This is a genomic window from Curtobacterium sp. MCLR17_039 (genome assembly GCF_003234745.1).
Taxonomy (GTDB): domain Bacteria; phylum Actinomycetota; class Actinomycetes; order Actinomycetales; family Microbacteriaceae; genus Curtobacterium; species Curtobacterium flaccumfaciens.
Map to the genome: position 1 here is coordinate 1 of NZ_QKTF01000003.1, position 223164 is coordinate 223164.

Genomic DNA, 223164 nt, shown 5'->3' on the forward strand with positions numbered 1-223164 from the left:
GCTCCGAGACGGTCCTCGCCTGGTCGGTCGCCGCGATCGCCGCCCTGCTGCTCACCGCCGCCGTCCTGTTCCTCTCCGCCGGCGGGCGCTGGTTCGTCGTCGAGACCCCCTCGATGGGCGAAGCCGCCCCGGTCGGCACCCTCGTGCTCGACCTGCCGGTGGACGTCGCCACGCTCAGCGTCGGCGACATCGTCTCGTTCGAGACCTCCGCCAACCCGGACGTCGTCTACACGCACCGCATCGTCTCGATCGACGCGGACGGCGGGATCCACACCCGCGGTGACGTCAACGGCGCGACGGACCCGTGGACGCTCACCCAGGCCGACGTGATCGGCACCCCCGCGCTCCTCGTCCCGCGCATCGGCTGGCTGCTCCGCGCCGCCCCGATCCTGCTCATCGGCACGCTGATCATCCTGACCCTGACCAGCGCGTTCACCGACCGGGTGACCCGCACATGCCTGCGGATCGCGGGCAGCGCCCTGACCGTCTCGTACGCGGCGTTCGTGTTCAAGCCGTTCGTCAACGTGACGACGATCACGAACACCTCGAGCCCGACCGGCGTCGAGGCCACCGTGATCTCGTCGGGGATCTTCCCGGTCCGCGTCGACGCCCACGGCGGCAACAGCGTCCACCTGGTCGACGGCGAGATGGGCCGGGTCGTCATCCACGAGCTGACGAAGAACGGGCACTACCAGCTCATGTCGAACATCGACCTCGACCCCCTGGGTTGGGTCGCCCTGGTCGCCGTGTGCCTCGTGCCGCTCGTGGCGTGCCTGGCGGTCGGCCGCGTCGAGGCGGTGCGTCCCTCGTGATCCTCCGCCGCCTGCGCGACGGTCGCGTCGTCGCCGTCCTCCTCGTGGTCGCCCTGGCCGTCGTCGTCCTGCTGAACCAGTTCGCCCCGACCCGCTCGGCGTACACCGCCCGCGTGACCAACAGCGCGAACACGGCCGCGACCGCCCCGTACTTCACCTGCACGGGCGCCGTCGGTGCGGACACCGCGAACGCGCTGTTCGCCTACCGCCTGACCGAGGCGTCGGGTTCGCGGACGGCCACCGACTGGTCGGGTCGTGCTGCGAACGGCACCTACCAGGGCGCCATGACCGCGACCACGCCGAGCCCGAACGCCTGCCCGCGTGACAGCGGGAGCGCCTACGCGCTCAACGGGTCCACGAGCTACGTCTCCACCCCGCGCTCGTCCGCCAACCCGACGACCTTCAGCGAGGAGGTCTGGTTCCGCACGACGGTCGCCGGCGGCATGCTCATCGGCTTCGGCAGCAGCCAGACCGGAGCGTCGAGCCAGCACGACCGGAAGCTCTACCTGACCACGACCGGCCAGCTCGCGTTCGGCACCTACAACGGCGCCACCCAGGTCATCACGTCGCCGACGGCTGTCAACGACGGTGCCTGGCACCACACCGTCGCCACGATGTCGCCCACCAACGGCATGCGCCTGTACGTCGACGGCACGCTCGTCGCGTCGAACACGGCCTTCAAGAGCCCCGAGAACTTCACCGGGTACTTCCGCGTCGGCTACGACGTCGTCAGCGGGTGGCCGGGTTCCACGAACAACCCGTACTTCACCGGCTCGATGCGGTACGCCGCCGTCTACGGCACGGAACTGACGGCCAGTCAGGTCGCCGCGCACGCGGCCGCCGGTTCCTGACGCACTGACTGCCGGCCTGGAGGCACGTGGCCGTGCCCGCCACGGGCCTCCAGTCCGTCCCTGGTCACGTCGACGACGTGGGCCGGGTTGGCGGGCCGGGCCCACCAACCCGCGGATTCGGGCCGACGAATCCCGCTGATCAGGCCTTTTCGTGCCCCGGGCCGTGCCAGGATCGTCAGGTCCTGAGACGTCGGAGTCTCCATCCGACCGTCTCGAAAGGCGCCACCCCATGTCCTTCTGGGCCCTGTTCCTCATCGCGCTCGGCGTCTCCGCGGACGCCTTCGCCGTCGCCCTCGGCAAGGGCCTGCACATGAAGCGCTTCGACGTGCGGCACGCGATCGTGATCGCGCTGACGTTCGGGGTGTTCCAGGCGGTGATGCCGTTGCTCGGCTGGCTGCTCGGGTCGGCGTTCGCGCAGTACATCGCGGCCTTCGACCACTGGGTCGCGTTCGGGCTGCTCGCGCTGATCGGCGGGAAGATGCTGTGGGAGGCCTTCTCGAAGCACGAGGACACCGAGCAGGACACCGATCGGCTGCCGATCCGCGAGCTCCTCGTGCTGGCGGTGGCGACCAGCATCGACGCCCTGGCGGTCGGCGTCACCCTGGCGTTCCTGCCCGTCTCGATCGGCGGCGCGGTGCTGCTCATCGGGATCACGACCGCGGTGCTGTCGTTCGTCGGGGTCCTGGTCGGTCGCCGTGTCGGTGCCCGCTTCGGCAAGCCGGCGGAGATCGCGGGTGGTGTCGTCCTGATCCTGATCGGTCTGAACATCGTGCTGGAGCACACCGGCGTCATCGGCTGAGGCCGCGGTCAGAGCCGACACCGGACGAACGGGAGGCCCGTGGCGAGCTGCCACGGGCCTCCGGTCTGGTGCTGGTGGGTGTCAGTACCCGCTCGTGGAGCCGGTCGCGACGACGGCGAACAGGAAGATGATCCAGATGATGCCGAACACGAGCGACAGGGCGCTGATGATGATGCCGGCGAGAGCCAGGCCGCGGCCGCGCTCCCCGGTCTTCTTGATCTGCGAGAGCGCGATGATGGACACCACGAGGCCGGCGATGTTCACCACGAAGGCCAGGACGAACCCGACGATCGCCATGACGTTGAAGCGGTCGGACGACGGCTGCATCGGAGCGCCGTAGGGCTGCCCGCCGGCTGCGTAGGGGTTCGGGTTCTGCTGGTTGTACTGGGGCGTGCCGTCACTCATGGCGCCGCGTCCTCTCTGGTCAGGGGGATGTCTACACAGGAAACGTACAGGACCATCGGGCCGCGGTGTGCGGTGGGATCATCGGGGCATGGGATGGCTGCGCCGACACCTGCTGCACGGCGGCCGGTACGACGAGCGGAACCGACGCGACCAGCTCCGGCGGTACGTGGTCCGCGGCGACCGGCTCGTCGCCTTCCTCACCGAGCACGGCGATCCCCACGTCGCGCGGGTGCAGGAGCGTGTGGACCATGCGCGTGGGCTGCTCGAGCACGGCTGGGACCGTGACGACCTGCTGACGGTCGCCGCGCCGGTGCGGGCACCGTGGCCGAACGGCAAGGGGCGTGATGCGGGGGCACCTGCTCCGGAGTACGCCGACCGGGCGGACGGGTTGATCGAGGACCTGAACGCCGTGGCGCTCGAGCTGCGGGCCGTCGTCGAGGTCTGATGCGGCACTGACCGGCAGTGCAGCACCCCTCAGATGTCGAGCACCCCGTCCACCGCGTCCGACCGGTCGGCGATGTGCCCGCTGTCGATGTCCTCGTCCAGGTGCACGCCGACGTACGGCCAGTCCTGCACGTGCCCGGCATCGTCGAACACCCGGTAGCGCCGACGGAGCCGCAGGTACGGCACGGCGCTGTGCTCGAACGACACCACGACTTCGGTCGCGGGCCACTCCCCCTCGACGGTGACCTCGACGGCCCGGTAGGCACTCGCCGACCGGTGGAGCGCGGGGTGGTCGCGGGTCCACCGGATGTCGGGCTGGTCGAGTGCCTCGAACACGCCCACGAGGTCCGCGACCGCGCGCTCCCGTGCGGCAGCGTCCAGGTCGTGCAGCGGCCAGCGCGCGCCCTCGACGTCGGTCAGGTCGAACCGCTCCGTCCACGGTGCGAGGGCCGTTTCCTGTCGGTCCTGTTCGTCCTCCCACGACGTCTCGTCCTCGTCGATCGCGGGGCGGGACGGCAGGTCCCCCGTGGTCACGGTGGCGGGTAGGCCGCCGGTCACGTCGAGGTCGACCTCGCGGGAGACGTAGACGACGTTCCGGAACACGGACGCGTCGGGCTCCAGTCGCGGACCGGTCGGTGCGTACCGGATGGTGAGGACCGAGCCGGTGCGGCGGACGTCCTCGACCAGGTGGTCGACGGCGATCGTCGTCCGGCCGCCGTCGGTCCGCACGAGCACGAGTTCGGTCGGCGGCGTCGGCAGGGGTGGCGCGGGAACGGCCGGTGCTCCCGACCGACGAGGGAAGTCGTCCTCGTCGTCGTCGGCGTCGGATCCGGCACTCCAGGAGTAGCGGGGGCCGTCATCGTCCGCGTCGTCGTCGTCCAGCAGCTCGGGGTCGTCGTCCTCCGGCTCCTCGCCGGCCGCCAGCGTCGCGGCCCACTCCTCCGGCGACGGCCAGAACGGCTCCGACGGCGCCCACGGCAGGGTCTCCGGGTCGACGCCGTCGAGCGGGTCGTCCGATTCCCCGTCATCGTCCTCCGAATCCTCGAGGCCCTCGTGCTCGGAGTCCTCGTCCTCTCCCATCCACATCGACGCGTCACGCGGGTCGCCGATCCACAGCCCCTCGACGTCCGCCCCGAGCACGCGTCGATCACCGAGGTCGACCGTGCACGTCACCCCGGTCGGCGTGACGTGCACGGCGGTCCGGGACATCTCGTCGAGGTCGTCGCCCACTTCCTCGAGCGATCCGTAGACGACCCAGGCGCCCCCGTCGGTCGCGAGGACCCCGACCTCGTCGACCGCACCGTCCGGCAACGGGGCGTCCGGCCACGTCACCCACCGCACGTCGTCGCCCGTGACGACCGCCGCGACCGGTCGCGTGGCGTCCGGCACGATCGTCGCGTCACCGACGCCGACGGCGTCGATCGGCTCGAGGAAGCTGCTCATGCAGCGACCGTACCGCGGCCCTGTGGCCGGCCCGTGAACAGCCGGGAGGCCCGTGGCGGGCCCGCACCGTGCCTCCCGTCCGCTCGTTCCCGGTCCACCTGCCGGACCCGCCGCAGCCGTCGGGCGCATGATGGGCGGATGGCACGCATCCTCGTCACCGGATCCACCGACGGCCTCGGGCGGGGAACCGCCGACTCGCTGCTCCGCAGCGGACACGACGTCGTCGTCCACGCGCGCAACCCAGCCCGCGCCGAGGCGGTCGCCGACCTGGTGGAGCGCGGCGCCGAACTCGTCGTCGCCGACCTGGCGGACCGCGACGCCGTGATCGCCACCGCCCGGGAACTCGACGCCGGCACCCCGCTCGACGCCGTCGTGCACAACGCCGGGGTGATCTCCGGCCGTTCCCTGGTGCCCGTCAACGTCGTGGCGCCCTACCTGTTCACCGCGTTGCTCCGCTCGCCGGGGCGGCACGTGTACCTGAGCAGCGGGATGCACCGGGGCGGCCGTCCGCGCCTGGACACCGTCGACTGGACCGGCGCTTCGGAGACGAACTCGTACTCCGACACGAAGCTGTTCGTGACGGCGCTCGCCGCCGAGGTGCCGCTCCGACGCCCGGGCGTGCTGAGCAACGCCGTCGACCCGGGCTGGGTGGCGACCAAGATGGGCGGGGCCGGCGCTCCGGACGACTTCGAGCTCGGACACCGGACGCAGGAGACGCTCGCGACCGACCCGGACCAAACCGTGACGGGTGGTTACTGGTTCCACGGGGAGCGGCAGGAGCCGCACCCGGCGGTCGCCGACCGGCGGTTCCGCACCGAACTGCTCGACGCGCTGGCGACGGCCACCGGCGTCATGCTCTGAGTCGCTGACGGACCGGCACGACCGGTCGGGTGCTCCTGCGAAGGCGTTCGTGGCGACCGGACCAGGATGGGCTCGACGCGACGAACGGAGGACCCGGTGACCCTCGGCCTGCACAACGGATCGAGTGGGTGGCAGCGCGTGCGACGGCACGGCCTGCTCCTCGCGAACGTCGCCGTCTTCGTCGTGTGCTTCGTCGGCATGGTGTTCGCCGGGTGGCGGGTGTCCGCGGCGGACGCACTCCAGCACGGCGAGGCGGCCGTGTCGCTCTGGGGCTTCCTGACGAGCGGCGACTTCGCCGAGGCCACCTTCGAGAACTGGGAGAGCGAGTTCCTGCAGATGGGCGCGTACATCGTGTTCACGGTGTTCCTGTTCCAGAAGGGGTCGAGCGAGTCCGAGCCCCTGGATGAACAGAGCCCGCAGGACGAGGACCCCCGGGAGCACGCCGACGACCCGAAGGCCCCGTGGCCGGTGCGCCGGGGCGGGATCGTGCTCGTGCTGTACGAGAACTCCCTGCTGATCCTGTTCGCGGTGCTGTTCCTCGGCAGTGTCGTGGGGCACCTGATCGGTGGTGCGGCGGCCTACAACGAGGAGCAGCTCGAACACGGCGGCGATGTCGTCACGGCGTGGGGCTACCTGGGCACGAGCCAGTTCTGGTTCGAGTCGATGCAGAACTGGCAGTCGGAGTTCCTGGTCATCTCGGTGATGGTGATCGCCACCGTGTCCCTGCGGCAACGAGGGTCGAGCCAGTCGAAGCCCGTGGCCGCACCGACCGAGCAGACCGGGGCCTGACCGGACCCGGCTGGCGACGATCGCGGGGTTTCCCCACCGACGACGGGGGGCAGCACCGGTGTGCGGGCGGACCCCCGCGGCGAGGCTGGTGTCGGGCAATAAGCTCGTCACCGACACGAAGAGGTCCGCATGTACACCGCCGTCGCCACCCCGGGCGCACCCACCACCGTCCCCCGGTTCCGACCGTTCCGAGCCGTCGCCGACGGCAGCACTTGGCGGGCCTTCGCGTTCCACGCCGCGCACCTGCCGATCGCGATCGCCGCGCTGGCCTGGTTCGTCGTGGTGCTGGCCGTCGGCATCCCGGTGTCGCTGACCTGGGTCGGCCTGGTCGTCGCCGCGTTCCTGCTCGGTGGGTCGCACTGGTTCGCCGCGGTCACCCGCCGGATGTCCGCCGCGCTGCTCGGGCAGGTCGTCGTCGCCCCGGCACCGCCCCGTGCAGGTTCGACGCCGCTCGGCACCGCGTTCGCCCGGCTGTCGGACGGCCCCACCTGGCGGGCGTTCGCGTACCTGCTCGCGGGGTTCGTGCTGACCACCACCACGTTCGCCGTCTCGACCGCTGTGCTCGTGAGCGGTCTCGGCGCGATGACCCACGCGGCGTGGGGGCACTTCCTGCCGGCGCAGCGGGGCGCGGACGGCGAGCTCCACAGCGGTGCGCAGTTCCTCGGCGTGTACGTCGACACCCCGCCGCTGCAGGTCGCGTTCGCGGTGCTCGGCCTGCTCATCGTGCTGTTCCTCTGGCCCGCGGTGAACCACGGGCTCGCGGCACTGCAGCGTGTGGTCATCCGCGCCCTGCTCGGTGCCACCGCCCGCGACCTGCGGCTCCGCCAGGTCACGGCCTCGCGCGACGCCGCCGTGCTCGACGCCGACACCACCCTGCGCCGCATCGAGCGGGAGCTGCACGACGGTACCCAGGCCCGGCTCGTCGGCCTGGCGATGACCCTCGGCGACGCCCGCGACCGCCTGCAGACCGGCGCCGACCCGGACGCGGTCACCGCGCTGGTCGACCGGGCACACGCGTCGACGAAAGAGGCGCTGGTCGAGCTCCGCGCCCTGGCCCGCGGCATCCGCCCGCCCGTCCTCGACGAGGGGCTCGAGGCCGCGCTGACCTCGGCGTGCTCCCGGACCCCGTTCCCCGTCGCGCTGTCGGTGGACCTGCCCGTCCGGCCGTCCCGCGTCGTCGAGGGGATCGCGTACTTCGGGGTGCTCGAGCTGCTGACGAACGTGTCGAAGCACGCCGGGGCCTCGGCCACCGCCGTCCGGGTCGGCATGCTCGGCACCGACCTGCTCGTCGAGGTGGAGGACGACGGCCACGGCGGGGCACACGTCGCGCTCGGCACCCCCGACGGTCACGGCACCGGCCTGGCCGGGGTGCTCGAACGGCTGTGCGCCGTGGACGGGGACCTGCAGGTGGACAGCCCCGCCGGCGGCCCGACCCGCATCCGGATGCGCATGCCGAGCGGAGCCGAACGGTGAGGATCGTCGTCGCCGACGACAACACGATCGTGCGCGAGGGGCTGACGTCCCTGCTGCGCGGTCGCGGGCACGAGGTCGTGCCGGTGTCGGACGGCGACGCCGCGGTGGCCGCCGTCGCGCACGGCGCGGTCGACGTCGTGGTGATGGACATCCGGATGCCGCCGACCCACACCGACGAGGGCGTCCGCGCGGCCGTGCGGGTGAAGGACGTCCGGCCCGACGTCGGGGTGCTCCTGTTCTCGCAGTACGCCGAGGCGCAGTGGGCGCGGGCGCTGCTCGACGTCGCCACCGTCGGCGTCGGGTACCTGCTGAAGGACCAGGTCGCCGAGGTCGGCACCTTCATCGACTCACTGCACCAGGTCGCCGCGGGCAACGTCGTGCTCGACCCCGAGGTGGCTGCCGCACTGGTCCAGGCGCCGCGTGCCACGAGCGGTCCGCTCGACTCGCTGACCGCCCGCGAGACCGACGTGCTGCGCCTGATGGCCGAGGGCCGGTCCAACGCCGCGATCGCGGACACGCTGTTCCTGTCCGGCGGGACCGTCGAGAAGCACGTCACCGCGGTCTTCACCAAGCTCGGGCTCGAGGCGACGCCGAACGAGAACCGGCGGGTACTCGCGGTCCTGCGGTTCCTGGCGGACTGAGCGGGGCCCTGGACGGGCGACCGACCGGACGGGAGGCCCGTGGCGGGCCCGCCACGGGCCTCCCGTCCGGTCCGCACCACGCTGGTGCGGTAGGTTCCTGCCGAACGCAGTCCGTAGGTGAGAGGGGGCGCCCGATGGCGCAGGGGCACCGCTCTCCGCCCACGATGAGCGACGTCGCCGCCGTGGCGGGTGTCTCGAAGAAGACCGTCTCGAACGTGCTGTCCGGCTACGAACACGTCTCCGTCCGCACCCGCGACCGTGTGATGGCCGCCGTCGACGAGCTCGGCTACGAGCTCAACGTCTCGGCCCGGAACTTCCGCGCCGGACGCTCCAAGGTGCTCGGCCTCGCGGTGCCGGAACTGCGGCAGGCGTACTTCGCCGAACTCGCCGACGCCGTCATCCGCGCTGCCGGAGCCGTGGGCTACACGGTGCTCATCGAGCAGACCGCGAGCGGCGTGCGCGAGGCGGACGCGATCACCCGGATGCGCGAGCACTCCATCGACGGCATCATCTACAGCCCCCTGACCGTCCGGCCGAGCGACGCCGCCGCGCTCGAGGTGAAGTTCCCCCTGGTCGTGCTCGGTGAGCCGATCCCGGACGCCCCCGTGCCGTTCATCGCCATGTCGAACGCCGACGCGCTGCGGGACGCGACCGCGCACCTGCTCGACGCCGGTCGGCGGTCGATCGCGTTCATCGGCTCCGACCCGTCGGGCCCCGTGCGCACGGCGCAGGAGCGACTGCGGGGCTACCGCGAGGCGCTCGACGACCACGGCGTGCCGTTCGCACCCGAGCGCGTGGTGCCGACCGCGCTGTGGCACCGGGCCGAGGGGGCGGCGGCTGCACGGCAACTCCTCGACGCCGGCGTGCCGGTCGACGGGATCGTCTGCTGCAACGACGCGCTGGCGCTCGGGGCGATGAGTGCCCTGCAGCTCGCGGGCCGGACCGTGCCGGACGACGTCGCGGTCGTCGGGTTCGACGACATCGAGGAGTCGGCGTACTCGACCCCGGCGCTGACCACCGTGTCGGCCGACCTGGACCGCGTCGCGGCGACGGCGGTCGGGGTGCTCGTCGCCCAGCTCGAGGAGGGCGCCCCGGCGACACCGGGGGTGCTGCGCTCGCCGCACGCACTCGTCGTCCGGGCGTCGTCCGGACCGTTGCGCTCGGTCTCTGCCTGACCCGGTGACCGCGGGTGCTCCCCGACCCCTTGACCGGGCGGTCGAGCACCGGCTACTGTCCACATTTACACCGGTGTAAATCCGGCATGGACGAGGTCCGCACACCGACGTGCCGGACGGATGGCAGGTTTTCGATGAAGAAGCACATCGCGGTCGTCGCGCTCGCAGCAGCGGCGTCGCTCTCCCTCGCCGGGTGCGCCGGCTCCCCCGGGTCGTCGGGTGACGGCGGCCACGTCGACCTGACGTTCTGGCACGGCTACACCGAGGCCGACGGCAAGGTCCTGGACGGCATCGTCAAGGACTTCAACGCCTCGCAGGACAAGGTCACCATCACGACCCAGACGAAGACCTGGGCCGTGATCGACGACACGATGCTCCCCGCCCTGTCCGCGAAGAAGGGCCCGGACCTCGTCGCGATGACCTCCGACCGGCTGCCGGTCTACGCGCAGAAGAAGGCGCTGGTCGACCTCAGCGACTTCTACGCCGACGACGCCAACAACACCGGGGACCTGAAGGAACAGGCCGTCGCGATGGAGCGGGTCGACGGCAAGGAGTACGGGGTGCCGAGCGGGTTCGTCCCGCTCTCCGTGATCTACAACAAGAGGCTGTTCGCAGCGGCCGGCATCGACTCCTTCCCGACCACCTGGGACGAGTGGGTCGCCGACGCGAAGAAGCTCACGAAGGACGAGAACGGCGACGGCACCCCCGAGCAGTACGGGCTCGTGCTGCCGGACCACCAGACCGTCGGCAACGGCATCTGGCCGAGCCTGTTCGCCGGCAACGGCGGATCGATCACGAACGAGGCGGGCACGAAGTCCACCATCGACTCCGCCGCGAACGCCGAGACGCTCGAGTACTGGGCGAAGGCGGTGCGCGACGACAAGATCTCGCCGACCGGTGTCGACGGCATCGCCGCGGACAAGCTCTTCACGGCCGGAAAGACCGCCATGGAGATCGGCGGCCCCTGGATGGCCGGCGTCGCCGAGGCCTCGGACATCGACTACGGCATCGCCGCGATCCCGGCGGGCCCCGAAGCGCAGGTGGCCTCGGCCATCGGCATCTCGCTCGGTGTCACGGCCCAGACCGACGACGCGAAGCAGGCCGCGGCCGAGCGGTTCCTGCGCTACTTCAACGAGCAGTCCGTCGCGACGAAGTGGGCCCTCGGGTCCGGCTGGCCGCCGCTCCGCACCGACGTCACCGCCGCGGACGTCGACGAGAACCCGACCGTCGCGACGCTCACCGGGCTGCCGGGCACCACGATCCCGCTCCTGCCCGGCGTGGTCGACAGCGCTGACGTGCTCACCGCCGTGGACACCGCGACCCAGAAGGCGATGGCGGGCGGGGACCCCGAATCGCTCCTCGCCACCGCCGACGCCGACGTGCAGTCGGCCCTGAAGTAGCAGCACCGGCCCTCGGAGGACCCTCGTGACCACGCAGCAACTCGGCCGACGCCGTCGGTACCGACCACCGGGCCAGCTCGGCGGACGATCGCCCCTGAACGGCACGTTCCGCCGCCGCGCCACCATCGTCGGGTTCCTCGCACCCGCGATCGTCATCCTCGGGGCGTTCGTGCTCTGGCCCATGCTCTCGGCGCTCCGGCTGTCGTTCACCGACGCCAGCGGGTTCGGCGACCCGTCGTTCATCGGGTTCGCGAACTACGTCCGGGTCTTCACCGACCCCGACGTCCTGCGGTCCATCGGCAACACCGCGCTCTACTCGGTGCTCTTCACCCCCGTCGCGATCGTCGTCGCCCTGGTGCTCGCCCTCGTGCTGAACCACCCGGCCCTGCCGTTCCGCGGGTTCTTCCGGTCGGCGTTGTTCCTGCCGTTCATCGTGTCCCTGGCCGTCGCCGCGTTCGCGTGCTCGTACCTGCTCGACCCGCAGATCGGTTTGCTGAACCACTGGCTGCAGCTCGTCGGCATCCGGCTCGGCAACGTGCTGCAGGACCCGACGCTCGCGATGCCCACCGTGGTGCTCGTGGCCGTGTGGAAGAACTTCGGCTTCTACATGGTGATCTTCCTGGCCGGGCTGCAGGAGATCCCCACGAGCCTGTACGAGGCAGCGCAGCTCGACGGAGCGAACGGCCGCCAGCGGTTCGCGAACGTCACCTTCCCGATGCTGAGCAACACGATGGCGTTCGTCGTGATCGTCGCCCTCATCGCCGCACTGCAGGCGTTCGACCAGATCTACGTCCTGACCGGCGGTGGTCCGTACCGGTCGACCGAGACGATCGTCATGCAGATCTACCAGTCCGGCTTCAAGGACCTCGACCTCGGGTTCGCGAGCGCCCTGGCGTACGTGCTCCTCATCGCGACCCTGCTGCTCAGCCTCGTGCAGTTCCTGTTCTTCGGGAAGCGCGGAGAGGACACCGCATCATGACCGCGCTCCCCCGTCCCGCGACCGTCGTCCGACGCAGCACCGTGGCCCGTCGACAGCCGTCGATGCGCTGGCTCGGCTTCGCAGCCGTGGCCGTCGTGACCCTGGCGGTGCTGCTCCCCGTGCTCGTGATCGTGTTCACCGCGTTCAAACCGGCGAGCGAGGTCAACGCCTACCCGCCGACGCTGTTCCCGCACACCTGGACGCTCGACAACTTCCGGGCGATCTTCACGCAGCTGCCGTTCGGGCGGCTCATCCTGAACAGCTTCGCGTTCGCCGGCGGTGTGACGGTGTTCGCGCTGGCGTTCGACGCGCTCGCCGCCTACGCCCTGGCACGGCTCGACTTCCGGGGCAGCAAGGTGCTGCTCATCGTGATCGTCGCCAGCCTGATGATCCCGTTCCAGGCGACGCTCATCCCGATCTACCAACTGGTGTCCGACCTCGGGTGGGTGAACACGTTCGCGGGGCTCATCGCTCCTCGGGCGGCGGACGCCTTCGGGATCTTCTTCCTGCGGCAGTTCTTCGTGTCGTTGCCCCGCGACCTGGACAACGCGGCGCGGATCGACGGGGCCTCGGAGTGGCGGATCTTCCGGAGCGTCGTCCTGCCGAACGCCGTCCCCGCCCTGCTCACCCTCGGCATCTTCACCTTCGTCAACAACTGGAACGACCTGCTCTGGCCGCTGGTGTTCACCACCGACCAGGACATGGGGACCATCACGTCCGGCCTCACCCTGCTGACCGGACCCGGCGGGATCATCCCGCAGGGCGTGATGATGGCCGGCGCCCTGATCGCCGTGCTGCCCCTCGCCGTCATGTTCCTGCTCGTGCAACGCCGCTTCATCGAGAGCGTCGCCAGCACCGGGCTCAAGTGACGACGACACCGCACGAGCCCGGAGCGGCCGTGCCCACCACGAAACGAGACACCATGCACTGGTCCGACGACGGCAGGCTGCACTTCGCCCTGGGCATCGAGGACACCTTCGTCCCGCAGGCCCGACCGGGTGAACGGCCCATCGACGAGTACGAGCTCACCGACCACTACCGGCAGTACGCCGCCGACCTCGGGCTGGCGGTCGACGTCGGCGCCGAACTCCTGCGATGGGGCGTCCCCTGGTACCGCGTCGCCCCCGAGCCCGGCGTCTGGGACTGGTCGTGGGTCGACGGCGTCATGGCGCGGTTCCGCGAGACCGGCCTGCGGCCCGTGGTCGACCTGCTGCACTACGGCACACCGCTCTGGCTCGACGGGCAGTTCGCCCACCCCGACTACCCGGCGCACGTCACCGAGTACGCCGCCCGGTTCGCGGCGCGGTACGGCGACGTCGCCACCGACTACACGCCCGTCAACGAGCCCGTCATCCACGCCTTGTTCTCGGGTGAGTACGGGTACTGGCCCCCGTACCTGACCGGCGCCGAGGGGTCGGCCCGGATCGCGTCCGCCCTGGCCAAGGGGTTCGTCTCGACGCAGCACGCGATCACCCGCGAGCTCGGCGACGCCGCCACCTTCGTGCACGTGGACGCCGGCATCCGGTACGTGGGCGACGTCGACGCCCCGGAACACCGGGACACGGTCGCCCGCCTGCGCGCCCAGACGTTCCTGGTCGAGGACCTGGTCACCGGGGGCGTCGACGACGCGCACCCCCTGGTCGGTCGGCTCCGGTCGGGGGGCGTCACCGACGCCGACCTCGACTGGTTCCGGCAGCACGCGGTCCGGCCCGACGTGATGGGCGTCAACTACTACCCGCTGCACTCCACCGAGGTGTTCGAGGCGGGGGTGCACCACGGCGGCGGGTTCGCCGACCCGCGGCCCTACGAGGACACCGGCGTCGAGGGGCTCCGCGACGTGCTCACCACCTACGCCGAGCGCTACGGTGCCCCGGTCATGCTCACGGAGACGTGCGTCACCGGTTCGGTCGAGGAGCGCATCGGCTGGCTGGACGCGTCGGTCGCAGCCGTGCGGGAGCTCCGCGACGAGGGGGTGCCGGTCGTCGGCTACACCTGGTGGCCGCTGTTCGACATGTACGAGTGGACCTGGCGGCACACGGACGCCCCTCGCCAGGAGCACCTGCTCACGATGGGCCTCTTCGACCTCGTCGAGGACGGCGCCGGCGGCCTCGACCGTCGTCGCAACCCGGTCGCCGACGCGTTCGCTGCGCAGACGCGACAGGAACGGGTTGTGGCAGCGGCCCTGTCCGCGACCCCGTGACGGTCTGGAGGCGCGGGTCGGGTCGGTCCCGCGCCTCCGGTCCGCCTCTGGGCACCACCACTGCACCACCAACCGAACGGAGCACCATGTCCCTCCGCCTCGGCGCCGCTCCGGCGTCTCGTCGACGCCGAACGCTCGCGCTCGTCGTCATCGCTGCCGCCGCCGCGGCAGCCCTCGTCGCCGGCGTCGCCGGCCCCCTCCCCGCTCAGGCGGTCACGACCGGCAACGGAGCCCTCGTGTACTCGCCGGCAGCGGGTTCCTCGTTCAACCCCGAGGGCGGCCGCGCTGCCGGCACCACCTACGCGAAGAACATCGTCCTGAAGAACAGCGGATCGGCCAACGGCCAGCAGTTCGTCACCTTCGACCAGCTCGTGCTCGAGAACGGCGTGCAGGTCTACCCGATCTACCGGAGCACGGACAACGGCACCTCGTGGAGCCGCGTCGCCACGGTCAAGCCGAGCACGCAGTTCCCGACGCTCTCCCGCACCGCGCAGCCGTCGCTGTACGAGACCCCGGTCCAGCTCGGCACGATGCCGGCCGGCACGCTGCTGCTGAGCGGCATGATCATGCCCACCGACCGTTCGAGCAGCCGACTGGTCATGTACAAGAGCCTCGACCACGGGCTGACCTGGTCCTTCGTGAGCACCGTCGACACCGGCGGTCCGGCCACCTACGACCCGAGTCCGACCTCGACGACCTCGACGGTGTGGGAGCCGTCCGTCGCCGTCGATGCGAACGGCGGGCTGGTCACCTACTTCTCGGACGAGCGGCAGAAGGCGAACAACGTCCTGCAGGCCGTCAGCTACCGGCGCTCGACGGACGGCGGTCTGACCTGGGGCGGCCTGGTCAACGTGTCCGCACCGACCAACAAGAGCGACCGTCCGGGCATGATCACGGTGACGCGGATCCCGAACGGCAACTACGTGGCGACGTTCGAGGTCGTCAACCGACCGAGCCAGACGAACAACACGGCGCCGGTGTACTTCAAGACCTCACCGGACGGCCTGAACTGGAGCCCCGAGACGAGCATCGGCACCAAGATCGCGCTGCCGGACGGCCGTGGCGTCGGGTCGTCGCCCGAGGTGCGCTGGGTGCCGACCGCGGGCAACGCCAACGGCATGATCGTCGTCTCGTCCAAGTGGTCCCTCGACAGCGCGGGCAACATCGACGGTGGCCAGAACTTCGTCGTGAACCGCAACCAGGGCACGGGTTCGTGGGAGCAGCTCCCGTACGCGGTGACGTACGACGCGCGGGACGCCGAGGGTGGGACGTTCAGCGGCTTCGCCCAGGGCTTCGACTCGAGCGCGGACGGCAAGACGCTGTACCAGGCGACGAACGTCGAGAACCTCACCACCACGTACAACGACGTGCGGGTCGGGTCGATCCCGATCAACGCGCAGCGGTACGAGGCCGAGTCCGCGGTCCGGAACGACACGAGCACCGTCACCCAGGCCGACGCCGTCGGTGGCGCGAAGGTCGGGAACATCAACAACGCGACGAGTTCCGTGCAGTTCACGGTGCAGGCCGCGACCGCGGGGACGTACACGGTGAACGTCCGGTACGACAACGGCACGGGTGCGACGAGCACGCACGCACTCGCGGTCAACGGGACCTCGGCCGGTTCGGTCAGCTACGCGCCGACCGTCAACTGGGGCCGGTTCGGATGGGCGCAGAAGACGGTCACCCTGAAGGCCGGCGCGAACACGCTCACCTTCACCAAGGGGACCGGGTTCGCGGAGCTGGACCAGATCCAGGTGTTCCAGCCCTGACGCCGCACCTGCGGCCCTGGTCGTGACCGGGATGCGGCCTGGAGGCCCGTGGCGGACCCGCCACGGGCCTCCCGTCCGTCCCGGTGTCGCGTCTCAGGCCGCGACCGGCTCCGCAGGCCGGTCACGGAGCGCCGGGCAGTGCTCGGCGGTGGGGTGCTCGGTGATCGCGATGACCTGGTCGAGCCGCCCCCGGACCGCCTCGAGCTCGGCCAGCTGCGCGGTGATCCGGTCCCGCTCCGCGATGAGCAGCGCGAACGACTCCGGCGTCGACTCCCCACGGTCGACGCAGGGCAGCAGCTGCACGATCGTGCGGCTCGCGAGCCCGGCGGCGAACAGCTGCTGCACGAGCTGGACCCGCTCGACCGCTGCGTCCGTGTAGATCCGCTGCCCGCTCGCGGTGCGCGACGCGGTGAGCAGTCCCTGCTCCTCGTAGTACCGCAGCGAGCGGACGCTGACGCCGGTCTCGGCCGCGAGGTCGCCGATGCGCATGTGTGCTCCGATCCGGGCTTGCCCCTGACATGGATGTGAGGTCTTAGCGTAGCCGAGCCGCTGCGGGAGACACCCGCGCGGCAGGAGGAGACACCATGGACATCGCTGGATCGGTCGCACTCGTCACCGGCTCGAACCGCGGCATCGGACGCCGCTTCGCCCTGGAGCTGCTGGAGCGCGGGGCGTCGAAGGTCTACGCGACCGCACGCCGCCCTGAACTCGTCGACGTCGAGGGCGTCGTCGCGCTGCCCCTCGACATCACCGACCGAGCCTCGGTCGACGCGGTGGCCGCAGCCGCGGGCGACGTGACACTGCTCGTGAACAACGCCGGCATCTCGACGCAGGGCTCCCTGGTGACCGACGACCTGACCGTCGTCCGGAAGGCCATGGACACGCACTTCTGGGGCAGCCTGTCGATGATCCGCGCCTTCGCGCCGGTGATCGAGCGGAACGGCGGCGGCGCGATCGTCAACGTGCTGTCGGCACTGTCCTGGTTCGCGGCGCCCGGCGCCGGTGGCTACGCCGCGGCGAAGGCGGCCGAGTGGAACATGACGAACGCGGTCCGCCTCGAGCTCGCCGATCGGGGCATCAGCGTGCAGGGACTCCACCTCGGTGCGGCCGACACCGACATGATGGGCGACTACGACGGCCCGAAGACGGACCCGACGGACGTGGCCCGTGCGGCACTCGACGGTGTGGAGCGCGGCGCGGCCGAGGTGCTGGTCGACGACTGGAGCCGGATGGTGAAGGCGTCGCTCGCCGATGCACCGGAGCGCTTCTACGCGCAGATGGCCTGAGCGCCGCGGCGACGCGACGGACAACTCGGGGTCGCGGCGGGAGGACCGCCGCGACCCCGTCCGTCAGTGGTCTGCCGGTCCTGGTCAGACCGCGTCGGCGCGCAGGAACTCCGCCACCGGGGTCGACCCCGTGTTGAACCGGAAGGTGTTGCCGGCCGTGCCGGGGTTCTCGACCACGTCGGCGACCACGTGCGCCACGTCACCGCGCGGCACCTCGGTCGACGAGCCGTCCCAGTCGACGGAGCCGGTCGGCTCGTCATCGGTCAGGGTGCTCGGGGCGACGATCGTCCACTGCAGCCCCGAATCGCGGAGCACCGCGTCGGCGATCATCTTCGACTGCGCGTACGCGAAGAAGTCCTGGTCCTGCGGGATCCCGTGGTCGAGCTGCGAGCCGGACCACGACACCATCACGTAGCGGTCGACGCCGGCCTGCTCCGCCCCCTGGATCGACAGCACCGCAGCGTCGCGGTCGATGGCCCAGGTCCGGTCGACGGAACCGCCACCGGCACCGGCCGACCACACCACGGCGTCGTGCCCGCGGATCAGTTCGGCGAAGTCGTTCAGGGACTGCTGCTGGATGTCCGCGACGTGCGGTTCGCCGCCGTGCGCCCGGATCTCGTCGGACTGGTCGGCGTTCCGGATGACGGAGGTGACCGTGTGTCCGCGCTCGGACAGGATGCGGGTGGCGAGGAGGGCGACCTTGCCGTGGCCGCCGAGGACGATGACGTTGCTCATGCGCCGGACGCTACTCGGGGAGGCTCCGTGCACGGGGAACGCCGGACGTCCGCCCGGCGATCGCTCGCGATGCTCGGAACACCCGAGGTCACCGTGCGTACCGTCGGGGGCAACACGACAGGAGTCACGATGAGCAAGCAGCACGAGCAGCACACCCTGGTCCGCACCCTGGTCCTCGGCATCATGAGCGGCGGCCGGAGCGCCACCCCGCTCGCCGTCCTCGCACTGAACCACGACCGGTCCTCGCTGAAGGGTTCGTGGCAGCAGTGGAAGGTCTTCAGCACCCCGGTCGGCCGTGGGCTGCTCGTCGCCTCCGCCGTCGGTGAGCTCATCGGCGACAAGCTGCCGAAGACCCCGAACCGCATCGCCCCCTCGGCGTTGCTCGGACGTGTCGCGTCCGGTGCCCTCGCCGGAGCCGCACTCGGCACCACGGGCAAGCGCGACCTGCGCATCGAGGGCGCGATCCTCGGTGGCGTCGGTGCCCTCGTCGGCAGCTTCGTCGGCTGGGGTGTGCGCAAGGCCCTCGGGGGCGCGGGCCTGCCCGACCCCGTCGTCGCGCTCGCCGAGGACGCCGCGACCATCGCCGGCTCCGTGAAGGTCATCACCGCCGACTGAGCGTGCAGCTCGGCGCGCTGCGCTTGCTCGCCGCGCGCGCTGCGCTCGCCGCGGGCGCGCTTCGTGAGCAGGAACGGTCGGGTCGCACCGCCGCACCCGACCGTTCCTGCTCACGATCCGCACGCCTCGGCCTACGGTGGCCCTCATGCACATCGTCGTCATCGGAGCCACCGGCCACATCGGCTCGTTCCTCGTCCCCCGTCTCGTCCGCTCGGGGCACCGCGTCGTCGCCGTCACGCGCGGCACGAGCACCCCGTACGCCGACGCCCCGGAGTGGCAGCAGGTCGAGCGGATCACCGCCGACCGCGAGCAGGAGGACCGTGACGGCACCTTCGGCAGCCGCATCGCCGCGCTCGGTGCCGACGCCGTCGTCGACCTCGTCTGCTTCACCGAGTCCTCGGCCGCAGCGCTGGTCGACGCGCTCCGCGGCACCGGCACGCACCTGGTGCACTGCGGTTCGATCTGGCGCGCCGGTGTCTCGCACGTGCTGCCGATCACCGAGCAGAACGCCACCCCGCCGTTCGGCGACTACGGCGTCCAGAAGGACGCCATCGCCCGGATGCTCAAGGAAAAAACCGCATCAGGCGGTTTGGTCACGACGTCGCTGCACCCCGGTCACATCAGCGGTCCGGGCTGGACGCCGATCGGTCCGCTCGGCAACCTCGACACCTCGGTGCTGACGAAGCTGTCCGCCGGCGAACCGCTCGAGGTCCCCGGTCTCGGCGCCGAGACGATGGCCCACGTGCACGCCGACGACGTCGCGCAGGCGTTCCAGCTCGCGGTCGAGCACCGCGATGCGGCGGCGGGCGAGGACTTCTTCGTGACGGCTCCGACGGCGCTCACCGCGCGCGGGTACGCCCACCTGGCAGCGTCGTGGTTCGGCCAGGAGGCCCGGCTCGACTCCGTCACCTGGGACCGGTTCCGCGAGACCACGGCTCCGGAACACGCTGGCGCCAGCTGGGAGCACCTGTCCCGCAGCCAGGTCTTCAGCACCGAGAAGGCGAGTCGTCTGCTCGGCTACGCTCCGGCGTTCACCGCCGAGGAGACCGTGCTGGACGCCGTGCGCTGGCTCGTCGACCACGGTGAGCTCGAGGTCACGAACCCCCTGGTCCGCTGAGCCCCGGGGTCAGGCCCGCTCCGGCTCGACCACGAGACCACGGTCCCGGTGCGCGACCCAGACCGTCGCGGCGAACCCCGCCAGCACCGCGGCGCCGATCGTGACCGCCGTCCAGCCCCCGGCGTTCCACAGCACCGACGCCAGGGCCGAACCGATCGCGCCGCCGATGAAGTTCGAGGTGACGAACGCCGTGTTGAGCCGGCTCCGCGCGGCCGGGTCGACCGAGAAGAGCCGAGTCTGGTTGAGCACGTTCGCGGCCTGCACGGCGACGTCGAGCAGCAGCACGGCGAGCAGCACCACGACGATCGAGTGCGCACCGATCCCGGCGACGACCAGGGAGACGAGCAGGAGCACGATCGCTCCGCCGGTGACGGGTACCGACAACCCCCGGTCGTGCAGTCGCCCGACCCGCTGCGCCGCCACGGCACCCGCGAGCCCCACCAAGCCGACCAACCCGATGCTGCTGGTGGAGAAGTCGTAGGGGTCGCTGCTCAGCAGGAACGTCAGGGCGGTCCAGAACATCGTGAACACGGCGAACACCGACGAGCTGATCACCAGCGTGACCTGGACGGTCCGGTGGGTCCGGACGGCACGGAACACCGACAGGATGAGCTGCGGGTACGCCACCTTGCCGCGGGCGTCGAGCTCCGGGATGGCCCGCCGCAGCAACACGGCGAGGACGACCGCGACGACGGCGGCGAGGACGTAGATCGCGCGCCACCCGAACGCGTCCGCGACCAGGCCGCTGATCGTCCGAGACACGAGGATGCCGGTGAGCACCCCGGACGCGATCGTGCCGACGACGCGTCCGCGCTGCGCGGGGTCGGCGAGGTCCCCGGCCAGCGGGATGAGGAGCTGCCCCGCGACCGTCGTCAGCCCGACCAGCGCCAGGGCGACCAGGAGCGTCGCGAAGGTCGGTGCGATCGCGGCGAGCAGCAGCGCGACGGCGGAGGCGACGAGCACCCAGGGGATGAGGCGTCGGCGGTCGAGGACGTCCCCGAGCGGCACCACGAGCAGGATGCCGAGGGCGTAGCCGACCTGGGTCAGCGTGACGAGCAGCCCGGCGAGCGACGCCGAGGTGCCGAGCGACGATGCGATGTCGTCGAGCAGCGGCTGCGACCAGTACAGGTTGCCGACCGCTGCTCCCCCCGCGACGGCGAAGAGCAGGGTCCGGCCCGTCGACATCGAGTGGTCCGTGCTCATGCTGCGGGTGCTCCCTCGTTCACGGCGGCCAGGGCGTTCAACGTGCGCGGGTAGCCGATGAGCGGGACGAGCACGGTCAGGACGTCCAGCATCTGCTGGCGGGTGTTCCCGACGTTCAGGTTGCCGGCCACGTGCCCCTGCACCTGCGCGTCGGCCCCGCCGAGCGCCGCGAGCAGCGCGAAGGTCAGGAGTTCACGGGTGGGCAGCGACAGGCCGTCCCGGCCGACGGTGTCCCCGAAGCAGTTGCCGGACAGGAACCGCTGGAAGTGCACGGCGTCCGCGGGGGCGTTCTCGTACATCGCGTCGACGCGGTCCGCGCCGACGACGGAGCCCTGCACCGCTCGGCCGCGCTCGAGCCGGTCCGCCGGGGTGGTCGTCGACCGCCCGGGCAACGGCAGAGCGACCCCGCGGGCGACGAGCACGGCGTTGGTGATCGACAGGAAGTCACCGACGCGTGCGGAGCCGACGTATGCCACCGCCTGGTACACGATCTCCTTCGCTTCGGTGGGCGAGAGCGGGCCGTCGAGGGCAGCCTCCAGCAGGTCGCGGAACGCCGTCGGTGCCCCGGCCGCGATCGTCGCACCGAGCTGGACGACCACACGGTCGTGCTCGCTGAGTGAGGCGTTCCGCAGGGTCTCGTCCACGAAGTCGGCGTGGTACCGGGCGAACTCGGGGTCGGTGTCGGCGAAGGTCATGTCCTCGACGCTAGGGCCGACCGCGGGGCCGTGACAGGTGCTGTCCTCCCCCCTCAGCCGTCACCGCCGACGGAACAGCTCCCCCAGGTGCCACGGCCCGGGCGCGAGCCGCACGGCTGCCTCGGCTCGAACCCGTTCCTCGAGCTCGCGGTCACGGGTGAGCTCGTGGATCTCCTGCTCGGCGCGCAGCCCGAACCGCAGTCGGCTGACGAACCCGGTCGACGGAGCCGTGATGACGGTCTCGACGGACTCGGTCTCGTTCACGAGTCCTCCGCCGCCGCAGTGGAAGTGGCCGACGCCGTCGCCGACGCCGACGCCGCACTCGTCGCACCGGTCGCACCGGTCGCGCTCGTCGCCGCGAGGTTCGCCAGCAGCTGCAGCCGTTCCTCGGACGCCGACCCGGGCTCGGTGCCGTACACGACCATGGTCAGCCCCGAGTCCGTGACGAGCTCCATCGTCTCGTAGCTCATGTCGAGATCGCCCACGTCCGGGTGGTGCACGCGCTTGACACCGCTCCGGTGCCGCATCACGTCGTGTGCGGCCCAGCGCCGCCGGAACTCGTCACTGCGGGTGGAGAGTTCCCCGATCAGGTCGGTGAGTCCCTTGTCGTACGGCGAGCGGGCGGCCTCGGCGCGCAGGGCGGCGACCACGTCGCCGGCGATCGCGTCCCAGTCGCGCCAGAACTGCTGGCCGCGCGGGTCGAGGAACGCGAAGCGCGCGGTGTTCGGGGTGCCGGCGGGCGAGAGGAACAGCGGCGAGTACACCGCGCGGGCGAGTGCGTTCCCGGCGAGGAAGTCGAACCGGCCGTTGCGGACCCAGGCGGGGGCGCTGATCGAGTCGAGCACCCGCTGCACGTTCGGTCGGACCTTCGACGTCGGGATCGTCCGGCGCGAGGCACCCGAAGCGTTCTGCAGACGGGCCAGGTCGAACAGGTGCGCGTGCTCGGCATCGTCGAGACGCAGTGCACGGGACAGCGACTCGAGGACGCTCTCGGAGACCCCGGTCAGGTTCCCGCGCTCGAGGCGGACGTAGTAGTCGACGCTCATCCCCGCGACCATCGCGAGCTCTTCGCGCCGCAGTCCCTTGACGCGGCGTACCCCACCGAAGTCGGGCAGACCGACCTGCTGCGGTGTGACCCGCTCGCGGCGTGTGCGGAGGAAGTCGCGCACTTCGCTTCTGGTGTCCATGCGTCCACGGTACGGCCGGCCGGGTGCCGCAAGCAGGGGTTGCTGGTACCCGTCAGCAGGGGGTCGGCGGTCGTAGCGTCGTCGGTATGGAGACAGTCACCCTGAACAACGGACTCGAGATCCCCGCCATCGGTTTCGGCGTGTTCCAGAGCGCTCCGGAGGAGACCGTGGACGCTGTCCGCACGGCCCTGGAGACCGGGTACCGCCACATCGACACCGCCGCCGCGTACGGCAACGAGCGCGAGGTCGGCGAGGGCATCCGCGCCTCGGGCGTCGACCGCGACGACATCGTGGTCGAGACCAAGATCTGGGTCTCGGACTACGGCTTCGACGAGACCCTGCACGCCTTCGACAAGGCGACCGGCAAGCTCGGCTTCGACACGATCGACGTGCTGATCCTGCACCAGCCCGCGCCGGACCGCTTCGAGCAGACCGTGCAGGCGTACCGGGCTCTCGAGCGCCTGTACGCCGACGGCCGGGTCCGCGCGATCGGTGTGAGCAACTTCATGCCGCACCACCTGCGCTCCCTGCTCGACCAGTCCGACGTCATCCCGGCGCTCAACCAGGTCGAGCTGCACCCGTACTTCACCCAGCCGGACGTCCAGCGGGCCGACGCCGAGCACGGCATCCTCGACCAGGCGTGGTCCCCCATCGGCGGCATCACGTTCTACCCGGGCTGGGGCGACGAGCGGGTCAGCGTGATGGACGACCCGACGATCGGGTCGATCGCCGAGGCGCACGGCAGGACGCCGGCGCAGGTGATGCTCCGCTGGCACGTGCAGCAGGGGCGGAACGCGATCCCGAAGTCGACGAACCCCGGTCGCATCGCCGAGAACTTCGACGTCTTCGACTTCGCGCTGACGGACGACGAGCTCGCGCGGCTCGACGCCCTGGACACCGGCCGTCGCAACGGCCCGGACCCGGACGGGACGGACACGAGCCGGTTCGACCGGGTGATCCCGGAGATCTGACGTGACCACGAGCGGACGGGAGGCGCGGTGCCCGCCCGCGCCGTCCTCCCTCGCAGGCTCGGTCGGCGCGGCCCGCATGACGCTGGCGCGTCACCGCTGAGCGGGCCGCGCCCGTCAGTGGGGTGGTCGCCACCACCGCCTCAAGCGAGCTGGCGCGCCCGCTCCGCGATGCCCTCGGTCGCCGCCCACGAGGCCAGCACCCGCAGGGCGTCGGCCGTGGGGCTGCCCGGGGTCGCCGGGTAGATGGTGAGCGCGAGTCCCGGGTCCTCGGCGAGTTCGAGCGTCTGGAAGTGGAGTTCGAGCGGCCCCACGACGCTGTGCCGGAACGACTTCACGCCGGCGTAGTGGCGTCGGACGTCGTGCGCTGCCCAGAGGCCGCGGAAGTCGTCGCTCCGCATCGACAGCTCGCCGATCAGTGCGGCGAGGTCCTTGTCGTTCGGGGTCCGGCCCGCTTCGCGGCGCAGGATCGCGACGTTCGTGTGCGCGGCCCGCTGCCAGTCCTGGTAGAAGTTCCGCGCCTGCGGGTCGAGGAAGATGAAGCGCGAGAAGTTCATCGGCCGCGCCGGTGCCGCGACCAGGTCCGAGTGCATCGCGAAGCCGAGCGCGTTCGCGGCGACGATGTCCTGCCGGTTGTTGATGATCATCGCCGGGGCGTCCGTGACCACGTCGAGCAGGTACTGCAGCTCGGGTCGGACGGCAGCGACGGGCACGACACGACCGGCGCGACGCGGGGTCTCGTTCTGGTGCTGCGACAGGTCGCGCAGGTGCTCCTGCTCGGCGGGGTCGAGCTGCAGGGCCCGGCCGATGGCGTCGAGCACGCTGTCCGAGACCCCCTGCAGGTTGCCGCGCTCGAGCCGCGTGTAGTAGTCGATGCTGACGCCGGCCAGGCGTGCGACCTCTTCGCGACGCAGCCCGGTGACGCGACGACGCGTGCCGAAGGTCTCGACGCCGGCCTGCTCGGGGGTGATGCGGGCGCGACGGCTGGAGAGGAAGTCGCGCGCTTCGTCGCGGTGGTTCATGCCGTCACGGTACTTCGCCCCGTCCGGCGCGAGCGAGGGGCTGCGGGAACCCCTTTCACGTGCGCGTGAACGGGACGGAGACGATCCGGTCGTCCCCGCTCGACGGCGTCCCGCGGCCGTCGGTGTTGTTCGTGACGAACCAGAGGGTGTCCGACGGGCCCTCGAGCACCGTGCGGATGCGCCCGAAGTCACCCGCGAAGTACTCGGTCGCGGTGCCGGGGTCATCGGCCGGGACCGCCCGGAGCACCTCGCCCCGCAGGTTCGCGACGAACACCGTGTCGTCGACGACGGCGAGGCCGCTGGGGGACGCCTCGTCGGTGGACCACTGCTGCACGGGGTCGACGAAGCCCTGGTCCTCGCCACCGGTGCCCTCGACCTCGGGCCAGCCGTAGTTCGACCCGGGCTCGATCACGTTGAGCTCGTCGTGGGTGTTCTCACCGAACTCCGACGCGAACATCGTGCCGTCCGACGACCACCCCATGCCCTGCACGTTGCGGTGCCCGAGGCTCCACACCGGCGACCCGTCGATCGGGTTGTCGGCGGGGACGTCGCCGTCCGGGGTGAGCCGCAGGATCTTGCCCGCGAGCGAGTCCTCGTCCTGCGCGTCCGTGCTCGCACCGGCGTCCCCGACGCTGGCGTAGAGCATGTCGTCGGGCCCGAACGCGATCCGGCCGCCGTCGTGGAACGTGTTCTTCGGCAGGCCGTCGATGATCGTCGTCGCGTCCCCGAGCCCCCACGACCTGGTGTCACCGGTCAGCTCGTACCGCTGGATCCGGTTGCCGTCGTCAGCCGTGGAGTACACGAACAGGTCGTCGTCGTGCAGCGCGAGCCCGAGCAGTCCGCCCTCGCCGCCGTGGCTGACACCGTCGACGGTGCCGACCTGGCGGGTGGTGCCGTCGGACCGCAGCTCGAGCACCCGGGCCGAGTCACGCTCGCTGACCAGCGCGTCGCCGTCGTCACCCGTCAGGACCACCGACCAGGGGGCCTCCAGGCCGGTGACCACGTCGGTGGTGTCACCGTCGAGCGCCACCTGACCGGCCGACAGGTCGGCGGGCGCGGTCGCGCGCGTCGACGGCGAACCGCCCCGGTCGGACCCGTCCTGCTCGGTTCCGTCACCGCTCGTGCAGGCGGTGAGGGCCAGTGCGGCGACGGCGGCGAGGCCGGCCAGCGACCAGAGGCGGCGGTTGCGGGGCGTTCGGGCGGGTGTGTCCACGATGATCCTCCCGGGGTCGTGGGTCGATCACACACGCTGCGTTCGGGAAACCCCTGAGGGGGTCTGTCGGCACCTCCCGACGGTGCGCACGGCGGCCTACCGTCGTCGGCATGCAGATCGAACCGAAGCAGCCGACCGTCAAGAACCCGCCCGAGCAGTTCACCGGCGACGTGTACCTCGACGCCATCGCCTCGCCGAAGGAGCCCGGTCAGACGATGACCGTCGCCAAGGTCCGGTTCCTGCCCGGCGCCCGCACCGCGTGGCACTCGCACGCCAAGGGCCAGACCCTGCACGTCACCGAGGGCGTCGCGCGGATGGGCACCCGGGACGGCCGCGTCATCGAGGTGCAGGCTGGACAGACCGTCTACACGCCCGCCGGCGAGGAACACTGGCACGGCGCGACCCCCACCGACTACATGGAACACCTCGCGATGCTCGAGACCGCCGACGACCCGGCGACGACCACCACCTGGCTCGAGCACGTGAGCGACGAGGAGTACACCGCATGACCACCATCGCCATCGTCGGGGCCGGCAAGGGCCTCGGCCTCGCCGTCGCCGAGCGCTTCGCCCGTGAGGGCTTCGCCGTCGCCCTGATCTCCCGCAACCAGGACCGGCTGGACGGCCTCGCCGCGGAACTGCGTGAGCGCGGCCACACCGCCGCCGGGTTCGCCGCGAACGTCCGTGACGGGGACTCCCTGCGCACCGCACTCGAGCGCGCGACCGAGCAGCTCGGCCCCATCGAGGTGCTGCAGTACAGCCCGCTGCCCGCCAAGGAGTACATGCGCCCGGTGCTCGAGACCACGGCGGACGACCTGGTCGGCCCGATCGAGTTCTCGGTCTACGGCTCGGTCAACGCCGTCCGCCAGGTGCTGCCCGGCATGCGCGCGATCGGCCACGGCACGATCCTGTTCGTGAACGGCGGCAGCGCGGTCCGACCGGGCGCCCGCGTCACCGGGACGTCCGTCGCCTTCGCGGCCGAGAGCGCCTACGCGCAGCTGCTGCACGACGCCGTCCGCGACGAGGACGTCCACGTCGGCCAGCTCATCATCCCGTTCGGCATCGACGACGGGAGCCCGAGCACTCCGGGGAGTCCATCGCCGACCGCCTGTGGGCGATCCACACGGAGCGCGGCGACTTCCGCACCTACGCGGAGGCGCTGCCCGAGCTCGCGTGAGCGCGGCGCTCGCCGCTTCGTGAGCAGGAATGGTCGGGTCCGGCACAGCGACCCGGCCGTTCCTGCTCACCATGTGACGGACTGGAGGCCCGTGGCGACGCCGCCACGGGCCTCCCGTGGCGTCAGTGCGCCCGTCGCACCGCCACCCGCCGCCGACCCCGCGAGGTCAGCCAGGCCCCGGCCGTCACCACGAGGGGCAGGCCGACCGCGAGCAGGGCCAGCACCGGCCAGTCCGGCACGAAGGGCATGTGGTTCACCCCGACCGGACTCTCGGTGAACCGCAGGGTCAGGGCGCGGATCGGCAGCAGTCCGAGGAGCGTCCCGATCACCGAGCCGACCGTGGCCAGGATCGCCGCCTGCCACGTCGACACCCCGCGGCGCAGGCGTGGTGCGGCACCGATGGCGTCGAGCACCTCGTCGTCCCGCCGGCCGTCGGACCGTGCGAGTCCGATCGCGACCGCTGTCGCACCGATGGTGACGGCCGCCGCCAGTGCGAGCACGATCGCCCGGATGATCGCCTCGTTGTCGACCGGACCGGCTTCGTAGGTGAACGACGGGCCGCTCCACCGTGCACGGTCGTCGCCGCCGAAGCTCTGCCACGCCGAGCTCAGCTCGTCCCACTGGGCCGGCTGGATGTCGTGGGGCAGCGTCGTGACGAGCATGCCGTCGACCACCGGGACGCCGTACCGTTCGGCGCTCGCCTCCGTCATGAAGACGCCGACCTGGATCCGCGGGCTCTGCACGTCGAGCACGGCGGGGATCGAGACGCTCGCCGCCGGTCGGCTCCGCTCGGTGATGGGCTCGCTCTCCCACGTCCGGTCGTGGAAGGTGTCGACGCGGACCGCGCCGTCGTGGGCGTACTCCGGCCAGAGCGACACCGCGCGACCGCCTTCGAGCGCGCTCCGGACGGCGGCGGACGGCCGGTGCCCGGTGAGCACGGCGTAGTCGTCGACGGTCCCGGCCCAGATGTGCGGACTCGACGCGCTCGCCGTGTCCAGGTAGTACGAGCAGCTCGTCGTGTCGTTCGCCGGGCAGTCGTACGCGCTCCAGCGGTGCGGGATCGTGACGGTCGAGGGGGTGTCGCCCGGCTGCCCCTGGGCGACACCGAGCACCCGGATGCGGTCCTGGTCGAAGACCCCGGACACCACCTTCGCGGCGTGGGCCGTCAGCTCCGCGTCGTGACGACCGGTACTGCCGCCGTCCTTCGTCTCGGTCTGCACCTCGGCCGTCGCCACCCCGACCGCCGTGGAGTACTCGTAGCCGCGGACGTACTGGGCCTGGCTCGACGCACTCCACGTGATCACGACCGACGCCACGAACACGACGCTCATCACGCTCGCCAGCACCGGCACCGTGCGGACCGGGTTGCGGCGGGCGTCGCGGGCGGCGAGCCGTGCGGACAGCCCCGCGCGGGAAGTGAGCCGGGTGACCAGGGCGAGCAGCCACGGCGAGCAGATGGCGATGCCGAGCTGCATCAGGCACGGCCCGATCGCGACCCCGGCACCGACGACGTAGGCCCACCGGTCGTGCTGCACCGGGCGGTCGTTGAGCATGAGCACCCCGACACCGCACGCCAGCGTCATCACGGCGCCGAGGACCACGAGCAGCGGTCCCCAGATGCGCCGACGACGGCGGGCCGGACGGCTGACGGGCACCGGACGGAGCGAGCCCCGCAGCGCCGCGAGCACGTTGATCCGGGTGGCGGACCGTGCGGCGACGAGCGCGGAGACGAGTCCGGCGAGCACCCCGGCGGCGGCGATCGACAGCAGCAGGAGCGGCGGCACATGCAACCCGGGGAACGACACCACGTTGCCGTTGTCGACCAGCCGGAACGCGAGCACGCCGATCCCGGTGCCGGCGGCGACCCCGAGGACCGCGCCGACGAGCCCGAGCACCAGGCCCGACCCGGCGACGATCGTGCGGACGAACCGCTTGTCGCCGCCGACGCTCGTGACGATGGCGTACGAGCGGGTGTCCGCCCGGGTGCCGACCAGGAAAGCTGCCCCGGCGAGCAGGGCGACCTCGAACATCGCGAAGACGCCGAGCAACCCCATCGCCCCGAGGTACCAGCCGAGTGTCGAGCTCAGCTGCCCACCGGAGAGCCGGGCGTCGGGCGGGTCGAGCACGACCGGACGCGACTGCACGATGATGCCGTGCGCGTTGAGCTGCCGGATCTCCGACCACGTCGGGGCGTCCGACGGCAGGTACACGGTGACGTCGTCGAGCCCGACGTCGTCGGTGGTGTCGGTCGTCGAGAGCGTCGTGCCCCAGGGCAGGAACACCCCCTGCGTCCCCGGGTCCGTCCCCAGGTCGGTCATGGTCCCGGTGATCGTGAAGCGCTTGGTGACCGGGTCGGTCAGGTCCACCGTGTCGCCGATCCGCGCCCCGAGACGGTCGAGCGTCGCCGGCGTGACCATGAGCTCGCTGCGCGTGGTCGGCCTGGAGCCGTCGAGCACGTGCCAGTGGCCCTCGAGCGACGGGTCCCAGACGCTGCCCTCCACAGCGGTCAGTCCGACGGGGCCGTGCGCACCCTGCACCACGACGGGCGTGCCGCCGACCGGGATCGCCAGCGCGCCGTCGGGCACGTGCGCCAGGACGTTCGCGAACGGTGAGTCCTCGTCCGACTTGGTGACGGGGCTGTTCCGCTTCGAGTCGGTGAACTGCCACTGCACCGGGTCCTGCACCATGCCGGGCAGGTCCGGGCCGGACACCCGCATCTGCGCCGATGCCTGGCCGAGGTCGTGCTCGAGCTGCTCGGTCACCGTGGGCTGCGTGGACTGCACCACGACGGCGACAGCGGCGAACCCGGCGGTGGGGATCCCGATGAGCGCGATGATCAGTGCCGCACGGCCCGCTTTCGCGAACGCCAGACGACGCCCCAGACGGAGCGCCGGTCGGAGGGCGAACGGCGTCCGGCCGGTCCCGGCACGCCGACCCCGGCTCACGAGGCGGTCCGGTCCGTCAGCGCCGCCTCGACGCCCGAGTACACGGTCTCGTCGACCACCCGACCGTCGCGCAGGAACACGATGCGGTCCGCCCAGGCCGCGTGCCGGGCGTCGTGCGTCACGAGGAGGGCGCCGGCTCCGGCGTCGACGTGGCGACGGAGCATGCGGAGCACGACCTCGCCGGTCTGCGAGTCGAGGGCTCCGGTCGGCTCGTCGGCGAGCACGAGTCGACGCTCCCCGACCACGCCGCGGGCGATCGCGACGCGCTGCTGCTGGCCACCGGAGAGGTCGTCCGGGTAGGCGTCGGCGCGGTGCGACAGCTCGACGTTGTCCAGCGCGAGTTCTGCGGCGCGGCGGGCCTGCGAGGCCTTCCACCCGTCGAGCTCGAGCGGCAGTGCCACGTTCTCGACCGCGGTCAACGAGGGGATCAGGTTGAAGTCCTGGAACACGAACCCGATGAGTCGGCGGCGCAGCGCTGCGAGCTCCTTGGCGGGACGGTCGGACACGAAGGCACCGTCGATCAGCACCTCACCGCTCGTCGGCGGCAGCAGGGTGCCGGCGCAGGCGAGCAGCGTCGACTTGCCCGACCCCGAGGTGCCCATCACGGCCACCATCTCGCCGCGCTCGACCCGCAGGTCGATGCCGGCCAGGGCCGTGACGGCCTTCGCGCCGGAGCCGTAGTGCACGCTCACGGCGTCGAGCTGCAGGAGCGGTGCGGCGGTCACCGTGCGCTCCGCGCAGCGGAAGCGGAAGCGGAAGCGGAAGCGGAAGTGGAAGCGGCAGCGGCAGCACCGGCAGCCCCGGGGACATCGGGCGTCGCGGGGTGCTCGTCCGGCCGGTACCGCGCGACACTCGACTCCACGTGGTCGAGCCAGCGCACCTCGGCCTCGGCCTGGAACACCATCGACTCGAGCACGAGCGACCACGCCAGGTCCGTCGACGGGTCGGTCGTCCGCTTCAGCCGCGTCAGGTCCTGCAGGTTCCGGATCGCGGCACCGCGCTGCACCTGCACCAGCCGGGCGACGTCGACCCCGGGCACGGTCACGGCGAGGGCGAACTTGATCGCCAGCTCGTCGCGGCCGCGCTTGGCCGGCACGGGCTCGCTGAACCAGCGCGCCACCTCGGCGCGACCCGCGTCCGTCGCCGTGTAGACGACGTGTCCGTCGTCGTCGGCGTCACCGCGGGCCACGAGGCCGTCGCGTTCCAGGCGGTCCAGGGTCGTGTAGACCTGGCCGATGTTCAGCGGCCAGCTCCCACCGGTCCGGTGCTCGAACTCCCCCCGGAGCTGGTAGCCGTAACCGGGTCCCCCCACCAGCAGCGCGAGTACGCCCATCCGAACGCTCATGACACTTCCCCCGTCTCGGGCCACCGTGGCCATACTGAGTATGCACATACGCGGTATGCCTGCGCAAGCACGGATCTGGACAGGGCAGAAATACGGACGGGAGGCGCGGTGCCAGCTGGCACCGCGCCTCCCGTCCGACCGGTGGTCGCGTTCGCGACCCGCGGTCGCTTCCCGGGGTCAGTGACCCAGCTTCGCCAGCTCCTCGAACTCGTCGTCGGTCAGCTCGACGGTGGCACCCGCGAGGTTGTCCTCAAGGTGCGCGACGCTCGACGTGCCGGGGATCGGCAGCATCACCGGGGAGCGCTTGAGCAGCCAGGCGAGCGCGAGCTGCGCCGGGGTGGCGCCCTTGCGCTCGGCGATCTCGGTGAGCGGCGAGTCCTCGCCGGTCAGGCCACCCGTGGCCAGGGGGAACCACGGGATGAAGCCGATGCCCTGCTCCTCGGACCAGTCGAGCAGCTCCTCGGCGTCACGCTTCTGCAGGTTGTAGAGGTTCTGCACGGAGACGATCGTGGCGATCTCCTGCGCGGCCTTGACCTCGTCGACGGAGACCTCGGACAGGCCGATGTGGCGGATCTTGCCCTCGTCCTGCAGCTTCTTCAGCTCGCCCACCTGGTCCTCGAGCGGGACCTTCGGGTCGATGCGGTGCAGCTGGAACAGGTCGATGCGCTCGAGGCCCAGGCGGCGGAGGCTCATCTCCGCCTCTTGCCGCAGGTACTCCGGGCGGCCGACGGGCGGCCAGACGTTCGGGCCGGTGCGGGTGAGGCCGGCCTTCGTGGCGATGACGACGTCGTCGCCGTAGGGGTGCAGGGCCTCCTTGAGGAGCTCCTCGGCGACGTAGGGGCCGTACGAGTCGGCGGTGTCGAAGAAGTTCACGCCGAGCTCGACGGCGCGCTTGAGGACGCGGATCGCCTCGTCGTGGTCCTTCGGCGGTCCCCAGACGCCGGGGCCGGTGAGCTGCATGGTGCCGTAGCCGAGCCGGTTGACCTCGAGGTCGCCGCCGATGCGGAAGGTGCCGGAGGACGCGGCCGGACGGTTCGTGGTGTCAGTGCCTGTGGTCATGTCCCAGGTCTACGCCCGGTGCGTTGCCGGTCCCTGAGTCGGTGTCCCCCGACCGCTCCCCGGGTTCGCAGGGACTACGGACGGGCGGGCCGCGGGTACGGGGTCTCGCCGCGTTCGAGTCCGCCGACGAGCTTCGTGAGCCGGTTCGTCCGCACCGTGGCGTTCGGGGCCGTCGTGATCCGGTGCAGGACGGCGTACCGGTTCGTGGCGTCGAGCTCGGCGAACAGTGCGGCGGCTGCGGGGGCGGCGTCGAGCGCGGCCTGCAGGTCCTCGGGCACCGTGGCCGTGGCGGATCCGGCGTAGGCGCGGTCCCACCGGCCGTCACCCTTCGCGCGCTCGATCTCGGCGTGCCCTCGCTCCCGCATCCGTCCCTCGGCGATGAGTGCCGCGACCAGGCCGAGGTTCCGCTGCGACCACAGCGAGGCCTTCCGGCGCGGGGTGAACCGCTGACGGTAGGTGGTGTCGTCGCGCCCGCGCCGCTGCCCGTCGATCCACCCGGAGCAGAGCGCCTCGTCGAGGGCCGTGTCGTAGGTCAGCGTCGTCGGTTCCGTGACGCCCTTCTTGGCGAGGACGAGCCACACCCCGTCGGGTTCGTGCTCGTGGTCGTCGAGCCAGGCGCGCCACGCGGCGACGTCCGGCAGCACCAGGTCGACGATGTCCATGCGGTCATCGTAGGACCGGCCGGCCGTGGGCCGTGGGCCCGGTCGAGTTTCGCGCTGAGCGACAGTTCACGGGGTGCGGGACGCGTGCAGTGTCGCTGGGGCCGAAACCCGGACCGCGCGCACCGTGCCCGGGCCGACGTCAGACCCAGTGCGGCTGCGCGAGCACGCCCGCGGGGTCGGCCTGCTCGGCGATGCGGTGCAGACGTGCGGTGTTGTCCCCGAAGTACGCGGACGGGTCGGTGATCGATGCATCGCAGTAGTTCGCGTACGCGGCGTCGCCCCACGCCGGTCGCATCGCCTTCCGGAACCCCCGCACGTACGCATCGAACGACGCGGGATCCGCCCCGTCCGCGAACACCGCCGTGTACTGCACGGTCATCAGCGCCGACCGCCAGGGGAAGGCCGAGTCCCCCGCGCCGACGTCCGCCACGGCGCCGCCGAGCGCATCGAGCGCCACCCCACCCTCGAGGTTGCCCGTCACGTCACCCGCCGCGGCCGCCTGCCGGACGAGCACGTCGATCTGGGCGTCGCTGAGCTTCGTCGAGCCGATCGACGACGTCGCCGCCTCGGACACCCGCTGCGGCTTCCCCGCCAACGCGGACATCGCCGCGCCGTAGGTGAGCACCCGCCCGGTGTGGGCGAGCGGCTTCGCCCCGGTGGCAGCGATGAAACCGTCGACGGAGGTGTCGGCGCCGGTCTTCGATCCGGTCCACACGCCGGTCACCGTGACGGTCGGTGCGGTGTGCCGACTGCCGTTCAGCAGCTTCAGCGTGGACCACAGCTCCCGGTCGGCGGTCGGCGCCCAGTCCTGCCAGGCACGCACCACGGCAGCGGCGGCCGACCACGCGAACGTGATCGTGAAGAGCAGGACGGGAGGCGCGGCGTGCGTCCGGAACGTCAGTGCGGTCACGACGCCGACGGTTCCACCGCCCCCACCGCGGCAGGCCCAGAACAGGTCGGGTTCGCGGGACGTCGACACCCGGTGCACGACCCCGTCCGGGGTGACGAGGGTTGCCCCGGTGAGCTGGTCGCAGGTCAGACCGAAGGACCGGACGAGGACGCCGACTCCACCACCCAGGGTCAGTCCGCCGATGCCGACCGTCGGGCACGAACCGGCGCCGATCGCCCGTCCGGCCTTCGCGAGCTCGGCGTACACGTCGCCGAGCCGGGCACCCGGGCCGATCGTGACGGTCCCGTCGTCGTGCAGGTCGATGCCGTCCAGGTCCTGCGTGCTGATGACCAGCGATCGCGGCACACCGGTGCCGGACGCTCCGCCGGCCGACCACCCCGTGTAGGAGTGCCCGCCGGCCCGGAGCGCCACCGGCGTCGAGGTGGTCCGGGCGAAGGCGAGGCCGGCCTGCACGTCCGCTGTGTCCGCCGCCCGGAGGATCCCCCGCGGGTCGGCGTCGTCGAAGCGCGGGTTCTCGAGCACACGGGCGTCGTCCCACCCCGCCGCGCCGGACCGGAGCACGGTTCCGGTCACCGCGGCGGCCAGAGCGTCCCATGAATCCGGGCCGTGGTCCGGGGAGTCGCTCGGTGCAGGGTCCGGGGTCTGCGAGCGCGTCGGGGCGGCGCTCGGTGACCGGCTGGGTTCGGGCCCCGGCCTGCTGCAGGCGGCGAGGATGCCGGCGACACCGAGACCGACCCCGCCGGCGATGAGCACGCGGCGCGAGGTGGCGGTCGTCCGGTGGGAGCCTGCTGGTTCGGTCACCGGACCTGTCTACGCCGCGCCACTGCTGATCCGGGTCGCACTCGCCCAGTCGTGCACCCAGTCGGGCACGGTCAGGTCGCGGTCCGCGCCACCCGCGGCCTCGAGCAGGTCCGCGGTCGGCACCGTCCCGCCGGAACGCCGCAGGAACCGGGCCTGCACCACGGCGCGGGCCATCACGGCACCCTGTCGCACGAACGTCTGCTCCAGGTACACGGCACGGTCGTCGACCCCGAGCACGTGGGTGCGGAGCTCGAACCGCTGCCCGAGCGTCAGCGACCGCTTGTACGTGATCGTCTGCGCCGAGACGACGGGGTACCAGTCGTGCTCGGCCAGCGCGGCCCAGTACCCGGAGCGGAGCATCAGGTCGAGCCGACCGAGGTCGAGCATCGACAGGTACTTGCCGTTGTTGACGTGCCGCAGGGGGTCGAGGTCGGTCGGGACCACCCGGAACGGCGTCCGCACCTCGTCCCAGAGCGACGCCCGGCGGCGCCCGCCGACCCGAGCGCGCAGACGTGTGCGCAGCTGCAGCAGGAGCAGTCGGAAGTACAGGTTCACGGGACGATCACACCAGTGCGCGGAGCAATCGTGCGAGCACCTTGGAGGAACCTCACGAAGCGCGGGCAGCTCGGGTCACCGCGATCCGCTGCTTCGCACAACCGCCGGAGCGGCCGGGTGGGTCAGCCGGAGAACATCCCGCTGGAGGCGCTGCCACCCGGGTGCGCGGTCCTCGACACCCCTTCGGCCGTCGATCGAGCGGCGTCGGCCTCGACCATGGCACGTGACCCGGCGGTGGGGTCGGAGAAGTCCTCGAGGTCCTCGAGCGCTCGCCGCCGACGGCGGTTCTGCACCTCGAGCACGACGAGCAGGGCGCCGAGCACGACGACCACGGCGATGACGATCCAGATGACGACCACGACACTCCCCCGAGCCCGGGGCGTCTGCCCCGTCCCTCGCAGCGTAGTGGTGCGGAGGCGGGTACAGCCAGTGCCTCCCGCCGTCAGGGGGACCGGGAGTAGACCTGCAGCATGCAGACACGCAAGCTCGCAGACCTCGAGGTCGGCCCGATCGGCCTCGGAACCATGGGCATGAGCGCCTTCTACACGGGCGCCGGCACCGACGACGACGAGTCGATCCGCACCATCCACCGCGCGATCGACCTCGGCGTCACCCTGTTCGACACCGCCGAGGCGTACGGCCCCTACACGAACGAGGAACTCCTGCGCCGTGCGCTCGAGGGCCGTCGCGACGACGTCGTCATCGCGACCAAGTTCGGCCTGTACCACCACGAGGCCGGTGAGGAGACGCCGACGCAGCAGCGCGGGATCTCCAGCAAGCCCGAGTCCGTGCGCGAGGCCCTCGAGGGTTCACTCCGTCGCCTGGGCACGGACCACATCGACCTCTACTACCAGCACCGCGTCGACCCGGCCGTCCCGATCGAGGACGTCATCGGGCAGCTCGCCGGCTTCGTGCAGGAGGGCAAGATCCGGCACATCGGACTGTCCGAGGCCGGTGCCGAGACCATCCGCAAGGCCCACGCCGTCCACCCGATCACCGCGCTGCAGAGCGAGTACTCGCTGTGGACGCGGGATCCCGAGGGCGACGTGCTCGACACCCTGCGCGAGCTCGGCATCGGCCTGGTGCCGTACTCGCCGCTCGGCCGCGGGTTCCTGACGGGTGCCATCACGAAGCCGTCCGACCTGGACTCCGACGACTTCCGCCTGGCGAACCCGCGCTTCCAGGAAGAGGCGTTCGAGCAGAACATGCGCATCGTCGACGCGGTCAAGGAGATCGCCACCGAGGCCGGCGCCACCCCGGCGCAGGTGTCGCTCGCCTGGCTGCTGGCCCAGGGCGACGACATCGTCCCGATCCCCGGCACGAAGCGGGTCTCCCGCCTCGAGGAGAACGTCGGCGCAGCCGACCTGACCCTCACGGCGGACCAGCTGTCGCGCCTGTCGGCGCTGCCGGTCCCGACCGGTGACCGCTACCCCGACATGTCGACCATCGGTCGGTAGACGCGACCGGATGACGGCCTGGAGGCCCGTGGCGGATCCGTCACGGGCCTCCAGTCCGTCGTCAGTCGCGTTTGCGGACGCGAGACGCCGGCGTCAGCGCGAGACGCCTCCGAATCCGGCGGCGTTTCGCTGACTCGGCGGCGTCCTCCGAGGACGCCGGCGTCTCAGACCTCGGCGGCGAAGGACGCGGCCCGGACCTGCAGGTCCTCGATGCGCCGGAGGCGCGCTGCCTCGACGTCGTAGCCCTCGTAGGCGGGCGGCGGCAGCTTCCGGACGTTCCGCGAGCACTGGAAGTCCTGGCACACCAGGGTGCCGACGGTGTTGCCGTTCCGTCCGGCCGGCCCGGACCGTTTCGCGCTGTAGAACGCGACGTCGTTCGGCAGCTTGACGTCCTGGCACCACGAGCACTGGGCACGGGAGCGGGGCGACGCCTCGGCCTGCCGGAACAGGATGCCGACCAGGTCGCCGTCCAGGCTCGGCACGACGGCGTACGCACGCCGCCCGATCTTCGGGTCGCGCCAGCCGAGGTAGTCGAGCGCGTCCCAGTCGAGCGTCTCGAACTCGGCGGGCAGCGTGAGGTCGGACACCTCCTTGCGCGAGGCGTTGACGAAGGACGTGCGGAGGGTCTTCTCCACGATGGGGAGCATGGGTGATCGCTTTCGTGCGGGCCCGGGGCGTGCGGACGCACACCGCACCGGGCGGAGGAGGTCAGGGTTCGACGAGGGCGGCCGCACCCGAGGGCACGACCGAGGGCCTCACGCCCTGATGCCGGCGATACGGGCGCCGACCACCTCCTGGAAGCTCACCCGACCAGCCTACGACCGGGTGTCAAGCCCGGCCCGGTCCGTCCGCGGCCGGTTCGGCGTCGCCGTGACCAGGACGACCGAGCCCTCGTACGTCGGGCAGATCCGCAACGACCCGTGCCGCCGGTCCCACTCCCCCGACTCCAGCGCGGTCCGGAGCGCTGCCACCGACCGCCGGACGGTGAACTCGTCGACCAGGCCCCATGTCGGGTCCGCCTGGCGCACGCCGGGGTCGAGCAGTCGCTCGGGGCGGGCGTAGTACGCCTCGGCGAACCCGTCGACGCACGTGAACGGGATCGGCAACGGGGTGCTCGTCACGGTGTCGTCGCCCAGTGCGTCGGCGATCCGCGGCAGTGCCGGATGGCGACGGGCGTCGGCCGACAGCACCTCGGGCGCGTAGTCGGCGAGCCAGGAGCGCTCGATGCGGTCGGGGTCGAACGTCAGGACCACGACGGGGCCCCGGGTCACCCGACGCACCTCGGCGAGCCCGCGTTCGAGGTCATGCCACTCGTGCATCGAGAAGGTCGTCATCGCGGCGTCGAAGGTGTCGTCGGCGAAGGGCAGGTCTCCGGCGGGCTCCACGGCGGTCACGTCGCGATCGGTCGGCGCGTAGGACCCGGCGGCACCGGCACCGGCACCGACGTCGAGCACGGTCCGGGCGTCGCCGAGGGCCTTCGCGACCGCACGGGCGAACGCGGGTTCGGGCCGGCGGTGCTGCCGGCGGTCCGCATCCCCTGCTGAGCCGTCCGTGGTCCTCGTCACGTCCCCACCCTACGAACCCGCGGGCGCCGGGTCAGTCGACCGACTCGGACTCGGACTCCGACTCGCGCAGGGCCGCGTACTGCTCAGCCCGCTCCGTCGCGGCCCAGCTGCCGAGCAGCGCGAGCGACCGCTCGGACTCGCTGCCCGGTTCGGCCGAGTACGAGAACAGCGTCAGGCCGGGGTCGGCGACCAGGTCGAGCGCCTCGTAGGACAGCCGCAGCTCCCCCACGATCGGGTGGTCGATGCGCTTCTTGCCGGTGCGCTGCATCCGGACGTCGTGGGCGGCCCACCAGCCGCGGAACTCCTCGCTCCGGGTGGAGAGCTCACCGACGAGCGTGATGAGCCCCGGCTCGCAGGGGTTCGACACCGCGGCGGTCCGGAGCACGGCCACGGCGTCCTTCGCGGTCTGCGCCCAGTCCGGGAAGAAGTCGCGGGCGGCCGGGTCGAGGAACGTGAAGCGTGCGGTGTTCACCGGGCGTCCGGGGCCGGCGAAGAGCGGTGCGTAGAGCGCGCGGCCGAGCTCGTTCGTCGCGACGACGTCCCCGCGCTCGTTCCGCACCCAGGCCGGTGCGCCGGTGATGGCGTCGAGCAGCCGCTGCACGCCGGGGCGCACGCGGGTCGGGACGTTCCGGTGCATGACCTTCGCGCCGGAGTTCGCCAGGCGCGTGAGGTCCCACAGGTGCGCGCGCTCGTCCTCGTCGAGTTGCAGGGCGCTCGCCAGGCCCTCGAGCACGCTGTCCGAGACGCCCTTGAGCGAACCGCGCTCGAGTCGCGTGTAGTAGTCGACGCTGACGCCGGCGAGCATGGCGACCTCGTGCCGACGCAGCCCGGGCACGCGTCGGACCCCGCCGCCGAACGACGGCATGCCGACCTGCTCGGGGGTGAGCCGCGCCCGCCTGGAGGACAGGAAGTCGCGGATCTCGTTGCGCACGTCGATACCCATGCGACGAGCGTACGTGCCCGGGCCGTGCGTCCGGCAGGCGGGAGGGCCGCGGCGCGGCCGCCGGCCGTCGCTGACTGGTCACGACACGTCGCGTGCCGCCCGCCGGGTGGTCGCGACCTGTCGGCTGGTGGCGCCGCAGGCGACGGCCTGTGACCGCTCGTCGGCGTCCCGCGGGGTGTTGCGACCGCCCGGAGCGGACGGGAGGCGCGGGGCGGCCCCGCCACGCGCCTCCCGTACGCCGTCTGGTCGCGTTCCGTTGCGTGACCGGCCGTGCCCGACCGGTCGCGACACGTCGCGTGCCGCCCGCCGGGTGGTCGCGACCTGTCGGCTGGTGGCGCCGCAGGCGACGGCCTGTGACCGCTCGCCGGCGTCCCGCGGGGTGTTGCGACCGCCTGCGCCACGGGCCTCCCGACCGCTGTGGGGCCGCGGTCAGGACGCGGCGTCGGCCCCGATCCGCACCCGCGCGACACGGTGACCGTCCATGGCGGTGACCTCGAGGCGGTGCCCGCCGGCCAGGACCACGTCACCGACCTCGGGCACGCGGTCCAGCTGCACCTGCACGAGCCCACCCACGGTCTCGTAGTCGCCGTCCGGAAGGACGGGACCGCCGTCCGCGGCCAGGTCCTCGAGCACCGTGGCCCCGTCGACCCCGTCGTGCGCCAGCATCGACTCGTCGTACTCGGTGGAGTCCCACTCGTCGCGGATGCGGCCGACGAGGTCCTCGAGCAGCGCCTCGAGCGTGACCATGCCGGCGCTGCCGCCGTACTCGTCGACCACCAGGGCGATCTGGTGGCCGTCGGTGCGCATGTCCGCGATCGCACTCGACAGCGACTTCGTCTCGGGCAGGGCGAGCACCGGCCGGACGAGCGTGGCGACCGGGGCCGAGGGGTTGACCGGACGCAGCAGGTCACGGAGGTGCACGAAGCCCTGGACCTCGTCACGCCCGCCGGAGGTCACGAGGTACCGGGTGTGCCCGGCAGCGATGGCCTGGTCGGTGGCCTCGGCGACGGAGAGGCCGGCGTCCAGTGTCGACACGTCGTACCAGGGGCGCATCGACTCGCGCAGGATGCGGTCACCGGCGTCCAGGGCGCTGCGGGCGATCCGGCGTCCCTGCTCGTCGACGCCGGTGTGCTCGTCGACCAGGCCGCGGAGCTCCTCGGTGCTCATCGACTCGCTGCGGGCGTCCGGGTCGCCACCGAGCAGTCGCACGACGGTGTCGGTGGACTTCGAGAGCAGCCAGATCACCGGCCGCATCAGCACCGCGAAGCGCTCCAGGGTCGGGGCGACGGCCATCGAGAAGCCCTCGGCACGCTGCAGGGCCAGACGCTTCGGCACGAGCTCGCCGAACACGAGCGACAGGTACGCGATCACGAGGGTCATCAGCACGAGCGCGACGGCTTCGGCCGTGCCCTGCTCGAGGCCGAGTCCCTGGAACAGCGGCGCGACGTCGGGTGCGATCGAGGACGCACCGTACGCGGCGGAGAAGAACCCGGCGACGGTCACGCCGATCTGCACGGCGGACAGGAACCGGTTCGGGTCACGGCCGAGCTCGGCGACCCGCATCCCCCGGGGGCCGCGGCGTTCGAGCTGCTGCAGCTGGGATTCGCGGAGGGAGACGAGCGCGATCTCGGCGGCCGCGAAGACCCCGCCGACGAGCACGAAGAGGATGACGAGCCCGAAGGCGATCCAGGTGTCGGCGCCCATCAGTGGGCAGCCGCCTCGGATCGACGACGGGCGGGCGGTCTGTGGGGATCGTCCATGTCTGTGAGTCTGCACAGGCCGACTGGGACATCACCGTGCTGCCGCTCGACAGCGGCTGTGGATCCCGCGTCGTGACGGGAGCGGTCGCTACAGGGTGAGCGAGCGACCGATGCGGGCTTCGAGCCACGCCTCCGGGTCGATCGGGGTGACGCCGTCCATCAGGACCTCGAGGTGCAGGTGCGCACCGGTCGAGACGCCGGAGGACCCGACGAGCCCGATGAACTGCCCGGCAGCGACGGTGTCGCCGACCTTGAGCGGCGAAGAGCCGGGGATCATGTGGCCGTAGAGCGTGGAGACCTGTCGGCCGTCGACCACGTGGTCGATGATGACCGCGTTGCCGTACGAGAAGTAGGTGCCCGAGACCCGGACCTTGCCCGCGGCGACGGCGCCGATCGGCGTGCCCATGCCCGGGGTGAAGTCGAGGCCCTGGTGCAGCGACGAGCACGCGCCGCACGGTGCCGAGCGGTACCCGAAGCCGGAGCTCATCTGCACGGGGCCGGGGAACGGCGAGCGGACCGCGCCGCCGAACGACACGGCGCCTCCGGCGATCGCCGCGGTGTCGGCGGAACCAGCCGTCGTCGTGGTGACGGTCGAGCCACCGCCGACGGTGAACCCGTCACGGTCGAACCCGGCGGACGTGACCGCCTGGGTCACGGCGTAGTCCTGGGTGCGCACGATGGGCGCGATGGTCGAGGTGGCCATCGAGGTGCCGGCGCTCGCGTGTGCGGGCATCGCCGAGGCGGCGAACATCGCGATGGCTGCGGCGGCGCTGGTGAGGGTGATGCGTCCGGCACGGGCCGACCGGGAGGCCCGGGGCGCGCTGGCGACGCGGGTCACCCTGGGCGCGGGGCGGCGGACGACGCGCTGGATGCGGTCGTCGACGTGCTCGGTGGTGGCGCGTGCGGCGGCGGAGCGGCGGCCGGCCGGCTCGGTGGCCGAGGACTTGGTCGCGAGCACGACGGACTTCGCCGGCTTGGCGACCTTCGCGGCCTTCGGTGCCTTGGCCGGCTTCGCGACCTTGGCCGGCTTGGCGACCTTCGCGGCCTTGGCCGGCTTCTCGGGCTTGGCGGCCTTCGCGGCCGGGGCCGTCTTGCTGCGACGCTGTGGTCCGCGGGCTGCTGCGCGCTCGGCCTCGAGGGCGGCGCGTCGGGACAGGTGCACCACCGGGGTCTCCGGGTGCTGGTCTGGTTCGGGTGCAGTCGTCATGGCCGCCCACCATTCTGCACGACTCTGTCGCTTTGTACAGGCCCTTCCGTGATCTTTTCGTTACCGAGCGCGCTGGGAGGCGCCTGACCACCACGGGCGGAAGCGTCCCCCGGGCCCTCCGCATCGGTACGGTCGGGGGAAAGCGACGGAAGGACCCGCACCATGGCCCGATCGCCGCGTGAGCGGTACGGAACGGTCGACCTGGCGTCGGCCGACGTCGTGCTGGCCGGTACCCAGGAACTCCTGCCCGTGCTCCGGGCCGCGGCCGTGCGCGCCGGGATCGACGCCGCGCGGATGCGGGTCATCGGGGTCGACGACCTGCCGGACCCCGACGAGACCTGGGACGCGGCGCTGGCCGTCATCGCCATCCGCCGCCCCGGTGACGACCCCGCGTTCCACCGGGCGCAGGCGGCGGCCGAACTCATCGCGCCGATGCTCGCGCCGCACGCCGTCCGCATCGTCGTCACGGTGTCCGGGGTGACCCGGCTCGCGCCGAAGCTCGAGCGCACCCTGACGTCCGAGGTCCTGCACCAGATCGATGCCGCGTCGGCGTCGTCCGGGTTCCGTCGGCCCTTCCGGCCCCTGCGCATGCGGCTCGGTCTCGCCGGGCTCCGTGCCGCCGGCGTCCGGGTGTTCCGCGTCTCGATCGGCGACTGAGCGGACGCGGAGCAGGTCACCGGGTCGGCGCGCCCCGCAGTTCGAGGGCGATCTGCTCGGCGTCCAGGTTCTGCAGCATCGACTCGAGCACCTCGGCGTCGAACGTGCCGTCGTCGCGGGCGTCGAGGATCGCCGAGCGCTGCGCCTGGAGGACCGCGAGACGCCGCGCCTTCTCACGCCCCATCCAGGCGCGGAGCTCGGCTGGGTCCGCCGCCTCGAGTTCTTCGCGCGAGCCCGGGGGCTGTTCACCGGTGCGCGGTACCTCTTCGGCCGCGCTGCGCATGAGCTCGAGCAGACGCTGTCGTTCCTCGGTGTCCTTTGCGGCAGTGTCCGGCGCGGAGGCGGCGATGCGTCGGAGCAGGGGACCGATCGTGCCGCCCTGGACCACCAGGGACAGCAGTGCGACCGCGAAGGCGACGAACACCAGGAGAGAACGCTGCGGGGTGCCCTCCGGCAGGGTCTGCGCAGCTGCGACGGTCACGGCCCCACGCATCCCCGCCCAGACCACGGCGGTGCCCTCGCGCCAGCCCAGCGGTGCCTTCGTGTAGTACGCGATGTCCGCCAAGGTGCGGCGGACGCGAGTCGTGAACCGGTCGAGCTCTCGTTCCGAGGGGGCGCGGTTGCCCGGTCGGTGCTCGCGGATCACCTCGCTCATCGCGTCGCGGTCACCGGCGTGCATCTCGGCGAAGCGCCCCTGCATCCGCTTGCCGCGCTTGGCGCTCGCCGACAGGGCGAGCAGCAGCGGGACGACGTACGCGGCCCGCACGAGCACGGTGAGCACGAGGGCACCCACGGCGATGAGGAGTGCCGGTCCGACACCCGTGTGCTCGTCCTGCACGTCGCCGAGGATGGTCGCGAGTTCGAGTCCCATCGTCAGGAACACCGCGCCCTCGAGCACGAGTTCGATGGTCTGCCAGTTCTGAGCGTCCGACAGCCGGTGCCCCGGAGGGAGCTTGCGCGGCCCGACGATCCCGGTGAACAGGCCCGCGACGACGGCGGCAACGAGTCCGGACCCGCCGAGGTGCTCGGTGGGGACCGCCGCGACGAACGGCACCGCGAAGGACAGCGCTGTGTTCACCGCGGCACCCGGCACGCGCGCGCGGACGAAGACGTTCAGCCAGCCGACGAACCACCCGATGACGACAGCGATGGCCACGGCGCCCGCGAAGTCGCCGAGAGCGCCCCAGAACGAGAACGACGCGGCGGCGGCGACGATGGCGGTGCGCAGGAGCACGAGCGCGGTGGCGTCGTTGAGCAGCGATTCACCGTCGAGGATCGAGATCGCCCGGCGTGACACCGAGGTCTGCTTGACGATCGAGGTGGCGACGGCGTCGGTCGGGCTGACGATCGCGCCGAGGGCGATGCCCCACCAGAAACCGAGGCCCGGGATCACCCAGGCGAAGAACAGCCCGAGCACCAGGCTCGACGCGACGACGAGCAGGACCGACAGGCCGCTGATCGCGCCGAACTCGCGCCGGAAGTTCATCGACGGCATCGACACCGCCGACGAGTACAACAGGGGCGGCAGGACCCCGGCGAGGATCCACTCCGGTTCGATCTCCGTGTGGGGGATGAACGGCAGCAGACTCGCGACGATCCCGACGACGACGAGCACGAGCGGTGCCGCGATCCCGATGCGGGGGCCGAGCACGGCGGCGCCCGCGATGGCGATCAGGGCGATGACACCCACGACGAGGAGTTCGGTCACGGGTCCAGGGTGGCACCACCGGGCGGATCAGGCTCCGTCGGGTCCGGAGCCATGCACGGCGCTCGCCTGCACCGACGGGTGTGGAGGAGCGGCGTGCGCGACCACCGAGACGCTGCCGACGGCGAGCACGAGCGCCAGCGCTCCGGCGGTGCAGGCCGTCCCGATCCGCCGCAACCGCGGCCGGCTGCCACGCTGACGCGGTGCGAACCGCTTCGTGCTCCGTCGGGGTTCGGGGCCGACGAGCCAGGGACCGGAGCCGTCGGGGTCGTACGAGAACGGGCCGGAGCCGTCCGGCGCGTACCGGTAGGGGCCGCTGCCGTCCGAGGCGTAGGCGGACCGCAGGTCCTCCGCGCTCCAGCCGAAGTCGTCCGGGGTCTGCCGTGTGGTGGTCATGCGCGCTCTCCCTCGCTCTGGTGCTGCGGAAGACCAGTCCACGCACCGTTCCTATGTGTCGACAGTGCGCCTCCAGGGTGTCGGCCGAGCATCCGCCGCGCGGAAGCGGGGGCCATGTATCTTGATGTCGAGACATCCTGCGCCACGAGTACCGTGGACGTACCGACGGTCGAACAAGGGAGTACCCGCCAGCATGGCCAAGATCATCTACACCCTCACGGACGAGGCGCCGTTCCTCGCCACCCACTCCTTCCTCCCGGTCATCCAGGCCTTCGCCGGCACCGCGGGTGTCGACGTCGAGACCCGCGACATCTCGCTCGCCGGCCGGATCATCGCCCAGTTCCCGGAGCGGCTCACCGACGAGCAGCGCCTGGACGACGCCCTCGCCGAGCTCGGCGACCTGGCGAAGACCCCCGAGGCGAACATCATCAAGCTGCCGAACATCTCGGCATCGATCCCCCAGCTCAAGGTCGCGATCAAGGAACTGCAGGCGCAGGGCTACGATCTGCCCGACTACCCGGACGAGGCCACGACCGACGAGCAGCGCGACGTCCGCGCCCGCTACGGCCGTGTGCAGGGCAGCGCCGTCAACCCGGTGCTGCGCGAGGGCAACTCCGACCGCCGCGCACCCCTGTCGGTCAAGAACTACGCCCGCAAGCACCCGCACCGCATGGGCGCCTGGTCGCGTGACTCGAAGACGAACGTCAGCACCATGGGCGTCGACGACTTCCGCTCGAACGAGAAGTCCTGGATCGCCCCCGCCGACGACGTCCTGACGATCACCTTCGTGGCCGAGGACGGCAGCGAGCAGGTCCTCAAGCAGTCGATCCCCGTCCTGCAGGGCGAGGTCGTCGACGGCACCGTGCTGCACGTGGCCGCACTCGAGGCGTTCCTGCGCGAGCAGATCGCGCGCGCCGCGGCCGAGGACGTCCTGTTCTCCGTGCACCTCAAGGCCACGATGATGAAGATCTCCGACCCGATCATCTTCGGGCACGTCATCAAGGCGTTCTTCCCGTCGGTGTTCGAGCGCTACGGCGCCGACCTCGCTGCCGCGGGCCTGACCCCGAACGACGGCCTCGGCTCGATCCTCGCCGGCCTCGCTGCGCTGCCGAACGGCGCCGAGATCGAGCGTGCCTTCAAGCAGGGCATCGCCGACGGCCCCGAGCTCGCCATGGTCGACTCGGACAAGGGCATCACGAACCTGCACGTGCCGAGCGACGTCATCGTCGACGCGTCGATGCCCGCGATGATCCGCACCTCGGGGCACATGTGGGGCCCGGACGGCGACGAGCACGACACCCTCGCCGTCATCCCCGACTCGAGCTACGCCGGCATCTACCAGGCCGTGCTCGACGACTGCCGCGCCCACGGCGCCTTCGACCCGTCGACGATGGGTTCCGTGCCCAACGTCGGCCTGATGGCGCAGAAGGCCGAGGAGTACGGCTCGCACGACAAGACCTTCGAGCTCCCCGGCGCCGGTGTGGTCCGCGTCACGACCGCCTCGGGCGACGTCGTCATCGAGCACGACGTCGAGCCCGGTGACATCTGGCGCGCCTGCCAGACCAAGGACGTCGCCATCCGCGACTGGGTGAAGCTCGCCGTCACCCGCGCCCGTGCCTCCGCCACGCCCGCCGTGTTCTGGCTCGACGAGACCCGCGCGCACGACGCGCACCTCATCGGGCTCGTCCGCGAGTACCTCGGCGAGCACGACACCGACGGCCTGCAGATCGAGATCCTCGCGCCCGAGGACGCCATGCGCTTCTCGCTCGAGCGCATCCGCCGCGGCGAGGACACCATCTCGGTCACCGGCAACGTCCTGCGCGACTACCTGACGGACCTGTTCCCGATCATGGAGCTCGGCACCTCGGCGAAGATGCTCTCCGTCGTCCCGCTGCTGGGCGGTGGCGGCCTGTTCGAGACCGGTGCCGGTGGTTCCGCGCCGAAGCACGTGCAGCAGCTCGTGCAGCAGAACTACCTGCGCTGGGACAGCCTGGGCGAGTTCCTCGCGCTGGCGGTCAGCCTCGAGCACCTCGCCGGTGTGACGGGCAACGAGCGGGCGAAGATCCTGGGCGAGACCCTCGACCGTGCCACCGGGACGTTCCTCGAGCAGGACAAGTCCCCCGGTCGGAAGCTCGGCTCGATCGACAACCGCGGCAGCCACTTCTACCTGGCGAAGTACTGGGCCGAAGAGCTCGCGGCGCAGACCCAGGACACCGAGCTCGCGGCGTCGTTCGCGGACCTCGCGGCGAAGCTCGGTGAGCAGGAGCACACGATCGTCGACGAGCTCGTCTCGGTGCAGGGCCACCCGGCCGACATCGGCGGCTACTACCGCCCCGACGACGCCAAGACGAGCGCGGTCATGCGTCCGTCCGCCACGTTGAACGCGGCGCTGGCAGCGCTCTAGCAGCGACCGGCCCACGGACAGGAGGCCCGGTGCCAGCTGGCACCGGGCCTCCCGTCCGTCCGTGGTCGCGACCACGGCCGCGCTTCGTGAGCAGCAAGGGTCGCGTCCGCACCGCGAACCCGACCATTCCTGCTCACGAAGTGACAGGGGACGCGCGGGGCGTCAGTCGCGGGACGGCACGGGCGGGCCGGCGGCCAGCAGCCCGGTGAAGACCAGGGCGACGGCCACGACCCCGATGCCGGCGGCCACGGCGGGCCGACGCACCACGAAGAACAGCAGACGGTCCCAGAACCCCGAGTGGGCGTCCGGCGAGCGGCGCCAGGAGCCCTCGAGCATGCCGCGGCGGGCGACCGCGACCTCGAACGGCACCGTGGCGTACGGCACGACGGCACTGGCCCAGCCGAGCACGAGCGCCCCGAACGACCACCGCTGGTTCACCGCCACGACCGTCGTGACCACCAGGTACGCCAGGAACACGAAGCCGTGCACCCCACCGCCGATGCGGACACCCCAGTCGCCGGCGTCCAAGCCGTACTTGAGCACCATCCCGAGGATGAGCAGGGTCCAGGTCACGAGTTCGGCGACCGCGGCGGCGCGGAACAGGGAGCGCGGAGTCATGGCCTCCATGGTGGCGGACCCGGTTGACAGACAGCAGGGCGCCCCGGGCCGATCGACCCGGGGCGCCCTCTGCTTGTCGGGTCAGCGCCGCACGACCACCGTCTGGCCCAGGCGGTTCACGCCGGCGCCCGCGTCCCACGTGCCGGTGTTCGCGGTCTGGATCGCGAAGGCCGGGTTCGACGCCACGGAGCGCTCGGGCGCCGGCAGCGCGAGGGCGACGTCCCAGCGGCCCTTCGGCAGGTGTGCGAGCGATGCCCGGACGGTCACGGTCCGTCCCGGCTGCCACGACGACGCGTCGGCACGCACCGGCACGGTGACCCGGCGGTGCCCGTCGGTCAGGACGAGCTGCACCGGGCGGCTGTTGTACGGCGCCGCCCAGCCGTCGTTCCGCACCGACACCGCGACCGACGGCGTGCGACCGGTGGTGACGGTGCTCGAGGTCATCGTGAAGCGGTAGCCGAGCTTCTTCGCGGCGTCGGTCATGCCGTCTGCGCCCCAGGTCGCCAGGACGTCCTTGTTGTAGTCGAGGTTGAGGTAGCTGTAGTGGTACTTCGCCATCTCGGCCGAGGCGGACGGGTACTCGGACCGCGGCGCGTTCACGGCGCAGGTCTCGCCACCCACGGGGACGTACCGCGACTCGGCGGCCAGGTAGTCCTGGTCGAGTGAGAGCGGGTCGCTCAGGAACGTGCCGAAGTCGTCCGGCGAGGCGAGGAAGCAGTCGTTGTGGTGCCCGATCCGCGACGCTGCCGACCCGTCGTGGGCCTGCGCCGGGGTGAGTGCCCCGGCCGTGCCGGACGGTGTGCGGAGTGCGTCCTGCTTCATCTGCATCGTGCGGACCTGGACCGAGCGGCTGGACGGCAGGGCCGCGAGTTCGGCCTGCAGGACCTGCCGTCGGGCGTCCTTGTCGGCCTCGGTCAGCACGCCCGGGTTCGCCGGGTCGCTGGCGAAGTGGTCGGTGTAGTAGCCCTCGCCCCAGAGCCCGATGAACCCCTGCTGCAGGGTCGGGATGACGTCGGCGTTCCGACGGAGCGTCGGGGTGAGCTGCTGGATGTGCGCGAGCACGGTCGGCAGGTCGGCGTCGCCGTAGGGCGCCGAGTACGGGTACGCGCCGCCCTGCACGTACGCGAACCGGGTGATCACGCCCACCCCGGCCGCACGTGCGGTGTCGTAGTCGCGCTGCACGAGCCGCAGCCAGGCCGGGCTGAGTTGCCGCTGCTGGACGAACGCCTCCATGTAGAACACCCGGACGACCTGGGTGACCCCCTCGGCGCGGTAGCCGCGGAGCGTCGCGGCGTCGAGCGGCGTGTACCCGGTGCCGTCGGCGCGGTAGTGCGTCTCGGTGGTGTGGTCGAACCCGCGCGAGGGGTTCGGGATGACCGCGTCGCTCGCCGAGTAGGTCACGGTCGAGGTGGTCGCGGTCCGTGTCGGGTGGTGGCCGATGGGCGACGACGCCCACGCGGTGGTCGGTACGGCGAGTGTGAGTGCCGCCGCGAGTGCGACGGTGGTGATGGTGCGGTGCTGCATCGGACGAGCCCCTGTCCTCGGCGCGGACGGTGATCGGCGCCCCCTGGCGCTGCCGTCCTGCGCGAATGTGATCTGAAGGTAGGGCAAACGATCAGAAAACGCCAGTGGATGCGCGAACCGAGCACGGGTAGCGTTGCCTGCATGTCGCCGTCGACCGAGAACCGTCCCCTGAACATCGTCGTCTGGAACGAGAACGTGCACGAGACCCGCGGTGACGCGACGGTCATCGGGCACTACCCCGACGGCATGCACACCGTGATCGCCGAGGCGCTCCGGCAGCTGCAGCCCGGGGCCGACGTCTCCACCGCCACCCTGCAGGAACCCGACCACGGCATCACCGCCGAACGGCTGGCCACCACGGACGTGCTGTTCTGGTGGGGGCACGCCGCCCACGACGAGGTGAGCGACGCCGTCGTCGACCTGGTCGTCGACGCCGTGCACGCCGGCATGGGCCTGGTGGTGCTGCACTCCGGCCACTACTCCAAGCCGTTCAAGCGCCTGATGGGCACGACCTGCTCGCTGAAGTGGCGGAACGACGGCGAGCGCGAACTCGTCTGGACCGTCGCGCCCGAGCACCCGATCGCCGCCGGGGTCCCGCACCCGATCGTCATCGACCGGCAGGAGATGTACGGCGAGTACTTCGACATCCCGCGCCCCGACGAAGAGGTGTTCCTGTCGACCTTCGCGGGCGGCGAGGTCTTCCGCTCCGGCGTCGCGTACCGCCGGGGGCTCGGCAAGGTCTTCTACTTCTCGCCGGGCGACCAGGAGTACCCCGTGTACCACCACCCGGACATCCAGCGCGTGCTGTCGAACGCCGCCGGGTGGGCCGCCCCGGTGTCCGAGCGCCGCGAACTGACCGCCGACCCCCACCCGCGGGACTGGTTCCTGTCGGACGATGGGGGTAGACAGGTCGGGTGACCAACCATCTCGACGGTGCGCACAGGCGCACCGCGGTGATCGAGGCGCTCGCCATCTTGGGATCAGGACCCGAGGAGCGCTTCGACCGCATCACCCGCATGGCCCACGAGGCGTTCGACGTCCCGTTGACCTTCCTCAACCTCGTCCACCACGACCTCGTCACCACGCAGTCGACCTTCGGCTGGCACCAGGGATCGAGTGTCCCCGCCAGCGAGCAGTTCTGCGCGTCGACCGTGCTCACCCGCGAACCGATGGTGATCCCGGACGCGTCGCTCGACGCCCGGTTCGCGCACACGGCGGCGGTGGCGGAGCACGGCATCCGGTTCTACGCGGGCGCACCGTTGACCATGGTCGACGGCACCCGCGTGGGCACGCTGTGCCTGATGGACGCGGTGCCGCGCACGTTCTCGCCGGACGACGTCGCCCTGCTGGGTGACCTGGCCCGGTGGGCGGAGCGCGAGCTCGGCGTCGCCATCGACCGCGGACGGGTCCGTCGGGTGCTCGACGGCCTGGTGCCGGACCCGGTCGCGGTGCCGGGGTGGGACCTCGACGTCCTGGTGGCCCAGCACGACGACGGCGGGGGTGACGTCGCCGACTGGCGCATCGCACCGGACGGTGCCCTGCACGTCACCGTCGGCCGGGTGAGCGCCGCCGGCCCGGCGTCGGGCCTGCTCGCCGCGGCGGTCCGCGGTGCCGTGGCGGCACGGACCGGTTCGGCCATGTCGGACGCGATCGTCGGCCTGGAGGCGCAGGTCACCGCCGACCTGTCGGCTGCGGCCGCCGTCGGCTCGCTCTTCCACCTGCGGCTCGACCCGACGTCGGGTCACGTCGACTTCGGCGACGCCGGCCACGGCCTGGCGGTGCTCGTCCCCGCCGACGGTCCGGCCCGCGTCCTGCACCCGCTCGACCTGCCGCTCGGGCTGCAGCCGGAGTCGATCCCGCGGTCGCCCGGGGCGCTCGACCTGGAACCCGGAGACCGGCTGGCGATCTGCACCCAGGGCGTCCTGACGCTGGACGGGCTCCGGCACCTGGACGACCTCGCCGCACTGGTGCGCTCGGCTCCGGACGGCGCCACGGCGGTCGAACGGGTGCGCACGGCGATTTCCACGGACGCCGCGGTCGACGTCACGCTGGTGGTGCTCACACGGCACTGAGCGGGATCCGCCGCCCAGGCGTGGCGTGCTGCCCGGGGTGGGTCAGGAGCGGAAGCGGTCCGGCCGCGGCCGCGGGGTTCCGGTCAGCGCGACCACGAGCAGCGTCGCGAGCAGGGCGAACCCGGCGAGCTCGATGCCCAGGCCGGCGAGCTGCCAGTACGCGCTGCCGACGTGCTGCGGCTGCGTGATCGACTCCGGCCACCACGACTCGATGAGCGGGAACGAACCCGGGAACGGATCGAGGCCGAACACGACGAGGCCACCGAGCAGCAGGACGACCCCGAGGCCGGCCATCGCCCCACGGGACCGGCGGAGCATGTGCACCACGAGGGCCGCACCCATGCCGGCGAGCCCGACGACGGCGAGCAGGAACGCGAGCACCACGATGGTCTGCGGCGCGAGCGCGACCCAGTCCAGCACCGCGATCGGCAGCAGCAGCCACCGTCCCGTCCGTGCCCAGCGCGCAGGGTTCCGCCATCCGTCCATGGCGACCGACCGTAGGGCACCCGGCCGAACGCCTGCCGAATGCGGCCAGTGGACCCCGGCGGCAGTGTGCGCTGACTACGATCGGACCCCATGGCGCAGGACCGACCGACCCGGCAACAGCGGTCGCTCGCGACCCGCACGGCGATCATCGAGGGCGCGGCCGCGGAGTTCGACGAACGCGGGTACGTCGGTGCCTCGATGGACGGCATCGCCGAACGCATCGGGATGACCAAGGGTGCGCTGTACTTCCACTTCACGTCGAAGGCCGACATGGCCGGGGCCGTCGTCGCCGAGCAGCACGCGATCTCCCGTCGGTACGGCGAGGCCGCGGTGGCCCGGGGCACCACCCCGCTCGAGTCGATCATGTGGCTGTGCCAGGGGCTCGCGGTCCAGATGACGTCCGAGGTCGTCGTGAGCGCCGGGGTGCGGCTGTCGACCGACGTGGCCGCGAGCGACGTCGCGCGGCAGGACCCGTACACCGACTGGACCACGGTGGTCGCCGGGTTCGCACGGCAGGCCGTCGAGGTGGGCGAGCTCGACCAGCGGTGGGACCCGGACCTGGTCGGCCGGGTCGTCGTCCGCGCCTACACCGGCGTGCAGACCGTCTCGGACGTGATGACCCGCCGGGCCGACCTGTTCGCGGGCCTGCGGGAACTCTGGACGGTCCTGCTGGACGCGTTCGTCACCGAACGGCTGCGTCCGGAGATCCCGCGGCTCGTCGCGCTCATCGCTCCGGAGTGACGCGGGTCCCCCCAGGGAAACACCCACGTCACCTCGCCTCTGAGACTAGCGAGAAGGGTGTCGCGCCACCGGCCCCAGTTCGCGGGCGTGTGTCCGGCGGCCCACTAGCCTGACGCCGTGCCCACACCCGCTGCCGAGGTCGACGTCGACGTCCCGCTCGTCCGGGCCCTGCTGCGCGACCAGCACCCCGACCTGGCCGGGCTCCAGCTCCAGGTCGTCGCGAACGGCTGGGACAACGTGGTGCTGCGCCTGGGCGACGACCTGGCCGTCCGGGTCCCCCGTCGGGAGCTGGCCGCACGCCTCGTCGAGCACGAACAGCGCTGGTTGCCCGACATCGCCGCCCGGGTCGGATCGGTCGTCCCGGTGCCGGCCCCGGTGCGGACCGGCCGCCCCGCCCTCGGGTACCCGTGGTCGTGGAGCATCGTGCCGTGGCTGCCCGGCACGGCGATCGGTGAACGGGCGGCCGGGGTCCCCGTCGCCGAGGCGCTCGCCGCGTTCGTCGGACTCCTGCACGTCCCCGCCCCGGACGACGCCCCGGCGAACCCGTTCCGTGCCGTGCCGCTCGCGTCGCGGAGCGAGGCCGTGCTGGCGCGACTCGACGACCACGGCGTGCACCGGGCCGGAGAACTGGTCACGCTGTGGCGGACCGCAGCCGCCGTGCCCGCGCACGCCGGGCCTCCCGTCTGGGTGCACGGCGACCTGCACCCCTTCAACCTGCTCGTCGACTCGTCGGACGGCGTCGACCGTCTGTCGGCCGTGATCGACTTCGGGGACGTCACCGCGGGCGACCCGGCCGTCGACCTGGCCACCGCCTGGCTGACGCTCGACCGGCCGGGGCGGCGCGCGTTCCGCGTGCGCGTCGCGGCCCCGGAAGCCACCTGGCTGCGGGCACGCGGGTGGGTGGTCGCGCTCGCGTCCGCGCTGGCGACCGCCGACGAACGCGCCTTCCGGAGCGTCGCGCGACGGAGCATCGACGCGGTGCTGGACGACTGAGTCCCCGCGGGGCTATCGTGACCGCACCATCCGTGCACAGCCGATCGGAGGGGCCGCCATGACCCTCGAGCTCCGCGTCCAGCACGACGTCGCCACCGACGCCTCCCCCGCCCCCGTCCGACCCGAGCGACGCGGTCTCCGCGGCCTGCTCGACCGTCTTTCCGACCGCCGCGCCGCGGCCCGCGCGCGACGGGTCGACGACCGGGTGCGCGAACTCGGGGAACTCGTCCACCTGCTCTCCGACGCCCGCGCCGTCGTCGAGCGCGGGTGGGTCCAGCACGCCTGGTTCGCCTACCTCGACGAGCACGGCCGCGAGCGCAAGGCCTCCAGTGCCGCCGCGATGGACGTGCAGGGCCGGCCGCTCGTCGGTGCCTGCCTGGTCGGCGCGGTCGTGTCCGCCGCCGGCGGGCCGCACGCGGTCCACGCGCCCCGGGTGCAGCACGCGCTCGACGTCGTGTGGCACGCCCTCGCGCGCGACGAGGGCGAGCCCGTGCTGTGGTGCCCCGCGCCGGACATCCGGATGGGGCGCGTGCGTGACCTGACGAGCTGGAACGACGCCCCGGCACGCACCGGCGCCGAGGTCGCCGGGCTGCTGCTGACGGCCGAACGGGTCGCCGTGCAGGAGTCGACGCGCCTGCAGGAGCTCCGGGTGGCACGATCGGGGGCATGAGCGACGTCGAAGCGGTCCCCGAGGTGCACCCCGCGAGCACCAGCACCCTGGCCGCGAGCGGCAACGCCCTGCTGTCGGACGAAGGGTCCACGCGGAACCCCGACGGCGCGACGGCCGCGGTCGCCGACGCCGCTGCCGCCGACGCCGCGGTGAAGCGGACGCTGCACCGGTACCTGCAGAAGCACCGCGCGGCCCTGCTGGCCAAGCTCGACGGGCTCGCGGAGCGGCAGGCTCGCTGGCCGGTGACGCCGACGGGTACGAACGTCCTCGGGCTGGTGAAGCACGTCGCCGGGGTGCAGGCCGGCTACTTCGGCGAGGTGTTCGGGCGGCCGCTGCCGGACCAGCCCGCCTGGCTCGAGTCGGAGGACGGCGAGGACATGTACGCCTCGCTCGACGAGACCATGGCCGACGTCGTGGCCTTCCACCACCGGAGTGCCGCCCACGCCGACGCCACGATCGAGGCGCTCGACCTCACCGCCTCCGGGACCGTGCCGTGGTGGCCGGAGGGGCACCGGGATGTCACCCTGCACCGGATCCTGGTGCACATGGCGTACGAGACCGCCCGGCACGCGGGTCACGCCGACATCGTGCGCGAGATGCTCGACGGCCTGGCCGGTGACGGCGACGGCAACCTGGCCGACAAGTCCCCGGAGGAATGGGTCCGGTGGCGTGAGCAGCTCGTCGACATCGCGGAGCGAGCCGGGTTGCGTGACCTCGACGCATAGCCGAGCAGGCAGACCGATCGTTACCGTTCTCCCAGGCTCGCCCTGGTAAACCGCCGCTGACCAGGGGTTGTCCTCCTCGCAACCGCAAGGGAAACCGTCGTACAGGCGGGGTTGCGTTGTACAACCGGTCCGGCTGTTGCATAGCTTTGGCCGAGCTCGTGCCCCGATCTGTGGGCAGTTCAGCCGACCGGAAGGGGAGCGCCCACCCGTGTTCCAGTACGTCGTGGAGCGATGGAGCCAGATCTGGTTCGCATCGTGGCAGCACTTCTCACTGGTCGTCCAGTGCGTCGTCCTCGCCACGGTCATCGCCGTGGTGCTCGCCACACTCGTCTACCGCAGCCCGCGCCTGACCGCGTTCGCGAACGGGGTGTCGGCCATCGGCCTGACCCTGCCGTCGTTCGCCGTCATCGGCCTGCTCATCGTCCCGCTCGGGTTCGGCGTCCTGCCGTCGGTCGTGACGGTCGTCTTCTTCGCCGCGCTGCCGATCCTGCGCAACGCGGTCGTCGGTCTCGCCGAGATCCCGCCTGCAGTCGTCGAGTCGGCGCGCGGCATCGGCATGAGCCGGTTCCGCACCCTGCTGCAGGTCGAACTGCCGATGGCCTGGCCGATCATCCTGAGCGGCGTGCGCGTGGCCGCGCAGATGGTGATGGGCATCGCCGCCATCGCCGCGTACGCGCTCGGCCCCGGGCTCGGCGGCTTCATCTTCTCCGGGCTGTCCCGCCTCGGCGGCGCCAACGCCCTGTTCTCCGTCGTGGTCGGGGTGGTCGGCGTCGTCCTGCTCGCCCTGGTCCTCGACCTGCTCCTCATCGGCCTCGGCCGCCTGACCATCTCGAGAGGTATCCGTGTCCAGCACTGACTCCGCCACCACCACCGCGCCCGACGGGGACGTCACCGGGCGCAGCATCCTGCTCGACGAGGTCACCAAGCGGTACCCCGGGCAGTCGAAGCCCGCCGTCGACGGCATCACGCTCGAGATCCCGGCCGGCAAGATCGTCATGCTCGTCGGCCCGTCCGGCTGCGGCAAGACGACGACCCTCAAGATGATCAACCGCCTGATCGAGCCCACGCAGGGCCGGATCGTCGTCGGCGACGACGACGTCACGGGCATCGACGGTGACGAGCTCCGCCGCCGCATGGGCTACGTGATCCAGGCCGGCGGTCTCTTCCCGCACATGACGGTCGCGGCGAACATCGCGATCGTGCCGAAGATGCTCGGCTGGTCGAAGGAGAAGATCGCGGCGCGCGTCGACGAGCTGCTCGACCTGGTCTCGCTCGACCCCGACACCTACCGCGACCGGTTCCCCCGCGAACTCTCCGGTGGGCAGCAGCAGCGCGTCGGCGTGGCCCGTGCGCTCGCGGCGGACCCGCCCGTCCTGCTCATGGACGAGCCGTTCGGTGCGGTCGACCCGATCACCCGCCAGCGCCTGCAGGACGAGCTCCTGCGGATCCAGGAGGAACTGCACAAGACGATCGTCATCGTCACGCACGACTTCGACGAGGCCGTGAAGCTCGGCGACTGGATCGTCATTTTCACCGAGGGTGCGCACATCGTGCAGTACGACACCCCGGAGCGGATCCTGGCCGAGCCGGCGAACGAGTTCGTCGAGAACTTCATCGGTTCCGGTGCGGGCCTGAAGCAGCTCACGCTGAACCGCGTGCGCGACGTCGAGGTCGAGTCGGCCGTGACGTGCTCCCCCGGCGAAGAGGTCAAGGCCGTGCTGCAGCGGATGAACGAGGCCGGCGGGCACCAGCACGCCGTCGTCGTCGACCACCGCCAGCGTCCGATCGGGTGGCCGTCGCGCCGCCAGCTCGAGCGTCTCGACCGCATCCCCGACGGCGTCGAGCCCGGCCTGCCCGTCGTGGGCGAGGCCGCGACCCTCAACGACGCGCTCGACACCATGCTCGTCTCGAGCGCCGGAGCCGCACTCGTCACCGGTCGTCGTGACGCGTTCCGCGGCGTGATCACCGTCGAGACCGTGATGGAGGCGATCACCCGCTCCCGCGCGACCGCCGCCGGAGACCAGGCCTACACGCCGGTCGGCACCAACACGAACCCGATCGAGACCATGCCGTCGTCACCGGTGTCGGCGATGCCCACCGGAGAAGACCTGTGAGCGCAGTCGCCGTCGCCGGCCCCGCCACCGGTGCACGCACCTCGTGGAAGGGCCTGCTGTTCCAGCCGATCGCGATCCTGGTCGTCCTGGCCGGCTTCGCGGTGTGGCTCGCGACGGCGGACCTGACCCCGACGGAGCGCACGACGCTCAACCCGGCGGACATCCTGGCCCTGACCGGCCAGCACCTCGTGCTGACCCTGCAGTCGACGGTCCTGGTGCTCGTGATCGGCATCCCGCTGGGCGTCGTGCTCACCCGCGGGCCGCTGCGCCGGGCGAGCCCGTACGTGCTCGCCGTCGCGAACTTCGGGCAGGCGGCCCCGGCCGTCGGCCTCATCGTGCTGCTCGCCGCCTGGCTCGGCCTGAACAGCTCGTCCGCCGTCATCGCACTCGTGCTCTACGCGATCCTGCCGGTGCTCCGGAACACCATGATCGGCGTGCAGAGCGTCGACGACCGCCTGGTCGAGGCCGGTCGCGGCATGGGCATGAGCGCCTTCAGCGTGCTGATGCGCGTCGAACTGCCGCTCGCGGTGCCCGTGATGCTCTCGGGCATCCGGACCGCCCTCGTGCTGCTCGTCGGCACGGCGAGCCTGGCCACCTTCGTCGGTGCGGGCGGACTCGGTCTGCTCATCACGACGGGCGTGACGCTGTTCCTGCCGAAGGTGCTCGTCGCCGGGGCCCTGCTCGTCGCCCTGCTCGCCCTCTCCATCGACTGGCTCGGCCGCGTGGTCGAGACGGTCGCACGACCGAAGGGACTCCGATGACCCGCCGCACACGCAGCACCCGCCGCACCCGCACCCGGGTCGGAGCCGCCGCGTTCGTCGCCGGTGCCACCGCCCTCGTCCTGACCGGGTGCGGCCTGCAGCCCGCGACGTCGTTCGTGCCCGAGGCCGGCGCCGGCTCCATCCAGCGCATCGACGACCTGCCGGCCGGCGCCCACATCACCGTGACGTCGAAGAACTTCACCGAGCAGCTCGTGCTCGGCAAGATCGCCGTGCTCGCCGCCAAGGCCGCCGGGTTCGACGTCACCGACGAGACGAACGTGCCCGGCAGCGTCGCGGTCCGTGAGCTGATGACCTCGCACGCCGCCGACTTCACGTACGAGTACACCGGTACCGCCTGGCTGACCTTCATGGGTCACACGAAGGGGATCCCGGACAAGACCGAGCAGTGGACGGCGGTGAAGAAGGAGGACGCCGGCAACGGACTGACCTGGCTCGAGCCGGCGCCGATGAACAACACGTACGCGTTCGCCGTCCGCAACGAGGCCGTCAAGGAGCTCGGGGACGTCAAGACGCTCTCCGACATCACCAAGCTGCCGGTCGACCAGCGCACGTTCTGCGTGGAGTCGGAGTTCAACTCCCGTGCCGACGGCTTCAAGCCGATGCTCAAGAAGTACGGCTTGGAGCTCGGCGGTTCGGGGTCGAACGGGGTGCCGAGCAGCAACGTGAGCATCCTCGACACCGGCACGGTCTACACGGCCACCGACCGCGGCAAGTGCAACTTCGGTGAGGTCTTCACCACCGACGGCCGCATCAAGTCGCTCGGGCTCACGGTGCTCGAGGACGACAAGGGCTTCTTCCCGGCGTACAACGTCGCGCCCGTCATCGACTCGAAGACGCTCAAGGAGTACCCGCAGCTCGAGGGGATCTACGACCAGATCTCGCCGAAGCTCACGGACGCGGTGCTGCAGGAACTCAACCGTCAGGTCGACGTCGAGGGGCGTGAGCCGGCCGACGTCGCCTTCGACTGGATGGTCAAGGAGGGCTTCATCACGAAGCCCTGACCGTTCTCGACGTTCCCACCGACGGACGGGAGGCGCGGTGCCAGCCGGCACCGTCCCTCCAGGCACGGCCGTCACCCCGCTGGCGCGGTGTGCCGGTACCGGCTGGTGGGGCCCACCTCCAGGCACGGCCGTCACCCCGCTGGCGCGGTGTGCCGGTACCGGCTGGTGGGGCCCACCTCCAGGCACGGCCGTCACCCCGCTGGCGCGGTGCGCCGGTACCGGCTGGTGGGGCCCACCTCCCGTCCGTTCGTGGTCGCGTCTCAGGCCGCGGCGATGCGCGCAGCCGTGTCGCGGATCGACGCGACCACCGCCGCCCGCACCTGCTCCGGGTCGGAACCCTCGTGCCGAGCGGCACTGCGCAGCCCCGTCATGCACATGCCGAGGAGCATCTCGGCCGCCTGCGGGGTCGCGGCTTCCGGGCCCCAGGCCGGGTCGCGTTCGAGGATCGTGCGCACGGCGCCGGTCATCGCCTCGGCAACGGTGGTCATCCGCGCGACCTGCCGACGCATCAGCTGCGGGAACCGCACGATCACGGCCTTGCGCTCGAGCCGCTCGTGCTCGTCGCCGAACGACGACCCGAACACCAGGAACGCCAGGTCCACGACTGCCTGCGCCGCCGGCTCCCCCGAGACGGTCGCCAGGTGCGCCTCGAGGGTGGCGGGTTCGAGGTCGAGCTCGGTGTGCCCGAGGACCGCGTCCTCCTTGCTCTCGAAGTAGTTGAAGAACGTCCGCGGGGAGACGTCGGCCCGCGCGGCGATCTGCTCGATCGTGGTGCCGTCGACGCCCTGCTCGAGGGCCAGGGACCGAGCCGCCTCGGCGATGCGGTTGCGGGTCTCGATGCGCTTGCGGTCACGGAGACCGAGTTCTGACGGCGTCGCGGAGTCGGGCATGAGCCCGACTGTAACCGGAACGTCACATGATCTACAGCAAACGCAAACTTGCACTCGTGCACCGGACACTACGGTGAACCCATGACCACTCCCGTGCTCGAGGCCCGTGACCTCGCCAGGACCTACGGCCGCGGCGCGACGCGGTTCGACGCGCTCAAGGGGGTGTCGCTGGCGGTGCACCAGGGCGAGAGCCTGGCGATCGTCGGCAAGTCCGGCTCCGGCAAGTCGACGCTGATGCACCTGCTCGCACTGCTCGACAAGCCGTCGGCCGGACAGGTGCTGCTCGACGGCACCGACGCGGCGACGCTCGGTGCGCGGCAGGTCAACCGAACCCGGAACAGCACCTTCGGGTTCGTGTTCCAGCAGTTCTTCCTCACGCCGAAGACCTCGGTGCTCGACAACGTCGTGCTCCCGCTCAAGATCGCCGGTGTCTCCGGAGCCGAGCGGAAGCGCCGGGGCATGGCGGCGCTCGATGCGCTCGGGCTGGCCGACAAGGCGAAGAACGACGCCAACGACCTGTCCGGCGGCCAGAAGCAGCGCGTGGTCATCGCCCGGGCGCTGGTCGGCGAGCCGAGCGTGATCTTCGCCGACGAGCCGACCGGCAACCTCGACACGAACACCGGACAGGTGGTCGAGGACATGCTGTTCGGGCTGCAGCGCGAGCGGGGGATCACGCTCGTCGTGGTCACGCACGACGAAGAGCTCGCCGCGCGCTGCGACCGCAGCGTGAACGTCCGCGACGGCCTGATCGTCGGCGGACCCGATGACGTGGTCGACGCGTCTGCCACGCACGGAAGGCACTCCGCATGAACTTCCTCGACCTCCTGCGCACCGCGGTCTCGAACACCTTCCGCTCGAAGCTGCGCACGACCCTGACCGTCATCGCGATCTTCATCGGCGCCTTCACGATCACCCTGACCTCGGCCATCGGCACGGGCGTCAGCAACTACATCGACAGCCAGGTCTCCTCGATCGGTGACACCGGTTCGCTGACCATCACGAAGGCGGTCGACAGCACCTCGACCGGCAGCGGCCCGGCGAAGTACGACCCGGACGAGTCCGGCCAGAGCGTCGACCGCGGCCCGGCGTCGTTCTCGTACCTGTCGCAGTCCGACGTCGACGCGATCAAGAAGACGGACGGCATCAAGAGCCTCCGCCCCGCGGTCGCCCTCGCACCGAAGTACGCCGAGTACGGGGACAAGGGCAAGTACGTCGTGTCGCTCACGGCCAACGCCGGCGAGCTCGACGCCGACCTGGCGAGCGGCAAGCAGCTCGACGACGAGACCGACGCCAACCAGGTGATGCTGCCGACCGACTACCTGAAGAACATGGGCCTCGGCAGCGCCTCGGCCGCCGTCGGCAAGGAGCTCACGATCGCCGTCGACGACTACCAGGGCAAGCCGCACACGCTCACCGCCACAGTCGTCGGGGTGCAGAACGAGTCGCTGTTCGGCAGCGGTGCGGGGGCGAACGCCGCGTTGACCGACGCCATGCAGGCCGCGCAGGAGATCGGCAAGCCCGACTCGATCGCGACGTCCTACGCCAGCGCCACCGCGACGCTCGACGCCGACGCCTCCGTCACCACGGTCAAGAAGTCCCTGGCCGACGACGGGTTCCTCGGTCAGACCATCCAGGACCAGCTCGGCCAGTTCCAGACCGTCATCAGCGGCATCGTCGGGGTCCTGAACGCCTTCGCCGTGATCGCGCTCGTCGCCGCCGGCTTCGGCATCATCAACACCCTGCTCATGAGCGTGCAGGAGCGCACCCGCGAGATCGGCCTGATGAAGGCGATGGGCATGGGCGGCGGCAAGGTCTACACGCTGTTCTCGCTCGAGGCGGTGTTCATCGGGTTCCTCGGCAGTGCCATCGGCGCCGGGGTCGCGATCCTGCTCGGCACCGGGATCTCGAACGTCCTGGCCGGCACGCTCCTCAAGGACCTGCCGGGGCTGCAGATCATGCAGTTCGCGCCGGGCTCCGTCGCCACGATCATCCTCGTCGTGATGTTCATCGCGTTCCTGGCGGGCACCCTGCCGGCACGACGAGCGGCACGGCAGAACCCGATCGAGGCGCTCCGGTACGAGTGACAGGCAGGAGTGCCTAGTGTCTGGACGGTGACGACGTTCGGACGCGACCTCGGTGACGGCTACACGCTGACGCTGCGCGACCTGACGACGGTCGACCCGGTGCTCGCACTCGTGCACGCCAACACCGATCGTCTGCGGGCCGCCGAGCCCTGGGCCTGGGACCCCCAGACCCGCGAGGCCATCGCCCTGCACACCGAGCGGCTGCTCGGTCAGTTCGCGATGGACCGCGCGCTGCCCTGCGTCATCCGCGCGGACGACCGCATCGTCGGGGTGGCCGCGCTGACGTTCGATCCGTACCTGGGCCAGGCATCGCTCGGCTACTGGGTGGACGCCGGACAGGAGGGCCGTGGTGTCGTCCGGCGGGCCGCCACCGTGCTCATCGGGGTCGCCCGGGCGCGCGGGTCCGCACGGATGGAGATCCGGACGGCGGTCGACAACGCGCGGAGCCGGGGGCTCGCCGAGCGGCTCGGCTTCGCGCACGAGGGCACCCTGCGCGGCGCGCTGCCCCTCGGCCCCGAGCGTGTCGACGTCGCGGTGTACGGCCTGCTGCTCTGACGCCCGTCGCCGTCGTGCAGGCCGACCGACACCGGTCGCCGGTATCGTCGGAGCATGGCCTTGTTCGGACGACGCAACCCCGACGTGCGCGATCGACCCATCAGCCAGGTCGAACTGAAGCGGGCGGTCGACGAGGGCTTCCTCATCGCGAAGGCCGCCGTCACCATCGCGGTGGCCAACCGCATCATCACGAACGCCCTGCGTGACCAGGGGTACTTCGACCACGCGCTCATCGCCGAGGCCACGCGCGAGGAACTCCACCGCATGGCCGAGGAACAGCGGGGCGACGCCGCACGCATGCGGGAGATCCGCTCCACCTCGAGCAAGCAGAAGGGCCGTTCCCGCCACCAGCACGACTACCGGCGGGGCGACGACCTGAAGCTCCGGATGCGCGAGGCCACGTACGAGCAGCTCGCCACCATGCTCGACAAGCGGCGCGACGACCAGCACTTCGTCGACGGCATCGTGCTCGCCGCGCGGGCGCGCGCCTGGGACGACATCGGCACCACCGTCGTCGGGCGCCTCGGCTGGGCCCAGCGCCCCGCGGACGACTACGAGATCGGCCGTGACGACCGACTGCAGCAGATGCTCGACGAGGACTTCGCCGAGTTGCTCGCCGAGCACCCCGTCGGATCGACCCCGGTCGACGCCGACGAGCCCGACGACGCCGACGGTGACCAGGACGAGTCGGACCCGGCCGATCCCGACACCTCGCGCACCTGACCGACACCACACGCAGTCACGAGTCCCTAGGCTCGGTGCATGGTTGATGCGGTGGTCGTCGGAGCGGGACCGAACGGGCTCGCGGCAGCGGTGACGCTCGCACGCGCCGGACTGTCGGTCGAGGTCGTCGAACGGAACGACACGATCGGCGGCGGCGCCCGCACGGCCGAGCTCACCCTGCCCGGCTTCCTGCACGACGTCTGCTCCGCCGTGCACCCGATGGCCCTGCAGTCGGAGTTCTTCCGGCTGTTCCGGATGGAGGAGCGCATCGAACTCCGCCTGCCCGAGGTGCAGTACGGCCACCCGCTCGACGGCGGCCGCGCCGGCATCGCCTACCAGGACCTCGACCGCACCGCCGCCGAGCTCGGGGTGGACGGGCCGGCCTTCAAGCAGCTGATGGCCCCGCTGGCGGAGAACGCCGACCAGGTCGCCGACTTCGCGACCGACGCGCTGCTGCACGTGCCGCGGCACCCCCTGACCGTCCTGCGCTTCGGCCTGCGGGCGCTCGAGCAGGGCACCGCCGCGTGGAACCTGCGCTTCCGCGGTGAGGCCGCCCCGGCGATGGTGTCCGGCGTCGCCGCGCACTCGATCCAGCACCTGCCGTCCCTGTCCACCGCGGCGGCGGCACTGTCGCTCGGCTCGTACGCGCACGCCCGCGGCTGGCCGGTGCCGATCGGCGGCAGCCAGGCGATCGTCGACGCGCTCGCCGCCGACCTCGTCGCGCACGGCGGCCGCATCGTCACCGGGCAGGAGGTCCGGTCGCTCGGTGACCTCACCCCGGCGAAGGCGGTGCTGTTCGACACGAGCGTGCCGGGCATGCTCCGGATCGCGGGCAAGCAGATCCCGACCCCGAAGCGCGGTGCGCTGCGTCGCTTCCGGTTCGGCAACGCGGCGGCGAAGGTCGACTTCGCGCTGTCCGACCCGGTGCCGTGGACCAACGAGTCGCTGCGGAAGGCCGGGACCGTCCACATCGGCGGGACCCGCCAGGAGATCGCGGCGGCGGAACGGGCGGTGGCGCACGGGCAGCACGCCGAGCGCCCCTACGTGCTCGGGGCGGAGCCGACCGTGGTGGACCCGACCCGGGCCCCGGCCGGCAAGCACGTCTTCTGGGCCTACGCGCACGTCCCCGCGGGGTCGGACGTCGACCCGACCGAGGCCGTCACCCGCCAGATCGAGCGGTTCGCGCCGGGGTTCCGCGACACGATCCTGTCGTCGAGCTCCCGCACCGCCGTGCAGATGGGCGAGTACAACCCGAACTACGTCGGTGGCGACATCGCCGCCGGTGCCGCGAGCTTCTGGCAGCTCGTCAAGCGCCCCGTCCTGTCCAGCGACCCGTGGCGGATGGGCGGCGGCATGTACCTGTGCTCCGAGTCCTCCGCGCCCGGCCCCGGCGTGCACGGGATGGCCGGGTGGCACGCGGCGAAGAGCGCACTCCGGCACACCTTCGGCCTGCCGGAGGACGTCGACCTCACCCCGGAAGGCTGATCACCATGGCGAAGAACGTCCGCATCCTGCACTGCCGTCCCGAAGCCGTCTTCGACGTGCTCGGCGACGGGTGGCTCTACACGACCTGGGTGGTCGGGGCCTCGCGCATGCGCAAGGAGGAGTCCGGCTGGCCGCAGGTCGGTACCCACCTGCACCACTCGTTCGGCGCGTGGCCGATCGTCATCAACGACGTCACGACGTCGCTGGTGTGGGAGCCGCCGCACCGCATGGTCATCCAGCCGAAGGGCTGGCCCATCGGCGAAGCCCGCGTCGAACTGACGGTCGAACCGCACCGGCACGGCAGCAAGGTCACGATCACCGAGAACGCGGTGGCCGGGCCGGGTTCGTACGTGCCCGACTTCCTCATGCAGCCGCTCATCTGGATCCGCAACCGCGAGACGCTCCGCCGCCTCGAGTGGGTGGCCGTCGGGCGCGCGGCCAACGCCTGAGACGTCCCACGAGACGGACGGGAGGCCCGTGGCGGTGCCGCCACGTCCCTCCCGTCACGGCCGTCGTGCCGCTGGCGCGTCACGCCGGAACCGGAGGGTGGGGCCCACCTCCCGTCCGCCCTGTGGGTGCGTCGACTACTCGGCGCGCGAGAACTCGCTGGCCCGCGCCACCTGGTCGTCGGTCAGGGCGACGCCCGTGTACCGCTCGAACTGGCGCGCCGCCTGCAGGGCGATGACCTCGGCGCCGGTGATGACGTGCTTGCCGGCGTCCCGGCCTGCCCGCACGAGCGGGGTCTCCGACGGGAACGCGACCACGTCGAAGACGGTGTGCGCTGCCTCGATCCGTTCCGGCGCGAAGGCGAGTGCGTCCTGCTGGTCGCCGCGCATGCCGAGCGGGGTGACGTTGACGACCAGGTCGGTCTCCCCCGCCTCGTGCTCGTCGGCCACCCAGTCGTACCCGTACTGCGATGCGAGGGCCGGGCCGGTCTGCTCGTTGCGGGCGACGACCGTCAACCGGTCGAAGCCGGCACCGCGGAACGCCGCCGTGACGGCCTTGGCCATGCCGCCCGAGCCGCGGAGCAGCACGCGCGAAGCCGGGTCGACCTCGTGGGACCCGAGCAGGGCGGCGATCGCCTCGTAGTCGGTGTTCGACGCGGTGAGCACGCCGTCGTCGTTCACGACCGTGTTGACCGACTGGATCGCGGCGGCGGAGTCCTCGATGTGGTCGACCAGCGGGATGATCGCCTCCTTGAAGGGCATCGACACGGAGCAACCGCGGATCCCGAGCGCACGGATGCCGGCGACGGCGCCGGGCAGGTCGGTCGTGGTGAACGCCTTGTACAGGAAGTTGAGGCCGAGCTCGTCGTACAGGTAGTTGTGGAACCGGGTGCCGATGTTGCTCGGTCGCGCGGCCAGCGACATGCAGACCTGCATGTCCTTGTTCAGGATGGGCATGCCCCCAGTCTCGCACCCTCTCCGTTTCGCGTCCTCGCAGGGATGGAGCGGTCCACGCAGACCGGGTGCCGCGCGCCGGGGTAGCGTCGGTGCCGATGACTGAGATCCCGGAGACCATGCGCGCTGTCCGCTTCGACGAGTGGGGTGACCGATCGGTCCTGCACGTCGCCGAGGTGCCCGTTCCCGAGGTGACGCCCGGGCGGGTGCTCGTCCGCGTCCGCGCCGCGGGCATCAACCCCGGTGAGTCCGCCATCCGCCAGGGCGCGTTCGGCGGCGACCTGCCGTCCGGGCAGGGCACCGACTTCGCCGGCATCGTGGTGGCCGTCGGGGCCGAGGTCGACGGCGTCGACGAGGGCGAAGAGGTCATCGGCTGGTCGTGGGATCGCGCGAGCCAGGCCGAGTACGTCTCGGTGCCGGCCGTCCAGGTCGTCCAGAAGCCACGCCTGCTCGACTGGACCGTGGCGGGTGGCCTCGACGTCATCGCGACCACCGCGGCCGCAGCCGTCCGCGCGGTCGATCCGCGTCCGGGCGAGACCGTCGTGGTGTCCGGCGCCGCGGGCGGGGTCGGCGGCTTCGTCACCCAGCTGCTCGCGAACGAGGGCATCGACGTCATCGCCGTCGCGTCCGAGGCGAACCACGAGTGGCTCCGTTCCAAGCGTGCACGGCCGGTCGCGTACGGCGACGGGCTGCAGGAGCGCATCACCGAACTCGCGACGAACGGCGTCGACGCCGTGATCGACACCCACGGTGCCGAGTACGTCCGGCTCGGCATCGCCCTCGGGGTGCCGGTCGACCGCATCGAGACGATCATCGCGTTCGACGAGGCCGCCGAGGTCGGGGCGAAGGCCTCGGGCAGCGCGGACACCGCCGACCCGGAGATCCTCGGGGCGCTCGCCCTCGAGGTCGCGAACGGCGCGATCGAGGTGCCCGTCGCCGCGACCTACCCACTCGACCGCGTGCAGGACGCCTTCGAGGAGCTCGAGCAGGGCCACACCCGCGGCAAGATCGTCCTCATCCCCTGATCCCAGCGCCGCTCAGGGCCGGTCCGGGGGTTTCCCCCACCACGCTCGGGGTGCGTCCCGGATGCGCGCGACCGGCGGCGTTGCGTAGCGTCGTCGGTATGAGCACACTCTCCCGTCCCCGCAACGGTCGTCTGCTGGCCGGCGTCTGCGCCGGTCTCGCCGACCGCTTCAACCTGTCGCGCACCCTGGTCCGGGTGGTCTGGGTCATCCTGAGCTTCTTCCCCGGGCCGCTGTGGATCGCGTACGTCGTGCTGTGGTTCGTGATGCCGCCCGAGGGTGGTCGGCGGCGCTGAGCGGTCGGGGTCGCGGCGCTGAGCACCGGTCCGTCCGGACGGGTTAGTGTGGCGGCGTGCCGGTCTCCGTCTTCGATCTGTTCAGCGTCGGTGTCGGCCCCTCGAGCTCGCACACCGTCGGCCCGATGCGGGCCGGTGCCGAGTTCGCCACCCTCGTCCGTGGCCTGCCCGTCACGTCCGTGGTGGTCGACCTGTACGGGTCCCTCGCGTCGACCGGCCAGGGTCACGGCACCCCCGGTGCCGTGGTCGCCGGGCTCATGGGGTCACACCCGGAGACCGTCGACCCCGATGCCATGGTCCTCGCGCTCGACGCCGTGGAACGCAACGGTGTCCTGCGGCTCGACGGCGGTGCGAGCGTGCCGTTCCGCCTCGCCGACATCGTCCTGCACCCCCTGACGATGCTCCCCCGGCACCCGAACGCCATGCGGCTGCGTGCCCGTGACGCCAACGGGACCGATCTGGCCGACGAGACCTACTACTCGATCGGTGGCGGGTTCATCGCGCGGGACGAGGCAGCCGAGCCCGCGGCGGACGCGTCGGCTGCCGTCGCCGGTGCCGCGATCCCGGTCGACGACGCCGTGCCCCACCCGTTCTCGAGCGGCGCCGAGCTGCTCGCCGCGTGTGCCGGTTCAGGCCTGCCGATCAGCGGCGTCGCCCTGGCGAACGAGGCCGTCACCCGGACGGACGCCGAGATCCGGTCCGGACTGCTGGGCATCCACGGCGTCATGGAGTCGTGCGTCGACCGTTCCGTCCGCAGAGGTGGGTGCCTGCCCGGTGGGCTCGACGTCCGCCGTCGCGCGGCCACCTGGCACGAGCAGCTCACCCGCGAAGACCCCGACCACGACCCGCTCTTCGCGATGGAGTGGGTGAACCTCGTCGCCATGGCGGTCAACGAGGAGAACGCCACCGGAGGCCGCGTCGTCACCGCCCCGACGAACGGCGCAGCCGGCATCATCCCCGCGGTCCTGTACTACGCGCTCACCTACGTGCCCACGGTCGCCGACGCCCCCGCCGCCGAACGGGACGACGCCGTCGTGCGGTTCCTGCTCACCGCCGGGGCGATCGGGTCGATCTACAAGGAACGGGCGTCGATCTCCGGCGCCGAGGTCGGCTGCCAGGGCGAGGTCGGATCCGCGGCGTCGATGGCGGCTGCGGGGCTCGCCGAGGTCCTCGGGGGCACGCCGGAGCAGGTCGAGAACGCCGCCGAGATCGCGATGGAGCACAACCTCGGGCTGACCTGCGACCCGATCGGCGGTCTGGTGCAGATCCCGTGCATCGAGCGGAACGCGATCGCGGCGAACAAGGCGATCAACGCCGCCCGGATGGCCCTGCGCGGCGACGGGGTGCACCACGTGTCGCTCGACCAGGTCGTCGAGACGATGCGGCAGACCGGGGCGGACATGTCGTCGAAGTACAAGGAGACCGCGATGGGCGGGCTCGCGGTGAACGTCCCGCTCTGCTGAGCGTCGCGGTCGCGCTGCTCGTTCGCTTCGTCTGCTCCGCTCGCGCGTCAGGCGTGCAGGAGCGTCAGCAGTCGCGCCGTCTCGGTGGCGATGGCGTCCCGGCCCGCCGACACGTACTTGCGCGGGTCGACGACGTCCGGCCGCTCGTCGAGCACGGTGCGGAGCGCACGGGTGAAGAGGCCGTTCAGGTGCGTCGAGATGTTGATCTTCGTCATCCCCGCGTGCACGGCGCCGCGGAGTTCGTCGTCGGACAGGCCCGAGGACCCGTGCAGCACGAGCGGCACCGGCACCGCGGCACGGAGGCGCTCGACCAGGTCGCGGTCCACCGAGGCCTCGCGGGTCTGCATCGCGTGCGAGGTCCCCACCGCGACCGCCAGGGCATCGACCCCGGTGTCCGCCACGAACGCGGCGGCGTCGGTCGGATCGGTGCGGACGCCGGGCGCGTGCACGCCGTCCTTGCCGCCGACCTCGCCGAGCTCGGCCTCGATCGCGACACCCGCGGCGTGACACCGCGCGGCGAGCTCGCGGGTCGCTGCCACGTTGGCGGCGAAGTCCAGGTGCGAACCGTCGTACATGACCGAGTCGACGCCCAGGTCGACGCCGGCCGCCACCAGCTCGGGGTCCTCGATGTGGTCGAGGTGCACGAGGACCTCGACGTCGGCGGCACGTGCGACCGCCTGCGTCGCGGTCGTGATCGGTGCGAGGCCGCCGTGGTACCGGACGCAGTTCTCGCTGATCTGCAGGATCACCGGCAGCCCGGCCAGCTCGGCGCCGGAGACGATCGCCTCGGCGTGCTCGAGCAGCACCACGTTGAACGCACCGACCCCGCGGCGTGCCGTGCGGGCGGTGTCGAGCAGGCCGGTGAGGGCGAGGTCGGTGATCATGCGGGGGTCCTCGTTCGGTCGTGGGCGGGAGCGGGCGGGGTGGACAGGAAGCGGTGGACGTCTGCCGGGTCGACCGCGCCGGCCACCGGCTGGAGGACGGCCGCGGCCCCGTGTGCGGCGGCGGACCGCAGGGCTCGGAGCAGGGTGGCGTCGTCGAGGGCCCGGACGCTGCCGTCGGACGAGGGGAGACCGGCACCGACGAGCACCTCGACGAGGACACCGACGAGGCCGGCGGTGGCTGCGTCACCGGCGCCGGTCGGGTTGCCCGAGACTCCGGGGACCGCCGGCACCTCGAGCACGTGCTCGGCGGTGTGGGCGGCGATGCCGTCGGATCCGCGGGACACGACGACGACTGTCGCGCCGAGTCCGAGGAGCCGGAGTGCCCCGGAGCGCTCGTCGTCGGTGCCCGTGGCCTCGAGCAGTTCCTCGCGGTTGGGCTTGCAGACCGTCGCCCCGGCCGAGGCGGCCGCCAGCAGCGCGGTGCCCGAGCAGTCGACCACCGAGAGCACACCGCGGTGGCGAGCGGCGGTGACCCAGCGGGCGACGACCGCGGGATCGGAGTCGCGGGGCAGCGAGCCCGACACGACCAGGGCGGCTGCGGGCGGGGCACCGGCGGCACCGACGGCGCCGCCGGCACCGCCGGCACCGCCAGTACGGCCGACATCGCCGTCGAGCAGTGTCTCGACCGCTGCGGTGACCGTGTCCCACTCGTCGGGGCTGAGCACGGGTCCGGGCTCGCCGAACATCGTCGGGTGGGCGAGGTCGTCCACCACCGTCACGGTCGTGCGGGTCTCGCCACGGACGGCGACGTCGGTGTGGATGAGCCCGAGGCCGTCGAGGGCGTGGGCGATCCAGCGTCCGCCGTCGCCGCCGAGGGGCAGCACGGCATGGGTCGGCACGCCGGTGGCGGCGAGGACCCGCCCGACGTTGAGGCCCTTGCCGCCGGGGCGCCGCTGGACCTCGAGCACGCGCTGGGTCTCGCCGATGCGCTGTTCGGCGACCCGGTAGGTCACGTCGACGGCCGGGTTCGGGGTGACGACGAGGATCATGCGACCACCGCCGTCGGCAGGGCTCGGACGCTGCCGTGGTCCGGGTCGAGCACGACCAGGTCGGCGGGGGCGCCCACGCTGAGCGGTGCCGGGGCCCCGAGCAGGCGTGCCGCACGCCCCGCGGACGCCGCGACGACCTCGGGCAGGGCGGTCCCGGCGTCGAGCAGGCGGCGGACGGCGTCGGCGACCGTGATCGTGCTGCCCGCCAGCGACGAACCGTCGGCGAGCACGGCGAGCCCGTCGCGGACGGTCACCGCCGATCCGGCCACCGAGTACGTGCCGTCGGGGCAGCCGGTCGCAGCCATGGCGTCGGAGACCAGGACCATCCGGCCCGGAGCACTGCGCTGCACGAGGGTGACCGTCACGGGATCGAGGTGGTGGCCGTCGACGATGCACTCGAGCAGCACGCGGTCGTCGGAGAGCGCGACCCCGACCGGCCCGGGCGCACGGTGGTGCAGCGGGGGCATCCCGTTGAACAGGTGGGTGACGAGCGAGGCTCCGGCGTCGACCGCGCGGCGGGTCTGCTCGGCGGTGGCGTCGGTGTGGCCGATGGCGACGACGACCCCGGCTTCGACGAAACGGGCGACGGCCTCGAGTGCACCCGGGAGCTCCGGCGCGAGCGTGACGATCCGCAGGGCGCCACCCGCGGCGTCGCAGTAGGCGTCGACCTCGGCGGGGTCCGGAGCGTGCAGCAGGTCCACGCGGTGCGCCCCGCGACGGGCGGGCGCGAGCCACGGCCCCTCCAGGTGCAGCCCGGCGAGCGTGCCGTCCGCGACGAGTGGCCGGAGCCGGGTGAGGGCCGCCACGGTGTCCGCGCGCTCGCCCGTGGCGATGGACCCGACCAGGGTGGTCGTGCCCCGTGACCGGTGGTGCCCGGCGGCGACACGGGCATCCTCGGCGGAGCACCTGGCGAAGTCGTGCCCGAGCGCCCCGTGGGCGTGCAGGTCGACGAACCCGGGCACGACCACACCGTCGACGGTGACGGCGGTGTCCGTGCGCATCGGGGACCCGGTGCCGGTCGCCAGAACGGTGTCGTCGTCACCGATGACGAGCCAGCCGTCGTGCAGGTCTGCCTGGGCCGTGACGATGCGATGGGCCCGGACGAGGGTGGTCACAGCAGGACCCCGGTCTCGGTCTCGAGCAGCGCGCGTGCGAGGAGCCCCGCTCCGATGGCGCCGGCTGCGTCGCCGTGCCGGGCGGGGACGATGACGGGGACACGGACGCCCTGCAGACGCTCCGAGACGGCGTCGCGCAGCGGGTCGAGCAGGAGCGGGCCCGACTCCGCGAGTCCCCCGCCGACGATGATGGTGTGGACCCCGGCGACCGCGGTGGTCCAGGCGAGTGCGTCGGCCAGGACCGCGACGCAGTCGTCCCAGACCGCACGGGCAGCGGGGTCGCCCTGGCGGACCAGGAGCATGGCGGCGTGAGCGGTCGGCACGCCGGAACGACGTGCGACTCCCCCGGCGGACGCGATCTCCTCGACGCGGTGGCCCACGTGCGGACCGGCCTGGATCCGGACCTGTCCGATCTCCCCCGCCCAGCCACCGCCGGACACGACGGCGCCGTCGACCACCAGGGCGCTCGCGAGGCCGGTGCCGACCGGCACGAACGAGACCGACCCCCGCGAGAGCGCCGGATCGCCGGCCCGGACCTCGGCCAGGGCGCCGGCGCGGACGTCGTGGCCGAAGGCGATCGGTACGTCGATCCCCTGCCGCAGGAGCTCGGCGCGGACGAGGTCACGCACCGGGACGTCGCGCCACCCGAGGTTGACGGACAGGTCCACGGTGCCGCGGGTCTCGTCGACGACGCCGGGGGTCACCACCCCGACGGCTCCGAGCTGCGCCCGTCGCGTGGCCTGTGCGGCCAGTCCGGCGACGACGGAGGCGAGGCGCTCGGCGCCCGGGTCGTCGCGCGGCGTCGGTACCCGGGTCTCGTCGAGGACGAGTCCGTCGGCGGTCGTCAGCCGGGTCTTGATGCCCGTGCCGCCGACGTCGACCCCGAGCACCGCGCCTGCGCCGCCCATCAGGTGAGGATGACCGACCGGGTGAGCGACCGGGGGTTGTCCGGGTCGAGCCCGCGTCCCTCGGCCAGGGCGACGGCGAACCGGTGCACGACGACGAGTCCGGCGATCGGGTCGAGGTCGTGGTGGACGAAGCGGGCGCCGGTGGCGGCGACCTCGTCGGCCAGTCCGTCGGGCGCAGTACCGAGCGACCAGACGAGCCGTCCGGGCTGGGCGATCGCGATGGGACCGTGCCGGTAGTCCATCGCCGGGTAGGACTCGGCCCAGAACTGTGCGGCCTCACGCGTCTTGAGCGCGGCTTCGAACGTCAGGCCGACGGCGGACCCACGACCGACGAACGAGACCTGCTCGGCGTCGAGCAGGTCGTCGATGGGCACCGTCAGTGCGGTCTCGGCCTGGTCTGCGAGCGCGTCGACGTCGTCACCGATGGAGGCCCGCAGCAGTGCGAGCGTCGTGGTGGCGAAGCGGGTCTGGACGACCGAGCGCTCGTCGGCGAACGGCAGGGCGATCACCTGGTCGGCGACGGCCGCGGCGGGGCTGTCGGCGACGGCCGTGATCAGGACGGTCCGCTGCGACGGCAGGGCCTGCAGCAGGTCGACGATCTCGGTCGTCGTGCCCGAGCGGCTGATCATGAGCACGCGGTCGTACTCGCGGGACGCGGGGTACTCGGACCCGGCGAAGGCATCGGTCACGCCGAGGCCCGCCTGCTCACGGGCGACGGCGTAGCTCATGGCGATGAACCAGCTCGTGCCGCAGCCGATCACGGCCACGCGTTCGCCCGGCTGGGGGAGCGCATCGGCGAAGGTCGGCAGGAGCGCGGCGGCTGCCCGCCAGGTCTCCGGCTGCGAGGCCAGTTCAGCGCTCACGAAGGTGTCGGTCATGGGGGCCTTCCGGGTCCGGATCGATCCGGGTGATCGATGATCAGGAAGCGTAGCGAGCGATCGTGCGCAAGGGAAGGGCAAAACGTCATTTCCGATCACCGGGCGACGGTGGTGACGCCGTAGGATGACCGTCATGACCCCCCAACAGCGGCTGAACGCCCTGCTCGAACTGGTGAGTGAACGCGGCAACGTGTCGATCGCCGAGATCGGGGAGCTGCTCGGGATCTCCGCCGCGACGGCTCGCCGTGACCTCGCGACCCTCGCCGACCAGCGGCTCGTCACGCGCACGCACGGGGGAGCGGCAGCACTCGGGGCCGGGTACGAGCTCCCGCTGCAGTACAAGATCGCCCGGCAGGCCGAGGCCAAGACGGCGATCGCCCGCGCGGCCGCCCGGTTGGTGCAGCCGGGGGAGACCGTCGGGCTCAACGGCGGGACGACCACGACCGAGGTCGCGCGTGAACTCGGCAAGAGCGAGCGGTTCATCCGCGCCGACGGCGAGTTCGGCATCACGATCGTGACGAACGCCCTGAATGTCGGGTACGAGCTGTCCGTCCGCGCCAACGTGAAGATCGTGGTCACCGGTGGTGTGGCGCGGCGGCAGTCCTACGAGCTCGTCGGGCCGCTCGTCAGGGACACCCTCGACGAGTTCGCCCTCGACCTCGTGGTGCTCGGTGTCGACGGGCTCACCGGCCAGTACGGCGCGACGACCATGCACGAGGGCGAGGCCGAGGTCAGCCGCCACTTCGCCTCGGTCGGGCGACGGGTCGTCGTGGTCGCCGACTCGACCAAGATCGAGCGGTCGACCTTCGCCCGGATCTGCCCGCTCGACCGCATCGACGTCCTGGTCACCGACCAGCCGGTGCCGGCCTCGTTCGCCGCCGACCTGGCCAGCGCAGGCGTGGAGCTCGTCGTCGCTGACTGAGCGCCCCCTGCGACCACCCCGGAACGGTCCGGACGTTTCGATCGTGTAAAACCCTCCCCGGCACGGATGCGTGAGCGATCTGTGAGCGCCTATTGTGCATTCATGATCGATTCGGCATCATGGGCGTCACATTCACGCAAGGGAGCGATGAGCATGGGCGCTGACAACGCAGGACTCCGCGTCGCGGTGATCGGGATGGGCCAGCGGTCCGCCATCGCGCGGCACGTGACCGAGGCAACGGCCGACGACCCGTCGCTGCAGGCCCGGGTCGTGGCCGTCGCGGACGTCACCGCGGCCGGCCGGGCCCGCGGGCACGACGAGTACCCGGACGCCCTGGTGGTCGAACACCACCGTGACCTCACCGGTCACGTCGACGCGGCCATCGTCACCACGCCGGACTGGACCCACGCCGAGATCGCGATCGACCTGCTCCGCGCGGGCATCGCCGTCTACCTCGAGAAGCCGCTGGCCATCACGGTCGAGGACGCCGACGCCGTCCTGAACACCGCGGCGGAGACCGGGACGCCGCTGTACGTCGGGCACAACTTCCGGCACGCCGCCGTCGTCCGCCTGATGCGCGAGATCGTCGACCGCGGCGAGATCGGTCAGGTCAAGGCCGTCTGGTGCCGGCACTTCGTCGGCAACGGGGGCGACTACTACTTCAAGGACTGGCACGCCGACCGCAGCAAGGTGAACTCCCTGCTCCTGCAGAAGGCGAGCCACGACCTCGACGTCATCCACGCGCTCGGCGGGGGTGACACCGCCCGGGTCGTCGGGATGGGCTCGCTGTCGGTCTACGGCGACGTCACCGACCGGCGCGACCGCAGCGGCGAGCTCATGGGGGACTGGTTCTCCCACGACAACTGGCCGCCGCTCGCCCAGACCGGGCTGAACCCCGTCGTCGACGTCGAGGACGTCTCGATGGTGATGATGACGCTCGACAACGGGGTGCAGGCCAGCTACGAGCAGTGCCACTTCACCCCGGACTACTGGCGGAACTACACCGTCATCGGCACCGAAGGACGCCTCGAGAACATCGGTGACACCGGTGGTGGCGTCGTGAAGGTCTGGACGCACCGCCGGGGTTGGGACACCGCGGGGGACCGCGAGTACCCGATCGACGGCGTCGAGGACGGTCACGCCGATGCCGACCTGCTCACCATGACCGAGTTCCTGCGGTCCGTCGCGTTCGGCGAACCGTCGGAGCTCTCCCCGATCGCGGCCCGTGCCGCGGTCGCCGCCGGCGCGCTGGCCACGCGCTCGCTCCGCAACGGGTCCGTCCCCATCGACGTCCCCCCACTGCCGGCCGACACCATCGCGCACTTCACCCGCTCCGCCCCCTCCACCCCGCATCCCGCCCAGACCGTCGGTTCCTGACGGCCGTGCGAAAGGACACCCCGATGACCGCACACATGCCCACCCGAGGAACCGGCGTGCGCCGCGTCCTCCTCGGCGCCGTCGCCGCACTCGGCGCGGCCGCACTCCTGGCCGGCTGCTCCTCGTCGTCCGGAGCGTCCGGCTCCGGTGGCGACTACGAAGCCGCGCCGAAGGACACCAAGGCGTCCCTGACCTACGCCGTCTGGGACGAGAACCAGGTCAAGGCCATCAAGGCCAACCTGAAGGGCTTCAACGAGGAGTACCCGGACATCAAGGTGAGCGTCGACGTCACGCCGTTCGCCAACTACTGGACGAAGCTGCAGACCCAGGGCTCGAGCAACACCCTGCCCGACCTGTTCTGGATGAACGGCCCGAACTTCCAGCTGTACGCGGCCAACGGCAAGCTCGCGCCGATCACCGGCGAGGTCGAGTCGGGTGACATCGACGCGTCGAAGTACTCGAGCGCACTCAACGACCTGTACACGTACGACGACACCCAGTACGGCGTACCGAAGGACTTCGACACCATCGGCGTCTGGGTGAACAAGTCGCTGTTCGAGCAGGCCGGCATGGACCTGCCGTCCAAGGACTGGACCTGGGACGACTTCCAGCGGACCGGCGCCGAGCTGTCCGAGAAGCTGCAGGCGAAGGGCGCCTACGGCGCAGCCGGTGGCATGGACGGCCAGACGACGTACTACAACACCATCCTGCAGGCCGGGGGATCGGTCGTGAACGCGGACGGCACCGAGTCCGAGTACGCCACGAAGGCCTCCGAGGACGGCCTGCAGTTCTGGACCGACCTGATCGACTCGGGGGCATCGCCCTCGATCAAGCAGCTCACCGACACCACGGCCGACCAGTGGTTCACCTCGGGCAAGCTCGCGATGTACCAGGGCGGCAGTTGGTTCCGCTCCGCGCTGACCGGCACCGAGCTCGAGAAGGACGTCGTCGCCTACCCGCTGCCCAAGGGCAAGGAGCAGGCGACCGTCATCCACGGGGTCTCGAACGTCGTGTCCGAGGCGAGCAAGGACAAGGCAGCCGCCCAGGCGCTGCAGGTCTACCTCGCGGGCAAGACGGCCCAGCAGCAGCAGGGCGACATGGGTGCGGTCATCCCGGCGTACGAGGGCACGCAGAGTGCCTTCACGAAGACGATGCCCGACGCCGACCTGCAGGTGTTCCTCGACGCGGTGGACTACGCGAAGCCGCTGCCGGTGTCGAAGAACACGGCCGCCTGGAACACCCTCGAGACCACCCTGCTGCCGAGCGCCTTCGACGGGTCGAAGCCCGTCGACCAGGTGGCAGAGGACCTCGCACAGAAGATGGACGCCGCCCTCGCCAAGGAAAAGTAGGACCCGCGCGTGACGATCAACACCGAGCGGCCCCCGGCCGCAGCCACCCCCGCCCGGACGACACGTTCGTCCGGGCGGGGTGCCCCCGCGCCGCGCGCCGACGGCGGCCGAGCGCCACGACGGACCGACGGCTGGTGGCCGTGGCTCTTCGTGCTCCCGTTGCTCGTCGGCGTCGGCACCTTCTACATCTGGCCGATCATCCAGACGTTCTGGTACTCGTTCACCAGCTGGGGCGTCTTCGGGGGCGCCACGTTCACCGGCGTCGCCAACTACGTCCGACTCGTCGGTGACCCGCAGCTCTACCAGTCACTGCTCAACACGGTGATCTACACCGTGATCGTCCTCGCCGGGATCCCGATCGCGGTGTGGCTCGCCAGTCTGCTGAACACCCCGGGGCTGCGGTTCGCCCAGTTCTACCGGGTGCTCTTCTTCCTGCCGTACGTGGCCATGCCAGCGGCGATCGCCCTGGTCTGGCGCATCATGTACAACGGCGACTTCGGCATCGTGAACTGGTTCCTCGGGAACTTCGGCATCGACGGCCCGTACTGGATCTCGACCCCCGGCTTCGCGCTGATCGCGGTGAGCCTGGTCGGCCTCTGGTCGTCCCTCGGGTTCTCGATGATCATCCTCGGCGCCGGGCTCAAGGACATCCCGCCGGAACTCTACGAGGCCGCGGAACTCGACGGCGCGAGCCGGTGGCGGCAGTTCCGCTCGGTCACCGTGCCGTTGCTCAGCCCGAGCATCTTCTTCGTGGTGATCGTCACGACGATCTCGAGCTTCCAGCTGTTCGACCTGCTGTACGCGATCCTCGGCAGCACCAACCCGGTGATCCCGAAGACGATGTCGCTCGTCTTCTACTTCTACAGTGCCGGGTTCATCGACAACGACAAGGGCTTCGCGGCCGCGATCGCGATGGTGATCTTCCTGCTCATCGGCATCGTCACGCTCGTGCAGTTCCGCGTCCAACGGAAGTGGGTGCAGGGATGACCGCCACCGTCACACCGCCTCGGACCGCGCGTCGGCCCGGCCGACGCGGCGGCAGCCACTGGTGGATCCACGTCGTGCTCGGCATCGGCGGGTTCGCGATGGCGTTCCCGTTCCTGTGGCAGATCATCATGTCGCTCTCCACGAACGCGCAGGTGCAGTCCGTCACGCCGGTCTTCTGGCCGGGGGAGCTGCAGTGGCAGAACTACGCGCAGGTCTTTGAACGCCTGCCGTTCCTCAGCCAGCTCGGCACGTCGGTGTACGTCACGATCATCCGCACGCTCGCGCAGATCGTCCTGTGCACGCTCGCCGGGTACGCCTTCGCCCGGATGCGGTTCCGCGGTCGGGCAGCCCTGCTCGCGATCGTGCTGTCGATCCTGCTCGTGCCCTCGCAGGTCTACCTGATCTCGCAGTACCAGATCGTGCAGGGGCTCGGCTGGCTCGACACCCTGATGGGGATCGTCGCACCCGGGCTGTTCAGCGCCTTCGGCACGTTCCTGATGCGGACCGCGTTCCTGAACATGCCGCCCGAGCTCGAGGAGGCAGCGCGGATGGACGGTGCGAACCCGTTCCAGACGTTCTGGCGGATCATGCTGCCCCTGGCCCGACCCTCGATCAGCGTGCTCGCGATCACGACCGTGCTGTGGTCGTGGAACGAGCTGCTCTGGCCGCTCGTGGTCTCCACCCGCGCCGAGGACATGCCGCTCGCCGCCGGCCTCGCGACGCTGTCGAGCGACCGCACGATCGACTACCCGGTGCTGATGGCCGCCAGCCTGATGGCGATGGCGCCGGTGCTCATCATGTTCGTCGTGCTGCAGCGTCGGGTGATGGACGGGCTCGCGTCGTCCGGTCTGAAGTGACCACCGTGACCCCCGGCCGGGAGGCCCGTCCCGCGTCCGTCGCGGTCTTCGCCGCCGCCGTGGGGTCACCGGACGACTCCGCGACGGTGGCGGCCGCACTGGCCGCCACCGTCGCCGACGTCGGGTCCGCGGAGCGGGACGCGAGGCTGGTGGCGGCGCTCCGCGCCGCGGTGCCGGAAACCGCCGATGCCCTCGCGGAGCGTGGGCTCCCGCGCGCGCTCGCCGAGGCATCCGTCGCCGACGTCGACCGCAAGCTCGCACGCTACGGGCTGCACGGCACCGGGGTCGAGTGGCTCGTCGCCGTGGTGACCGGGCGTGTGGTGGCCGTGGGGCGCCTCCAGTTCGAACTCGGCGACCACCTGGCGGACGGCACGCCGGCCTGGGGTGTGCACATACCGGAGACCGGGCCGCTCGACCCGGTGGCCTGCGACCGCTCGTTCGCCCGCGCACCCGAGGTCCTGCGCGGCTTCGCGCCGCAGCTCGCTGCGGACCGTTGGCAGTGCCGCTCCTGGATGCTCGATCCGGGCCTGCCGGCCGCGCTCGGCCCCGATGCCAACCTCGTGCGCTTCGCCCGGCGCTTCCGTCTCGTCCCGCCGGGGGAGCACGATGCGACCGAGGGGGACGCCAGCGTCGCGAAGTTCGTCTTCGGGGTGCCGCTGGCCACCGCACGGTCCGCGGCGCCGTCCGGTCGGTTGCGCGCGGCGGTGCTCGACCGGTGGGCGAGCGGTGGGCACTGGACCGAGCGGACCGGCACGGCACCGGTCGCGTGACCGTCCGCAGCTGCGGCCGCGTACCGTGCACGGCATGACGAAGCCCGACCACGACCACCTCGACGACGGCGTCGACATGACGTTCGAGGAACGCCGACAGGACACGTTCCGTCGCATGTCCGGATCCGATGAGCACGACGCCGACCCGCGGGTCGAGGTCTCCCGTGCCGAGGACGGCGACGTCCGCATCGACGTCGCCGACACCGCGGCGGTCCGACCCGGCGAGTGACACCCGTTCCGGCCCTGGTCCGCCGGGGTCGGTGGGGCACGGCATGATCGTGTCGTGCACCTCGTCCTCCGCCGCGTCGACGGCGGCGTCCTCGCGACGCCCCTGACCGACGCGGGGACCGCCGGAGGTGAGCCGATCCACCTGGACGAGCCGGGCCTCCCGGCCTTCGTCGCGGCCCACGACGCACCGGGCGTGCGCTGGGTGTGGGACGACGCCGCCCGCTGGTACCCGGCCGTGCTCGCCGCTGGCGGGCGAGTCGGACGCTGCGTCGACCTGCGCCTCGGTCGTCGTGTCCTGCGGGCTGCGCTCGCGGCACGGGGATCCGCGCTCGCCGCTCGGCCGGCCGACGCCCTGGACGCCCCGGTCGCGGAACCCCGCGTGGTCCGGCCGACGCAGGCCCAGCTCTTCGACGACGCCCTGTTCACCGCCGCTGCGCCCGACGACGAGGTCGACCCCGTGGCGGAGTTCCGGGCACAGCTCGCCGCGGTGGCGGGGTCGAGCGCCCCGGGTGCGCTCCGCCTGCTGCTCACCGCGGAGTCGGCCGGTGCGCTCGTGGCGGCCGAGATGCTGCACGCCGGGCTGCCGTGGCGTGCCGACGTGCACGAGCGGCTGCTCGAGGACGCCCTCGGGCCGCGCGTGCCCTACGGCGTTCGACCGCGACGCCTCGAGGAGATCGCCGCCGTCGTGCGCGAGCGCCTCGACGACCCCGGGCTCAACCCGGACTCGCCCGCCGACGTCCTGAAGTCGCTGCGCCGGGCCGGCCTGATGGTCACGAGCACGCGGAAGTGGGAGCTGCAGGAGATCGAGCACCCCGTCATCGAGCCGCTGCTCGAGTACAAGCGCCTGGCGCGACTGCTCACCGCCAACGGCTGGACCTGGCTCGACGACTGGATCCGCGACGGACGGTTCCACCCGAAGTACGTCGTCGGTGGTGTCGTCACCGGGCGCTGGGCGGCCGACGGCGGGGGAGCGATGCAGTTGCCGAAGGGCATCCGCGGCGCGGTCATCGCCGACCCCGGGTGGAAGCTCGTCGTGGCGGACGCCGCGCAGCTGGAGCCCCGGGTGCTCGCCGCGATGTCCGGCGACCGGGCGATGGCCGCGGCCGGCGACGGGCGCGACCTGTACGACGGCGTGGTGGCGTCGGGGGCGGTCGAGACCCGGCAGCAGGCCAAGGTGGCGATGCTCGGTGCGATGTACGGGGCGACCCAGGGCGAGGGCGGTCGGCTCGTGCCACGCCTGGTCCGGGCGTTCCCGCAGGCGCTCGACATGGTGGAGCGGGCCGCGCGTGCGGGGGAGCGCGGCGAGCCGGTGACGACGCTGCTCGGTCGGACGTCACCGGTGCCCGACGACTCGTGGTTCGAGGCCCGGAACCAGGCGTACACGGTCGAGGGGACCCCGGCGATGCAGCGTGCCGTCGAGTCCCGCGCCCGGAGCTGGGGACGGTTCACCCGGAACTTCGTGGTGCAGGGGACCGCGGCCGAGTGGGCACTCGCATGGATGGGTTCCCTGCGGTCGCGGTTGCTCGCGCGGTTCCCCGGAGCCGTGACGGACGGGCCGCACCTGGTGTTCTTCGTGCACGACGAGATCGTGGTGCACGCCCCGGCGGAGCACGCGGAGTGGGTGGCGCAGCAGATCCGGGAGGCCGCCGTCGATGCCGGACGGCTGTTGTTCCAGGACTTCCCGGTGACGTTCCCGCTGTCGGTCGGGGTGGTGGGGGCGTACTCGGAGGCGAAGGACTGAGGCCGCCGGGACGGCTCCCGGCGGCTTCGGGCAGTGTGGACGGATGCACACCGAACACGGGGACGCCGCCGACCGCACCGTCGGCGAAGTCGACCTGACCCGTTGGCGCTCCCGTGCCGGCCGCAGCGTCGCCGGTGCGTGGACCGCGCTCGGCAAGCGCTTCGGCGCCATGCCCGTCCTGCTGCTGACCCTCGCCATCGGCCTGGGCGTCGCCGTCCTCGCCACGTGGATCGCCTCCGAGGTCTACGACGCCGTCCGTGAAGCCGACGACGTCGCGGTGCTCGACCGACCCGTCCTCGACTGGGCGCTCACACTCCGATCACCCACGGCGGACACGCTCGTCACCTGGTGGACCGACATCGCCGGCACGATCGGGATGCCGATCGTCGCGCTCGGGTTCCTGGTCGGCTTCACGATCCAGCGCCGTGCGTTGACGCCACTGGTGCTCCTGGTCGCCGCGAGCGGTGGTTCGCTGCTCATGACGATCGCGGGCAAGGACCTGATCGGTCGCGCCCGTCCGCCGCTGTCCGACGCGGTGCCGCCGTACGAGACGTCGCCGTCGTTCCCGTCGGGGCACACGCTCAACTCCACGGTGATCGTGGGCACCATCGTGTACCTGCTGCTCCTGCGGCAGTCGCGCGTCGTCACCCGGGTGTGGACGATCGTCGTGGGCACCCTGTTCGTGCTGTCGGTCGGGGCGTCGCGGGTGTTCCTCGGGCACCACTGGCTGACCGACGTCCTGGCGGCGTGGGCGCTCGGACTCGCCTGGCTCGCCCTCGTGATCACGGCGCACCGGTTGTACCTGACGGCGCTCCACCACGGTGCCGAGCCCGCGCCGGACGTCGACCGAATCACTTCGTGAGCAGAAGACGTCGGGTCGCTCGCCCGCACCCGACATCTTCTGCTCACGAAGTCGCCAGGGCCCGCGCCGGCGCCCCGAACGGCAGAGCGCCGTCAGCCGCGACCGGTAGGTTGCCGGGCATGGAAGAACGGGTCTTCGGCGGCAGGTACCGCGTCACGGGCACGCTCGGACACGGTGGCATGGCGTCCGTGTACCGGGCGGTCGACGAGCAACTCGGCCGCGAGGTCGCGGTCAAGGTGTTCCGCATCGGCCCCGTCGACCGCGGTGAGCGCGCCCGCGCCGAGGCGGAGATCCAGACCCTCGCGACGCTGCGGGCCCCCGAGCTCGTCACGCTCTACGACGCTGCACTCGACGACGTCGACGGCGACTCGTACCTCGTCATGGAACTCGTGCCGGGCAGTGACCTGGCGACCCGTCTGCGCGAGGGCCCGCTCGACCCCGCGACCGCCGCCCGCCTGGGTGCGCAGGTCGCCGACGGCCTGGCCGCCGTGCACGCGCAGGGGATCGTCCACCGTGACGTGAAGCCCGCGAACGTCCTGCTCGAGAGCGACGGCCGGCACGTCAAGCTCGCCGACTTCGGGATCGCCCTGCTCCGCGACGCCTCACGGGTGACGGGGACGGGGACCGTGATGGGGACGGCCGCGTACCTGGCCCCGGAGCAGGTCCTGGCGAAGGAGATCACCGGCAAGGCCGACGTCTACTCGCTCGGGCTCGTGCTGCTCGAGTGCATGACCGGTCGTCAGCCGTTCCCGGGCAGTGCGGTCGAGTCGGCCACCGCCCGGCTCACCCGTTCGCCCGAGATCGACCGGCAGCTGCCCACGGCCTGGCGCACCCTGCTGCACGTGATGACCGCGCAGGACCCGGCGGAGCGACCGACGGCAGCCGAGGCCGCCGAGCGCCTGCGTGCGCTGGGCCGCGACGAGCCGACGAACGCGACGCAGCTGCTGCCCGGCGCGCCCGGTGCGGTGACGGCCGCGGCTGCCGGCGCTGCAGGTGCCGCGGTCGGTGCCGGTGCCGCCGCGGCGGCGAACGCCGACGACCGGACGCAGGCGATGCCGGCGAGCGAACTGCCGAACGGCGGCGCGCGTCCGGGCGACGACGCCACCCGCGTCCTCGACACCCAGCGCCCGAACCTCGCCGACGACGTCTCGACGACGGTCCTCGGCGCCCAGGCGGCCGACCGCGGCGCATCGGGCCCGAGCGGGCCGACCCCGCCACCGGTCACGCCCCGCCCGGTCCGGGGCGACCAGCCGGAGGACCAGCCGGAGAAGAAGAAGCGCGGACCACTCATCGCCGCGATCATCGTGATCGTCCTGGTGCTCATCGGGATCGGGGTCGCGGTGTTCGCCCTCAACGGCGACGACGACGGCACCCCGGCCCCGACGGACACGACGTCGACCGCGCCGACCGAGCAGCAGCCGTCCGAGGACCCGGGCGAGGAACAGCAGCCGAGCGAACCGGCCGAGCAACAGCCCTCACAGGAGCAGCAGCCGTCGCAGCCCGCCGAGGAACCCAGCGAGCAGCCGAGCGAACCGACCCAGCCGGAACAGCCCACGCAGGACCCGCCCGTCGGCCCGGAACCGAGCACCCCGGCCTCGAACCCCGTGCAGGAGCCGCAGGACGGCACGGGCGCCGCCGACACCGGCGCGGTCGACACCACGTCGGACACCGCTCCCGGCAAGTCCGGCAGCGCCCCGGGGCACAACAAGGGCTGACGACCAACACCGACGACCGGCACTGACACGCCGGGGTTTTCGTCCAGTCCCTGGAGCAAATAGGCTCGCCCCGTGCGAGAACTGCAACGGAGCGGTGGTCCGACGACGGCCGTGGCCGCTCGGAACGGTGTCGGCTTCGGTTCCGCGGAGGGCTGGCTCGTCGAACGACCATCGGGTGGGTCGGTGGCCGAGGCGATCGTCCCCGGCTTCACCGGACGAACCATCGCCGCCGGCGACGAGCTCTCCTGGGTCTGGTTCCCCGAGCGGACCCTGCCCGACGGGTCGTCGGAACCGACGGAAGCAGACCTGCCGCACTTCTGGGACGCCACGGCCTTCGCCGTCGACGTCGTCTTCACCGACGGCTCGCGGCTGCGTGACCACGCCGGGGTCCGCGACCAGTACGGCGACGCGGTCACCCCGGACGCGCAGGACGCGGCCCGCAAGCAGTGGGTGGACCAGTGGAACCGTCGCGCGGTCGACCTCACGCCGTTCGCGGGGCTGGTCGTCGACCGCCTGGAGGCCCGGCTCGGCTCCGACGCACCGGCTGCGGCCGCCGACGGTGAGCGTCCCGCACTGCGCGGCTGGCTCGACGCCGTCCGGATCGGTCCCGCGCGTCCGACCCCGACGACCCCGCTCGGCCACGTCCGGACGACCCGGGGTACCCAGGCATCCTCCCGGTTCTCCCGCGGCAACAACGCCCCGCTGGTCGGTGTCCCGCACGGCGGGGTGTTCGGCCTGCCGATGACGGACGCCTCGAGCAACCGCTGGCCGTACGCGTACCAGGAGCACGACCGGCTCGACGGCCAGGGGCGGCTCCGCCCGGCGATCCAGGCCTTCGCGACGAGCCACATCCCGTCGCCGTGGATGGGCGACCGCGGGGTGTTCCAGGTGATGCCCTCGCCACTCGACACCCCCGACGTCGACCGGTCCGCCCGCGCGCTCGGGTTCGACCACGAGGACGAGCAGGACTGGCCGCACCGCTACCGGGTCGCCCTCGAGCACGATGTGACGGCCGAGCTGACCGCGGGGGAGTTCGCCCTCGGGTTCCGGTTCACCGGCACCCGCAGCGTCGTGCTCGACCACCACGGCCGGGTGTCCGACGTCTCCGTGACGATCACCGACGGCACCGCCGTGGTCGAGGCCGTCCTCGACGACCGCCCCGGCACCCCGCCGCACCACGTGCACCTGCGGGTCGCCGGGGTCACCGCCGACCACACGACGATCGGCGAGCACGAGCTGCGCGGCTGGCTGTCCGTGGGGGAGCCCGGCGGCACCGGCGGCCCGGTCGACGTCCTGCTCGGCATCTCGACCGTCTCGATCGAGGACGCCCGCGCAAACCTCGACGACGCCGGCTCGTTCGACGCCATGTGCTCCCGTGCCGAGGCGCTGTGGACCGAGAAGCTCGCGACGCTGTCCTTCGACGGCGCGAGCCCCGACCAGCTGACGAGCCTGTACTCCGGCCTGTACCGGCTGTTCCTCTACCCGAACCGTGCCGGGGAGACCGCCCTGACCGGCACCCCGCGGCACCGCTCCCCGTACGGCGACGTGCTGGCGGACCCGATCCGCGACGAGCCCGGGCCGGAGATCGTCGAGGGCCCCTTCACCACCACGAACGGCTTCTGGGACACCTACCGCACGGCCTGGCCGCTCCTCGGACTCCTGACGCCCGAGACCGCGGGCGACCTCGCGCAGGGCTTCGTCGAGCACCACCACGACGGCGGGTGGACGCCCCGCTGGAGTGCCCCCGGTGCCGAGGACTGCATGACCGGCACCACGAGCGACACCGTCTTCGCCGACCTGGCCGTGAAGGGCGTGCGTGGCTTCGACCTCGCCGAGGCGTACCGGAGCGCGGTGCGGAACGCGACCGTCCCGCCGCGTGACGAGCGCGTCGGACGCAAGGGGAGCCTCCCGGGCGCCTTCCGCGGCCACGTCGACACGGCGACCCACGAGGGGATGTCGTGGACCCTGGACGCGGCCATCAACGACTGGGGTCTGGCCGTCATGGCGGGCCTGCTCGCGTCACGGGCGCGGACGCCCGCCGACCTGTCCCGCTACGAGGCCGAGGCCGAGTGGTTCGCCCGCCGGTCGCTGCAGTACCGGCACGTCTTCGACTCCGAGCGCGGGTTCTTCATCGGCCGCGACCCGGACGGCTCGTGGCGGGTCGGCACCGAGTTCGACCCGCGCGACTGGGGCGACGACTACACCGAGACGAACGCGTGGGGCACCGCGTTCACGGCGCCGCACGACGGTGCCGGCGTCGTCGACCTGCACGGCGGGCCCGAGCGCTTCGACGCCGCTCTCGACGCGTTCTTCGCGACCCCCGAGACCGGGGCCCTGGCGCGCTCCGGCTCGTACGGCTTCCCGATCCACGAGATGACCGAGGCCCGCGACGTCCGGATGGGCATGCTCGGGCTGTCGAACCAGCCCGCGCACCACATCCCCTTCTTCCCGATGTTCACCGGGCGGCACGACGACGCGCACCGCATCGTCCGCGAATCGCTCGAGCGCTTGTTCGTCGGGTCCGACCTCGGCCAGGGCTACCCCGGCGACGAGGACAACGGTGAGATGAGCGCCTGGTACGTCTTCGCGACCATCGGGCTGTACCCGCTGGCGCCGTCGACCGGCACCTACGTGCTCGTGCCGCCGTCGGTCCGCAGGACGGTGCTGCGGCAGCCTGGGCCCACGCCGCCGGTTCCTGCCCGACGCGCCAGCGGCGGGCAGGCCGTGCCGGTGGGGAGAGGCGCGGGAACGGTCATCGAGATCGCCGCCGGCTCCGCAGGCGCGTACCTGGCGTCGGTGACGGTCGACGGCTCGCCCTGGACCTCGGTCACCATCCCGCACAGCGTGGTCGTGGCCGCGTCGCGGATCGAGTTCACACTGTCCGACGAACCGCAGGGATGGGCGTCGGACACCCGCCCCGTCTCGGCCTCCGACGTGCACGGCTACCGGGACGCCCCGGTGGACGTCCTGCCCGTCGGGGTCTCGGCGCTCACCGACGACACCGGCCGCACCGTCACGGCGCTCGCGGCGGGGGAGTCCGTGTCCTTCGACGTGGCGTGCGCCGCCGCCTCGCTGTACACCGTGACGGTGGCATCGCCGGGGTCCTACTCGTGGCAGGTCGGCCTCGACGACGCCGTCTCCGCGGTCGACGGCGCGGAGTTCACGTGGGCCGGCCAGACCCGGGTGTTCCGGATCCTCGGTGGGGGTTCGTCGTTCACGTTCACCGCCGGCACCGACCTGGCGCTGACGCAGCTCGAACTCATCGCGGCCGACGGACAGCGTTGACCCGGCGTTCACCGAGCGGGAGCATGCTCGCCCCATGTCGATGAGCGCACCGTTCGATCCCGAACAGCAGGGCCGGTCCATCCCCGTGGACGGCAGTGACGAGTCCGAGCTCGAGATGGAGGAGGACCGCGGCGCCGACGTCGGCGACGACTCCGTCGACCCGAGCGTCTCGCCCGTCAGTCACCACGACGAGGACGAGGCCGGCGGCGGCCCGGTGTTCCGGCGTCCGCACGCCGGTGAGCGGCTCCACCCGGACGACCTCTGACCGTTCCGGGGTTCCTCCGGGGTTTCTTGGGCGATTGCCAAGCGGCTCGGGCATGCTCGTGCGCATGTCGATCGCGAACTCGTGGGACCCGTCCGGTGGCCGTGCAATCCCGGAGGACCAGGTCCGTCAGGACGGGCTCGAACTCGACGAGGACCCGGCGATGCTGGGGATCTCGTTCGACGTCGTGGGTGGCGCTTCGGCCGATCCCGCCGGGGTGTCCCCGGTCGACGTGAACGTGCCGACGCCGAGGTCTGCTGGCGCCGACTCCGACGACTAGCGCGCCCCCGGCTGTAGCGGCCGCGCGGTCCCATCCGACCGGTAGTATTCCGGAATGGTACCGACGGCGTACGTGGACGAATCCGAGCCCGGAGACGAACGTGACCCCGGCGCGTACATCCTCGGGGCGGTCACAGTTGCCGACAGCGATGCTGAGCGGTTCCGGGACTCGCTCTGCGCCATCAAGCCACGATCGGCGCGGAAGCTGCACTGGTCCGAGAGCGACGCCCGGCACCGCACCGGGATCGTCGGGATGCTGTGCGACCATCCGTTCGCAGCCATCGGGGTCGTGAGCGTGACCGACCCATCCGTCCGGAGCGAGCGTCGTCGCCGGCTCGCTCTTGAGCACTTGATCTTGGAACTCCGCGCGGGCGGTGTCGATCGAGTCGTCCTCGAATCTCGCGGGCCCTCGGACCGGAACGATCGTGCGCACCTCGACGCCTTGCGATCACGCAAGTTGGTGCACGGGTTGGCGTTCGAGCACCTGCCGGGTGGCCGCGAGCCACTTCTCTGGGCGGCGGACGCGGTGTGCGGCGTGGTCGCGCTGGCTCGGCGAGGGGAAACGGCCTACCTCGAGCAGCTGGGCCATGTGCTGAGCGTCCACGAACACCGTCGGTGAACGCGCGAATCCCCGGGCCCCGCTATACCGCAGGAGCTCCCGGGGATCACTTCCGCACCCACCTCGATGGGGCGACTGGTCTCAGTGTGACATATCAGGCAGGATGGCGGAAGGGTCGAGGACCCGGTACTTGAACCCGACGTGCGAGCCGGTGAAGCCGAGGCGCTCGTAGAACCGGTGCGCATCCGTCCGTGCAGCGTCGGACGTGAGCTGCACGAGCGGGGTCCCGAGGGCCGGCGCAGCGACGTCGGTCACCCAGCGCATCAGGGCACTCCCGATGCCGCCGGAGCGTAGAGCACTGCTGACCCGCACCGCCTCGACGAGCAATCGGGTGGCACCACGACGAGCCATGCCGGGGATCCGGGTGAGTTGCAGCGTCCCGACGAGCTGCCCGTCGGGGTCCTCGGCGACGAGCAGCGCGTTCGCCGGGTCGTCCACGATCGACCGGAGTGCCTCGGCGTACTGCGGGCGGTCCGCCGGTGCGGCGACGTCTCCACGCGCGGCGCTGATCGGGTCGTCGGACAACAGCGTCATGAGTGCGTCGAGGTCCGCTTCCGTGGCGTTCCGCAGCGTCACCTCGCCGGAGCGTGTGGTCAGGCGGACGGGCAGGGCGAGGTCGTGGAGCACGACCCCACCCTGCCCGACCCGACCGGGGCGTTCCCGCTCAGGGAACGGTGTGTCCGGCCGCGGTGAAGATCCGGTACCACTCCTCGCGCGACAGCTCGACGTCCGAGCCGGCGGCCGAGTCCCGCACACGCTGCGGGTTCGTCGTGCCGAGGACGACCTGGAAGTGCGCGGGGTGGCGGGTGATCCACGCGACCGCGATGCCGGTCGGGGTGACACCGTGCGCCGCTGCGACCTCCTCGAGCACGTCGTTCAGCTCGGCGTACTGCTCACGGTCGCCCAGGAAGACGCCGTCGAAGAAGCCCTTCTGGAACGGCGACCAGGCCTGGAGCGTGACGTCGTTGATGCGCGAGTAGTTGAGGATGTCGTTGTCGCGATCGACCGACTGCTCGAGGCCACCCATGTTCGCTGTCAGACCCTGCGAGATCACGTTGGCGTGCGTGATGCTGAGCTGCACCTGGTTGAACGCGAGCGGCTGGCGGACGTGCTTCTTGAGCAGGTCGACCTGGCCGGGGGTGTGGTTCGAGACGCCGAAGTGGTGCACCTTGCCGGCGGCGTGCAGCTCGTCGAAGGCCTTCGCGACCTCTTCCGGCTCGACCAGGGCGTCGGGGCGGTGCAGCAGCAGGACGTCGACGTACTCGGTCTGCAGCGCCTCGAGCGACTCGTGCACGGACTCGAGGATGTGCTCGTACGAGAAGTCGAAGTAGGCGCCCTTCGGCGTCGGTCGGATGCCGACCTTGGTCTGCAGCACGATCTCGGCGCGTTCCGCGGGCGACAGCGTGACCGCCGCGCCGAACCGCTGCTCGCAGCCGTGCCATTCGCCGTACACCGCGGCGTGGTCGAACATGTTCACGCCCGCGTCGCGCGAGGCGCTGTAGAGCGAACGGATGTCCTCGTCGCTCATGTCGTTGATCCGCATCAGTCCGACGACGACGTCGGAAGCGGTGAGGTCTGTCTGTGGCAACTCCAGTGTCTTCACGCCCTCGATCCTGCCAGCCGGTCCCCGGTGCAGGCAGGCCCTGCCAGTACCTCAGGCGCGTTCGGGCAGCAGGGCGGCGAGCACCCCGGAGCCGTCGACCCACGTCCCTTCCAGCGTCTCGCCCTCGGGCAGGGCGGTGCCGACGACCCGAGCGATGACGATCGTGCCGTGGTCGGTCGCGATCGACGTCAGGGCGTCCGCAGTGGTCGCTCGCACCGAGGCGATCGTGGGGGAGTCGGATGCGGAGCCACTCCCGCGGGCCCAGGCGTCTTTCGGCCGCTGTCCGGCACCGTTGGCCAACTCGAGCGAGGCTTCGTGCCCACCGGTGACGATCGCCCGGCGCAGGACGTCGGCATGGACCGGATCGCCCACGGCGTCGTACACCCACCGTCGCCCGAGCACGGAGTGGTCCATCTCGGTGACCAGGAACGCGTCGGCGCCGGGCAGTGGTGCATCCCGGTAGGTCAGTGGCGCCTGCAGGACCCGGCCGTCGTCGGTGCGGACGAGGAGCACCTCGATGCCGACCTGGCCAGCGGGGTCGTCGAACCGGAACTGCCCGACGACCTGGAGCGGCGATCCCGCGACGACGCCGCTCCAGGCCTGGTCAGGGAGCCAGGCGGCGAGCGCCTGGGCCTTGGAGGGGCGGAGTGTTGCCTGCTCGATGACTGCCATGTCCTGACCGTACTGCCGCGCAGCACCCTGCCGTCGGCGCACCTCGAGGTCAGTGGACGGAGAACCCGCCGTCCACCGCGATGGACTGCCCGGTGACGTAGGCCGACCCGGGTCCGGCGAGGAACACCGCTGCCGCGGCGAAGTCCGACGCCAGCCCGTTGCGGCCGACCAGCGTCCGTGCGGCGAGGGCCGCCACCGTCGCCGGGTCGGAACCGAGCCGCTCGTTGAGCGGGGTGCGCACGAAACCGGGGAGGAGGACGTTGGAGGTGACCCCCTGCGCGGACCAGGCCTCTGCCTGGGACCGGGCCAGTGCCTCCAGGCCGGCCTTGGAGACCCCGTACGCGCCGCTGGCGGCGAAGGGGCGGTGGGCCTGCTGCGAACTGATCGACACGATCCGTCCGTACCCACGGGCCGCCATCCCGGGTGCGAGCCGCTGCCCGAGCACGAACGGCGCGTCGAGGTTGACGGCCATCGTGGCGTCCCAGGTGGCCTCGTCGAGTTCGGGCATCGGTGGCCGCAGGTTGATCCCGGCGGAGTTCACCAGGACGTCCACGTCGCCAGCAGAGTCCGCGAGTGCGTGGGCTCCGGCGCGGGAGGACAGGTCCGCGACGATGCCGTCGGCCGAGCGGCCCGCCTGGCGGATGCCGGCGACGGTGGCATCGATGGTCGCGGGCGTCCGGGCGGCGACGAGGACGTGGGCACCCGCGTCGGCGAGTGCGGTGGCGATCGCTCGGCCGATGCCGGAGCTGCCTCCCGTCACGAGTGCGGTGCGGCCGTCGAGGCCGAAGAGCTGCTGCAGCGACATCCGGTCAGGCTACCGAGGCCCGTACGCTGGGCCGGTGCGTGACGACCTGCTGCCGATGCTCGCCTGCCCCGTGTGCGCCGAGCCGCTCGGCCGCGTCGACGGCGGCCAGGTCGGCTGCCCGAACGGGCACCGGTTCGACGAGGCGAAGCAGGGCCACCTGACCCTCCTGCCCGCGAAGCGCCGCGCACTCACCGCGGACACCCCGGAGATGGTGGACGCGCGGCTGCGGTTCCTGGGGCGTGGGCACTACGCGCCCGTCGAGCGGGCGCTCGCCGCGATCGTCGCGGACGCCACCGCGCCCGGCATCGTGCTCGACGTCGGTTCCGGTCCGGGGACCTACCTGGCGCACGCGCTGGACGCTGCGAACGTTCCGGACGGGAGGCCCGTGGCCGCGCCGGACGCGTCTGCTCCGGCCGGCAGTCGGCCGGGTCCACGTCTCGGGGTCGCGTTGGACCTGTCGGCCGTCGCGATCCGGCGTGCGGCACGCGCCCACGAGCGCGCGGGGGCCGTCGTCGGGGACGTGACCGAGCGCCTCCCGGTCGTCGACGGTGCTGCCGCCGTCCTGCTCGACGTCTTCGCACCCCGCAACCAGACCGAGTACGCCCGCGTCCTGCGCGCCGACGGCGTGCTCGCGGTGGTGACCCCGCGGACCGGCCACCTGGCGGAGCTCGCCGAGGCGACGATCAGCGTGGACCCGGAGAAGGAACGCCGGCTGCACGACTCCCTGACGCCGTCGTTCGCGCTGCGGTCCTCCGATAACCTGACGTGGACCATGGAGCTGTCGGCGGAGGACGTCCACGACGTCGTGCACATGGGGCCGAGTCACCACCACGTCGCGGCGGACACCGTGTTCGAGCCGGCGACGGTGACGGCCGCGGTCACCGTGTCGACGTGGACGCCGACGCGCTGACCGCGACCGTGAGGACCGACTAGTCGCCAGACGGGGCGACGTCGAGCTGCCAGACCACGCCGAAGCGGTCGCGCAGCTGCCCGGCCAACGGTGCCCAGGCCGAGGGCTCCAGGGGCTGCCGGATCTCGGCGCCGTCGGACAGTGCGGCCCAGTACCGCTGGATCTCGGCGGTGTCGTCGCCGTGCACGAACACGTAGAAGGCGTTCGATCCCTGGTCGTAGGGCTGCCCGGGCCAGACGTCGAAGGCCATGACGCGGAAGCCGGCGGTCGTGGAGACCTGACCGAACACGATCCGGTCCGCCCAGGCCGGGTCGTCCAGGGCGCCCATCTGGCCGTAGGTGGCGGCGGTGACCTCGCCGCCGAAGACCGATGCGTAGAAGTCGAGCGCCGCGCGGGCGTCGCCGTCGAAGTTGAGGTGGGTTGTCGTCTCGATGCTCATGGGACGAGGATGTCGGGCAATGCGGTCAGATCGTGTCCGCTTCTCGGACGAAGATGGACGCCATGGCCGGACCCTCCGCACGGATGCTCGCGCTGCTCTCCCTGCTCCAGGTGCACCGCGACTGGCCGGGGGACGAGCTCGCCGGGCGGCTCGACGTCAGTCCCCGCACCGTCCGCCGCGACGTCGATCGGCTCCGCGGGCTCGGGTACCGGGTCGAGGCGCTCCGCGGACCGGCCGGCGGCTACCGGCTCGAGGCCGGATCCGACCTGCCCCCGCTGCTCTTCGACGACGACCAGGCGGTGGCGATCGCCCTGGCGCTCGCTGTGGCGCCGGCCTCGGGGGCGGACGTCGCCGAGTCGGCGGCCCGCGCCCTGGCGACCGTTCGGCAGGTGATGCCCGCGCGGCTGCGGTCCCGGGTCGACGCGATGCAGGCCGTGACCGCGGCGAGCCGGACCACCACCGACCCGGAGGTCCTGGTGGCGGTGAGCGAGGCCGTCCACCTGCAGGAGGTGTTCCGCTTCGGGTACGGCGACGACGAGACTCCGCACCGGGTGGAACCGCACGCCGTCGTCGCCCGGAACGGTCGTTGGTACCTGCTCGACCGGGATGTCGACCGCGACGACTGGCGCACGCACCGCATCGACCGGATCACGCCCCGGATGCGCACCCGCGTCCCCTTCACGCCGCGACCGATCCCCGGTGGCGATGCGGCCGCGTTCGTGTCCGCGCGGTTCAAGGGGTCCGCGGTCGACGACGTGTGGCCGTGCACCGGTTCGGTGACCACGACGGCGGGCGATGCGCGGCGGATCGCGCCGTACCTGCCCGAGGACGCCGTGGTCGAGCAGCTCGAGGACGACCGGGTCAGCGTCACCCTCGGATCGTGGTCGTGGGACGGCCTCGCCGGAGTCGTCGCCGGGCTGGCCGTGCCGATCCGGGTCGAGGGGCCGGACGCGCTGCGCCGAGCCGTTCGTGACCTGTCGACTCGACTCGCGACCGCGGCCGACTGAGCCACCTCGGTCACGCGCGTTAGGAGCGTGCATGCGTCCGCCAGGGCGGCGTCAGGGATCCGTTAGGAGCGCACTGGAGGCGCGGCGCAGGACCCAGCATCGGTCTCGGCACCACACATGGTGCCGTCCGCGTCACCCGGCGCGGACACCGCAGATCTTCTGGAGTCCCTCGTGTTCGACGTGTTCGTCGTCGCCGGTGTCCTCGCCGTGTTCGGCGTGGTGGCACTGATCGCCAAGGGGGTGGAACGGCTGTGATCGGCATCACCATCGCGGCCGCCGTCCTCGGCATCGCCGCAGTCGTGTACCTCGTCTGGGCGCTCGTGCGTCCGGAGCGCTTCTAGTGGGCGCCGCGGACGTCTGGGCGGGCATCGCCCAGGTCGCCACCCTCGTCCTGCTGCTCGTCGTCGCGTACCGCCCGCTCGGTGACTGGATGGCGAAGGTCTTCACGCCCGTCCGCCACAACCGGGTCGAGCGCGGGGTCTACCGGCTGATCGGGGTCGACCCGGACGCCGAGCAGTCCTGGCCCGTGTACCTGCGCGGCGTGCTGCTGTTCAGCGTCGCCGGGCTCCTGCTCGTCTACCTGCTGCAGCGCATCCAGGTCGTCCTGCCCGGCGACCTCGGACTGCCCGCCGTCGGACCCTCGCTCGCGTTCAACACCGCGGCGTCGTTCGTGTCGAACACGAACTGGCAGTCGTACTCGCCCGAGGTCACCCTCGGCTACTCGGTGCAGATGGCCGGCCTGGCGGTGCAGAACTTCCTGTCCGCGGCCGTCGGTCTCTCGGTCGCCGTGGCCCTGGTGCGCGGGTTCGCCCGTCGCAAGTCCGGCACCCTCGGCAACGTGTGGGTGGACATCGTGCGCGGCCTCGGCCGTCTGCTGCTGCCCGGCGCGTTCGTCTTCGCGATCATCCTCGTCGCCGGCGGGGTCGTCCAGTCGTGGGGGAGCGGTACCGACGTCACCACGCTCATCGGTGGCACGCAGCACATCCCCGACGGGTTCGTCGCCTCGCAGGAGGCGATCAAGGAACTCGGCACGAACGGTGGCGGCTACTTCAACGCCAACTCGGCGCACCCGTTCGAGAACCCGCAGGCGTGGACGAACCTCGTCGAGATCTTCCTGATGCTCGTCATCCCGTTCTCGCTCCCGCGCACGTTCGGGCGAATGGTCGGCGACGACCGTCAGGGCTACGCGATCCTCGCCGTGATGGGCGCGATCTTCCTCGTGTCGCTGTCGGTCATGTCGATCGCCGAGCTCGGCGGCGGCGGTGTCGCCACACACGCTGCCGGGGCCGCGATGGAGGGCAAGGAGAGCCGCTTCGGCATCCTCGGTTCGACGCTCTTCTCGACCGCGACCACCTCGACGTCCACCGGTGCGGTCAACGCGATGCACGACAGCTACACCCCGATCGGCGGGATGATGGCGCTCGTCAACATGATGCTCGGCGAGGTCACCCCCGGGGGTGTCGGATCCGGCCTGTACGGAATGCTCGTGCTCGCCGTCATCACGGTGTTCATCGGCGGCCTGCTCGTCGGTCGCACCCCGGAGTACCTCGGCAAGAAGATCCGCGCCAAGGAGATGACCTTCGCGGCGCTGTACATCCTCGTCACGCCGACGCTCGTGCTCCTGGCCACCGGACTCTCGCTCGTGATCCCCGGCGTCCGCGAACAGGTGCTCGGGACGTCGATCTTCAACCCCGGCAACCACGGGCTGACCGAGCTGCTCTACGCCTTCACCTCGGGTGCGAACAACAACGGCTCGGCCTTCGGCGGGCTCACCGCGAACACCACGTGGATGAACTCCTCGCTCGGCGTCGTGATGCTGCTCGGCCGCTTCGTGCCGATGGTGTTCGTCCTGGCGCTCGCCGGGTCCCTCGCCGCGCAGGACCGGGTGCCGGAGACCGCCGGCACGCTGCCCACCCACCGCCCGCTGTTCATCGGGCTGCTCGGCGGCATCGCCGTCATCGTCACCGCACTCACCTACTTCCCGGTGCTCGCACTGGGTCCGCTCGCAGAAGGACTGTCATGACCACCCCCGTGACCACGGAGTCGGAACCGCGCACCGCCGTGGAACCGGCCACCCGCTCGTCCGCATTCGGACCCAGCCAACTGGTGGCGGGCCTCCCGGGCGCCCTGCGGAAACTCGATCCGCGACTCATGTGGCGGAACCCCGTCATGTTCATCGTCGAGGTCGGCGCAGCGCTGACGACGGCGGCCGCCGTCGTCGAGCCGTCCGCGTTCACGATCGCCATCGCCGTCTGGCTCTGGCTCACCGTCGTCTTCGCCAACCTGGCGGAGTCGGTGGCCGAGGGCCGCGGCAAGGCGCAGGCCGACACCCTGCGGAAGACCCGTTCGACCACGAGCGCCCGCCGGGTGCTCGGGTACGCGACGACCGACGCGGCCGCGACCGGCAACGAAACCGAGGAGGTCGCGTCCGTCGACCTGGCCAAGGGCGACGTGGTCGTGGTCGTCGCCGGTGAGGTCATCCCGGGCGACGGCGACGTCATCGACGGCATCGCGTCGGTCGACGAGTCGGCCGTCACGGGTGAGTCCGCACCGGTCATCCGCGAGTCCGGCGGTGACCGCAGTGCCGTCACCGGCGGCACCCGGGTGCTGTCGGACCGGATCGTGGTGCGCATCACCTCGACGCCGGGTGAGACCTTCATCGACCGGATGATCCGCCTGGTCGAGGGTGCGGCACGGCAGAAGACGCCGAACGAGATCGCGCTGAACATCCTGCTCGCCTCGTTGTCGATCGTCTTCGTGATCGTCTGCCTGACGATGCAGCCCATCGCGGGGCTCGTCGGTGCGACGGTCAGCGTGCCGGTGCTCATCGCCCTGCTCGTCTGCCTCATCCCGACCACCATCGGAGCCCTGCTCTCCGCGATCGGCATCGCCGGCATGGACCGGCTCGTGCAGCACAACGTGCTGGCGATGTCGGGCCGCGCGGTCGAGGCCGCCGGTGACATCACGACGCTGCTGCTCGACAAGACCGGCACGATCACCTACGGCAACCGTCGGGCATCCCGCGTGGTGCCGGTGCCGGGTGTGAGCGAGGCCTCGCTGATGGAAGCGGCAGCCCTGTCGAGTGCTGCGGACTCGACCCCTGAGGGGCGCTCGATCGTCGACCTGGCGCGCGAGGACGGCGCCGCCGTCGGTCTGCCCGACGGGGCCGTCGAGGTGCCGTTCACGGCGCAGACGCGCATGTCGGGTCTCGACCTGCCCGACGGCTCGCAGATCCGGAAGGGTGCCGCTGCGGCAGTGCTCGCCTGGGCGGACACTACCGAAGCCGGTGTCGTGTCGGCCATCGATGCGACCGTCGCGGAGATCTCCGACCAGGGCGGCACCCCGCTCGTCGTCGGTCGCCGCTCGTCAACGGGCGCGGTCACGTTGCTCGGTGTCGTGCACCTCAAGGACGTCGTCAAGGACGGCATGGCGTCGCGGTTCGCCGAGCTCCGGTCGATGGGCATCCGCACGGTGATGATCACCGGCGACAACCCGCGCACCGCGGCCGCCATCGCCCACGAGGCCGGCGTCGACGACTTCCTCGCCGAGGCCACCCCGGAGGACAAGCTCGCGTACATCAAGCGCGAGCAGGAGGGCGGCAACCTCGTCGCCATGACCGGTGACGGCACCAACGACGCCCCGGCCCTGGCGCAGGCGGACGTCGGCGTCGCGATGAACACCGGCACGACGGCGGCGAAGGAGGCGGGCAACATGGTCGACCTCGACTCCGACCCGACCAAGCTCATCGACGTCGTCCGTATCGGCAAGCAGCTGCTCATCACCCGCGGTGCCCTGACCACCTTCTCCATCGCCAACGACGTCGCGAAGTACTTCGCGATCATCCCGGCGATGTTCCAGGCCGCGTTCCCGGGGCTCGCGGCGCTCAACATCATGGGGCTGCACAGCCCGTCGTCCGCGATCCTGTCGGCTGTCATCTTCAACGCGCTGGTCATCGTGGCGCTCATCCCGCTGTCCCTGCGTGGCGTCAAGTACCGCGCGGCCGCAGCGTCGTCGATCCTCGGCCGCAACCTGCTCGTCTACGGGCTCGGCGGCGTGGTCGTCCCCTTCATCGGCATCAAACTGATCGACCTCGTGGTCGGTCTCATCCCGGGGTTCTAGTCATGGCATCTGCACGTTCCACCTTCCGTTCCGCCGGTGTGGCCATCCGCCTCACCCTCGTCGCCACCGTCGTCCTGGGCGTCGGGTACCCGCTCGCCGTCTGGGGCGTCGGCCAGGCGGCGTTCCACGACCAGGCCAACGGCTCGATGGTCACGGACTCGTCCGGCAAGGTCGTCGGTTCCTCGTTGATCGGGCAGTCGTTCACGGGCAAGCAGGCCGACCGCTGGTTCCAGTCGCGGCCGTCCGCCGCCGGGGACGGCTACGACGCCGGAGCGTCGTCCGGCTCGAACCTCGGGCCGAACAACGCCGACCTGCTCAAGGCCGTCGAGGAGCGTCGTGCGGCGCTGGCGAAGGCCGACGGGGTCTCCGCCGCGCAGGTGCCTGCCGACGCCGTGACCGCTTCCGGTTCGGGGCTCGACCCGGACATCAGCCCCGCCTACGCGTCGCAGCAGGTGGCCCGTGTGGCCTCGGCGCGCGGCCTGTCCGCGGACAGCGTGCGGCAGCTGGTGGCGTCGCACACCGAGTCGCGGCAGCTCGGGTTCCTCGGCGAGCCCGTGGTGAACGTGCTCGCGCTGAACCTGGCGCTGGCGAAGGCGTCCTGAGCGTGGGTGTCCCCTCCGCAAGACACCGGTGCTCGCGCGTCGAACACCCGCAATCCGCGGCGCGACAGGTGAACACCGGTGTTTTGCGGAGACCGACCCCCGCACGCGAGAGGATGAGCACGTGAAGCGCGGGAAGCTGCGGGTCCTGCTCGGTGCGGCGCCCGGTGTCGGCAAGACCTACACGATGCTCGAAGAGGGGCGTCGGTTGCTCGACGAGGGTCGCGACGTGGTCGTCGCCGTCGTCGAGACGCACGAGCGCGCCGCCACCGCAGCACTGGTGAACGGGCTCGAGGTCGTGCCCCGCCGCACCGTCTCGCACCGGGGCGTCGACCTCGACGACCTCGACCTCGACGCCGTCATCGCCCGGGCACCCGAGGTCGCGCTGGTCGACGAACTCGCGCACACGAACGCCCCGGGGAGCCCGAACGAGAAGCGCTGGCAGGACGTCGAAGCGCTGCGGGACGCCGGCATCGACGTCATCTCGACCGTCAACGTGCAGCACATGCAGTCCCTCGGCGACGTGGTCCGCGAGATCACCGGAACCGTGCAGCGCGAGACCGTCCCCGACGCCGTGGTGCGTGCGGCCGACCAGATCGAGGTCGTCGACCTGGCCCCGGCAGCGCTGCGCGAACGGCTCTCCGACGGGCTCGTCTACCCGGCGGCCCGGATCGACGCCGCGCTGTCGAACTACTTCCGCCTCGGCAACCTCACCGCACTGCGCGAGATCGCCCTGCTCTGGCTCGCCGACGAGGTCGACGACGCGCTCAAGGCCTACCGCGCCGAGCACGGCATCGAGCACCGGTGGGAGACCCGGGAGCGCGTGCTCGTCGCCCTGACCGGTGGCCCCGAGGGCGAGACCCTGCTGCGCCGCGGCGCCCGCATCGCCGCCCGCAGTGCCGGTGGAGAACTCGCCGCCGTGCACGTGACGACGAACGACGGCCTGCGCGTCCGGCACCCCGGCGCGCTCGGCAAGCAGCGGACCCTGCTCGAGCAGCTCGGTGGCACGTACCACCAGGTCGTCGGCGACGACGTGCCGAGCACGCTGGTGCGGTTCGCGCGGTCGATCGACGCCACCCAGATCGTGATCGGGGTCAGCCGCCGCAGCCGGCTCGCGGCCGCCATGACCGGTCCGGGGATCGGCAACACCGTGATCCGCGAGTCCGGCGACATCGACGTGCACGTCGTCACGCACGAGCGCGCCGGCGGCGGGATCACCCTGCCCAAGCTCGGCGGCAGCCTGTCCCGCGGCCGGGTGGTCGCCGCGTTCGTGCTGTCGGTCCTGGTCGGGCCGCTGCTCACCTGGGTGCTGTCGATCGGCAGCGACCCGGACGCCATCACGGTGGACGTGCTGGCGTACCAGCTGCTCGTCCTGGTCGTGGCGCTCGTGGGCGGGATGTGGCCGGCGGTCTTCACGGCCGTGCTGTCCGGGCTGAGCCTCGACTACTTCTTCGTGCAACCCCTCTACATGGTCACCGTCCAGCAGCCGTGGCACCTGTTCGCCCTGGTCATGTACGTGATCAGTGCGGTGCTGGTCAGCTTCGTGGTCGACCGGTCCGCCCGGCGGTCGCGTGCTGCCCGTCGGGCGTCGGCTGAGTCCGGGCTCCTGATGGGCATCGCCGGCAGCGTGCTCCGCGGCGACGACGCCCTGCAGGCACTGCTCGACCGCACACGAGAGGCGTTCGGCTTCGCCGGCGTCCGGATCCGTCAGGGTGACGAGGTGCCGGCGACCTCCGGCGAGTTCGGTGCGACGCCGGACGCGTCGACGACGCTGGCGTCCGGTGCCGTGCTCGAGTTCGCCGGTGCGCCCGACGACCCGACCCAGCGCCGGCTGCTGCGGGTCGTCGAGCAGCAGCTCGACGCCGCCGTCGAGCACCGCGAGCTGACACGCACCGCCGTCGGCGCCGAGCGAATCGCCGCCGCCGACCGGGTCCGGAGCGCGCTGCTCGCGGCCGTCGGCCACGACGTGCGCCGCCCCATCGCCGCGGCCTCCGCCGCCGTGCAGACGCTGCGTGCGCCCGACATCGACCTGTCACGGGCCGACCGGGAGGCGCTGCTCGCGACCGCCGACGAGAGCCTCGGTCAGCTGGCGGTGCTGTTGGCAGACCTGTTGGACGTCAGTCGGGTCCAGGCCGGTGTCCTCGCGGTCACCCCGGCGGCGATCGCGCTCGAGACGGTGGTCGCCCCCGCCCTGGACGAGCTGGAGCTCGGCCCGGACGACGTCGACCTCGACCTGCCCGCGGATCTGCCGCCGGTGCTCGCCGACCCGGTCCTGCTGCAGCGCGTCGTCGTGAACCTGCTCGCCAACGCGGCGCGGTACGCCCCGGACGGCACCCACGTCCGGGTCGCCGCGAGCGCGTTCGCCGGCGGGGTGGAACTCCGCGTGGCCGACCACGGCCCCGGCATCCCCGAGGACCGCCGCGACGAGGTGTTCCAGCCGTTCCAGCGACTCGGTGACACCGACAACGAGACCGGCCTCGGGCTCGGCCTGGCCCTGGCGCGCGGGTTCACCGAGGGCATGGGCGGCACGATCGAGGTCGACGACACCCCGGGCGGTGGGCTCACCGTCGTGGTGCGGCTGCCGATCGCCGGGCACGTGGGAGTGGAGATCCGATGAAGGTCCTGATCGCTGACGACGACGCGCAGCTCGTGCGCGCGCTCTCGGTGACGCTCTCGGCGCGCGGGTACGACGTCGTCACGGCTCGGGACGGGCGCGAGGCGATCGACGCCGTCATCACCGAGCGCCCCGACCTGGTGCTGCTCGACCTCGGCATGCCCCGGCTCGACGGCATCGGGGTGCTCGAGGGGGTCCGGGCCTGGTCGCAGGTGCCGGTCCTCGTGCTCTCCGGGCGCACCGACTCATCCGACAAGGTCGACGCGCTCGACGCCGGTGCCGACGACTACGTGACGAAGCCGTTCCAGATGGACGAGCTCCTCGCCCGGCTGCGGGCACTCGGACGGCGGCGGGTGGTGGCGTCGGAGGAGACCCCGACGATCGCGATCGGACCGCTGCTCGTGGACCTCGTCGCGAAGCAGGTCACCCCGGCCGAGGGTCCGGCGATCCGCCTGACGCCCACCGAGTGGCGCCTGCTCGAGGTCCTGGTCACGAACCCTGACCGCCTGATGACCCGCGAGATGCTGTTGACCGAGGTCTGGGGGCCGACGCACGGCAACGACTCCGGGTACCTGCGGCTGTACATGGCGCAGCTGCGGCGGAAGCTCGAGCCCGATCCCGCGCACCCGCGCTACCTGGTGACGGAGTCCGGCATGGGGTACCGCTTCGCCCCCGGAGCGTAGGAGACCGCCACTGTCGGGGAACTGGCGGGAAGCTGTCGTGTCGGTGGCGGGTCCCTGTCGTGGTGTGCCGTTCCGCGGTTCCCTACTGTTCAGGACATGAACGAGATGCGGATCGGTGAACTCCGACGACTGCGGGGCTGGACCCAGGAACGACTGGCCGAGACGAGCGGCATCGCCGTGCGGACGGTGCAACGGATGGAGAGCGGCAACGACGCGAGCCTCGAGTCGCTGTCCGCGGTGGCCACGGCCCTCGAGGTCCCCGTGCGCGACCTGTTCGCCACCGAGGAGCCGGCGTCGCTCGACCCCGGGGTGCGCGGTCTCGACGAGCGCGCCGAGCGCGAGCAGGCGCAGCGCGACGCTGCTTCGCGCGGCTGGCAGTACCTGTACTCCGGTGTCGGCATCGTCGTGACGCTCGGCACCCTGGCGCTCATCGGTTCGCGCATCTGGCCGGGTGCCGCGATCTTCGTCATCCCCCTCTACTGGGCGGGTGGGCGGCTGCTCTCCCAGTTCCTGCTGGCGACCGTCGTCGAGCCCGCGCTCGACCGTCGGTACCCGTTGTCGCGGTCTCGTCGGGACGCCTCGTCGCGATCCCGTCGGTTCACGCCCGGGAGCTGAACGCCGCGAGTTCGGCCCGGGTCCGGGCGCCGTGCTTCCGGAGCAGGTTCGCCACGTGGTACTTCACGGTGTTGACGCTGATGCCGAGTCCCTCGGCGATCTCCCGGTTGCCGACACCGGTCGCCACGAGCCGCAGGACGTCGCGCTCCCGCGGGGTCAGGTCGCCGTTGTCGACCGCGTCCACCTCGGTCGGCCGCGGGTCGAGCGGCAGTGAGATGTCGAGCACGGACCCCCAGCCGGGCGTGCTCGCGACCTGCACCCGTCCGTCGAGCGTGGCGACCCGCTCCGCGATCGGCCGCATGGCGTCGTCGTGCACGTCGAGCGTCCCGGAGCCGTCGTCGCGGAGCTGCATGAGCAGGTTCCGGCCGTCGCAGTCCCACTGGATGCGCACCCGCTTCGCCGCACCGTCGTCGACCAGGGCGAGCACCGCGGTCCGGACGATCGCCCGGGCCGCGTGGGCGACGTCACCCGGGAGCGCACGGCCGGTGGCCGGCGGCTCGACGAACTGCACGTCGAGGTCCCCGAAGCGCACGAGCGGCCGCAGGTCGGCGCGCAACCGCGAGAACGCGCCGGTGACGGGTTCGAGCAGGGTGCTCCGCTGCTGATCGGTCACGGTGCGCAGGTCGACGAGGGCGGCCGAGGCGATCTCGACGGCCTCGGCCCGGGCGGCCGCGTCGGTGACCCGCGACGACCGGAGCGCGGCGAGGACGGACTCGAGGGTCAGCGCGTGCCGGTCTGCCTGCTCGGCGACCGTGCGGGCGTGCTCGGCGGCCGCGAGCCGGATGGCGGAGCCGCCCCGGGCCTCCAGGGTGTCGACCGATGCGTCCATGGACGCGACGGTACCCGTCCCACCCGAGCGGATGGGCCCACCCGATGGGATGGGGTCCCTGCCGGGGCGGGTAGCGGCGTGCCGAGGCGCGCGGCGGAAGGATCGAGGGCATGGCAGCAACCACCGTCTCCGCAGCGCTCGACCTGGTCGTCCGCGAGGTCGGCGACCTGTCGGCCCGCCTCGACGACGCCCCGGCCCAGCGCGCACTCGACCTGATCGAGGGCGCCGACCGGGTGTTCGTCCACGGCGCCGGTCGCTCCGGACTCGCCCTCCGCATGACCGCGATGCGCCTCATGCACCTCGGCCTCGACGCGCACGTCGTCGGCGAGGTCACCACCCCGGCCATCCGTCCGGGTGACCTGCTCCTCGTCGCGAGCGGCTCCGGCACGACCACCGGCATCGTGCAGGCCGCACGCACCGCGCACGAGGTCGGCGCGTCCGTCGTGGCGCTCTCGACCACCGACGACTCCCCGCTCTCCGAGCTGGCGGACGTCACGATCGTGCTGCCCGCCGCGACGAAGACCGACCGCTCCGGCACCGCCTCGGCCCAGTACGCCGGTGGCCTCTTCGAACAGGCCGTCGCCCTGGTGGGCGACGCCGTGTTCCACGCCCTGTGGGCCCGAGGCGGGCAGTCCGCCGACGACCTCTGGCCCCGTCACGCCAACCTCGAATGAAAGGCACACCCATGCAGCTCCAGTTCGCCATGGACACCCTGACCACCGAAGCCGCCCTCGAGCTCGCCGCCGCGGCCGCGCCGCACGTCGACGTCCTCGAGCTCGGCACGCCCCTGATCAAGAGCGCCGGCCTGTCCGCCGTCACCGCGATCAAGGAAGCACACCCCGACAAGATCGTGTTCGCCGACCTCAAGACCATGGACGCCGGTGAGCTCGAGGCCGACATCGCCTTCTCGGCCGGTGCCGACCTGGTCACCGTCCTCGGTGTCGCCGGCGACTCGACGATCGTCGGTGCCGTCAAGGCCGCGAAGAAGCACGGCAAGGGCATCGTCGTCGACCTGATCGGCGTCTCCGACAAGGCCGCCCGTGCCCGCGAGGTCGTCGCGCTCGGCGCCGAGTTCGTCGAGGTCCACGCCGGGCTCGACGAGCAGGCCGAAGAGGGCTTCACGTTCTCGACGCTGCTCGACGCCGGCAAGGAGTCGGGCGTCCCGTTCTCGATCGCGGGTGGCGTGAACGCGTCCTCGGTCGCCTCGGTGCAGGAGGCCGGTGCCCGCATCGCCGTCGCCGGCAGCGCGATCTACAGCGCCTCGGACGTCGGCGCAGCAGCCGCCGAGATCCGCGCCGCCATCAAGTAGCGCGTCCCGGTCGCCCTTCCCGGGCGACATCGTGAGCAGGAATGGTCGGGTGTGCACGTCGCACCCGACCATTCCTGCTCACGAAGCGAACGCCGCCGTCCGGATGCGCCGTACGGTGGCCACATGAACCGAGCGCTGCGCTGGACCACCTGGATCGTCGCCGTCGTCGTGCTGATCGCGGTGGTGTTCCTCGTCTGGGCGCACATCGTCATGCAGGGCACCCGCAGCGCCGCCCTGCAGGTCTGGCGCGACGACCGGATCGCGGTCCGGGACGCCGGTGACTCGGTGGTGATGACCCCGACCGGCCAGGCCGACGGGGTCGGGATCGTCTTCATCCCCGGCGCGAAGGTCGACCCGTACGCCTACATGGCCACGTTCCGGCAGGTGGTCGCCAACGGCACGACGGTGGTCATCACGAAGCCGACGCTGAACCTCGCGTTCTTCGACACCCGGCCGCTCGCGACGTTCGAGGCCCACGCACCCTCCGTCACCCGCTGGGCGGTCGGCGGGCACTCCCTCGGCGGGGTCCGCGCGTGCCAGCTCGCCCAGGACGCCGACGGCCTGCTGCTGCTCGGCAGCTACTGCGCGAACGACATCAGCCGCTCCTACATCGACGTGCTGAGCGTCTCCGGTTCGCGTGACGGTCTGTCGACCCCGGCCAAGGTCGACGCCGCGCGGGACAAGCTGCCGTCGACCGCCACCATGACCGAGATCCAGGGCTCGAACCACGCCGACTTCGGCGCCTACGGCGACCAGCCGGGCGACCGCACGGCGACCATCAGCCGTGCTGATGCCCGCCAGCAGATCTCGGACGCGATCGAGGCCTGGGTGCGCGACCTGCGCTGATCACCCGGGCGGACCGGCGGACGCACCACGGGCCTCCAGACGGTCTGCCTGGAGGCCCGTGGGACGTGCCGTCAGTGGATCACGCCCGCCTCGTGGTCGCGTCCGGAACGGCGCCCGGTGAACCGGGCGACGAAGTACAGGACCACGCCGACGGCGAGCAGGATCGCGGCGTAGAGCCAGACCTGTCCGCTCTGCTGCGTCAGCAGCAGGATGCACGACAGCACCCCGAGCACCGGCACGAACGTCCAGACCCGGAAGTGGTCGTGCTCGACGTGGTCGCGGCGGAGCACCAGGACGGCGACGTTCGTGCTGATGAACACGAAGAGCAGCAGGAGCACGACGGTCTCGGCCAGCACGCCCACGTCGCCCACCAGGGTCAGGAGCATCGCGACGATCGTGGTGGCGACGATGGCGGTCCACGGGGTCTTGCGGTTCGGCAGGACCTTCGCGAGCAGGGCGGGCAGGAGCCGCTGCTCGGCCATGCCGTAGGTCACGCGGCTCGACATGATCATCGTGAGCAGCGCGCCGTTCGCGACGGCGACCAGGGCGATGAGGCTGAAGACCCAGTCGGGGATCGGGACGCCGGTGGCGGAGACGACCGCGAGCAGCGGGCCGCTGGACTCGGACAGCTCCGAAGCGGGCAGGGCGATCGCGCTGGCGAGGGCGACGAGGACGTAGACGACGCCGGCCGTGGCGAGGGCGCCGAACAGGGCCTTCGGGTAGACGCGGCGGGGGTCGCGGACCTCCTCCGCGATGTTGGCGGACGTCTCGAAGCCGACGAACGAGTAGTAGGCGACGATCGCGGCGCTCAGGGTCGCCAGGGCCGGGTTGGCCTCGGACGGGAACGCGCCGATCCGGGAGACGTCACCGCCGCCACCGCCGAGCATCACGGCCACGACGACGATCACGATGACGAGGCCGGAGACCTCGATGATCGTCATCACGACGTTGCTCTTGAGCGAATCGGAGATGCCGCGGGCGTTCAGGCAGGCGATCAGGGCGAGGAAGACGATCGCGGTGGGCACGGGCGGCAGGTCGACGAACGTGCCGAGGTAGTCGCCGGCGAAGGCGAGCGACAGGCCGGCGGCGCTCGTGACGCCGGCGGCGAGCATGCTGAACCCGACCAGGAACGAGACGATGGGCGCCTTGTAGGCGCGTTCGGCGAAGACCGCGGCACCGCCGGCCTTCGGGTACTTCGTCACGAGTTCGGCGTAGGAGCCCGCCGTGAGCAGTGCCAGCAGGAGCGCGAGCACCAGCGGTGCCCAGAGTGCACCGCCGACGTCCTTCGCCAGCGTCCCCATCAGGGCGTAGATGCCGGCGCCGAGCACGTCGCCGAGGATGAAGAGGAACAGCAGCGGGCCGGTGATCGCCTGGCGGAGCTTCGACTGCGTGCCGTCGTGGGGTGCGGCCGTGGTGTCGCTGGTCATGGTGGTGCCTTTCGTCCGGGTCAGCGTGCCGGGGTGTGTATCAGAGGCCTCACAGGTGCGCCGTGGCGGGGGTCCTCCCTGCACAGCGGAGCGGCCGGTGAACTCTCTCCACAGGGTGCGGCGCGTCGGAACGTCCGGACTGGAGCGGTCCTAGACTCGTCGGGAGCCACACGTCCACCACCAGTCCCCGGAGGACCGCAGATGACGACGCAGGACCACCGCACGCCCGCTCGACTCAGTGACCAGCGGGCGCTCCTGTTCGACCTCGACGGCGTGCTCACCCCGACGGCCGACGTCCACATGCGGGCCTGGAGTCGACTGTTCACGCCGTACCTCGAAGCACACGGGGTCGCGCCGTACACCGAGCAGGACTACTTCACCTCCATCGACGGCAAGCCCCGCTACGACGGCGTGCGCTCGCTGCTCGAGTCGCGCGGCATCGACCTGCCGCAGGGCACTCCCGACGACGCGCCCGACACCGACACGGTGTGCGGGCTCGGCAACCGGAAGAACGCGGAGTTCACCGCCGAGCTCGACGAGCACGGCGTCGAGCCCTACCCGGGTTCGCTGCGGTTCCTGACCGCCGCGATCGCCGCCGGACTTTCCGTCGCGGTCGTCTCGAGCTCGGCGAACGCCACCTCGGTGCTCCGGACGGCGGGCATCCTCGACCGGTTCCCGGTGGTCGTCGACGGGCTCGTCGCGCGCCAGGACGGCCTGACCGGCAAGCCCGCGCCCGACACCTACCTCGACGCGGCGACCCGGTTCGGGCTCACCGCCGCCGAGTGCGTCGTGGTCGAGGACGCCACCAGCGGGGTCGAAGCCGGCCGCAACGGTTCGTTCGGTCTCGTCGTCGGTGTCGACCGCGGCGCCGGGGCGGACGCCCTGCGCGAGCACGGTGCGGACGTCGTGGTGTCCGACCTCGCCGAACTCATCGACGAGCTGCCCGCACCGGCCACCAGCACGACGTAGGCCACCCGGCCGGACACTCCCTGCCTGCCGGCCGCACCGACGTACCCATCTCCCTCCCTTCCCACGGAGCAGCATGAACCCCATCACCTCGGACCCCCTCGACCGCGTCCGCTACCCGATCGACGAGTGGGCCCTCGTCGAGACCGAGTACACCCCCGACGAGCAGGGCGTCGCCGAGACGAACTTCGCCGTCGGCAACGGGTACCTCGGCCTGCGCGGCAACCTCGACGAAGGCCGTGGCGGCGTGCAGTACGGCACGTACATCAACGGGTTCCACGAGACCTGGCCGATCCGGCACGCGGAAGACGCCTTCGGCTTCGCGAAGACCGGGCAGACGATCATCAACGCGCCGGACGCCAAGGTCATCCGCCTCTACGTCGACGACGAGCCGCTCGTGCTGGCCGAGGCCGACATCCTCCGGCACACGCGTCGGCTGGAGTTCCGTGGCGGCTACCTGTTCCGCGAGACCGAGTGGTCGACGCCGTCCGGCAAGCGGGTGCTCATCCGGGCACGTCGACTCGTGTCGTTCACCGACCGGCACCTCGCCGTCATCGACTACGAGGTCACCGTGCTCGACGCGGACGCCTCGATCCTGCTGTCCAGCCAGATCCTCAACCGCCAGGACGTGCAGGACGAGTACCACGCCGGCATGCGTGCCGCGGCGAACGCCTTCGACCCGCGCAAGGCCGAGTCGTTCACCGAGCGGGTGCTCGTGCCGAAGCTCAAGCGCAGCACCGGCGGCCGTTCGGTCCTGGGGTACCAGGCGTCCAGCTCCGGCATGACGATCTGCGTCGGCGTCGAGCACCACATCGAGACCGAGAACAGCTGGGACGAGTCGTCGTCGATCGAGGACGACCTGGCGAAGCACGTCTACCGGGTGCAGGCCCGCGCGGGGCAGCCCATCCGGCTCGTGAAGCACGTGGTCTACCACACCTCCCGCGGGGTGCCCGTGCGCGAGCTGGCCGACCGGTGCGACCGCACGCTCGACCGCGCGCACGCCGAGAACGTCGACGAGACCTTCGCGAAGCAGCGCGACTGGCTCGACGACTACTGGGCCCGCAGCGACGTCGAGATCGCCGGTCAGCCCGCGATCCAGCAGGCCGTCCGCTGGAACCTCTTCCAGCTGGCGCAGGCCACCGCCCGCACCGACGGCCACGGCATCGCCGCGAAGGGCGTCACCGGCTCCGGCTACGGCGGCCACTACTTCTGGGACATGGAGATCTACGTCCTGCCGTTCCTGTCGTACACGGCGCCGATCGTCGCCCGGAACGCCCTGCGCTTCCGCTACAACATGCTCGACGCGGCACGGGCTCGGGCCCGCGAGCTGAACCAGCGCGGTGCCCTGTTCCCGTGGCGGACGATCAACGGGGAAGAGTCCAGCGCGTACTACGCCGCCGGCACCGCGCAGTACCACATCGATGCCGACATCTCGCATGCGCTCATGCAGTACGTCCGGGCCTCGGGCGACCGCGAGTTCCTGAAGCGCGGCGCCATCGACGTGCTCGTCGAGACCGCCCGGCTCTGGGCCGACCTCGGGTTCTGGCGGTCCAACGGCGACAAGAAGTTCCACATCGACGGCGTCACCGGGCCGGACGAGTACACGACCGTCGTCGACGACAACCTCTACACGAACGTCATGGCGCGGGCGAACCTGTGGTTCGCCGTCAACGCCTGCCGCGAGCTCGCCGCCGACGACGCCGAAGAGTACGACCGCATGGTGCGCCGGACCGGTCTGCAGCCGGACGAGCTCGTCGAGTGGGAGCACGCCGCCGAGTCGATGGAGATCCCGTTCGACCCGCACCGCGGCATCCACCCGCAGGACGCCCAGTTCCTCGACAAGGAACTCTGGGACCTCGAGAACACCCCGGAGTCCAAGCGCCCGCTGCTGCTCCACTACCACCCGCTGGTGATCTACCGGTTCCAGGTGCTCAAGCAGGCCGACGTCGTGCTCGCGCTGTTCCTGCAGGGGCACGAGTTCACGGCGGCCGAGAAGCGTCGCGACTTCGACTACTACGACGCGCTCACCACCGGTGACTCGACGCTGTCCGCGGTCGTCCAGTCGATCATGGCGGCCGAGGTCGGGTACCACGACCTCGCCGACCAGTACTTCCAGACCGCGCTCTACGTCGACCTGGCGGACCTGCACGGCAACACCTCGGACGGCGTGCACATCGCGTCGACCGGTGGCATCTGGGGTGCGCTCGTCAACGGCTTCGGTGGCATGCGTGACCACGGCGGTCGGATAACCTTCAACCCGCGGTTGCCGAAGCACTGGGACCGTCTGTCCTACCGTCTGACGGTGCGCGGGTCGCGGGTCCGGGTGGACCTGGAGCAGGAAGCCATGACCCTCACGGTCGAGACCGGTTCGGGCTTCACGGTGTGGGTGCACAACCAGCAGTGGGACATCGAGGCGGGGGAGCCCACCGTGGTGCCGCTGCCGCACCACGGGCCGCGCATGTCCGGGCACGCCCCGACCACCAGCGACATCCAGGGCACGCTGCGGGCGGACGGTTCGGTCATCACCGCGTCGATCCCGACGATCTCCCTGGAGCGCGACTTCGACCTCGACGACTCGACCGGCTGACGCCGGTCCCTGCGCCGCAGTCGCACGTCGCCCCGGTTCCGCCTCGCGGTGCCGGGGCGACCTGCGTCCCCGGGGTGTTCGCGGCGCCTCCGAACGCGTCCAGTCGGCCCGGGGCACCGTGGTCTGCCGTGCCCCTCGGGTCGATGGCGTCTCCCCGGGCACGGTTCGTGCAACGAGAGGAGACATCATGGGCAACCGGTTCGAGGGCAAGGTCGCGATCGTCACGGGCGCGGGGTCCGGCATCGGTGAGGCGACGGTGCGGGCGTTCATCGACGAGGGCGCGTCGGTCGTGCTGACCGACAGCGTCGAGGAGAAGGTCCGCGCGGTGGGTGACTCCCTGCCGACGCACCGGGTCGTCGCCCTGCACGCCGACGTGGCGAGCCCGGAGGACTGGGAGACCGTCGTCTCGGCGGCGATCGACCGCTTCGACCGGCTCGACGTCCTGGTGAACAACGCCGGGACCTTCAGCTCGGGCGACATCACCGACATCAGCACGGACGAGTGGCGCCGGGTCATCGAGACCGATCTGTCCGGTGTGTTCTACGGCACCCGGGCGGCCCTGCCGTTCCTGCGCGAGACGAAGGGGTCGATCGTCAACACGTCGTCGGTCTCCGGTGAGGACGCCGATTGGCGGATGAGCCCCTACAACGCGGCGAAGGGCGGCGTGACGAACTTCACCAAGGCCGCTGCACTCGACAACGGGCAGTTCGGCGTGCGCGTGAACGCCGTCGCTCCGGGACTCATCTGGACCGACCTGACCCAGGAGCAGGCGGAGGACGAGGCCCTGCAGTCGAAGTTCACCGAGCGCATCGCCCTCGGCCGCGGGGGCCGCTCTGCCGAGGTCGCGGAGGCGATCCTGTTCCTGGCCAGCGACGCGGCCTCGTTCATCACGGGCGCGGTCCTACCCGTGGACGGCGGCACCATGGCGAGCAACGGGCAGCCGCCGCAGGCCTGAGCCACCCGGCGTCGGCGCCGGTCGTGATCGCCGTCCAGTGGCGTCGATTCGAGGACGACGTACAACGGGCCGAGCCGCCAGCTCCGGCCGTGGTCCCACTGCTGGAACGGTTCGTAGCCGAGTTCGCCGAGCAGCCAGCCCCAGGACCCGGCGGCGGTGTCGAGGTCGGCGGTGCGGAGCTCGACGTGGTGCAGGGTGCCGAGCGTCACAGGAGCTTCCGCAGCGTGTTCGTGTTGCGGGTCGTCGTCGTGCGCTTGAAGCGTGCGGCGCCGGCCCGCTTGGCGAACACGGTGTCGGTGCTCGAACCCTTCGGGCAGGACCAGTAGACGACCCCGTTCCCGCGGGCGACCCGCTCGACCGACTCGTCGAGTTCGAGGTCGCCGACCAAGGCGTCGAGCGCACCGTCGTCGGACCCGAACACGACGTAGTCGTGCCGTTCGCCGGAACGCGCGAAGGGGAAGCCGTCGACCACGGCCGCGAGGGCGTCGTGCCGGACGAGCACGATCCAGGCGTCGTACCCGAACCGGTCGCGAAGCCCCTGCTCGATCGACGTCTTGAGCTGCTCGGCGGGCACGTCGGCGGAGAACACGACGTTGCCCGAGGCGAGCACGGTGCGGACGTCGTCGAACCCGAGCCCTCGGAAGAGCTCCGCGAGCTCGGCGCTCCGGATCGTGATGCCGTTCACGTTGACGCCGCGCAGCAGCGCCACCCACCTGTCCATGTCCGGACGGTAGCGGTCCGGGCCGCTCACGTCCACGTCCGGGCCACGCCCCAGCCGGCACCCTGCGGCACGATGTCGACCACCAGGGCCTCGCCGTCGTCGTCGCTGGTCGCCTGGAACCGCCAGCCCACGGTGCGTTCGGGCGCGTGGGTGATCGCGGTGGGCAGTTCAGCGCGCGTCACGGTCAGCCGGGTGGGGGTGTCGCTCACCCGCCAGCGCCGTCCGGCCCACACCAGCCGGGTCGGCGTGCCCTCGGCCCACCACACCGTGGCGGCCGTGTCGGTGATCATCATCGGCCCTCCTCGTTCGAACGTGTGTTCGAATGGTAGGTGTCGACCTCCGACGTCGCAACCACCGGCGGCCGACCCCGGCGGGTCGTGGGCGAACCCCTCGAACGACGCAGCAGTCGTCGTGTAGACGGGACCCATGACGAACGACGCACAGGGCCCCGACGCGCAGCACCAGGTTCCCGAGGGGGTGTCCGAGGCCACGGTCGAGGCGCTCGGCAGCCTGTCCGCCGCGGTCGAGGTCATCGAGCACGCCCGCGGTCTGCTCTACGGGTTCCACCGACTGACCGGCACCGCTGACCTGAACCTCGGTGAGGCGGTCGAGCAGCTGCGCAAGGCCGGGCACACCGAACTCGCCGAACGCATCGACACCGAACTCGTGGGCCGCAACGTCATCGCGGGCCGCTGGACGTTCCAGATCGTCGAGGACTACGACGACGGCTACTACGCCCTCGCCAAGGAGCTCGAGCGCACGGCGCGCGACGAGCTCGTGCAGGGCCGTCGCCACCTGTTCGAGGCGGGCATGAAGGAAGACCGTCGCACCCAGGACCAGCGCCACCACGAGGCCACGCCGAGCGACCTGCCGGACTGACCACGGGCCTCCAGGCCGACGCCGGCCTGCGGAAGACGCCGGCATCTTGCGGAGACGCCCCAGAAACGTCGAGACGCCGCCGGAATCGGCGGCGTCTCGATGACACGACGGCGTCTTGTGACAGGCTCCGCCCGACCAAAGCCTCAGCCGACGCCGAGCAGCGCCTCCAGCGGCCCCCGCGCGAAGTACAGCAGGAAGCCCGCGGCGACGACGTAGAGCAGCCACGAGACCTCACGGCCACGGCCGGACAGCAGCTTGATGAGCACCCAGCTGATGAAGCCGGCGCCGATGCCGTTCGCGATCGAGTAGGTCAGCGGCATGACGACGATCGTCAGGAACGCCGGCAGGGCCGAGCCGAAGTCCGACCACGAGATGTCCGCGACCTGCGCGACCATGAGCGCACCGACGACGACGAGCCCGGCGGCGGCGACCTCGAGCGGGACGACCTGGGTGAGCGGCGTGAGGAACATCGACGCCAGGAACAGCAGGCCGGTGACGACCGAGGCCATGCCCGTGCGGGCGCCCTCGCCGATGCCGGAGGCCGAGTCGATGAAGACGGTGTTCGACGACACCGACGCGCCACCACCGGCGATCGCGCCGACGCCCTCGACGACGAGCGCCGACTTCAGGCGGGGGAACGTGCCGTCGGGCTTCGCGACACCGGCGGCCTTGGCCAGACCGGTCATGGTGCCCATGGCGTCGAAGAAGTTCGTGAAGACGAGGGTGAAGACGAGCATCGACGCGGCGAGCGGGCCGATGCGGGTGAAGGCACCGAAGACGTCGGCGTGGCCGACGAGCGACAGGTCCGGCACGGCGAACAGCGCGCTCGGCAGGCCGGGGGCGTTGAGGTTCCAGCCGGTCTTCGAGTCGACCGACGTCGGCACCTGGAAGATCGCCTGCAGGATGATCGCGATGATCGTGGTCGCGACGATGCCGATGAGCAGCGCACCCTTGACCCGGCGGGCCATGAGCGTGCCGATGATGATCAGGCCGATCAGGAACACGATGGTCGGCAGGGCGCCGACGGAGCCGTCCTCACCGAGCTGCAGCGGCGGCGACGCGAGCCCGGAGGACCGCACGAAGCCGGAGTCGACGAGCCCGATGAACGCGATGAACAGGCCGATGCCGACCGTGATCGCGGCCTTCAGCTGTGCCGGGACGGCGGTGAAGATCATCGTCCGGATGCCGGTCAACGCGAGGATCACGATGATCACACCGTTGATGACGACCAGCCCCATCGCCTCGGCCCAGGTGACCTGGTGCACGACGCTGACGGCGAGGAACGAGTTGATCCCGAGCCCCGCGGCGATGCCGAACGGCAGGTTCGCGATGATGCCCATCGCGATGGTCATGACGCCGGCGACGAGGCCGGTCGCCGCGGCCACCTGAGCGTTCTCGAGCCAACCGCCGCTGACGTCCTTGGCGGCCTGGTCGGCGCTGAACCCGCCGAGGATGAGGGGGTTCAGGATGACGATGTACGCCATCGTCACGAACGAGACGAGGCCACCGCGGACCTCGCGGGGGATCGACGATCCGCGTTGCGTGATGGAGAAGAATCGATCGAGGCCGGTCGCGAAGCGGTTCCGGGGCGTGGTGTCGGTCTGCGGGGCGCTCACCACGAGAGTTTAAAGGACGCTGGGTTTCGGGCGTGTCACACCGGTCTCACAGGTTGTGACAGCCGGGAGGCCCGTTCCACGCGGATCGCGCACCTCGCGCTGGGCGTCTGCCCGCGTTCTCCGGCCACGGCTGGTGTTGGATGAGCGGGTGACGTCACCCATGGACCGCGCCCGTGTCGAGGCCGCCGTCCGCGAGCTGCTGCTCGCCATCGGCGAGGATCCCGACCGCCCGGAACTCACCCGCACCCCCGCCCGTGTCGCCGACTCGTACGCCGAGTTCTTCTCCGGGATCGGCACCGACGCGGTCGCCATCGCCCGGGACGGCACCGTGCACGCCGAGGACGGTGAGCGCGGTCGACTCGTCATCGTCCGCGACGTCAAGTTCCGCTCCGTCTGCGAGCACCACCTGCTGCCGTTCCTCGGGGTCGCGCACCTGGCGTACGCGCCGGGCGACCGCCTCATCGGGCTCGGCACGCTGGCACGGGTGCTCGACGCGGTGGCCTCCCGTCCGCAGCTGCAGGAGCGGCTCGGCGAACAGGTCGCCGCGACCATCGCCGAGGGGCTCGGCGCCGAGGGCGTCCTGGTGGTCCTCGACGCGCAGCACCAGTGCGTCACGACGCGTGGGGAGCGCCAGACCGGTTCGACGACCGTGACGGTGGCGGCGACCGGTTCGCTGGCCGACACCGCGGGACGGGCCGAGGCGATCGCGCTCATCGGCGCGGGGCGTGCGACGGACGCCGGGCACGACGCGAGTGCCGGGGCGGACGCATGACGGGCCTCCCCGACGGCGCGGCCGGACCCGGCTGGGTCGTGCCGGACCTGCGCCACCCGGTCCGGACGTTCGGCCGCCGCACCATCGACTTCGACCACCGCATCGCCGTGATGGCGATCGTGAACCGCACCCCCGACTCGTTCCACGACCGCGGCGCCACCTTCGAGCTCGACCGGGCCGTCGCCGCCTCGGTGCGCGCCGCCGAGCAGGGCGCCGACTGGGTCGACATCGGTGGCGTGAAGTTCGCCCCGGGCCCGGAGCTGCCCGCCTCCGACGAGATCGACCGCGTCGTGCCCGTCGTCGAGCAGCTCGCCCAGCAGTCCGACGTCGTCATCAGCGTCGACACCTTCCGTCCCGAGGTCGCCGCGGCGGCGATCGCGGCCGGGGCGACCGTCGTCAACGACACCACCGGCCTGTCCGACCCGCGGATGGCCGCCGTGGTCGCCGACTCCGACGCCACCGTCGTCATCACGCACTCGCTCGCCGAACCCCGACGGCCCCTGCCGGCGCCGCCGCAGTACGGCGACATCGCGGGCGAGGTCGTCGCGTTCCTGCGCGAACGGGTCGACCGGGCGCTCGCCGCGGGCATCCCCGAGTCGCGGATCATCGTCGACCCGGGCCACGACCTGCACAAGAACACCGTGCACACCCTCGAGCTCACCCGTCGACTGCCCGAGGTCGTCGCGCTCGGCTACCCGGTCCTCGCCGCGGTGTCGAACAAGGACTTCGTGGGGGAGTCGCTCGGGCGCCCCCGCGGTGAACGGCTCTCCGGATCGCTCGCCGTGGCGACCGTGAGCGCGATGCTCGGCGCCCGGATCGTCCGCATGCACGACGTCGCCGAGAGCGTCGACGCGATGCGCATGGTCGAGGCCACGCTCGGATGGCGCACCCCCGTGGAATCGAGGCACAACACGTGAACGTCCTGCCCCCGTCGATCGCGGACCTGTCCGACGACGACCTGCTCGAGCTCTACACCGCCGACGCCGGGGATCCCTGGCTCCGCGTGAACTTCGTCGCGACGCTGGACGGTTCGGCCTCGGCCGCCGGGGTGTCCGGGTCGCTCGGCGGTGACGACGACCTGCGCGTCTTCGACCTGCTCCGGCGGGTGGCCGACGTCGTGCTCGTCGCCGCCGGCACGGTCCGCGACGAGGGCTACGGGCCGATGGTCCTGCACGACGCCGACGTCGCCTGGCGGCGGGCCCACGGCATGCCGGACCACCCCGTGTTCGCGATCGTCACCGGGTCGCTGTCGCTCGACCCGACGTCGCGGGTGTTCACCGAGGCGCCGGTGCGCCCGATCGTCCTGACGTCGGCGACGGCGGCTGCGTCGTCGAAGGCCCGGGCGCTCGCCGAGGTCGCGGACGTCGTGCCGTGCAGCGCGGACGACGACCCGGACTCGGTGGACGCCGGACGGATCCGTGGGCTGTTGGCGGGCCGTGGCCTCGGGACGATCCACTGCGAGGGCGGGCCGTCGTTCCTCGGAGCACTCATCGCCGCGGACGCCGTCGACGAGCTGACCCTGACGATCGACCCGTCGCTCGAGGGCGGGGCGGGGCCGCGCATCGCCCGAGGGTCGTCGCCGGAGCTCCGTCGGATGCGACCGGCGCACGTGTTGCTCGGCGCCGGCGGCGTGCTGCTCACGCGGTACGTCCGGGCGCGCTGACCCCGCCCGCGCTGGCGCCGCGGGTGCGCTGGCACCGCGGGTGCGCTGGCGCCGCTCGCGCGCGGACCGCGTGACCGCCGGACCGCGGGACGGTCGGGCCCGTGGGCTAGGGTCGGGCGCGTGATCGACATCGTGGCGTCCGGGGTCCTCTTCGACATGGACGGGACCCTCGTCGACTCGACCGCGGTGGTCGAAGCGACCTGGACCCGGTTCGGGAACGCGAACGGCATCGACCCCGACGAGATCCTCGCGTTCTCGCACGGGCGGCAGGCGATCGACACCCTGCGGCGCTTTCTGCCCGACCTGCCCCTGGCCGAGCAGCAGCGGATCGCGGCGGAACTCGTCGCCGAGGAGACCGCGAGCACCGAGGGCATCCTCGAGATCCCCGGCGCCGTCGCCTTCGTGCAGCGACTCGTCGAACTCGGTGTCCCGGTGGCCCTCGTGACGAGCGCCCCACGTGACCTCGCCGCGGGCCGGATGGTGGCCGCCGGGTTCGCCGTGCCCGAGGCCTTCGTGCCCTCGGAGGACGTCGAGCACGGCAAGCCCCACCCCGACGGCTACCTGCGCGGAGCTGCCCTGCTCGGCGTCGACCCGACCGACTGCGTGGCGTTCGAGGACGCCCCCGCCGGACTCGAGTCCGCCATCGCCTCCGGTGCGACCACGGTCGTCGTCGGGCCCCTCGAGCACCCGGTGACGGCCGGCCTGCACCGGGTCCACGGGTACGACGGCCTGACCGTCGAGCGCGACGGCGACACCTTCCGCATCCGCGGCTGAGCGCGGCGCCCGTCCTGCCCGGCGCGTCGGCCCGCCGGCTGGTCAGGACATCCCGCCCGGCCTGCGCTGAGTGGTCGGGAACCGTCGGTTGTGCCGCCGCCAGCCGACGGTCCGCGACCGTCCGGCGGACGTGAGCGGGGTGTTGCGACCGGCCGGGTGGCGGCCTGGAGGCCCGTGGCGGGCCCGCACCGTGCCTCCAGGCTGCCTTTGGGCGCGTCCACGGCGCCTCGTCGGCTGGTCAGGACATCCCGCCCGGCCTGCGCTGAGTGGTCAGGAACCGTCGGCTGCGCCGCCGCCAGCCGACGTTTTGTGACCGCCCGGCGGACGTGAGCGGCGAGTTGCGACCGCTCGACCGCCCGCTCGACCGCTCGACCGCCCGCCCCCCTGAGCCGCCCCTGCACGCCTGCCCAGCCGACGCCGACGACCCTCGGGTGTGCGGCCGGAACGACCGGGCCGCGGAAGGAGCGATCATGGCAACCCTCGACGGCAAGAAGGTCCTCGTCATCACGACGAACTACGGCGTGGAGCAGGACGAGATCGTCGTCCCCACCGAGCAGCTGCGTGAGCGCGGTGCCTCGGTGACCGTGGCGGCGAAGGAGACCGGCACGATCCAGACGCTGGTCGGCGACAAGGACCCGGGGCAGACGCTCGAGCCGGACACCACCATCGCCGGTGTCGACGCGAAGGACTTCGACGCCCTCGTGATCCCCGGCGGCACCATCAACGCCGACACGCTGCGCCAGGAGTCCCGTGCAGCGACGCTCGTGCAGGCCTTCGCCGAGGCGAGCAAGCCGGTCGCGGCGATCTGCCACGGCCCGTGGACCCTCGTCGAAGCGGGTGTGCTGTCGGGCAAGACCGTCACGTCGTTCCCGTCGCTGCAGACCGACCTGCGCAACGCCGGAGCCGAGTGGGTCGACCAGGAGGTCCAGGTCGACGGCGGCTTCATCACCTCCCGCACCCCGGACGACCTGCCGGCGTTCGTCGACGCGATCGAGAGCGCCCTCACCGCCTGAGCGCCGTGTCGCCGAGCGTCTCGCCGCCCGGCGACCACGTCAGCCGAGCGCCACGGGGCGGGCCGTGCGGAGCACCGCGGGTCCGAGGGTGAGCACACCGTCGGACTCCGGGTCGCACCGCACGCCGCCCCGGCCGCGCATCACCCGGAACGCCCCGGGGGCCACCTCGTGGTCCATCCAGGCGCAGGGGTTCGCCGCACGGTAGCCACGGAACCGGACCGGTCCGTCACCCGCGTCCGGCGTCACGCTCTCCAGCGAGAACGGCTCGCCCCGAAGTGCCTCGACGTCGGCGCCCCGCAGGAACACGTTCCGCCGGGTCGCAGCGGGGTCGACGGTGGCACCGATCGCCTGACCGACGGCTTCGAGCCCCTCCAGTCCGATCACCGTGACCGAGGCGTGCACGTGCGCCCGGGCCGCGAAGTACCGGTCGCCGACGATGCCCAGCCCGGCCCGCAGCTCGATCCGGTCGCGTGACTCGTCCGGATCGTCCGCGGCCACCGGCAGCGCGCCGTCGGCCGGGCGCCCCTCGTACCGGTGCCGCGGCGAGACGAGCAGCATCGCGACCTCGACCTCGGTCCGGAACGGCAGGTCGTCGACGCCGGCCACGTCGTCTGCGGGAGTCACGCGGCCAACGCTAGCCGGGCCTCCCGGCCGTGCGCTGCTCCGTCCGATTCCCGCCAGTCGACGTCGGCGGCGCATGTCAGGCTGAGCCCATGACCAGCCCGGACACCGACGCGCAGCCCGACGCGCTGCACGCCGAACGGCACCGCGCCGTCGCCTCGCGCGACGCGCGCTTCGACGGCCAGTTCGTCACCGCCGTGCACTCCACCGGCATCTACTGCCGGCCCAGTTGCCCGGCCCGCACGCCGAGGGTCTCGGGCGTCACCTTCTACCGCACGAGCGCCGCAGCGCACCTGGCCGGCTTCCGCGCCTGCAAGCGCTGCCTGCCCGAGGCAACTCCCGGCAGCCCCGAGTGGGACCTGCGCGAGGACGTCGCCGGCCGGGCGATGCGGCTCGTCCTCGACGGTGTCGTCGAGCGCGACGGCGTGCCCGGGCTCGCCGCGCGCGTGGGGTACTCGGAGCGGCAGCTCAACCGCATCATGACGGCCGAGCTGGGCGCCGGGCCGAAGGCGCTCAGCCGGGCGCACCGGGCGCAGACCGCGCGGACCCTGCTCACCTCGTCCGACCTGCCCGTCGCCGACGTCGCGTTCGCCGCGGGGTTCGCCAGCGTCCGACAGTTCAACGACACCGTGCGCGAGGTCTTCGCCGTCACCCCGACCGAGCTCCGCGCACGCCGGTCCGGGGGAGTCGACGGCGCCACGGACGGCGGCGACGGCGGACTCCACGTCCACTTGCCGGCCCGGGCACCCTTCGACGCGCAGGGCCTGCTCGACTGGCACGCGCTGCACGCCCTGCCGGGCGCGGAGCAGGTGGACACCGACCCTGCCGGTCGGGTCACGTCGTACGGGCGGCTGGTCGACCTGCCTGGAGGCCCGGGCTGGTTCAGCGCGTCAGCCGCCGTCCCCGACGTGGCCGGGCGGGGCACCGGGATCGACCTGCGCGTGCGGGTCGCCGACCTCTCCGACCTGCCGGCCCTCGTGGCGCGTGTCCGGGCACTGTTCGACCTCGACGCCGACCCGGTCGCCGTCGACGCCGTCCTCGGAGCCGTGCCCGAGCTCGCCGGACCCGTCGCCCGGGTGCCCGGTCTCCGCCTCCCCGGCGCGGTGGACGCGCACGAGATCGTGTTCCGCACCCTGATCGGGCAGCAGGTCTCGGTGGCCGCGGCGCGTACCGCGCAGACCCGGCTCGTGGCCGCACTCGGAGCGACGGTGCCGGACGCCATCCAGGCCGGCGGGCTGCTCTTCCCGTCGGCGGCGGTGATCGCCGAACGCGGGCGCGAGGTCCTGCGCGGTCCGGCCGCCCGCGTCGACACGATCCTGCGGGTGGCCGCCGCGCTCGCTGACGGGTCCCTGGTGGTGGACGGTGGGCAGTCCCTCGGTGACCTGCGCGACGGACTCCTCGCGGTGAAGGGCATCGGGCCGTGGACCGCCGACTACGTCGCGCTGCGGGTCCGGCACCACCCCGACATCTTCCTCCACAGCGACCTCGCCGTGCGGAACGGTGCACAGGAACTCGGGCTGCCCGGAACGGCGCGCGAGCTCTCCCTATGGTCGGAGCAGGTGGCCCCCTGGCGGAGCTACCTCACGATGCACTGCTGGCGACCGATCATCGACCGCGCGACGACCGCGACCGCCGGCGCCCGTGCAGCCCGTGCCCCCGAGGACCCCCGGAAGGACGACCGATGACCGACGCAACCATCCAGACCCTGGACACCCCCGACGGGCCGTTCACCGTGCTCGAAGACGCCGAGGGCAGGGTCCTCGCCTCCGGGTGGACCGACTCCGTCGAGCGGATCCTCGCCCGCCTGGCCGATCGCCACCGCCCCGACCGCGTGCTCGACGGCGTGGTCGCCTCGGCCGACGCCGTCGACGCCTTCTACTCGGGCGAGGTCGAGCACGCCATGCAGGTACCGGTCCGGCAGTTCGGCACCGAGCTCTTCACCGAGGGGTGGCGCCAGCTTCGCCGGATCCCCGCCGGCGGCACCCTGACCTACACCGGGTTCGCGGCGGCGATGGGCCGGCCCGACGCGGTGCGGGCGGCGGCGAGCGTGTGCGCCCGGAACGCCCCCGCACTCTTCGTCCCGTGCCACCGGGTGCTGCGCTCGGACGGCACGCTCGGGGGCTTCGCGTGGGGGCTCGACGTCAAGCGGTCCCTGCTCGAACGGGAGTCGGTCGGCACCACGGCACTCGTCTGATTTGTACAAAACGCTCTAGAATGTACAGGTGAGCGAAGTGTCGATCTCCGAAGCCCGTGGCCGTCTGGCGTCGATCATCGACGACGCCCGTCACGAACCCGTCTACCTGACCCGGCGCAACAAGCGCGTCGCTGCCGTGGTCGACGCGGCCGTCCTCGACCGGTTGCTCGAGGCGGCGGAGGACCTGGACGACCTGGTCGCCTACGACGAAGCCGTCGCCGAGAGTGCCCGCATCGGTGGCGAGAACGTCAAGTGGGACGACCTCAAGCGCGAACTCGGCCTCGGGTGACGTACTCGGTCGAGGTCATCCCGGCCGCGCAACGCGTCATCCGCAAGCTCCCGCTCGACGGACGGCGGCGGATCGAGGGGCTCCTCGCGATCCTCGCCGAGCACCCCCGGCCACCCGCCGCACGCAAGCTCGTGAACCGGCCCGGATGGCGAGTCCGCTCGGGGGACTACCGACTGATCTACCGGATCGACGACGGCAAGCTCGTCGTGGTGGTCGTCGACGCTGGGCACCGGCGCGAGGTCTACCGGGACCGCTGAGCCGGCAGCCGTCAGTCGTCAGTCGTCAGCCGTCAGCCGTCAGCCGTCAGCCGATCGCGCCGCGCAGGCTGTCCACGTGCAGCTCGACGAGCGCCAGGACCCGCTCCGGCGCACGCGCCGTCGGGTCCCACGTGTGCTCGATCGCCAGCCCGTCGATGAGCGCGTGCAGCCGGTCGGCCTCATCGGTCAGGTCGCGATCGGCACCGAAGCTGCCGTCCTCGCGCAGGATCTCCAGCGCCCGGGTGCACACCCGGCTGACCCCGTCGTTCAGGCGTCGGGCGCTCGCAGCCAGGTGTTCGTCGGTGCGCGCGAGCACGCCGAGCTGCACCTGCGCCAGGATCTCGGTCGTGCGCTCGGCATCGAGCGGCAGCACCTGGGCGAGGACGTCCAGTGCGAGCGCACGACCCGTCGAACGCAGGGCGCCGAGCCGAGCGGTGACCCGTTCCTCGATGATCGTCAGGCAGTGCTCGCGCAGGGCGTCCTGCGTCGGGAACACGCGGCGGAGTGACGCCGGGGCGATGCCGGCCTCGTCCGCGACGTTCCGCACGGACAGTGCGCTGAGGCCGTCCCGCTCCAGGATCCGCAGGCAGGCCGCGGCCACCAGGGATCCCCGTTCCTCGAGGTCGACACGGCGGGGCACCGGGTCAGCCTACGGCCGGCTCGACGCGCCGGCCGGGTCCGCGGCTGCGGAGGTGACTCGGCGCGGCCAGATCGTGTAACTGATCGCCCACAGCAGTTCGACGCCCAGGACCACCCCGAGCAGTGCGACCGTGCCCTGCAGCTCGTCCGTGCGCTCCGGGTCGCCGACGACGAGGACGAGTCCGCCGATGATCCCACCGGCGATCAGCACGGCGAGCCCGGTCCGCAGCACGTCGCCCCAGCACCGGGCCGTGTACCGCCGTCCACTCAGCCGTTCTGGTGCCGGACCGCCGGCGAACCGGTGCGTGAAGCGGACGTCCGCCCACGCGATCATCCGGTGCCCGTACGCGACCGAGAAGCCGATGTAGATCGCCGCGAGCCCGTGGTGCCACGACGCGGTCCCACCGCCGAGCAGGTCGACCGTGACGACCGCGAGCAGCACGACGTCGATCACGGGTGCCGCGACGAGCATCGCCGCACCCGTCCGCGGCCGTCGCAGCAGGTACCGGGTGGTCAGGCCGCCGAGGATCGCGACCCAGAAGGCGATCTCGCAGGCGACGATGGCGATGAGTGTCATGGTTCCCCGTTGCAGTGGCGGTGATCGTGTGAGTACAGGTGTACTCAAACAGCATGGCACGGCGACCGCCACGGTGTCGAGCGACGGGGTTCTGCCCCTGGAAGCGGGGGGAGACACGGGCTCCCACGCCTGCGACACTCGGAGGACCGGTAATCCGCACGGTCCCCTCCGAGGCCCGACGCATCGCCGTCGACAGCTCGCAAAGGACCCCATGCTCCCTCCAGTCGACCGAACGGTCGTCTCCTCCGACGGCACCACCATCGCCGTCTCCGAGGCAGGGGACGGGCCGGCGGTCGTCGTCGTGGGCGGTGCCTTCGACCACCGGGGGACCCCGTACCTCGAGCGCGTGGTCGCCGAGCTCGGCTCGACCCACCGCGTGGTGACCTACGACCGCCGTGGCCGTGGCGCCAGCGGTGACTCCGCGACGTGGGCGATCGAGCGCGAGGTCGACGACCTGCGCGCCGTCGTCGAGAGCATCGGCGCACCGACCACCGCCGTCGGCATCTGCGTCGGCGCCGGTGTCGTCCTGCACGGGCTCGCCACCGGACTGCCCGTCGACGGTGCCGTCCTGTGGGAACCGCCGTACCGCGCCTCGGTCGACCCCCACGCCGACGACGTCGTGTTCGCCGACCTGCTCGACGAACACGTCGGTGCCGGCCGCCGGGCCCAGGCCGTCCGCGGGTTCCTGACCCAGGTGCTCGGGGTCCCGATGGGCCAGGTCACGGCACTGCGGCTCAAGGGCTCGCTCTGGCGCTCCCTGGTCGTCGACGCCCACGTGCTCAGCCGCGAGGTCCGTGTGCTGAACGGCCTCGCCGTGCCCGAGCGGGTCGCTGCCGCCGTGGGGGTGCCGGTGCTCGTCGGCGCCGGTGGCGACGGACTCGAGTGGATGCGTCGTGCGGCCCGCGCCCTCGTCGACGCCGTGCCCGGTTCGGAGTACACCGAGGTGCCCGGGCAGGGACACGTCCCCGCCCCGGCGGCCCTCGGAGCCCTGATCGACCGCGTCCGGAGCCGGATCGTCTCGCCCAGCAGCTGACTGCGAGAGGATGGGCGGGTGAACGCACCCCGCCTCGGTCTCCTGCTCGACGTCGACGGGCCCATCGCCAGCCCGGTCTCCCGCACCATCGCGATCCCGAGCATCGTCGCGGACCTCGTCGCGCTCGCCGCCGAGGGCATCCCGATCGTCTTCAACACCGGACGCAGCGACGCGTTCATCCGCTCCGAGGTCGTCGGCCCGCTGCTCGCCGGTGGCCTCGCCGAGGGCGGGCGGGTCCACGCGGTCTGCGAGAAGGGCGCCGTGTGGTGCTCGATCGGTCCGCAGTACGACGGCGGCATGGGCGAACTGACGGTCGCCGAGGACCTCGCGCTGCCGCGGGACTACGCCGACGAGATGCGCGAGCTGGTCCGCGACGAGTACGCCGACCTGGTGTTCTTCGACGAGACGAAGCGCGCCATGGTGTCGATCGAGCAGCGCGTCGAGGTGCCGAACGCCACCTACCTGGCCCGCCAGCCGGAGTTCGACGCGAAGGCCATGGCCGCGCTCGAGCGTCGCGGGCTCGGTGTCCGCCGACTCGACGACGTCCGACCCGACGCCGACGGTGCCGTGCAGTGGCGCATCGACCCCACGATCATCTCGACCGACGTCGAGTCCGACCGCAGCGGCAAGGACCTCGGGGCCGAGCGCTCACTCGAGCTCCTCGGACAGGACGGCGAGCTCCCGGTCACCTGGCGCACCGTGGGGGACTCCCGCAGCGACTACGCCATGGCGGACTGGCTGCACGCCCACGGCCACGAGGTCGCCCACGTCGACGTCCGTCCCGCCGACGGGGTGCCGGCCACGCCGTACCCGGTGCTCACCGCCCCCGACGGCGTGATCCACGACGAGGCTGGCGCCCGGTTCCTGGCGGACTGGCGCGCGGGCCGCTGACGCGAGCACAACCGCACCCCGCGACCGCACTCCGCGAACGCGCCCCGCGACCGCACCCCGCGACCGCGGCCCTGGACGCATCCGTCGGCCGACCGAGCGGTGCGTGCCGGACCGGTGCCGGGCCTCCTGGCCGTCGCCGGACCCGGCCACCGTCCGGGCGGACGCTTTGCGTGACACAGTGGTACACCAGTACCCTTCCGAGGTCCGCCGCCAGCCGATGACGGGATCCACCCCATGGCAACGAAGCTCCGCATCAAGTCGATCGAGGCCTCCCTGGCCGACTCCGAGGAGCAGGGCAGGTCCCTGAAACGCTCCCTGAAGACGTTCGACATCGCCGCGATGGGGATCGCGGTCGCCGTCGGCGCCGGCATCTTCTCGGTCGGCGCGAACGCCGCCGCGAACTTCGCCGGGCCCGGCGTCATCATCTCCTTCCTGCTCGCCGCCGTCACCTGCGGCCTGGCGATCATGTGCTACGCCGAGTTCGCGTCGACGATCCCCGTCGCCGGCTCCGCGTACACGTTCACCTACGCCACGATGGGTGAGCTCCTCGCCTGGATCGTGGGCTGGGACCTCATCCTCGAGACCCTCACCGCCAGTGCCGTGATCGCGAAGTACTGGGGTATCTACCTCAGCGAAGCGTTCAAGGTGTTCGGTGTCGGCTTGCCGAGCACGATCCAGCTCGGTCCGATCCCGTTCACCTGGGGTCCGGTGCTCATCGTCGGGATCTTCACGGTGCTCCTCGCCTTCGGCACCCGCCTGTCCTCGCGGGTGTCGGCGGTCATCACCGTCATCAAGGTCGCCATCGTCGTGTTCGTCATCGTCGCCGGTGCGTTCTTCGTCAAGGCCGCGAACTTCACCCCGTTCATCCCGCCGGCCGAGCCCGCCAAGGGCGCCGAGGGCAGCGTCTGGACCCAGTCGCTCGTGTCCTGGTTCACCGGTGCCGAGCCCGCCCAGTACGGCGTCTTCGGCCTGCTCGCCGCGGCGTCCCTGGTGTTCTTCGCCTTCATCGGCTTCGACGTGGTCGCCACGAGCGCGGAGGAGACCGAGAACCCGCAGAAGACGCTGCCGCGCGGCATCTTCATCGGCCTCGGCATCGTGACCCTGCTCTACGTCGGCGTCAGCATCGTCATCACCGGCATGGTGTCGTACCAGCGCCTGGCGGAGGAGAAGACGCCGTCGCTGGCCTCGGCGTTCAACATCGTCGGACTGCCGTGGGCCGCCGGCATCATCGCCATCGGCTCGCTGATCGGTCTGACCACCGTCGTCATGGTGCTGCTGCTCGGCCTGTCCCGCATCGTCTTCTCGATGAGCCGCGACGGACTGCTGCCCCGCTGGTTCTCGAAGACCAACCCGAAGACGCAGACCCCGGTCCGCGTGCAGGTCGTCGCCGGTGTCGTCGTGGCGCTGCTGGCCGGGTTCACCGCGGTCGACAAGCTCGAGGGCATGATCAACATCGGCACGCTGTCCGCGTTCGTCCTGGTGTCGATCGGCATCGTCGTGCTGCGTCGCTCGCGGCCCGACGCCCCGCGGGCCTTCCGGGTGCCGTGGTCGCCCGTGCTCCCGATCATCTCGGCGGTGCTGTGCTTCTGGCTGATGCTGAACCTCGAGGTCGAGACCTGGCTCCGGTTCGTCGTCTGGCTGGTCATCGGCTTCGTCATCTACTTCGGCTACAGCCGTCGCCACAGCCGCGTCGGCCAGCGCATGCAGTAGGGCGGTTCCGCAAGACACCGGTGTTCGCACGTTGCACACCCGCACAACGCGGTTCGACGTGTGGACACCGGTGTTTTGCAGCCCGCCGCCGCCGCCGCCGCGCCGCGCGCGGCGCTCCGCTACGCGCCAACGAGCAGGAGCGCGCCGAACGCGAGCATCACGACGGCGACCAGCCCGTCGAACACCCGCCAGGTCAGCGGCCTCTCGAACAGCGGCCGCAGCAGGCGTCCGCCGAACCCGAGCGCACCGAACCACAGGCAGCTCGCCGTGACGGCACCGATCGTCCAGAGCCACCGGTCGTCCGCGCCCTGCTGGTTCGCCACCGACCCGAGGAACACCAGCGTGTCCAGGTAGACGTGCGGGTTCGCCCACGTGAAGACGAGCATGGTCAGCACCGCCGTCCGCATGGTCACCACCTGGCCGGGAGGCGCGGTGCGCGTCCGCCCCGCCGCCACCGTCGTGCCGGTGGTCGCGTCGACCCCCGCACCCGCACCCGCGCTGGCGCCCACCACGCCGTCGTCGGCCGCCTCGTCGGCCACCCGCATCGCGTCCCCCGAGGGCCGCAGCGCACGCCGCGCCGCGAGCACCCCGTAGGTGAGCAGGAACGCGGCACCGACGAACCGGACCACCAGGAGCGCCACGGGGAACCGTTCGACCACGGCACCGACCCCGAGCACCCCGGCGACGATGAGCAGCGCATCCGAAGCGGCGCACACCACGACGGCAGCCGCCACCACCCGGAGCCCGGCGCTCACGGCGAGGCGCAACAGGTAGGTGTTCTGCACACCGATCGCGACGATCAGTGCGAGGCCGGTGCCGAGGCCGGAGAGCAGGGGCAGGAGCGTGGTCACGGTCCGACGCTAAGGCCCGACCCAGGTGTAGTACAGCTCACGTTCCTGCAGTGCCGTAAGCTCAACTGCATGACCCGGTTCCAGCGCGAGCACCTCGAGACGCTGCTCGCCGCCGTCGACCACGGCACGCTCGACGCGGCGGCCCGCGCGCTGGCGATCACCCCGTCGGCGGTCTCGCAGCGGATCAAGTCCATGGAGCAGCAGGTCGGTCGGGTCCTGCTCCAGCGAACCACCCCGGTGCGCCCGACCGCGGACGGCGCAGTGGTGCTCCGGCACGCACGGCAGGTCCGGCTGCTCGACGAGGAGACCTCCCGAGCACTCGGCGGCGGATCATCTGTGGTGCCGTCGATCCCGCTGGCCGTGAACGCCGACTCGCTCGGCACCTGGTTCCTCGACGCCCTCGCCCTCGTCCGGGCCGACACCGAGGTGGTCTTCGACCTGCACCGCGAGGACCAGGACCGCACCGCCGAACTGCTCCGCGCCGGCACGGTGATGGGTGCCGTGACGGCCGAGGCGGATCCGGTGCAGGGCTGCTCGTCGGTGCCGCTCGGCATCGACCGGTACCGGGCGGTGGCGTCCCCGGCGTTCGTCGCCCGCTACCTCGGCGACACCGGCACCGAGCGGCGGATGCTCCGGCGGCTCGACGAGGTCCCGCTCGTCGACTACGACCGCGACGACGACCTGCAGCAGGGGTACCTGCGGCAGGTCCTCGGCCACGCTCCCGGAGGCCCGCGCCACTTCGTCCCGACCTCTGCCGACTTCGCCCGTGCGGTCACGCTCGGGTTCGGGTGGGGGCTGTTGCCCGAAGCGCAGTGCCTCGAGGCGATCGACCGCGGCGTCCTGGTCGAGCTGGCCCCGGGTCGGCACGCCGACGTGGCGCTGTGGTGGCAGCGCTGGAACCTGGCGTCACCGCTCCTCGAACGGGTCACCGACGCCGTCCGTGCGACCGCCTCGTCGCGCCTGCACCCCGCGCGTCAGGTCTGACCGCGCGTCAGGTCTGACAGCGCGGACACCAGTAGGTGTCGCGCAGGGTGAGTTCCGAGTCGCCGAGTTCGCCGTGCCGGATCGGGGTCCCGCACCGCAGACACGGCTTGCCGGCGCGACCGTAGACCCAGAAGCGTCGCCCCGGGCGGTCGACGCCGGTGGTGACGCGGGCACTGCGGTCACGGTTCGCCAGGATCAGTCGGCTCGCGAGCGTGATCGTCCGCGCCGGGTCCGGTACCTGCCCGACCGGACGCGTGGGCAGCACACCGCGCAGGAAGCAGAGTTCGTTCCGGTACACGTTGCCGAGCCCGGCGAGCACCCGCTGGTCGAGCAGTGCCAACCCGACCGGGCGCTCGGGGTCCTCGGTGAGGTTGGCGAGCGCCAGGTCGGCGTCCCAGTCCGGGCCGAGCAGATCGGGCCCCAGGTGTCCGACGACCTCGGACTCCTGGTCGCGCGGCACGACCTCGAGCACCCCGAGGGCGAAACCGACGGCGGAGACCCCCTCGGCGTCCAGGATCGCCCGGGCTTGGTGCGCCGGGCGTCGCCAGCGGTCACCGGGCGCGTAGACGTCCCACCGGCCCTCCATCTTCAGGTGCGAGTGCACGGTCAGGTCGCCGATGCGGTGCAGCAGGTGCTTGCCGCGGGGGACGACCTCGTCGACGGTGCGGCCGACCAGGTCGAGCGTCGCGAACGCGGGGACCCGGAAGTCGCTCTTCGTCAGGACCTTGCCCGCCAGCGCGGTGTGCAGGCGGCGGGCAGCCCGGTAGACGGTGTCGCCTTCAGGCACGGGTCACCTCCGACGGGTGCGCGCAGCCCGTCCGGACGACACGGGTCGCGTCCGGCACGTGGTCGCCGCACTGCCGGGAGGCGCGGCTCGCCTCACACACGGAGCCGCAGCCCCTGCGGGGTCGCCGTGAACCCCGCGGCCCGGAGCGCGCCACCGAGCGGCGTCTCGAGCACGAAGTCCCCGTCGACCCGCTCGACCGAGAGCTTCCGCAGCCCGGTCCGGACGATGCCGGCGATCGAGGAGGCGGCGGCAGCGAGGTCGGCGGCGTCGTCGGTGAAGGTGAGCACCGACTTGCCGCCGCGTTCCACGTACACGGTGAGCTTGCCGTCGACGGTCGTCACCAGTGCGCCCGCCTTCCGGCCCGGGCGGTGGCCCCGCGTGGTCTTGGCGCCGCTGCCGACCGCAGTCCCCGACAGGGCGGGTTCGACGTCGTCGGCGGCGACACCGTGGTCTGCGTCGCCCGTCGGCCACGGCAGCGAGGCCCCGAACGGGTTCGCCGGGTCGGTCGCTGCGAGCGTGAGCGCCTCGCGCTTCCGGTCCGGATCGTCGCGCTCGTCGTCGCCGAGTTCGCGGGCGTAGGTGCGCAGCCGGTCGACGGTCGGGCCGGTGGCGAACTGGGCGGCACCGAGCCCCTCGACGAAGTACCCGCGACGGGCCCGGCCGGACTCCTCGAAGCGCGAGAGCACCCGGTACACCCCGGCGAAACCACCCCGGACGCCCTCGACCTGCACGGCGCCGCGGGTGACGACGCCGTAGCGTTCGAGCAGCTGTTCGGCGGTCGCCGCGGCCCGCACCGTCGAGTCGGACTCGGCCAGCGGCAGCAAGGACCACCGGCCCCCGACGGACGGCGGCCCGGACTGCGTCGGCATCGTCGGACGCCGACGGCCGCGGTAGGCCCGAGCCCGCGGGGCACTCGAGCTCTTCGCCTTGCCGCCGAGCATCGAGCGCAGCGGGGCGAACGTGTCGTTCGTGATCTGCCCGGCCCACACCAGGTCCCACAGCGCGGTGGTGAGCGCCTGGTCGTCGCTGCTGCCCACGGCCTGCCCCAGCTGCCGGAAGAAGTACGCGCCACCGCCGGCCAGGGCGCCGAGCACGTCCCGCTGCAGCTCGGTCGTCTCGTCCCCGGAGGGCTCGGCGAGCGTCGTCGCCGCGGTGTCGGCCAGGTGCAGGCGCACCCAGCCGTCGTTGCCGGGCAGGGTGCCCCCGCCGGACCACAGGACCTCGCCGGTGGCGGTGAGTTCGTCGAGCATGCTCGTCGAGTAGTCCGTGACGCGCGACGGCAGCACGAGGGTCTCCCAGGCGCTGGCGGGCAGGGCGACCCCGGCGAGCTGGTCGATCACCTGCAGGACGCCGTCGACGCCACGCAGCCCGCCGCGGGTCCCGGGGGTCTGCACGTGCTGCCACGCGGGCAGGAACCGGGCGAGGGTGTCCGGCGAGACCGGTTCGACCTCGTGCCGCAGGGCTGCCAGGGACTTCGTGCGGATCCGTCGCAGGACCTCGGCGTCGCACCACTCGGCGCCCTGGCGGTCGGGGCGGAACTCGCCCTCCACCACCCGGCGGTCGGCGACGAGTCGGCGCAGGGTGTCCTGCACGACGGCGATGCCCAGCCCGAGACGACCGGCGGCCTCCTGCGCGGAGAACGGTCCGTGCGACCGGGCGTAGCGGCCGATCAGGTCGCCGAGGGGGTCGGCCACGGGCTCGACGAACGCCGTGGGCACACCGATCGGCAGCGGGACCCCGAGGGCGTCGCGCAGGCGGGCGGCGTCCTCGATCACGGCCCAGCGGGTCGCGCCGGCGTGCGAGAACGAGAGCACCCGGCGGTCCCGCTCCAACACCTGGAGCGTGCTCCGCAGTTCGGCGGTGGCCGCTGGACGGTCGGCGGTGTCGGCGAGCCAGCTCCGGTCGACCGCTTCGTCGAGGTCGAGCGCGCCGACGAGCCGCAGCACGTCCACGAGTCCTTCGGCATCGCGGGCACGGCGGTCCGGCGACAGCCGCTGCAGGTCGCGCTCCACCGAGGTGATGACCGCCGGGTCGAGCAGCTCGCGCAGCTCCGCGCGTCCGAGCAGTTCGCCGAGCAACGTCGAGTCGAGCGACAGGGCCGCTGCCCGGCGTTCGGCGAGCGGGGTGTCACCCTCGTACATGAAGGCCGCGACGTACCCGAACAGGATCGACCGGGCGAACGGCGACGGCTGCTCGGTCTCCGTCTCGACCAGGCGGATCCGGCGTCCGGCGATGTCGTCGGCGATCCCGAGCAGCGCGGGCACGTCGTAGACGTCCTGCAGCACCTCGCGCACGGTCTCGAGCACGATCGGGAACGTCGGGTACTTCTGCGCGACCTCGAGCAGCTGCGAGGCCCGCTGCCGCTGCTGCCAGAGCGGCGACCGCTGCCCGGGGTTCCGTCGGGGCAGCAGCAGGGCGCGCGCCGCGCACTCGCGGAACCGGGCGGCGAACAGCGCCGAGCCGCCGACCTCGTCGGTGACCAGGGCCTCGAGGTCGTCGCGCTCGAACACGAACAGGTCGGCACCCGGCGGCTCGGCGTCGGTCTCCGGGATGCGGACGACGATGCCGTCGTCGGCCGCCATCGCGTCACCGTCGATGCCGTGCCGTTCGCGCAGCCGTGCGGCGACGGCCAGGGCCCACGGCGCGTGCACCTGCATGCCGTAGGGCGAGTGCAGGATGAGCCGCCAGTCCCCGAGCTCGTCGCGGAACCGCTCGATGACGAGCGTGGTGTCGTTCGGCACGTGACCGGTGGCCGCGCGCTGGTCGCGCAGGAAGGTCAGCAGGTTGGTGATCGCGCGCTCGTCCAGTCCACCGGCGGCGACGCGGGCGCGGGCGTCGTCGTCCGAGGCACCCTCGACCTCGCGCACGAACGCACCGGTCGCCCGGCCGAGCTCGGCGGGCCGGCCGATGCCGTCGCCCTTCCAGAACGGCACGCGTCCGGGCTGCCCGAACGCCGGGCTCACGACGACGCGGTCGTGGGTGATCTCCTCGATCCGCCAGCTCGTCGCACCGAGGGCGAAGACGTCGCCCACGCGCGACTCGTAGACCATCTCCTCGTCGAGCTCGCCGACGCGGGATGCCTTCTCGCCGACCATGAAGACGCCGAACATGCCGCGGTCGGGGATCGTCCCGCCGCTCGTCACCGCGAGTCGCTGCGCACCGGGGCGCCCGGTCAGGGTGCCGTGCACGCGGTCCCAGACCAGCCGTGGCCGGAGTTCGGCGAACTCGTCGCTCGGGTACCGGCCCGTGACCAGGTCGAGCGTCGCCTCGAACGCCGATCGGGGCAGGCCGCTGAACGGGGCGCTCCGCCGCACGAGCTCGAACCAGTGCTCGACGTCGAGGGTGTCGATCGCCCCGGCGGCCACGGTGTGCTGCGCCAGGACGTCGAGCGGGTTCGCCGGCACCGAGATCGACTCGATCTGACCCGTGACCATCCGCTCGACCGTGACCGCGCTGTTGACCAGGTCGGCCCGGTGCTTCGGGAACAGCACGCCGCGGGAGATCTCACCCACCTGGTGGCCGGCGCGACCGACGCGCTGCAGGCCGCTCGCGACCGACGGCGGCGCCTCGACCTGGACGACCAGGTCGACCTCGCCCATGTCGATGCCGAGCTCGAGTGAACTCGTCGCGACGACGCACCGCAGCCGACCGGACTTCAGGTCGTCCTCGATGATCGCGCGCTGGTCCTTCGACACCGAGCCGTGGTGTGCGCGGGCGAGCACCGGGACCGAGGCGTCCGAGCCCCCGCCACCCGTCTGCCCGGACCCGCCGATCAGCTGCGCCGGCGGTCGCTTGGCCCCCTGGGGTGCGACGGCGTGCGCCGAGGTGCGGGCCGGTGACTGCGGTCGGCCCCGCGCCGCGGGGAGCCCGTCGTCGTCCGGGGACGCCCCAGCCGGCACCAGCACGCCGTCACCGGCGGCGGCGAGCACGCGTTCCTCGTGGATCTCGTTGAGCCGCGCCGTGAGCCGTTCGGCCAGCCGCCGCGAGTTCGCGAACACGATGGTCGAGCGGTGTTCCTCGATCAGGTCGACGACACGTTCTTCGACGTGCGGCCAGATCGACCCGTTCGTCGGCGACTCGGACGCGTCCGCGCCGACCGGCGGCGCCCCGAGCTCGGTCATGTCGTCGACGGGCACGACGACCCGCAGGTCGAAGGTCTTCTGCGCGGGCGGCGCGATGATCGTCACCGGTGCACGGCCGCCGAGGAACCGCGCGACCTCTTCCGGCGGGCGGACGGTCGCGGACAGCCCGATGCGCTGCACCGGCTTGTCGAGCAGGTCGTCGAGGCGCTCGAGCGACACGGCCAGGTGCGCGCCGCGCTTGGTCGAGGCGACCGCGTGGACCTCGTCCACGATGACCGTGTCGACGTTCACCAGGGTCTCGCGCGCCTGCGAGGTGAGCATCAGGTAGAGCGACTCGGGCGTGGTGATGAGGATGTCCGGCGGCTGGCGCAGGAGCTTCTGGCGGTCGGACGACGGGGTGTCACCGCTGCGCACCCCGACCGTGACGTCCGGCGGTTCGGTGCCCAGGCGCCGAGCGGTCTGGGTGATGCCGACGAGCGGGCTCCGCAGGTTGCGCTCAACGTCGACGCCGAGGGCCTTGAGCGGCGAGACGTAGAGCACCCGCGTGCGCTGCTTCGCCGGCGGACGGTCCGTCGCGCTGATGAGCCGGTCGATCGACCACAGGAACGACGCCAGGGTCTTGCCGGAGCCGGTCGGGGCGATCACGAGTGCGTGCTGCCCGGTCGAGATGGCGTCCCACGCCCCGGCCTGCGCCGGCGTCGGTGCGTCGAAGGCGCCGCGGAACCACTCGGTGGTCGCAGGGGAGAAGCGCTCGAAGACGTCCGTCATGGTCCGTCCCATCCTGCCCGCCACCACCGACAGCAGGCCGAGCGCACGTACCCCTTGACAGAGCGATAGTTACCGATCTATCGTAAACACATCGCGATACGACGAAGACGATCAGGTCAGACCGGTCGCGAGCCGACTCAGCACGATGAAAGGACTCCTCATGCGCCCCTCGTATGACGACGACAGCAACACGTCCCCCCGCGACCAGCGCGGGTTCGGCCCGCGCGGCCCCCGCTTCGGCGGCGCGCGGCAGCACCACGGCTCCGGCTTCCCCGGCCGTGACCGCGGTGACCACGACCACGGCGGCCGCGGCTTCGGTGGTCGCGGGTTCGGCCCCGGCTTCGGCCCGGGCATGGGCTTCGGCCCCGGTTTCGGCGGGCCCGGCTTCGGCCGCGAACGCCGTCGCCGCGGTGACGTCCGCCTCGCGATCCTCGGTCTGCTGGCCGAGGGCCCGCAGAACGGGTACGCCGTGATCAAGACCATCGCCGAGCGCACCGGCGGCGCCTGGAAGCCGAGCCCCGGCTCGGTCTACCCGACGCTCCAGCAGCTCGTCGACGAAGACCTCGTCGTCTCGTCGGGCGACGGCCGCAAGACGCTCTTCGAGCTCACCGACGCCGGCAAGGCCGAGACCGAGGCCAAGGCCGACGAGATCGCTGCGGCACTCGACGGGGCCCCGGGCATCCCGGACGCCCAGCGCGAGTTCTTCGAGGCGCTGCGGAAGACCATGGGCGTCCTGCAGATGTACCGCAGCACCGCGACCGAGGAACAGGCCAAGGCCGCCACGGCCAAGGTGGACCAGCTCCGCAAGGACCTGCTCCAGATCCTCGCCGACTGACGGACGTCACCCATGACGGACAGGAGGCCCGGTGCCAGCTGGCACCGGGCCTCCTGTCCGTCGTCGTGCGCCTACACCGCGTCGACGAAGGCCGCCACGTCCGCCAGCTCCGCCGTCGACACGGCGTGCGGCAGGCCCGCGTAGGAACGGTCGGTCACGTCGGTGTGCGCTGCGGCCCACGCCTGCGTCCGGGCGGTGGCCTCGGGAGGGATCACCGGGTCGAGGTCACCGTGCCCGAGGAACACCCGCGGCCGCACGGCCGACACGGCCTCGTCGCGGGAGTCCGTGATGCCGGGCACGACGAACCCCGACAGCGACACCGCGAACGCGAACGCCGCGGGCCGGGCGCGCAGGAGCTGGAGCGCCATCGAGCCGCCCTGCGAGAACCCGAGCAGCCCGATCCGCGGGTGGTCGGCGGCGACGGAGTCGATCCAGTCGAGCACCTCGGCGGTCGCGGCGTCGACCGCCTCGGGCGCTGGCGAGCCGGGCGTGCCGAGCGGGTACCAGCTGAAGCCGGGCCCCCACGGCATCGGCGCGCGGAGCGACGCGACGGTCCACGCGGGCGGCAACGCGGGGGCGAGCCCGAGCAGGTCGTGCTCGTTCGAGCCCACCCCGTGCATCGCCACGAGCAGGGGTGTGCCCCGCCGGTCCGAGGCACTCCGTGTCCACTGCACCAGGTCCGCATCGATCATGTGGACAACGCTAACCATCCCCAACTCCCGCGCCTTCCGCCGAACTCGCCGCCGTCCCTGGTAGACACGGTGCATGTCCTCGCTGCGCACCCCCGATCCCGACTCCGGCTGGCTGTCCGACGAGGAGCTCGCGAACGTCCGCCGTCGTCTGCCGATCTGCTACGTCGAGGCGGTCCCCGTCCGCACCGACGGCCTCGGCGTCGTGACCGAGGTCGGCGTGCTGCTGCGCGTCTCCCCGAGCGGTCTCATCGCCCGCACCCTGGTGTCCGGCCGCGTGATGTTCGGCGAGTCGATCCGCACCGCGCTGTTCCGCCACCTGGAGAAGGACCTCGGGCCGATGGCGTTCCCGCAGCTGCCCTCGAGCCCGACGCCGTTCACCGTGGCCGAGTACTTCCCGCTGCCCGGCGCCTCGGTGTACACCGACGAGCGGCAGCACGCGATCTCGCTGGCCTACGTCGTCCCCGTCACGGGGACGTGCGAGCCCCGGCAGGACGCCCTCGAGCTCACGTGGATGAGCCCGATGGAAGCCGCGTCCGACGCCGTCGCCGACGAGATGGAAGGCGGTCGCGGCGCACTGCTGCGGGCCGGCCTGGCATCGGTCGGTGCCCTGCACTAGCCCGATCGGGGCGTCCACGCCCGGCGCACGCGAAGCCCGCGCACGACGAAGCCCCCGGATCCGATCGGATCCGGGGGCTTCGCAGCGCGGTCGCGAACCGGCTTAGTGCTTGTCGTCCTTGAAGCTGTCGGCGACGCCGTGCGCGGCGTCCTTGACGTCGGTGACGCCCTGCTTCGCCGAGGCCTTGCCCTGGTCGGTCTGGCCTTCGGCCTTCAGCCGGTCGTTACCGGTCGCGTTGCCGGCGGCTTCCTTGACCTTGCCTGCCGCCTTCTCAGCGGCGTTCTTGATGTCATCGATGCCAGCCATGGGCACTCCTTCCAGAAGCGGACGTGTTCCCCGTCAGCCGCTTGCGCGGCATCCGGTGAGTGAGACCGTACGCCCGGCGGAGTACCCCACCCCCAGCCCCCGCCAAGGTTCGCCCGGGCCCGGACGCAAAACACCGGTGTTCACGGAACACACCGCGTGATGCGGGGGTTCGAAACGTGAACACCGGTGTTTTGCGTGCACCGACGCGCTCAGGCCGAGCGGGTCAGGCCGCGTGGGTCAAGCGCGCAGGTCAGTGGCGGTCGGCAGCGCCGGCCGGACGGGAGGCGCGGCGCGAGCCACCACGACGGTTGCCGCCCGACTCGTTGCCGGACCGACCCGCGGCGTAGCCGCCCTCGGACGACCAGACGGCCGACGAGCCGCCGCGCACGACGTCGCTGCTGCCCGAGCGACGGTTGCCGCCGCTGCGGCGACCACCGGTCGAACCGGCGGCCGCGGCACCGGAGCGCCCGGCACCCTCGGTCCGTGCGCCACGGGCCGGACGGCCCTGACGGCCCCCGGCCGAACCGGCGGACTCGCCAGCCGAGCCGGAGCGCGCGGGCTGCGCCGCGCCTCCAGACCGACCGCCGCGACCACGGCGACGACCGCCGCCGTCACCGGCGGACTCGGCCGAGCGCTGCTTGGGCTGACGCTGCTGGGTGGGCTGCTCCTCGGCGACGTGGCGGATCGGAGCGACCTCGCCGACGAGCGCGGTGACGGCCGGGGAGGTCGCCGTGACGTGCTGCGGGGTGACCTTGATCGCGGCAGCACGCATCATCTGCGCGACGTCGCGACGCTCGGCGGGCATCGTCACCGTGACGACGTCACCGGACGAACCGGCACGCGCCGTGCGGCCCGAGCGGTGCAGGTACGCCTTGTGCTCGGTGGGCGGGTCGACGTGCACGACGAGCTCGACGTTGTCGACGTGCACACCGCGGGCGGCGACGTCGGTGGCGACGAGCACGAGGGCCTCGCCGGAGGAGAACTTCGCGAGGTTGCGCTCACGGGCACCCTGCGACAGGTTGCCCTGCAGGTCGACGGCCGGGATCCCCTGGCTGCTGAGCTGCTTGGCCAGGCGCTTGGCGTGGTGCTTCGTGCGCATGAAGAGGATGCGGCGACCGTTGCCCGAGGCGAGGGCGCTCACGAGGTGCTTCTTCGCGTCGGCGTCGGCGACCTCGAACAGGTGGTGGGTCATCGCCTCGACGGGGCTGTTCGCCTCGTCGACGGAGTGCATCACCGGGTTGTGCAGGAACTTCTTGACGAGCTTGTCCACGCCGTTGTCGAGCGTGGCGGAGAACAGCAGTCGCTGCCCGTTCTCGGGCGTCGCCTGCATGATCTTGGTCACGCCGGGCAGGAAGCCCATGTCGGCCATGTGGTCGGCCTCGTCGAGGACGGTGACCTCGATGTCGCCCAGGTTCACGTGGCCCTGCTGCATGAGGTCGGCGAGGCGACCCGGGCAGGCGACCACGACGTCGACGCCGCCGCGCAGGGCGTCGACCTGACGACCCTGACCGACGCCACCGAAGATGGTCGTGGTGTTGAGGCCCATGGCCTTGGCGAGCGGGGCGAGGGCGACGTCGATCTGGGTCGCGAGCTCACGGGTCGGAGCGAGCACCAGGGCGCGGGGGCGGCCGGCGCGGCGCTTGCGGCCGCTGGCGGCGAGGCGGGCGACGAGCGGGATCGCGAAGGCGATGGTCTTGCCGGAACCGGTGCGGCCGCGGCCGAGGACGTCCTTGCCCTGCAGGGAGTCCGGGAGGGTGTCCGCCTGGATGGGGAACGCCATGTCCTTGCCCTGGTCGGCGAGGACGGAGACCATCGGCGCGGGGACGCCGAGGTCGGAGAAACGGATGTCTTCGGTGGTCATGGTGACCTTTCGAGCCGGAGCAGTCCGGCTGTGGGCGCGCTCTGAGGCAGCGCGCGGGCGGGATGCGCGCCAACGGATGTGGCTGGCGCAGTCGCCGCAGCAGAGAAGCCTGGGCACCTTCGTGAGGTGCTCGATCATCGACCGGAGTCTGGAGACAGCTGGTCGGGAGTTCGGGGCGTCCGTACGACGCACGAGGCGATCGGCGCCTCGAGTACGACCAGCATAGCGTGCACATCCCCGGAACGGCGAGGGCGGGGTCGTTCGCCCGTGGCGTGCGAGGATTCCGGGGTGCGCACGCGATCCGTCCTGTTGACCACCGCGATGGCCCTGGTGGCCGTCCTCGGCACCGCCGGCTGCGCCGAGGCCGCCACGACCAGCGCGGCCGGGAGCTACCGCAACCTGCCGACCTCGGGTCGCGTGGACTACCAGCTCGGCGGCGGGTACACCCCGCCCTCCGGCGTGACGATCGTCGAGCGCGACAGCACCGACCGCCCAGCGAAGGGCAAGTACAACATCTGCTACGTCAACGGGTTCCAGACGCAGCCCGAGGCCGCCAGCACGTGGAAGAAGTCGTACCCGTCGGCGATCCTCCGTGACCGTGCGGGCAAGCCGGTCTCGGACCCGGGGTGGCCGGACGAGATGCTCCTCGACACCCGGACCGCGGCGAAGCGTGCCCTGATCACGAAGGTGCTCGCGAAGAGCGTCGCCCGCTGCGGTGACCGCGGGTTCGACGCGGTGGAGTTCGACAACCTCGACTCGTGGACCCGGAGCGGCAAGCGGCTGACCCGTGCCGGCAACCTGGCGCTCGCGAAGTCGCTCGTCGCCGAGGGACACCGGCACGGCCTGGCCGTGGGGCAGAAGAACACCCCGCAGCTCGGGGCGTCCGGCAGGAAGCAGACCGGGTTCGACTTCGTCGTCGCCGAGGAGTGCGTGCAGTACCGGGAGTGCGCCGCGTACACGAAGGCCTACGGCGGACGGGTCATCGACGTCGAGTACTCGGACACCCTCGAGGGCTCGTGGGCGTCGGTCTGCGGGCTGGGGAGCCGTCCGGCCATGACGATCCTGCGCGACCGCGACCTGGTGACCCCGGAGGACGACGCGTACGTGTACGAGCACTGCTGAGCGCTCGGAACGGTCCTTCCCAGAACGCCTGCGATGCCTGGTCGGATCGGGCGTACCGGGTCAGAACTTCCGACCGGGTACGCCCGGAACGACCAGGTACGCCCGGAAGCGCCAGCCAGCCACCCGCGCCAGCCAGCCACCCGCGCCAGCCAGCCAGCCAGCCACCCGCCCCCGCCTGCGCTAGGCCGGCCACGCCTCCCGCAACGCGGTCGCTGCCTGGTCCGCCGACAGCCCCGCGGAGCGGGCCGCAGCGGCCAGGGCACGAGCAGCCTCGGCCACCGCGTCCGGCACCGCTGCCGGCCGCACCACCCGGGTGCCGGCGCCCCGTGCGGTGTGCACGAGCCCGGCCTCCTCGAGCAGCTGGTAGGCCTTCGCGACGGTGCCGGCGGCGAGCCCGAGCTCGTCCGCCAGCCCACGGACGCTCGGCAGCCGTTCGCCGTCCACCAGGTACCCGGCGGTGATCTGTGCGGCGATCTGCGATCGGACCTGCTCGAACGGCGGCACGCGGCCACCGACGTCGAGGGCGACGAGTCCTGTCATGCGTTCCACCCTAGAAGTCGTACTGCTCGCCGACGGGGATCGGGACCGGCACGGTGTTGCCCGGAGGCGCGAGCGGGCACGCCCACGCCGGGTCGTACGCGCACGACGGGTTGTATGCGAAGTTGAAGTCGAGCACGAGCGACCCGAGGTCGTCGCCGCCCAGGTCCGAGCCCTTGATGGTGTCGAGCAGGTAGCGTCCGCCACCGTACGTGCCGCGGGCCTTGCCGGCGCTGGCGTCCTTGACCGGGACGAACACCCCGCCCGCGTAGCCGCCGTGCTTCCAGACGTCGAGCGTGCCGACACCGGGGACCCGCACGAGGCCGAGCCGGTCGAAGTGGACCACGCCGTCGGTGCCGGTCTCGAAGTCGAACTCGGCGGGCTCCGTGGCCTCGATGCGCACCTGGAACCGCCACGCGGGGTCGTAATCCGGCACCGGCAGGGACTCGAAGTCGCGGGCGTCCTCGTCGAGCAGCGGCGACGCCGGGTGCTCCGCGAACATCGCGTCCCGGGTCTCGCGCCAGAGCGCGTGCGCCGTCTGGGGGTCCGGGGTGGCGCGGACGCGGCGGTACAGGTCGAACGTCATCCGCCGCCAATCCGTCGTCGCCAGCGTGCTGCGCACGCGGTCGTCGGTCGTCGGCTCCTGGGGGCGCGTCTGGCTCACGTGGTCGAGGCTACGCCCGCTCCGCGGTGGACGGGAGGCCCGACCCGCGTCACGTCACTCGCCGTCGGTCCGCCAGGTGGGCGCGAGGGCGCGCATCCGGAACGCCCGCCACTGCCAGATGACCCACATGCCGGGCCACAGGGCGAGCCCGAGGACGGCCGGTCGCATCCGGTAGGTCAGGCGGTCGAGCAGCAGGGTGCGGCCTCCCGGTGCGGGGACGACGGCCATCCGGTGCGACATCGTCATCCGCCCGAACAACCCGGACGTGCCGCCGCCGTTGTCGCGCTGCACGGGGACTCCCCGGACCTCGTACAGGTCGAGGTCGACGTGCGTGTCGCCGCTCGGCACCAGCCCGAAGGCGTCCGCGGTGATCGGGTGCGGGTGCCCGGGCTCCCAGCGCTCGGGGAACCCCCGGGGGTCGCGCGAGCGGTACGCCAGGAACGGCTTCGTCACCGCCACCATCACGGACGGGGACAGCAGGGCATCGCGCACGGCGTCGACCGGCGCATCGAGGACGATCCGGAGGCCGACGTGCATGGCGGTGACGCTACGCCCGCGGGCTGGACGGCGCGCCGTGGCTCGGCGGGCAAGACGATGCCGGCAAGACGATGCCGGCGAGACGATGCCGGCGCGACGATGCCGGCGCGACGACGCCGGCGCGACGACGCTCGCGAGACGCCTCAGGCGTGCCGGGCCGACCGACGGCGGGACCCCTCGGCGCGGTCGTGCCGCCGGAGCCGCTCGGCCAGCGAGAGGCGGACCGCCGGCCACTCCGACGCGATGACGGAGAACACCACGGTGTCGCGCAGGGTGCCGTCACGGCCGATCGCGTGGTTCCGGAGCACGCCGTCCTGCTTGGCGCCGAGGCCCGCGATGGCCGCTCGGGACTGCAGGTTGTGCCAGTGGGTGCGGAACTCGACCGCGATGCACTGCCACGCCTCGAACGCGTGGGACAGCATGAGCAGCTTCGACTCGGTGTTGATCCCCGATCGCTGCGCGGACCTGGCCAGGAACGTGCTGCCGATCTCGACACGGCGGTTGCCCGAGTCGATGTTCATGAAGGTCGTCGCACCCACCACCCGGCCGGTCGGGCGGTCCCGCACGGCGAAGGGCACCATGCGGCCGGCCTCGTGCTCGGCGAGACGCCGGTCGATCTCGGCCTCGACCTGTGCCGGGGCGGGCACCGAGGTGTACCAGGTGCGCCACAGATCGCCGTCCGCGACCGCCGCCCGCAGGTCTTCCGCGTGCTCCTGCCCGAGGGGCTCGAGCGTCACACGGTCGCCGGTCAGGGTGGGTACGGGGGCGATCTCCATGACCATGCATCCTAGGGTCGACGACCCTGGCGGAACCCGGTCGGACGGCGACCCTGTGGAGAGGGACAGCATCGCCCGGGCGGCTATCGTGAGGGACGTGGCAGAACGCACCCAGGAGAAGTACCAGGTCCGGTTCGCGTGGGGTCCCGGAGGTGCGGCTCGCATCGCCCACGGCACCCACCTGCTCGTCTGGGTCGACGCCCTGCCGCCGACTCCCGACGCCGCCGCACGGCGGCGCGCGCTGCGGAACGTGACCGCCCAGCTGCCGCAGGGTCCGGAGGTCGTGCTCGGCCACCTCGGCAACGCGGCGGCCGTCGCGGAACGGGTGACGGGCCTCCAGGCCGCACGCGGTGACCGGTGCGTCGTCGCGATCGTGGCCGCCGGGCTGCACCACACCGCTGCCCTCGACGACGCGGCCGAGGCGGCGGGGGAGTCCGTCGACGTCGCCGACGCACCCGACTTCGCCGTCGAGGACCTGCTCGCCGCCGGAGCCGTCGTCGACGCGCTCACCGAGGTCGGCATCGACCACACCTCACCCGAGGCCGCCGCGGCCTGCGCGGCGTACACGGGGCTGCGCCGCGCAGTGCGGCACCTGGTCAGCGCGTCCGAGGGAGCCGCCGTCCTGAGCCGTGACGACGTGCTCGCGGCGCTCGCCGCGGGCCCCGACCTGACCGTCCTGCGGGAATCGGGGGAGCGCGCGTAGCGTTCGCCCCGTCACGGAACCAGCGAGCGAAGGAGCAACGCCATGAAGGCAGTCGTCGGCGACACGGTGATCGCGGAGGCCCCCGAAGAGGACCTCATCAAGATCGAGGGCAACTGGTACTTCCCGCCGTCGAGCGTGAAGACCGAGCTCTTCACCGAGAGCCCCACCCAGTACCACTGCCCGTGGAAGGGCGACACCCAGTACTTCACGGTGAACGTCGACGGACAGGCGCTGCAGGACCGCGCGTGGTCGTACCCGACGCCGATCCCGTCGTCGTTCGACCGCGTCGGCAAGGACTACTCGGGCTACGTCGCGTTCTGGAAGGACGTCCAGGTCGTCGAGTGACGACCGCCCGTCACCCTGACCGGTCGTGCCTCAGCCGGTCAGGGTGAGCACGACCAGTGCGACGTTGAGCGCCACGATGACCGCCGCGATCACCCACGCCACCACCCGGGTGGTCGCGGCGTTCACGTCGGTCCCCATCACGCTCCGTCGCGACGTGTAGACCACCAGGGGCACGATCGCGAAGGCGATCCCGAAGCTCAGCACCACCTGGCTGACGACGAGCAGCATCGTCGCGTCGATGTTCAGCGCGAGCAGCACGATGGCGGGCACCAGGGTGATCGCGCGCCGGGCCACGAGCGGGATCCGCACGTGCAGCAGGCCCTTCATGATCTCCGCGCCGGCCATGCAGCCCACCGAGGTCGAGGCCAGGCCGGACGCGAGCAGGCCCACGGCGAAGAGCACCCCGACGACCGGGCCGACGTTCTCGGCGATGGCGCGCTGCGCACCGGGGATGGAGTCGGTGCCCGCGACTCCGGGCAGGGTGGCCGCGGCGAGGACGAGCATCGCGATGTTCACCCCACCCGCGACGATCAGCGCGAGCCCGACGTCCCACCGGGTCGCGACGAGCACCCGGCGACGCTCCGGCCCGGCGGGGACGTCCCCGTGGCGGTCCCGGGCGAGCGCCGAGTGCAGGTACACCGCGTGCGGCATCACGGTCGCACCGAGCATCGAGGCCGCGAGCAGCACCGACCCGGCGCCCTCGAACCGCGGCACGAGCCCGGCGACCAGGTCGGCCGGTGTGACCCTGGCGAACAGCAGCCCGGCGCAGAAGCCCACCGTCAGGATCGCGAGCATCGCCGTCACCACGGTCTCGAACAGGCGCGTGCCCCGGCGGCTGTGCAGGGTCAGCAGGAGCATCGAGACGAGCCCGGTGATGATCCCGCCGACCACGAGCGGCAGGTCGAAGAGCAGGTAGAGCGCCAGCGCGCCGCCGATGACCTCGGCGATGTCGGTCGCGGCGGCGACGATCTCGGCCTGGCCCCAGAACAGCAGGCGCGGGGTTCGTCGCATCCGCAGGCCGAGGTGTTCGGGCAGCGACTTGCCCGTCACCACCCCGAGCTTGGCGGACAGGTACTGCACCACCACGGCGCTGGCGTTCGCGGCCACGAGCACCCAGAGCAGCAGGTACCCGTACTCGGCTCCGGCCGTCAGGTTGGCGGCGACGTTGCCCGGGTCGACGTACGCGATCGCCGCCACGAAGGCCGGTCCGAGCAGGGTGAGCCCGGCTGCGCGACGACGCGGGGCACCGGATGGGTGCTCGTCGAGCCGGGGGCTGGCAGTGTCGGTCATGCACCGATCCTGCCAGAGAATTCGGCTCACCGAATCTTTTTCTTCGTCATGTCGTGGTGCTGGCCGGTCGCCGCTCGCGCGTGCGTGTGTCGGATGGTCAGGACCCGTCGGCTGGGACGCCGCCAGCAGACGGTCGGTGACCGCTCGGCCGAGGTGCGCGGGGTGTCGTGACCGCTCGCGGAAGGCGGACAGGAGGCCCGTGGCGGCGCCGCCACGCGCCTCCCGGCCGGTGGCTGGTCACGACTCGTCGCTTGCTTCGCGTCGGGTGGTCGCAACCTGACGGTTGCGACGCCGTCGGGCGACGGTTGGTGACCGCTCGGCAGAGGCGAGCGGGGTGTCGCGACTCGCCCCCTCCCGGACAACGAGAGGAAGGTGTCAGCTCGGGCTCACTCCGCGGCGCGGCGAGCGCGGTGCGCCCGGACCTTCGCCCGGTTGCCGCACCGCTGCATCGAGCACCAGCGACGGGTCCCACCGCGCGACGAGTCGTAGAACACCAGGCCGCAGTCCTCGGCCGAGCACCGGCTCAGGCGCGTCGGCCGGCCGTCGGCCTCGACGTCGTCGAAGCCGACCTCGGTGAAGAGCGCCACGGCGTCGCGCGCGACGCTCGACAGGGCCTGCGCCAGGCGGACCCGGTTCGCTCCGGCGCGGCGTCGGCCACCCGGGAGGCTCGGGGGCACGTCCGGCAGGGCGGCGAACAGGTTGACGGTGTCGATGTCGTCGGGCGCGGGGCGCGTGCGGCCGGCTCCGGCACGCAGGCCCGCCGCCACGGCGGTGCGCTCCGCGGCGGTGCTCGACGGCGCGGGGGCGGCCGCCGCGGCGAGCCGGGCGATCGCGGCACGCAGGGCACGGGCGTCCTGCAGCTCGCGGGCACTGGCACCGACGTCGATCGGCTCGGTGTGCTCGCTGAGCCACTCGTCCAGGTCGGCCGGGCTCGCGAGCAGCTCCCCGAGCTGCGACCGCGGTCGGCGTCCGGTGGGGTCGTCGGCGAAGCCACCCGTGTGCGCGAAGTCGAGCGCGATCCGTCCGGCGTCGAAGAACCAGGAGGAACCGGCGTCCGTGCGGATGTGCTGCCCCGTGTGCATCCGCCCAGGCTAACGGGTTACCGGCGCGCCTCCGTGCGTCGGGCACCTCATGCGGTAGTCGACGCCATCGTGGCCGCGTCGTCGTCCGCGGTCCGTCGCCGCCAGGTGATGACGTTCCGGGCGTCGAACCGCCGGGAACAGCGGGCGCAGGCCAGGGGACGGGTGGGCGTGCGGTACCGGAAGTGCTCGTGTCCCGCGGGGCAGGTGCCGATCCAGGGGGCGAGCTCGCTGGCGATCGGCCCGTCGTGCAGCCGGGAACCGGTGTACCCGATCGACGCGGCCGTGCGCTTCCACTTCGGGCCGTGTGCCGCCCGGGCGCCGGCGAGGGCGTGCGCGACCTCGTGCAGCAGGACCTGTTCGACGTCGTCGTCGGAGAACCGGGTGGCCAGGTGGCGGCTCACCGTGATCCGCTTCCGCGCGAAGTCGCACTGGCCCGCGCGGGTCTTGGCGTGGTCGAACCCGAACGCCCACGTCCCGGTGCCGAGGTGTTCGGCGATGAGCGCTTCGGCGCGGAGCCGGACGGCCTCGAGCGCGGTCACTGCTCGGAACGCGGGTCGGCCTGGCCCTTCTTCGCTGCCCGGGCCGCGATCCGGCCCCAGATGTCGTCGGCCTCGGTCCGGGCGGCGTCGGGCGCACCGAGCACGCGCCGGCGGATCGGCGGGACCTGCTTCACCGGCTCGGCGACGCGGGTCGTGGGTTCGTCGTCCTCGGCGCGGCGGGCGGCGACCTCGCGGGCCGTCCGGGGTCGGTCGGACGGTTCCGCCGGGTTCGTGATCGAGGCCCGCATGGCGGCCTCGACCGCGGTGCGCAGCGCGTCGGTGCGCTCGGACGGCGCGCCGGCCTGTCGGAAGGCCTGGTACGCCCGCGAGAGTGCGGCGCGGGCCTCGTCGAAGCGGTCGTTCTCGAACAGCGACCAGCCCTCGATCTCGGCCGCGGCGCCCTCGAGCTCGGGCCACTCCTCGGTGGCGGCGGTGTCGCGGGCCATGGCGGCCTCGGCGGCGGCGCGGTCGTGCCGGCCGAGGTCGTGCAGGACGTGCGCACGACGGATCCGCGCGGCGACCTTGTCCTGGCGCTCCCCGGTGAACATCGCGAGGCGGAACACCTCTTCGGCGATGACGAGCGACTCGTCCAGACGGCCGAGCAGGCGGAGGAGCTCGGCCCGTTCGGCGAGGGCGTCGGTGCTGCGGCTCTGACCGAGGTCACGGAGCCGCTGGTGCACGGCGTCGACGTCGACCGCGGGTCGCAGGCTGATGGGCGCGAAGGTGCTGCCCGGGCTGACTCCGGCCGTCACGGGAGCCGCGTGGCGCGGTTCACGGGAACGGTCGGACAGGTCGGGCTGCTGGCGGTCGTCGGGCGGGAGGGACATCGGTTCGAGGGTAGCCGCGGTCTCCCGGGAGCGGTCGGTGCGACGCGCTCAGGTTGCGCGGGTGCAGCCGTCCGCGCGTACCCCCGGGACGACGAACGGCCCGCCGTGCCGGAGCGCGACGGGCCGTTCGGTCGAGGGGTCGATCAGGAGTTGGCGCCCACCGCGCCGGCAGCGGCCACGCCGGCGTAGGTGACGAACGTCGCGATGGTCGCGACGACCGCCAGGACGATCGCCAGGATGCCCCAGACACGACCGCGCTTGGCGACGGCCGCGATGATGCCCTGCACGAGTGCCCAGAGTCCGAGGAACGCGGCGATGCCGATCACGGCGATGCCACCCACGAGCTGCGAGCGGACGTCCGGGTCGCTCATGACCTCGCTCTGCATCTGCTCGGGCGTGAGGTTCGTCGAACCGTTCTGCGTGATCTGGTCGATCACACCGCTGTTGCTGATGGCCGAGCCCATGATGTAGCCGCCGACGACGCCGAGCACGAGCGCGAGCAGGCCGAGCACGAACGCGATGATGCCGACGGTCTTCTTCTTCTTGGGCTTCGGCTCGTCGTGGCTCTGCCAGGCCGGGGCACCGGAGTGCGCGGGCGCGGCGGCGTACGGCTGCTGGTCGTGGTGCTGGCCCTGGTCGTGACGCTGCTGGTCGTTCCAGCTCGGCGTGCTCGACGGCTGGCCGTACTGCTGCTGGCCGTACTGCTGGTCACCCTGCCCGGACTGCTCGCCGTACTGCGGGGTCGAGGTCGGCGCCGGGTCCACCCGCTCGCCGTACCGCGGGGCATCGGCGTCGGGCTGCTGCTGCTGCGGGGCGTCGCCCCAGCGCGGCGCCTGGCCGTCGCCCGTCCGGTCCTGGTCGTTCCGGTCGTCGTTCGTCATCAGGGTTCCCATCGCTCGGTCGCGCAGCTGCGCGGTCGTTCAGACCATCCTGACAGCCGGACCCGTCGAGTGCCCGAAGTCCGTCCCCGGCGACGCCGCGGGCGGGCGTCAGCCCCCGAACACGCTCCGGTTCGGCTCCGGCGACGCGACCGCCGTCTGGTCCGTGACGATCGGCGCCCCGGCGATGAACGACCGGAGCTCCGCACCGTGCACGACCTTGGCCGGCATCGGGTCGGACGAGTACCGCCTCGGCATGTCCGCCACCGGCAGGTCGGTCGGCGACCCGAGCAGCACGATGTTGCCGAACCGCCGGCCCTTGAGCATCCCGGTGTCCGCCACCGCCGCGACCGACGGCAGCACCGACTGCAGCGTCGACGCCTGCCCGCGGGCGAAGGCCAACCCGGCGCCGTCGGCCACGTTCACCGCGACAATGCCCGTCGGCGACAGGAACGCGGCGACCTCGCGGTAGAACTCGACGCTCGTCACGTGTGCGGGGATCTGCGAACCGCCGAAGACGTCCACCACCGCCAGGTCCACGGTGCCGCGGAGCCCGGCGGGCAGCTTGCCGAGGACCTCCCGGGCATCGCCGTACCGCACCCGGATCGACGCGCCACGGGGGAACGGCAGGGCCTCGCGCACGTGCTCGACCAGGTCACGCTCGAGCTCGATCACCTGCTGCCGCGAACCCGGACGGGTCACCGCGACGTAGCGGGGCAGGGTGAGGGCGCCGGCGCCCAGGTGCAGTGCCGTGATCGGGCCGTCCGGCAGCAGGTCGATCGCGTGCCCGATCCGGCGGATGTACTCGAACGCCAGGTGGGTCGGGTCCTCGAGGTCCACGTGCGACTGCGGGGTGCCGTCCACCACCAGGGTGAAGGACCCCGGTCGGTGCCGGTCCGGCTCCACCACCGAGTACCCAGCACCGATCCGGAACCCGTCGAACGCATCAGCCATGCCGTCAATGGAACACCACCGCGATCACCACCCGCGCCCCACCCCTGGTTGGTGTGCCCGGGGGACGCCCGGAACGAGGCTGATCACACCGGTCGGGAACGCCCCGCCGGACCACCTCGAAAGGCACACCATGTCGGTCCAGCTCCTCGCGAACGTGCTCATCGGCCTCGCCCTCGTCGGCCTCCTGGCGTACCGGCAGGCGACCTGGCGGTTCCTCGACCCGGCGCGCATCTGGCGGGGTCCGCTCGTGATGGCGATCGTCGGCGTGGTCGTCCTCGCGCAGACCACGACGACCGTCACCACCACCGACGTCGTGTTCCTCGGCCTCGAAGCCCTGCTCACCGTCGGCGTCGGCCTCGCGATGGGGGCCATGACCCGGTTCCGCACCGTCACGACACCGGACGACAAGGGCCGCACCCTGCAGTCCCGCACCGGTTGGCTCGGCGCCGCGCTCTGGCTCGTCCTGATCGCCGCCCGCATCGGGCTCGACGTCCTCGGCGGCCACCTCGGCGCGCACCTGCTCACCTCGACCGGCACGATCCTGCTCGTGCTCGCCCTGAACCGCGCCGCCCGTGCCCTGGTGGTCGACCAGCGCATCCCCCGCGGCGGCGACCGGTCGGAGGCGTCCCGCCGCGGCATGATGGTCCGGTGAGCCTGCCCACCGACCCGGACCCGACCGACCCCGCCGTGGTCCGGTCTCGCTCGGTGCTCACCTGGGGACTCAACGCCGTCGGGATCGCCGTGGTCGCCTTCTGGTTCGTCCGGAACGGCCTCCTGCTCCACCACCCGGCGTGGGTCTGGGTCCTCGGGGCCGTGGCGCTCGCCGCCTGGGCCGTCCGCGAAGGAGCACGCACGCCCCGCGTGCTCGTCGCCGCAGCCGGCGTGATGACCGCCGCCGGATCCTGCGTCGTGGTGCCGACCGACTCGCTCCTGGTCGTCCCGGTGATCGTCGGGCTCGTCGTCCTCGGCGCCGACCTCCGCCTGCCGGTCTGGACGGCCGCGGTCGCCGCGCTCGCCGCCGTCGTGGTGGTCGCCGTCACCGCGACGCTCGAGCAGGCGTCGGTGCAGCTCGTCCTCGGCGTGAGCGGCGGGCTGCTGCTCGGCGTGCTCGTCGGATTCAGCCGTCGGCAGGTCCGGATCACGACGGCGCAGGCCCGCGAGACCGAGCGGCAGCAGCAGCGCGCACGGCTCCTCGCCGACCGGTCGCGGGCGTCCCGGGACATCCACGACGTCCTCGCCCACTCGCTCGGCGGCCTGGTGCTGCAGCTCGACGCGGTCGAGGCCCTGCTCGAGGCCGGCCGCGTCGACGAGGCCACCCGCCGAGCCGGCGATGCCCGCGCGCTGGCCGCGGACGGCCTGGCCGAGGCGCGGCGTGCGGTGCACGCGCTCCGCGACGAACCGCAGCCCGACCAGCCGGAGCCGACCCGTGCCTCCAGTCCGTCCGCCGATCAGGCGTCGGGCCTGACGGCCCTGCTCGACGCGCACCGCTCGTTCGGCGGCGAGGTCGTCGTGCAGGGCGACGCGGCCCTCGCGGTCCTCGACGACGCCCACCGGGCCGCCGTGGTCCAGGTCGTCCGGGAGGCCCTCAGCAACGCCCGCAGGCACGCTCCCGGCCGCCCCGTGTCCCTGTCGGTGATCCGGGACGGCGACGCCGTGGACGTCGTCGTGGCCAACCCGCTGCCGAGCGGTGGACAGGGGTTGCTCGGGATGCGCGAGCGGTTCGCGGAACTCGGCAGCGAGGCCACGGTGGAGGCCGAGCGTTCCGACGACGAGTTCGTCGTCGCCATGCACCTGCCCGTCGACGGTTCGGTCGATGCGGAGACCGCGGACGCTCCGGGCGCTGCCGAGGACGACCGCTCGTGACGATCCGGGTGCTCGTGGTCGACGACCAGGCCATCGTCCGCGACGGCCTGGTGACGGTGCTGTCGCTCGTGCCCGACCTGCAGGTCGTCGGGCAGGCGGCGGACGGTGCCGAGGCGATCGCCGCGGTCGACCGGCACGTGCCCGACGTCGTCCTGATGGACCTGCGGATGCCGGGGGTCGACGGGCCGACCGCGACCGCGCGGATCGTCGCCGAGCACCCCGGGGTGGCGGTCCTGGTGCTGACGACCTACGCCGACGACGACTCCATCGTCACCGCGCTGCGGGCGGGAGCGCGCGGCTACCTGACGAAGGACGCCGGGCGGGCGGAGATCGCGACCGCGGTGCGGGCGGTGGCCGCCGGGCAGTCGACCTTCGACGCGACCGTGGGGGCGCGGCTGGTGGCGCGCCTCGCCGGTGCTGCTGGTGCCGATGCAGGTGCCGGCGCCGCTGCTGGTTCCGCTGCTGGTTCCGCTGCGCCGGCGGGAGCTGATCCGGGCCGGTCACTCGGTGCCCGGTTCCCGGACCTCACCCCGCGCGAACTGGACGTCCTCGAGCGGATCGCGGACGGCCGGACGAACCCGCAGATCGCCGCCGAGCTGTTCCTGACGGTCCCCACCGTGAAGTCGTACGTGAACCAGGTGTTCGCGAAGCTCGGGGTCCGGACCCGCGCCGAGGCCGTCGCCCGCGTCCTGCGCTGACCGTCAGCAGCACCCCGTCGTCCCCAGGCGACGCACCGCGGACACGTGAATGCGTACACATGGACGACCAGCGGACGCCAAGACTCGTTGCGTACCGTTGACGCCTGTCGTCACGACGCCAGAGCGTCGATGCGTGTGTGCCCCACACACCACGCGTCCGCCCGGACACCGTGACCACGACGTGCCCGTGAGCGCCCCCACCGCTCGAGCGTGCGCGTCGTCGGCGTGCTGCTGCGCGCCACCCCTCCGGCCACCCGCGCGCGCTGGCCGTCGAACGCACCGCACCCGATGACGAGTGCACCACTGCTGATCCGCCGCAGGAGACCTCCGTCATGACCGCCGACACCATGAGCGTGCCCACCGCTCGTTCCACCACCCCGGACACCCGCCGGGCCGGCACCCGACCCACCCGACCCACCCGGGTGATCCGGGCCTCCCTGCCGTTCCACGCCGACCGCGAGACCGCACCCACCTGGATGCGGGTCGTCGGCACGGCGCTGCTCGTCGGCGGCGCCGGCCTGTCCGCCGCCGTGCTCGGCTGGCCCGGGGACGCGCCGGAGGTCGCCCTGCTGGTGCCGGCCCTGCTCGCCGTCGCCCTCGGGGCGCTGCTCCTGCTCGCGCGTGCCGGGTTCACCGTCACCGAGCGGCACGTGACCCTGCACTTCCGTCCGCTCCCGCCGCGGCGCATCCCGCGCCGGCGGATCACCGACGTCCGCCTGGTCGAGGCGGACGCGGCCACCTACGGCGGTGTCGGCCTGCGGATCCGTCGCGGCGTGCGCGCGCTCATCCTCACGCCGGGGCTCGGCATCGAGCTCACGGACGACCGGGGCCGGGTCACGTTCGTCCGCACGCGTCGACCGGAGGACGCGTTCCGTGCGCTGGCAGGACTGCCGGGCGGGCCGGGAGGCGCGGATCACGTCGAGCGCGAGCGTCTCGGTTGATCAGGGGCTCGGCTGAGCACGGACCCGGCTGAGCACGGGAATGGAAGCGGTGTGTGGCGGCTTATACACGCCACTGCCGAATCCGGTCAAGCCGGGACTGGACAGCGCGCCACGGAGCGAACTATGATGACAGTTCGCGCTCCCTGGCATCCGTGTCGTCATATTGCGGTCGACGCAGAGTTCTGAGACAGAAACTCATCTCGCCCTGGTGCAGCCGGACCCGTATATGGCGGCGGGTACCGCTCACGGAGATCATCCCACACGTGCACCGACGTTCCGCGTCAGGCACGCGTCGGCGTGGTCGCAGGGCTTGCATCTCAGGGTTCGCCGAGCGATCAATCCACTCACCTACACACTGCTCGTCAGTGTCGGCCCGACGGGGCCTACCGGAGGTCACACCCTTGGCTGCTGCGCCCAACGCATCCACCAACCCCAAGAACGGTCGCAACCACTCGCGACTCTCGTTCGCCAAGATCACGGACACCCTCACGGTTCCTGATCTGCTCGCACTCCAGACGGAGAGCTTCGACTGGCTCGTCGGCAACGACGTCTGGAAGGCCCGCCTCGCCGAAGGGCAGGAGCAGGGTCGTACCGACCTCGCGCTGCACTCGGGGCTCGAGGAGATCTTCGAGGAGATCTCCCCGATCGAGGACCTCGGCGAGACCATGCAGCTCTCGTTCACCGCGCCGGAGCTCGAAGACCCGAAGTACTCGATCGACGACTGCAAGGAGCGCGGCAAGACCTACGCCGCTCCGCTGTACGTCAACGCCGAGTTCATGAACCACATGACGGGTGAGATCAAGACGCAGACGGTCTTCATGGGCGACTTCCCGCTCATGACCGAACGCGGCACGTTCATCATCAACGGCACCGAGCGCGTCGTCGTGTCGCAGCTCGTCCGTTCGCCCGGCGTGTACTTCGAGCGCCAGCAGGAGAAGACCTCCGACAAGGACATCTACTCGGCGCGGATCATCCCGTCGCGTGGTGCCTGGCTCGAGTTCGAGATCGACAAGCGCGACCAGGTGGGCGTGCGCATCGACCGCAAGCGCAAGCAGTCCGTGACCGTCTTCCTCAAGGCCCTCGGCCTGACGAGCGAAGAGATCATGGACGAGTTCCAGGGCTTCGCGTCGATCGAGTCGACCCTCGAGAAGGACGCCGTCCTCACGAAGGAAGAGGCGCTCAAGGACATCTACCGCAAGCTCCGTCCGGGCGAGCAGGTCGCTGCCGAGGCCGCGCGTGCGCTCCTCGACAACTTCTACTTCAACCCGAAGCGTTACGACCTGGCGAAGGTCGGCCGCTACAAGGTCAACCGCAAGCTCGGCATGGACGCCCCGCTGTCCGACTCGGTGCTCACCGTCAAGGACATCGTCGCGACGATCAAGTACCTGGTGTCGCTGCACGCTGAGCGCACCACGATCGACGGCGTCCGTGACGGCGAGCCGGTGCAGCTGCGCCTCGACGTGGACGACATCGACCACTTCGGCAACCGTCGCATCCGCGCAGTCGGCGAGCTCATCCAGAACCAGGTCCGCACGGGTCTGTCCCGCATGGAGCGCGTCGTCCGCGAGCGCATGACCACGCAGGACATCGAGGCGATCACGCCCCAGACGCTCATCAACGTGCGTCCGGTCGTCGCCGCGATCAAGGAGTTCTTCGGAACGTCCCAGCTGTCGCAGTTCATGGACCAGAACAACCCGCTCGCGGGCCTGACGCACAAGCGTCGTCTCTCGGCCCTCGGCCCGGGTGGTCTGTCCCGTGAGCGTGCCGGCGTCGAGGTCCGTGACGTCCACCCGTCGCACTACGGCCGCATGTGCCCGATCGAGACCCCGGAAGGCCCGAACATCGGCCTGATCGGTTCGCTCGCGTCGTTCGGTCGGATCAACTCCTTCGGCTTCATCGAGACCCCGTACCGTCGCGTCGTCGACGGCGAGGTCACGAAGACCATCGACTACCTCACCGCTTCGGAAGAGGACGACTTCGTCGTCGCGCAGGCCAACGCCCCGCTGACGAACGACTTCCACTTCGCCGACGACAAGGTGCTCGTCCGCAAGAAGGGTGGCGAGGTCGAACTCGTCGCCAAGGACGAGGTCGACTACATGGACGTCTCCCCGCGCCAGATGGTGTCGGTCGCGACGTCGCTCATCCCGTTCCTCGAGCACGACGACGCGAACCGCGCCCTCATGGGTGCGAACATGCAGCGTCAGGCCGTCCCCCTGCTCCGTTCGGAGTCGCCGCTCGTCGGCACCGGCATGGAGGGCTACACGGCCATCGACGCCGGCGACGTCGTCACCGCCGACAAGGCCGGTGTCGTCTCCGAGGTCTCGGCCGACGCCGTCACCCTGCAGCTCGACGAGGGCGGCACGCAGACCTACTACCTGCGCAAGTTCGACCGCTCCAACCAGGGCACGAGCTACAACCACCGCGTCATCGTCTCCGCAGGCGAGCGCGTGGAGCAGGGCGAGGTCATCGCCGACGGTCCCGCGACGGAGAACGGCGAGCTCGCGCTCGGCAAGAACCTCCTCGTCGCGTTCATGCCGTGGGAGGGCTACAACTACGAGGACGCGATGATCCTGTCGCAGAACCTCATCAAGGACGACACGCTCTCCTCGATCCACATCGAGGAGTACGAGGTCGACGCCCGCGACACCAAGCTCGGCAAGGAGGAGATCACCCGTGACCTCCCCAACGTCAGCCCGGACCTGCTGGCCGACCTCGACGAGCGCGGCATCATCCGCATCGGTGCCGAGGTCCGCCCCGGCGACATCCTCGTCGGCAAGGTCACGCCGAAGGGCGAGACCGAGCTGAGCGCCGAGGAGCGTCTGCTCCGTGCCATCTTCAACGAGAAGTCGCGCGAAGTCCGCGACACCTCGCTCAAGGTGCCCCACGGTGAAGAGGGCACGATCATCGGCGTCAAGGTGTTCGACTCGCAGGACGGCGACGACGAGCTCGGCTCGGGCGTCAACCAGCGCGTGGTCGTCTACATCGCCCAGAAGCGCAAGATCACCGCGGGTGACAAGCTCGCCGGTCGTCACGGCAACAAGGGCGTCATCTCGACCATCCTCCCGGTCGAGGACATGCCGTTCCTCGCCGACGGCACCCCCGTCGACATCGTCCTCAACCCGCTCGGCGTCCCCGGCCGCATGAACTTCGGCCAGGTGCTCGAGATCCACCTCGGGTGGCTCGCCAAGCAGGGCTGGAACGTCGAGGGCATCCAGGACTGGGCCGAGAACCTGCCGGAGGCAGCGCACAGCGCCGAGCCCGGCACCAAGGTCGCCACCCCGGTGTTCGACGGTGCGTACGAGCGCGAGATCGAGGGCCTCCTCGACTCGACCCTCCCGAACCGCGACGGCGAGCGCCTGATCGGCTCGTCCGGCAAGGCGCAGCTCTTCGACGGCCGCTCCGGCGAGCCGTTCCCGGAGCCCGTCTCGGTCGGCTACATGTACATCCTCAAGCTGCACCACCTGGTCGACGACAAGATCCACGCGCGTTCGACCGGTCCGTACTCGATGATCACGCAGCAGCCGCTGGGTGGTAAGGCGCAGTTCGGTGGACAGCGATTCGGTGAGATGGAGGTGTGGGCGCTCGAAGCGTACGGTGCCGCCTACGCCCTCCAGGAGCTCCTGACGATCAAGTCCGACGACATCCTCGGCCGCGTGAAGGTCTACGAGGCGATCGTCAAGGGCGAGAACATCCAGGAACCCGGCATCCCCGAGTCCTTCAAGGTCCTCATGAAGGAGATGCAGTCGCTCTGCCTGAACGTCGAGGTCCTCTCGGCCGACGGCCAGGCGGTCAGCCTGCGCGACAACGATGACGAGGTCTTCCGCGCTGCGGAGGAGCTGGGCATCAACATCTCCTCGCGGTTCGAGTCGTCCTCTGTCGACGACATCTGATCCCGCCCGTACATCGAAGCCTGAATCAGCAAGAGAGAAGAACATTGCTCGAAGCAACTTCCTTTGACGCCATTCGGATCGGCCTCGCGACCGCCGAGGACATCCGTCAGTGGTCGTACGGCGAGGTCAAGAAGCCGGAGACCATCAACTACCGCACCCTGAAGCCCGAGAAGGACGGTCTGTTCGGCGAGCAGATCTTCGGTCCTTCCCGCGACTGGGAGTGCGCCTGCGGCAAGTACAAGCGTGTCCGGTTCAAGGGCATCGTCTGCGAGCGCTGCGGCGTCGAGGTCACCAAGTCCTCGGTCCGTCGTGAGCGCATGGGCCACATCGAGCTCGCTGCCCCCGTCACGCACATCTGGTACTTCAAGGGCGTCCCGTCGCGCCTCGGGTACCTCCTCGACATGGCGCCGAAGGACCTCGAGAAGGTCATCTACTTCGCGGCGTACATGATCATCGACATCGATGAAGAGGGCCGTCACGCGGACATGCCGGGTCTCGAGAACGAGATGCGTCTCGAGATCAAGACCCTCGAGGGCCAGCGCGACTCGATCATCGCCGACCGCCTCAAGAAGCTCGAGGACGACCTCGCAGCCCTTGAGGAAGAGGGTGCGAAGGCCGACGTCAAGCGCCGTACCAAGGACACCGCCGAGAAGGAGATGTCCCAGGTCCGCAAGTCGTTCGACGAGGACATCACCCGTCTCGAGCGTGTGTGGGAGGACTTCCGCAACCTCAAGGTGGGCGACCTCAAGCCCGAGGACGCCGTCTTCCACGAGCTCCAGGACCGGTTCGGGATCTACTTCGACGCCTACATGGGCGCCGAGGCGATCAAGCTCCGGCTCGAGGCGTTCGACCTGGCCGCCGAGGCCGAGGCGCTGCGTCTGCAGATCGCCGAGGGCAAGGGCCAGAAGAAGATCCGCGCGATCAAGCGTCTGCGCGTCGTCAGCTCCTTCCTCGCCACCGGCAACTCGCCGGCCGCGATGGTGCTCGGCGTCGTGCCGGTCATCCCGCCGGAGCTGCGCCCGATGGTGCAGCTCGACGGTGGCCGTTTCGCCACGTCGGACCTCAACGACCTCTACCGTCGTGTGATCAACCGCAACAACCGTCTCCGCCGCCTGCTCGACCTCGGTGCCCCCGAGATCATCGTGAACAACGAGAAGCGCATGCTGCAGGAAGCGGTCGACGCGCTGTTCGACAACGGTCGTCGTGGACGTCCGGTCACGGGTACCGGCAACCGCGCCCTGAAGTCCCTGAGCGACATGCTCAAGGGCAAGCAGGGTCGTTTCCGCCAGAACCTGCTCGGCAAGCGCGTCGACTACTCGGGCCGTTCGGTGATCATCGTCGGCCCGCAGCTGAAGCTGCACCAGTGCGGTCTGCCCAAGCAGATGGCGCTCGAGCTCTTCAAGCCGTTCGTGATCAAGCGCCTCATCGACCTGTCGCACGCGCAGAACATCAAGTCGGCCAAGCGCATGGTCGAGCGTTCGCGTCCGCAGGTGTGGGACGTGCTCGAGGAGATCATCCGCGAGCGCCCCGTCCTGCTGAACCGTGCGCCGACGCTGCACCGTCTGGGCATCCAGGCGTTCGAGCCGCAGCTCGTCGAGGGCAAGGCCATCCAGCTCCACCCGCTCGTCTGTGCTGCGTTCAACGCGGACTTCGACGGCGACCAGATGGCCGTGCACCTGCCGCTGTCGGTCGAGGCCCAGGCCGAGGCCCGCATCCTGATGCTCGCCTCGAACAACATCCTGAAGCCGTCCGACGGCCGCCCGGTGACCCTGCCCGCACAGGACATGATCATCGGTCTGCACCACCTCACGACCGTCCGCGAGGGCGCCGTGGGCGAGGGCCGTGCGTTCTCGTCGGTGGCCGAGGCGATCCTGGCGAACGACCAGCACACGCTGCACCTCAACGCGATGGTGAAGATCCGCATGACGGGTGTCCACTTCGCCGAGGGTGAAGCACCCGAGGGCTACGAGCAGGGCGACACCGTGCTGCTCGAGACGACCCTGGGCCGTGCGCTCTTCAACGAGACCCTGCCGGCGAACTACCCGTTCGTCCAGAAGGTCACGGACAAGGGCGTGCTCTCCGCGATCGTCAACGACCTCGCCGAGCGCTACTCCAAGACCGAGACGGCCGCTGCGCTGGACCGGATCAAGGACGCCGGCTTCTACTGGGGCACCCGCTCCGGTGTGACCGTCGCCCTGTCGGACGTCGTGACGCCTCCTCGCAAGAAGGAGATCATCGCGGGCTACGAGATCCAGGCCGCCAAGGTGCAGGGCGAGTTCGACAAGGGTCTGATCACCGACTCCGAGCGTCGCGCCGACCTGATCAAGATCTGGACCGAGGCCACGAACGAGATCGCGCAGGAGATGCGCGACAACTTCCCGGTCGACAACACCATCAACCGCATGGTGTCGTCCGGTGCTCGTGGTAACTGGCTCCAGGTCCGCAACATCGCCGGTATGCGTGGTCTGGTGAACAACCCGAAGGGCGAGATCATCGCCCGCCCGATCATCAACTCGTACCGCGAGGGCCTGACCGTGGCGGAGTACTTCATCGCCACCCACGGTGCTCGTAAGGGTCTTGCCGACACCGCGCTCCGTACCGCGGACTCCGGGTACCTCACCCGTCGTCTCGTGGACGTGTCGCAGGACGTCATCATCCGTGAGGACGACTGCGGCACGACGCGTGGCCTCGAGCTGCCGATCGCGACCGTGGACGCCGACGGCAAGCTCGTCCGCGACCCGCGCGTCGAGAACACCGTGTACTCCCGCACCCTGGCCACCGAGGCCGTGGACGCACAGGGCACGGTCGTGGCCGAAGCCGGTGAGGACGTCGGTGACGTGCTCCTCGAGAAGCTGCTGGCAGCCGGTGTCGAGAGCATCAAGGTGCGCTCGGTCCTGACCTGCGAGTCCGCCGTCGGTGTCTGCGCGAAGTGCTACGGCCGTTCGCTCGCCACGGGCAACCTCGTCGACATCGGCGAGGCGGTCGGCATCATCGCCGCCCAGTCCATCGGTGAGCCCGGTACCCAGCTGACGATGCGTACCTTCCACACGGGTGGTTCGGCCTCGGCCGACGACATCACCCAGGGTCTGCCGCGTGTCACGGAGCTCTTCGAGGCGCGTACCCCCAAGGGCGCGTCCCCGATCGCCGAGGCCCCCGGCCGCGTCGTGGTCGAGGACACGGACAAGGGTCGTCGGATCATCCTCACGCCGGACAACGGCGACGAGCCGTTCATCTACCCGGTGCTCAAGCGTGCGACGCTCCTCATCGAGGACAACCAGCACGTCGAGCTCGGCGAGCAGTTCATCGCCGGCACCGTCGACCCGAAGGAAGTCCTCCGGGTCAAGGGTGTCCGAGAGGTCCAGAAGCACCTGGTCAACGGTGTGCAGGACGTCTACGGCTCGCAGGGTGTGCCGATCCACGACAAGCACATCGAGGTCATCGTCCGCCAGATGCTCCGCAAGGTCACCGTCGTCGACCACGGCGACACCGACCTGCTGCCGGGTGAGCTCGTCGACCGGTCGCGCTACAACGCGCTGAACCGTGCGGCGCTGCAGGAGGGTCGCAAGACCGCCTCGGCTCGCCAGGAGGTCATGGGCATCACGAAGGCGTCCCTCGCGACCGAGTCGTGGCTGTCCGCCGCTTCCTTCCAGGAGACCACCCGCGTGCTCACGCAGGCAGCCATGGAGGGCAAGCAGGACCACCTCGTCGGCCTCAAGGAGAACGTCATCATCGGTAAGCTCATCCCCGCCGGGACGGGCCTCAGCCGGTACCGTGACGTGGACGTGAACGCGACCGAAGAGGCGAAGGCGGAGCGGTACCCCAACCGCATCTTCGCTGACGACTCGTCGTTCTCGGACGCCGACCTGAGCTTCGTCGACTTCGACAGCTTCTCGTCGGACGACTTCACGCCGGGCACGTACAACTGAGCCTGATGTGATCCCACGAAGGCCCCGTCTCCGCAAGGAGGCGGGGCCTTCGTCGTGTCGTCACCACGTGACGGCCTGGAGGCGCGGTGCGGGGCTGCCACGGGCCTCCCGTCCGCCGTGGGGTCGCGGCTAGAGCGCGCGGCCCGCGCCGTTGTCGCGGCCGGAACCGCGACCGGTCTCGTCGACCAGCGAGAACAGGCTCAGCACGTTGCCGTCGGGGTCGCGGACGTCGAACCAGTCGACCGCCCCGTCGACGCACTCGACGGGGCCGATGTCGATGCCCAGCGCGCCGATGCGTGCGTGCTGCGCGGCGACGTCGTCGACGCCGAAGCGGACGCTGACCGGGTTCTCCTCGGCCTGTTCGTCGACGTAGAGCTGGATCCAGATGCCGCCGACCTCGTACTCGGCGACGCCGTCCTCGGGCTCGAGGTCCGGCTCGGTGCGCTCGAAGACCGCGCCGTACCAGAGGCAGGACGCCTCGATGTCGCTGACGGGCAACCCCACGGTCACGCTCGTGATGTCCATGACTCATCATGTGCCCGGGTGGGGGCGCGCGTCGAGAGGGATTCCGCGGTGCCGCGCTGTCCGGCCCGCGTCGGACGGTGGCCTTGTTCCTCCACACCCCCGTGTGACGCCGACGTTCTCCACGGGCTGCTCGCCAGGACTCCGGGAACGGTGCGGGGTCCGGGAGGCTGGCGGACATGCACCCTCCGACGACCACCGCGAACCGGCCGAGGCGTCCCCCGGACCGGGGCCGAACCGGTCGTGGACCCCAGTTCTGGGTGCAGCCGGACCCCCTCCGCCCCCTCTTTCTGGGACTGCGGTCGGCGAGGGCCCCAGAAGTAGCGTGGTCGGGCGCCACATCCCTGGTGGCGCATCACCCGACGACGTCTCGCCGTGCGCGAGTCCAAGGAGGCACGGGACTCATGGCGACCCTGTCCGAGATCCTCATCCTGAACGGCGCCCTGCCGATCGAGCACCTCGATGCGATGACGGGTGACGAGGACCTCGACGAGCGCGCCATCCGCGGCCTGGTCGACCAGGGCGTCGTGAGCGAGGCCCAGTTCATCACCGCCCGCGCCGCCTCGAACAACTCCCGCACCGTGCCGCTGAGCGACTACCCCGTCGACGGCACCGCGGTGTCGATCCTGCCGGCGGCACTGTGCCGTCGCCACGGCGTGCTCGGTGTCGGGTTCGAGGGCGACCTGCTCATCCTCGCGATGGTGAACCCCACGAACGTGCTCGCCATCGACGACGCCCGGACGGCGTCCGGCCGGGCGATCAAGCCGCTGCAGGTCGAGGAGCGTGACCTCGTCGCTGCCCTCGACCGGTACCTGCGCGCCGACGACGAGCTGAACGACCTGACGTCGTCGCTCGAAGAAGAAGCGTCGACGACCTCGAAGGCGCAGGTCGACATCGCCGACGGTGCCCTCGACGACGTGCCGATCGTCCGCTTCGTGAACCTGCTCGTGTCGCAGGCCATCCAGGACCACGCGTCCGACATCCACATCGAGCCCGGCGAGCACGAGGTCCGGATCCGGTACCGCATCGACGGCGTGCTGCACGAGATGGCGCCGGCGCCGAAGAACATCCAGAACGGCGTGATCAGCCGCCTGAAGATCATGAGCGACATCGACATCGCCGAGCGTCGCAAGCCGCAGGACGGCCGCATGTCCGTGCGGCACGGCGGCCGGCAGATCGACCTCCGCGTCGCGACGCTGCCCACCGTCTGGGGTGAGAAGGTCGTCATGCGGATCCTCGACAACACGAACACCTCGTTGACCCTCAAGGACCTCAACCTCCTCGAGCAGAACTTCCAGGCGTACCAGCGGTCCTACTCGAAGCCCTACGGCATGATCCTGGTCACCGGTCCCACCGGTTCGGGCAAGTCGACGACGCTGTACACGACCCTCAACGCCGTGGCGAAGCCCGAGATCAACGTCATCACGGTCGAGGACCCGGTCGAGTACCGGATGGCCGGCATCAACCAGGTGCAGGTCAACCCGAAGGCCGGCCTGACGTTCGCGTCCGCGCTCCGCTCGATCCTCCGGTCCGACCCCGACGTCGTGCTGCTCGGTGAGATCCGCGACCACGAGACCGCGCAGATCGCGATCGAGGCGTCGCTCACCGGGCACCTCGTGCTCTCGACGCTGCACACCAACGACGCGCCGTCGGCCGTGACCCGCCTGACCGAGATGGACATCGAACCGTTCCTGGTCGGGTCCGCCCTCGACTCCGTCGTCGCCCAGCGGCTCGCCCGCCGGCTGTGCGACCGGTGCAAGGCGCCCGCCGTGTACGAGATCGAGCAGCTCCGGGCACTCGGGTTCCTGGCCCCAGGCGACGAGATGCCCGCGTTCTTCGCCCCGGTCGGTTGCGCGGTGTGCTCGAACACCGGCTACCGCGGCCGCATCGCCCTGCACGAGGTCATGACCGTCACCGAGGAGATCGAGCGGCTCGCCGTCGGTCGCGCCTCGAGCGCGGAGATCAGTCGCGTCGCCCAGCAGCAGGGCATGCTCACGCTCCGCCAGGACGGCTTCGAGAAGGTCAAGCTCGGCATGACGAGCGTCGACGAGATCCTGCGCGTCGTCGCGTGACCGGGGAACAGGACGAGCAGATGACCGACTCCGTGTACGACATCACCATGCCCGGCGACGAGCCCGTCGCCGGATGGCACCCCGGCACCCCCGGCGCCGAGGTCGGCTCCCGCCGTGCCGCGCGTCTGGCCGCGGCTGCTGCCGCCCCGCCCGAGCAGGTCTACGACCTGACGGACGACTCGGCGGTGTGGCCCGCGCCCACCGGCATGCCCGTGGCCAGCCCGGTCGCCGGGCCCGTGGGTGGTCCGGTCGCTGCGCCCGTGGCACAGTCCGCCTCCGCTCCGGCGACGCCGCCCGCCGCGGTGCCGTCCTCGACCGCCACCTACGGGTACGCCGAGCCGGCGACCCAGCAGCTGCCGGCCATCGCCTACAGCGGCGCCCACCACGCCGCACCGGCGGCACCCGCTCCGGTTCCCGCCCCCACCGCGGCATCGGCCGGTGACATCGACTTCGCCCGGCACGCGCGCGAGGTCGCCGACCCCGACCTCATCACCGCACTGGCGCAGGTCGTCTACCAGGGGGCCTCCGACCTGCACGTCACGGCCGACGCCCCGCCCACCGTCCGCGTCGACGGCTCGCTCCGACCGGCCGTACCGGGAGGCGCGTGGTCGCGTGGCAAGGTCATCGCGGCACTGAAGACGCTGCTGTCCGTCGAACAGGCCGGGCAGTTCGACCACGACCAGGAACTCGACTTCGCGTACTCGCTGTCGCCGGAGTACCGCTTCCGCGTGAACTACTACCAGCAGCGCGGCAACTGGGGTGCGGCGTTCCGCATCATCCCCACCAGGATCAAGACGCTCAAGCAGCTCGGCATCCCCGCGCACGTCGGCGACTTCGCCGGCCTGCCCCGTGGCCTGGTCCTCGTCACCGGCCCGACCGGCTCGGGCAAGTCGACCACCCTCGCCGCGCTCATCGACCTGGTCAACGAGAGCCGTGCCGACCACATCGTGACGGTCGAGGACCCGATCGAGTTCATGCACGACCACAAGCGGTCGATCATCAACCAGCGCGAGGTCGGCGCCGACACCCACTCCTTCGCCTCCGCGCTCAAGCACGTGCTGCGGCAGGACCCCGACGTCATCCTGATCGGTGAGCTCCGCGACCTCGAGACCATCTCCGTCGCGCTCACCGCCGCCGAGACCGGTCACCTGGTGTTCGCCACCCTGCACACGCAGAGCGCACCCGGCACGATCGACCGCGTCATCGACGTCTTCCCGCCGCACCAGCAGGGGCAGATCCGCACCCAGCTCGCGGCCACCCTGCAGGGCGTCGTCTGCCAGACCCTCGTCCCGAAGGCCAACGGTGTCGGTCGGGTCGTCGCCACCGAGATCATGACGATCACCCCGGCCATCGGCAACCTCATCCGCGAGGGCAAGACGTACCAGATCACCTCCGCCATGCAGGCCGGCCGTGACCTCGGCATGCACACCATGGACCAGGACCTCGCCGAACTGGTCAACGTCGGCACCATCTCGCGCAAGGCCGCGATGGAGAAGGTCCACGACGAAGAGGGCTTCGACCGGCTCGTCCAGCGCGTCGAGTCCCCGTCCGACTCCTCGGCCGCCGCGATCGCCGCCAGCGGCATCGACTTCGGCGACAAGTTCTCCGGAGGCTACTGATGTCACTCGCGTTCGACTACCGCGGGCGCGACGGCGCCGGCAAGCTCGTGAAGGGCCGCCTCGACGCCGCGTCCGAAGGGGCCGTCGTCCAGCGCCTCCGCGGGATGGGCGTCTCGCCGATCGCCATCACCGAGGCGAAGGCCGGCACCGGGCTGCAGACCGAGATCAAGATCCCCGGGTTCGAGAAGGGCGTCGGGCTCAAGGACCTCGCGATCATGTCGCGGCAGGCCTCGACGATGCTCACCTCGGGCCTCTCGCTGCTGCGGACCCTCACGATCCTGTCCGACCAGACCGAGAACAAGAAGCTCAAGGACATCCTCGGCAAGGTCCGTGACGACGTCGAGCGCGGCGTCTCGTTCTCCGACGCCGTCGCGAAGTACCCGGTCGACTTCCCGCCGATCATGATCAACATGATCCGTGCGGGGGAGACCGGCGGCTTCCTCGACCAGGCCATGGACTCCATCGCGACGAACTTCGAGAAGGAGCACAAGCTCCGCTCGACGATCAAGTCGGCGATGACCTACCCGGTGGTCGTGCTGTGCATGTCACTTGCGGCCGTCGTGATCATGCTCATCTTCATCGTCCCGATCTTCCAGGACATGTTCTCGTCGCTCGGCGGGCAGCTGCCGTTGCCGACGCAGGTCCTGGTGACCCTGTCGCACGCGATGCGCTGGCTCGCACCGGTCCTGGCGGTCGCCGTGATCGTCGGCTGGCTGTGGTTCCGGGCGAACAAGAACACGGATCGCTTCCGGAGCTTCCGCGACCCGATCATGCTCCGCCTGCCGGTGTTCGGTGGACTGACCCGCAAGATCGTCATCGCGCGGTTCGCGCGGAACTTCTCGAACATGATCGGCGCTGGCGTGCCGATTCTGCAGGCATTGTCGATCGTCGGTCAGGTGTCGAACAACTTCGTGGTCCAGAAAGCACTCGAGCGCGTTGCGGAAGACGTCCGAAAAGGTGAATCAATTGCGGCGCCGTTGGCCCGGGAAAGCATTTTCCCGGCAATGGTCTCGCAAATGGTCGCTGTCGGCGAGGACGCCGGTTCGCTGGAGATCATGCTCGAGAAGATCGCGGTCTTCTACGACTCCGAAGTCGAGTCGACGACCGAGTCGCTGACTGCCCTGATCGAGCCGCTCCTCATCGCATTCCTCGGCGTCGTCGTCGGTGGCATGATCATCGCGCTCTACCTCCCGATCTTCCAGATCACGTCGTTGGTGAAGTAAGAATCGCCCCTCGTGTGGGGGTGAAGCGCGATGGAAGACCCCCGTTACTGGGGGTAATTCGGAGGGCCCGGACCCCCCGTTCTCGGGATTCCACCCCGAATCGCCGCTGAATACTCTTGTCAGCGGCGGCGGAGCACTCCCCGGCACATTCTCCCATCGCATTCCCCCAAGAACGGAACCACCATGTACTTCGCTCTCATGGGCAAGCTCGACGCTCGCCGCAAGGGTCTCCTCGAGGACAAGGAGAAGGGCTTCACGCTCATCGAGCTCCTCGTCGTCGTCATCATCATCGGCATCCTCGCCGCCATCGCCATCCCGGTGTACCTGAACGTGCAGAACAACGCGAAGGACGCCTCGGTCAAGTCGGACCTCGCGAACGCGAAGACCGCGGTCATCGCCTACCAGACGGACAACAACGGCAAGCTGCCCGCCGCCACTGACTTCACGCAAGCGACGCTCGGACAGTACGGCTACACCAGCAGCCAGGACAACGTACTGACCTACAAGGCGACCTCCACGACGGCTTTCTGCATCCAGGGCACCGGCGCCACGAAGACCGACTTCAAGATCACCGACGCGCTGGCTGCCGCCAAGGGCACCTGCTGATCCTGATCTGTTCCTGAGGGCGGCCCGTCGGACGACGGGCCGCCCTTCTGCTCCGATGCTGCACGAGGAGGTGACCATGTTCCAGCGACTGCACGACCGGCTGTACCGGCACGACGCCGAAGCCGGCTTCTCCATCATCGAGGTCATGGTCGCCATGATGGTGTTCGCGGTCATGTCGATCGGGATCGCCTACGGCATCGCGAACAGCCTCCAGCTCACGCAGACCAATCGCGGTCGCGAGACCGCGGTCGCCCTCGCCTCGCAGGACATCGACACCCTCCGCCAGACCGCGGCCGCCTCCACCGGCGGCATCTTCCGGGTCCTCAGCAAGTCCGGTCCGGACAACACGAAGACCATCGGGGGCGTCGAGTACGCGATCGACCGGAAGGTCAGCTGGGTGCAGAGCGACGGCGCGACCGGCGCGTGCGGGACCTCGAACGGCAAGCTCGCCTACAAGAGCGTCGTCGAGACCGTGACCTGGCCGAACCCGCGCGGCGGTTCCAGCACCACGTCCGTCTCGTCAGCGATCGCGCCGAGCGACGCGGTCACCGACCCCGGGTACGGCACCGTGATCATCTCGGTCACCACCGCTTCCGGCGCGCCCTACGAGGGTGTCGGGATCACGATCACCCCCGTCAGCGGCGGTGGCGGTGCAGCACTGACGGCGGCGGTCCTCCCGACCGACGCACAGGGCTGCTCGTACGCGGTGAACGTGTCGCAGGGCGACTACGCGGTCTCTGCGAGCGTCACCGGCGGCATCGACACGAACCAGCAGCAGCCGTCCGTGCAATCGCCGATCTCGGTGACCGCCGGCGCGAGCTCGCCCGTCCCGTTCGTGTACGACCAGTCGAGTCAGCTGACCCTGCAGTACGCAGCCGGCTCCAAGGCGATGATCCCGACCAACATGCCCACGACGCTGTCGAGCACGGCCGGCGGGCTGGACGTCGTCAAGCCGTGGGACCTGGCCAGCACCTCGCTCAACATCACCTCGAGTTCACAGCCGTCGTTGCCGGTGTTCCCGTTCGCCTCGGGCTACACCGTCTACGCCGGCCCGTACTCCAACAGCACCGGGAGTGCGACGAGCTGCCTCAGTCCGAACCCCTCGTCCTGGTCGACACCGAACGCGGCCAACGCGATCGGTGTGAGCCCGCCGTCGGTCGCCACTGCTCCCGGCAAGCCATCGTCGGCCTCCGTGATGATGGGCGTCGCGACCGTCACCGGTGTGAAGGACCGCTACATCACTGCCGTCTCGTCGGCGAACCCGGCCGCCGGCGACCCCGGCTGCGCCGCCGGCATGACGATGAGGTTCCCGGTCTCCGCCGGCGACACCGCGACCATCGCCCTGCCCTTCGGCACGTGGACGCTCTACTCCGGGACGACGTTCGGGTCGACGACGAAGAACGAGATCGCGTCGAAGGCCTCGAACGTGAAACCGGTGACCAACGGCATGGTGAACCAGAAGACGGCGCTGGTGCTCATCAACTACGACAACACCCTGACCCTCGACCCTCGCGGGCAGACGTCGTGATGCGGGCCCTCCGACGCCTCCACCGCGAGCAGGCGGGGATCTCGCTGTCCGAGCTGCTCGTCGCCGTCAGCGTGTCGATGATCATCCTCGTCGCCGTGGGCGGGTTCTTCACGGCCACCCTGCGCGCCGGGGTGACGAACACGTCCTCCGACCAGAACGCTCGGACGGCGTCGATCGCGATGAACTCGATCACGCGCTACGTGCACGCCGCGAGTCTGTTGCCGAAGTCTGACGGCACCTACGCCGCTGCGGTCACCCGGGCGGCCCCGACGCAGGTGGTGTTCTTCGCGTACATCAACCTCGACGGCAACAGCACCGACAAGCCCGTGCAGATCCGCTACTCGCTGAACGACGCGAAGCGCCTCGTCGTGGACCAGTGGGACGGCACCGCGACGAACGGCTTCTACTCCTTCCCGGCGACGACCCAGACCCCGGCGCGGAGCCTGGTGGTGGGTGGTCCGATCGCCTCGCCGACGAGCGACGGTGTCGCGCTGTTCTCGTACCTCGGAGCGGACGGCAAGACACTCGCGACCCAGCCGGACGGAACACTGGCGACCGCGCAGTTGGGCAACGTGCGAGCCGTCCGCGTGAACCTGGAACTCGGTTCCACCACTGCCGGTGCGAGCGGCAACACCCACGTGCAGAACACCCTGTACCTCTTCAACGTCGTCTACGGCACCAGCATCGGAGCGGGTTCATCATGATCCGTCGCATCAGCGCGGTCCTCGCGCAGGCCCAGCGCGACGAGCGCGGCATGGTCCTCGGCAACGTGCTCATCTTCGGCACCGTCATGATGCTGCTCGTCGCGACGATGATCGCCGTCTCCACCTCGGGCGCGGTCAAGGCCGCGTCGGACCGCAACTTCCAGAACGCGATGGCGGCCGCGTACGCGGGGCTCGCCGACTACCAGTCGAAGCTCTCGAACGACAACGGCTACGCGCTCTACGGCAACGCGAACGCCCAGTTCAGCAAGTCGAGTGGGTCGACCTTCGTCAACGCCGACAAGAACATCGCCTTCACCAACTCCGGTTCGGACTGGGCTCCGGTCGTCGGCTCGAGCGACCAGTGGTTCCGCTACGAGGTCGACAACTCCGACTACTCCGGCAAGGGCGTCCTGCGGGTCCGTGTCACCGGGAAGGCCGGGGGAAGCGTCCGGTCGCTCGTGGCCAACCTCAAGGGCGACGGCTTCATCAACTACCTCTACTTCACCAACTACGAGTCCTCGAACCCCGCGCTCACCGGGACCGGTTGCACGACCGCCTACCAGTGGCAATCGGTCGCGGGGAAGTGCACGGCGGTGCAGTTCGCCGGCACCGACACCCTGAACGGGCCGATCCGGACCAACGACGTCTTCACCTCGGCGTGCTCGACGGTGTTCAACGGGTCGGTCGAACAGCACGACACGACGGTGCGCCCGTCGAGCGGCACCTGCGCGGGGACGTTCAACGGCGGTGCTGCAACCGCGGTTCCGTACCTCGGTCTGCCCGCGCTGAACACGAACATGTCGCAGGAGACGCGGACCGACCTCCCCACGACGGTTCCGCGGCCCGGCTGCATGTACACCGGACCGACCCGCGTGAAGTTCCTCGGGAACGGCAAGATGACCGTGTGGTCGCCGTGGTCCCGGGCCACGCAGATCAAGGTCAACAGCTCGAGCGGGGCGGTCCTCGCCGCGGACGACGCAGCGAAGGCCGCAGCGCTCTGCGGGGCGGTCTCGGATCTGCAGAGTTCCGCCGGTGCCACCATCCCGACCCTCCCCTCGAACCTGATGTACGTGCAGGACATCCCGTCCGCGTCGAACAACGTGAACGCCTGGGGTGCGGCCTTCCCGTCGAAGTACACGAACACGTACTGCACCACCACGGTCACCGTGCGGTCGAACGGTTCGGCGACGAACACGAGCAACCAGCCGTTCAACAACGGACAGGGGTTCCCGGCCGCAGGTGAGTGGATCAACGGGGGATCGTCGGGTTCCTCGTACCAGACGGGTTCGGCGTCCGACACGTACAGCTGCACGGCGGGCGACGTCTTCGTCAGCGGGGCGTTCAGCGGGGCGATGACGATCGCGGCATCCGGGACCGTGTGGGTCACCGACGACATCACCTACCTCAGCGCCACGAACGACGTGCTCGGGCTCGTCGGCCAGAACGCCGTCGAGATCTCCAACCCCGCCCGTTGCACCTCGTACCCGACGACCTACCAGTGGGGTGTCGGGTACGTGACGGACACCTCGCGCTGCAACAGTTCGGGTGTGGGCCTGCTGAGCCGGTCTCCGGGCGAATCGATCACCGTGTCGGCGGCGATCGCGAGCAACGCGGGGACGTTCTGGAACCAGAACTACGACATCGGCTCGAAGCTCGGCACCCTCAAGGTCATCGGTTCGATCGCGCAGAACTGGCGAGGGGCGGTCGCGACGACCGGCAACACCGGGTTCTCGAAGAACTACGTCTACGACCAGCGCCTGCTGACGACGGCGCCCCCGAAGTTCCTGCAGCCGGTGTCGACCTCGTACGGGGTCACGACGCAGGTCGAGGTCCAGGCCGCTTACACCGCCGGCGGCTCGTGCGCGACCACGACCGGTGGTGGGTGCCGATGACCGGTCTCCAGGCGCTCGGCCCCGTCCTCCCCGGACTCGCCGCCGTGTTCGGACTGCTCATCGGCTCGTTCCTCAACGTCGTGGTGCACCGCGTGCCAGCGGGCCAGTCCGTCGTCTCGCCACCGAGCGCATGTCCGACGTGCGGGCACCCGATCCGACGCCGCGACAACGTCCCGGTGCTCTCCTGGCTCGTCCTGCGCGGGCGGTGCCGTGACTGTTCCACGCCGATCTCCGCGCGGTACCCCACCGTCGAGCTCATCACGGCGGTCCTGTTCGGGCTCACTGCCTTCGTGGTCGTGGGCCGCTCTCCTGCGGGGGCGACCGAGGACACCGTGGCGCAGGTCGTGGTCCTCGTCGCGTTGTTGTACCTGATGGCCATCAGCGTCGCACTCACCCTGATCGACATCGCCACCCACACGCTCCCGAACGCGATCGTCTACCCGTCCGGCATCGTCCTCGCGGTGCTCCTCGTCGTCGCGAGTGCTGCCGACGGCGACTGGTCCGCTCTCGGTCGTGCGGCGATCGGTGCCCTCGGTTCCGGTGTGCTGTACCTCGGTCTCGCGCTGGCGGTCCCCGGCGGCATGGGTCTCGGCGACGTCAAACTGGCCGCGGTCCTCGGCCTCGTCCTCGCGTACCTCGGATGGGGACCCCTCGCAGTGGGTGCTTTCGGTGCCTTCCTGGTGGGCGGTACCGTCGCGATCGCGCTCCTCCTCGCCGGCCGTGCACGTTGGCGCGGTGGGCTGCCGTTCGGGCCGTCGATGCTGGTGGGGGCATGGCTCGGGATCGTCTTCGGGGACCTCCTGTGGACCGGGTACCTCCAGGTCCTCGGGGTCGCTTGAGCGACCACCACTCCACCTCCAACGAAAGCAGCATCATGGGCAAGAGCATCGTGGGCCTCGACATCGCGGGGTCGTCGATCCGCGCGGTCGAGGTCGTCGACGCCGACAAGGCACAACCGACGGTGGTGCGCTTCGCGGAGGTCCCCACTCCGCAGGACGCGGTGAGCCGAGGCGAGGTCCTCGAACCGAACACCGTCGCGGCCACCCTCCGCGAGCTGTGGTCGACGGGGCGGTTCCGCTCGAAGAACGTCGTCCTGGGGATGGGGAACCAACGTGTGCTCTCCCGCGACCTCACGGTGCCCCTCGCCCCGATGGCACAGATCCGCGAGAGCCTCCCGTTCCAGGTGCAGGAGATGCTCCCGGTGCCGGTCGGCGAAGCGATCCTCGACTTCTACCCGGTGTCCGAGGGGGAGAGCGAGAACGGCCCCGTCGTCCACGGCCTCCTGATCGCAGCCATCAAGGACGCCGTGCTGGCGAACGTCAAGGCGGTGCAGCTCGCCGGACTCAACCCGATCGGGGTCGACATGATCCCGTTCGCCCTCACCCGTGTCCTGCTCGGGCGCCAGGGTGTCCCGGGGACCGCGGCGGTGGTGCAGCTCGGCGCGGACACCACGAGCGTGGTCATCGCGACCGACGGGATCCCGCAGTTCGTCCGGATCATCCCGATGGGGGGCAACGACATCTCCCGCGCGCTGGTCGGGACCCTCGACATCACCTTCGACGAGGCCGAGGCCGTGAAGCGCCACCTCGGGCTCGGCGGATCGGCGCGGACTCCGGACGATGCCCGTGCCGTCGCGGTGATCACGGCCTCGGTCCACGAACTCACGTCGAGCTTGCGGAACACGATCAACTACTTCGTCAACACCCGGCCGTCGGAACCCGTGACCCGGGTGGTGCTGACCGGTGGCGGGACCCGGCTGCAGGGCATGCGGGAAGCGCTGGCGGAGCAGACGCGCCTGCCCGTCACGATGGGCGCCGCGTTCGACGGAGTCGGACTCGCACGATCGATCCCGGCCGGCGACGTCGCCGACCACGTCGATGCGATCACGGTCGCCTTCGGGCTGGCAGTAGGGAGCAGAGCGGCATGACCGTCACAGAAGCGCGAACCGTCGACGCGGTCGGCGCTGCACGACCGGAGCGTCCTCGAAGGAGTGCTCGCGGCACGCAGGTCTCGATCGCCGGTCGTGAACCCCGCGTCGACCTCCTGCCCTCCGAGGTCCACGTGGACCGTCGCGAGCGGGGCGTCGCACGTCGTGCGTGGCTCGGTGTCCTCATCACGGCGGCCGTCGCGGCACTCGGCGTCGGTGCAGCGGCGGTCCACCAGCTGGACACCGCATCGTCGCTGAGCGCGGCGCAGGCCGAGACGGCGTCGTTGCTGCGGCAGCAGCAACGCTTCTCGGACGTCCGGCAGGTCGAACAGGACAGTCAGCTCCTGGAAGCGGCACGAACCGTCGGGGGGTCGACGGAGATCGACTGGAACGGCACGCTGTCGCAGCTCGAGAACGTGCTGCCGGCCGGCGTCGTCATCACCTCGATGACCATCGACTCCGCCGACGTCACCACGACGTTCGCACAGTCGGCGGTCCCGCTCGAGAAGGCCCGTGTCGCATCGATGCAGCTGACCGTGTCGAGTCCGACCATCCCCTCGGTACCCGACTGGACCGCTCGTCTGTCGCAGCTCGGGGGCTACGCGGACTCGACCATCACGTCGGTCGCGTTGCAGGAGGACTCCGGCGGGTACACCGCGACGGTCCAGGTCCACCTCGGCGAACGGGCGTTCGACGGCAAGTACACACAGGAGCAGTCGAAGTGAACCGCAACCGCCTCTCGCTCGTCGTCGCGCTCGTCGCGATCGGAGCCGTGCTCGCCGGGGCGTGGTTCCTCGGGGTGCAGCCGCAGCTCGCCCAGGCTGCGGACAACTCCTCGCAGCAGACGGACATCGACGCCACGAACGCCCGGAACCAGGCCGAGCTCGCTCGGCTCCAGAAGGCGAGCGACGCACTCGCCGAGACGAAGACGAAGCTGGACGCGCTCCGCGCCTCGGTACCATCGACGCCGTCGACGGATGCCCTCCTCCGGGAGCTGAACGGCGCTGCGACCGCCGCTGGCGTCACGGTGACCTCGATCACCGTCGGAGACGCGAAGGCCTACGAGCCGGTAGCCGACCAGGCCTCCGAGGAGCCGGCGGCTTCGGCGAGTGCCACGCCGAGCGCCGAGCCGACCCCGACGGCGCCGACTGCCCGGACAGACGCTGCGATCAACGGATCGAACTTCGTCGTCATCCCGGTGACCGTGGCGGTGCAGGGCTCGTACGACCAGGCGCTCGCCTTCACGAAGGCGGTGCAGTCCGGGCAGCGGCTGTTCCTGGTCACCGGCATCGCCTCGACGAGTTCCGACTCGGGAGCGAGCCCGATGGACGCGCAGGCGTGGTCGCTCTCCGGATCGGTCTACGTCCTCGCCGAGTCGGACACCGCCGCGAAGGGCTGACCCCGCCCCCACGGACCGGGGTCGGCCACGCCACGCCGACCCCACTTCCGCGACACCCGTCGTTGTGATTACGATGCACCAGACGCCGTGATCGCGGCTGTTCATCCCCGCTCGAACGGTCGGCTCGAACCGGCCGTTCCTCGTCGTGCCCGGAGTCGCGCGTGTTGGTCGGAATCGTGGAATTCTTCGGTTGGTTCGGTGCCGTAACCGTTCTGGCCGGTTACATCTTGTTCTCGACCGGCAAGATCCCGAACGGCCCGCTCTACCAGCTGTTCAACCTGGTCGGTGGCCTCGCGGTGGCGATCAACGTCGCCGCACACCACGCCGTGCCCTCGACGATCGTCAACGGGATCTGGGCGATCGTCGCCGTCGTCGTCCTGGTGAAGATGGGCCGAGCGCGTCGCGCGGCGAAGCGCGACGGATCCGTGTCCACCGAGCCGCCGGTCCTGCACGCCGAACCGGCCGCGACCACCGGGGTCCTGCCGGTCATCGGCCCGGCGCTGCGTGACCACGAGCCGGAGGACACCGCCGAGGCGGACGCGGCCACGGGCCTCCAGTCCGACGACGCGACGGACACGACGGACGCGACGGTCGCGACGGACGCGACGGACGAGAAGACGCCGGATGCGGCGCCCGCCCCCATGACGGAGACCGTCCCGATCATCACGGCGACGATCGCGCTCGCCCTGGTCGCCGCCGCGCAGGAGCAGTCCGCCCGGGCGGACCGTCGCGAGCACGCGGACGACACGGGCCACGCCGAACCCGCTCGCTGACCAGCCGGTCGGCGATACGATCGGCGCATGTCCCGGTGGTTGATCGCGACGATGACGTCCGTCCTCTTCATCGCGCTCGTGATCGCCGTCACGGGCTTCGAAGCCCTGCTCGCCGACGTCGAGGTCATCTCGCAGCCCGACGCCACCCCGTACCTCGGGCCCGCGATGGTGGTCGGCGCCGCGATGGTGGTCTTCCTCGCGACCGTGGCGGGTGCGCGTGACGGCAACCCCGGCGTGACGGCCCTGGTGGCCGCTGCGACGGTCTACCTGGTCATGCTCGGCATCGGGGCCGTGGGCTACGCGCTCGTCCGCTCGGACGCGACGGAGCTCCTCGTCTTCCCCGCGGGGTACGCCCTCGGGCCGTTCGTGGTCGGGTCCGTCGTGGTGGCGGTCCTGTCGGTGCTCGGCGGGATCACGATGGCCCGACACCAGGCGCGGACCGCTGGCGGCTCGGGCGCTGCCGCGACGCGTCCGGACGGGCCTGACGGGCGCTCCGGGCACGACCGGACGAACGCGGGCGAGGAACCCGCCGGACGGTAGTGTTCGCAGGGCACGACGCACACGCAACGGGGGAACGATGAGCGACCAGCACGCGCAGGATCCGGACCAGCAGGGCGGCTGGGGCGCCGTCCCGCCGGTGGACTCGATCCGTGGCACCGACGGAACGCCCGCCGCAGGAGCCCCCGGGTTCCCCGGGATGTCCGGGCCGGTGCCGCAGCGTCCTCGCCGGAAGCTCCGCCGCGGTCAGCTCATCGGCATCGTCTCGGGCGGCACGGCGGTCGTCCTGCTGCTCGTCGCCGGGGTCGTCGGGTACTCGATCGGTTCCTCCTCGCACTCTGCTGACCGTCCGGTGCGGGCGTTCCTCGACGACCTCACGGCCGGACGCGTGGCCGACGCCCTCGACGACGCGGGCATCGAGCGCGAGAAGACCGACGTGCTCCTCGGTGAAGCCGCCTACGCGAAGGCATCGGACAAGGTCACCGGCTACCGCGTCGCCGCGACGCGGACAGAGGGCGACACCGCGACGGTCCGCGCCTACCTGCGCCAGGGCGGGCAGGACGTCGCCGCGACCTTCACGCTGGACAAGACCGGGACGGACTGGGGTGTGTTCCCGGTCTGGGAGCTGCAGGCCCCGGAGCTCGGATCGGTCGACGTCGCCGTGCGGGGTCCGTCCGGTGCTGGGGTCACGGTCGCCGGCCGGGACGTGAAGACCGCGAAGGACGGCACGGTGAGCCTCCGCGCGCTGCCCGGGACCTACGACGTCGCCTTCGACGGCGACAAGTGGACCACGGCCAGCGGGGGATCGGCGAGCGTCAGCGGGTTCGGGCGGTCGACCTCGAGCCCGGTGCAGATGACCACGACCCTGACCGCCGCCGGGCAGCAGGCCGCCAAGCGAGCGGTGGACGCCTGGGTGGACGGCTGCATCGCCTCCACCGACGCCGCCCCTGCCGGGTGCAGCTTCTACGCGTACGGGCAGAACCCCGCGTACACGTACTCGAACCAGAAGTGGACACTCGAGACGCGGCCCACCGTCCGGGTCGGCGACTGGACGACGAACGGCTGGTTGATCACGACGACGACGTTCGGGCGGGCGAAGTACACGGCCGACATCTCGGGTGCCGCCGGCACCGGAACGGCGTCCGCGGGGCCGCTCAACGTGAACGCGAGCGGGTACGTCACCGGCTTCTCGAGCGACGGTGCCACGTTCCGCTCGGCGGTGGGCAACGGGTCCTCCGACACCGGCTCATGACGGTGTCGGTTCCCGGGGTGACCCGGATTGATTTCGTCCCGTTACGCGGGTAGTCTCTACCGGGTGTGCGCCCTCGGGCGCGCCCGAAAAGTCCGGCGAGCGGGATCGCCCAGCCGGACCACTCCGTCCCCCACTCGAACACCCGCCGTCCGGCGGTGCTCAGCGTGGGACGAGGAAGCCGGCGGAACGCGCCGGCCAGAGAGCACGAGCGAAGAACCAGGAGAACAGTTGCCTACTATTCAGCAGCTGGTTCGCAAGGGTCGTACGCCGAAGGTCACCAAGACCAAGGCGCCCGCCCTGAAGGCGAACCCCCAGCAGCGTGGTGTGTGCACCCGCGTCTACACCACCACCCCCAAGAAGCCGAACTCGGCACTGCGCAAGGTCGCTCGTGTCAAGCTCTCGAACGGCACTGAGGTCACGGCCTACATCCCCGGTGAGGGCCACAACCTCCAGGAGCACTCGATGGTGCTCGTCCGTGGCGGTCGTGTGAAGGACCTCCCGGGTGTGCGGTACAAGATCATCCGTGGCGCCCTGGACACCCAGGCAGTCAAGAACCGTAAGCAGGCTCGTAGCCGCTACGGCGCGAAGAAGGGTTGAGTTAGATGCCTCGTAAGGGTCCCGCCCCCAAGCGTCCCGTCGTCGCCGACCCGGTCTACGGTGCGCCGATCGTCAGCCAGCTCGTCAACAAGATCCTGCTCGACGGCAAGAAGGGCCTCGCCGAGCGCATCGTCTACGGTGCACTCGAGGGCGTTTCCGCCAAGAACCAGCAGGACGCCGTCGTGACGCTGAAGAAGGCGCTCGACAACGTCCGTCCGACCCTCGAGGTCCGCAGCCGCCGCGTCGGTGGCTCGACCTACCAGGTCCCGGTCGAGGTCAAGCCGCACCGCGCGAACACCCTCGCGCTCCGTTGGCTCACCTCGTACGCCAAGGCCCGTCGCGAGAAGACGATGACCGAGCGTCTCATGAACGAGATCCTCGACGCGTCGAACGGTCTCGGTGCCGCGGTCAAGCGCCGCGAGGACACGCACAAGATGGCCGAGTCGAACAAGGCCTTCGCCCACTACCGCTGGTAGTCCCGGCACCGTCCGGGCGCCGGTGGTCAAGAACCCCGGCGCCCGGACGGCCGCCAACCTCTCCTACAACTCTTCCGGAGGAACCCTGTGGCACAGGACGTGCTCACCGACCTGAACAAGGTCCGCAACATCGGCATCATGGCGCACATCGATGCCGGCAAGACCACGACGACCGAGCGCATCCTGTTCTACACGGGCATCACGCACAAGATCGGTGAGGTCCACGACGGCGCTGCCACGATGGACTGGATGGCGCAGGAGCAGGAGCGCGGCATCACGATCACGTCGGCCGCGACGACCTGCTTCTGGGACAACAACCAGATCAACATCATCGACACCCCCGGTCACGTGGACTTCACGGTCGAGGTGGAGCGCTCGCTCCGCGTCCTCGACGGTGCGGTCGCCGTCTTCGACGGCAAGGAGGGCGTCGAGCCCCAGTCCGAGACCGTCTGGCGTCAGGCCGACAAGTACGACGTCCCGCGCATCTGCTTCGTCAACAAGATGGACAAGCTGGGCGCCGACTTCTACTACACCGTCGACACCATCGTGAACCGCCTCGGCGCGGAGCCCCTCGTGCTCCAGCTGCCGATCGGTTCCGAGAGCTCGTTCGAAGGCGTCGTCGACCTCGTCCAGATGCGTGCACTCACCTGGCGCGGCGACGCCAAGGGTGACGTCGCGATGGGCGCGAAGTACGAGATCGAAGAGATCCCGGCCGACCTGCAGGACCGTGCCGCCGAGTACCGCGAGAAGCTCATCGAGCGCGTGGCCGAGGCGGACGACGTCCTCATGGAGCGCTACCTCGAGGGCGACACCGACTTCTCGGTCGCCGAGATCAAGGCAGCCATCCGTGCCCTCACGGTGAGCAGCACGCTCTACCCGGTCCTCTGCGGTTCCGCGTTCAAGAACCGTGGTGTCCAGCCGATGCTCGACGCCGTCATCGACTACCTCCCGTCCCCGCTCGACGTGCCGCCGATGATCGGCCACGACGTCAAGGACGAGGAGAAGGAGATCATCCGCAAGCCCGACGCGTCCGAGCCGTTCTCGGCCCTCGCGTTCAAGGTCGCGGTGCACCCGTTCTTCGGTCGTCTGACCTACGTGCGCGTCTACTCCGGCTCGATCGAGTCCGGTGCCCAGGTCATCAACTCGACCAAGGGCAAGAAGGAGCGCATCGGCAAGATCTTCCAGATGCACTCCAACAAGGAGAACCCGGTCGCCAACGTGACCGCTGGCCACATCTACGCGGTCATCGGCCTCAAGGACACCACCACCGGTGACACCCTGTGCGACCCGACCAACCAGGTCGTCCTCGAGTCGATGACGTTCCCGGAGCCGGTCATCGAGGTCGCCATCGAGCCGAACACGAAGGCTGACCAGGAGAAGCTCTCCACGGCCATCCAGAAGCTCGCCGAAGAGGACCCGACGTTCCGCGTCGAGCTCAACGCCGAGACCGGTCAGACGACGATCAAGGGCATGGGCGAGCTCCACCTCGACATCCTCGTCGACCGCATGAAGCGTGAGTTCCACGTCGAGGCGAGCGTCGGCAAGCCCCAGGTGGCCTACCGCGAGACGCTCACCAAAATCGTCGAGCGCTACGACTACACCCACAAGAAGCAGACCGGTGGTTCCGGCCAGTTCGCGAAGGTGCAGATCGCGCTCGAGCCGATGGAGGTCACGAGCGAGAAGGTCTACGAGTTCGTCAACGCGACCTCCGGTGGCCGTGTCCCGCGCGAGTACATCCCGTCGGTCGACGCCGGTATCCAGGACGCCATGCAGGTCGGCATCCTCGCGGGCTACCCGACGGTCGGCGTGAAGGCCATCCTCAAGGACGGCGCGGCGCACGACGTCGACTCGTCCGAGATGGCGTTCAAGATCGCCGGCTCGATCGCCTACAAGGAAGCGGCTCGCAAGGCCGGTCCGGCGATCCTCGAGCCGATCATGGCCGTCGAGGTCCGTACTCCTGAGGAGTACATGGGCGACGTCATCGGTGACCTGAACTCCCGTCGTGGCCAGATCGCCTCGATGGAGGACGCCTCGGGCGTCAAGGTGGTCCGCGCGAGCGTGCCGCTGTCCGAGATGTTCGGCTACGTCGGCGACCTGCGGTCGAAGACCTCTGGTCGTGCGGTCTACTCGATGACCTTCGAGACCTACAGCCAGGTCCCGGCCAAGGTCGCCGAGGAGATCATCGCGAAGAACGCGGGGGAGTAGCGCTCAGCGCTTCTCCACAGGCGGGGGCGCCCGGCGACGGGCCCCTCGCCACCAAGTAAAGTACAGACACACACCGCGCACCAACGGTTCCGAGCCCATCCAGGGCCGGCCGGGGGTGACGCTTCCGAGTCCTGAGGAGGACCCACAGTGGCCAAGGCCAAGTTCGAGCGCACCAAGCCGCACGTCAACATCGGAACCATCGGTCACGTCGACCACGGCAAGACCACGCTCACGGCGGCGATCACCAAGGTTCTGCACGACCAGTACCCGGACCTCAACGAGGCCCGCGACTTCGCGCAGATCGACAACGCTCCCGAGGAGCGCCAGCGCGGCATCACGATCAACATCTCGCACGTCGAGTACCAGACCGAGAAGCGTCACTACGCGCACGTCGACGCCCCCGGTCACGCCGACTACGTGAAGAACATGATCACGGGTGCGGCACAGATGGACGGCGCGATCCTCGTGGTCGCCGCCACCGATGGCCCGATGCCCCAGACGCGTGAGCACGTGCTGCTCGCCCGCCAGGTCGGCGTCCCCTACATCGTCGTCGCACTGAACAAGTCCGACATGGTGGACGACGAGGAGATCCTGGAGCTCGTCGAGCTCGAGGTCCGCGAGCTCCTCGGCTCGCAGCAGTTCGACGAGGACGCCCCCGTCGTGCAGGTCTCGGCGCTCAAGGCGCTCGAGGGCGACGAGAAGTGGGTCAAGTCGGTCCAGGACCTCATGGCCCAGGTCGACGAGCACGTGCCGGACCCGGTGCGCGCCACCGACCAGCCGTTCCTGATGCCGATCGAGGACGTCTTCACGATCACCGGTCGTGGCACGGTCGTCACCGGTCGCGTCGAGCGTGGCACGCTCAACCTGAACGCCGAGGTCGAGATCGTCGGCATCCGCGCGACGCAGAAGACCACCGTCACGGGCATCGAGATGTTCCGCAAGCTGCTCGACCAGGCGGTCGCCGGTGACAACACCGGTCTGCTGATCCGTGGCCTCAAGCGCGAGGACGTGGAGCGCGGCCAGGTCGTCGTGAAGCCGGGTTCGGTCACGCCGCACACCGAGTTCCAGGCGAACGCGTACATCCTGACCAAGGACGAGGGTGGGCGTCACAACCCGTTCTACGCGAACTACCGCCCGCAGTTCTACTTCCGCACCACGGACGTCACCGGCGTCATCACGCTGCCCGAGGGCACCGAGATGGTCATGCCCGGTGACACCGTCGCCATGACGGTCGAGCTGATCCAGCCGATCGCCATGGAAGAGGGCCTCCGTTTCGCCATCCGTGAGGGTGGTCGTACGGTCGGTGCCGGTACGGTCGAGAAGATCATCAAGTAACTCCGGTTCCTTGCGACAGCGGGGTCGGGCCTTCGGGCCCGGCCCCGCTTCGTCGTGTCCGGCCCCTGGCACGCGTACAGGGCGCCGGACAGGAGGATCGGGGCGGGGCCCGCCACGGGCCTCCAGTCCGCCCCGTGACCCGTCACAGGCGTCACGGAGTTGGCTCGACGTCGTGACACGCCTCCGCAGATCCGCGACCTCTGGTCGCGGCTACCACCGCGTCCGTTCCGGACGCGGTTTCTCGTTCCGCGACCCCGACGGCAACACCGTGACGGACCCGGACGAACGCCGTCGGCTCGAGGAGTTCGTGATCCCGCCGGCGTGGGACGACGTCTGGATCTCCCCGTACGAGAACGGCCACATCCTGGCGACGGGCACGGACGGCGCGGGACGCCGCCAGTACATGTACCACCCGTCCTGGCGCGAACGGATGGACCGGATCAAGTACGACCGTGCGCTGGCACTGGCCGAGTCGTTGCCGGTCGCCCGCCGCGGGGTCACGCAGGACCTCCGTCGCCCCGAGCCGGACCGCCGCCGTGCGCTGGCCGCAGCGTTCCGGATGCTCGACCAGGGGTCCCTCCGGGTCGGGTCCGAGCGGTACGCCACCGAGCACGGCAGTCGGGGACTGTCCACGCTGCTCTGCGCGCACGCGCACGTGTCCGGCGACGACATCGAGCTCGACTTCCCCGGCAAGAGCGGGCAGGAGTGGTCGTCGTCGATCCATGACCACGACCTGGCGCGGGTGATCGCGGGCATGAAGCGTCGCGGGCCCAACGCGCGGTTGCTCTCGTTCCGTGAGCGCCGCGGAGCGGAGTGGGAGCCGCTCTCCGCCGAGGACATCAACGCCTACGTGAAGGAACGTGCGGGCGACGAGTTCACCGCGAAGGACTTCCGGACCCTGCACGGGACGGTCGCGGCCGCGGTCGACCTGGCGAAGACCGGACCGCAGTCGTCCCAGGCGAAGCGGAAGAAGGCCGTCTCGCACGCGGTGAAGGCCGCCAGCGACGAGCTCGGCAACACCCCGACGGTGTGCCGACAGAGCTACATCGACCCCCGGTTGCTCGACGCGTACGACCACGGGGAGACCATCGACCCGAACCGCCTGGCGTCCGCCGAGGCCGAGGTCCGGGCACTGCTCTACCGACAATGACCCGGGGGCCGTCCGGATGACGTAGCGTTGGTCGACGTGCCGGACCACCCCCACACGGCACGGAAGGACCCACAACAGTCGTGACCGACGAGTGCATCCACGGATTCCCCACCGAGCTCTGCGACATCTGCGCACCCCGGCAGCGCGAGGCGTCGGAGATCCCAGCCACCCCGGCCCCCCGCCGGACCCGCATCACCACCAACCTGCGCGTCGACCCGCCGGCCTCCGGCCCCGGGACGTCGCTCCGGTCGCCGACGTCGCTCCGTTCGTCGTCAGCCGACCTGCCCGAGGCACGTGAGTTCGCAGCGCTCCGCGCCCACCACGTGACCCACATCGACAACCTCGACGGCATCGTCGGTGCCGGGGCGATCCTGGCGTCCGACCAGGCCGAGCCGGTCGTGGACGTCAGTTCCGCCGAGACCCGTGCCGCCCGCGCCGAGGCCGAGGCACCCGACGGCTCCTCGATCGCCGGCCACGTGCCGTTCACGCTGTCGCCCGACGCCACCCGCTGGGACGAGCTCCGCACGGGCGCCGACGGTGAGCGCTGGTCGGACGCCGCCCGCCGTACCCGGGCGATCGACTACGTCGTGCTCGTCGTGCCGGTCTCGGCGTTCGGTGCCTCGGTGATCGTCGCCGACCAGGACGCCGACGCCGACGACGTCCGGTTCGCCGTCGGCCCGGACGCCGGCACGAACCTGATCCGCCGCACCGACTTCACCGACCCCGAGATGCACGGCCTCGAGCTGCTCGCCGGTCCGAGTGTGCCGTTCACGTCGGTCGCGGTCATCGGCGTGCCGAACGACAAGGCTCGGCAGACCGTCCGCGCCGTGCTCGCCGACCACGGCGGACACGCTCCGCGAGTGGCCGTCTTCCCGCCGTGGTTCGTGCCCCCGGTGACCGCCGAGTGACGGTCTCCTGACCCGTTTCGACGCACCCTCCGGACCCCGTCCGGAGGGTGCGTCGCGTTGCGGGGCCGAGCCGGGCCTCCAGGCCGTTCGATCCGCGTGGATCCGCCGAAGCGAGTCGGCGGGACACGCCCGGCAATTCGCGACACGCCCGGGTTGCACGTGGGGCGGGGCTATGCGAGACTTGTCCGGTTCCGAATTCCCCGTGGGTGAACGCCCACAGGATCACTGCTCTGGCAGTGCACAACCCCCTTGTTCAGCAGGGCTGGGTTGGGCCGCAGGCAGCAGAACACGACTCCCCGAGATGTGACGGACGCGGTGTACCACTGCTGCGCCCGGAGCACGAGGCAGTCGATTGCCCACGCTGGACGGCCACGGTCGCCCGCGAGGTTGACAGGTGAACAGCGGTCATCCCCAGTGGATGCGGCCGGTTGGTTCAGGAAAACAGCACGGTCCGCAGGAATGCGGAACCGAGCGGCGTCAGGCGGCCAGAGGGTGCGCGGCGCAGAGAGGACAAGAGACACATGGCGGGACAGAAGATCCGCATCCGGCTCAAGTCGTATGACCACGAGGTCATCGACACGTCGGCCCGGAAGATCGTCGACACGGTGACCCGTGCCGGTGCAACCGTGGTCGGCCCGGTGCCGCTCCCCACCGAGAAGAACGTGATCGCAGTGATCCGTTCCCCTCACAAGTACAAGGACTCGCGCGAGCACTTCGAGAAGCGCACGCACAAGCGGGTCATCGACATCGTCGACCCGACGCCGAAGGCCGTGGACTCGCTCATGCGACTCGACCTGCCGGCAGACGTCAACATCGAGATCAAGCTGTAAGGGGGCTGACCAATGGCGAACTCAACCAAGACCGTCAAGGGCCTCCTCGGCAAGAAGCTCGGCATGACGCAGGTGTGGGACGAGAACAACAAGTTCATCCCCGTCACCGTGATCGAGGTCGGCCCGAACGTGGTCACCCAGATCCGCAACGCTGAGCGCGACGGCTACGAGGCGATCCAGATCGCCGCCGGCGCCATCGACCCGCGCAAGGTCAACAAGCCGGCCGCTGGCCACTTCGAGGCCGCTGGCGTGACCCCGCGTCGCACCCTCACCGAGATCCGTACCAACGACTCCGCTGAGTACACGCTCGGCCAGGAGCTCACCGTGGACGGCACGTTCACGGCGGGCCAGAAGGTCGACGTCGTCGGTACCTCCAAGGGCAAGGGCTTCGCCGGTGTCATGAAGCGTCACGGCTTCCACGGCGTCGGTGCCTCGCACGGTGCGCACCGCAACCACCGCAAGCCCGGCTCGATCGGTGCTTCCTCGACCCCGTCGCGCGTCTTCAAGGGCATGCGCATGGCTGGTCGTATGGGTGGCGACCGCGTGACCGTCCTCAACCTCACGGTGCACGCCGTCGACGCCGAGAAGGGTCTGCTGCTCGTCAAGGGCGCCGTCCCCGGTGCTCGTGGCCGCTCCGTCTTCGTCCGCACCGCCGTGAAGGGTAAGTGATCATGGCCACCACGACCGCAACCACGATCGACGTCCTCGACGCATCGGGTGCCAAGTCCGGCACCGTCGAGCTCCCAGCAGCTCTCTTCGACGTCGAGACCAACGTCCCGCTGATCCACCAGGTCGTCACCGCGCAGCTCGCAGCCGCGCGTCAGGGCACCCACAAGACCAAGAACCGCGGCGAAGTCCGCGGTGCCGGTCGCAAGCCGTTCAAGCAGAAGGGCACCGGCCGCGCCCGTCAGGGTTCCGTCCGTGCTCCGGAGCACACCGGCGGTGGCGTCGTCCACGGACCGACCCCGCGCGACTACTCGCAGCGCACCCCGAAGAAGATGATCGCCGCTGCTCTGCTCGGCTCGCTCTCGGACCGCGCCCGCGGTGGCCGCATCTCCGCTGTGGAGGGCTTCGTCGCGGCTGAACTGCCGTCGACCAAGACCGCCCGCACGCTCCTCGAGAAGGTCGCGCCCGTCAAGAACGTGCTCGTCGTGCTCGAGACGGACGACGAGCTGACGCTCAAGTCGATCCGCAACCTGTCGAACGTCCACGCGCTCTCGTACGGCCAGCTCAACGCCTACGACGTGCTGCGTTCGGACGCCGTCGTCTTCAGCAAGAGCGCCCTCGACGCCTTCATCGCGTCGAAGACCGCGAAGGAGATCACCGCATGAGCGGCTTCAACAAGGACCCGCGCGACGTCATCATCTCGCCGGTCGTCTCGGAGAAGAGCTACGCGCTCATCGACCAGGGCAAGTACACGTTCATCGTGGACCCCCGCTCGAACAAGACCGAGATCAAGCTCGCCATCGAGAAGATCTTCGACGTCAAGGTCGCGAGCATCAACACGCTGAACCGCCCGGGCAAGACCCGTCGCACCAAGTTCGGTCTCGGCAAGCGCAAGGACACCAAGCGCGCCATCGTGACGCTCAAGTCCGGTTCGATCGACATCTTCACGGCTGTCGGCTGAGGACCAGAGGGATAAATCATGGCTATTCGTAACTACAAGCCGACGACCCCCGGTCGTCGCGGCTCGTCGGTCGCAGACTTCGCTGAGATCACCCGTTCGACTCCGGAGAAGTCCCTGCTTCGTCCGCTGCCGAAGACCGGTGGTCGCAACAGCTCCGGCCGTATCACCACGCGTCACATCGGTGGTGGCCACAAGCGCCAGTACCGCGTGATCGACTTCCGTCGCTCCGACAAGGACGGCGTCGACGCCAAGGTCGCTCACATCGAGTACGACCCCAACCGCACTGCGCGCATCGCGCTCCTGCACTACGTGGACGGCACGAAGCGGTACATCATCGCGCCGAACAAGCTGAAGCAGGGCGACGTCATCGAGCAGGGTCCCGGCGCCGACATCAAGCCCGGCAACAACCTGCCGCTGCGCAACATCCCCGTGGGTACCGTCGTGCACGCCATCGAGCTCCGCCCCGGTGGCGGCGCCAAGATGGCCCGCTCCGCCGGCGCCTCGGTGCGTCTCGTCGCCAAGGACGGCCCCTACGCGCAGCTCCGTCTGCCGTCGGGCGAGGTCCGCAACGTCGACGCACGCTGCCGCGCCACCATCGGCGAGGTCGGCAACGCCGAGCAGTCGAACATCAACTGGGGCAAGGCCGGCCGCATGCGCTGGAAGGGCGTCCGCCCGACCGTCCGTGGTGTCGCCATGAACCCGGTCGACCACCCGCACGGTGGTGGTGAGGGCAAGACGTCCGGTGGTCGTCACCCGGTCAGCCCCTGGGGCCAGTCCGAGGGCCGTACGCGCAAGCCGAACAAGCCGAGCGACAAGCTCATCGTCCGTCGCCGTAACGCCGGCAAGAAGCGCAAGTAGGAGTTCAGAAGATGCCACGCAGTCTGAAGAAGGGCCCCTTCGTCGACGAGCACCTGCTCCGCAAGGTCGTCACGCAGAACGAGGCCAACACCAAGAACGTGATCCGTACGTGGTCGCGTCGGTCGATGATCGTCCCGAACATGCTCGGGCACACGATCGCCGTCCACGACGGCCGCAAGCACATCCCGGTGTTCGTCACCGAGTCGATGGTCGGTCACAAGCTCGGCGAGTTCGCGCCGACCCGCACCTTCCGTGGTCACGTGAAGGACGACAAGAAGGGCCGTCGCCGCTGAGGCGGCGACGCAGAGGAGGAACGAAATGGTGGAGTCGATCGCACGCGTGCGACACATCCGCGTCACGCCTCAGAAGGCCCGTCGCGTCATCGAGCTGATCCGCGGCAAGCAGGCCCACGAGGCCCTCGCCATCCTGAAGTTCGCCCCCCAGGGCGCTTCGGAGCCCGTGTACAAGCTGGTCGCCTCGGCGATCGCGAACGCACGGGTCAAGGCGGACTCGACGAACAGCTTCCTCGACGAGCGCGACCTCTACGTGAGCCGCGTCTTCGTCGACGAGGGCACGACCCTGAAGCGGTTCCAGCCGCGCGCCCAGGGCCGCGCCTTCCGCATCAACAAGCGCACCAGCCACATCACGGTCGTCCTCGCGACGCCCGACGAGGCCGAGGTTGCCGCGACGAGCAAGAAGGCGAGCAAGTAATGGGCCAGAAGGTCAACCCGTACGGCTTCCGTCTCGGGATCACGACGGACCACGTCTCGCACTGGTTCACCGACAGCAAGAAGGCCGGTCAGCGCTACGCCGACTACGTGGCCGAGGACATCAAGGTGCGCGAGTACCTGAAGAAGACCCTCGACCGCGCCGGTGTTGCACGCATCGAGCTCGAGCGCACCCGTGACCGTGTCCGCGTGGACATCCACACGGCTCGTCCGGGCATCGTCATCGGCCGCCGCGGCGCCGAGGCGGAGCGCGTTCGCGGTGAGCTCGAGAAGCTCACCAAGAAGCAGATCCAGCTGAACATCCTCGAGGTCAAGAACCCCGAGACCGAGGCCCAGCTCGTCGCGCAGGGCATCGCCGAGCAGCTCTCCGCTCGTGTCGCGTTCCGTCGCGCCATGCGCAAGGGCCTGCAGGGTGCACAGCGCGCCGGCGCCAAGGGTGTCCGCATCCAGGTGTCGGGCCGTCTCGGCGGCGCCGAGATGTCCCGTTCGGAGTTCTACCGCGAAGGCCGTGTGCCGCTGCACACCCTCCGCGCGAACATCGACTACGGCTTCTACGAGGCCCGGACCACGTTCGGCCGCATCGGCGTGAAGGTCTGGATCTACAAGGGCGACATCACGAACAAGGAGCTCGCTCGCGAGCAGGCGAACCAGCGTTCGTCGCGCCCCGAGCGTCGTGGCGGCCCGCGCGGTGAGCGCGGCGACCGTGGCGGCGACCGTCGTGGCGGCGACCGCGGTGACCGTCGCCCGCAGCAGGCCCCGCAGGACGCGCCGGCCGGCGCAGGAGTTGAGGCGTAACCATGCTTATTCCCCGTCGAGTCAAGCACCGCAAGCAGCACCACCCGAAGCGTTCGGGTCAGGCCACCGGTGGTACCAAGGTCAGCTTCGGCGACTACGGCATCCAGGCCCTCACCCCGGCGTACGTGACCAACCGTCAGATCGAGTCCGCTCGTATCGCCATGACGCGTCACATCAAGCGTGGTGGCAAGGTCTGGATCAACATCTACCCGGACCGTCCGCTGACCAAGAAGCCCGCCGAGACCCGCATGGGTTCCGGTAAGGGTTCGCCCGAGTGGTGGGTCGCGAACGTGAAGCCGGGCCGGGTGCTCTTCGAGCTCTCCGGCGTCAGCGAGGAGATCGCCCGTGAGGCGTTGACTCGTGCAATCCACAAGCTGCCCCTCAAGGCACGCATCATCAAGCGCGAGGAGGGCGACGCATAATGGCGATCGGTTCCAAGGAGCTCCGTCCGACGGAGCTCGACACGTTCGAGAACGAGCGTCTCGCTGACGAGCTGAAGAAGGCCAAGGAGGAACTCTTCAACCTCCGCTTCCAGTCGGCCACCGGCCAGCTGGAGAGCCACGGTCGTCTCCGTGCCGTCAAGCGCGACATCGCCCGCATCTACACCGTCCTCCGCGAGCGCGAGCTCGGCATCCGTGCCACTCCCGCGCCCGTCGAGACCGCCCCCAAGGCCAAGAAGACGACGAAGAAGGCTGACAAGCCGGCCGAGTCGACCGAGGCCGAGACCGCCGAGGAGAAGTAATGGCGAACGAAGAGAAGAACTCCGCCGCCCTCACTCGCGGCTACCGCAAGACGCGTCGCGGCTACGTGACGAGCGACAAGATGGACAAGACCATCGTGGTCGAGGTCGAGGACCGCGTGAAGCACGCGCTCTACGGCAAGATCATCCGTCGCACGTCCAAGGTGAAGGCCCACGACGAGCTCGGCACCGCTGGTGTCGGCGACCTCGTCGTGATCAGCGAGACCCGTCCCCTCAGCGCGTCCAAGCGCTGGCGCCTGGTCGAGATCCTCGAGAAGGCCAAGTAGGCCTCGGCCTGCTTCGGAATAGGAGACAGCAGTGATTCAGCAGGAATCCCGCCTGAAGGTCGCCGACAACACGGGTGCCAAGGAGATCTTGACCATCCGCGTGCTCGGTGGCTCGGGTCGTCGCTACGCCGGCCTCGGTGACGTCATCGTCGCCACGGTGAAGGACGCCATCCCCGGCGGCAACGTGAAGAAGGGTGACGTCGTCAAGGCGGTCATCGTTCGCACCAAGAAGGAGACCCGTCGTCAGGACGGCTCCTACATCAAGTTCGACGAGAACGCGGCAGTGATCCTCAAGGCCGACGGCGACCCGCGCGGTACGCGCATCTTCGGTCCGGTCGGTCGCGAGCTCCGTGACAAGAAGTTCATGAAGATCATCTCGCTCGCGCCGGAGGTGCTGTAAGCCATGGCGAACATCAAGAAGGGTGACCTCGTCCAGGTCATCACGGGCGCGACGCAGGAGCGTGGCGGCGACCGTGGCAAGCAGGGCAAGGTCATCGAGGTCCTCAAGGACAAGAACCGCGTCGTCGTCGAGGGCGTGAACTTCGTCACGAAGCACGTCCGCGTCGGTCAGACGCAGCGTGGTTCGAAGACCGGTGGCATCGAGCAGCACGAAGCCTCGATCCACGTCTCGAACGTCGCACTCGTCGACCCGAAGACGAAGAAGCCGACGCGTGTCGGTTTCCGCACCGAAGAGGTGGAGAAGGACGGCGTCAAGAAGACCGTCCGTGTCCGCTACGCGAAGAAGTCTGGTGAGAAGCTCTGATGACTGACACGACTGCTGCGCCCGCTGGCAAGATCCAGCCGCGCCTCAAGCAGAAGTACCTGGCCGAGATCAAGACGGCCCTCACCGAGCAGTTCGGTTACGCGAACGTCAACCAGGTCCCCGGCCTGGTCAAGGTCGTCGTGAACACCGGTGTCGGCGAGGCCGCTCGTGACTCCAAGATCATCGAGGGGGCCATCAAGGACCTCACGGCGATCACGGGTCAGAAGCCCCAGGTCAACATCGCCCGCAAGTCCATCGCACAGTTCAAGCTGCGCGAGGGTCAGGCCATCGGCGCGCACGTCACCCTCCGCGGTGACCGCGCGTGGGAGTTCCTCGACCGCCTGGTGACGCTCGCACTGCCCCGCATCCGCGACTTCCGCGGTCTCAGCGACAAGCAGTTCGACGGCAACGGCAACTACACGTTCGGTCTCACGGAGCAGTCCGTGTTCCACGAGATCGACCAGGACCGCATCGACCGTGTCCGCGGCTTCGACATCACTGTCGTGACCACCGCGAAGACGGACGACGAGGGACGCGCGCTGCTCCGCCAGCTCGGCTTCCCGTTCCGCTCCAACGAGCAGACGGTCTAAACTACTTCGGGCGGTGCGGGCCGGAGGATTCACGTCCTCCGGCCCGCACGCACGAACACACCGATCTCGGGGAACCGCCCCGGGATCACTCGATCGCTCAGGTCGGCATTCGTGGAACGGGTGTCGAAACCAGGTGAGAAATGGACGAACATCATGACGATGACCGATCCGGTCGCAGACATGCTGACCAGATTGCGGAACGCGAACTCCGCGCACCACGACGCAGTCGCGCTCCCGAGCTCCAAGCTCAAGAAGAACATCGCCGACATCCTCAAGCGTGAGGGCTACATCAGCGAGTGGAAGGTGGAGGACGCCCGAGTCGGGCAGACCCTCACCATCGACCTGAAGTACGGCCCCGAGCGCGAGCGTTCGATCGCCGGCATCAAGCGCGTCTCGAAGCCGGGCCTCCGGGTCTACGCGAAGTCGACGGAGATCCCCCAGGTCCTCGGTGGCCTCGGCGTGGCGATCCTCTCGACCTCCTCCGGCCTCCTGACCGACCGCGAAGCCGAGCAGAAGGGCGTGGGTGGGGAAGTCCTCGCCTACGTGTGGTGATCGACAATGTCACGAATCGGACGTCTCCCCATCGACATCCCCGCCGGCGTCACCGTCTCCGTTGACGGTCAGAACGTGGCGGTCAAGGGCCCGAAGGGCGAGCTCGCGCTCGTCATCGCGGAGCCCATCCAGGCCAAGGTCGAGGAGAACCAGGTCCTCGTCACCCGTCCGGACGACGAGCGCGAGTCGCGTTCGCTCCACGGACTGACCCGGACCCTCATCGCCAACAACATCATCGGCGTGACCCAGGGCTACACCAAGGGCCTCGAGGTCGTCGGCACCGGTTACCGTGTCGCGGCCAAGGGCTCGAACCTCGAGTTCGCGCTCGGGTACTCCCACTCGATCACGGTCGAGCCGCCGGCGGGCATCAGCTTCGCGGTGGAGGGCAACAACAAGGTCACCGTCGCCGGTATCGACAAGCAGGCTGTCGGCGAGGTCGCCGCGAACATCCGGAAGCTCCGGAAGCCCGAGCCCTACAAGGGCAAGGGTGTCCGTTACGCCGGCGAGAACGTGCGCCGCAAGGCCGGAAAGTCAGGTAAGTGATCATGGGACTCCTCAAGACACGAGGCAAGAGCAAGGCGGCCGCCAAGGCGCGTCGTCACAACCGTCTCCGCAAGAAGATCACCGGCACCGAGGCTCGTCCCCGTCTCGCCGTCACCCGCTCGTCGCGTCACGTGTTCGTGCAGGTCATCGACGACTCGAAGGGTCACACCCTCGCCAGCGCCTCGACGATGGAGGCAGACCTCCGCTCGTTCGACGGCGACAAGACCGCCAAGGCCCGTCGCGTCGGTGAGCTCCTCGCCGAGCGCGCGAAGTCGGCTGGCGTCGAGGCCGTGGTCTTCGACCGCGGTGGCAGCAAGTACGCCGGTCGCGTCGCCGCGATCGCCGATGGTGCCCGTGAAGGAGGGCTGAACCTGTGAGCGACAACGCGAACACCAACGAAGACGCCAAGACCGAGGCCGTCGAGGCCACGGAGACCGAGGCAGTCGAGACCACGGAGACCACCGAGGCGAGCACGGAGGCCACGGCCACCGAGGCAACCGCCGAGGCGACCACCGAGGGCGCCAAGACCGGCAAGGAGGCGGAGGCACCTGCCGTCGCCGAGCGTCCGGTCGAGACCGCCGCGGGCTCCGCGTCCAACAACCGCGACTCCGCGGACAACCGTGGCCGTCGTGGTGGCGGTCGTGACCGTCAGCAGGGCCGCGACCGCAACAACCGCGGTGGCGACAGCCAGTTCCTCGAGCGCGTGGTGACCATCAACCGCGTCTCGAAGGTCGTCAAGGGTGGTCGTCGCTTCAGCTTCACGGCGCTCGTCGTCGTCGGTGACGGCAACGGCCTCGTGGGCGTCGGCTACGGCAAGGCCAAGGAGGTCCCCACGGCGATCTCCAAGGGTGTCGAAGAGGCGAAGAAGAACTTCTTCCGCGTCCCCCGCGTCGGCAACACGATCCCGCACCCGGTGCAGGGTGAAGCCGCCGCTGGCGTCGTCCTCCTGCGTCCGGCCGGCCCCGGTACCGGTGTCATCGCCGGTGGTCCGGTCCGCGCCGTGCTCGAGTGCGCCGGCATCCACGACGTCCTGAGCAAGTCGCTCGGCTCGTCGAACACCATCAACATCGTGCACGCGACCGTCGAGGCTCTGAAGCAGCTCGAGGAGCCCCGCGCCGTCGCGAGCCGTCGTGGCCTCGACGTCGAGCGGGTCGTCCCGGCCCGTCTGCTCCAGGCCGAGGCCGCAGCCCTGCGTGCCGCGACCGAGAAGGCAGGTGCGTGATGGCGATGCTGAAGATCACGCAGATCAAGTCCGTTATCAGCGAGAAGCAGTACCAGCGCGACACCCTGCGCAGCCTGGGCCTCAAGCGCATCGGCCGTTCGGTCGAGCGTGAGGACAACTCCCAGAACCGCGGGTACATCGCGACGGTGGCGCACCTCGTGAAGGTCGAGGAGGTCGACGCATGAGCGACGAGAAGAACGAGCGCGTGCAGGTGCTGAAGCTGCACCACCTCCGTCCCGCAGAGGGCGCCAAGAAGGACCGCACCCGCGTGGGTCGCGGTGAGGGCTCGAAGGGCAAGACCGCTGGGCGTGGTACCAAGGGCACGAAGGCCCGTTACCAGGTCCGGGTCGGCTTCGAGGGTGGGCAGATGCCGCTGCACATGCGCACCCCGAAGCTCCGCGGGTTCAAGAACCCGTTCCGGGTCGAGTACCAGGTCGTGAACCTGGACAAGATCTCGGAGCTCTACCCCGATGGTGGCGACGTCACCGTTGCGGGCCTGGTCGCCAAGGGCGCCGTCCGCAAGAACGAGAAGGTCAAGGTTCTCGGTCAGGGTGACATCACCGTGAAGATCACGGTCACGGTCGACAAGGTCTCGGCGTCCGCCGCCGAGAAGATCGTGGCTGCTGGCGGCACCGTCTCCCAGTAACCCCCGTCGGCGGCCCGTGCGTTTGCGCACGGGCCGCCGTTACGGTTTCCTTGACAGTGGCCGGCATCCGTCGGCCAGGTCGGCCCTGCCGACCGAAACCGGTCCGGCCGCGATCGACGGCCCCGGTCCCACAAGTTCGGAGTCATCGTGTTCAGAGCGGTCGCGCGCATCATGCGCACCCCTGATCTTCGCAAGAAGATCGGCTTCACCCTCGCGATCATCGCGCTGTTCCGTCTCGGGTCGTACATCCCGGCACCGTTCGTCGACTACGCCGCCGTGCAGAGCTGTCTCGCCAGCGCGTCGTCCTCCGGCGGTCTCTACGACCTCATCAACCTCTTCTCCGGCGGCGCGCTGCTGAAGCTCTCGGTCTTCGCGCTCGGCATCATGCCGTACATCACGTCGTCGATCATCGTGCAGCTCCTGCGTGTGGTCATCCCGCACTTCGACACCCTCTACAAAGAGGGCCAGTCGGGCCAGGCGAAGCTGACGCAGTACACGCGCTACCTCACGATCGCACTCGGTGTCCTGCAGTCCACGACGCTGATCACGGTCGCCCGCTCCGGCGCCCTGTTCGGCACCAACGCCTCCGCGTCCTGCACCTCGATCATCTCGAACGACAGCTGGTACGCCATCATGCTGATGGTCGTCACGCTGACCGCCGGCACCGGCCTCATCATGTGGATGGGCGAGCTCGTCACCGAGCGCGGCATCGGCAACGGCATGTCGCTCCTGATCTTCACGTCGATCGCGGCGCAGTTCCCGTCGGCGCTCTGGGCGATCGAGCAGTCGCAGTCGTTCGAGCTCTTCCTGTTCGTGATCCTGGTCGGACTCGTGATCATGATGGCCGTCGTGTTCGTCGAGCAGTCACAGCGGCGGATCCCCGTGCAGTACGCCAAGCGCATGGTCGGGCGGCGGACGTACGGCGGCAACAACACCTACATTCCGATCAAGGTCAACATGGCCGGCGTCGTGCCCGTCATCTTCGCCTCGTCGCTGCTGTACCTGCCGGCCCTGATCGCGCAGTTCAACCAGCCCTCGGACGGCTCCGAGCCGGCCGCGTGGGTGACCTGGATCCAGAACAACCTGACCTCGGGTGACAACTGGTTCTACATGGTCCTGTACTTCCTGCTCATCGTCGGGTTCACGTACTTCTACGTGGCGATCACCTTCAACCCCGAAGAGGTCGCCGACAACATGAAGAAGTACGGCGGGTTCATCCCCGGCATCCGTGCCGGTCGTCCGACCGCCGAGTACCTCGACTACGTCCTCACCCGGGTGACGCTGCCCGGCTCGCTCTACCTCGGTCTCATCGCGCTCATCCCGCTGGCAGCACTGGCGCTGTTCGGCGCGAACCAGAACTTCCCGTTCGGTGGCGCGAGCATCCTCATCATCGTGGGTGTCGGTCTCGAGACCGTGAAGCAGATCGACTCGCAGCTGCAGCAGCGTCACTACGAAGGGCTTCTCCGTTGAGCGCACGTCTCATCATCGTCGGACCTCCCGGAGCCGGGAAGGGCACCCAGGCCGGCCGCATCGCTGACTCCCTCGGGATCCCTGCGATCTCGACCGGGGACATCTTCCGCAAGAACGTGGCAGAGGGCACCCCGCTCGGTGTGCAGGCGAAGGCGATCATGGACGCCGGCGAGTACGTGCCGGACTCCCTGACGAACGAGCTCGTGAAGTCCCGCCTGCAGGAGCCCGACGCCGAGCACGGGTTCCTGCTGGACGGGTACCCGCGCACGGTCGGTCAGGTCGATTACCTCGATGCGCTGCTCGCCGAGCAGGGCACCGCGATCGACGCCGTCGTGCAGCTCGTCGCCGACCAGGACGAGCTCGTCGGCCGCCTGCTCAAGCGTGCCGAGGACCAGGGTCGCAGCGACGACAACGAGGAGACGATCCGTCGCCGTCAGCAGGTGTACGCCGAGCAGACGGCGCCCATCGTGGCGGCGTACGGCGAGCGTGGCCTGGTGGTCGACGTCGACGGCCTCGGCGCGATCGACGAGGTCGGCGACCGAATCCAGACGGCACTGGCGGGCCGCGGTCTCTCCGCGACCGTCTGACCAGCGTGGTGCGGTTCAAGAAGCCCTCGATCTACAAGACCCCGGACGAGCTCCGGGCGATGGTCCGGCCGGGCCTGCTGACCGCCGAGGCGCTCGACGCCGTGCGTGCAGCGATCCGCCCGGGCATCACGACCGGCGAACTCGACGCGATCGCCGAGCGCACCATCCGTGACGGCGGCGGGATCCCGAACTTCCAGCTCGTGCCCGGCTACCGCCACACGCTGTGCGTGTCCGTGAACGACGAGATCGTGCACGGGATCCCCGGTGAGCGCGTGCTCGCGCCCGGCGACATCGTGTCGGTGGACGCCGGCGCCGAGGTCGCCGGCTGGAACGGCGACAGCGCGTTCACGACGGTCGTGCCCGGTGGCGACGCCACGGTCACCGCAGCGCGGCAGACGCTCTGCGACACGACCGAGCGGTCGCTCTGGCACGGCATCGCCGCGCTCGCCCACGCGAAGAACCTGCACGAGGTGGGCTCCGCGGTGGAAGACGCGATCGACGAGACCGGCGCGTGGGGCATCGTCGAGGACTACACCGGTCACGGCATCGGCCGGTCGATGCACGAGGACCCCCCGGTCTTCAACTACCGCGTCCGTGGTGCCGGCCCTGCCGTCAAGCCGGGGCTGGTGGTCGCCATCGAACCGATGGTCACGGCCGGCACGATCGACAGCTCGACGGACGACGACGACTGGACCGTCCGCACGCTCGACGGTTCGGACGCCGCGCACTGGGAGCACAGCGTTGCGGTGCACGCGGCTGGGATCTGGGTGCTCACGGCCGCCGACGGCGGCGCTCGGGGCCTGGCCCCGCTGGGTGTGACGCCCGTCCCGATCCCGTAGGACGGGCCTCCAGTCCGGATCCGGTGCCCACGCTCGGCGTACCTGCGCGACGCGCGCATCTGCGCGACGCGACGGCCGGGAGGCCCGGCTGACGTCCGACGCGTCGCCCACCTCGCGCGGACCCACCCGACCAGTGCCGGACGGACCTCGTGGCGACGGGTCAGTTGCCGACGGAGCAGGTCTCCTCGGAGGCGCTCTGCCCGGTGATCGACGAGGGCAGCGGCGTCGCCGACGCGGTCGGCGTCCGAGTGGCGGTCGCGCTCGGCGTCGCTGACGGCGTGCCGGCGGCCGACGGGGTTCCGGTCGAACCCGTGGTGCCGGACGACCCGCTGCCGGTCGAGGTCCCGCCGCCCGACGGCGACTCCTCGGACGCGCGACCGGTGCTCGAGTCGCTCAGCGAGGACCGGACGTCGTTCTGCAGCGCCACGTTCAGGGTGTGAGCCGTCTCCTGGTCGACGATCACCCGGGCGCTGTCGTCGGGGTCGTCGGCCACCGGGTACTGCACGAAGAGCATGTTGGCCGTGCTCATCCCCCGCAGCGCCGCGGCGAGCTTGACCAGGGTGCCGGTCTGGGCCAGGCCGTCGGACAACGTCATGTTGGACAGGGCGGCACCGGCCAGCTTGTAGAGCGTGATCGGGTTCGAGAGCGTGCCGTCCGAGGTGACCTTGCGGAGGAGCGCCGACAGGAACACCTGCTGCGAGCTGATGCGGGCGAGGTCGCTGCCGTCGCCGACCCCGTGGCGGGTGCGCAGGAAGGCGAGGGCGTCCGAGCCCTCGAGGGAGTGCGAGCCCGTCGTGAGGTGCAGGCCGGTGAACGTGTCGTCGATCGGCTCGGCGACGCACACGTCCACGCCGCCGAGGGCGTTCGACATCTCGATCACGCCGTCGAAGGTGATGAGCCCGGCGTAGGGGATGCTCAGGCCGGTCAGGTTCTCGACCGTGTCCACGACGCAGGAGACACCGCCGTTGCCGAGCGCGGTGTTGAACATCGCCGAGGTGGACGCGGGGTAGGTCGTGCCGGTCGCGGGGTTGGTGCAGGCCGGGATCGGGACCATCAGGTCACGGGGGAAGCTGACCGCGGTGAGCTGCTGGTGGTCCGCCGAGATGTGGATGAGCATCGTGACGTCGTTGCGGGCGCCCTCGACGTCCTCGTCGGAGTCGAACTGGCCGACCCGGGTGTCGCTGCCGATGAGCAGGATGTTCGCCCCGCCCTTGATCGCCGAGATGTCCGCGGTCTTGGCGGTGTTCTGGTCGTCGGTGCTCAGTGCGACGGTCTGCGGGGCGGTGGCGAGCTGCGCCCCGGCGATCGCGGCGACGCTGGTGCCGCTGACGAGCAGGACGGCGACGGTGGCCGCGACGACGGTGACGAGCGTGCCCCAACCCCGACGACGGGCCTGCTTGCCGTGGCTGGCGAAGGGGCGTCGGGTGGCGTCGGGCACGTGTTCTCCGTTCGGTGGTCCGGCGCGAACTGCTGGTGCGGCGGACGTGGCTGCGGAGCCAAACTACGGTTCGCGCGCTGGTGCGCGCCCTGAGCGCGCCGTCAAACCACTGTGGAACGCTCAGCCACGGTTCCGGAAGCCCCAGACGTGGGGTGTTCCGCATCCCCACTTGGCAATTGCGGGTTTACCACATAAGATCGATCTTTGGTGTGTCATGCCCTCTCGGGTGTGGCGACCGACCCGCAGACCGGTTCGGGGATCACACCTGTTCCACAACCAAGCGACAGTGAGGCTATGGCCAAGAAAGACGGCGTCATCGAGATCGAAGGCTCGGTGCTCGAAGCTCTGCCCAACGCGATGTTCCGCGTTGAGCTGACGAACGGACACAAGGTCCTCGCGCACATCTCCGGGAAGATGCGCCAGCACTACATCCGCATCCTCCCCGAGGACCGCGTGATCGTGGAGCTGAGCCCGTACGACCTGACCCGCGGCCGGATCGTCTACCGCTACAAGTGATCCGCGAGCTGGAAAGGAACGGCACGGCAATCCTGCCGAGCACGAAGCCAGCGAGCACGAGGAAAGAACCATGAAGGTCAACCCCAGCGTCAAGCCCATCTGCGAACACTGCCGTGTGATTCGCCGCAAGGGCCGCGTCATGGTGATCTGCAAGAGCAACCCGCGTCACAAGCAGCGCCAGGGCTAGTCCCGGGCGCGTGACCGGCACCGGTGTCCCTCGGACACCAGGCTGCTCGAGCACGACCCACAACTGAAGATCGACAACGCAGTACCAGAACCCGGTCGCACGACGGCCGGGGGACACCTCGGGGCGGAGGCCCGAGCACCGGTACTGCGCCACACCTCCATCGACAACAGGAGCAGCCATCACATGGCACGTCTAGCAGGCGTCGACATCCCGCGCGAGAAGCGCGTGGAGATCGCACTCACGTACATCTACGGCGTCGGCCGTACCCGCGCCGTCCAGGCACTGACGGAGACCGGTATCTCCGGTGACATCCGCGTCAAGGACCTGACCGACGACCAGCTCGTCGCCCTCCGTGACTTCATCGAGGGCAACTTCAAGGTCGAGGGTGACCTCCGCCGTGAGGTCGCCGCCGACATCCGCCGCAAGGTCGAGATCGGCAGCTACGAGGGTCTCCGCCACCGTCGTGGTCTCCCGGTGCGCGGTCAGCGCACCAAGACCAACGCTCGTACCCGCAAGGGCCCGAAGCGCACCGTGGCAGGCAAGAAGAAGGCTCGATAGGAGACCCCGATGGCTACCCCCAAGACTGCCGCGCGCAAGCCGCGCCGCAAGGAGAAGAAGAACGTCGCTGTGGGCCAGGCCCACATCAAGAGCACGTTCAACAACACGATCGTCAGCATCACCGACCCGTCGGGTGCCGTCCTCAGCTGGGCGTCCTCGGGTGCCGTGGGCTTCAAGGGTTCGCGCAAGTCGACGCCGTTCGCGGCGCAGCTCGCCGCCGAGTCCGCTGCGCGTCAGGCGCAGGAGCACGGCGTCAAGAAGGTCGACGTCTTCGTGAAGGGCCCGGGTTCGGGTCGCGAGACCGCGATCCGCTCCCTCCAGGCCGCTGGCCTCGAGGTCGGCTCGATCAACGACGTCACGCCGCAGGCGCACAACGGGTGCCGCCCGCCCAAGCGCCGTCGCGTCTGACGCGAGGAGCAACCGGCCGCGCCCTGCTCGTCCCCTGACCGGATCCGTTCCGGCGAGGGCGGGCAGGGCCCGCGGCCATTCCTGGTCGTTCGATCGCGCACGTGTGTGCGCGTGATCACAACTCAACAGACCCGTCGGGGCCCATGCGGCCCCGTCGTACCGCCAAGTGTCATATAGCGGACACTTCGCCGAAAGGAATCCCACAGTGCTCATTGCACAGCGCCCCACCCTGACCGAGGAGCCGATCTCCGAGCACCGCTCGCGCTTCGTCATCGAGCCGCTCGAGCCGGGCTTCGGTTACACCCTCGGCAACTCGCTGCGCCGCACGCTCCTCTCCTCGATCCCCGGCGCGGCTGTCACCAGCATCCGCATCGACGGCGTCCTCCACGAGTTCAGCACCGTTCCCGGTGTCAAGGAAGACGTCACCGAGATCATCCTCAACATCAAGAGCCTGGTCGTCTCCAGCGAGCACGACGAGCCCATCACGGCGTACCTGCGCAAGCAGGGTGCCGGTCAGGTCACCGCAGCGGACATCTCCGCTCCGGCCGGCGTCGAGATCCACAACCCGGAACTCGTCATCGCGACCCTGAACGACACCGCGCGCTTCGAGCTCGAGCTCACGATCGAGCGTGGCCGTGGCTACGTCTCGGCGACGCAGAACCGTTCCGAGTTCAGCGAAGCCGGTCAGATCCCGATCGACTCGATCTACTCGCCGGTCCTCAAGGTCACCTACCGCGTCGAGGCGACGCGTGCCGGTGAGCGCACGGACTTCGACCGCCTGGTCGTCGACGTCGAGGCGAAGCCGGCCATCACGCCGCGCGACGCCATCGCGTCGGCCGGTCGCACGCTGGTCGAGCTGTTCGGGCTCGCTCGCGAGCTCAACACGGCGGCCGAGGGCATCGAGATCGGCCCCGCGCCGGTCGACGCCGTGCTCTCGAACGAACTGCAGACCCCGATCGAGGACCTCGACCTGTCGGTCCGCAGCTACAACTGCCTGAAGCGGGAGGGCATCAACACGGTGTCCGAGCTCGTCGCCCTGTCGGAGACGCAGCTCATGAACATCCGCAACTTCGGTCAGAAGTCGGTGGACGAGGTCAAGGACAAGCTCACCGAGCTCGGCCTGTCCCTCAAGGACACCGTCCCCGGATTCGACGGCGCCCACTTCTACAGCGGGTACGACGAGGACGAGTCCAACAACTGACCTCGCGCTCACGCGCAAGCGCGCTGACACCGCGCGCACCACTTTCACCACTGGAGAACTGACATGCCGAAGCCCACCAAGGGCCCCCGCCTCGGTGGCGGTCCCGCCCACGAGCGCCTGCTCCTGAGCAACCTCGCCAACGCCCTCTTCACGCACGGTCGCATCACGACCACCGAGACGAAGGCCAAGCGCCTCCGTCCGGTCGCCGAGCGTCTCATCACGTTCGCGAAGCGCGGCGACCTGCACGCGCGTCGTCGTGTGATCAGCATCCTGCGCGACAAGTCCGTCGTGCACACGCTGTTCACCGAGATCGCGCCCCAGGTCGAGGACCGCCAGGGCGGTTACACCCGCATCACGAAGCTCGGCTTCCGCAAGGGCGACAACGCCCCGCTGGCGTCGATCGAGCTCGTCCTCGAGCCCGTCTCGAGCACGCCCGCTCCGGTCAAGCGCAACTCGGCTCCGGCCGCTGCTGCTGCCCCGGTCGACGAGCCCGCCGCTGACGAGACCACCGAGGAGGCCCCGGTCGAGGAGACCGAGACCACCGAGGAGTCCGCACCGGTCGAGACCGAGTCCGAGACCGAGGCTGCTGCCGAGGTCGAGGCCGACGCCGCCGAGAAGTCGGACGACGCCGACACCAAGTAGTCCGGTGCCCTCCGGGGCGCTGCACCACCACGAGGAAGCCCCCGCGACCCAGGTCGCGGGGGCTTCCTCGCGTTCGAGGCTGGTCACGGGTACGGACTCCACGGCACGAGCGACGCCGCGTAGGGTGGCCGACCGGTACGACAGGGAAGGAAGTCATGGCGTTCCAGCACGTTGCGGGTCTGGGGACGAGGGTCTGGCGGTGGAGCCGGACCTCGGGCACGCAGCCGCGCCTGCTGCACGCCGGCAAGGCCGCCGCCGCTGCGGTGATCGCCTGGTTCGTGGCGCAGCACATCCCGGGCGTCGCGGCCGAGTACCCGTACTACGCACCACTCGGCGCCGTCGTCGCGATGCAGACCACGGTGTTCGCGGGCATCCGGAGTGGCGTGCAGACCCTGGTCGGGATCGCGCTCGGCATCCTCATCGCCGCGTTCACGATGTGGGTCGGCGACCCCGGCTTCCTCGCGATCGCGCTCGCGGTCGGCGTCGGGGTGCTGGTCGGCGGGTTCCGCGTGCTGGGGGAGGGCAGCTCGTGGGTGTCCACCGCGGCGCTCTTCGTCCTGCTCGTCGGCGGCGCGCACGCCGAGGGCTACTCGCTCGGGTACCTCGTGCAGATGGCCGTGGGGGTCGTCGTCGGCCTGCTGGTCAACTTCCTGGTGTTCCCGCCGCTGCACTTCTGGGACGCCGAACACCGCATCGACGCGGTGAACGGCGTGCTGGCGGACCATCTCGACGGGCTGGCAGCCGTGCTCGAGGAGGGCAAGCGCGACGAGAAGGCGTGGGACCACCAGCAGGACCGCCTCGACCGCGCGATCGCGGACGTGCGGTCGCGGGTGGCGATCGCGCACGAGAGCCGCCGGCTCAACCCCCGTGGTGCACTACGCGGGTCGCGAGCGCGGCTCCAGAAGGACGGCGGACGCTTCCGGGCCCTGGAGCGGGTCGCCTGGTACACGACCGACCTCACCGAGCTCGTGGCACGCTCCGGCCCGGTGTCCGAGGGCGTCGGGCGTCCCGACCCGGCGTTCGCCACCCCGATCGCCGAGGCCCTGCGGAAGATCGCCAGCACGATCCGCGGGGACTCCCCGGAGGACCAGGCCGAAGAAGCCATTGCTCGACTCGAGGCAGCGCTCGACGCCTCGCGTGAGAACCCCTCCCACGTCGCGGTCACCTCGGCCGCGCTCGTCGCCCTGCGCGGGATCGTCGAGTCCGAGCGACGCGCCACCGACGACCTCGACACCCGGACGGGTCCGTCGGCGTTCGGTCGTCCGCGCGGCTGAGCGGGCGCGGGCGGTCGCCGTCCGGCAGATCCAGGGCGGGCCGGGAGGCACAGATCACCCCCGCTACGGTGGTCACGTGGACGAGACGGTCGGCTTCCAGGACCCCGACAGCACGGGCGACGTGCGGCTGCGGTTGGACATCGCCTACGACGGGGCGGCGTTCTCCGGGTGGGCCCGGCAGCCGGGGCTCCGGACCGTGCAGGGCGCGCTCGAGACCGCACTCGCCACCGTCTTCACCCGCTGGGGCGAACCGCCGCTGCTCACCGTCGCCGGACGCACCGACGCCGGGGTGCACGCCACGGGGCAGGTCGCACACCTGGACCTGTCGGCGGAGCAGTGGGCAGCGCTCACCGCCAAGCGCGGGACGGGCCGCTCACCGCTCGACGGGCTGCTCAAGCGGGTCAACGGCATCGCGGCACCCGAGGGGGACGTCGTCGTCACCGGTGCCTCGGTGGCACCCGCCGGGTTCGACGCGCGGTTCTCGCCGCTCTGGCGCCGGTACGAGTACCGGATCGCGGACGCCGACGCCCAGCGCGATCCACGTCGTCGTGGGCACACGGTCTGGCACGCGACGCGGCTCGATCCGGCAGCGATGGAGCGCGGTGCGCTGACGTTGCTCGGGCTGCACGACTTCGCGACGTTCTGCAAGCCGCGCGAGGGGGCGACGACCATCCGGACGTTGCAGGAGTTCCGCTGGGACCGCGAGCCGGACGGCGTGCTGGTGGCGCGCCTCCAGGCCGACGCCTTCTGCCACTCGATGGTGCGGGCGATGGTCGGCGCGACCATCGCCGTGGGCGAGGGCCGTTTCGGCCCGGACCGCCTCGAGGAACTGCGCGTCGCCGAGGAGCGCACGAGCGCCTTCAAGACGGCGCCGGCGAAGGGACTGACGCTGACCGAGGTGGGGTACCCGGCGGACGCGGAGCTCGCGGAGCGGGCGGAGCAGACCCGGGCCCGACGGTCGGTGGACGGTACCGTCGGGGGATGAGCCTGCGCGAACCCCGTTCCGTCGTGTCCGTCGCCCCCGGAGTCGTCTTCGTCGAGGGCCCGGTGTCCAACTGGGTGGTGCTGGCGGAGGAGGACGGCGTCGCGCTGATCGACGCCGGGTACCCGGCCGACACCGACCTCGTGCTCGACACCGTGCGCGCCGCCGGACACGACCCCGCCGACCTGCGTCGCGTCTACGTGACGCACGGACACGTCGACCACGTCGGCGGCATCCCCGGGATCCTCGAGCGGCACCCCGACGTCGAGGTGCTCGCCCACGCCGACGAGCTCGCCAACGTGCGCGGACCGGAACGGCAGCAGGTCACGCCGGCGGAGATCGGCGGACGGCTCGCCAGCCCCCGCGTGCTCGCCTGGCTGGCGCGGGCCATCCGATCCGACGCCCTGCGACCCACCACCGTGCCGTCCGCTCGCGCGTTCACCGGTGCGGACTTCGCAGGTCGGGCGATCTCGCCGTTCCCGGCCGTCGGCCACACCGACGGCTCGACCGCGTACCTGCTGCCCGCGGCGGATGCGATCGTCACCGGCGACGCGGTCGTCAGCCGACACGACACCCAGCCGGGGTCGTGGGCCCCGCGCCCACGGATGATCACACCGTTCTTCACCGCCGACCAGGACCGCGCGCTCGAGTCGGCACGGGCGCTGCCGTTCCCGGCCCTCGTGCTGCCGGGACACGGACCGGCCGTCCGACGTGTGGGCGGGACCTGGATGCCGATCGGCTGATGCCGCGCGATCGGCGGATGCCGCGCGATCGGCTGTGCCGCCGAACGCGATCGGCTGATGCCGCGCGATCGGCTGATGTTGCCGAACGCAATCATTTACCTCGACGCAACCTGAATGTCCCCGCAGGTCGGTAGCGTGCGGGCATGGCCAACACCCTCGGGCGCACTCTGCTGTGCGCCACGGCGGCCGCGACGCTCCTCGCGGCCCCACTCGTCACCGTCACCGCAGCGACCGCGAACCCCGAGGGGACCGGCCTCGTCATCGAGGAGGCCTACCTGAAGGCGGGGAGCAAGGGCGCGTTCTACAACGAGAAGTTCGTCGAGATCGGCAACCCGACCGACGCCGCCGTGTCGCTCGACGGCTGGTCGTTGCAGTACCGGTCCGCGACGGGCGCCGGCACGTTCTCGGCCAGTGCGCTCCAGGGCACCGTGCCGGCGAAGGGCACCTTCCTGGTGTCGATGGCGGGCAACGGCGGGGCCAGCCCGGCTGGCGAGGACCTGCCCGCAGCCGACGACACCGCGACGCTCAACCCGTCGGGCACCACCGGCACGCTCGTGCTGTCCGACGCCACCGCACCCCTGGCGCTCGCCGCCGGACCCGTCGCCACCGGCACCGACGGCGTGGTCGACCTGCTCGGCTACGGCGCCTCGAACACGTTCGAGTCGGCCGTGCGCACCGTGACCGGGGACAACTCCGTGCCGAACGGCCTGGTCCGCCAGGGCACCACGGACACCGACGTCAACGGCGCGGACTTCTCGGTCACGACCACGCTCACCCCGCGGAACGCCGCGGGCGAGACCACGGCACCGACCGCGCCCACGGAACCGACCGACCCGGGTGACGGCGGGACCCCCACGCCCGGCACCCCCGCCGAGACGGTGACCATCGCCCAGCTGCAGGGCACCACGGACACCTCGCCGTACGCCGGCAAGAACGTCACGACCGACGGCGTCGTCACCGCGGTCTACGGCACCGGCGGCTTCAACGGCTACACGATCCAGACCCCGGGCACCGGCGGCGCGATCGACCTCGGCGCCCACACAGCGTCCGACGCCGTGTTCGTCTTCTCGTCCGCCACCGCCGGGCTGGTGCACGAGGGCGACCACGTGCGGGTCACCGGCGCCGTGTCCGAGTACTTCGGCCTGACCGAGCTCACGGTGTCCGGGGCCTCGTCGCTGCAGCAGCTCGACGACAGCGTCGCGGCACCGCAGCCGGCCGCGGTCGCGTTCCCGTCGTCCGACGCCCAGCGCGAGTCGCTCGAGAGCATGCTCGTCGCTCCCCAGGGGGCGTACACCGTCGCCGACAACTACACGACGAACCAGTACGGCGAGGTCGTGCTCGCCAGCGGCACGAAGCGTCTGATCCAGCCGACCGAGGTCGGCCGCCCGGGCAGCGCCGCGGCGAAGGCCGTCGAGGCCGACAACGCTGCGCGCAAGGTCACGCTCGACGACGGTGCGAGCACCAACTTCCTGACCCAGGCGAACCAGGGCATCCCGGTGTCGTGGCTCACCCAGGGCCCGGTCACCGTCGGGGCCGCCGCCACCTTCACCGAGCCGGTCGTCCTGGACTACCGCAACAACGGGTGGAAGTTCCAGCCGACCGCGCCGATCACGGGTGCGACCCCGGCCGCCGAACTGCCGGCGTCGTTCTCGAAGGTGCGCCAGCCGGCACCGCGGGACGTCGGTGGTGACCTGAAGCTCGCCGGCTTCAACGTCCTCAACTACTTCCCGACCACGGGCGACGAGCTCACCGGCTGCAAGTACTACACGGACCGTGCCGGGGACCCCGTCACGGTGAACTCGGGCTGCGACGCCCGCGGTGCCGCCGAGCAGGAGGACTTCCTGCGTCAGCAGGTCAAGATCGTCAAGGCGATCAACGGCCTGGACGCCGACGTCGTCTCGCTCGAGGAGATCGAGAACTCCGTCCGCTTCGGTCAGGACCGTGACGCCGCCGTGGCCACCCTGGTCGACGCGCTCAACGCCGCCACCGGCCAGGACACCTGGGCCTACGCGAAGTCCCCGGCCGTCGTGCCCGCGAGCGAGGACGTCATCCGCCTCGCCCTGATCTACAAGAAGGACCGCGTCGAGCCCGTCGGCGAGTCGACGATCCTGCTCGACGACGCGTTCACGAACGCCCGCCAGCCCGTCGCGGACGCGTTCCGCCCGGTCGGCGGCACCGCGGACGACGACTTCCTGGTGATCGCGAACCACTTCAAGTCCAAGGGCTCCGGCACCGGCGAGAACGCCGACCAGGGCGACGGGCAGGGTGCGTCGAACGCCGACCGCGTCGAGCAGGCGAAGGCCCTGGCGACGTTCTCCACCGACATGCAGGAGCAGTACGGCACCGACAAGGTGTTCATGCTCGGCGACTTCAACGCCTACAGCAAGGAGGACCCGGTGGTGGTCCTCGACGAGGCCGGTTACACCGACCTCGGCCCGGCGCTCGACAGCACCGAGTACTCGTACGTGTTCTCCGGCCTGAGCGGCTCGCTCGACCACGTGTTCGCGTCGGAGGCCGCGCTCGAGACGGTCACGGGCGTGGACATCTGGAACATCAACTCGGTCGAGTCGGTGGGCCTGGAGTACAGCCGCTACAACTACAACGCCACGAACCTGTACAACGACGACGTGTACCGGGCGAGCGACCACGACCCGATCCTGGTCGGCTTCGACCTCGACGCCGCGGGCACCGACCCGGGCACGGACCCGACGCCGGTGCCGACCCCGACCCCGACGCCGGTGCCGACCCCGACGCCGACCCCGGTGCCGCCGGTCGACGGGATCACCCCGCCGGTTGCTCCGGTGGCGCCGTCGGGGTCGCTGTTGACGGAGGCGAGTCGTGGTGGGGTGTCGGCTCCGGCGTCGGCTCGTGCGGGGGAGACGATCACGGTGACGGTGGGCACGGCGTCGGCCGGTGACACGGTGAACGTGTGGTTGTTCTCGGAGCCGACGTTGATCGGTACCGCGGTGGTGGCTGCTGACGGGACGGTTCGGGTGACGATCCCGGCGGACACGGTGGCTGGGGTGCACCGGTTGGCGGTGACGGCTGCTGACGGGTCGTTGATCGGGTGGACCCCGATCACGATCACCACGGAGGGGCAGCTCGCGTTCACGGGTGCCGCAGGGCTCGGTGCCGGTGCGGTGGTGGCGTTCCTGCTGCTCGCGGCGGGTGCGGGTGTGCTGGTCGTGCGTCGCCGACGTCGGACGGTGGCTGCGGAGTAGTCCCCACGCCCCACGGGCGCACTTCGTGAGCAGGAATGGTCGGGTTCGAACAGCGGACCCGACCGTTTCTGCTCACCATGCGCGGTGGGCGCGACCGCGCGACGGACTGGAGGCGCGGTGCGGGGCCGCCCCGCGCCTCCAGGCCGGCAGCGGGACGCGTTTGACCGACGTACCCCGCGTCGGCTAGGCTCTCACCTTGGTCTGTGCGCCCCGCGCGCGGACAGTCAGATGAGCCCTCCAACCGAGGTGTTCCCCGTGCTTCTGCTCGTGGAACTCCCGACCGGAGTGGGATTCACGGACTCCTCACCTCGACACGAAAGCAGCACTCCTGTGACTCGCACGTTCTCACCGAAGCCGGCAGACGTCCAGCACGACTGGATCGTCATCGACGCCACCGACGTCGTCCTCGGCCGTCTCGCCACCCACGCCGCGGCGCTCCTGCGCGGCAAGCACAAGGCCACCTTCGCCCAGCACATGGACATGGGTGACTTCGTCATCATCGTGAACGCCGACAAGGTCGCCCTGACCGGTTCGAAGCTCGCGAAGAAGGTCTACTACCGTCACTCGGGTTACCCGGGCGGCCTGACGGCGACCTCCTACCCGGAGATGCTCGAGAAGCACCCCACCCGCGCCGTCGAGAAGGCGATCCGCGGCATGCTGCCGAAGAACACCCTCGGCCGCGAGCAGCTCAAGAAGCTGAAGGTCTACGCCGGCGCGGAGCACCCGCACGCCGCGCAGCAGCCCAAGCCGTACATCTTCGACCAGGTCGCACAGTAGTTCCGGCCACGACGACTTCAAGGACACAGAAAACTCATGGCTCAGATCGCTGATTCCCTCGACCAGACCCCGGAGAGCTTCACCACGGAGAGCGCACCCGCCGCTGCCGAGGCTGCTCCCCGTCAGATCCTCAACGTCTCCGGCGGTGCCGTCGGGCGCCGCAAGGAGGCCATCGCGCGCGTCCGGCTCGTCCCGGGCTCCGGCACGTTCGTCGTGAACGGCCGCACGCTCGAGGACTACTTCCCGAACAAGCTGCACCAGCAGCTCATCAACGACCCCTTCAAGGTGCTCGAGCTCCTCGGCTCGTACGACGTCGTCGCCCGCATCACCGGTGGTGGCCCCTCGGGTCAGGCCGGCGCGCTCCGCCTCGCCATCGCCCGCACCCTGAACGAGATCGACCGCGAGAACAACCGCGCGACCCTCAAGAAGGCCGGCTTCCTCACCCGTGACGCCCGCGTCATCGAGCGCAAGAAGGCTGGTCTCAAGAAGGCCCGCAAGGCGTCGCAGTTCTCGAAGCGCTAGTCGTCACCGGCTGAAGATCGCCATGCCGCGTCTGTTCGGTACCGACGGGGTTCGTGGTCTCGCCAACGGCGAGCTGACGGCCGCGCTCGCACTGGGTCTTGCCCAGGCGAGCGCGGCCGTCCTCACACACGGACACCATGCCGACGCCCGCCGGGCGTCGGGTCGACCGCGCCCGCGCGCGGTCCTCGCGCGTGACCCGCGCGTCTCCGGCGAGTTCCTCGGTGCCGCCGTCGCGGCCGGGCTCGCCTCGGCCGGCGTCGACGTGCTCGACGCCGGGGTCATCCCCACCCCCGCCGCGGCGTTCCTCGTCGCGGACATCGACGCCGACTTCGGCGTGATGATCTCCGCATCGCACAACCCCGCTCCCGACAACGGGATCAAGTTCTTCGCCACGGGTGGCCGCAAGCTGCCGGACGAGGTCGAGGACCGCATCGAAGCGGCCATGCACGACCACTCCGCACCCACCCCCACCGGCATCGACGTCGGGCGCATCTCGCGGTTCGCCGACGCCGAGGACCGCTACGTGGTGCACCTGCTCGGCACGCTGCCGCACCGGCTCGACGGCATCCACGTCGTGCTCGACTGCGCCAACGGTGCCGCCGCCGGCGTCTCGCCCGAGGTCTTCGTCAACGCGGGGGCCCGCGTGACGCTCATCGGCGCCGATCCCGACGGCTGGAACATCAACGACGGCGTCGGTTCGACGCACATCGACAACCTCGCCCGCGCGGTGCTCGAGCACGGTGCCGACGTCGGCATCGCGCACGACGGTGACGCGGACCGTTGCCTGGCGGTCGACGCCGCGGGCAACGCGATCGACGGGGACCAGATCATGGCGATCCTCGCGCTGTCCCTGCAGGAGCGCGGCCGCCTGAAGGACGACACCCTCGTCGCGACGGTCATGTCGAACCTCGGGCTGAAGCGCGCCATGGCCGACGCGGGCATCACCGTGATCGAGGCCGGCGTGGGCGACCGCTACGTGCTCGAGAAGATGACCGAGGGCGACTACTCCATCGGTGGCGAGCAGTCCGGCCACATCATCTTCAACGAGTTCGCCACCACGGGCGACGGCATCCTGACCGGGCTGCACCTGGTGGCCGAGATGGCGCGGACGGGGAAGTCGCTGCAGGAGCTCGCGTCGTGCATGACCGTGTTCCCGCAGGTGCTGCTCAACGTCCGGGGCGTCGATCGTCACGGGCTCGCCGACCAGGGCGTGCAGGACGCCATCGCCGCCGCGAGCGAGGCGCTCGGGGACAGCGGCCGTGTGCTGCTCCGTCCGTCGGGCACCGAGCCGGTCGTGCGCGTCATGGTCGAGGCTGCCTCGCAGGACGATGCCCAGCGCATCGCCGAGGAGCTCGCCGCCGTCGTGCAGGACCGCCTGGCGCTCGACGCCGCGTAGGGGTTCCCTCCGCAAAACACCGGTGTTCGCCGGTTGAACACGCGCAGACCGCGGTTCAGCTCGCGAACACCGGTGTTTTGCGCTGCCCCGCTAGATCTTGCGGAGCAGGACCGAGTTCACCTTGTGGTTCGCGCCCTTCTTCAACACCAGGGTGGCGCGGGAGCGCGTGGGCAGCACGTTCTCGATCAGGTTCGGCTCGTTGATCGCCCGCCAGACCTCGGTCGCCGTCCGGACCGCGTCCTCACGCGAGAGCGAGGCGAACCGGTGGAAGAACGAGTCGGGGCTCGAGAACGCCTCTTCCTGCAGGGCGAGGAAGCGGTCGACGTACCAGGACTCGATGTCCTTCGTCTTCGCGTCCACGTAGATCGTGAAGTCGAACAGGTCGGACAGCGCGAGCCGCCCGTGCACCGGGGGCGCCAGCACGTTGAGGCCCTCGACGATGAGCACGTCGGGCTGCCGGACGACGATCTCGGCATCGGGCACGATGTCGTAGACCAGGTGCGAGTAGTACGGCGCGCGGACCTCGGTCGCCCCGCTCTTCACCTGGCTCACGAAGCGCAGCAGGGAGCGGCGGTCGTACGACTCCGGGAAGCCCTTCCGGTCCATGATCCCGCGTCGCTCCAGCTCGGCGTTCGGGTACAGGAAGCCGTCGGTCGTCACGAGCTCGACCCGAGGGGTGTCCGGCCAGCGCTTCGTCAGCTCGCGCAGCAGACGGGCGACCGTGGACTTGCCGACCGCGACGGAGCCCGCGACGCCGATGACGAAGGGCGTGCGTCCGGCGCGCTCCCCGAGGAACCGGCTCGTCTCGGCGTGCAGGTTGCGCGCACCGGCGGCGTAGAGCGTGAGCAGGCGGGACAGGGGCAGGTAGACCTCCTGCACCTCCTGCATGTCCAGCCGGTCGCCGAGACCGCGCAGCTGCACGATCTCGGTCTCGGTGAGCGACAGGTGCTCCTTCGGGGCGAGCTGGGACCACTCGTCACGCGGGATCTCCACGAACGGGGTCGGGTGCGCGACGGCGGTCTCCGAGAACGGCATGGGATCGAGCGTACAGACGGGAGGCCCGGGGCACGTGAGCCGGTCGGCTCACGTGCCCCGGGCCTCCCGTCCAGTGCTCGGTGCGCGCCCGCAGGACGCGACGCGTCAGGCGGGCAGGGCCGCCTCGATGGCGGCGACGACCTCGGGGGCGTCCGGCTTCGTGGTGGGACGGAAGCGCGTGACGGTGCCGTCGGGGGCGACGAGGAACTTCTCGAAGTTCCACGCGACCCGGCCGGCCTTGCCGTCGGCGTCCGGGGTCTCCTTGAGGGCCTGGTAGAGCGGGTGCGCGCTCTTGCCGTTGACCTTGACCTTCTCGGACATCGGGAACGTCACACCCCACGTGGTGGAGCAGTACTCGTCGATCGCCTCGGACGAGCCGAGTTCCTGCAGGAACTGGTTGCTCGGGAAGCCCAGCACCGTGAACCCGCGGGGGCCGTACTGCTTCTGCAGGGCCTCGAGCTGCTCGTACTGCGGAGCGAGGCCGCACCGGGAGGCGACGTTCACGACCAGTACGGCCTTGTCGGCGTAGGCGCCGAACGTGGTGTCCTCGCCGTGCAGCGTGGTGATGGCGATGTCGTCGAAGCGTCCCATGGCCGAAACGTTATCCCCACCCCCGGGACTTCGCAGGGTGGGCGTCCAGGCAGACCGTAGGATCGGTTCCATGTGTGGAATCGTCGGCTACGTCGGCAGCAACAGCAGCCAGGACGTCCTCCTCGGTGGCCTCCGTCGCCTCGAGTACCGCGGCTACGACTCGGCGGGCATCGCCGTCGTCGACCCAGCCGGAGACCTCGTGTCGGCCAAGAAGGCCGGCAAGCTCCAGGCCCTGGTCGACGAGCTCGAGTCGTCGCCGATCCCGGACGGCGCGACCGGCATCGGGCACACCCGCTGGGCGACCCACGGTGGCCCGACCGACGGCAACGCCCACCCGCACCTGGCCGACGGCGACAAGCTCGCCCTCATCCACAACGGCATCATCGAGAACTTCTCCGAGCTCCGCGCCGAACTGCAGGCCGAGGGCATCGAGTTCCGCAGCGAGACCGACTCCGAGGTCGCCGCGCACCTGGTCGGACGCGCCTTCCGTGAGACCGGTGACCTGACCGCAGCCATGCAGCAGGCCGTGCAGCGACTCGAGGGGGCCTTCACGCTCCTCGTCGTGCACGCCGACCAGCCCGGCGTCGTCGTCGGTGCCCGTCGCAACTCGCCCCTGGTGGTCGGGCTCGGCGACGGCGAGAACTTCATGGGCTCGGACGTCGCCGCGTTCGTCGCCTACACGCAGCGCGCGCTGTCGATCGGGCAGGACGAGATCGCCACGATCCGCCCCGACGGCGTCGACGTCATCCACTTCGACGGCACCCCGGCCACGCCGAGCGAGTTCGAGGTCAACTGGGACGCCTCCGCCGCCGACAAGGGCGGCTGGAGCTCGTTCATGGCGAAGGAGATCAGCGAGGAGCCCGAGGCCGTCGCGAAGACGATCCTCGGTCGCGTCCACGACGGCGCCGTCACGCTGACCGACCTCGACCCGATCGCCGAGCGCCTGGCGACCGTCGACCGCGTCATCGTGATCGCCTGCGGTACCGCCGCCTACGCCGGCATCCTCGGCAAGTACGCCATCGAGCAGTGGGCACGTGTGCCGGTCGAGGTCGAGCTCGCGCACGAGTTCCGGTACCGCGACCCGGTGCTGAACGAGCGCACCCTGGTCGTCTCGATCAGCCAGTCCGGCGAGACCATGGACACGCTGATGGCCGTCAAGTACGCCCGCGAGCAGGGCGCGCAGGTCCTGTCGATCTGCAACACCCAGGGCGCCACGATCCCGCGTGAGTCCGACGCCGTGATCTACACGCACGCCGGACCCGAGGTCGCCGTCGCGTCGACCAAGGCCTTCATCGCCCAGGGCGTCGCGCTCTACCTGCTCGGGCTGCACCTGGCGACGCTGCGCGGCACGCTCACCACCGAGCAGATCGCCGAGCAGGTCGCCGAGCTCGAGGGCCTCGCGCCGAAGCTGCAGCAGACCATCGAGGACGCCGCCGGCATCAAGGACCTGGCCCGCTGGATGGCGGACACCCGGAGCGTGCTGTTCCTCGGCCGCCACGTCGGCTACCCGATCGCACTCGAGGGCGCCCTCAAGCTCAAGGAGCTCGCGTACATCCACGCCGAGGGCTTCGCCGCCGGTGAGCTCAAGCACGGCCCGATCGCCCTGATCGAGCCGGGCCAGATCGTCTTCGTCATCGTGCCGTCGCCGCGCGACCCCCGATCGCTGCACCCGAAGGTCGTCTCGAACATCCAGGAGATCCGCGCCCGCGGCGCCCGGGTGATCGCGATCGCCGAAGAGGGCGACGCCGCGGTGCTGCCCTTCGCCGACGAGGTCCTGCGGATCCCGCTCGCGACCCCGCTGTTCGAGCCGCTGCTCGCCGTGGCACCGCTGCACATGTTCGGCATGGAGCTCGCCGCCGCCAAGGGCCTCGACGTCGACCAGCCACGCAACCTCGCGAAGTCGGTCACCGTCGAGTAGTCGCGACGGTGATCATCGGGATCGGGGTCGACGTGGTCGACCTGGAGCGGTTCGAACGGGTGCTGGAGCGCACACCGGCGATGCGGGCGCGGCTGTTCACGCCGTCCGAGCAGGTCCGTGACGGCGAACCCCGGCCGATCGCGTCCCTCGCCGCACGGTTCGCGGCGAAGGAAGCCCTGATCAAGGCCTTCGGGTCGAGTGCCGGGCTGAGCTGGCAGGACCTCGAGGTCGTGTCCGACGACCAGCGGAACCCGTCGCTCACCCTGCACAAGGGCGCCCGGCAGGTGGCGGACGCGCGTGGCGTGACGAGCGTGCACCTGTCGCTCTCGCATGATGGAGGGATCGCGACCGCGTTCGTGGTCCTGGAAGGAACAGACGTGGTCCTGGAAGGAATGGTCCCGTGAGCGCGTTCACCGGCATCACGGTCGATCGCGGAGCCCTGATCGAGAACTACGCGACCATCGCCGACCGGGTCGCCCCGGCCGGGGTCATCGCGGTGGTCAAGGCGAACGCGTACGGCCACGGGGCCCTCGACGCCGCGCAGGCCTTCGTGGACGCCGGTGCGGAGTGGCTCGGGGTCGCCGACATCGACGAGGCCGTCGCGCTCCGTCAGGGCGGCATCGACGAGGGGGTCCGGATCCTCGCGTGGCTGCACGCCCCCGACGAGGACTTCCGCCGCGCGGCGCAGTTCGACGTCACGCCAGCGGTGTCGAGCGTCGAGCAGCTCTCCGCAGCAGCCGACTCCGACGTCCGCGCCGTGCACCTGTGCGTCGACACCGGCCTCAGCCGCAACGGTGCGGTCGAGTCCGAGTGGGCCGAGCTCTTCGCGACCGCCGGCGCCCTGGCCCGCGGCGGCAACCGCACCCGGGTCGAGGGGCTCATGTCCCACCTGTCGAACGCGTCGCGCACCGACGACCTCGACCAGGACGCCGCGCTGCAGCGGGCGCTGGACGGCCTCGCCGCGAACGGCATCGTGCCGGACGTGGTGCACCTCGCCGCGAGTGCCGCGAGCATCGCCGTTCCGGAGACCCGCCACGACCTGTCCCGCGTCGGACTCGCCCTGTACGGGCTGAGCCCCTTCGACGGTCGCACCTCGGCCGACCTGGGGCTGCGCCCGGCGATGCGGGTCACCGCCGCCGTGCTCCGCACCGTGCCGGTCGCCGCGGGCGACGGCGTCTCCTACGGCTACACCTGGCGCGCCGAGACGGACACCCATCTCGCCGTGATCGGCCTCGGCTACGCGGACGGCTTCGACCGCGACTTCGGCAACCGGGTCTCGGTGCGGATCGGGGACCGGACGTTCCCGGTGGTCGGACGCGTCGCGATGAACGCCATGCACGTCGACATCGGCGACGCCGACGTGCAGGTCGGCGACGAGGCGGTGCTGTGGGGCGACCCCGCGAACGGCGACCCCGCCGTCGAGGACTGGGCCGACGCCATCGGCACGATCAACTACGAGGTGGTCGCCCGGATCGGCCGCAGCGTGGAACGGAGGACGACGTGAGCTCCGCACCGCTGCGCCAGGCGCGCATCGACCTCGACGCCTACCGTGCCAACCTCGACCGTGTCCGTGAGTGGATGGACCCGGTCGCCGTGATGGCGATCATGAAGGCCGACGCGTACGGGCACGGCCTCGAGCCGATCGCGCTCGCCGCCGTCGACGCCGGCATCCGCTGGATCGGTGTGCTGACGGTGCCCGCGGCCCTGCGCCTGCGCTCGATCGGCGTCGGCGAGGACGTCCACCTGTTCACCTGGCAGCACGACCCCGACCTGGACTTCCGTGACGCCATCGACTCGGCCGTCGACCTCGGCGTCTCGAACGTCGCCGAGCTGCAGCGCATCGTCGACGCCGTCGACCAGCGCCCGGCCCGGGTACACCTCGGCGTCGACTCCGGCCTGCACCGCGACGGCGCGACCCCGGCGGACTGGCCGGCGCTCGTCGAGCTCGCCCGGGACGCCCAGCGGAACGGCCGCATCGAGGTGGTCGCCGCGTACACGCACCTGGCCGAGGCGTCCGACCACGAGGACAGCGCCGCGGTCGCCGTGTTCGACGCCGCGATCGAGATCGCCGAGGACCTGGGGCTCGACGTCCCGATGGAGCACGTCGCCGCGTCGCTCGCGGGGTTGGAGCGCAAGGAGTTCCGCAAGGACATGGTCCGGATGGGCGCGAACCTGTTCGGCATCCCCGGAGCCGACGGCGTCTCGGCGGCCGACCTCGGACTCGAGCCGGTGATGACCCTGACCGCGTCGGTCGCGAAGACGAAGCGCGTCCCCGTCGACACCGGCGTCTCCTACGACTACACGTACCGCACCGCGACCGAGACGACCCTGGCCCTCGTGCCCGTCGGCTACGCCGACGGGGTCCCGCGTCTGGCGCAGGGGCGCATCGAGGTCGCGATCCGCGGCAAGCGCTACCCGATCGCCGGCCGCGTCGCGATGGACCAGTTCCTGGTGGACGTCGGCGAGGACGACGTGCAGACCGGCGACACCGTCGTGCTCTTCGGCACCGGCGAGCACGACGAGATGACCGTGCTCGAGTGGGGCGCGGCACTCGAGACCATCGGCGAGGAGATCGTCTGCCGGATCGGCAGCCGTGTGCCCCGGTTCTACGAGGGCCACGACATCGAGGGACGGGTCGGGGAGTACCTGCGGGGCGAGCGGCCGTGACCGGGTCGCCGCACGTCCTGCTCGACACCTCCGTCGACGGCACCGAGGCGATGGGGGAGCTCGGGGCCCGGTTGGCCGCGGTGCTGCGCGCCGGGGACCTCGTCGTGCTGACCGGACCACTCGGTGCCGGCAAGACGACCCTGACGCGCGGGCTCGGCGCCGCACTCGGCGCACGCGGCCAGGTGTCGAGCCCGACCTTCGTCCTCGCCCGGACGCACCCGACGACCGCCGGACCCGACCTGGTGCACGTCGACGCCTACCGCCTGTCCGACCCGGTCGAGCTCGACGACCTCGACCTCGACTGGGACGCCGCGATCGTCGTCGTCGAGTGGGGCCGCGGCATGGTCGACGGCATCAGCGACAGCGTGCTCGACGTCGAGATCACGCGTGCCACCGGTGCCGACGACGCGGCCGCTCACGACACGGACCCGGACGACGTCCCCGACGAGCCCCGCCGTGTCGTCGTCACCGCCACCGGCCCGCGCTGGGAAGGCGTGGCCCTCTGACCCTGCAGCCCGTCGACGCGGACGACGTCGAGGCGCTCCGCGCGTTCCTCGTCGGTGCGGACCTGACCCTCGCTGGCCTCGACGAGCCGACGGTGCGGCTCTGGCTCGACCGCGACGACGACGGCAGGGTGGTCGGCAGCACCGGGTTCGAGGCGAGCGCTGACGGCCTGCACGTCCTCGTCCGGAGCGTGGCCGTCGCGCCGCAGCACCGCGGTTCCGGGGCCGGAACGCGCCTGGCGCGGTTCGCGATCGAGCGGGCGACCGAGGCCGGTGCCGAGCGTGCGTGGCTGTTCTCGCGTCGCTCCGGTCCGTTCTGGCAGTCGCTCGGCTTCACGCCCGCCGACCGACATGCACTGGCCGCCGCGCTGCCGGACACCCACCAGGTCCGACTGTTCCGCCGGACCGGGCAGTTGGACCACGAGGTCGCATGGTCCCGCGGGCTGCCAGTGCGCTGACCGCCGCCTACGATGGACGGGTGCTGCTCGCGATCGACACCTCCGCCGGGACCTCCGTCGCCGTCGTCGACCCGGCCACCGGCCAGGCCCTCGCGACCCGCGACACCGAGGACAGCCGCCGGCATGCCGAGGTGATCGGCCCGTTCCTCGCCGAGACCCTCGCCGAGGCCGGCATCACCGGAGCCGACGTCACCGGCGTCGTCGCCGGCATGGGCCCCGGCCCCTTCACCGGCCTGCGCGTCGGCATCGCCGCCGCCCGCACCTTCGCCGCAGCCCGCGGCGTCCCCGTCCTGCCCCTCGTCAGCCACGACGCCGTCGCCCTCGACCAGCGCGACTCGGGGATCGCCGGGCCGTTCGTCGTCCTCACGGACGCCCGCCGCCGCGAGGTCTACTGGAGCGCCTACGACGCCGACGGCGTCCGCGTGGCCGGCCCCGGACTCGCCAAGCCCGCCGATCTCGACGACGCGATCCGCGCCTCCCGGCCCGAAGCGGTGGGCTGGGACCGCGTGACGGTCGCGTCCATCCCGGCCTGGAGGCTCGGCTCGCTCGCCGCGGACCGGCTCGCGTCCGGTGCGGCGTTCGACCAGGACACGCCCCTGTACCTGCGCGACCCCGACGTCACGGTGCCGGGTGCGCCGAAGCGGGTGAAGCAGTGACCCTGCCGGACGGGCTCCGCCTGCGGCGAGCACACCCGCAGGACCTCGACGACATCATGTGGCTCGAGCACGTCTCGTTCCCGACGGACGCCTGGTCGGCGTCGCAGATGTCCGGCGAGCTGTACTCACCGCACGGGTACTACGTCGTGATCGAGACGGCCGGCGACACCTCTGCCCCGCTGGTCGTCGGGTACGCCGGCCTCTCGTCGCTCGCGGGCAACCCGGTGGCCGACGTGCAGACCATCGCGGTCGCCGCGGACCAGCGCGGCAAGGGGCTCGGGAGGGTCCTGTTCACGGAGCTGCTCGACGAGGCGCGGCGCCGCGGTGTGCGCGAGGTGTTCCTCGAGGTGCGCGCGGACAACCCCGTGGCGCAGGCGATGTACACGGCGTTCGGGTTCGAGCACATCGCGACCCGGCCGCGCTACTACCAACCGGACGGCGTCGACGCCTGGGTGATGCGGGCGGAACTGCCCGGCCCGGACGCCGAGCGGTCGTCGGGCGTCGGACCCATCGGACAGGAGGCCCTCGGTGAGCGCGACTGAACCACTGGTGCTCGGCATCGAGACGAGTTGCGACGAGACCGGCATCGGCATCGTGCGGGGGAGCACCCTGCTCGCGAACGTGATCGCCTCGAGCATGGACGAGCACGCGCGCTACGGCGGGGTCGTGCCCGAGGTCGCCGCACGGGCCCACCTGGAGGCGATGACCCCCACGCTGCACGAGGCACTCGACCGTGCCGGCGTCACCCTCGACGAACTCGACGCCGTCGCGGTGACCGCCGGGCCGGGCCTGGCCGGGGCGCTCATGGTCGGAGTGGGGGCCGCGAAGGCGCTCGCCGTGGCCACCGGCAAGCCCCTGTACGGCGTGAACCACCTGGTCGGGCACGTCGGCGCCGACGTGCTGCGCGAGGACGGCAGCGAGATCGAGCTGCCGACGATCGCGCTGCTGGTCTCCGGCGGTCACACGTCACTGCTGCTGGTCCGGGACCTGGTCGGCGACGTCGAACTGCTCGGCGAGACGATCGACGACGCGGCGGGCGAGGCGTTCGACAAGGTCGCGCGGCTGCTCGGACTGCCCTACCCCGGCGGCCCGCAGATCGACCGAGCCGCGGCCGACGGCGACCCCACGGCCATCCGGTTCCCCCGGGGACTGACGCTGCCGAAGGACATGGCCGCGCACCGGTACGACTTCTCGTTCTCGGGGCTCAAGACCGCCGTCGCACGGTGGGTCGAGCGCTGCCGCGACGAGGGCCGCGAGGTGCCGGTGGCCGACGTCGCCGCGAGCTTCCGCGAGGCCGTCGTCGACGTCCTGCTGACCAAGGCCCTGAACGCGTGCCGCGACACCGGGGTCGACCGGCTGCTGCTCGGCGGTGGGGTCGTCGCGAACGCCCGACTGCGACAGGTCGCCGAGGAGCGCTGCGCGGCCGCGGGCGTGCGGCTCCGGATCCCGCCGTTCGACCTGTGCACCGACAACGGCGCGATGATCGCCGCCGTCGGCGCCCGACTCGTGGCCGAGGGGCACGCGCCGAGCGACCTCGGCATCGCCGCGGACTCGACCCTGCCGGTGACGACCGTCCAGGTCTGACCAGGTCTGACCAGCTCTGACCCGCTTTGATCAGGTCTGACCGGCCGCACCCGGTCGGTCGTCGGGAGCCTGTGGGAGGATTCACACGGGCGTCGGAGAGACCGGACGCCCGAGAGGGGTGGACGGTGTCCGATCAGAACGAGTGGCCGAAGCCGGGCGAGACGCCGAACGGCCCAGCGAACGGACAGCCCGACGGTTCGCCGGCCCCGCAGGCCCCCGACGCACCGCAGGCGCCGTCGGCCCCGGAAGCGCCCCAGAACCCGTACGGCCAGCAGCAGGACCCGTACGCGGCCCCGCAGCAGCAGAACCCGTACGGCCAGCCGCAGCAGCCCCAGAACCCCTCCGGCCAGCAGCAGCAGTCGAACCCGTACGGCCAGCAGCAGCAGAACCCGTACGCGGCCCCGCAGCAGTCGAACCCGTACGCGGCCCCGCAGCAGCAGAACGCCTACGGTGCCCCGCAGAACCCGTACGGCCAGCAGCAGAACCCGTACGCGCAGCCGCAGCAGCAGCCCTACGCGTCGAACCCGTACGCGTACCAGCCCTACGCGCAGCGCCCGAAGACGAACGTCCTGTCGATCCTGTCGATCGTCTTCGCGTTCGGCGGCATCATCATCTGGCCGATCATCATCCTGACGAGCCCGGCCGGCGCGATCATGGGCCACATCGCCCTCGGCAAGATCAAGCAGACCGGCGAGGGTGGCCGCGGCCTCGCGCTCGCCGGCATCATCGGTGGCTGGATCCTGACGGGCCTGTTCATCCTGATCGTCGCCCTGGTGTGGATCTCGATCGCGAACGCGTCGGACTACTCGGACTACTCCGACTACAGCTCGAACTCCGGCGCCTTCGTCAGCTGACGCAGCCCCCGCGCAACGGGCACCACGAGCGGCCCCCGGCCGTCAGCCGACCGTGTCGGTGAGCCGCTCGCACAGGATCGCCGTGTGGCGTCCCTCCAGGCGGGTGAGCACGAGTGTGACGCGACCCGATCCGCGCAACCGCAGCCGTTTGCGGAACTGCGCCGGATCGACGTCGACGCCGCGCTTCTTGATCTCGACGGTGCCGATGCCGTCGGCGGCGAGCCGCGCGGCCAGTTGCTTGACGTCGAGCGGCATCGTGTCGAGCACCCGGAAGCCCTGCGCGAAGGGGGTCGAGGCGGCGCGGTCGGACGTGACGTAGGCGATGCCGTCGGACAGCATGTGCCCGTCGAGGCCCCGTGCGAGGTCGCCGATCAGCCGTGCGCGGATCACGGCGCCGTCGGGCTCGTACAGGTAGGCGCCGAGCGGTCCGACCTCGGCGTCGTCGGCGTCGGCCGCTCCGGTCATCTCGGCGATGCCGTGTGCGCCGATGACGGTGGCGGCGCGGCGGATCCCTGGGCGGGCGAGGGGGCCGAACCACAGGGCGAGCTCCACGACCTCGCGGTCGACGGAGGTCCACTGCGCCTCGGCGGTGTCCGGGATCAGGTCGCGGTCGATGCCCGGTCCGAGCTTCACGCCGGTCGGCGTCGTCGTCGCCGCGGCGAACACGGTGTCGAGCGAGGGCGACCAGTCGTCGGGGTCGGCGAGCCGGCGGGTGTCCGAGTGGCCGGAGGTGCGTCGTGCGGGGTCCATCCACACGCCGTCCACCGAGGACAGGTCGAAGGACGCGGCATCACCGAGCTCCACCCGTGCGTTCGGCCAGACCGCCAGGTTGTGGGTCGCGACGGCCGCCGTCACCTCGTCGCGATCGACGGCGGTGACGTCGAGGTCGAGCGCCGCCATCGCCATCGCGTCCCCGCCGATGCCGCAACCGAGGTCGGCGACACGGGTCAGCCCGGCCGCGGCGAAGCGTCCTGCGTGCTGGGCCGCGACCTGCAGCCGGGTGGCCTGCTCGAGCCCGGCCTCGGTGAAGAGCATGCGAGAGGCGAAGTCGCCGAACTTGCCGCGGGCCTTCAGCCGCAGCTTCGCCTGGGTCAGCACCGCGGCGACCAGTCGGGGGTCGTGGCCCTCGGCGCGCAGCCGGGACACCACGCGGACGATCTCGCCGCCGTCGGAGACGCCCGGGGTACGGTCGAGCAGGGCCATCCCGTCGGGGGTCAGCAGTGCGGTGAGTTCGGCGGCGTCCATGCGTCGATCCTCGCAGGTGCTGCGTGTTCTCCGGATGTGCTGGCACTCGGATTGACCGAGTGCCAGAGGCCCCCTAGAGTTGGAGTTGGCACTCTCCTGTGCGAAGTGCCAACCCGGTTTTCATCTGTACCGAGTCCGTACCGAGAAAGAAGAGGTCACCGTGGCCGTCAGCATCAAGCCGCTCGAGGATCGCATCGTCATCCGCCAGGTCGAGGCGGAGCAGACCACCGCTTCCGGTCTGGTCATCCCCGACACCGCGAAGGAGAAGCCCCAGGAGGGCGAGGTCGTCGCCGTGGGTCCGGGTCGCATCGACGACAACGGCAACCGCGTCCCGCTCGACGTCGCCGTGGGTGACAAGGTCATCTACTCCAAGTACGGCGGAACCGAGGTCAAGTACTCGGGCGAGGACCTGCTGGTCCTGTCGGCCCGCGACGTCCTCGCGGTCATCGTTCACTGAGTCGAGTACTCACCTCGGACGCCCCGTCCGGCCTTCGGGCCGACGGGGCGTCCGTGCGTCCGGGGGGCGGTCACCCCGGTGCTCCGGTCCTGACCAGCTCGCCATCAGGCCGCCTGGAGGCCCGGTGCGCGTCCCACGGGTCGGCGGTCGTTCCTAGGATGGTTCCGTGAGTGAACCGAGTCCGGCGCGACCCGTCCGCAGCGAGGCATCCGTCGGCGTGG

Annotated in this window: 233 protein-coding genes and 1 pseudogene (1 of these 234 only partly in view); 165 read left to right on the forward strand and 69 right to left on the reverse strand. The window is 71.1% G+C overall.

Going from position 1 to position 223164, the window contains the following annotated elements; translation table 11 throughout:
* The 3 genes from DEJ00_RS18425 to DEJ00_RS03800 form a co-directional block, all read left to right on the forward strand.
* Window positions 1-812, forward strand: an 812-nt coding sequence (locus tag DEJ00_RS18425; RefSeq protein ID WP_111056465.1) for a S26 family signal peptidase, incomplete at its 5' end; no start/stop codon positions are given.
* Window positions 809-1663: a LamG domain-containing protein gene (locus DEJ00_RS03795; protein WP_111056466.1), complete on the forward strand. Its 855-nt coding sequence runs from the start codon at window positions 809-811 to the stop codon at window positions 1661-1663. The genes DEJ00_RS18425 and DEJ00_RS03795, both read left to right, overlap by 4 nt.
* Window positions 1664-1892: 229 nt before the next feature.
* Window positions 1893-2462, forward strand: a complete 570-nt coding sequence (locus DEJ00_RS03800; RefSeq protein WP_111056467.1) for a manganese efflux pump MntP family protein — start codon at window positions 1893-1895, stop codon at window positions 2460-2462.
* An 81-nt stretch (window positions 2463-2543) separates the two neighbouring features.
* On the opposite strand, the gene DEJ00_RS03805 is transcribed toward DEJ00_RS03800, so the two are convergent.
* Window positions 2544-2867, reverse strand: a complete 324-nt coding sequence (locus tag DEJ00_RS03805) for a DUF4190 domain-containing protein (protein ID WP_111056468.1) — start codon at window positions 2865-2867, stop codon at window positions 2544-2546.
* Window positions 2868-2955: 88 nt separating this feature from the next.
* Between DEJ00_RS03805 and DEJ00_RS03810 the strand changes: the two genes are divergently transcribed.
* Window positions 2956-3312, forward strand: a complete 357-nt coding sequence (locus tag DEJ00_RS03810) for a hypothetical protein (RefSeq protein WP_111056469.1) — start codon at window positions 2956-2958, stop codon at window positions 3310-3312.
* Window positions 3313-3341: 29 nt separating this feature from the next.
* Here the strand turns inward: DEJ00_RS03810 and DEJ00_RS03815 are convergent, their stop codons facing one another.
* On the reverse strand, window positions 3342-4754 hold the full coding sequence (locus tag DEJ00_RS03815) for a hypothetical protein (protein WP_111056470.1): 1413 nt from the start codon (window positions 4752-4754) through the stop codon (window positions 3342-3344).
* 138 nt (window positions 4755-4892) lie between these two features.
* On the opposite strand from DEJ00_RS03815, the gene DEJ00_RS03820 reads away from it, so the two are divergent.
* The 10 genes from DEJ00_RS03820 (at window position 4893) to DEJ00_RS03865 (ending at window position 16041) form a co-directional block, all read left to right on the forward strand.
* The gene (locus DEJ00_RS03820; protein ID WP_111056471.1) at window positions 4893-5615 is read left to right on the forward strand and encodes an SDR family NAD(P)-dependent oxidoreductase; all 723 of its coding nucleotides are present in this window, start codon (window positions 4893-4895) and stop codon (window positions 5613-5615) included.
* 96 nt (window positions 5616-5711) lie between these two features.
* Entirely contained in the window at window positions 5712-6404 is a 693-nt protein-coding gene (locus DEJ00_RS03825) for a DUF6766 family protein (protein WP_258373526.1), read from the forward strand.
* Between the two features lie 129 nt (window positions 6405-6533).
* Window positions 6534-7877 (forward strand): sensor domain-containing protein, encoded by a 1344-nt coding sequence (locus DEJ00_RS03830; protein WP_111056472.1) that lies wholly within the window; start codon window positions 6534-6536, stop codon window positions 7875-7877.
* Complete coding sequence (locus DEJ00_RS03835) at window positions 7874-8518, forward strand: response regulator transcription factor (protein WP_027466877.1); 645 nt, start codon at window positions 7874-7876, stop codon at window positions 8516-8518. Before DEJ00_RS03830 ends, DEJ00_RS03835 begins: the two co-directional genes overlap by 4 nt.
* A 164-nt stretch (window positions 8519-8682) precedes the next feature.
* The gene (locus DEJ00_RS03840) at window positions 8683-9693 is read left to right on the forward strand and encodes a LacI family DNA-binding transcriptional regulator (protein ID WP_111056473.1); all 1011 of its coding nucleotides are present in this window, start codon (window positions 8683-8685) and stop codon (window positions 9691-9693) included.
* Window positions 9694-9827: 134 nt separating this feature from the next.
* Window positions 9828-11093 (forward strand): ABC transporter substrate-binding protein, encoded by a 1266-nt coding sequence (locus tag DEJ00_RS03845; RefSeq protein ID WP_111056474.1) that lies wholly within the window; start codon window positions 9828-9830, stop codon window positions 11091-11093.
* A gap of 25 nt (window positions 11094-11118) precedes the next feature.
* The gene (locus DEJ00_RS03850; RefSeq protein WP_111056475.1) at window positions 11119-12072 is read left to right on the forward strand and encodes a carbohydrate ABC transporter permease; all 954 of its coding nucleotides are present in this window, start codon (window positions 11119-11121) and stop codon (window positions 12070-12072) included.
* On the forward strand, window positions 12069-12941 hold the full coding sequence (locus DEJ00_RS03855) for a carbohydrate ABC transporter permease (protein WP_071404106.1): 873 nt from the start codon (window positions 12069-12071) through the stop codon (window positions 12939-12941). Before DEJ00_RS03850 ends, DEJ00_RS03855 begins: the two co-directional genes overlap by 4 nt.
* A gap of 53 nt (window positions 12942-12994) precedes the next feature.
* Complete coding sequence (locus DEJ00_RS03860; RefSeq protein ID WP_111056476.1) at window positions 12995-14272, forward strand: family 1 glycosylhydrolase; 1278 nt, start codon at window positions 12995-12997, stop codon at window positions 14270-14272.
* Window positions 14273-14358: 86 nt separating this feature from the next.
* On the forward strand, window positions 14359-16041 hold the full coding sequence (locus DEJ00_RS03865) for a CBM35 domain-containing protein (RefSeq protein ID WP_111056477.1): 1683 nt from the start codon (window positions 14359-14361) through the stop codon (window positions 16039-16041).
* 93 nt (window positions 16042-16134) lie between these two features.
* On the opposite strand, the gene DEJ00_RS03870 is transcribed toward DEJ00_RS03865, so the two are convergent.
* Window positions 16135-16530 carry a MerR family transcriptional regulator gene (locus tag DEJ00_RS03870; protein WP_027466874.1) on the reverse strand — a complete coding sequence of 132 codons (396 nt, stop codon included), beginning with the start codon at window positions 16528-16530 and terminating at the stop codon, window positions 16135-16137.
* A gap of 95 nt (window positions 16531-16625) precedes the next feature.
* Here DEJ00_RS03870 and DEJ00_RS03875 point away from each other — a divergent pair, with 95 nt between their 5' ends.
* Window positions 16626-17327: an SDR family oxidoreductase gene (locus DEJ00_RS03875; RefSeq protein WP_111056478.1), complete on the forward strand. Its 702-nt coding sequence runs from the start codon at window positions 16626-16628 to the stop codon at window positions 17325-17327.
* A gap of 84 nt (window positions 17328-17411) precedes the next feature.
* Here the strand turns inward: DEJ00_RS03875 and DEJ00_RS03880 are convergent, their stop codons facing one another.
* On the reverse strand, window positions 17412-18062 hold the full coding sequence (locus DEJ00_RS03880; RefSeq protein ID WP_111056479.1) for an NAD(P)H-binding protein: 651 nt from the start codon (window positions 18060-18062) through the stop codon (window positions 17412-17414).
* Between the two features lie 129 nt (window positions 18063-18191).
* Between DEJ00_RS03880 and DEJ00_RS03885 the strand changes: the two genes are divergently transcribed.
* Window positions 18192-18677, forward strand: coding sequence for a DUF4126 family protein (locus DEJ00_RS03885; RefSeq protein ID WP_051597019.1), 486 nt, complete (start codon window positions 18192-18194; stop codon window positions 18675-18677).
* A 145-nt stretch (window positions 18678-18822) separates the two neighbouring features.
* Entirely contained in the window at window positions 18823-19794 is a 972-nt protein-coding gene (locus DEJ00_RS03890; RefSeq protein WP_111056480.1) for an NAD(P)-dependent oxidoreductase, read from the forward strand.
* 9 nt (window positions 19795-19803) lie between these two features.
* Here DEJ00_RS03890 and DEJ00_RS03895 read toward each other — a convergent pair whose 3' ends face one another.
* Genes DEJ00_RS03895 through DEJ00_RS03910 form a run of 4 tightly spaced genes read right to left on the reverse strand, consistent with a single transcriptional unit; the run spans window position 19804 to window position 22879 of the window.
* Window positions 19804-20997 (reverse strand): MFS transporter, encoded by a 1194-nt coding sequence (locus DEJ00_RS03895; RefSeq protein WP_111056481.1) that lies wholly within the window; start codon window positions 20995-20997, stop codon window positions 19804-19806.
* Window positions 20994-21692 carry a carboxymuconolactone decarboxylase family protein gene (locus DEJ00_RS03900; protein ID WP_111056482.1) on the reverse strand — a complete coding sequence of 233 codons (699 nt, stop codon included), beginning with the start codon at window positions 21690-21692 and terminating at the stop codon, window positions 20994-20996. The genes DEJ00_RS03895 and DEJ00_RS03900 overlap by 4 nt, the downstream gene beginning before the upstream one ends.
* 60 nt (window positions 21693-21752) lie before the next feature.
* Window positions 21753-21956: a hypothetical protein gene (locus DEJ00_RS03905; protein WP_111056483.1), complete on the reverse strand. Its 204-nt coding sequence runs from the start codon at window positions 21954-21956 to the stop codon at window positions 21753-21755.
* Complete coding sequence (locus DEJ00_RS03910) at window positions 21953-22879, reverse strand: helix-turn-helix transcriptional regulator (RefSeq protein ID WP_181440082.1); 927 nt, start codon at window positions 22877-22879, stop codon at window positions 21953-21955. Before DEJ00_RS03910 ends, DEJ00_RS03905 begins: the two co-directional genes overlap by 4 nt.
* Before the next feature lie 86 nt (window positions 22880-22965).
* Between DEJ00_RS03910 and DEJ00_RS03915 the strand changes: the two genes are divergently transcribed.
* Window positions 22966-23850 carry an aldo/keto reductase gene (locus DEJ00_RS03915; protein WP_111056485.1) on the forward strand — a complete coding sequence of 295 codons (885 nt, stop codon included), beginning with the start codon at window positions 22966-22968 and terminating at the stop codon, window positions 23848-23850.
* 140 nt (window positions 23851-23990) lie between these two features.
* Here the strand turns inward: DEJ00_RS03915 and DEJ00_RS03920 are convergent, their stop codons facing one another.
* Both DEJ00_RS03920 and DEJ00_RS03925 read right to left on the reverse strand, forming a co-directional pair.
* Window positions 23991-24869, reverse strand: coding sequence for a helix-turn-helix transcriptional regulator (locus DEJ00_RS03920; protein ID WP_027466864.1), 879 nt, complete (start codon window positions 24867-24869; stop codon window positions 23991-23993).
* Between the two features lie 55 nt (window positions 24870-24924).
* On the reverse strand, window positions 24925-26082 hold the full coding sequence (locus DEJ00_RS03925; protein WP_111056486.1) for a sorbosone dehydrogenase family protein: 1158 nt from the start codon (window positions 26080-26082) through the stop codon (window positions 24925-24927).
* Between the two features lie 110 nt (window positions 26083-26192).
* Between DEJ00_RS03925 and DEJ00_RS03930 the strand changes: the two genes are divergently transcribed.
* Together DEJ00_RS03930 and DEJ00_RS18880 are read left to right on the forward strand one after the other, a co-directional pair.
* Complete coding sequence (locus DEJ00_RS03930; protein ID WP_111056487.1) at window positions 26193-26591, forward strand: cupin domain-containing protein; 399 nt, start codon at window positions 26193-26195, stop codon at window positions 26589-26591.
* Window positions 26588-27058: pseudogene (locus DEJ00_RS18880) on the forward strand (SDR family NAD(P)-dependent oxidoreductase); the annotation flags it as partial. The gene DEJ00_RS03930 and the pseudogene DEJ00_RS18880, both read left to right, overlap by 4 nt.
* 322 nt (window positions 27059-27380) lie before the next feature.
* Here the strand turns inward: DEJ00_RS18880 and DEJ00_RS18885 are convergent.
* From DEJ00_RS18885 to DEJ00_RS03975, 8 genes are all read right to left on the reverse strand, one after another.
* Window positions 27381-30203: an ABC transporter permease gene (locus DEJ00_RS18885; RefSeq protein WP_111056488.1), complete on the reverse strand. Its 2823-nt coding sequence runs from the start codon at window positions 30201-30203 to the stop codon at window positions 27381-27383.
* Window positions 30200-30928, reverse strand: a complete 729-nt coding sequence (locus tag DEJ00_RS03945) for an ABC transporter ATP-binding protein (RefSeq protein ID WP_027466859.1) — start codon at window positions 30926-30928, stop codon at window positions 30200-30202. The genes DEJ00_RS18885 and DEJ00_RS03945 overlap by 4 nt, the downstream gene beginning before the upstream one ends.
* Window positions 30925-31548 (reverse strand): PadR family transcriptional regulator, encoded by a 624-nt coding sequence (locus DEJ00_RS03950; RefSeq protein ID WP_258373530.1) that lies wholly within the window; start codon window positions 31546-31548, stop codon window positions 30925-30927. Before DEJ00_RS03950 ends, DEJ00_RS03945 begins: the two co-directional genes overlap by 4 nt.
* A gap of 177 nt (window positions 31549-31725) precedes the next feature.
* Complete coding sequence (locus tag DEJ00_RS03955; protein ID WP_027466858.1) at window positions 31726-32607, reverse strand: aldo/keto reductase; 882 nt, start codon at window positions 32605-32607, stop codon at window positions 31726-31728.
* Window positions 32608-32681: 74 nt separating this feature from the next.
* The gene (locus DEJ00_RS03960) at window positions 32682-33269 is read right to left on the reverse strand and encodes a YdeI family protein (RefSeq protein ID WP_111056490.1); all 588 of its coding nucleotides are present in this window, start codon (window positions 33267-33269) and stop codon (window positions 32682-32684) included.
* Window positions 33270-33408: 139 nt separating this feature from the next.
* Entirely contained in the window at window positions 33409-34980 is a 1572-nt protein-coding gene (locus DEJ00_RS03965; RefSeq protein ID WP_111056491.1) for an FAD-binding oxidoreductase, read from the reverse strand.
* Window positions 34981-34989: 9 nt separating this feature from the next.
* Window positions 34990-35535: an acyl-CoA thioesterase gene (locus DEJ00_RS03970; RefSeq protein WP_111056492.1), complete on the reverse strand. Its 546-nt coding sequence runs from the start codon at window positions 35533-35535 to the stop codon at window positions 34990-34992.
* 122 nt (window positions 35536-35657) lie between these two features.
* Window positions 35658-35894, reverse strand: coding sequence for a hypothetical protein (locus DEJ00_RS03975; RefSeq protein WP_111056493.1), 237 nt, complete (start codon window positions 35892-35894; stop codon window positions 35658-35660).
* Between the two features lie 111 nt (window positions 35895-36005).
* Here DEJ00_RS03975 and DEJ00_RS03980 point away from each other — a divergent pair, with 111 nt between their 5' ends.
* Complete coding sequence (locus tag DEJ00_RS03980; protein WP_111056494.1) at window positions 36006-36992, forward strand: aldo/keto reductase; 987 nt, start codon at window positions 36006-36008, stop codon at window positions 36990-36992.
* A gap of 164 nt (window positions 36993-37156) precedes the next feature.
* Here the strand turns inward: DEJ00_RS03980 and DEJ00_RS03985 are convergent, their stop codons facing one another.
* The 5 genes from DEJ00_RS03985 to DEJ00_RS04005 all read right to left on the reverse strand — a co-directional run bounded on the left by DEJ00_RS03985 (window position 37157) and on the right by DEJ00_RS04005 (window position 42467).
* A complete protein-coding gene (locus tag DEJ00_RS03985) occupies window positions 37157-37639 on the reverse strand; it encodes an FBP domain-containing protein (RefSeq protein WP_111056495.1) in 483 nt (160 codons plus the stop codon).
* Between the two features lie 168 nt (window positions 37640-37807).
* The gene (locus tag DEJ00_RS03990; RefSeq protein ID WP_111056496.1) at window positions 37808-38557 is read right to left on the reverse strand and encodes a class I SAM-dependent methyltransferase; all 750 of its coding nucleotides are present in this window, start codon (window positions 38555-38557) and stop codon (window positions 37808-37810) included.
* A gap of 31 nt (window positions 38558-38588) precedes the next feature.
* Complete coding sequence (locus DEJ00_RS03995) at window positions 38589-39500, reverse strand: helix-turn-helix transcriptional regulator (RefSeq protein WP_071406260.1); 912 nt, start codon at window positions 39498-39500, stop codon at window positions 38589-38591.
* A gap of 429 nt (window positions 39501-39929) precedes the next feature.
* On the reverse strand, window positions 39930-41204 hold the full coding sequence (locus DEJ00_RS04000; RefSeq protein ID WP_111056497.1) for a hemolysin family protein: 1275 nt from the start codon (window positions 41202-41204) through the stop codon (window positions 39930-39932).
* Window positions 41205-41348: 144 nt separating this feature from the next.
* Window positions 41349-42467 carry a M23 family metallopeptidase gene (locus DEJ00_RS04005; RefSeq protein ID WP_146247866.1) on the reverse strand — a complete coding sequence of 373 codons (1119 nt, stop codon included), beginning with the start codon at window positions 42465-42467 and terminating at the stop codon, window positions 41349-41351.
* 162 nt (window positions 42468-42629) lie between these two features.
* Here DEJ00_RS04005 and DEJ00_RS04015 point away from each other — a divergent pair, with 162 nt between their 5' ends.
* A complete protein-coding gene (locus tag DEJ00_RS04015; RefSeq protein ID WP_111056500.1) occupies window positions 42630-43124 on the forward strand; it encodes a hypothetical protein in 495 nt (164 codons plus the stop codon).
* Window positions 43125-43140: 16 nt separating this feature from the next.
* Here the strand turns inward: DEJ00_RS04015 and DEJ00_RS04020 are convergent, their stop codons facing one another.
* Both DEJ00_RS04020 and DEJ00_RS18215 read right to left on the reverse strand, forming a co-directional pair.
* Complete coding sequence (locus tag DEJ00_RS04020; RefSeq protein ID WP_111056501.1) at window positions 43141-44832, reverse strand: sodium:proton antiporter; 1692 nt, start codon at window positions 44830-44832, stop codon at window positions 43141-43143.
* 27 nt (window positions 44833-44859) lie between these two features.
* Complete coding sequence (locus tag DEJ00_RS18215; protein WP_146247867.1) at window positions 44860-45225, reverse strand: hypothetical protein; 366 nt, start codon at window positions 45223-45225, stop codon at window positions 44860-44862.
* Window positions 45226-45418: 193 nt separating this feature from the next.
* On the opposite strand from DEJ00_RS18215, the gene DEJ00_RS04030 reads away from it, so the two are divergent.
* Entirely contained in the window at window positions 45419-47629 is a 2211-nt protein-coding gene (locus tag DEJ00_RS04030) for an NADP-dependent isocitrate dehydrogenase (RefSeq protein WP_111056503.1), read from the forward strand.
* Window positions 47630-47791: 162 nt separating this feature from the next.
* On the opposite strand, the gene DEJ00_RS04035 is transcribed toward DEJ00_RS04030, so the two are convergent.
* Window positions 47792-48247 (reverse strand): DUF3817 domain-containing protein, encoded by a 456-nt coding sequence (locus DEJ00_RS04035; protein ID WP_111056504.1) that lies wholly within the window; start codon window positions 48245-48247, stop codon window positions 47792-47794.
* 81 nt (window positions 48248-48328) lie between these two features.
* Window positions 48329-49771 carry a DUF4832 domain-containing protein gene (locus DEJ00_RS04040; RefSeq protein WP_111056505.1) on the reverse strand — a complete coding sequence of 481 codons (1443 nt, stop codon included), beginning with the start codon at window positions 49769-49771 and terminating at the stop codon, window positions 48329-48331.
* Between the two features lie 141 nt (window positions 49772-49912).
* Between DEJ00_RS04040 and DEJ00_RS04045 the strand changes: the two genes are divergently transcribed.
* A complete protein-coding gene (locus DEJ00_RS04045; RefSeq protein ID WP_232749115.1) occupies window positions 49913-50689 on the forward strand; it encodes a ThuA domain-containing protein in 777 nt (258 codons plus the stop codon).
* Window positions 50686-51843: a PP2C family protein-serine/threonine phosphatase gene (locus tag DEJ00_RS04050; protein ID WP_111056506.1), complete on the forward strand. Its 1158-nt coding sequence runs from the start codon at window positions 50686-50688 to the stop codon at window positions 51841-51843. Before DEJ00_RS04045 ends, DEJ00_RS04050 begins: the two co-directional genes overlap by 4 nt.
* 42 nt (window positions 51844-51885) lie before the next feature.
* Here the strand turns inward: DEJ00_RS04050 and DEJ00_RS04055 are convergent, their stop codons facing one another.
* A complete protein-coding gene (locus DEJ00_RS04055) occupies window positions 51886-52329 on the reverse strand; it encodes a disulfide bond formation protein B (RefSeq protein WP_027466840.1) in 444 nt (147 codons plus the stop codon).
* Between the two features lie 90 nt (window positions 52330-52419).
* Between DEJ00_RS04055 and DEJ00_RS04060 the strand changes: the two genes are divergently transcribed.
* From DEJ00_RS04060 to DEJ00_RS04095, 8 genes are all read left to right on the forward strand, one after another.
* Window positions 52420-53070, forward strand: a complete 651-nt coding sequence (locus DEJ00_RS04060; RefSeq protein ID WP_110865312.1) for a ScbR family autoregulator-binding transcription factor — start codon at window positions 52420-52422, stop codon at window positions 53068-53070.
* A gap of 117 nt (window positions 53071-53187) precedes the next feature.
* Window positions 53188-54063, forward strand: coding sequence for an aminoglycoside phosphotransferase family protein (locus DEJ00_RS04065; protein ID WP_111056507.1), 876 nt, complete (start codon window positions 53188-53190; stop codon window positions 54061-54063).
* Between the two features lie 58 nt (window positions 54064-54121).
* Window positions 54122-54733 (forward strand): hypothetical protein, encoded by a 612-nt coding sequence (locus tag DEJ00_RS04070; protein WP_027466837.1) that lies wholly within the window; start codon window positions 54122-54124, stop codon window positions 54731-54733.
* Window positions 54730-55458, forward strand: a complete 729-nt coding sequence (locus DEJ00_RS04075; RefSeq protein WP_111056508.1) for a DinB family protein — start codon at window positions 54730-54732, stop codon at window positions 55456-55458. Before DEJ00_RS04070 ends, DEJ00_RS04075 begins: the two co-directional genes overlap by 4 nt.
* A 208-nt stretch (window positions 55459-55666) precedes the next feature.
* Complete coding sequence (locus tag DEJ00_RS04080) at window positions 55667-56314, forward strand: ABC transporter permease (RefSeq protein ID WP_027466835.1); 648 nt, start codon at window positions 55667-55669, stop codon at window positions 56312-56314.
* Entirely contained in the window at window positions 56301-57572 is a 1272-nt protein-coding gene (locus DEJ00_RS04085) for an ABC transporter ATP-binding protein (protein WP_017887899.1), read from the forward strand. Before DEJ00_RS04080 ends, DEJ00_RS04085 begins: the two co-directional genes overlap by 14 nt.
* Window positions 57569-58333 carry an ABC transporter permease gene (locus DEJ00_RS04090; protein ID WP_111056509.1) on the forward strand — a complete coding sequence of 255 codons (765 nt, stop codon included), beginning with the start codon at window positions 57569-57571 and terminating at the stop codon, window positions 58331-58333. Before DEJ00_RS04085 ends, DEJ00_RS04090 begins: the two co-directional genes overlap by 4 nt.
* Window positions 58330-59355: a glycine betaine ABC transporter substrate-binding protein gene (locus DEJ00_RS04095; RefSeq protein WP_071406245.1), complete on the forward strand. Its 1026-nt coding sequence runs from the start codon at window positions 58330-58332 to the stop codon at window positions 59353-59355. The genes DEJ00_RS04090 and DEJ00_RS04095 overlap by 4 nt, the downstream gene beginning before the upstream one ends.
* Before the next feature lie 260 nt (window positions 59356-59615).
* Here the strand turns inward: DEJ00_RS04095 and DEJ00_RS04100 are convergent, their stop codons facing one another.
* On the reverse strand, window positions 59616-60245 hold the full coding sequence (locus tag DEJ00_RS04100) for a TetR/AcrR family transcriptional regulator (protein ID WP_111056510.1): 630 nt from the start codon (window positions 60243-60245) through the stop codon (window positions 59616-59618).
* A gap of 81 nt (window positions 60246-60326) precedes the next feature.
* On the opposite strand from DEJ00_RS04100, the gene DEJ00_RS04105 reads away from it, so the two are divergent.
* The 6 genes from DEJ00_RS04105 to DEJ00_RS04130 are packed head-to-tail and all read left to right on the forward strand — an operon-like array spanning window position 60327 to window position 65541.
* Window positions 60327-61055, forward strand: coding sequence for an ABC transporter ATP-binding protein (locus DEJ00_RS04105; protein ID WP_051597014.1), 729 nt, complete (start codon window positions 60327-60329; stop codon window positions 61053-61055).
* The gene (locus DEJ00_RS04110; RefSeq protein WP_111056511.1) at window positions 61052-62329 is read left to right on the forward strand and encodes an ABC transporter permease; all 1278 of its coding nucleotides are present in this window, start codon (window positions 61052-61054) and stop codon (window positions 62327-62329) included. Before DEJ00_RS04105 ends, DEJ00_RS04110 begins: the two co-directional genes overlap by 4 nt.
* Before the next feature lie 27 nt (window positions 62330-62356).
* Window positions 62357-62884: a GNAT family N-acetyltransferase gene (locus tag DEJ00_RS04115; protein WP_181440083.1), complete on the forward strand. Its 528-nt coding sequence runs from the start codon at window positions 62357-62359 to the stop codon at window positions 62882-62884.
* Between the two features lie 54 nt (window positions 62885-62938).
* Complete coding sequence (locus tag DEJ00_RS04120) at window positions 62939-63607, forward strand: hypothetical protein (RefSeq protein WP_027466829.1); 669 nt, start codon at window positions 62939-62941, stop codon at window positions 63605-63607.
* 39 nt (window positions 63608-63646) lie between these two features.
* Entirely contained in the window at window positions 63647-65092 is a 1446-nt protein-coding gene (locus tag DEJ00_RS04125) for an NAD(P)/FAD-dependent oxidoreductase (protein ID WP_111056513.1), read from the forward strand.
* A 5-nt stretch (window positions 65093-65097) separates the two neighbouring features.
* A complete protein-coding gene (locus DEJ00_RS04130) occupies window positions 65098-65541 on the forward strand; it encodes an SRPBCC family protein (RefSeq protein ID WP_027466826.1) in 444 nt (147 codons plus the stop codon).
* Between the two features lie 135 nt (window positions 65542-65676).
* On the opposite strand, the gene DEJ00_RS04135 is transcribed toward DEJ00_RS04130, so the two are convergent.
* The gene (locus tag DEJ00_RS04135) at window positions 65677-66495 is read right to left on the reverse strand and encodes a shikimate 5-dehydrogenase (protein WP_111056514.1); all 819 of its coding nucleotides are present in this window, start codon (window positions 66493-66495) and stop codon (window positions 65677-65679) included.
* Between the two features lie 95 nt (window positions 66496-66590).
* Between DEJ00_RS04135 and DEJ00_RS04140 the strand changes: the two genes are divergently transcribed.
* From DEJ00_RS04140 to DEJ00_RS04150, 3 genes are all read left to right on the forward strand, one after another.
* Window positions 66591-67517 (forward strand): NADP-dependent oxidoreductase, encoded by a 927-nt coding sequence (locus tag DEJ00_RS04140; protein ID WP_232749124.1) that lies wholly within the window; start codon window positions 66591-66593, stop codon window positions 67515-67517.
* Between the two features lie 98 nt (window positions 67518-67615).
* Window positions 67616-67810, forward strand: coding sequence for a PspC domain-containing protein (locus DEJ00_RS04145; RefSeq protein ID WP_027466823.1), 195 nt, complete (start codon window positions 67616-67618; stop codon window positions 67808-67810).
* 56 nt (window positions 67811-67866) lie between these two features.
* Window positions 67867-69273 (forward strand): L-serine ammonia-lyase, encoded by a 1407-nt coding sequence (locus DEJ00_RS04150; protein ID WP_111056515.1) that lies wholly within the window; start codon window positions 67867-67869, stop codon window positions 69271-69273.
* A gap of 47 nt (window positions 69274-69320) precedes the next feature.
* On the opposite strand, the gene DEJ00_RS04155 is transcribed toward DEJ00_RS04150, so the two are convergent.
* From DEJ00_RS04155 to DEJ00_RS04175, 5 genes are read right to left on the reverse strand one after another with little or no spacing between them, the layout of a single operon-like run.
* A complete protein-coding gene (locus DEJ00_RS04155) occupies window positions 69321-70157 on the reverse strand; it encodes a class II fructose-bisphosphate aldolase (RefSeq protein WP_111056516.1) in 837 nt (278 codons plus the stop codon).
* On the reverse strand, window positions 70154-71206 hold the full coding sequence (locus DEJ00_RS04160; protein ID WP_111056517.1) for a 1-phosphofructokinase family hexose kinase: 1053 nt from the start codon (window positions 71204-71206) through the stop codon (window positions 70154-70156). The genes DEJ00_RS04155 and DEJ00_RS04160 overlap by 4 nt, the downstream gene beginning before the upstream one ends.
* The gene (gene nagA, locus DEJ00_RS04165) at window positions 71203-72321 is read right to left on the reverse strand and encodes an N-acetylglucosamine-6-phosphate deacetylase (protein WP_111056518.1); all 1119 of its coding nucleotides are present in this window, start codon (window positions 72319-72321) and stop codon (window positions 71203-71205) included. The genes DEJ00_RS04160 and nagA overlap by 4 nt, the downstream gene beginning before the upstream one ends.
* Entirely contained in the window at window positions 72318-73229 is a 912-nt protein-coding gene (locus DEJ00_RS04170) for an ROK family protein (protein ID WP_111056519.1), read from the reverse strand. The genes nagA and DEJ00_RS04170 overlap by 4 nt, the downstream gene beginning before the upstream one ends.
* On the reverse strand, window positions 73229-74107 hold the full coding sequence (locus DEJ00_RS04175) for an SIS domain-containing protein (protein ID WP_111056520.1): 879 nt from the start codon (window positions 74105-74107) through the stop codon (window positions 73229-73231). The genes DEJ00_RS04170 and DEJ00_RS04175 overlap by 1 nt, the downstream gene beginning before the upstream one ends.
* 133 nt (window positions 74108-74240) lie before the next feature.
* Between DEJ00_RS04175 and DEJ00_RS04180 the strand changes: the two genes are divergently transcribed.
* The 14 genes from DEJ00_RS04180 to DEJ00_RS04245 all read left to right on the forward strand — a co-directional run bounded on the left by DEJ00_RS04180 (window position 74241) and on the right by DEJ00_RS04245 (window position 89360).
* Window positions 74241-75029, forward strand: coding sequence for a DeoR/GlpR family DNA-binding transcription regulator (locus tag DEJ00_RS04180; RefSeq protein WP_027466817.1), 789 nt, complete (start codon window positions 74241-74243; stop codon window positions 75027-75029).
* A gap of 147 nt (window positions 75030-75176) precedes the next feature.
* Entirely contained in the window at window positions 75177-76406 is a 1230-nt protein-coding gene (locus DEJ00_RS04185) for a Gfo/Idh/MocA family protein (RefSeq protein ID WP_111056521.1), read from the forward strand.
* Window positions 76407-76429: 23 nt separating this feature from the next.
* Window positions 76430-77755: a sugar ABC transporter substrate-binding protein gene (locus DEJ00_RS04190; RefSeq protein ID WP_111056522.1), complete on the forward strand. Its 1326-nt coding sequence runs from the start codon at window positions 76430-76432 to the stop codon at window positions 77753-77755.
* A gap of 9 nt (window positions 77756-77764) precedes the next feature.
* Complete coding sequence (locus tag DEJ00_RS04195; RefSeq protein WP_111056523.1) at window positions 77765-78742, forward strand: carbohydrate ABC transporter permease; 978 nt, start codon at window positions 77765-77767, stop codon at window positions 78740-78742.
* Window positions 78739-79599, forward strand: a complete 861-nt coding sequence (locus DEJ00_RS04200) for a carbohydrate ABC transporter permease (protein ID WP_071245605.1) — start codon at window positions 78739-78741, stop codon at window positions 79597-79599. The genes DEJ00_RS04195 and DEJ00_RS04200 overlap by 4 nt, the downstream gene beginning before the upstream one ends.
* A complete protein-coding gene (locus DEJ00_RS04205; RefSeq protein ID WP_111056524.1) occupies window positions 79596-80369 on the forward strand; it encodes a hypothetical protein in 774 nt (257 codons plus the stop codon). The genes DEJ00_RS04200 and DEJ00_RS04205 overlap by 4 nt, the downstream gene beginning before the upstream one ends.
* 34 nt (window positions 80370-80403) lie before the next feature.
* Complete coding sequence (locus tag DEJ00_RS04210) at window positions 80404-80598, forward strand: hypothetical protein (RefSeq protein ID WP_017887924.1); 195 nt, start codon at window positions 80404-80406, stop codon at window positions 80596-80598.
* Between the two features lie 54 nt (window positions 80599-80652).
* Window positions 80653-82338 carry a bifunctional 3'-5' exonuclease/DNA polymerase gene (locus DEJ00_RS04215; protein WP_111056525.1) on the forward strand — a complete coding sequence of 562 codons (1686 nt, stop codon included), beginning with the start codon at window positions 80653-80655 and terminating at the stop codon, window positions 82336-82338.
* Between the two features lie 43 nt (window positions 82339-82381).
* On the forward strand, window positions 82382-83200 hold the full coding sequence (locus tag DEJ00_RS04220; RefSeq protein WP_111056526.1) for a phosphatase PAP2 family protein: 819 nt from the start codon (window positions 82382-82384) through the stop codon (window positions 83198-83200).
* Between the two features lie 119 nt (window positions 83201-83319).
* Entirely contained in the window at window positions 83320-84915 is a 1596-nt protein-coding gene (locus DEJ00_RS04225) for a serine/threonine-protein kinase (RefSeq protein WP_111056527.1), read from the forward strand.
* A gap of 72 nt (window positions 84916-84987) precedes the next feature.
* On the forward strand, window positions 84988-88200 hold the full coding sequence (locus DEJ00_RS04230) for a GH92 family glycosyl hydrolase (protein ID WP_258373537.1): 3213 nt from the start codon (window positions 84988-84990) through the stop codon (window positions 88198-88200).
* Between the two features lie 34 nt (window positions 88201-88234).
* The gene (locus DEJ00_RS04235; RefSeq protein ID WP_111056529.1) at window positions 88235-88465 is read left to right on the forward strand and encodes a hypothetical protein; all 231 of its coding nucleotides are present in this window, start codon (window positions 88235-88237) and stop codon (window positions 88463-88465) included.
* Window positions 88466-88529: 64 nt separating this feature from the next.
* Window positions 88530-88742, forward strand: a complete 213-nt coding sequence (locus tag DEJ00_RS04240) for a hypothetical protein (protein WP_138802103.1) — start codon at window positions 88530-88532, stop codon at window positions 88740-88742.
* Window positions 88743-88814: 72 nt separating this feature from the next.
* Window positions 88815-89360, forward strand: coding sequence for a hypothetical protein (locus tag DEJ00_RS04245; protein WP_027466807.1), 546 nt, complete (start codon window positions 88815-88817; stop codon window positions 89358-89360).
* Window positions 89361-89441: 81 nt separating this feature from the next.
* On the opposite strand, the gene DEJ00_RS04250 is transcribed toward DEJ00_RS04245, so the two are convergent.
* Genes DEJ00_RS04250 through DEJ00_RS04265 form a run of 4 tightly spaced genes read right to left on the reverse strand, consistent with a single transcriptional unit; the run spans window position 89442 to window position 92440 of the window.
* Window positions 89442-89987 carry a GNAT family N-acetyltransferase gene (locus DEJ00_RS04250; protein ID WP_111056530.1) on the reverse strand — a complete coding sequence of 182 codons (546 nt, stop codon included), beginning with the start codon at window positions 89985-89987 and terminating at the stop codon, window positions 89442-89444.
* 37 nt (window positions 89988-90024) lie between these two features.
* Window positions 90025-90963 carry an aldo/keto reductase family oxidoreductase gene (locus DEJ00_RS04255; RefSeq protein ID WP_111056531.1) on the reverse strand — a complete coding sequence of 313 codons (939 nt, stop codon included), beginning with the start codon at window positions 90961-90963 and terminating at the stop codon, window positions 90025-90027.
* A 51-nt stretch (window positions 90964-91014) separates the two neighbouring features.
* Complete coding sequence (locus DEJ00_RS04260; protein ID WP_111056532.1) at window positions 91015-91635, reverse strand: hypothetical protein; 621 nt, start codon at window positions 91633-91635, stop codon at window positions 91015-91017.
* A gap of 49 nt (window positions 91636-91684) precedes the next feature.
* Window positions 91685-92440, reverse strand: a complete 756-nt coding sequence (locus DEJ00_RS04265; protein WP_111056533.1) for an SDR family NAD(P)-dependent oxidoreductase — start codon at window positions 92438-92440, stop codon at window positions 91685-91687.
* Between the two features lie 34 nt (window positions 92441-92474).
* On the opposite strand from DEJ00_RS04265, the gene DEJ00_RS04270 reads away from it, so the two are divergent.
* The gene (locus DEJ00_RS04270; protein WP_111056534.1) at window positions 92475-93350 is read left to right on the forward strand and encodes a putative RNA methyltransferase; all 876 of its coding nucleotides are present in this window, start codon (window positions 92475-92477) and stop codon (window positions 93348-93350) included.
* A gap of 19 nt (window positions 93351-93369) precedes the next feature.
* Here the strand turns inward: DEJ00_RS04270 and DEJ00_RS04275 are convergent, their stop codons facing one another.
* The gene (locus DEJ00_RS04275) at window positions 93370-93789 is read right to left on the reverse strand and encodes a VOC family protein (protein WP_111056535.1); all 420 of its coding nucleotides are present in this window, start codon (window positions 93787-93789) and stop codon (window positions 93370-93372) included.
* Between the two features lie 62 nt (window positions 93790-93851).
* Here DEJ00_RS04275 and DEJ00_RS04280 point away from each other — a divergent pair, with 62 nt between their 5' ends.
* From DEJ00_RS04280 to DEJ00_RS04315, 9 genes are all read left to right on the forward strand, one after another.
* Entirely contained in the window at window positions 93852-94796 is a 945-nt protein-coding gene (locus tag DEJ00_RS04280; RefSeq protein ID WP_111056536.1) for a YafY family protein, read from the forward strand.
* A 117-nt stretch (window positions 94797-94913) separates the two neighbouring features.
* Window positions 94914-95051 carry a hypothetical protein gene (locus tag DEJ00_RS18430; RefSeq protein ID WP_155896901.1) on the forward strand — a complete coding sequence of 46 codons (138 nt, stop codon included), beginning with the start codon at window positions 94914-94916 and terminating at the stop codon, window positions 95049-95051.
* On the forward strand, window positions 95048-95137 hold the full coding sequence (locus DEJ00_RS04285; RefSeq protein WP_017887940.1) for a potassium-transporting ATPase subunit F: 90 nt from the start codon (window positions 95048-95050) through the stop codon (window positions 95135-95137). The genes DEJ00_RS18430 and DEJ00_RS04285 overlap by 4 nt, the downstream gene beginning before the upstream one ends.
* The gene (kdpA, locus tag DEJ00_RS04290; RefSeq protein WP_111056537.1) at window positions 95137-96819 is read left to right on the forward strand and encodes a potassium-transporting ATPase subunit KdpA; all 1683 of its coding nucleotides are present in this window, start codon (window positions 95137-95139) and stop codon (window positions 96817-96819) included. The genes DEJ00_RS04285 and kdpA overlap by 1 nt, the downstream gene beginning before the upstream one ends.
* On the forward strand, window positions 96816-98915 hold the full coding sequence (kdpB, locus tag DEJ00_RS04295; protein WP_111056538.1) for a potassium-transporting ATPase subunit KdpB: 2100 nt from the start codon (window positions 96816-96818) through the stop codon (window positions 98913-98915). The genes kdpA and kdpB overlap by 4 nt, the downstream gene beginning before the upstream one ends.
* 2 nt (window positions 98916-98917) lie before the next feature.
* Window positions 98918-99517: a K(+)-transporting ATPase subunit C gene (gene kdpC / locus DEJ00_RS04300; RefSeq protein ID WP_111056539.1), complete on the forward strand. Its 600-nt coding sequence runs from the start codon at window positions 98918-98920 to the stop codon at window positions 99515-99517.
* A gap of 121 nt (window positions 99518-99638) precedes the next feature.
* Window positions 99639-102131 (forward strand): ATP-binding protein, encoded by a 2493-nt coding sequence (locus tag DEJ00_RS04305; RefSeq protein WP_111056540.1) that lies wholly within the window; start codon window positions 99639-99641, stop codon window positions 102129-102131.
* Window positions 102128-102811 carry a response regulator gene (locus DEJ00_RS04310; RefSeq protein WP_027466795.1) on the forward strand — a complete coding sequence of 228 codons (684 nt, stop codon included), beginning with the start codon at window positions 102128-102130 and terminating at the stop codon, window positions 102809-102811. Before DEJ00_RS04305 ends, DEJ00_RS04310 begins: the two co-directional genes overlap by 4 nt.
* A 96-nt stretch (window positions 102812-102907) precedes the next feature.
* On the forward strand, window positions 102908-103426 hold the full coding sequence (locus tag DEJ00_RS04315; protein ID WP_111056541.1) for a helix-turn-helix domain-containing protein: 519 nt from the start codon (window positions 102908-102910) through the stop codon (window positions 103424-103426).
* Here the strand turns inward: DEJ00_RS04315 and DEJ00_RS04320 are convergent.
* Window positions 103410-104255, reverse strand: a complete 846-nt coding sequence (locus DEJ00_RS04320) for a LuxR C-terminal-related transcriptional regulator (RefSeq protein ID WP_111056542.1) — start codon at window positions 104253-104255, stop codon at window positions 103410-103412. The two genes, DEJ00_RS04315 and DEJ00_RS04320, sit on opposite strands and share 17 nt — an antisense overlap.
* Window positions 104256-104365: 110 nt before the next feature.
* Between DEJ00_RS04320 and hxlB the strand changes: the two genes are divergently transcribed.
* From hxlB to DEJ00_RS04335, 3 genes are all read left to right on the forward strand, one after another.
* Window positions 104366-104929 carry a 6-phospho-3-hexuloisomerase gene (gene hxlB / locus DEJ00_RS04325; RefSeq protein WP_111056543.1) on the forward strand — a complete coding sequence of 188 codons (564 nt, stop codon included), beginning with the start codon at window positions 104366-104368 and terminating at the stop codon, window positions 104927-104929.
* Between the two features lie 11 nt (window positions 104930-104940).
* Complete coding sequence (gene hxlA, locus DEJ00_RS04330) at window positions 104941-105564, forward strand: 3-hexulose-6-phosphate synthase (RefSeq protein WP_027466791.1); 624 nt, start codon at window positions 104941-104943, stop codon at window positions 105562-105564.
* A gap of 123 nt (window positions 105565-105687) precedes the next feature.
* Window positions 105688-106410 (forward strand): alpha/beta hydrolase, encoded by a 723-nt coding sequence (locus DEJ00_RS04335; RefSeq protein WP_027466790.1) that lies wholly within the window; start codon window positions 105688-105690, stop codon window positions 106408-106410.
* A gap of 71 nt (window positions 106411-106481) precedes the next feature.
* On the opposite strand, the gene DEJ00_RS04340 is transcribed toward DEJ00_RS04335, so the two are convergent.
* Complete coding sequence (locus DEJ00_RS04340; RefSeq protein WP_035809271.1) at window positions 106482-107837, reverse strand: APC family permease; 1356 nt, start codon at window positions 107835-107837, stop codon at window positions 106482-106484.
* 201 nt (window positions 107838-108038) lie between these two features.
* Here DEJ00_RS04340 and DEJ00_RS04345 point away from each other — a divergent pair, with 201 nt between their 5' ends.
* The 3 genes from DEJ00_RS04345 (at window position 108039) to DEJ00_RS04355 (ending at window position 112345) form a co-directional block, all read left to right on the forward strand.
* Complete coding sequence (locus DEJ00_RS04345) at window positions 108039-108806, forward strand: HAD family phosphatase (RefSeq protein WP_111056544.1); 768 nt, start codon at window positions 108039-108041, stop codon at window positions 108804-108806.
* 73 nt (window positions 108807-108879) lie between these two features.
* Window positions 108880-111390 (forward strand): glycoside hydrolase family 65 protein, encoded by a 2511-nt coding sequence (locus DEJ00_RS04350; protein ID WP_111056545.1) that lies wholly within the window; start codon window positions 108880-108882, stop codon window positions 111388-111390.
* 187 nt (window positions 111391-111577) lie between these two features.
* Window positions 111578-112345, forward strand: coding sequence for an SDR family NAD(P)-dependent oxidoreductase (locus DEJ00_RS04355; protein WP_027466787.1), 768 nt, complete (start codon window positions 111578-111580; stop codon window positions 112343-112345).
* A 205-nt stretch (window positions 112346-112550) separates the two neighbouring features.
* On the opposite strand, the gene DEJ00_RS04360 is transcribed toward DEJ00_RS04355, so the two are convergent.
* Both DEJ00_RS04360 and DEJ00_RS04365 read right to left on the reverse strand, forming a co-directional pair.
* Window positions 112551-113066, reverse strand: coding sequence for a DUF1697 domain-containing protein (locus DEJ00_RS04360; protein ID WP_071245687.1), 516 nt, complete (start codon window positions 113064-113066; stop codon window positions 112551-112553).
* 26 nt (window positions 113067-113092) lie between these two features.
* Window positions 113093-113359, reverse strand: coding sequence for a hypothetical protein (locus DEJ00_RS04365; protein ID WP_035809269.1), 267 nt, complete (start codon window positions 113357-113359; stop codon window positions 113093-113095).
* A 133-nt stretch (window positions 113360-113492) separates the two neighbouring features.
* On the opposite strand from DEJ00_RS04365, the gene DEJ00_RS04370 reads away from it, so the two are divergent.
* On the forward strand, window positions 113493-113945 hold the full coding sequence (locus DEJ00_RS04370) for a hypothetical protein (RefSeq protein WP_017887957.1): 453 nt from the start codon (window positions 113493-113495) through the stop codon (window positions 113943-113945).
* Window positions 113946-114088: 143 nt separating this feature from the next.
* Here DEJ00_RS04370 and DEJ00_RS04375 read toward each other — a convergent pair whose 3' ends face one another.
* Complete coding sequence (locus DEJ00_RS04375; RefSeq protein ID WP_027466783.1) at window positions 114089-115564, reverse strand: NCS2 family permease; 1476 nt, start codon at window positions 115562-115564, stop codon at window positions 114089-114091.
* A gap of 157 nt (window positions 115565-115721) precedes the next feature.
* Here DEJ00_RS04375 and folE point away from each other — a divergent pair, with 157 nt between their 5' ends.
* The 5 genes from folE (at window position 115722) to DEJ00_RS04400 (ending at window position 119783) form a co-directional block, all read left to right on the forward strand.
* Complete coding sequence (folE, locus tag DEJ00_RS04380; protein ID WP_027466782.1) at window positions 115722-116333, forward strand: GTP cyclohydrolase I; 612 nt, start codon at window positions 115722-115724, stop codon at window positions 116331-116333.
* Entirely contained in the window at window positions 116330-117250 is a 921-nt protein-coding gene (folP, locus tag DEJ00_RS04385) for a dihydropteroate synthase (protein ID WP_051597008.1), read from the forward strand. The genes folE and folP overlap by 4 nt, the downstream gene beginning before the upstream one ends.
* On the forward strand, window positions 117247-117996 hold the full coding sequence (locus DEJ00_RS04390; protein ID WP_258373538.1) for a pyrimidine reductase family protein: 750 nt from the start codon (window positions 117247-117249) through the stop codon (window positions 117994-117996). The genes folP and DEJ00_RS04390 overlap by 4 nt, the downstream gene beginning before the upstream one ends.
* Before the next feature lie 120 nt (window positions 117997-118116).
* A complete protein-coding gene (locus DEJ00_RS04395; RefSeq protein WP_111056547.1) occupies window positions 118117-118770 on the forward strand; it encodes an HAD-IA family hydrolase in 654 nt (217 codons plus the stop codon).
* Window positions 118771-119240: 470 nt separating this feature from the next.
* Window positions 119241-119783 carry a type 1 glutamine amidotransferase domain-containing protein gene (locus tag DEJ00_RS04400; protein ID WP_027466778.1) on the forward strand — a complete coding sequence of 181 codons (543 nt, stop codon included), beginning with the start codon at window positions 119241-119243 and terminating at the stop codon, window positions 119781-119783.
* A 39-nt stretch (window positions 119784-119822) separates the two neighbouring features.
* On the opposite strand, the gene DEJ00_RS04405 is transcribed toward DEJ00_RS04400, so the two are convergent.
* Window positions 119823-120341, reverse strand: a complete 519-nt coding sequence (locus DEJ00_RS04405; protein ID WP_111056661.1) for a molybdenum cofactor biosysynthesis protein — start codon at window positions 120339-120341, stop codon at window positions 119823-119825.
* Window positions 120342-120496: 155 nt separating this feature from the next.
* Here DEJ00_RS04405 and DEJ00_RS04410 point away from each other — a divergent pair, with 155 nt between their 5' ends.
* Genes DEJ00_RS04410 through DEJ00_RS04425 form a run of 4 tightly spaced genes read left to right on the forward strand, consistent with a single transcriptional unit; the run spans window position 120497 to window position 123144 of the window.
* The gene (locus DEJ00_RS04410) at window positions 120497-122089 is read left to right on the forward strand and encodes an AlkA N-terminal domain-containing protein (protein ID WP_111056548.1); all 1593 of its coding nucleotides are present in this window, start codon (window positions 120497-120499) and stop codon (window positions 122087-122089) included.
* Window positions 122086-122598 carry a methylated-DNA--[protein]-cysteine S-methyltransferase gene (locus DEJ00_RS04415; protein ID WP_017885832.1) on the forward strand — a complete coding sequence of 171 codons (513 nt, stop codon included), beginning with the start codon at window positions 122086-122088 and terminating at the stop codon, window positions 122596-122598. The genes DEJ00_RS04410 and DEJ00_RS04415 overlap by 4 nt, the downstream gene beginning before the upstream one ends.
* Window positions 122599-122626: 28 nt before the next feature.
* A complete protein-coding gene (locus DEJ00_RS04420; RefSeq protein ID WP_027466775.1) occupies window positions 122627-122887 on the forward strand; it encodes a type II toxin-antitoxin system Phd/YefM family antitoxin in 261 nt (86 codons plus the stop codon).
* Entirely contained in the window at window positions 122884-123144 is a 261-nt protein-coding gene (locus tag DEJ00_RS04425) for a type II toxin-antitoxin system RelE/ParE family toxin (protein WP_017885834.1), read from the forward strand. Before DEJ00_RS04420 ends, DEJ00_RS04425 begins: the two co-directional genes overlap by 4 nt.
* Before the next feature lie 46 nt (window positions 123145-123190).
* Here the strand turns inward: DEJ00_RS04425 and DEJ00_RS04430 are convergent, their stop codons facing one another.
* The gene (locus DEJ00_RS04430) at window positions 123191-123784 is read right to left on the reverse strand and encodes a TetR/AcrR family transcriptional regulator (protein ID WP_111056549.1); all 594 of its coding nucleotides are present in this window, start codon (window positions 123782-123784) and stop codon (window positions 123191-123193) included.
* A 9-nt stretch (window positions 123785-123793) separates the two neighbouring features.
* Entirely contained in the window at window positions 123794-124360 is a 567-nt protein-coding gene (locus DEJ00_RS04435) for a hypothetical protein (RefSeq protein WP_111056550.1), read from the reverse strand.
* 211 nt (window positions 124361-124571) lie between these two features.
* Here DEJ00_RS04435 and DEJ00_RS04440 point away from each other — a divergent pair, with 211 nt between their 5' ends.
* From DEJ00_RS04440 to DEJ00_RS04450, 3 genes are all read left to right on the forward strand, one after another.
* Entirely contained in the window at window positions 124572-125393 is an 822-nt protein-coding gene (locus DEJ00_RS04440) for an alpha/beta fold hydrolase (RefSeq protein ID WP_111056551.1), read from the forward strand.
* A gap of 18 nt (window positions 125394-125411) precedes the next feature.
* The gene (locus tag DEJ00_RS04445) at window positions 125412-126284 is read left to right on the forward strand and encodes a hypothetical protein (protein ID WP_110859458.1); all 873 of its coding nucleotides are present in this window, start codon (window positions 125412-125414) and stop codon (window positions 126282-126284) included.
* A 234-nt stretch (window positions 126285-126518) separates the two neighbouring features.
* The gene (locus DEJ00_RS04450) at window positions 126519-127994 is read left to right on the forward strand and encodes an APC family permease (protein ID WP_111056552.1); all 1476 of its coding nucleotides are present in this window, start codon (window positions 126519-126521) and stop codon (window positions 127992-127994) included.
* A 119-nt stretch (window positions 127995-128113) separates the two neighbouring features.
* Here DEJ00_RS04450 and DEJ00_RS04455 read toward each other — a convergent pair whose 3' ends face one another.
* Window positions 128114-128845: a LysE/ArgO family amino acid transporter gene (locus DEJ00_RS04455; protein WP_111056553.1), complete on the reverse strand. Its 732-nt coding sequence runs from the start codon at window positions 128843-128845 to the stop codon at window positions 128114-128116.
* A 69-nt stretch (window positions 128846-128914) separates the two neighbouring features.
* Here DEJ00_RS04455 and DEJ00_RS04460 point away from each other — a divergent pair, with 69 nt between their 5' ends.
* Window positions 128915-129829, forward strand: a complete 915-nt coding sequence (locus DEJ00_RS04460) for a LysR family transcriptional regulator ArgP (RefSeq protein ID WP_110859461.1) — start codon at window positions 128915-128917, stop codon at window positions 129827-129829.
* A gap of 7 nt (window positions 129830-129836) precedes the next feature.
* Here DEJ00_RS04460 and DEJ00_RS04465 read toward each other — a convergent pair whose 3' ends face one another.
* On the reverse strand, window positions 129837-130616 hold the full coding sequence (locus DEJ00_RS04465; RefSeq protein WP_111056554.1) for an Fpg/Nei family DNA glycosylase: 780 nt from the start codon (window positions 130614-130616) through the stop codon (window positions 129837-129839).
* Between the two features lie 92 nt (window positions 130617-130708).
* Complete coding sequence (locus DEJ00_RS04470; protein WP_111056555.1) at window positions 130709-135466, reverse strand: DEAD/DEAH box helicase; 4758 nt, start codon at window positions 135464-135466, stop codon at window positions 130709-130711.
* Between the two features lie 160 nt (window positions 135467-135626).
* Between DEJ00_RS04470 and DEJ00_RS04475 the strand changes: the two genes are divergently transcribed.
* Window positions 135627-136301: a PadR family transcriptional regulator gene (locus DEJ00_RS04475; RefSeq protein WP_111056556.1), complete on the forward strand. Its 675-nt coding sequence runs from the start codon at window positions 135627-135629 to the stop codon at window positions 136299-136301.
* A 71-nt stretch (window positions 136302-136372) separates the two neighbouring features.
* On the opposite strand, the gene DEJ00_RS04480 is transcribed toward DEJ00_RS04475, so the two are convergent.
* Window positions 136373-136993, reverse strand: a complete 621-nt coding sequence (locus DEJ00_RS04480) for an alpha/beta hydrolase (protein ID WP_051597006.1) — start codon at window positions 136991-136993, stop codon at window positions 136373-136375.
* A gap of 73 nt (window positions 136994-137066) precedes the next feature.
* Between DEJ00_RS04480 and DEJ00_RS04485 the strand changes: the two genes are divergently transcribed.
* The gene (locus DEJ00_RS04485; protein ID WP_027466763.1) at window positions 137067-137609 is read left to right on the forward strand and encodes an NUDIX hydrolase family protein; all 543 of its coding nucleotides are present in this window, start codon (window positions 137067-137069) and stop codon (window positions 137607-137609) included.
* 102 nt (window positions 137610-137711) lie between these two features.
* Here the strand turns inward: DEJ00_RS04485 and DEJ00_RS04490 are convergent, their stop codons facing one another.
* Window positions 137712-137915, reverse strand: coding sequence for a CsbD family protein (locus DEJ00_RS04490; protein ID WP_027466762.1), 204 nt, complete (start codon window positions 137913-137915; stop codon window positions 137712-137714).
* Window positions 137916-138165: 250 nt separating this feature from the next.
* On the reverse strand, window positions 138166-139776 hold the full coding sequence (locus DEJ00_RS04495) for a DEAD/DEAH box helicase (RefSeq protein ID WP_027466761.1): 1611 nt from the start codon (window positions 139774-139776) through the stop codon (window positions 138166-138168).
* Window positions 139777-140064: 288 nt separating this feature from the next.
* Here DEJ00_RS04495 and DEJ00_RS04500 point away from each other — a divergent pair, with 288 nt between their 5' ends.
* On the forward strand, window positions 140065-140898 hold the full coding sequence (locus DEJ00_RS04500) for an endo alpha-1,4 polygalactosaminidase (protein WP_111056557.1): 834 nt from the start codon (window positions 140065-140067) through the stop codon (window positions 140896-140898).
* Between the two features lie 180 nt (window positions 140899-141078).
* Here DEJ00_RS04500 and DEJ00_RS04505 read toward each other — a convergent pair whose 3' ends face one another.
* The 4 genes from DEJ00_RS04505 to DEJ00_RS04520 all read right to left on the reverse strand — a co-directional run bounded on the left by DEJ00_RS04505 (window position 141079) and on the right by DEJ00_RS04520 (window position 143418).
* Window positions 141079-141438: a GntR family transcriptional regulator gene (locus DEJ00_RS04505; protein WP_035809483.1), complete on the reverse strand. Its 360-nt coding sequence runs from the start codon at window positions 141436-141438 to the stop codon at window positions 141079-141081.
* 10 nt (window positions 141439-141448) lie between these two features.
* Window positions 141449-142021, reverse strand: coding sequence for a DUF1684 domain-containing protein (locus tag DEJ00_RS04510; RefSeq protein WP_051597091.1), 573 nt, complete (start codon window positions 142019-142021; stop codon window positions 141449-141451).
* A gap of 132 nt (window positions 142022-142153) precedes the next feature.
* Window positions 142154-142636: a hypothetical protein gene (locus DEJ00_RS04515; protein WP_111056558.1), complete on the reverse strand. Its 483-nt coding sequence runs from the start codon at window positions 142634-142636 to the stop codon at window positions 142154-142156.
* 143 nt (window positions 142637-142779) lie between these two features.
* Complete coding sequence (locus DEJ00_RS04520) at window positions 142780-143418, reverse strand: GNAT family N-acetyltransferase (RefSeq protein WP_027466757.1); 639 nt, start codon at window positions 143416-143418, stop codon at window positions 142780-142782.
* Window positions 143419-143509: 91 nt separating this feature from the next.
* On the opposite strand from DEJ00_RS04520, the gene DEJ00_RS04525 reads away from it, so the two are divergent.
* Entirely contained in the window at window positions 143510-144115 is a 606-nt protein-coding gene (locus DEJ00_RS04525; RefSeq protein ID WP_258373539.1) for a hypothetical protein, read from the forward strand.
* A 42-nt stretch (window positions 144116-144157) separates the two neighbouring features.
* Window positions 144158-144460 (forward strand): DUF427 domain-containing protein, encoded by a 303-nt coding sequence (locus DEJ00_RS04530; protein ID WP_027466755.1) that lies wholly within the window; start codon window positions 144158-144160, stop codon window positions 144458-144460.
* Window positions 144461-144490: 30 nt separating this feature from the next.
* On the opposite strand, the gene DEJ00_RS04535 is transcribed toward DEJ00_RS04530, so the two are convergent.
* From DEJ00_RS04535 to DEJ00_RS04560, 6 genes are all read right to left on the reverse strand, one after another.
* A complete protein-coding gene (locus DEJ00_RS04535; protein WP_111056559.1) occupies window positions 144491-145750 on the reverse strand; it encodes an Nramp family divalent metal transporter in 1260 nt (419 codons plus the stop codon).
* A 386-nt stretch (window positions 145751-146136) separates the two neighbouring features.
* On the reverse strand, window positions 146137-146832 hold the full coding sequence (locus DEJ00_RS04540; RefSeq protein ID WP_111056560.1) for a CGNR zinc finger domain-containing protein: 696 nt from the start codon (window positions 146830-146832) through the stop codon (window positions 146137-146139).
* A gap of 47 nt (window positions 146833-146879) precedes the next feature.
* Window positions 146880-147371: a SprT-like domain-containing protein gene (locus DEJ00_RS04545; protein WP_071245529.1), complete on the reverse strand. Its 492-nt coding sequence runs from the start codon at window positions 147369-147371 to the stop codon at window positions 146880-146882.
* Entirely contained in the window at window positions 147368-148198 is an 831-nt protein-coding gene (locus DEJ00_RS04550) for a hypothetical protein (RefSeq protein WP_111056561.1), read from the reverse strand. The genes DEJ00_RS04545 and DEJ00_RS04550 overlap by 4 nt, the downstream gene beginning before the upstream one ends.
* A gap of 143 nt (window positions 148199-148341) precedes the next feature.
* Window positions 148342-149079, reverse strand: a complete 738-nt coding sequence (locus DEJ00_RS04555) for a DUF4064 domain-containing protein (protein WP_146247868.1) — start codon at window positions 149077-149079, stop codon at window positions 148342-148344.
* Between the two features lie 108 nt (window positions 149080-149187).
* Window positions 149188-150030 (reverse strand): spermidine synthase, encoded by an 843-nt coding sequence (locus DEJ00_RS04560; RefSeq protein WP_071245518.1) that lies wholly within the window; start codon window positions 150028-150030, stop codon window positions 149188-149190.
* Window positions 150031-150160: 130 nt separating this feature from the next.
* Between DEJ00_RS04560 and DEJ00_RS04565 the strand changes: the two genes are divergently transcribed.
* The 6 genes from DEJ00_RS04565 (at window position 150161) to rpoC (ending at window position 161348) form a co-directional block, all read left to right on the forward strand.
* Window positions 150161-150682, forward strand: a complete 522-nt coding sequence (locus tag DEJ00_RS04565; protein WP_111056563.1) for a hypothetical protein — start codon at window positions 150161-150163, stop codon at window positions 150680-150682.
* Window positions 150679-151893 carry a sensor histidine kinase gene (locus DEJ00_RS04570; protein ID WP_111056564.1) on the forward strand — a complete coding sequence of 405 codons (1215 nt, stop codon included), beginning with the start codon at window positions 150679-150681 and terminating at the stop codon, window positions 151891-151893. Before DEJ00_RS04565 ends, DEJ00_RS04570 begins: the two co-directional genes overlap by 4 nt.
* Complete coding sequence (locus DEJ00_RS04575) at window positions 151890-152591, forward strand: response regulator transcription factor (protein ID WP_111056565.1); 702 nt, start codon at window positions 151890-151892, stop codon at window positions 152589-152591. Before DEJ00_RS04570 ends, DEJ00_RS04575 begins: the two co-directional genes overlap by 4 nt.
* Before the next feature lie 332 nt (window positions 152592-152923).
* A complete protein-coding gene (locus DEJ00_RS04580) occupies window positions 152924-153532 on the forward strand; it encodes a hypothetical protein (protein WP_111056566.1) in 609 nt (202 codons plus the stop codon).
* Between the two features lie 401 nt (window positions 153533-153933).
* On the forward strand, window positions 153934-157422 hold the full coding sequence (gene rpoB, locus DEJ00_RS04585; RefSeq protein ID WP_027466749.1) for a DNA-directed RNA polymerase subunit beta: 3489 nt from the start codon (window positions 153934-153936) through the stop codon (window positions 157420-157422).
* 44 nt (window positions 157423-157466) lie between these two features.
* Window positions 157467-161348, forward strand: coding sequence for a DNA-directed RNA polymerase subunit beta' (gene rpoC, locus DEJ00_RS04590; protein WP_027466748.1), 3882 nt, complete (start codon window positions 157467-157469; stop codon window positions 161346-161348).
* 129 nt (window positions 161349-161477) lie between these two features.
* On the opposite strand, the gene DEJ00_RS04595 is transcribed toward rpoC, so the two are convergent.
* The gene (locus DEJ00_RS04595) at window positions 161478-161873 is read right to left on the reverse strand and encodes a VOC family protein (protein ID WP_071245506.1); all 396 of its coding nucleotides are present in this window, start codon (window positions 161871-161873) and stop codon (window positions 161478-161480) included.
* A gap of 401 nt (window positions 161874-162274) precedes the next feature.
* Here DEJ00_RS04595 and DEJ00_RS04600 point away from each other — a divergent pair, with 401 nt between their 5' ends.
* The 43 genes from DEJ00_RS04600 to map all read left to right on the forward strand — a co-directional run bounded on the left by DEJ00_RS04600 (window position 162275) and on the right by map (window position 197110).
* Window positions 162275-163942: a GspE/PulE family protein gene (locus tag DEJ00_RS04600; protein ID WP_027466747.1), complete on the forward strand. Its 1668-nt coding sequence runs from the start codon at window positions 162275-162277 to the stop codon at window positions 163940-163942.
* A 20-nt stretch (window positions 163943-163962) separates the two neighbouring features.
* Complete coding sequence (locus DEJ00_RS04605) at window positions 163963-165561, forward strand: type IV pilus twitching motility protein PilT (RefSeq protein WP_302470624.1); 1599 nt, start codon at window positions 163963-163965, stop codon at window positions 165559-165561.
* The gene (locus tag DEJ00_RS04610; RefSeq protein WP_111053720.1) at window positions 165561-166784 is read left to right on the forward strand and encodes a type II secretion system F family protein; all 1224 of its coding nucleotides are present in this window, start codon (window positions 165561-165563) and stop codon (window positions 166782-166784) included. Before DEJ00_RS04605 ends, DEJ00_RS04610 begins: the two co-directional genes overlap by 1 nt.
* 183 nt (window positions 166785-166967) lie before the next feature.
* Window positions 166968-167390, forward strand: a complete 423-nt coding sequence (locus DEJ00_RS18890; protein ID WP_111056567.1) for a type II secretion system protein — start codon at window positions 166968-166970, stop codon at window positions 167388-167390.
* A 76-nt stretch (window positions 167391-167466) separates the two neighbouring features.
* Window positions 167467-168918, forward strand: coding sequence for a prepilin-type N-terminal cleavage/methylation domain-containing protein (locus DEJ00_RS04620; RefSeq protein ID WP_181440084.1), 1452 nt, complete (start codon window positions 167467-167469; stop codon window positions 168916-168918).
* The gene (locus DEJ00_RS04625) at window positions 168918-169622 is read left to right on the forward strand and encodes a PilW family protein (protein WP_027466743.1); all 705 of its coding nucleotides are present in this window, start codon (window positions 168918-168920) and stop codon (window positions 169620-169622) included. Before DEJ00_RS04620 ends, DEJ00_RS04625 begins: the two co-directional genes overlap by 1 nt.
* A complete protein-coding gene (locus DEJ00_RS04630; protein ID WP_111056569.1) occupies window positions 169619-171514 on the forward strand; it encodes a hypothetical protein in 1896 nt (631 codons plus the stop codon). The genes DEJ00_RS04625 and DEJ00_RS04630 overlap by 4 nt, the downstream gene beginning before the upstream one ends.
* On the forward strand, window positions 171511-172353 hold the full coding sequence (locus DEJ00_RS04635; RefSeq protein ID WP_111056664.1) for an A24 family peptidase: 843 nt from the start codon (window positions 171511-171513) through the stop codon (window positions 172351-172353). The genes DEJ00_RS04630 and DEJ00_RS04635 overlap by 4 nt, the downstream gene beginning before the upstream one ends.
* A gap of 35 nt (window positions 172354-172388) precedes the next feature.
* A complete protein-coding gene (gene pilM / locus DEJ00_RS04640; RefSeq protein WP_111056570.1) occupies window positions 172389-173441 on the forward strand; it encodes a type IV pilus assembly protein PilM in 1053 nt (350 codons plus the stop codon).
* A complete protein-coding gene (locus DEJ00_RS18435; protein ID WP_181440085.1) occupies window positions 173438-174166 on the forward strand; it encodes a hypothetical protein in 729 nt (242 codons plus the stop codon). Before pilM ends, DEJ00_RS18435 begins: the two co-directional genes overlap by 4 nt.
* Window positions 174163-174840, forward strand: a complete 678-nt coding sequence (locus DEJ00_RS18440) for a type 4a pilus biogenesis protein PilO (protein WP_027466738.1) — start codon at window positions 174163-174165, stop codon at window positions 174838-174840. The genes DEJ00_RS18435 and DEJ00_RS18440 overlap by 4 nt, the downstream gene beginning before the upstream one ends.
* A gap of 227 nt (window positions 174841-175067) precedes the next feature.
* Window positions 175068-175613, forward strand: a complete 546-nt coding sequence (locus DEJ00_RS04650; protein WP_111056571.1) for a hypothetical protein — start codon at window positions 175068-175070, stop codon at window positions 175611-175613.
* 27 nt (window positions 175614-175640) lie between these two features.
* Window positions 175641-176153, forward strand: a complete 513-nt coding sequence (locus tag DEJ00_RS04655) for a DUF6121 family protein (protein ID WP_111056572.1) — start codon at window positions 175641-175643, stop codon at window positions 176151-176153.
* Between the two features lie 37 nt (window positions 176154-176190).
* Window positions 176191-177363 carry a hypothetical protein gene (locus tag DEJ00_RS04660; protein WP_111056573.1) on the forward strand — a complete coding sequence of 391 codons (1173 nt, stop codon included), beginning with the start codon at window positions 176191-176193 and terminating at the stop codon, window positions 177361-177363.
* 228 nt (window positions 177364-177591) lie between these two features.
* Window positions 177592-177960, forward strand: a complete 369-nt coding sequence (rpsL, locus tag DEJ00_RS04665) for a 30S ribosomal protein S12 (RefSeq protein WP_017885540.1) — start codon at window positions 177592-177594, stop codon at window positions 177958-177960.
* 5 nt (window positions 177961-177965) lie between these two features.
* The gene (rpsG, locus tag DEJ00_RS04670; RefSeq protein ID WP_017885539.1) at window positions 177966-178436 is read left to right on the forward strand and encodes a 30S ribosomal protein S7; all 471 of its coding nucleotides are present in this window, start codon (window positions 177966-177968) and stop codon (window positions 178434-178436) included.
* 87 nt (window positions 178437-178523) lie between these two features.
* Window positions 178524-180641, forward strand: a complete 2118-nt coding sequence (gene fusA / locus DEJ00_RS04675) for an elongation factor G (protein WP_027466735.1) — start codon at window positions 178524-178526, stop codon at window positions 180639-180641.
* 147 nt (window positions 180642-180788) lie between these two features.
* Window positions 180789-181976, forward strand: coding sequence for an elongation factor Tu (gene tuf / locus DEJ00_RS04680; RefSeq protein WP_027466734.1), 1188 nt, complete (start codon window positions 180789-180791; stop codon window positions 181974-181976).
* Window positions 181977-182148: 172 nt separating this feature from the next.
* A complete protein-coding gene (locus DEJ00_RS04685; RefSeq protein WP_027466733.1) occupies window positions 182149-183126 on the forward strand; it encodes a DNA topoisomerase IB in 978 nt (325 codons plus the stop codon).
* Between the two features lie 80 nt (window positions 183127-183206).
* Entirely contained in the window at window positions 183207-184034 is an 828-nt protein-coding gene (locus DEJ00_RS04690) for a DarT ssDNA thymidine ADP-ribosyltransferase family protein (RefSeq protein WP_051596996.1), read from the forward strand.
* A gap of 521 nt (window positions 184035-184555) precedes the next feature.
* Window positions 184556-184864, forward strand: a complete 309-nt coding sequence (gene rpsJ / locus DEJ00_RS04695) for a 30S ribosomal protein S10 (RefSeq protein ID WP_017885534.1) — start codon at window positions 184556-184558, stop codon at window positions 184862-184864.
* A gap of 12 nt (window positions 184865-184876) precedes the next feature.
* Window positions 184877-185533, forward strand: a complete 657-nt coding sequence (gene rplC, locus DEJ00_RS04700; protein WP_027466731.1) for a 50S ribosomal protein L3 — start codon at window positions 184877-184879, stop codon at window positions 185531-185533.
* A gap of 2 nt (window positions 185534-185535) precedes the next feature.
* Window positions 185536-186195: a 50S ribosomal protein L4 gene (gene rplD, locus DEJ00_RS04705; RefSeq protein ID WP_027466730.1), complete on the forward strand. Its 660-nt coding sequence runs from the start codon at window positions 185536-185538 to the stop codon at window positions 186193-186195.
* Window positions 186192-186491, forward strand: a complete 300-nt coding sequence (gene rplW / locus DEJ00_RS04710; protein WP_027466729.1) for a 50S ribosomal protein L23 — start codon at window positions 186192-186194, stop codon at window positions 186489-186491. The genes rplD and rplW overlap by 4 nt, the downstream gene beginning before the upstream one ends.
* Window positions 186492-186509: 18 nt before the next feature.
* Window positions 186510-187349 carry a 50S ribosomal protein L2 gene (rplB, locus tag DEJ00_RS04715; RefSeq protein ID WP_027466728.1) on the forward strand — a complete coding sequence of 280 codons (840 nt, stop codon included), beginning with the start codon at window positions 186510-186512 and terminating at the stop codon, window positions 187347-187349.
* Between the two features lie 11 nt (window positions 187350-187360).
* Window positions 187361-187642 carry a 30S ribosomal protein S19 gene (gene rpsS, locus DEJ00_RS04720; RefSeq protein WP_017885529.1) on the forward strand — a complete coding sequence of 94 codons (282 nt, stop codon included), beginning with the start codon at window positions 187361-187363 and terminating at the stop codon, window positions 187640-187642.
* A gap of 25 nt (window positions 187643-187667) precedes the next feature.
* Window positions 187668-188060 carry a 50S ribosomal protein L22 gene (gene rplV / locus DEJ00_RS04725; protein ID WP_035809257.1) on the forward strand — a complete coding sequence of 131 codons (393 nt, stop codon included), beginning with the start codon at window positions 187668-187670 and terminating at the stop codon, window positions 188058-188060.
* Window positions 188060-188872: a 30S ribosomal protein S3 gene (gene rpsC / locus DEJ00_RS04730; RefSeq protein ID WP_017885527.1), complete on the forward strand. Its 813-nt coding sequence runs from the start codon at window positions 188060-188062 to the stop codon at window positions 188870-188872. The genes rplV and rpsC overlap by 1 nt, the downstream gene beginning before the upstream one ends.
* 2 nt (window positions 188873-188874) lie before the next feature.
* On the forward strand, window positions 188875-189294 hold the full coding sequence (rplP, locus tag DEJ00_RS04735) for a 50S ribosomal protein L16 (protein ID WP_017885526.1): 420 nt from the start codon (window positions 188875-188877) through the stop codon (window positions 189292-189294).
* Window positions 189294-189614: a 50S ribosomal protein L29 gene (gene rpmC / locus DEJ00_RS04740; protein ID WP_017885525.1), complete on the forward strand. Its 321-nt coding sequence runs from the start codon at window positions 189294-189296 to the stop codon at window positions 189612-189614. The genes rplP and rpmC overlap by 1 nt, the downstream gene beginning before the upstream one ends.
* Entirely contained in the window at window positions 189614-189898 is a 285-nt protein-coding gene (gene rpsQ, locus DEJ00_RS04745) for a 30S ribosomal protein S17 (RefSeq protein ID WP_017885524.1), read from the forward strand. Before rpmC ends, rpsQ begins: the two co-directional genes overlap by 1 nt.
* 31 nt (window positions 189899-189929) lie before the next feature.
* On the forward strand, window positions 189930-190298 hold the full coding sequence (gene rplN, locus DEJ00_RS04750) for a 50S ribosomal protein L14 (RefSeq protein WP_017885523.1): 369 nt from the start codon (window positions 189930-189932) through the stop codon (window positions 190296-190298).
* A gap of 3 nt (window positions 190299-190301) precedes the next feature.
* Window positions 190302-190661, forward strand: a complete 360-nt coding sequence (gene rplX, locus DEJ00_RS04755; RefSeq protein WP_017885522.1) for a 50S ribosomal protein L24 — start codon at window positions 190302-190304, stop codon at window positions 190659-190661.
* On the forward strand, window positions 190661-191251 hold the full coding sequence (gene rplE / locus DEJ00_RS04760; protein ID WP_042537502.1) for a 50S ribosomal protein L5: 591 nt from the start codon (window positions 190661-190663) through the stop codon (window positions 191249-191251). Before rplX ends, rplE begins: the two co-directional genes overlap by 1 nt.
* A gap of 153 nt (window positions 191252-191404) precedes the next feature.
* The gene (gene rpsH, locus DEJ00_RS04765; protein ID WP_017885519.1) at window positions 191405-191803 is read left to right on the forward strand and encodes a 30S ribosomal protein S8; all 399 of its coding nucleotides are present in this window, start codon (window positions 191405-191407) and stop codon (window positions 191801-191803) included.
* A 6-nt stretch (window positions 191804-191809) separates the two neighbouring features.
* Window positions 191810-192346: a 50S ribosomal protein L6 gene (rplF, locus tag DEJ00_RS04770; protein WP_017885518.1), complete on the forward strand. Its 537-nt coding sequence runs from the start codon at window positions 191810-191812 to the stop codon at window positions 192344-192346.
* 2 nt (window positions 192347-192348) lie between these two features.
* The gene (rplR, locus tag DEJ00_RS04775) at window positions 192349-192723 is read left to right on the forward strand and encodes a 50S ribosomal protein L18 (protein ID WP_027466725.1); all 375 of its coding nucleotides are present in this window, start codon (window positions 192349-192351) and stop codon (window positions 192721-192723) included.
* Complete coding sequence (gene rpsE / locus DEJ00_RS04780; RefSeq protein WP_111056574.1) at window positions 192720-193568, forward strand: 30S ribosomal protein S5; 849 nt, start codon at window positions 192720-192722, stop codon at window positions 193566-193568. Before rplR ends, rpsE begins: the two co-directional genes overlap by 4 nt.
* Window positions 193568-193753: a 50S ribosomal protein L30 gene (gene rpmD / locus DEJ00_RS04785; RefSeq protein ID WP_017885515.1), complete on the forward strand. Its 186-nt coding sequence runs from the start codon at window positions 193568-193570 to the stop codon at window positions 193751-193753. The genes rpsE and rpmD overlap by 1 nt, the downstream gene beginning before the upstream one ends.
* Window positions 193750-194214, forward strand: a complete 465-nt coding sequence (rplO, locus tag DEJ00_RS04790; RefSeq protein WP_027466723.1) for a 50S ribosomal protein L15 — start codon at window positions 193750-193752, stop codon at window positions 194212-194214. Before rpmD ends, rplO begins: the two co-directional genes overlap by 4 nt.
* A 147-nt stretch (window positions 194215-194361) precedes the next feature.
* Window positions 194362-195684, forward strand: a complete 1323-nt coding sequence (gene secY / locus DEJ00_RS04795) for a preprotein translocase subunit SecY (RefSeq protein ID WP_027466722.1) — start codon at window positions 194362-194364, stop codon at window positions 195682-195684.
* On the forward strand, window positions 195681-196271 hold the full coding sequence (locus DEJ00_RS04800) for an adenylate kinase (RefSeq protein ID WP_111056575.1): 591 nt from the start codon (window positions 195681-195683) through the stop codon (window positions 196269-196271). The genes secY and DEJ00_RS04800 overlap by 4 nt, the downstream gene beginning before the upstream one ends.
* Before the next feature lie 5 nt (window positions 196272-196276).
* A complete protein-coding gene (gene map, locus DEJ00_RS04805; protein ID WP_375537588.1) occupies window positions 196277-197110 on the forward strand; it encodes a type I methionyl aminopeptidase in 834 nt (277 codons plus the stop codon).
* Between the two features lie 160 nt (window positions 197111-197270).
* Here map and DEJ00_RS04810 read toward each other — a convergent pair whose 3' ends face one another.
* Window positions 197271-198548 carry an LCP family protein gene (locus tag DEJ00_RS04810; RefSeq protein WP_111056577.1) on the reverse strand — a complete coding sequence of 426 codons (1278 nt, stop codon included), beginning with the start codon at window positions 198546-198548 and terminating at the stop codon, window positions 197271-197273.
* 294 nt (window positions 198549-198842) lie between these two features.
* Here DEJ00_RS04810 and infA point away from each other — a divergent pair, with 294 nt between their 5' ends.
* The 13 genes from infA (at window position 198843) to glmM (ending at window position 210975) form a co-directional block, all read left to right on the forward strand.
* The gene (gene infA / locus DEJ00_RS04815) at window positions 198843-199064 is read left to right on the forward strand and encodes a translation initiation factor IF-1 (protein WP_017885509.1); all 222 of its coding nucleotides are present in this window, start codon (window positions 198843-198845) and stop codon (window positions 199062-199064) included.
* A 70-nt stretch (window positions 199065-199134) separates the two neighbouring features.
* Window positions 199135-199251: a 50S ribosomal protein L36 gene (rpmJ, locus tag DEJ00_RS04820; protein ID WP_022903266.1), complete on the forward strand. Its 117-nt coding sequence runs from the start codon at window positions 199135-199137 to the stop codon at window positions 199249-199251.
* 183 nt (window positions 199252-199434) lie between these two features.
* On the forward strand, window positions 199435-199809 hold the full coding sequence (rpsM, locus tag DEJ00_RS04825) for a 30S ribosomal protein S13 (protein ID WP_017885508.1): 375 nt from the start codon (window positions 199435-199437) through the stop codon (window positions 199807-199809).
* Between the two features lie 9 nt (window positions 199810-199818).
* Window positions 199819-200217, forward strand: coding sequence for a 30S ribosomal protein S11 (gene rpsK, locus DEJ00_RS04830; RefSeq protein ID WP_017885507.1), 399 nt, complete (start codon window positions 199819-199821; stop codon window positions 200215-200217).
* 205 nt (window positions 200218-200422) lie between these two features.
* Window positions 200423-201418, forward strand: a complete 996-nt coding sequence (locus DEJ00_RS04835; protein ID WP_017885506.1) for a DNA-directed RNA polymerase subunit alpha — start codon at window positions 200423-200425, stop codon at window positions 201416-201418.
* 63 nt (window positions 201419-201481) lie between these two features.
* Complete coding sequence (gene rplQ, locus DEJ00_RS04840; protein WP_071245471.1) at window positions 201482-202060, forward strand: 50S ribosomal protein L17; 579 nt, start codon at window positions 201482-201484, stop codon at window positions 202058-202060.
* A gap of 155 nt (window positions 202061-202215) precedes the next feature.
* Window positions 202216-203334: an aromatic acid exporter family protein gene (locus DEJ00_RS04845; RefSeq protein ID WP_111056578.1), complete on the forward strand. Its 1119-nt coding sequence runs from the start codon at window positions 202216-202218 to the stop codon at window positions 203332-203334.
* Window positions 203335-203410: 76 nt separating this feature from the next.
* Window positions 203411-204319, forward strand: coding sequence for a tRNA pseudouridine(38-40) synthase TruA (truA, locus tag DEJ00_RS04850; RefSeq protein WP_111056579.1), 909 nt, complete (start codon window positions 203411-203413; stop codon window positions 204317-204319).
* Complete coding sequence (locus DEJ00_RS04855; RefSeq protein WP_111056580.1) at window positions 204316-205059, forward strand: MBL fold metallo-hydrolase; 744 nt, start codon at window positions 204316-204318, stop codon at window positions 205057-205059. The genes truA and DEJ00_RS04855 overlap by 4 nt, the downstream gene beginning before the upstream one ends.
* A 143-nt stretch (window positions 205060-205202) precedes the next feature.
* Entirely contained in the window at window positions 205203-208280 is a 3078-nt protein-coding gene (locus DEJ00_RS04860; RefSeq protein ID WP_111056581.1) for an ExeM/NucH family extracellular endonuclease, read from the forward strand.
* A gap of 330 nt (window positions 208281-208610) precedes the next feature.
* Window positions 208611-209057 (forward strand): 50S ribosomal protein L13, encoded by a 447-nt coding sequence (gene rplM / locus DEJ00_RS04865; RefSeq protein WP_027466717.1) that lies wholly within the window; start codon window positions 208611-208613, stop codon window positions 209055-209057.
* A 36-nt stretch (window positions 209058-209093) separates the two neighbouring features.
* Window positions 209094-209579, forward strand: a complete 486-nt coding sequence (gene rpsI / locus DEJ00_RS04870; RefSeq protein WP_027466716.1) for a 30S ribosomal protein S9 — start codon at window positions 209094-209096, stop codon at window positions 209577-209579.
* Window positions 209580-209601: 22 nt separating this feature from the next.
* Entirely contained in the window at window positions 209602-210975 is a 1374-nt protein-coding gene (gene glmM / locus DEJ00_RS04875) for a phosphoglucosamine mutase (RefSeq protein ID WP_071245465.1), read from the forward strand.
* Window positions 210976-211065: 90 nt separating this feature from the next.
* Here glmM and coaA read toward each other — a convergent pair whose 3' ends face one another.
* A complete protein-coding gene (gene coaA / locus DEJ00_RS04880; RefSeq protein ID WP_027466714.1) occupies window positions 211066-212010 on the reverse strand; it encodes a type I pantothenate kinase in 945 nt (314 codons plus the stop codon).
* Between the two features lie 105 nt (window positions 212011-212115).
* Window positions 212116-212601 (reverse strand): glutathione peroxidase, encoded by a 486-nt coding sequence (locus DEJ00_RS04885; RefSeq protein ID WP_071245463.1) that lies wholly within the window; start codon window positions 212599-212601, stop codon window positions 212116-212118.
* Window positions 212602-212671: 70 nt separating this feature from the next.
* On the opposite strand from DEJ00_RS04885, the gene glmS reads away from it, so the two are divergent.
* The 10 genes from glmS (at window position 212672) to DEJ00_RS04935 (ending at window position 221241) form a co-directional block, all read left to right on the forward strand.
* A complete protein-coding gene (glmS, locus tag DEJ00_RS04890; RefSeq protein ID WP_111056582.1) occupies window positions 212672-214519 on the forward strand; it encodes a glutamine--fructose-6-phosphate transaminase (isomerizing) in 1848 nt (615 codons plus the stop codon).
* An 8-nt stretch (window positions 214520-214527) separates the two neighbouring features.
* On the forward strand, window positions 214528-214923 hold the full coding sequence (locus tag DEJ00_RS04895; protein ID WP_111056583.1) for a holo-ACP synthase: 396 nt from the start codon (window positions 214528-214530) through the stop codon (window positions 214921-214923).
* On the forward strand, window positions 214920-216023 hold the full coding sequence (gene alr, locus DEJ00_RS04900; protein WP_111056584.1) for an alanine racemase: 1104 nt from the start codon (window positions 214920-214922) through the stop codon (window positions 216021-216023). Before DEJ00_RS04895 ends, alr (DEJ00_RS04900) begins: the two co-directional genes overlap by 4 nt.
* Window positions 216020-217186, forward strand: a complete 1167-nt coding sequence (alr, locus tag DEJ00_RS04905; protein ID WP_173032762.1) for an alanine racemase — start codon at window positions 216020-216022, stop codon at window positions 217184-217186. The genes alr (DEJ00_RS04900) and alr (DEJ00_RS04905) overlap by 4 nt, the downstream gene beginning before the upstream one ends.
* Entirely contained in the window at window positions 217183-217692 is a 510-nt protein-coding gene (gene tsaE / locus DEJ00_RS04910) for a tRNA (adenosine(37)-N6)-threonylcarbamoyltransferase complex ATPase subunit type 1 TsaE (RefSeq protein WP_175474986.1), read from the forward strand. The genes alr (DEJ00_RS04905) and tsaE overlap by 4 nt, the downstream gene beginning before the upstream one ends.
* Window positions 217693-217784: 92 nt before the next feature.
* Entirely contained in the window at window positions 217785-218147 is a 363-nt protein-coding gene (locus DEJ00_RS04915; protein WP_309148135.1) for a GNAT family N-acetyltransferase, read from the forward strand.
* 20 nt (window positions 218148-218167) lie between these two features.
* The gene (gene tsaB, locus DEJ00_RS04920; protein ID WP_111056667.1) at window positions 218168-218803 is read left to right on the forward strand and encodes a tRNA (adenosine(37)-N6)-threonylcarbamoyltransferase complex dimerization subunit type 1 TsaB; all 636 of its coding nucleotides are present in this window, start codon (window positions 218168-218170) and stop codon (window positions 218801-218803) included.
* Complete coding sequence (gene rimI, locus DEJ00_RS04925; protein WP_111056586.1) at window positions 218800-219345, forward strand: ribosomal protein S18-alanine N-acetyltransferase; 546 nt, start codon at window positions 218800-218802, stop codon at window positions 219343-219345. The genes tsaB and rimI overlap by 4 nt, the downstream gene beginning before the upstream one ends.
* Window positions 219332-220387: a tRNA (adenosine(37)-N6)-threonylcarbamoyltransferase complex transferase subunit TsaD gene (gene tsaD, locus DEJ00_RS04930; protein ID WP_111056587.1), complete on the forward strand. Its 1056-nt coding sequence runs from the start codon at window positions 219332-219334 to the stop codon at window positions 220385-220387. Before rimI ends, tsaD begins: the two co-directional genes overlap by 14 nt.
* A 125-nt stretch (window positions 220388-220512) precedes the next feature.
* The gene (locus tag DEJ00_RS04935) at window positions 220513-221241 is read left to right on the forward strand and encodes a DUF4190 domain-containing protein (RefSeq protein ID WP_111056588.1); all 729 of its coding nucleotides are present in this window, start codon (window positions 220513-220515) and stop codon (window positions 221239-221241) included.
* Between the two features lie 42 nt (window positions 221242-221283).
* Here DEJ00_RS04935 and DEJ00_RS04940 read toward each other — a convergent pair whose 3' ends face one another.
* Window positions 221284-222486, reverse strand: coding sequence for a class I SAM-dependent methyltransferase (locus DEJ00_RS04940; RefSeq protein ID WP_111056589.1), 1203 nt, complete (start codon window positions 222484-222486; stop codon window positions 221284-221286).
* A 160-nt stretch (window positions 222487-222646) separates the two neighbouring features.
* Here DEJ00_RS04940 and groES point away from each other — a divergent pair, with 160 nt between their 5' ends.
* Together groES and rarD are read left to right on the forward strand one after the other, a co-directional pair.
* The gene (groES, locus tag DEJ00_RS04945; protein ID WP_017885484.1) at window positions 222647-222943 is read left to right on the forward strand and encodes a co-chaperone GroES; all 297 of its coding nucleotides are present in this window, start codon (window positions 222647-222649) and stop codon (window positions 222941-222943) included.
* 166 nt (window positions 222944-223109) lie between these two features.
* Window positions 223110-223164, forward strand: the beginning of a protein-coding gene (rarD, locus tag DEJ00_RS04950; RefSeq protein WP_071245443.1) for an EamA family transporter RarD. 908 nt of this gene lie beyond the right edge of the window; 55 of the gene's 963 nt are visible here — the first part of the coding sequence; its start codon is at window positions 223110-223112; its stop codon lies off the right edge, out of view.

What these genes read in the sequence shown, in the direction of transcription:
- DEJ00_RS04460 (WP_110859461.1), top strand. Translation starts at nt 128,915, where the DNA reads ATGACCCGGTTCCAGCGCGAGCACCTCGAGACGCTGCTCGCCGCCGTC.
- DEJ00_RS04035 (WP_111056504.1), bottom strand. Translation starts at nt 48,247, where the DNA reads ATGACTCCGCGCTCCCTGTTCCGCGCCGCCGCGGTCGCCGAACTCGTG.
- DEJ00_RS03980 (WP_111056494.1), top strand. Translation starts at nt 36,006, where the DNA reads ATGCAGACACGCAAGCTCGCAGACCTCGAGGTCGGCCCGATCGGCCTC.
- DEJ00_RS04435 (WP_111056550.1), bottom strand. Translation starts at nt 124,360, where the DNA reads ATGACACTCATCGCCATCGTCGCCTGCGAGATCGCCTTCTGGGTCGCG.
- DEJ00_RS04005 (WP_146247866.1), bottom strand. Translation starts at nt 42,467, where the DNA reads ATGACGACTGCACCCGAACCAGACCAGCACCCGGAGACCCCGGTGGTG.
- DEJ00_RS03885 (WP_051597019.1), top strand. Translation starts at nt 18,192, where the DNA reads ATGAGCAAGCAGCACGAGCAGCACACCCTGGTCCGCACCCTGGTCCTC.
- DEJ00_RS04030 (WP_111056503.1), top strand. Translation starts at nt 45,419, where the DNA reads ATGGCCAAGATCATCTACACCCTCACGGACGAGGCGCCGTTCCTCGCC.
- DEJ00_RS04550 (WP_111056561.1), bottom strand. Translation starts at nt 148,198, where the DNA reads ATGTCCCTCCCGCCCGACGACCGCCAGCAGCCCGACCTGTCCGACCGT.
- rpmJ (WP_022903266.1), top strand. Translation starts at nt 199,135, where the DNA reads ATGAAGGTCAACCCCAGCGTCAAGCCCATCTGCGAACACTGCCGTGTG.
- rpsJ (WP_017885534.1), top strand. Translation starts at nt 184,556, where the DNA reads ATGGCGGGACAGAAGATCCGCATCCGGCTCAAGTCGTATGACCACGAG.
- DEJ00_RS04220 (WP_111056526.1), top strand. Translation starts at nt 82,382, where the DNA reads ATGCACACCGAACACGGGGACGCCGCCGACCGCACCGTCGGCGAAGTC.
- DEJ00_RS03855 (WP_071404106.1), top strand. Translation starts at nt 12,069, where the DNA reads ATGACCGCGCTCCCCCGTCCCGCGACCGTCGTCCGACGCAGCACCGTG.
- DEJ00_RS04140 (WP_232749124.1), top strand. Translation starts at nt 66,591, where the DNA reads ATGACTGAGATCCCGGAGACCATGCGCGCTGTCCGCTTCGACGAGTGG.
- DEJ00_RS04580 (WP_111056566.1), top strand. Translation starts at nt 152,924, where the DNA reads ATGACCGCCGACACCATGAGCGTGCCCACCGCTCGTTCCACCACCCCG.
- DEJ00_RS04275 (WP_111056535.1), bottom strand. Translation starts at nt 93,789, where the DNA reads ATGAGCATCGAGACGACAACCCACCTCAACTTCGACGGCGACGCCCGC.
- DEJ00_RS03910 (WP_181440082.1), bottom strand. Translation starts at nt 22,879, where the DNA reads ATGGACACCAGAAGCGAAGTGCGCGACTTCCTCCGCACACGCCGCGAG.
- DEJ00_RS04855 (WP_111056580.1), top strand. Translation starts at nt 204,316, where the DNA reads ATGAGCCTGCGCGAACCCCGTTCCGTCGTGTCCGTCGCCCCCGGAGTC.
- DEJ00_RS04130 (WP_027466826.1), top strand. Translation starts at nt 65,098, where the DNA reads ATGGCGAAGAACGTCCGCATCCTGCACTGCCGTCCCGAAGCCGTCTTC.
- DEJ00_RS18215 (WP_146247867.1), bottom strand. Translation starts at nt 45,225, where the DNA reads ATGACCACCACACGGCAGACCCCGGACGACTTCGGCTGGAGCGCGGAG.
- DEJ00_RS04440 (WP_111056551.1), top strand. Translation starts at nt 124,572, where the DNA reads ATGCTCCCTCCAGTCGACCGAACGGTCGTCTCCTCCGACGGCACCACC.
- rpsG (WP_017885539.1), top strand. Translation starts at nt 177,966, where the DNA reads ATGCCTCGTAAGGGTCCCGCCCCCAAGCGTCCCGTCGTCGCCGACCCG.
- DEJ00_RS03800 (WP_111056467.1), top strand. Translation starts at nt 1,893, where the DNA reads ATGTCCTTCTGGGCCCTGTTCCTCATCGCGCTCGGCGTCTCCGCGGAC.
- DEJ00_RS03900 (WP_111056482.1), bottom strand. Translation starts at nt 21,692, where the DNA reads ATGACCTTCGCCGACACCGACCCCGAGTTCGCCCGGTACCACGCCGAC.
- DEJ00_RS04190 (WP_111056522.1), top strand. Translation starts at nt 76,430, where the DNA reads ATGACCGCACACATGCCCACCCGAGGAACCGGCGTGCGCCGCGTCCTC.
- DEJ00_RS04155 (WP_111056516.1), bottom strand. Translation starts at nt 70,157, where the DNA reads ATGATCACCGACCTCGCCCTCACCGGCCTGCTCGACACCGCCCGCACG.
- DEJ00_RS04360 (WP_071245687.1), bottom strand. Translation starts at nt 113,066, where the DNA reads ATGGACAGGTGGGTGGCGCTGCTGCGCGGCGTCAACGTGAACGGCATC.
- DEJ00_RS04365 (WP_035809269.1), bottom strand. Translation starts at nt 113,359, where the DNA reads ATGATGATCACCGACACGGCCGCCACGGTGTGGTGGGCCGAGGGCACG.
- DEJ00_RS04000 (WP_111056497.1), bottom strand. Translation starts at nt 41,204, where the DNA reads ATGGGCGCCGACACCTGGATCGCCTTCGGGCTCGTCATCCTCTTCGTG.
- DEJ00_RS03930 (WP_111056487.1), top strand. Translation starts at nt 26,193, where the DNA reads ATGCAGATCGAACCGAAGCAGCCGACCGTCAAGAACCCGCCCGAGCAG.
- DEJ00_RS03820 (WP_111056471.1), top strand. Translation starts at nt 4,893, where the DNA reads ATGGCACGCATCCTCGTCACCGGATCCACCGACGGCCTCGGGCGGGGA.
- DEJ00_RS03805 (WP_111056468.1), bottom strand. Translation starts at nt 2,867, where the DNA reads ATGAGTGACGGCACGCCCCAGTACAACCAGCAGAACCCGAACCCCTAC.
- kdpB (WP_111056538.1), top strand. Translation starts at nt 96,816, where the DNA reads ATGACCACCCCCGTGACCACGGAGTCGGAACCGCGCACCGCCGTGGAA.
- DEJ00_RS04175 (WP_111056520.1), bottom strand. Translation starts at nt 74,107, where the DNA reads ATGACCGACACCTTCGTGAGCGCTGAACTGGCCTCGCAGCCGGAGACC.
- DEJ00_RS03845 (WP_111056474.1), top strand. Translation starts at nt 9,828, where the DNA reads ATGAAGAAGCACATCGCGGTCGTCGCGCTCGCAGCAGCGGCGTCGCTC.
- rplR (WP_027466725.1), top strand. Translation starts at nt 192,349, where the DNA reads ATGGGACTCCTCAAGACACGAGGCAAGAGCAAGGCGGCCGCCAAGGCG.
- DEJ00_RS04370 (WP_017887957.1), top strand. Translation starts at nt 113,493, where the DNA reads ATGACGAACGACGCACAGGGCCCCGACGCGCAGCACCAGGTTCCCGAG.
- rplC (WP_027466731.1), top strand. Translation starts at nt 184,877, where the DNA reads ATGGCGAACTCAACCAAGACCGTCAAGGGCCTCCTCGGCAAGAAGCTC.
- DEJ00_RS03860 (WP_111056476.1), top strand. Translation starts at nt 12,995, where the DNA reads ATGCACTGGTCCGACGACGGCAGGCTGCACTTCGCCCTGGGCATCGAG.
- DEJ00_RS04405 (WP_111056661.1), bottom strand. Translation starts at nt 120,341, where the DNA reads ATGCTGCTCGTCTCGCCGCGGCACCGGTACGAGGGGCGCCCGGCCGAC.
- DEJ00_RS04210 (WP_017887924.1), top strand. Translation starts at nt 80,404, where the DNA reads ATGACGAAGCCCGACCACGACCACCTCGACGACGGCGTCGACATGACG.
- DEJ00_RS04120 (WP_027466829.1), top strand. Translation starts at nt 62,939, where the DNA reads ATGGCCTTGTTCGGACGACGCAACCCCGACGTGCGCGATCGACCCATC.
- DEJ00_RS03950 (WP_258373530.1), bottom strand. Translation starts at nt 31,548, where the DNA reads ATGAGCGTTCGGATGGGCGTACTCGCGCTGCTGGTGGGGGGACCCGGT.
- glmM (WP_071245465.1), top strand. Translation starts at nt 209,602, where the DNA reads ATGCCGCGTCTGTTCGGTACCGACGGGGTTCGTGGTCTCGCCAACGGC.
- coaA (WP_027466714.1), bottom strand. Translation starts at nt 212,010, where the DNA reads ATGCCGTTCTCGGAGACCGCCGTCGCGCACCCGACCCCGTTCGTGGAG.
- DEJ00_RS04565 (WP_111056563.1), top strand. Translation starts at nt 150,161, where the DNA reads ATGTCGGTCCAGCTCCTCGCGAACGTGCTCATCGGCCTCGCCCTCGTC.
- rpsK (WP_017885507.1), top strand. Translation starts at nt 199,819, where the DNA reads ATGGCTACCCCCAAGACTGCCGCGCGCAAGCCGCGCCGCAAGGAGAAG.
- DEJ00_RS18890 (WP_111056567.1), top strand. Translation starts at nt 166,968, where the DNA reads ATGTACTTCGCTCTCATGGGCAAGCTCGACGCTCGCCGCAAGGGTCTC.
- DEJ00_RS03880 (WP_111056479.1), bottom strand. Translation starts at nt 18,062, where the DNA reads ATGAGCAACGTCATCGTCCTCGGCGGCCACGGCAAGGTCGCCCTCCTC.
- rpsM (WP_017885508.1), top strand. Translation starts at nt 199,435, where the DNA reads ATGGCACGTCTAGCAGGCGTCGACATCCCGCGCGAGAAGCGCGTGGAG.
- DEJ00_RS04095 (WP_071406245.1), top strand. Translation starts at nt 58,330, where the DNA reads ATGACCCGCCGCACACGCAGCACCCGCCGCACCCGCACCCGGGTCGGA.
- rplF (WP_017885518.1), top strand. Translation starts at nt 191,810, where the DNA reads ATGTCACGAATCGGACGTCTCCCCATCGACATCCCCGCCGGCGTCACC.
- DEJ00_RS04450 (WP_111056552.1), top strand. Translation starts at nt 126,519, where the DNA reads ATGGCAACGAAGCTCCGCATCAAGTCGATCGAGGCCTCCCTGGCCGAC.
- DEJ00_RS04265 (WP_111056533.1), bottom strand. Translation starts at nt 92,440, where the DNA reads ATGTCGCTGCAGCAGCTCTTCGGCCTCGACGGCCGCACCGCACTCGTG.
- DEJ00_RS04480 (WP_051597006.1), bottom strand. Translation starts at nt 136,993, where the DNA reads ATGATCGATGCGGACCTGGTGCAGTGGACACGGAGTGCCTCGGACCGG.
- DEJ00_RS04055 (WP_027466840.1), bottom strand. Translation starts at nt 52,329, where the DNA reads ATGGACGGATGGCGGAACCCTGCGCGCTGGGCACGGACGGGACGGTGG.
- DEJ00_RS04045 (WP_232749115.1), top strand. Translation starts at nt 49,913, where the DNA reads ATGTCGCCGTCGACCGAGAACCGTCCCCTGAACATCGTCGTCTGGAAC.
- folP (WP_051597008.1), top strand. Translation starts at nt 116,330, where the DNA reads ATGACGGGCCTCCCCGACGGCGCGGCCGGACCCGGCTGGGTCGTGCCG.
- DEJ00_RS03960 (WP_111056490.1), bottom strand. Translation starts at nt 33,269, where the DNA reads ATGGACATCGTCGACCTGGTGCTGCCGGACGTCGCCGCGTGGCGCGCC.
- DEJ00_RS04040 (WP_111056505.1), bottom strand. Translation starts at nt 49,771, where the DNA reads ATGCAGCACCGCACCATCACCACCGTCGCACTCGCGGCGGCACTCACA.
- DEJ00_RS03865 (WP_111056477.1), top strand. Translation starts at nt 14,359, where the DNA reads ATGTCCCTCCGCCTCGGCGCCGCTCCGGCGTCTCGTCGACGCCGAACG.
- DEJ00_RS04860 (WP_111056581.1), top strand. Translation starts at nt 205,203, where the DNA reads ATGGCCAACACCCTCGGGCGCACTCTGCTGTGCGCCACGGCGGCCGCG.
- DEJ00_RS04470 (WP_111056555.1), bottom strand. Translation starts at nt 135,466, where the DNA reads ATGACGGACGTCTTCGAGCGCTTCTCCCCTGCGACCACCGAGTGGTTC.
- DEJ00_RS04015 (WP_111056500.1), top strand. Translation starts at nt 42,630, where the DNA reads ATGGCCCGATCGCCGCGTGAGCGGTACGGAACGGTCGACCTGGCGTCG.
- DEJ00_RS18430 (WP_155896901.1), top strand. Translation starts at nt 94,914, where the DNA reads ATGGTGCCGTCCGCGTCACCCGGCGCGGACACCGCAGATCTTCTGGAG.
- DEJ00_RS04520 (WP_027466757.1), bottom strand. Translation starts at nt 143,418, where the DNA reads ATGGTCATGGAGATCGCCCCCGTACCCACCCTGACCGGCGACCGTGTG.
- DEJ00_RS04605 (WP_302470624.1), top strand. Translation starts at nt 163,963, where the DNA reads ATGACCGACTCCGTGTACGACATCACCATGCCCGGCGACGAGCCCGTC.
- DEJ00_RS04185 (WP_111056521.1), top strand. Translation starts at nt 75,177, where the DNA reads ATGAGCATGGGCGCTGACAACGCAGGACTCCGCGTCGCGGTGATCGGG.
- rpsH (WP_017885519.1), top strand. Translation starts at nt 191,405, where the DNA reads ATGACGATGACCGATCCGGTCGCAGACATGCTGACCAGATTGCGGAAC.
- rpmD (WP_017885515.1), top strand. Translation starts at nt 193,568, where the DNA reads ATGGCGATGCTGAAGATCACGCAGATCAAGTCCGTTATCAGCGAGAAG.
- DEJ00_RS03810 (WP_111056469.1), top strand. Translation starts at nt 2,956, where the DNA reads ATGGGATGGCTGCGCCGACACCTGCTGCACGGCGGCCGGTACGACGAG.
- DEJ00_RS04310 (WP_027466795.1), top strand. Translation starts at nt 102,128, where the DNA reads ATGAAGGTCCTGATCGCTGACGACGACGCGCAGCTCGTGCGCGCGCTC.
- glmS (WP_111056582.1), top strand. Translation starts at nt 212,672, where the DNA reads ATGTGTGGAATCGTCGGCTACGTCGGCAGCAACAGCAGCCAGGACGTC.
- rplE (WP_042537502.1), top strand. Translation starts at nt 190,661, where the DNA reads ATGACTGACACGACTGCTGCGCCCGCTGGCAAGATCCAGCCGCGCCTC.
- rpsC (WP_017885527.1), top strand. Translation starts at nt 188,060, where the DNA reads ATGGGCCAGAAGGTCAACCCGTACGGCTTCCGTCTCGGGATCACGACG.
- rplV (WP_035809257.1), top strand. Translation starts at nt 187,668, where the DNA reads ATGGTGGAGTCGATCGCACGCGTGCGACACATCCGCGTCACGCCTCAG.
- DEJ00_RS03920 (WP_027466864.1), bottom strand. Translation starts at nt 24,869, where the DNA reads ATGAACCACCGCGACGAAGCGCGCGACTTCCTCTCCAGCCGTCGCGCC.
- DEJ00_RS04235 (WP_111056529.1), top strand. Translation starts at nt 88,235, where the DNA reads ATGTCGATGAGCGCACCGTTCGATCCCGAACAGCAGGGCCGGTCCATC.
- DEJ00_RS03955 (WP_027466858.1), bottom strand. Translation starts at nt 32,607, where the DNA reads ATGACCACAGGCACTGACACCACGAACCGTCCGGCCGCGTCCTCCGGC.
- DEJ00_RS04475 (WP_111056556.1), top strand. Translation starts at nt 135,627, where the DNA reads ATGCGCCCCTCGTATGACGACGACAGCAACACGTCCCCCCGCGACCAG.
- kdpC (WP_111056539.1), top strand. Translation starts at nt 98,918, where the DNA reads ATGGCATCTGCACGTTCCACCTTCCGTTCCGCCGGTGTGGCCATCCGC.
- DEJ00_RS04530 (WP_027466755.1), top strand. Translation starts at nt 144,158, where the DNA reads ATGAAGGCAGTCGTCGGCGACACGGTGATCGCGGAGGCCCCCGAAGAG.
- DEJ00_RS03890 (WP_111056480.1), top strand. Translation starts at nt 18,823, where the DNA reads ATGCACATCGTCGTCATCGGAGCCACCGGCCACATCGGCTCGTTCCTC.
- DEJ00_RS04105 (WP_051597014.1), top strand. Translation starts at nt 60,327, where the DNA reads ATGACCACTCCCGTGCTCGAGGCCCGTGACCTCGCCAGGACCTACGGC.
- DEJ00_RS03915 (WP_111056485.1), top strand. Translation starts at nt 22,966, where the DNA reads ATGGAGACAGTCACCCTGAACAACGGACTCGAGATCCCCGCCATCGGT.
- DEJ00_RS04400 (WP_027466778.1), top strand. Translation starts at nt 119,241, where the DNA reads ATGGCAACCCTCGACGGCAAGAAGGTCCTCGTCATCACGACGAACTAC.
- DEJ00_RS04110 (WP_111056511.1), top strand. Translation starts at nt 61,052, where the DNA reads ATGAACTTCCTCGACCTCCTGCGCACCGCGGTCTCGAACACCTTCCGC.
- DEJ00_RS04345 (WP_111056544.1), top strand. Translation starts at nt 108,039, where the DNA reads ATGACGACGCAGGACCACCGCACGCCCGCTCGACTCAGTGACCAGCGG.
- DEJ00_RS04315 (WP_111056541.1), top strand. Translation starts at nt 102,908, where the DNA reads ATGAACGAGATGCGGATCGGTGAACTCCGACGACTGCGGGGCTGGACC.
- DEJ00_RS04335 (WP_027466790.1), top strand. Translation starts at nt 105,688, where the DNA reads ATGAACCGAGCGCTGCGCTGGACCACCTGGATCGTCGCCGTCGTCGTG.
- DEJ00_RS03840 (WP_111056473.1), top strand. Translation starts at nt 8,683, where the DNA reads ATGAGCGACGTCGCCGCCGTGGCGGGTGTCTCGAAGAAGACCGTCTCG.
- DEJ00_RS04595 (WP_071245506.1), bottom strand. Translation starts at nt 161,873, where the DNA reads ATGGACATCACGAGCGTGACCGTGGGGTTGCCCGTCAGCGACATCGAG.
- DEJ00_RS04415 (WP_017885832.1), top strand. Translation starts at nt 122,086, where the DNA reads ATGACCGACGCAACCATCCAGACCCTGGACACCCCCGACGGGCCGTTC.
- DEJ00_RS04100 (WP_111056510.1), bottom strand. Translation starts at nt 60,245, where the DNA reads ATGCCCGACTCCGCGACGCCGTCAGAACTCGGTCTCCGTGACCGCAAG.
- DEJ00_RS04885 (WP_071245463.1), bottom strand. Translation starts at nt 212,601, where the DNA reads ATGGGACGCTTCGACGACATCGCCATCACCACGCTGCACGGCGAGGAC.
- rplQ (WP_071245471.1), top strand. Translation starts at nt 201,482, where the DNA reads ATGCCGAAGCCCACCAAGGGCCCCCGCCTCGGTGGCGGTCCCGCCCAC.
- DEJ00_RS04510 (WP_051597091.1), bottom strand. Translation starts at nt 142,021, where the DNA reads ATGACGTTCGACCTGTACCGCCGCGTCCGCGCCACCCCGGACCCCCAG.
- DEJ00_RS04135 (WP_111056514.1), bottom strand. Translation starts at nt 66,495, where the DNA reads ATGCCCATCCTGAACAAGGACATGCAGGTCTGCATGTCGCTGGCCGCG.
- DEJ00_RS04600 (WP_027466747.1), top strand. Translation starts at nt 162,275, where the DNA reads ATGGCGACCCTGTCCGAGATCCTCATCCTGAACGGCGCCCTGCCGATC.
- DEJ00_RS04940 (WP_111056589.1), bottom strand. Translation starts at nt 222,486, where the DNA reads ATGGACGCCGCCGAACTCACCGCACTGCTGACCCCCGACGGGATGGCC.
- DEJ00_RS04505 (WP_035809483.1), bottom strand. Translation starts at nt 141,438, where the DNA reads ATGACAGGACTCGTCGCCCTCGACGTCGGTGGCCGCGTGCCGCCGTTC.
- DEJ00_RS04535 (WP_111056559.1), bottom strand. Translation starts at nt 145,750, where the DNA reads ATGACCGACACTGCCAGCCCCCGGCTCGACGAGCACCCATCCGGTGCC.
- DEJ00_RS04280 (WP_111056536.1), top strand. Translation starts at nt 93,852, where the DNA reads ATGGCCGGACCCTCCGCACGGATGCTCGCGCTGCTCTCCCTGCTCCAG.
- rpsQ (WP_017885524.1), top strand. Translation starts at nt 189,614, where the DNA reads ATGGCGAACGAAGAGAAGAACTCCGCCGCCCTCACTCGCGGCTACCGC.
- DEJ00_RS04410 (WP_111056548.1), top strand. Translation starts at nt 120,497, where the DNA reads ATGACCAGCCCGGACACCGACGCGCAGCCCGACGCGCTGCACGCCGAA.
- rplX (WP_017885522.1), top strand. Translation starts at nt 190,302, where the DNA reads ATGGCGAACATCAAGAAGGGTGACCTCGTCCAGGTCATCACGGGCGCG.
- DEJ00_RS03830 (WP_111056472.1), top strand. Translation starts at nt 6,534, where the DNA reads ATGTACACCGCCGTCGCCACCCCGGGCGCACCCACCACCGTCCCCCGG.
- rpsI (WP_027466716.1), top strand. Translation starts at nt 209,094, where the DNA reads ATGGCTCAGATCGCTGATTCCCTCGACCAGACCCCGGAGAGCTTCACC.
- hxlA (WP_027466791.1), top strand. Translation starts at nt 104,941, where the DNA reads ATGCAGCTCCAGTTCGCCATGGACACCCTGACCACCGAAGCCGCCCTC.
- DEJ00_RS04070 (WP_027466837.1), top strand. Translation starts at nt 54,122, where the DNA reads ATGACCCTCGAGCTCCGCGTCCAGCACGACGTCGCCACCGACGCCTCC.
- rpsS (WP_017885529.1), top strand. Translation starts at nt 187,361, where the DNA reads ATGCCACGCAGTCTGAAGAAGGGCCCCTTCGTCGACGAGCACCTGCTC.
- DEJ00_RS03895 (WP_111056481.1), bottom strand. Translation starts at nt 20,997, where the DNA reads ATGAGCACGGACCACTCGATGTCGACGGGCCGGACCCTGCTCTTCGCC.
- rpmC (WP_017885525.1), top strand. Translation starts at nt 189,294, where the DNA reads ATGGCGATCGGTTCCAAGGAGCTCCGTCCGACGGAGCTCGACACGTTC.
- DEJ00_RS04635 (WP_111056664.1), top strand. Translation starts at nt 171,511, where the DNA reads ATGACCGGTCTCCAGGCGCTCGGCCCCGTCCTCCCCGGACTCGCCGCC.
- DEJ00_RS04160 (WP_111056517.1), bottom strand. Translation starts at nt 71,206, where the DNA reads ATGATCCTCGTCGTCACCCCGAACCCGGCCGTCGACGTGACCTACCGG.
- folE (WP_027466782.1), top strand. Translation starts at nt 115,722, where the DNA reads ATGGACCGCGCCCGTGTCGAGGCCGCCGTCCGCGAGCTGCTGCTCGCC.
- rplP (WP_017885526.1), top strand. Translation starts at nt 188,875, where the DNA reads ATGCTTATTCCCCGTCGAGTCAAGCACCGCAAGCAGCACCACCCGAAG.
- DEJ00_RS04620 (WP_181440084.1), top strand. Translation starts at nt 167,467, where the DNA reads ATGTTCCAGCGACTGCACGACCGGCTGTACCGGCACGACGCCGAAGCC.
- DEJ00_RS04225 (WP_111056527.1), top strand. Translation starts at nt 83,320, where the DNA reads ATGGAAGAACGGGTCTTCGGCGGCAGGTACCGCGTCACGGGCACGCTC.
- rplB (WP_027466728.1), top strand. Translation starts at nt 186,510, where the DNA reads ATGGCTATTCGTAACTACAAGCCGACGACCCCCGGTCGTCGCGGCTCG.
- DEJ00_RS04125 (WP_111056513.1), top strand. Translation starts at nt 63,647, where the DNA reads ATGGTTGATGCGGTGGTCGTCGGAGCGGGACCGAACGGGCTCGCGGCA.
- DEJ00_RS04555 (WP_146247868.1), bottom strand. Translation starts at nt 149,079, where the DNA reads ATGACGAACGACGACCGGAACGACCAGGACCGGACGGGCGACGGCCAG.
- DEJ00_RS04655 (WP_111056572.1), top strand. Translation starts at nt 175,641, where the DNA reads ATGTCCCGGTGGTTGATCGCGACGATGACGTCCGTCCTCTTCATCGCG.
- pilM (WP_111056570.1), top strand. Translation starts at nt 172,389, where the DNA reads ATGGGCAAGAGCATCGTGGGCCTCGACATCGCGGGGTCGTCGATCCGC.
- DEJ00_RS04145 (WP_027466823.1), top strand. Translation starts at nt 67,616, where the DNA reads ATGAGCACACTCTCCCGTCCCCGCAACGGTCGTCTGCTGGCCGGCGTC.
- rplO (WP_027466723.1), top strand. Translation starts at nt 193,750, where the DNA reads ATGAGCGACGAGAAGAACGAGCGCGTGCAGGTGCTGAAGCTGCACCAC.
- DEJ00_RS04200 (WP_071245605.1), top strand. Translation starts at nt 78,739, where the DNA reads ATGACCGCCACCGTCACACCGCCTCGGACCGCGCGTCGGCCCGGCCGA.
- DEJ00_RS04515 (WP_111056558.1), bottom strand. Translation starts at nt 142,636, where the DNA reads ATGCACGTCGGCCTCCGGATCGTCCTCGATGCGCCGGTCGACGCCGTG.
- DEJ00_RS04560 (WP_071245518.1), bottom strand. Translation starts at nt 150,030, where the DNA reads ATGGCTGATGCGTTCGACGGGTTCCGGATCGGTGCTGGGTACTCGGTG.
- DEJ00_RS04495 (WP_027466761.1), bottom strand. Translation starts at nt 139,776, where the DNA reads ATGACCACCGAAGACATCCGTTTCTCCGACCTCGGCGTCCCCGCGCCG.
- DEJ00_RS04490 (WP_027466762.1), bottom strand. Translation starts at nt 137,915, where the DNA reads ATGGCTGGCATCGATGACATCAAGAACGCCGCTGAGAAGGCGGCAGGC.
- DEJ00_RS04240 (WP_138802103.1), top strand. Translation starts at nt 88,530, where the DNA reads ATGTCGATCGCGAACTCGTGGGACCCGTCCGGTGGCCGTGCAATCCCG.
- DEJ00_RS04260 (WP_111056532.1), bottom strand. Translation starts at nt 91,635, where the DNA reads ATGGCAGTCATCGAGCAGGCAACACTCCGCCCCTCCAAGGCCCAGGCG.
- DEJ00_RS04320 (WP_111056542.1), bottom strand. Translation starts at nt 104,255, where the DNA reads ATGGACGCATCGGTCGACACCCTGGAGGCCCGGGGCGGCTCCGCCATC.
- DEJ00_RS04625 (WP_027466743.1), top strand. Translation starts at nt 168,918, where the DNA reads ATGCGGGCCCTCCGACGCCTCCACCGCGAGCAGGCGGGGATCTCGCTG.
- hxlB (WP_111056543.1), top strand. Translation starts at nt 104,366, where the DNA reads ATGGCAGCAACCACCGTCTCCGCAGCGCTCGACCTGGTCGTCCGCGAG.
- DEJ00_RS04170 (WP_111056519.1), bottom strand. Translation starts at nt 73,229, where the DNA reads ATGGGCGGCGCAGGCGCGGTGCTCGGGGTCGACGTCGGCGGCACGGGC.
- DEJ00_RS03815 (WP_111056470.1), bottom strand. Translation starts at nt 4,754, where the DNA reads ATGAGCAGCTTCCTCGAGCCGATCGACGCCGTCGGCGTCGGTGACGCG.
- DEJ00_RS03870 (WP_027466874.1), bottom strand. Translation starts at nt 16,530, where the DNA reads ATGCGCATCGGCGACCTCGCGGCCGAGACCGGCGTCAGCGTCCGCTCG.
- DEJ00_RS03875 (WP_111056478.1), top strand. Translation starts at nt 16,626, where the DNA reads ATGGACATCGCTGGATCGGTCGCACTCGTCACCGGCTCGAACCGCGGC.
- DEJ00_RS04845 (WP_111056578.1), top strand. Translation starts at nt 202,216, where the DNA reads ATGGCGTTCCAGCACGTTGCGGGTCTGGGGACGAGGGTCTGGCGGTGG.
- DEJ00_RS04660 (WP_111056573.1), top strand. Translation starts at nt 176,191, where the DNA reads ATGAGCGACCAGCACGCGCAGGATCCGGACCAGCAGGGCGGCTGGGGC.
- DEJ00_RS04060 (WP_110865312.1), top strand. Translation starts at nt 52,420, where the DNA reads ATGGCGCAGGACCGACCGACCCGGCAACAGCGGTCGCTCGCGACCCGC.
- DEJ00_RS18435 (WP_181440085.1), top strand. Translation starts at nt 173,438, where the DNA reads ATGACCGTCACAGAAGCGCGAACCGTCGACGCGGTCGGCGCTGCACGA.
- infA (WP_017885509.1), top strand. Translation starts at nt 198,843, where the DNA reads ATGGCCAAGAAAGACGGCGTCATCGAGATCGAAGGCTCGGTGCTCGAA.
- DEJ00_RS04540 (WP_111056560.1), bottom strand. Translation starts at nt 146,832, where the DNA reads ATGCACACGGGGCAGCACATCCGCACGGACGCCGGTTCCTCCTGGTTC.
- DEJ00_RS04350 (WP_111056545.1), top strand. Translation starts at nt 108,880, where the DNA reads ATGAACCCCATCACCTCGGACCCCCTCGACCGCGTCCGCTACCCGATC.
- DEJ00_RS03995 (WP_071406260.1), bottom strand. Translation starts at nt 39,500, where the DNA reads ATGGGTATCGACGTGCGCAACGAGATCCGCGACTTCCTGTCCTCCAGG.
- DEJ00_RS04355 (WP_027466787.1), top strand. Translation starts at nt 111,578, where the DNA reads ATGGGCAACCGGTTCGAGGGCAAGGTCGCGATCGTCACGGGCGCGGGG.
- rplW (WP_027466729.1), top strand. Translation starts at nt 186,192, where the DNA reads ATGAGCGGCTTCAACAAGGACCCGCGCGACGTCATCATCTCGCCGGTC.
- DEJ00_RS04485 (WP_027466763.1), top strand. Translation starts at nt 137,067, where the DNA reads ATGTCCTCGCTGCGCACCCCCGATCCCGACTCCGGCTGGCTGTCCGAC.
- DEJ00_RS04075 (WP_111056508.1), top strand. Translation starts at nt 54,730, where the DNA reads ATGAGCGACGTCGAAGCGGTCCCCGAGGTGCACCCCGCGAGCACCAGC.
- DEJ00_RS04180 (WP_027466817.1), top strand. Translation starts at nt 74,241, where the DNA reads ATGACCCCCCAACAGCGGCTGAACGCCCTGCTCGAACTGGTGAGTGAA.
- DEJ00_RS04610 (WP_111053720.1), top strand. Translation starts at nt 165,561, where the DNA reads ATGTCACTCGCGTTCGACTACCGCGGGCGCGACGGCGCCGGCAAGCTC.
- rplD (WP_027466730.1), top strand. Translation starts at nt 185,536, where the DNA reads ATGGCCACCACGACCGCAACCACGATCGACGTCCTCGACGCATCGGGT.
- DEJ00_RS03985 (WP_111056495.1), bottom strand. Translation starts at nt 37,639, where the DNA reads ATGCTCCCCATCGTGGAGAAGACCCTCCGCACGTCCTTCGTCAACGCC.
- DEJ00_RS04630 (WP_111056569.1), top strand. Translation starts at nt 169,619, where the DNA reads ATGATCCGTCGCATCAGCGCGGTCCTCGCGCAGGCCCAGCGCGACGAG.
- DEJ00_RS04340 (WP_035809271.1), bottom strand. Translation starts at nt 107,837, where the DNA reads ATGACCAGCGACACCACGGCCGCACCCCACGACGGCACGCAGTCGAAG.